This is a genomic window from Alteromonas sp. V450 (genome assembly GCF_001885075.1).
In the GTDB taxonomy this organism is placed as follows: Bacteria; Pseudomonadota; Gammaproteobacteria; order Enterobacterales; family Alteromonadaceae; genus Alteromonas.
Map to the genome: position 1 here is coordinate 2,364,531 of NZ_MODU01000004.1, position 230,686 is coordinate 2,595,216.

Below are 230,686 nucleotides of genomic sequence, written 5' to 3' on the forward strand. Positions count from 1 at the left end.
AACAGTACTTGCACGGAGCAACGGCCAGTTCGGTTTGGGAAGCGAAACTTGCTGCAGAGATGGGTAAAGAAGTTCACGCATATTCTCCTGCGTACAAGGTTAATGACGCAAAGGAATTGGCGGGGCTTGTTAATCACCTGTCTTTTAATAGTTTGACCCAGTGGAACGCGCATAAAGACGTACTCGCTGACGTATCGTTAGGCCTTCGCATAAACCCTGAGCATCAAGAAGCTGATACGCCACTGTACGACCCAGCTGCTCCTGGTTCGCGCTTAGGCATACGTGCCAGTGAGCTAGAAGACGTAGACTTATCGGGTATTGAAGGTTTTCACTGCCACAACCTTTGTGAGTGTGACTCTTTTGCTACCGCACGCACGCTTGAAGCTATCGAAAAACGTTTTGGCAAATGGCTCGGTCAATTAAAGTGGTTAAACTTAGGTGGCGGACACCTGATGACCCGTGAAGGTTATGATGTTGAGCACCTTATTACAACGCTAAAAGACTTCAAAGCGCGCTACCCACATTTAGACGTGATCCTTGAGCCAGGCTCTGCGGTTGCGTGGCAGACAGGGCCATTAATTTGCGAAGTGGTTGATATGGTTGAGAACGACGGTGATATCGCTATTCTAGACATTTCAGCTACTGCACATATGCCAGATGTGCTGGAAATGCCTTATCGCCCTACAATTTTGGGCGCGGGTATGCCTAATGAGAAAGCATATAATGTGAAGCTAGGTGGCAATTCGTGCCTTGCCGGTGATGTCATTGATACTTACTCGTTCGATGCGCCACTTAAGGCTGGCGATCGATTACAGTTTGAGGACATGATGCATTACACCATGGTGAAAACCACCTTCTTCAACGGTGTAGAACACCCTGCTATCGGCATTCTGCGTTCTAACGGCGACTTTGAGCTTGTTCGCGAATTCAGCTACGAAGACTTTAAAGGGCGTTTGTCCTAACGAATTTTTTTCAAATAAAAAAACCCGCATAATGCGGGCAAGGCGGTTACTTAATTTGTGCTTATAGGTTGAGTTAATTTATTGAAAGCCTCATACTGTATACAAATACAGCATGAGGCTTTGTTTTGGAATTACAAAAAAAATCTTACGCAAGGATTTCTGAGACGATACCAGAGGCGTTAAAGGGCCTACAGGTAAACGGATGCAAGAATCCTGCTTGTACAAACTTCTGTGTCGATCCTCATGATTACAATCCAGCAGAATACAGCTTAAGAAAAGGCTCTAACCCATTTTATAAAATATCTGGTTCGGGCAGAAATGAACCCAATCTCCAATGCAGAGTGTGTAGCGAGATCACTCCTATCAAATCTAATGTAGGTATTCTAGAGGAGGTGTCTCGTATATCCTCATATTTGCATGAACCCTCATGCACTTGCCCAAATACCGAGTGTAATAATCATCTTATGTCAGTTAGCGATAATCCTAATTTATATAAAAGACATGGTCAAACATCAGGCAACACGAGGTATCAATGCAAGCTTTGTAAAAAGACATTTTCTGATGGTAATAAGCGGCGTCAACATCGACGTTCAGAGATAAACAAAAGCTTTTTTCTGCATATAGTTAATAAAACGCCAATGAGGCGTATGTGCGAGATATTGGACATTTCGTCAAAAACCTACTTTGATAAGTTAAACTGGCTGTATGAGCAAAGTTCAGCATTCGCTAAAGAGCGAGAAATTCGATTATTAAAAACTACCTATGCTCAAAAAGCTGAAATTTGTACTGATAGGCAGGTACATATTAGCAATTGGAGTGATCGTAGAGATAAAAGAAACATTGAATTATGGGCGATAGGTAGCGCCGACAATATCAGTGGGTATGTTTTTGGCGTCCACTTTAACTATGATCCATTAATCGATAGAACGGCAGCTGAGATTGATGCCAGCGAAGTAAACGCTAAAATTACACCGCCACACCTTCAACCTCATGCACGTCTATGGTTACAACGTTATCATAATGAAGAGCTTAGCATGGCGACTCACGAGCATATAAAAGGCTTGTCTAAGCTTGAAAATAGTTCATTTGAACAAGCAGAGATATTAGACGGTACTACAAAACTCCCCGATAAAGGTGCTTTGGTTCACAGTGAGTACACCATGTATGCGCACTTCTTATTAGTAGCAAGGCTTTTGGGAAATGTGAAACAAGTGCATTACTCGCTTGATAGAGAGGCCGGAATAAGAAATGCATTTATGCTTGCCAATAAAGAGCGTGTATCAAATGGTTCAGCTCATGCATTTTACGTCAAAAACAGGACAGGATTGACTGTTGATGAAAAAAAAGAAATCGTAAAAGATTTTTATAAAGCATTTAAAGTCATCGCTGGCAAATCATTCAGATCAGCTACTGGTACGGAAAGATACAATACAATTATTAGCATGCTTCGACAAAATATACCTCAGACAAAACTTATCCCCTTTAGTAAGGAAATGTGGCTTAGACATCCCCACTTTACGATGCCTGAACCAGAGAAATTAGTGGCCGCATTAACACCGATAACGCACCTATCCATTCAAGAGCAAGCTGAGCTATATAAACCCTCTTCTCTTGCCGCAATAGATAGGTTTTTCATGTTCGTTAGACGCCGAGTAAGTCTTCTTGAACGCAGTAAGTCTGTAGCATCAAGCGAGCGGCGTAAATGGTATGGGTACAGTGCCTATGACCCTTATTCATATTTGAAGGTCATGGAGATTGTGCGGCTCTTTTACAATTATTGTTTAAAGGCAAAAGATGGGACAACAGCAGCTATGAGACTTGGTTTGGCAAAGAGACCAATCAGATTAGAGAGTATTGTATATTTTGAAAAGTGATTTTAGACATTGCAACTTACTGGTTAATGATAAGAAATCCATAATATTGTATTGCATCGAGAGTTTTAGAGGAAAAGTAATAATGATGGTAAAAGGATTTACTATAGGGCTGTTATTCATTAGCTTGAGCGGTTGCGCTTCATATTTAGCCAATCAAATGACAAGCCCTAAAAAATCTAACGTAGAGGGCAATATCTCAGATTGGGCTGTTGTGCAACAATTGTGTGATAGCAACAATTACTGTGTTAAAGCAATAGGTTTAGGTGAGTCTGCCGAAGGTGATCATAGTCTAGAATTTAGGTTTCATATCAATGATAATCATAAGATCTGGCGCTACGAAACCAAAAGTGACGGCGTAGAACCCCCCAAACCACTTGCGAACCATTTGATATTTCTCTTTGCTGGATATAGCCAACCCACTGAGGTCTTATATATACATCAATTATGGTTACAACGCATGACGGGCGCAGAAGTCATCGTTATACCTAGCGCTGAAAACACAGAGACGTTCAAATTTGGCCTAGATTACGCCCCTCCTATCGTTGCTGAAATTCAAAGATTAAACCCTGTAAAAGTGCACCTTATTGGATTTTCAATGGGCGCATTAGCAGCAGTTGAGGTTGAGAAGCAAATTGACAATGCCAAACTCTATTTAGTCGCGCCAATGGCCGACTTTGACTATTCAGCTAAAGCGATTTACGACATTCTGTATAGAGATAAAATATACGCGACGTTTATTTCCCAAGACACGCTTGAGGATGCAATTCAAATTGTTTATGAGGAGTCAGGAACAACATCAAAAGATACCGATTTAATAGCAAAACTGAATAGGGTAACTTCACCTACATTTATCTATGCATCTGATAAAGATAGAGTTGTTGAGTATTCTGTTTTTGACTCCATTCCAAATGATAATATTGATGTAAATATTTACGAAGAATTAAATCATTTGGAAATGGTTGCTCTATTAAGTCAAGATTTGATGACTGACTTCGTATCTGATTTACTTGAGAGGCCAGTGATGAAGAGTGAAATTACAACTTTAGGTATATTGTGTGATTTTGATGATGATGATTGTCTAAATCAACTACCGGATTAACGCACAAAAAAATAAGGCGAGTTCAAAAACTCGCCTTAGCACAAATTAAGTAACCGCCTTGATAATGCGGGTTTTCTTTTATTTATAAGACGCCACTACCCGACGCAGCTTCAGATTTATCAATCTCTCCCTCAACTAAGATGTCATCACCGAGTTCTATTTGAAAAGTTGTGCCTGGCTTCCCTTGCAAACTATAACGAAAGCCGTACATTTCACCTTCATTTAATGCGAGTTCGGTCTCGCTATTTGGGTGAATTAAATCGTAAACGCCAGAGTCGTTCGCTTGAGAAAATATATCAACTAGCCACGTGCCTTCAGACATAGTGATCTTAAGGGTCTTTGTCATGTGCGCCTCCATTAGTGTTCAACCCGTTCCTCATTAAAGGTTGACATAGAATCTACTACTTTGTATTTCGCAAGTTATGCTTAAGATCAGTGTCTTCTAAAACCAATTACGCTTTTGCATCAAGTCCAGCCTGATAAAGCGCATTTTTTTTCAAGTCATAATGACTGGCTACTACGGCTGCCGCTTTCTTTAGCGGCATGTGCTCACACAAGTTATTTAGCAGTGACATTGCTTCGCTAGGAATAGCCTGTTCATCTATCTTTGCAGGACCTATCATCACAACAAATTCGCCTTTTTGATGAGCTGCATCGGCATTGAGATAATCAATAACGTCTTGAGCGCTTCCACTCACATAAGTTTCGAAGGTTTTGGTCAGTTCTTTCGCTACTACAATGTGGCGTTCGCCTAAAACGCGTTGAATATCGTTTACCGTGTCTAAAATTCTGCGTGGTGCTTCATAGTATACGGTAGTAAAAGTTCTATCTTTTAACGCTAAAAGCACACCTTCTCGTGCCTGAGTTTTGACCGGTAAGAATCCTTCAAACATAAACTTGTCTGTTGGTAAACCTGATGCACTTAACGCGGTTATTGCCGCACATGGGCCGGGTAATGCGCTAACCGGAATACCCTGCTCACGGCACTTACGCACAAGAACAAAACCAGGGTCACTGATAAGTGGTGTTCCGGCGTCACTTATCAAGGCGACCGACTCCCCCCCCTTTAAACGTTCACAAAGCATAGCTGTGCGCTTGTCTTCATTATGCTCGTGAAGTGAAAGAGTTTTAGTTCCAATGCTGAAATGCTGTAACAAACGCGCACTATGACGAGTGTCCTCGGCAGCAATCCAGCTTACTTCACTTAATATGTGAATGGCCCGTGCGCTCATGTCATCTAAATTACCAATAGGCGTGGGAACAATATATAGAGTGGCGGTGTCTGTCATAACAGTGGTTAAATCTTACGTTAAATTGGGAGATTATGCGTTAAGTGTATCACGCCATTAGTCCAGATTATGCTGGCAAGCGTAGATTTTCATGCTGGTTAAGATAAACTTGGCCTATAACGATGTAAAAGGAATGAAACTGTGCGTCATATCGGACAAGCTGGAAAAATTTTTACGCTATCTACCATTACTTCGGTATTGCTGTTGTCGGGCTGTGGAAGTACACCTAAAACCCAGTCGATGCCTGTAGTAGCGGAACCAACGCCAATTGAAACCACGCAGGTTGAAAAGGACGTTACGCCCGAGCACAAACTTCTTGAAGCAAAAAAAGTATGGGCTCGGACTCGCGATAAAGAACAGCGCGATGCACTGCTGCTTCAAGCGGCTGACCTTTATCTTCAAGACCAACAACCCGTAATGGCTCAACAGATACTGTACGGAGTAAAAGAAGACGGTGTTTCTGGGGTACATCAATCAAACTATGCACTTTTAGTTACCAAAGCCTACGCAGGAACGTCTGATGTGCCTGCCGAACAATTGCTTGCCATGTTAGACAAGGTCAATGAGGAAGGCGAAACAGCAATTGAAAAAGCAGCGCTTCAAACGCAGCTTTATCTGCAGCAAGGTCAATATGCTGCAGCGGCAAATAGCATACTAAAAACTAATTTATCTACCGAAGAGAAAGTACAACACGTTTGGCAGTGGTTGACTTCTATACCCAAAGGATCGTTGCTGACGATAGAAGAAACCTACCCTGCTCTTTCGCCTTTTATCACGCTCCGCCGGTTAACTGAAACACACGCAAATTCACCTGCGGCACTTGCAAAAAATCTATCGCAATTTCAACAGGTTTATCGTGGTCATCTATTAGGGAATACGCTACCTAAAACAGTGATCCAAGCATCACAATTATCTGATGCGGGCGCTAATGACATTGCAGTTTTACTGCCTCTCACAGGTAGACTGGCGCGCACAGGGCAAATGGTTAAAGACGGTATTATGTCCGCGTATTATGCCGATGTTGAAAAGAAACAAAACGACCACCTCTTACCGCGTCTTCGTTTTATTGACACAAGTGGTGTTGATACGCAGCATTTGCTAGATGAAATTGGCAACACTAAATTTATTGTCGGTCCGTTACTCAAAGACACTGTAGAACAGTTGGTACCGCGCTTGCCTGCCGGTGTTAATGTGCTAGCGTTAAATCGTCCTGAAGAATTAACCGCACTTGCCAATACCACGTCAGACACGTCGCCTGATTCAGTAGCTTCACCTGCACAGCTCAGTCGTGTAAGTGGATTAGAAAACGAACTAGCAGCTTACAACGAGCAAGGAGAGCTTGAAGCTTTAGGCCTATCTGCCGCAATCAATTATTTTGGTCTAGCACCGGAAGATGAAGCCAAGCAACTGGCTGAACTTGTATTCAATAAAGGGTTTCGTGCCCCCATCGTTATTGCTGCACAAAGTGGTTTATATCAGCGCATGGATACAACGTTCAAAAGGCATTGGAGAGCACTTAACAACAAAGAGAACAAGCTTCGCACGAACATAACATCGGTTACGTTTAACGACAGTAATTCACTTAGGGAAGGTATTACGCAAGCGCTAGACGTTGCACAGAGCAATGATCGTATTAAGCAAATTGAGTACATGACCAACGACGAAGTCTACAACATGCCACGCAGCAGACGTGATATTGATGTTATCGTTGCATTCGCATCGCCCCAGGATACTGAGTTACTTAATCCCATTATTGAAGCAAGCTTAAATCCGTATGATGGTAAACAAGTGCCCGTTTACGCCACATCACGTTCGATGGACTACGACAGCGGCAAAAACCAGTGGCGTGACCTCCAAAATGTTCACTTCATTGATATGCCTTGGTTGATGCCATCACATGAATGGCCGTCGTTACAGCAGGAAGTAGAGCTAGCGTGGGAAAAGCAAAACACTATGCAAAAGCGTCTTTTTGCCTTTGGCTTCGACGCTTATCAACTGCTCCCGCAGCTCGGGATGCTCAATACCCTTAAATTCTTGTCGCACGAGGGCTTAACTGGCTCACTTTCGCTGAATCAAAACGGAGAAGTAGTACGTCAGCAACCACAAGCTATGATCCGCGACGAAAAAGTACAGATGCTCTCGGAGTAAAAAATGTCGAAACTGCAAGGGAATGCAGCAGAAGACCAAGCCTGCGAATTTCTTGAAAAGCAAGGTCTTTGTTTGCTTAGTCGCAATTATCACACACGACGCGGTGAATTAGACATTGTCATGAAAGATGGGCAAACGATTGTGTGTATCGAAGTTAAGTACCGCAAAAAAAGCCAATTCGGCAGCGCATTAGAGTTTGTTACCGCAAGGAAACTACAGCGAATACAGGCTGCGTTTGGTTTCTATTTGTTAGATAATGGATTAAATCCAGCGTCTACGCCCTTACGCATTGACGTTATTGCCATAGACGGTGAAAAGCTCCAGTGGCTAAGGAATGTAGGTTAAGGCATTGCAGACAGACGTGTTGTATTCATATTGCAAGGTGAATAACCACGCCTAATGTGCAAATACAATCGTGCTTTACCTTTTCGTATGCGTTCCTTTCCCGTTTGTATTAAAAGAGATTATAAATATGATTGAACAAATTAAAGCGAATTTTACTGAAAGCATTCAAACTAAGATCGCCGCGTCAGAAATATTGCCTGAGTCTATCGAAAAAGCGGCAAACATGATGGTAGAAGCACTTATTCGCGGCAATAAAGTACTTAGTTGTGGAAACGGTGGCTCGGCAGGTGACGCGCAACATTTCTCGTCAGAGATGTTGAACCGCTATGAACGAGACCGCCCTAGTTTACCAGCAATTGCACTGAGTACAGATACTTCAACACTCACATCTATTGCTAATGACTATAGCTACGATGAAATTTTTGCAAAACAAGTGCGTGCCTTAGGTCAACCAGGCGATATTCTTCTCGCCATTTCTACCAGAGGTAATTCAAGAAACGTTATTGCTGCAATGGAAGCAGCGCTATCGCGCGATATGACGATTGTTGCGCTTACCGGCAAAGACGGTGGTGAAATGGCTGGCTTTTTGAGTGAGCATGATGTTGAGATCCGCGTGCCTTCAAACCGCACCGCACGCATTCAAGAAGTTCACCTTCTTGTAATCCACAACCTGTGTGAATGTATAGACGATAGCTTATTCCCAGCGGATCATGGCGATGAGTAACAAAGAATATTATGACAAAGAACGCTAGAAAGTTAGGCCTACTTGCCACCTGTTTTACTTTGATTTTATCCCTTCAAGGTTGTGTTGTCGCAGTTGGCGCAGCTGGAGCTATGGCAGCAAAAGTTGCGAATGATCGACGAACTGTAGGAACCCAGTTAGACGACCAAAACGCTGCCACATCTGTTTCTTATCAGTGGTCTAAAAGCGATTCACTTAAAGAGCAGACCAATCTTCAGGTTGATGTGTATAACGGTGTAGCGCTACTAACTGGTCAAGCACCACAGCAAGGGCTTATCGATGAAGCCGTTAGCCGCACTCAAGAAGTAACCTATATTAAAAAAATCCACAATCAAATTCGAATTGGAGACCCAATTGGTGCGGGCACGCAAGCAAACGATATTTGGTTAGCATCTAAGGTACGCACAAAGATTGTGGCCGACGAGCGCGTACCGGCCTTACAAGTAAAAGTAGTGGTTCAAGACTCGGAAGTGTTTCTCATGGGTCGATTGACCAATTTAGAAGCTACTGCAGCGGTAGATATTGCCCGTAACATAACCGGTGTTGCTCGCGTTATAAGAGCTTTTGAAATTGTTAAATAGAGAGTTCGCCACTGCCCTTTTGGTAGCAGGGGCGCTCTTTATGGAAATTTTAGACGCCACGGTGATCACTACGGCTCTCCCTGTTATTGCTGCCGACTTTAACGTGCCGGCGACCCACCTTTCTATTGGCGTGTCGGCCTATTTGGTAGCTGTCACGCTGTTTATTCCTCTAAGCGGCTACGCTGCCGACAAATTTGGTGCTCGCACAATATTTTTGGCGGCGATCGCTATTTTCACTATAGCCTCCATCCTTTGTGGCTTAAGTACCAGTTTATTTGAATTTACTTTATCTCGTATTCTACAAGGTTTAGGCGGCGCAATGATGGTGCCAGTAGGAAGACTAGTGGTATTGCGGGATTTGCCCAAAGAAAAACTAGTAAAAACCGTAGCCATTATCACATGGCCGGCTTTGAGTGCACCGCTGTTAGGGCCAGTGCTTGGCGGATACATAGCCACACATTTTAGCTGGCAGTGGATTTTTTATATGAATATTCCGCTGGGTATTGTCGCGATGATCGCCTCTCTTTACTTATTGCGAAACACCAAAGGCGATGTGGGCAAATTTGATATTAAAGGTTTTTTGCTTACTGGCGTCGGCTTTGCGCTTTTTATGGCTGGCATTGAGTTTCTTGCCAGCACAAGCGATAAATTTCTTCAGTCACTTAGTGTCATTGGTATTGGCTTAGTACTGATGATTTTCGCTATACGGCATGTCAAGAACGCCAAAAATCCTCTTTTTTCATTCGACGCTATGCAGCACAAAACTTTCAGACTTTCGGTCTACGGAGGCTCTGTTGTGCGAGTGGCACTTGGAAGTGCGCCTTTTCTTGTGCCGCTTATGCTACAGCTAGGGCTTGGTTACTCGCCGGTAGAGGCTGGTTCACTGCTGCTGTGGCTTTTTGTAGGGAACTTGGCGATAAAGCCCGCGACAACCTGGATCATGAATAGGTTCGGTTTTAAACGTGTACTCGTAGTAAACGGTGTGCTTATCGCTCTTGGTTTTGTCGCGCTAGCAATGATAAATCACACTACGTCATCGTTTGCTATTGCCGCAATTTTGTTTGCTAACGGCGTGGCTCGCTCAATGCACCTAACGTTAATAAACACCATTGCTTTTGCCGACGTACCGCCCAATAGAATGCGAGATGCCAATACGCTGGGTGCTATTCTTATGCAGATGAATCGAGGCCTAGGTATTACCTTATCAGCGCTTGCTATTGCTGCTGCAGCGCTCATTCTTGGCCAAAGCCCCGACACGCCAAATTTACAAACTTTCACGCTATCTATGCTGTTTATGGGCGCCGTGGCGCTCGTAAGTATTTACGACAGCTTAATGCTGTCGAAAGAGGACGGCGACGCAGTTTTAAACAAGCGCAAGGCAAAAAAAGCGCTATAAAGCTAGCCCGAACTTGTTGTATGTAAATCTAGTGACAAATGTCACATGCTTTTGATGACGTTTGTGACTAACGCAATCTAACGAACTTTTGCATATTTTACCTATCGACGTTACAACGTAAGGTAAAAGACATGGAACACACAATAAACCACATTTCTACAAGCACTATTCAAAATTCTCCTCTTTCGCTAGAACAACAGCGCGAAAACTTCAAAAGGAACAGATTTATTGCTATGCCTCTAGCAGGCACATTAATTTGGGCGTTACTTGGTCTTAGTGCCCCCTTTGTATCTGAACTCGCCATAACCTGGATGCTGTATATCGGCACAGGAGCAATTTTCTATCTAGGAGCAGGGCTGTCTTACATTACCGGTGAAAAATTCTTTTCGAAAAACGTAGCAAAGAACAGCTTCGACCGCCTTTTCTTTGTTGGTATGTTTATGAGTCTGATGGTCTTTGCTATCGCCCTTCCAGTTGCAGCCATCGACCATACAACTGTGCCGTTGAGTATCGGCATTCTTACTGGGCTGATGTGGATGCCTTTATCGTGGGCTATAGAGCATTGGATTGGCTATTTTCATACGATCGCAAGAACCTTCGGTATTGTTGTAGCTTGGTATCTATTTCCAGAGGCAAGAGTAGAAGCAATTTCGGCGGTAATTGTTGCAATTTACATTGTGTCGCTAATCACTCTTGAACGCCGTTTTCAAACATTAAAGTCTAACTAGTAGCAATTGATTAGAGAAGGAACATTCGATGACTTACTTACTTCTAGCGGTTGCGATTATAACCGAAGTGACGGCTACCATGCTTCTTAAAATGTCGAATGGTTGGGAAAAATGGGCCTTTGGCTACGGCGCTATATTTTTCTATACCGTGTCAGGAATGTTGTTTGCTATGGTCCTAAAAAACATGGGAATTGGCGTTGCCTATGCGATTTGGTCAGGTATGGGGATCGCGTTAATCACCGCTGCTTCGGTGGTATTTTGGAAACAAACTTTCGACATTTATGCCGTGCTAGGTATTATGTTAATTATCTCGGGCACCTTGCTAATCACTAGTAAATCAGCCGTTGTATTTCAGTAGGGACGAAGTACTCACAATGCGCAGCCATAACAGCATGCAAAATAATACCAACGCAGAGCCTACCACTCGTATAAACGAAGAAGTTTCAAATGTGGGTGGATTGATAAACCATGAAAGTGAAAACAACGCGGCGCCGGTCATGCCACTTTTGGGGAGTGGCCGAAAAAAGCGCTGGTCTTATGGGAGCCTGTTTTTTTCACTTTTTTTCTTTGTCCCACTCATTGTCTCGCGCCCACTTCATATCGAGATATGGATAATCCAAACTTTGGGATATATTAGTTTTGTTGCTCTTTACATCAAAGCGATAAGTCAGCCTGTTAAAGCGCCACCCTCCTATTTAATAGCTATGTTTTTACTTTCTGTCGGATGCAGTTTTCAAAATCCAGGGGGCGCAACCATTGTCGGCTTTATTGCGTTTATCGTTGGCTATTATAATTCGTTCAAAACGGGTGTAGCGAGCATAAGCATTATGATGATCGTGCTTTTCATTCTAAACTATACTGTGTTTGAAAATGCACATTTCCTCTTAAGCGCTTCATTAATTAACAGTTTGGTATTATTTGGTTTTGGTGCTATGGAGCGCAAGGAAACCCTTCATGGCCTTAAAGAAAATCAGCAAGCTGAAGCCTTACGCGTATTATCCGCAATAGCTGAACGAGAGCGTATTGGCAGAGATTTACACGATGTTGCAGGCCACGCACTCAGCTCAATTTCGTTAAAAGCTCAACTGGCCGATAAGCTTATTTATAAAGATAGAATTACCGATGCCCATAGGGAAGTAAAGGCCCTGGCGCAACTTTCTCAAGCATTATTAAGCGATATTCGTCAAGCGGTGTCAGATATTAAACAACTTTCCCTTCGCGACGAGATAGCCAAAGATAAAGCATTGCTAGAAGAAAACGGCTTAGAGGTTTTAGCCACTATTGATGACAAGGCTTTGATGCAGCTGACCTCGAAACAAGAAAACCAGCTTGCGCTTATAGTAAAAGAGCTAACCACAAATACATTGCGCTATTCAAAAGGAAAAACAGTATCACTTAGCCTTAATCTTAATCGACAAACGTTGATCATGACTTACCAAGATGACGGTGTAGTTGACAACAGCAGTTCAATTGAGGAAGGAAACGGATTAGTGGGTGTTAGAGAACGCGCGGCATCTGTTAATGCAGATGTAAGCATATCATTTCACCCCCATCCTGCTGTTTGCGTACAGCTTATTCTAGACAACCAGTTGCCGGAAATGGCGGCCCTATGAATTCAAAAGCAAAAACGACCATTTTAATCGTTGAAGACCAATCGCTTATCCGAGACGCCATTGCCATGCTACTGTCACTAGAGGACGACTTAACCATCGCAGCTAAATGCAGTAACGGGCAAGAAGCCATTGAGTATTTAAGAGACCACCCTGCGCCAAACATTATTCTAAGCGATATTGAAATGCCGCTAGTCTCAGGCCTAGATTTAACCGCCCACGTTACAGATCAACGCCTTAATACCAAGGTAGTTTTAATGACAACATTTTCGAAACCGGGCTATATAAAACGCGCATTAAGCTTAGGGGTTAAAGGATTTATTTTAAAAGAATCTGACAGCAACTACTTGATAAATGCCATTCACAAAGTATCTGCTGGGGAAAAAGTTATTTCAACCGAGCTTGCAATCATGGCCCTTGACGACAACAACCCGCTTTCGCAGAAAGAAATCGCGGCGCTTAAGCTTGCATCCGACGGGCTCAAAACCCAAGACATAGCGCAATCGTTATTTTTATCAGAAGGTACAGTGAGAAACTATCTCTCAGAAGCGATATCGAAGCTTGATGCGACGAATAGAGTAGATGCAGCCCGTATTGCAAAACAAAAAGGCTGGCTTTAACAGTAACTTAAAACCATGTAGTAGTAATTGTGGAAGAGGTCGGTATATTTAAATTTTCAGACAAACCTGCCAGCACGCGCTCGGGACCGTAAACAACACCTTGCTGGTTTGCGGTCCAAACACAAGTGATTATACTTGTGCCTTTTAACAACTCACACTGCCATTTGACGGTATTTTCTGTGAGTCGCTCATAATCATCTTCAATTTCCCACCCACTTTCTACGTGTTCAACTATTAGTTGTTCAAACTTATGAAAAGCAACAGGTTGAATAATTACCCATTCCTTTTTCCTAAATTTTTTTTCTAACCGCGACTTTTTAAAATTAGAAAACAATCCCACGCTTCAACTCCGTATGGTTAACATCACTTCACGTTTTTATATAAACAAACAGCTTCCATATACTCTGTCATGCCAATACATAGTGATATGCACGCCAAAGCGAATTTACTCAACTTATATGAAATGGTTGGTATAGACTGTTGTTACATTCACATTAATTCTGCACCTGTGACCGCGAAGACAAAACATTATATTTTTTTAATATAAAGACTATCGGCTTCATTTAACCATTTCACTGGGTGATCACCCCCAAGATACAGCTAGGTGTGAAAAAAAACGAGCAACATACCTATTTTTTCGTGCTGCTATCAAATATCAACCAGATGCGCTAGCTAAGCTAAATTTGCTAAAAGCTGTCCTAAACGTATGTCAATAAATGAGATAAAACAAGAAAAAACGGGCAAAAAAAAGCCAGTCGTAAGACTGGCTTTTATCTGTAACTGTTTGAGGTTATTAGAATTCAGTTGAGAACCTAACTCCAAATTCACTCGCATCATTGCTTAGAATTTGCAATATATAATCACCAGTATTCAGGCGTGCATTGTCGTAACGCTCATCGAAAATGTTTCGCCCGTAAAGCGCTAGGGTATAAGCCTCATTTGCTGGCGTATATGCAATGTCAAAGTTTACTAATGCGCGGTCCTCTAATAGAGTCAAACGCTCTGGCGCAGAAAGTGGCTCGCCGTACATCTCATCGCGCCATGAGTAATCTACTCGCGCTCTTACAGAGCTTCCGCTCTCTAATTCAAATGTATAACTTGGAGCAATTGCCACTGTCCATTTAGGCGTAAGTGGTGCAGCGTCAGCCACAAGTACACCGTCGGTGTTAAATACTTTATCAACATCAACGTCGATAAAACCAATGCTACCTTGCAGGGTAAACGCTTCTAAATTAAGTGTACCATCCCACTCTATACCACGAGATGTTTGCTTTGTAGGGATCACTCGAGTTACAAAACCAGTGTCAGTTGTTTCACTAAACTGAACAGGTAAATTCTTGTATTCAGTATTGAAAATCGAAATACTCATATCAAGATTGTCAGTAAATCGTCCTTTAAGCCCCACTTCGTAGTTAGTCGCCGTAATGTTGTCAGTTGCGACAAAATCGTTATCAGCAACCACAGCATTCACTGCCGCAGCTAACTCTTCTTGCGTGCCACCAAACAGCGCGTCAAACCCACCTTCTGAAGCAAATTCACTTATTAAAAAATAAGGTCGAGCTGGATATTGTCCGCCTTGATAGCCAGTTTGCACGGTAGCGTAGGCAGTAAGCCCATTTTCAAATGTATAGTTAGTGGCCAGCTCCCATGTTATCTCATCCCAATCGTTCGAGTTGTAGATGGTCCCTAAAGGTGCAAATACATTGGCGGAGGCATCTTTTTCATCTTCTGTGTATCGAAGACCACCTGAAACACTAAGGTCATCAGTCAGGTCATGACGAACATTAACATATACCGCTTTTGATGTTGTTTCCTGATCAAGCGCTAACTGGTTTGGCCCACCATTAAAGTTTGAATCTTCGCCTTGGCGGTTGCTTCCTTCTTCGTTGAAGTAATATAAACCTGCTACAAAGTCTGTGTATTCGTTGATATAACCGTTAAGCTGAAGCTCAAGTGATGTTTGATCTGCTTCACCGCGCTCGGGGAACTGGTCTAGTGAAAAAACAGTACCATCGTCATCAAGGCCTGCTTTATATTTAGACGTGCGCTGACTTGCCACAACCTTGGCTGTGTAATCTTCATTGATATCCCATTCAGCGGTAAGTGATAGGCCACGTGCTTCGTTAGACACACCGGTAACTGCTGCAGTACCAGTTGCATTGTCATAACGGTCCGTTCCTTCAGGGATAACATCCGTATTTCTAAGTGGGCCACTTGGGATAGGATTACCGTCAGTGTCAAACCCTGTGAAGTAACGTCCAGTTGGCACTTCGTCTATTAGTACAGTATACGGGCGAAGGCCGCCGTCGCCATTGTTTGCGTCTGCCGTCAATACCATGCGAAAGTCATTCGATGGTTCCCACTTAACAGATACACGTCCAGAAATATCTTCTGTTTCGCCTACATCGTATTCGGCGTTAGGCACGTTGATGAACTCACCAAGACCATCACGCTTATTGAATGACAGATTCATGTTGAACGCCACAGTTTCTGAAAGACCGTGGTTAACAAAAAGGTCAGCTTTAACACGACCACGTGTACCGAATTCAGTATTAACTTTAGTTACATCGCCTTGATCTGGCTCTTTAGTGATGATGTTAATCGCACCACCAATAGAGTTACGACCATAAAGCGTACCTTGAGGGCCTCGAAGTACCTCGATACGCTCTATGTTGTTCAAACTCCAGTTCTGACCAACCTGACGACCTAGGTAAACCCCATCAACATAAACGCTTACGCCTGGGTCAGTGGTGATAAGGTGATCTTGAAGACCAATACCACGGATAAATGGATTTACAGATGACGTATGACCGGCTGAGAACCCGGTAACGTTTAGGTTGGGTACAAACTTACCAACGTCAGTTAGGTCTGTGATACCTTGGTCAGCTAATTTATCGCCATCAAAAGCACTGATAGCAATTGGCACTTCATAAATAACTTGAGGGCGTTTTGTCGCTGTAACGGTAATGGCTTCAAACTGTTGTTCTTCAGTTGCTTCAGCTTCCTGAGCAACGGCAATGTTTGAAAGAGCTGGAACGGTCATCGCTACTGCTAGTGCGACAGGTGAAAGCTTACTGGCGAGTGTCGTAGACACGTCAGTATTGGATTTCATGGTGTAACCCCTTTTGCGTGAGTGTTAGGTATAAATTTGTTGTTATAGGCTGCTTCAAGTTCTTCTTTGGAACTTTGAAAGACTAAACTCACTGACTAAGAGGCGCACATAACCGTGTGCTTATACTGGATTACAGGCAATAAAAAAGTAAGTCGCAATAAAACATTACAAACTTACTTTCAATAAAACTCTGCTTTAAAAGTAGTAATTACTTTTCCAGCCCTCTTGAATTCAGTACAAGAATTTAGGCTTGAAGACTGGAACGATATGTTACCGTTAGATTACGATCTTGCAAAGTAAAATATTACACTTTCACTAAAATAAGACTTCAAAATTAGACTAATTGGTTAGGTTAAGCATTAAACAAAAATTGTTTATAAGTTTCATAAAATCAATTAGATATCATAAAGATAATTTACTCTATCTCTTCACAACACCTAAGCAAATAAATTAAAGAACACCTAGACCAAATGGACAAACTTTAAACAAATCACCACTTACTTGAATCATTCTTTAGCTCAGAACCTCTGCATGTAACTATCGTTACCAATTTACCTCCTCCGTTTGGGCAGTAGCTATCAATATGATTGCGCAAGGTTCGCCTAATGGGCGTAAATTGACGCATGGCTCTGTTTGCATATGGCGTTACACCATTGCACAGTTGTCAACACAGGCCGTTATACATGACTATCAGACTAATATCTCACTCTCGTTGTCGACAATCTACACCTTTTAAGGTTGAAAAAACGCCAAAACGGGCATATATTGTCGACATTAGTCATTTTAAGATTCTATACAGTGTTAGTAAAAAGCGAACAAGCCATCACCAATGCCGACCGCACTTTCTTTCAATTAAGGAAGGATATTGTTGAGGGCATCATTCCAGCAGGCAGTAAGCTGAGTGAAATGGAATTGTCGACAAAGTATGAAGTAAGTCGCGCCGTTATTCGTGAAGCCATCAATCGTCTCGCTACCTGTCACTTGGTGGAGCGTAAAGCTAACGTGGGTGCCCGTGTGGTTGCATTGTCACCCGAAGGCCTTATTCAGCTATACCAAGTGCGCGAAGCGCTAGAAGGTATGGCCGCACGCTTGGCCGCACGCTACATGAGCGATGAAGAAATTGCCGACATGCAGGCGTTGCTTGATAGCCACTTCGATAAAGTAAAAGACGGTCAAAGCTATTATCAAGAAGCCGGAGATGTAGACTTTCACTACAGAATTGTAACCGGCAGTAAAAACGATCATCTCATCAGCGTACTTGTAGACGGGCTTTACCATCTAGTTCGTATGTATCGCGTACAGCTAGGTATGGCTGGCCCTCGCGTAAGCACTGCATTTGATGAACACAGACACATCGTAAACGCTATTGCCAATCGCGACGAGGAACTGGCTGAAATGCTAATGCGTCGCCATATTCTTTATTCAAAAAATAATATTGAGAAGAAGCTTAATCATGGTTAACACCACTCAGTCTTCTTCATACCTAATTCATCTCTACCCTACTTTCAAATAAGCGAGTGATTATCATGAGTGCAGGAAAGAAATTCAGAACCGCATTAGAGAACAACAAACCGCTACAAATTGTCGGCACCATTAACGCCTATACCGCCATGATGGCAAAGGCCATTGGGCACCAAGCTATTTATCTATCAGGTGGCGGCGTAGCCAATGCATCATACGGCCTACCGGACTTAGGCATGACGTCACTTAACGACGTAATTGCTGACGTACAGCGCATAACCAGCGCATGCGATCTTCCTCTAATGGTAGACATCGACACCGGTTGGGGCGGTGCATTTAACATTGCCAAAACTATTCGCGACATGGAAAAAGCAGGCGCGGCGGCCGTTCATATGGAAGACCAGGTTGCGCAAAAACGCTGTGGTCACCGCCCTAACAAGGAAATTGTAAGCACAGAAGAAATGGTAGACCGCATTAAAGCCGCAGTTGATGCCAGAACCGACCCCGACTTTTTCATTATGGCGCGCACTGACGCGTTCGCGCAGGAAGGCCTAGATAAGGCCATTGAGCGCGCAAAAGCCTACGTAGCAGCAGGTGCTGACGGCATCTTTGCAGAAGCAGTTCAAACTGAAGAGCACTACCGTGCATTCTCAGAAGCATTGGACGTACCTATTCTTGCCAACATTACTGAGTTCGGCAAAACCGAACTATGGAACAAAGAAGAGCTTGGCGAATGGGGTGCAGACATGGTGCTTTACCCACTAAGTGCATTCCGTGCGATGAATAAGGCAGCAGAAATGGTGTACAAATCTATACTTGAAAACGGTGACCAAAAAGCCGTTGTCGACAGTATGCAAACACGTATGGAATTGTACGATTATCTTGGCTACCACGAATACGAGCAAAAGCTAGATGCTCTATTCGCCGAAGGCAAAAATTAGTAAGCAGATAAATTCAGCTTGAAGTTGGCGGGCACGAAGATGTAGGGGTGAAGTACAGTTCCCTGCCCCTCCGAGGCATGGATGCCGAGGCGGAGCCCCCATGGATGGGTTCACGGCGTGGCAGGGGGCTGTGCTTTGCCCCTGCAGCCAATGTGCCCGCCAACTTCAAGCGTCCAAATTACTCACTATTTTCAATTAAAAGTACCTTACAAATTACACAAGACCGGAGACAACAAGATGGCTAAACAGTTAAGTGGCGCGGGTTTACGCGGCCAAGTTGCAGGTAAAACAGCATTATCAACCGTAGGTAAATCAGGTTCTGGTTTAACGTATCGTGGCTATGACGTAAAAGACTTAGCGCAAAACTGTCAATTTGAAGAAGTAGCGTACCTTATTCTTAAGGGCAAGCTACCTAACCAGTCTGAGCTAGACGCTTATAAAACTAAGCTTCGCGGCATGCGCGGTCTTCCAACAGCACTCAAAGAAGTGCTAGAGCGCATTCCAAAAAATGCTCACCCAATGGACGTACTTCGCACAGGTTGTTCAATGCTAGGTAACCTTGAAATGGAAACCAGCTTCGATGAGCAGCAAGATGTTACCGACCGCATGTTAGCGTGTTTCCCAAGCATCATTTGTTACTGGTACCGCTTCTCACACGATGGCGTACGCGTAGATGTTGAAACCGATGACGATTCAATTGGTGGTCACTTCCTTCATATGCTTCACGGCGAAAAGCCGCGTGAACTTCACGAACAAGTCATGCATGTATCACTCATTCTTTATGCAGAGCATGAGTTTAACGCGTCTACCTTTACGGCGCGTGTTTGTGCATCAACGCTGTCTGATATGCATTCTTGTGTAACAGGTGCTATCGGCTCACTGCGTGGTCCACTTCACGGTGGTGCTAACGAAGCCGCTATGGAAATGATTGAAGGCTTCACTTCACCTGATGATGCTGAAGAGAAAATGATGGGCATGCTTGAGCGCAAAGAGAAGATCATGGGCTTTGGTCATGCGATTTACTCTGAGTCTGACCCGCGTAACGAAATCATTAAGCAATGGTCTGAAAAGCTAGCTGCCGATGTGGGCGATGACGTGCTTTATCCTGTGTCTGTCCGTTGTGAAGAAGTGATGTGGCGCGAGAAGAAGCTTTTCTGTAACGCCGATTTCTTCCACGCTTCTGCGTACAACTTTATGGGCATTCCTACACCGCTATTTACGCCAATTTTCGTAATGTCTCGTCTAACGGGTTGGGCGGCACACGTTATGGAACAGCGCGCTGACAACCGTATTATTCGTCCATCAGCAGAATACACAGGCGAAGAACTACGCCCAGTGCCAGCTATTAGCGAACGCGCTTAAGATAAGGTTGGGGTTTTATGAATATTGATTACCGTAAACCGCTTCCAAACGCGGGTATCGATTTTTTCGATACCCGAGAAGCGGTAGATGCTATTGAACCAGGCGCCTATGCCAAGCTGCCTTATACGTCGCGTGTACTTGCTGAAAACTTAGTGCGCAAATGCGCACCTGACATGCTCACCGAGTCGCTTAAGCAGCTTATTTATCGCAAGCGCGACTTAGACTTTCCGTGGTTTCCTGCTCGCGTAGTGTGCCACGATATCTTGGGGCAAACGGCACTTGTAGACTTAGCGGGGCTTCGCGATGCTATTGCAGCAAAAGGCGGCGATCCGGCTAAAGTAAACCCGGTTGTGCCAACGCAGCTAATAGTTGATCACTCACTAGCTGTAGAGCACGCTGGTTTCGAAAAAGACGCGTTTGAGAAAAACCGTGCTATCGAAGACAGACGCAACGACGACCGTTTCCACTTTATTAATTGGACAAAAACGGCGTTTAAAAACGTAGATGTTATCCCTCCGGGTAACGGCATTATGCACCAAATTAACTTGGAGCGTATGTCACCGGTTATTCAAGCTCGAGATGGCGTTGCTTTCCCAGACACGCTAGTAGGTACCGACAGCCACACGCCACATGTTGATGCACTTGGTGTAATTGCCGTAGGCGTTGGCGGCCTTGAAGCGGAAAGCGTTATGCTAGGCCGTGCGTCTTACATGCGTTTGCCTGACATTGTAGGTGTTGAACTTACCGGCAAACCACAGCCTGGCATTACGGCTACCGACATTGTATTAGCGTTAACTGAATTTTTGCGTAAAGAGCGCGTAGTCTCTGCGTATCTTGAATTCTACGGTGAAGGTGCATCGCACCTAACGTTGGGCGACCGTGCCACCATATCGAACATGACACCGGAATACGGCGCCACTGCCGCTATGTTCTACATTGACCAGCAAACCATTGATTACTTGCGCCTGACTGGGCGTGAAGAAAAGCAAATTGCATTGGTTGAACAATATGCCAAGCACACTGGTTTGTGGGCAGATGACTTAGCAACAGCAGAATACGAGCGCGTACTTAAGTTCGACCTTTCTGCAGTTGGCCGCAATATGGCAGGCCCTTCTAACCCTCACGCTCGCTTACCTACCAGCGACTTAGAAAGCCGCGGCATTGCTGCCAAGTGGACAGAAGAAGAAGGCAAAATGCCTGATGGCGCGGTTATTATCGCGGCTATCACAAGTTGTACCAATACATCTAACCCGCGCAATGTTATTGCGGCAGGTCTGCTTGCACGCAACGCCAACCAGCGCGGTTTAACCCGTAAGCCATGGGTTAAGAGCTCATTAGCACCAGGCTCTAAAGCCGTTAAATTGTACCTTGAAGAAGCTAACTTAATGAGCGAGTTGGAAGATTTAGGCTTTGGCGTTGTAGCATTTGCCTGCACTACCTGTAACGGTATGAGCGGCGCGTTAGACCCTAAAATTCAGCAAGAAATTATCGACCGCGATCTTTACTCTACAGCAGTATTGTCGGGTAACCGTAACTTCGACGGCCGCATTCACCCTTATGCTAAACAAGCATTCTTGGCATCACCTCCGCTTGTAGTAGCGTACGCTATCGCCGGTACCATTCGCTTTGATATTGAAAAAGACGTATTGGGCACCGACAAAGACGGCAACCCAGTAACGCTTAAAGACATTTGGCCAAGCGATGAAGAGATTGACGCCATTGTAGCTAAGTCAGTGAAGCCAGAGCACTTTAGAAAAGTGTACGAGCCAATGTTCGATTTAAGCGTTGATTATGGCAAAGACATTAACCCGCTTTACGACTGGCGTGAAATGAGCACTTACATTCGCCGCCCACCCTATTGGGAAGGCGCAATGGATGCCGAGCGCACTATGAAAGGTATGCGTCCGCTGGCTATTTTGGGTGACAACATCACCACCGATCACTTATCGCCGTCTAATGCTATTTTAGCCAGCAGTGCAGCAGGTGAATACCTCCACAAAATGGGCTTACCGGAAGAAGACTTTAACTCGTATGCCACACACCGTGGTGACCACTTAACCGCACAGCGCGCTACCCTTGCGAACCCGAAAGTGTTCAACGAGATGGTGCTGGAAAATGGTGAAGTGAAGCAAGGTTCACTGGCGCGCGTTGAGCCAGAAGGCCAAGTTATGCGCATGTGGGAAGCCATTGAAACCTACATGAACCGCAGACAACCGCTTATCATTGTTGCAGGTGCCGACTATGGACAGGGCTCGTCACGTGATTGGGCAGCTAAAGGCGTGCGTCTTGCCGGTGTTGAAGTCATTGTAGCTGAAGGTTTCGAGCGTATTCACCGCACCAACCTTATTGGCATGGGCGTACTGCCGCTTGAATTTAAACCAGGCACAACACGTAAAACCCTTGAGCTAGATGGCACAGAAACCTACGACGTTAGCGGCGAACCGTCACCAGGTGCAACGCTAACACTGGTAGTGAACCGTCAAAACGGTGAACAGCTAGAAGTACCAGTAACCTGTCGCCTAGATACAGCAGAAGAAGTCTCTATTTACAGCGCAGGCGGCGTATTACAGCGCTTCGCCAAGGACTTCTTGGAAGCGGAAGCTAGCTGATTGTGCTAGGAAGACCTTTTAGTGGGAGGAAGTGAATCAGTTTCAGGGCACGCCGTGAATACGTCCTTGTAGGCTCTCAACTCGCATCCTTGCGAGTTGAAGGCCCTGAATCTGATCCACCTCCCCCACTTAAGCTCAGCCATTATTGCATTAGTTAACTTAGCTGGGAGATACGTTAGCCCCAGGGCACGCCGTAAATACGTCCCTGTAGGCTCCCAACTCGCATCCTTGCGAGTTGAAGGCCCTGAACCTAACTTATCTCTCCCCTATTAGAATCGTTTAGTAGTTTTGAGAAGGAAGTGGGTTGCGATTTGAAACCTTCCAACCGCAAAGATGCGGCCGGGGAACGCACACGGATGTGTTCACAGCGTGTTTCAAATCGTAACCAACCTCTTCTCCTCCCAAAAAAGGAAAAAACATGACAAAGTATGCGCCACAACTTCGAGTACCGGCTACCTACATGCGTGGCGGTACCAGTAAAGGTGTGTTTTTCAATTTAACCGATTTGCCAGAGGCCGCTCAAAAGCCAGGTCCGGCGCGCGATGCCCTGCTTCTGCGCGTTATCGGAAGCCCCGATCCATACGGCAAACAAACCGACGGTATGGGCGGTGCTACATCAAGTACCAGCAAAACCGTAATTTTGAGTAAAAGTGAACGTGAAGGCTATGACGTTGATTATTTGTTTGGGCAAGTTGCTATCGACAAACCTTTTGTAGACTGGAGCGGTAACTGCGGGAACCTAACCGCAGCGGTAGGTGCATTTGCGATTACCAATGGTCTAGTAGATAAGAATAAAATCCCAGAGAACGGCGTGGTCACCGTGAATATTTGGCAGGCTAACATCAATAAAGCCATTATTGCTAAGGTGCCAATTACCAATGGGGAAGTTCAGGAAACGGGCGACTTTGAACTAGACGGCGTTACCTTCCCTGCCGCAGAAGTGGAAGTAGCCTTTGTTGACCCAGCCGATGGCGAAGGCGCTATTTTCCCAACAGGCCGCTTGGTGGACACGCTGGAAGTACCAGGGGTTGGCTCGCTCCAGGCGACCATGATTAACGCAGGCATACCTACCATATTTATTAATGCCGAAGATATTGGCTACAACGGTACTGAGCTACAAGATGATATAAACAGCAATGCAGAAGCATTAGCAAAGTTTGAAACTATTCGTGCGCATGGTGCAGTTCAAATGGGGTTGATTAACGATGTGAGTGAAGCGACAAATCGCCAGCATACTCCTAAGGTGGCGTTCGTTGCCCCCCCAAGAGGCTATAAAGCATCAAACGGCAAAGACATCTTAGGCTCTGACATTGATGTATTGGTGAGGGCGCTGTCTATGGGGAAACTTCACCACGCCATGATGGGCACAGCGGCGGTAGCTATCGCTGCAGCAGCAGCTATTCCGGGAACTTTGGTCAACCTAGCCGCGGGCGGAAAAGACCGAGAATCAGTGACTTTCGGGCATCCATCAGGAACGCTAAGAGTGGGTGCAAAAGCAACCTTTGAAGATAACAAGTGGCAAATTGAGCAAGCTGTAATGAGCAGAAGCGCACGTGTTCTAATGGAAGGAAATGTTCGTGTTCCACCGGAACAACTCTGAGTAAACGCGAAACATAAGACACTCCTTATTTAGACATAAGTATAAAACGCCCTCTCTTTGAGGGCTTTTTAATATTTTATTGGTTATTATCGCCACTCAAGTACCCAGGGTAGTGCACATGTATAAAGTTCTTGTAGTAGAAGACAGCTTAACTGTCCGTAAAATCGTTAACAAACTTATTGAGGATAACCCTCATTTTACGTGTGATCTATGCGAGGACTTAGCCGAAGCGCAGAGTGCTCTAGAAAGCGATAATGAATATCTCGCCGCCATTGTTGATTTGAACCTTCCGGATGCTCCAAACGGTGAAAGCGTTGAACTTGCGCTCTCTCATAACGTTCCAACCATAGTACTAACCGGCAATTTTGACGAATTCACTCGCGCCCAATTACTCGACCAAGGTGTGCTCGATTACATTACAAAAGAGTCCCGTTACTCTTATTTACAGGTGTCTAAACTCGTCGATCGCTTGCGCAAAAACTTAACCACTAAGGTGCTTGTCGTAGAAGACTCAAAAACAAGCCGCAATCACATTTGTTCATTACTTCGCAAATTCCAGTTTCAAGTGCATGAAGCCAATGACGGGCTGGAAGCACTTGAGGTGCTTGAAAATCACCGAGATATCAAAATGGTTATCGCGGATCATCGAATGCCTAATATGGATGGCTATGAACTGGTTAAAACGATTAGACACGAAAGGCGGATGCAAGACTTAGTTTTCATTGGTCTGTCAGCTACGGGGGATAGCGTGCTCACTTCTAAGTTTATAAAGAGTGGCGCTAATGACTTCCTATCGAAGCCGTTTTATCACGAAGAATTTTACTGCCGCGTAATGCAAAACCTTGAGTCCCAAGAAATGATTCAAACCATCCGTGACTCAGCCAACTTAGACGCACTCACAAAGGTCTATAATCGACGTTTTCTACATGAAAAAGCCGAAGAGCTATTTGCAAATAAAGCATCGCGGAAAGACGTGATTGTGTCGATGATTGATGCCGATAACTTCAAAAACGTAAATGATACCTTCGGCCATAAAACGGGTGACGTATTGCTACAAGAATTCGCTGCACTGCTTAAAGATTATTTCCCTGACGATCTTATTGTGCGCTATGGTGGCGAAGAGTTCACAGTGGTTTCGGTAAGACCGCCAAAGGTGTATTTGTCGGCACTTTCTGCATTTATGGATGCAGTGCGCACGACGACTTTTACCAACCACAAGTTCAATATTACATGCAGCATCGGTGTATGCACTGAGGAACACAAGTGCTTAGAGTCGCAATTAGAAGTGGCTGACGCACGCTTGTACGAAGCAAAGCACGCGGGCAAAGATCAGATTATTCTTCGAGATTCAGTGACTACAACTGCTCACGCTTAAAATCTCTCTTTTATAGAAGCCAACTTGGTAACATATAGCTAATAAAAACCAGCAAGCCGAAGTAGCCAACCAACACAGTGGCAATTAACTTATCAATACGTAAATTGCCCTCATTCGAATTTGAAACCGAACCCAAGCTGCTTTTGTGATTTGGTGACAAGGCTGAGAGAACAATAGCCGGAACCACTGCGCCAATGAATCCCGTTACGTTCCACCAAAACCAGAACACGTCTTCTACAAAAAATGCGAGTGACAAATTAGTCAACACACCGCACAACAGTCCGATATTAACCTGCTTGGCATTTACCTTTTTCGAAAGTATTCCAAGTAAAAATACAGCTAACACTGGCCCAAAAAAAACAGAGCCCACTTTGTTCACTGCTTCGATTACCGTAGGCGCTATATCGCCAGCATTGAGCGAAAGCAGCAAAATAACCACTCCCCAAGAGAATCCGGCAAATTTAGCAGAGCTCAGGTAACCTTCAGGTTTTGTGCGATTACCTGTGAGTTTGAAATAGTCTTCAAGAGAGACCGCTGCAAGTGAGTTGATCGCAGAACTTAATGACGACATAGCGGCGGCAAGAATAGCGACGACCAGCAAGCCGATAAGCCCATGAGGTAAATAGTTAAGAATAAATACCGGCATAAGCCAGTCTGGGTTGTCTTTAGGAATCTGAGATAGCAAGTTAGCGTCGTTAAACGCTAACGTGCCAACTACTAAACCCGCTAAACAATATAGCAGTGTTATTGGAAACCTGAAAATGCCGTTGGCTAGCATCATCTTTTTTAGATCGCCTTCCGACTTTGCTGACAACGCTCGTTGCGCCTCAGATTGGTCACAACCATAGTAAGAGGCATACAGAATAATGCCACCTAGCACCATAGGGAAAAAGCCGAAGCCGTCGCCATCAAACCCCAGAGAAGAAAAATTAAGGGTAGAAACTCGCTCGCTTGGAAGTAACTGTAAAAAGGTTTCCCAACCGCCTAATGCATTCAAACCAAAAGCAATACAAATAGCTGTACCCATGACAATAATAACCATTTGTACTGCGTCGCCGTATACAACCGCCTTCATTCCGCCTTGTAGTGAGTACAAAACGGTAATAACGCCAATAAGCAAAATTGCCTGGGTAGAAGAAACCTGCATGGTTCCTTGTAAAATAATGGATAGAGCGTACACCATTATACCGGTGGCAAATGCTCTGCTAAATTGAAACACAATACTGATGCAAATACGGGTAGAAGTAGAGAAACGTCGCTCAAGATAGTCATAAATACTTACCACGCCACTTCGGTACAACGTAGGCAACACAGTGGTAATAAGTAAAAGCATGGCTAGGGGAACAGCCAGCTCATAGGAGAGCCATACTAACCCTCCACCCTCACGGAAGCCGACAAATGCGGGGGCGGATATAAAACTGACCGCCGACAGTTGTGTTGCCATGATTGAGAGTAATAGGGGTTTCCAGTTTAAGCTTCTTCCTGCTAAAAAGTAGTCTTTCTTTGACTGTTGCCCACGCAAAGTAAAGCCGATAATGAGCAAGATAATGAGGTAGACCGCAATAACACTGTAATCAAGAATATCCATATAAACGCAAGGTTGTACAACTGAATACCTACCTTTACACAAACTCGTCCTGTTTGCATAAAAAAGCGCACAAAAAAACAGCGCAAAGATAAACAGTGTTTATTACATCCAAGACTTTCTCGTTGACTCCACTTCAAATAATACGCTGTCTGCTAGTTTGTTAACATATTCTTCTGGCAGAAACGGTACGGTAACCGCCCCCGAAGCCAGCACGAACTTAATAGTAGCCTGCTTTCTTCGCTTCATAAATACGCTTTGCTTTACAATAACTTGCTGAGCTTTATAGGGTTCAAAGCACTGATAATCGACACCTACTCTACCTCGCCTTATGTAAACGTACTTATTGTCATAGGCTATTCCCCACCGCCACCACCTAAGCGTAAGCAAAAGCGCTACCGCACCATAGACAACGAGTGCACCAAGCATAATGTCTAGGTGGAACGACGCGGCGCCGATAGCGAAAAAGACAATAAAAGGAAGCGTCCAACCAGCAAGCAACCAAAAAGTAATAAACCGCTTACTGATAGTTTGATAATTTCGGCCTCGTAGGTCACAGCCAGGCATCACTTCTTGGCTAAGCGCAAAAGCTTCGTCTTCAGTTACCGATGGCACAATAAGTTTATTTGGTGACATCAGTTCTTGCATTTGCTGGCCAGCCGTTGAGTTCTGCTCAAAATACAAATTGACCCGCTTTAAAATTTTATCCAGCCAGTCTTGCTTCGCGGTAATCATTTGGATGCGTGATGCACGCATGCTTACTTCCAGCTTATTGAGTAAGCCGCTGCGCCGGATATAGCGATCACCTGATCGTGAAAGTGTGTAGCCGTAAAAGGTGAATAGCGCGCCACCTACACTCAGTAGTGCCACTAACGCCATTAGCATCATGAGAATAACAAAGGCATACAATCCAAATTGCCACCACGCTACCGTTTGTTCACCGACCAGCTGATTTAGCTGTAAGCCCTTATCGGCTAACCACTCTGACACAACCCCAAACACATCGTCATAGAAAGGCGCGGCGGCCCCCAAGATGATCCACACGCGATTATTGGTGATACCGTGGATAATAATGTCTTTCACAGATCGTCGATTAAGCACTTCTTCATTTGAATGGTTGGCATCAATGGTTTCGGCGCGCGTTGTTTGTGTGGGGAACGATGAACGTTGCCCATCAGATAAGGCCTCATCATCTAACCCATTCAGAACCCCCTCATCAAACTGAGCTTTTTCGTAAAGCACCTGCTTCTTTAGCGCTTCAGCATAATCTTCCGGAACCGCTACTATTTTGGCCTCTTCTTTACCGCTACCTGCCGTATCAAGCACCACCAACGCATACCCAAAAGGACGATAATAAAAAGGGCGCTCGATCTTAACGTTTTGAATACGCCACAACGGCAAGTTGGTATAGCGACGCTGAAAAACACCATGGTGAATCTCAACGTGTTGGTTGTGCACGCGAAACTTGTACATTAAAAAGCTTATCACGCCGCTGCCACTTGTAGATAAAAACAGGATACCGGCACCGATCAGCACTTCGGGCGACAGCAGGTTGTCCCAAATATTAAAGGAAATTGCTAATGCAGGAATGGCGTAGATCAGCCCTTGTGCCGTGTTCATAAAGTTGCGAATTGTAAAATACAGGATAGAAATCAGTGAGAGGCGCTGCCACTCATCACCCGTTTCAACTTTAAGTCTCGGTTTTTGCGCAACAGCATCCTGGCCATGGGGCTGTAGCGCAGTGTTTTCCTTTTTTATTTTTGACTGTTCAAACTTGGCTGCGTTATGTGAAGACGGTTTAGATACTGTCATTAGCGAGCACCAATATCTTTGTGCGCAAGTATAAACTCACGTAACTGCTCTGCCCTCTCTAAGCTTAAACCTGGGATCTCAAAAGTATGCATTTCGCCTCCGGCGGAAAATACCTGAAGTGAAGCAAGGCCCGCCCACCTGTCTAATGGACCGCGATTAACTTCAACGTGCTGAACACGTAAAATAGGCTGGCAAGAGAGCTTTCTAAAAATTAATCCAGACTGCTTGCTAATGTCTTGCTCTCGAATGGCATAAAATATTCGAACATCAGCAAAAAAGTGATAAAGCGCCCATACACTGCTTAATACGAGAATACCTGCTACAACATATTTGTAAGCTTGCAGCAAACCTTCAGGCAACGACCAGAAGCTTTGAAATTTCAGCGCGGTAGCGATACTGATTAGCACTACAGCAATCAATACAATTGAGACAATATTAAGCACGCGGTACTTTTTGGATATCGGTACTAGTGCAAGCGTTTGAAGTGAGGGGATCTCATCAACACTCAGCTGCTTGTTCGAAAATACGGTTTCTTGTTGCGCGCTTATTGTCATAACGTTAACTCCTTTTACTTCTTTTTAAACACGAACAGTCTGACGCTTTTTTGACGCGATTTAGCAACGTGGCAACACTTTCTCAACGTGTCACCCTGTCGCCGTTTTTATAAAAAAAGAGGGCAAGCCCTCTTTTTTAGCTAGGAATTAAAGAGGACGTTGCGCTAACTAATCGTCAACCTGCTGTTCGTTAAGCCAATCGTGCAGTGCCTTCATATCGTGCTGAACGGCCATTTGCAATTCTTCTACCCAATCGTGCACATTCTCCCACCAAGTAGGATGGTCGCCCTGTTGAATTTGATTGGCAATGCGCTGCACGCGGGCCAAGCCAACAGAGCCAGCGGCGCCTTTAATTTTGTGGGCCTGTGAGCACACTTCTGACTTTTCGTCGGCACTTAAACTAAGCTGCAGTATTTCCATGTACTCAGGCATTTTTTCCTGGAACACTTTGACACTAGCACGCACCATCTCATCCCCTATTGTATCCACCAACATTTGTAGCAAGTCCATATCTAAAATGTTACTTAATATTTTGTTCGGCTCCGGACGCTCTACTTCACCGTCAATTTCTAATGGTGCAGGCGGTGCATGAAACAGTTCATTAAACACCTCTATAACGCGTGACTTTTTGATCGGCTTAGCAATGACGTCATCCATACCATTTTCCAGGTATTCATCCCGCTTCTTAATGACGTTTGCCGTTAGTGCCACAATCGGCGTTTGCATAACTAGGTCTTCTTCAATGATGGTACTTGCCACATCAAACCCGGTCATGTCGGGCAATTGAATATCCAGTAGGATAAGGTCGTATTGATTTTCCCTGACTTTATCGATGGCCTCTTGCCCCGTCATCGCCACATCGACTTTTTGACCCAGCTTTTCAAGCAAGGCTTTGGCAACCATAACGTTTAACTCTATGTCTTCAACTAATAGGATATTGAGCCCTGTCACTTGAAGCTGCGCCACTTTCATTGGACTATTGGAAATTTGAACTGGCAACACAATTTCAAAACGCGTGCCCTTGCCCACTTTGCTAGAAACGTGGATTTCTCCTTTCATCAAGTCGACCATTTGCTTACAAATAGCCAACCCAATACCGGTACCTGTGGCCGATTGATGATCAGGGTGATCGACCTGATAGTACATAGCGAAAATCTTCTCTATTTCACTCTCAGGAATACCAACGCCGGTGTCTTCGATTACGAAGGTAACATACGCTTTATCACCATCTGGCTTGGTAGAAGATACTGTTAAGCTTACGTGGCCCTTTTGTGTGAATTTCACCGCGTTGAACAATATGTTCCACAATATTTGACGAAGGCGTGTACCATCTATCTCTACAAGGCGTGGAAGCGGCTCGTTTATGGTTGTTTTAAGTTCAAGCTGTTTATCTGCAGCAAGTAGACGAATAATACTGCTTAACTCTTCGGTAAAATCCTTTAAGGAGATTGTTTTTAAACTGAGTTCCAGCTTGTCTCTATCCAGCTTATCTAGGTCAATAATGTCGTTAAAGATATTACCTAATGTAATAGCGCTGGCATAAATTGTACTCACCCAGTTAAATTGTTCATCGCTTAATTCTGTGTCACGCAGCATGCGGCTTAAACCAACGATACCATTTAACGGTGTACGAAGCTCATGGCTAATGGTTGCGATAAAACGTGTTTTATCAGTACTTGCTTTTGCCGCCGCATTCTCGGCTTGTTTACGCTCTGTCATATCCCGACCGAATGACAGCAGACCTAAGCGGTTACCTTCTTTATCAAAAAACGGTACGCGCTTCATTTCAAAGTAACGACGGCGCCCATCGGCAAAGCGAAGCCACAGTTCTTCTGTAATACTAGCGTTAGTTTCTAGCACTTCGTGATCACTGGCGACAATCTGGCGTGCTAGTTCTTCTTCATATACGTCTTTAGGTGTTAAGCCAAGCAGCTCTTGTTCAGTTTTACCCGTCATTAACTCGGCAATACGGTTACACCCCGCAAATCTGCCTTCTTCATTGCGATAGTAGATTAGGTCAGGCGAAGCATCGATGATTGAACGTAAAAGTGTGGATAAGCGCCGCGCCTGAGCTTCCTGTTCAGATTTATCCTGAATTTCCTTCTCTAGGTCTTTGAAAAGTGCTTCACGTTCTTCTTGCGCCTGCTTGCGCTGTTCAATTTCGTGATTTAGCTGTCTTATATTGCTTTGTAGTTCACGGTTAAGAAATACGTCCTCTTCACGCAAACTTTCAAGTTGGCTCACCACTTCTTTTAAGTTTGTACGTGAATTTTCTAGCTGTTTAATTAATTCGCTAAAAAAGTAGAGCACCCACGGAGCAGAAAGCATGGTGAGGATCACCGCACTAATAAAATCGTCTGGCTGAACTTGACTCCCCATACTCACGCGAATGACGTAGGACCCGCCAAGCGTAAACACTAAAGAAAGAACAACGAAAAGGATACTTAGTTTCAGCGTACCAAAGCGCTGAACAAACTGGGCAAATCTAATAGCCCAAGAATCATTGGGAGAATCTGAGTGCATGGATGTCTTTATCAAACCTATTTTTTAAACATCCTAACAGGCTTTGTTATATACGTGAATGCACATCACCACATATATATTTGTGCTTCAGGCGAGAGCGCGTTGTTCTTTGCTGTCTACTTTTGTAACCAAAAAGATCAATAAGCTTTAATCAAAAGGCGTTTTTTCTGACACTTCATTAAGATGTCTCGATTCGACCCATCCCACTTTTGAAAAAGATACTTTTACCCAGTTTCCATGTTTTTCAAGCACGCGAAGTACCTCACCCTTCTCAACGCAGCTTATTGTATCGAAAGCGTCACCCGGTCCGGAAAGCACCTCTAATGAAGAAATTCGAACACTTGCTATAGTTGGTTTGGTCATGTTGTTTTAGGCCTGTGGTTCTCGCACCAAGTGTAACTATAGTTGCGCCGACATGGTTAGTTAATGCAAACTGAAAAGCTGCTTGGTGAATATTTTCGCATTGTGATACATGATATTCTGACCAAAGCAGTACGTTGTGTTCCACGTTAACCTTTGCTCACTCATTAAGCAATATAAATATCACCTAATATGATGTAACGCTTCATTTACAAGTAAATAAAAATACAAAACAATTGCAATTGACATCATAATACGTCAATTAAGAAGAATATTTATTCACAAAACAAACTCAAATGAGAACTCATGTCATTTGCAGGACATGTTAAAATAGCTCCACACAATTTATAACATTTCGCTTACAAATGTGAATTTATATCAGCAAGCCACTGATAAGAAACAGAAAATATCAGGTTATACTAATTCTCTATAACCATTACCATTTTTGCGTTTGATTTTATTTTTCAATGTGGGTATTTTGTACGGCCCGCACAGCAATAATGCATAAAAATGCGGAAACGACTGGAATCCTCTAATAATAAATAACGACAAGAAAGGCGCACGCCGCGAGCAATACCGCTAGCAGCATAAAAGACGTCTAATAATGTTGTGATACGCAAACCTAGGCGCATCTACACGCAACGCATACCTTGCCCAGTCAAAAGGTTGAAGGAGTTAAGAGATGAGTTTATATAATCCCAATGATTCCCGGGACAACTGTGGGTTTGGCTTAATTGCTCATACTCATGGGGAAGCCAGTCATGAATTGGTTACTACTGCAATACACGGCCTTGACCGTATGCAGCATCGTGGTGGTATAGCCGCCGACGGGAAAACCGGTGACGGCTGTGGTTTATTACTACAGAAACCGGATGCGTTCTTCCATGCAATCGCCGAAGAAAATGGCTGGAAACTCAGCAAAAAATACGGCGTGGGCATGATTTTCTTAAGTCAGGACCCAGTGCTTGCGCAAGCCGCGCGCGAAGTGCTAAACGAAGAACTTGAAAAAGAAACACTATCAGTAGTGGGGTGGCGCGAAGTGCCTGTCGACCACTCAGTACTGGGTGAACTAGCGCTAACAGGCGTACCGCAAATTGAACAGGTATTTGTGAACGCGCCAGCAGGTTGGCGAAAACGCGACCTTGAACGTCGTTTGTATATGATTCGCCGCCGCGCTGAAAAACGTCTTGAGAAAGATCCCGATTTTTACGTAGCGTGTTTGTCAGGCTTGGTAACGATTTATAAAGGCTTGGTAATGCCAAAAGACTTACCTGCCTTCTACCACGACCTTGCCGATGAGCGCATGCAAAGCGCAATTTGCGTTTTCCACCAACGTTTCTCAACTAACACGCTACCACGCTGGCCACTTGCTCAGCCTTTCCGCTTCCTTGCGCACAATGGTGAAATAAACACTATTAAAGGAAACCGCGACTGGGCCATGGCACGTGCAGCAAAATTTGCAACGCCGCTCATTCCAGATCTTAAAGACGCTGCGCCTTTTGTTAATACCGAAGGTTCAGACTCGTCATCGCTGGATAACATGCTGGAGCTATTCTTAGCCGGCGGAATGGATTTATTCCGTGCTATGCGATTACTTGTTCCACCCGCCTATCAAAATAACAAAACCATGGACGATGACCTTCGTGCATTCTACGAGTTTAACTCAATGCACATGGAACCATGGGACGGCCCTGCCGGCATCGTTTTAACTAACGGTCGCCACGTAGCCTGCAACCTTGATAGAAACGGTTTACGCCCTGCTCGTTACGTTATCACTAAGAACGGTTTCATTACCCTTGCCTCAGAAGTAGGTATTTGGGATTATGAGCAAGCTGACGTAATTGAAAAAGGTCGCGTTGGCCCGGGCGAAATGCTTGCAGTAGACACCTACACTGGCAAAGTCTGGCGCTCTAACGAAATTGACGACGACCTAAAAGCACGTCACCCCTATAAAGAGTGGCTAGATAAACATATTCGTCGACTAACGCCTATTGAACAGCTTGATGCTTCACTTATTGGTAAGCGCGTGTTTGACGATGATGCCATGGCGGTATATCACAAGCTACACGCCTACAGCTACGAAGAAATTCAGCAAGTGGTTAAAGTACTTGCGAAAGACGGTCAAGAAGCCGTTGGCTCTATGGGTGATGATACACCAATGGCGGTTATGTCATCGCGTCAGCGTACGGTTTACGACTATTTCCGTCAGCAATTCGCACAGGTTACTAACCCGCCTATCGACCCGCTACGTGAAAACCACGTTATGTCGTTAGCAACCTGTATTGGCCGTGAGCAAAACGTATTTAGCGAAACCTCAGGTTACGCTGACCGCGTATTGTTCGACTCGCCAGTACTAATGTATACCGACCTGAAACAATTGCGCGAATTTAACCCAGACAACTACTATTCAGAAGTCGTCGAGCTTCAATATGCGCCGCAAGAAGGTTTAAAGAAAGCCATCGAGCGAGTGTGTAACGAAGTAGAAATGCTGGTTAAGAACAAGCGTGCTGCGTTCGTGATTCTGTCTGACAGAAACATAAAACAAAACAGGTTGGTTATTCCTGCAGCAATGGCTGTTGGTGCAGTACAGCGTCGCTTAGTTGAAAAATCGTTGCGTTGCGATGCTAACATTGTTGTTGAAACAGCAAGTGCTCGCGACCCACATCATTTTGCAGTGCTGATTGGCTTGGGTGCTACAGCAATTTACCCATTCCTTGCATATGAAACGATTGAGCAGCTTTGTGAAAAAGGCGAACTTGATATTTCTCCTATGCAGGCCACGTTGAATTACCGTAAGGGTATCAACAAAGGCTTGTATAAGATAATGTCGAAAATGGGCATTAGCACCGTTGCTAGCTACCGAAGCTCTAAGCTGTTTGAAGCAGTGGGTATCAACAATGAAGTGATGAAGTTATGCTTTAGCGGTGTAACCTCGCGCATTCAAGGTGCGGGCTTCGATGATTTCCATCAAGACCTTGTCAACCTAAACCGTATTGCATGGCTTAAGCGTAAGTCTGTCGATCACGGCGGCTTGCTTAAATACGTGCATGGTGGCGAATATCACGCTTATAACCCAGACGTAGTCAGTACGCTTCAAAAGGCTGTGGTGTCAGGTAACTACGACGACTACCAGCAATATGCCAAGCTTGTTAACGAGCGTGCGCCTGCGCACATTCGCGACCTGCTAGCTATCAACCCTGACTGCGATCCTATTGATATTAGCGAAGTTGAAGCGCCGGAAAACTTGTTTCCACGTTTCGATACAGCAGCAATGTCAATTGGTGCTCTAAGCCCTGAAGCGCACGAAGCGCTAGCGATTGCCATGAACCGCTTAGGCGGTCAATCTAACTCAGGGGAAGGTGGCGAACACCCTTCTCGCTTTGGTACCGAAAAGAACTCTAAAATTAAACAGGTGGCTTCAGGTCGCTTTGGTGTAACGCCTCACTATTTGGTTAACGCGAACGTAATCCAAATTAAAGTGGCGCAAGGTGCAAAACCGGGTGAAGGTGGTCAGCTTCCAGGCGATAAGGTAAATAAGTACATCGCACAGCTACGTTTCTCTGTGCCGGGTGTAACCCTTATTTCACCGCCTCCGCACCACGATATTTACTCAATTGAAGATTTAGCACAGCTAATTTTCGATTTGAAACAGGTTAATCCAACGGCACTTATATCCGTTAAGCTAGTATCTGAGCCAGGTGTTGGCACCATTGCAACGGGTGTAGCGAAAGCCTATGCCGACCTTATCACCGTTTCAGGTTACGACGGCGGTACAGGTGCAAGCCCGCTAACATCAGTCAAGTATGCGGGTAGCCCATTTGAGCTTGGTTTGTCTGAAACGCAACAAGCGCTTATTGAAAACGGCTTACGTCACAAAGTACGCGTGCAAACCGACGGTGGTTTGAAAACGGGCTTAGACGTAGTTAAAGCCGGTATTCTAGGTGCTGAGAGCTTCGGTTTTGGTACAGGGCCTATGGTCGCGCTTGGTTGTAAATACTTGCGTATTTGCCACTTGAATAACTGTGCAACGGGTGTTGCAACGCAGGATCAAAAACTGCGTGACGACCACTTCATTGGCTTACCTGACATGGTAATGAACTACTTCAAGTTTATTGCTCAAGAAGTGCGTGAAATAATGGCGTCTATGGGTATTGCTAAGTTCGACGACCTTGTTGGTCGTACAGAATTGCTTAAAGTTTTAGATGGCATTACCGCTAAGCAAAACCGTTTAGATTTGTCTCCGTTACTAGCGCAGCCTAAAGCAGGCGACCATACGCGCTTATTCTGCTCACAAACGACTAACGCACCTGTCGATAAAGGTGAGTTGAACGCGCAGATGCTTAAAGACGGCCAGCAAGCGGTCGTTGACGGTAAATCTATTACCCTTAAATACCCAATTCGCAATACGGATCGTTCTGTCGGCGCATTGTTATCAGGTGAAATCGCTAAACACCACGGTAACCACGACTTTGAAGATACACCTATCAAAGTTGAGCTTACCGGTACAGCGGGTCAGAGTTTCGGTGTGTGGAACGCTGGCGGTTTGCATATGCACCTTGAAGGTGATGCCAACGATTATGTAGGTAAAGGGATGACCGGCGGTAAGCTTGTTATTCACCCACCTCGCAATATCTCTTACGACGCCCACGACAGCGCCATTATGGGTAACACCTGCCTTTACGGTGCAACAGGCGGTAAGCTGTTTGCAGCAGGCCGTGCTGGTGAGCGTTTTGGCGTGCGTAACTCTGGTGCCATTGCGGTAGTTGAAGGCATTGGCGATAACGGCTGTGAATATATGACAGGCGGTATCGTAGCTGTACTTGGCCCGGTTGGTGTTAACTTCGGTGCCGGTATGACAGGTGGTTTTGCTTATCTTATGGATGATGGCGATGACCTTGATAACCGTGTAAATGCTGAACTGGTCGATGTAATGCCAATTGAAGATAAAGCAATTCTTGCTGAGCACTTACGTGGCTTAATTAATCAGCATTACGAAGAAACAGGAAGCGAGCACTCGTTGTCGTTGCTTACTGACTTCGCCGCAACGCTGAAACGCTTCAAGCTTATTAAGCCAAAAACCAGTGATGTGAAAAACTTGCTTGGTCACATCAGCCGTTCAAGTGCTGAATTACGCATTCAGGCTCAGTAGGAGGATTTAGTTTATGGCAAAGAACGTATATCAATTTGTCGATGTTGAACGTATCGATCCGCCGAAAAAGCCGATCATGGTGCGTAAACAAGAGTTCGCGGAAATTTATCAACCGCTGAGCCAATCTCAAACCGAAGGCCAAGCAGATCGCTGCTTGGACTGCGGTAACCCATACTGTGAATGGAAGTGTCCTGTACACAACTATATTCCACAATGGTTAAGCTTGGCGAACGAAGGCCGTATTTTGGAAGCTGCGGAACTCTCTCATAAAACCAATAGCTTGCCTGAAGTGTGTGGTCGCGTTTGTCCACAGGACAGGCTGTGTGAAGGTGCATGTACACTGAATGACGATTTTGGTGCAGTTACCATTGGTAGTATTGAGAAGTACATTACCGATACAGCATTCAAAATGGGCTGGCGCCCAGATATGTCTGACGTGGTATGGACCGACAAGAAAGTGGCGATTGTAGGTGCAGGCCCAGCTGGTCTTGCATGTGCTGATATTCTGGTTCGTAACGGCGTTAAACCTGTTGTTTACGACAAATACGAAGAAATTGGTGGCCTACTTACATTTGGTATTCCGTCTTTTAAATTAGAGAAAGATGTAATCAAGCTACGCCGCCAAATCTTTACCGAGATGGGTGTTGAGTTCGTACTTAACACTGAAATTGGTAAAGACATACAGTTCCAGGATTTGCTTGATAAATACGATGCCGTTTTCTTAGGAATGGGTACATACAAGTCGATGCAAGGTGGTTTCGATAACGAAGAAGTAGAAGGCGTTCACGAAGCACTACCTTTCCTTATTGCCAACACCAACCGCGTAATGGGCCTTGAGAAAGACCCTGCCGATTACATTGATATGAAAGGCAAGCGTGTAGTTGTATTAGGTGGTGGTGATACCACCATGGACTGTGTACGTACGTCAATTCGCCAAGGCGCTGCCCAAGTGACCTGTGCATACCGCCGTGACGAAGAAAGCATGCCAGGCTCTCGCCGCGAAGTTGTTAATGCAAAAGAAGAAGGGGTTGAGTTTAAATTCAACCTTCAGCCGCTAGACATTGCAGTAGACGAAAACGGCAAAGCCTGTGGCGTTAAGCTGGTTAGAACCGAAATGGGGCCACCGGATGCCAACGGACGCCGCCGTCCTGTTGAAGTAGAGGGTTCAGAGCACATACTAGAAGCTGACGCGGTAATTATCGCCTTTGGCTTCCAGCCAAGCCCTGCACCATGGTTTGCTGACTTCGGCATCATGCTTGACGAGAAGGGTCGCGTGCGCGCGCCGTCTGCTGGCAAGTTTGCTTACCAGACATCTCACCCGCAAGTATTTGCCGGTGGCGACATGGTGCGCGGTAGTGATTTGGTTGTAACCGCTATTGATGAAGGTCGCAAGGCAGCCGAAGGCATTATGGACTACATCGGCGTCTAAACGTTGTAGCCCCTTAAAAAATAGTTAAAAGCTCGGTAGCTATTGCTCCGAGCTTTTTTTATATGCCTGACCGGAAAAAAACGTTATCTTATCAATCAGGGTTTACTTGCAAATTCACCTCGTATAAAAATGTGCTAGGCCCACCATTAACACTATGTATCTTAAAGGCATGGAGCAAAACAATGAATAAAATAATCTCACGTACTCACTCCTTTAAAGTCGGCTTTTTTGCCGCGTTATCTTTAACTTCTACTGTTGCAATGAGCAATACAGTTGCAATAGAAGGCGAAAGAGCAAAAGTCGAAAAGCCAGCCACGATTATCTGTCCAGCTCAATTCCACAGTATCAAGCTGATTGATGATGCTAGCCAGTGCCAGCAATTTAAAACAGAGATCCCGGCAGCAATGGTTTACTATTCGAAACACAAACCCAGCGACCTTATTTCATTTTATCAAGGGCAGAACGATAGTTTTAAAGTTCATGCTCCTGTCAACGATCGCACACTTATTACTTCACTCGATAAACAAACACGAATAGTTGTTTCTCCAGACAATGCAGGATCACAAATCGATATCTTAATTGCGTCAAAGTAACTTTTTATCAGCCTCATCATTCATATTGGCATCGGCTTTGCTATTTCTTTACTGAGCGTTAATCAATATCAAGCAGCGTCATTTTTCTGGCGCATTTGTTGAGCGTTCAAAAATAGGGGTGTTATGCAAACTGCTGCACAAATAAAAACACGCTTGTACACGAAGCACGATATTTTTGAAATGTGTGAGGATTACGATGGAATTGGCAATTATTCTTTTGATGTTACTTATTGTCGTCGCACTGGGCGCCATAAAACTCTCTGACGGTGGCGTGGCATTCCCGTTTAGACGAAAACCCCAACTGTTCACGCCAGTGGAACATTCGTTTTTGAATCTGATTGAGCAGGCAATGGGAAGAGAGTTTAGGATCGTATGTCGGGTACGCCTGAATGATTTAGTATCTGTGCGTCAATCCACAAGCAAGAAAATGGCAAGCCAAGCATTAAGCAGAGCATCTAGTCGGCAGCTTGATTTCGTATTAGTTGATAAGCAAGACATGACTCCTGTTCTCGCTATAGACCTTGTGCACAGCCAAGGAAAAGACGGATATAAAGCGCAAAAAGATTGGTTTGTAACCGGTGCATTAGACGCTGCGGGTTTACCCCACGCACGCATTAAAGTGAAGTCAGGTTACAGTGTTGAAGACATTCGTGATTGCCTTGAAAACAAGCTTATTCCATACCGACGTATTCAACAAAAGATGGCACAACTTCCCACTCACAACCCAGAGCCACCAAAGCGTCCCACGCGTCCCGTACGCTCTAGTCGACCTGCAGCAGCATAGATTCATAAGCGCGTTATAGATTTTATCACCGTATAGCGACATTACGCCTTTGGTACTGCAATACATTCAATTGCAGTAACAAAGGCTTTTTTCTGTCAGTTTCATAGGTTTGCTTATACAATTACGTTGAATGTATATAAACGACGAATCACGCGGTAAAGTTATGAAAAAAATTGGTATTCTCGGTGCAATGGACGAAGAGGTGGCATTGCTGAAAGCGTCACTTTGGAACGTTAAAGAAACACAGTGGAAACATCTCACGTTTTATGAAGGTACTCTGAATGATATGGAAGTAGTACTTGTAAAATGTGGTATCGGTAAAGTTGCTGCAACTATTGCAACCACGGTACTTATTGAACAATTTTCGCCGGATGCCGTCGTCAACACGGGTTCAGCTGGCGGATTTGATGAAAACCTCAATATTGGTGATTTAGTTATCGCGAGTCATGTTATTCATCACGATGCTGACCTCACTCATTTTGGTTATAAATTGGGGCAGTGTGCTGGTATGCCAGAAGATTTTCGCTGTAATACCACACTTATGGACACAGCCAGGGCTGCAGCCGCTCAAATAACGTCACTACAATCAACGACTGGCCTAGTTTGCACAGGCGACGCCTTTATAGGGAGTGATGAGGCTGTTGCAGATTTACGCACAAAGTTTCCAGAAATGAAAGCCGTTGAAATGGAAGGTGCTGCGATAGGGCAAACATGTTACATGTTAGAAACACCATTTTTAGTTATTCGTTCACTTTCTGACATTGCAGGGAAAACATCCTCGGTGAGCTTCAAAGAGTATCTTGACGTTGCCGCCAAACATTCCGCGCAGCTTGTTATGGCTATGATAAAAGCACTCGCAAAATAGATGTTTGAAACGCTTAGCGAGCCTAGATATTCATCGCTAGTAATACTTTGGTTGGCTATCGCAGTAGATGCACTATGGCGATGGCCCCAGAGTAGTCACCCTCTTACGTTTATGCGCTACCTTTTTCACCAAATGGGAAAAAAGGTCCTCCCCTCTTCTGACTTTGGCCCAATGCAGCACTATATTTCAGCAACGCTGGCTGTAATCTTACTCATAGGTCCCTTGGCTATTTGTATCCATATTCTCATCAATATGGCCGAATACCCGGTTTTTTTTGAAGGGTTTATATTATTATCTCTAGTGGATTTCGGCTTTCAACGCCAACAATATAAAAAGGTTTTAGCCTGTGTTGGCAGAAATAAGAAGTCGTTAGCAAGGGAAATGGTAGCCACAATTACTGCACGGCAATGCCACTTATTGTCCGATATTGGCGTTGCAAAAGCAGCAATAGAGTCTCTTTGGCTGAAATTCCTTTACCTCTATTGCGGCGTGCTTTTCTACTACGTTGTTTTGGGGCCTATCGCAGCACTAATTTATCGCTTACTGCTTCTGGCGTCTTGGCAATGGCATTATCGCAATCCTAGTATGCGATACTTTGCTATTCCAGCCAGAACGATAGTAAATGTGTTAGTTATCCCTCCTTGCGTAGTAGGCTCAGTAGGTTTAATGAGTATCAGTCATCCAGTAAGGGCAATTAGAGCACTTTACAAAGCTGCCGCTCGAGATAAAACGTCGCTTATTCTTGCGCTCTTTGGCGGTGTGTTAGATGTAAAGCTTGGAGGCCCTGCTATGTACGCTGACCAAAAGATTCGCAATGTCAGGGTTGGTGGGGCAAATGAGGTTAAGTACTCTCATATGCTTAACGCTAAACAACTCATCGAATTCGCAATGATATCTGTAGCTACTATGTATTCGCTCATTATAATTGTTTTTAAATAGGACGATGGCACACGTATGACCAGTTCTTTGTAAACTGAAAACGGGTTTAAAAGGTATAAACTTAAATGCATAAGCGTTATACTTTAGTTTAACTTTTAACTCGTACAGATTAAGAACAGGTAGTTCAATGCGAATTGTTTTTGCAAGCTTTCTTGTCATCATCGGCGTCACGCTTTTTATGACGTTGCAGTGTACTGCAAAAGCAACGTCTCAAGCATCTGTAGCAGCGTCTCCTTACCTTATTGAACGAGTTGCAAATAATGACTGGCTCCTAATCGATGTCCGTTCGCCGCAAGAGTTCGCAGATGGTCACATTCCGGGCGCGGTAAATATTCCTCATGAAAACATCAATGATTATCTTAGCGAATTAGAAGGCCACAAAAACAAGCCTATCATTATATATTGTCGCTCTGGCAGACGAGCAAAACTGGCCATGAAAGTATTGGAAGAGCTCGACTTTTCTGAAGTCATGCACTTAGAAGGTGATATGTTAGGCTGGAGCGCCGCAGGCATGACAGTTGACAGAATGTAGCTGTGATCTTTAGCTAGTTTTTTTGTACCTTCAGCTGAACAAGTTTTACTGTGTTGTTGCCCCTTGGCTGATTACTGTGTGTAAATGATCCCCTGTGATACACTCTTTTTATTCAACAATTGCATGAACCTCCTATGAAAATAGATATCGCTACCCCTGCCATGTTGTTTCCGGCAATTTCTTTATTGCTTTTAGCCTATACCAATCGCTTTTTAACTCTTGCAACTATCATCAGAAACTTTTCGAAAGAAGAAAAGGATGACAATACGCAAGCACAAATAAAAAATCTTCGATTGCGTATTCAGCTTATTAAGCGCATGCAAATAGCGGGTGTGGGCAGCTTTTTTCTGTGCGTGGTATCTATGCTGGCGATTTACCTTACCTATCAACAAGTAGGCAACTGGGTATTCGCTGCAAGCTTAGTGTCGTTGCTATATTCACTATGGATGTCGGTAAGAGAAATTTTGATTTCTGTGGAAGCATTAGATGTACACCTTGACGGAATGAAAAACGCTCCACAAAAAGAAAAAGTATGAAACCCTCTAACCATCTGAGCCACATAATTCAGAGTGACATTTACTACGAGCCGTTAGCGCCTGAGTTTTTTGCTGGCGTTATTTCTCTTGGTAACCTAGTGCACGGAGACAACTACCTGACCGATGCGTTGCTCGCTGACTACTACACCAAGAGTTTTGTTGGCAATACTAATGCTAGCTGGGTAGCACTATACAAAAATAAAGTGGTAGGTTTCAGGCTTACCTTTGCACATACGCAGTGGCAAACCGATGAGTGGTGTACGCCTACTCTTTGGCCCGTAGAGTCAAATACCGTGTGTTATTTTAAATGCAACACTGTAGACCCCACCATGCAGGGTTGTGGAATTGGCAGTGCGCTATTACGCAAGTCTATAAAGTGTGCGCAAGCTCAAGGTGCAGAAGCAGGTTTAGCACATATTTGGCTGGCAAGCCCTGGTAACAGCGCATTTAAGTACTTCACAAAAAATGGTGGGCAGCTTATCAAGAAACACCCCAACAAATGGCGCTACGCATCTATTCACGAAGGCTACGATTGCCCTGTATGCGAGGGTTATTGCGAGTGTGAAGGGGCAGAAATGCTACTTCAATTTTGAGCATATCTTCCTACAAAACGTTTTAATCTATGATCTACGACCCCCTTATTTCCCGCGGCGTTTCATCAATGTTGCCTGCGCCCGACAGTTACTGGCACGCTACACACAAAGTGCCTACACTGCCGCCGTTGAACAAAAAGGTTAATTCCGAATACCTTGTTATAGGTGGTGGCTATACGGGCCTATCCGCTGCAATCACGCTTGCTCAAGCTAAGCAAGACGTTACGTTACTTGATGCAAATTCACTCGGGTTTGGCTGTGCAGGCCGTAACGGAGGTTTTATTTTATCGGGTAGCGGCCGATTGAGCTTAAGCGCCATAGAAGACAAGTGGGGTCGTGATGTCGCCAGAGCTATGCAGAGCGAGTTTGATGGCGCAGTACACCTGCTTAAACAACGTATTGCAGACTTTGATATGCAGGTCGATTTGGTAGAAGGCCCATATTTAAAACTGGCTCACAACCCAAAGCAAGCCGAGCAGCTGTACGCCAGTGCCAACCATCTTGCTTCTCATTTCAATGTACCGAGCACTCTAGTTAGTGAAAAAGACCTTACTGCGCGCTTTGGTATTGAAGGGGCGTATGGTAGCGTCGAGCTAAAGGGTGCATGCTTACACCCATTAAAATTAGTAAGCGAATATGCAAGAGTAGCAAAGGAGCTTGGCGCAACGCTTTTTTTCGACTCACCAGCCATTCGCATTGAAAAGCACAAGACCGGATATACAGTTACAACACCCAGCGGGTCAGTTTCGGCCAAACACATACTCATTACTACTAATGCTTATACTCCTAAGCGCTTTCATGACAGCGTAGACAATAAGCAATTTCCTGTTCAGTCGAGTATTTTTGTCACTGCGCCATTGACCCATGAACAGCGCGCAAAGTCTGGCCTAACCACGCCAATGAGCTTTATGGATACACGGATGATGAAGTACTACTACCGTGTACTGCCAGATGGCCGATTGTTGTTTGGCGGCCGTGGAGCCGTAAAAGGTAAAGATGCAGAAAACGCGTCAGAGAAACAGCGCTTATACCGTGCTATGGTAAAAAGCTTCCCTTCACTTAGCGGTATAGCCATGGATTACTTTTGGAGTGGTTGGGTAAGTGTATCGCTAGACAGTATGCCGCGTATTTTTGTCGACGATGGAACTAACGACTACAATGCAAGCCGCCCTACGGGTAATATTGGCTATGCCATGGGCTATTGCGGCTCAGGTGTTTCCTTTGCTGCTTTTGCAGGGCAGCGACTCGCTCAACGTATGATGGCTAGCGATGACGTCGATTTATCGCTTCCCCTGTATCGTTCTCCTTTGAAAACCTACCCCTTTGCTAAAGCAAGAAGGCTGGCACTGCATGGCTTGTACCAATGGGCGAAAATAGCAGAACGCTAGTAATGGTTATAAATTGCGATTCACCTTAATGTTAAGCATTGCATACTGACTATAAATCAGGCTATTTTAGGTTTCTATTCTTTGACGGAGTCACCTCATGTCATATATCGATGCCTTTGCTGTAGCCGTTCCCACTGAAAATAAAGCGTTATACATTGAACACGCCAAGCTTGCTGGCGATATCTTTAAAGAATATGGCGCGACTAAAATACTCGAAGCCTGGGGTGACGATGTCCCCGACGGAGAAGTAACGTCGTTTCCTTTAGCGGTAAAAGCCAAAGAAAATGAAACCGTGGTGTTTTCTATCGCGTTCTGGCCATCAAAAGAAGTACGTGATACTGCGTGGCAAAAAGTAATGGAAGACCCACGAATGCAGGAAAACGAAAACCCCATGCCTTTTGACGGTAAACGCCTTATTTACGGAGGCTTCGCTCCTATTCTCGAATTATAACGGTATAGCTTTCAGCTATTTCATATCGTCAATTTTCGCCAACGCCGACGGCAAATCGGCGGCTAATTTTTTGTACCGGCGGTATACAATAAAAACGACCACACTGTTTATCAAAAGCTGTGTTCCCCACAGCTTGAAGGTATTAAACATCAGTACATTAAATACGGCGAGTGCCAGCAATCCACACCACAAAGCTAAGCATCCATAGAGGCTAATTTTCCAGTAATGTAATTGTTGTTTTAGTTGGTTTTGTTTAAACGCCAACATTGACTGAACGTCTAAGGTCTGGACCTTCCACTGTTTTTGCCTTACCCAATATCCCCATGCCCCGAAAGCGGCGGGAATAGGTGTAAGTACCATGAAAAGCAAAAATTGATACGTGCTAAGTGGCTCAAACAACACCAAAGTTAAACACCACACAGACACCGCTAGCCCGAGCACCAAATCAACGGCGCCTTTTAGTTTAAGTTTAAATCTTGCGCTCTTGGTTTCTTTAATCAGTGCATCTGTATCTACTGAAGGGGTTGCATCCTTGTAGGCACTTTGCCACTGAGCAAGTTGCTTATCTAATTCGTTCATTTGCGTGTTGTTATCGGCCATACTTAATTTTTCTGCGCTCATGGCTTTTTTGTTATCGCTCAAGGCTTCTTTATGATCGCTCAAGGCTTTTTTATCTTCGCTCATGGCTTCTTTATGATCGCTCATGGCTGTTGCTCCATTATCTGCGTTAGCTGTTGGCGGGCGCGGCTTACTCGCTTAGCGACGGCACTCTCTTTGATACCTAACATATTGGCTATTTCCAGCTGACTGAAACCTTCTAAAAGCAAAGCCAGAACCTGTCTGTACTTTATTTCTAGCTGACGTAAGCCTGTCATGAGATCCAGCGCATTCTCTTGTGACGTGGCACCCCGAAATGAGCTGGCGCTGATTGTGTGAAAAGAATCAATCTCGCCGTCATGGGTAAACTCTTTACGCCGCCGCTCTTTAATCACGTGGTCTACCGCCTTGTTATGCGCAACTTTGGCCACAAAGGTTTTCACACTCGCCTCACCGCGAAAGCCACTATCACTGTCTTTTGAGGCTCCTTCAAAAGCGCGCCAAACCGCCAGTGACATTTCTTGTATCAGCTCATCTTGAAGTGATTTATTAGCCTCAAATGTTGCCGCAATACGCGCCATGAGCGGCGCGTATTCACTAAGCAGTTTTTCTATTTGAATGGTTTCTTTCACTGCATTTCCATTTTTATTATTTTTTAATTCAACGCTTTGAGTGAGCAGTTAAATTACGCTTTCTAGCTGATTAGCGAAATAAGCGCTGGTAAGCAACAAAGCACATACATGAAACAATAGGGCCAAACACTAATCCCGATAATGCGAAACTATAAGGCGCAAGTGCAACTGTTAAGAAAATCATGACACCTATTATCAACATCGGCTTATAAGCGCCTACTACTGTAGCAATACTATTTGTGAAAGATACTGGGATTGAGCGATGCTTTAAAATAAGTAACATAGGTACAAATAAAAGCAGTAAGTTTATTGGTGTCGCCGAGCCCATCATTAACCCGACTTTCCAAGCGGGTACATCTACTACAACACCATTTGCTAACGCCGCCACTGAATCTGCGCCCATTAACAAAGCGCCAATTTGAAATTGGATCCACGCGATCACTGGCCCAGTCAAACTCCACAAAGCGACATTTGTCCACGAGCGCGGGGTACCGCCCGACAATCTCAACTTGTTATTCTCTGCTAAGTTTGCAATGGCCAACCACATTACGGTAGCCAGAAGCGGACCTACCCATTTCGATATGCCTAAACCAATTGGCCCTGCTAGCGCTTGAATGACCCCCGCGGCGAATAGAGTAACAAAAGAAAGCCCCAATAATTTAAAAGGTGCTTTTATAAAAAGCTGCCACCCCTCTTTCAACCATATGAACGCTTCCTTCGCAGGAAGGCTCTTGTTAGCTTGATGGTATGTTGCACGAGTAGAAGTTACTGTTGTCATGTTTTTATCCTTTGCATTGCGTAAGCGTTAGTATTGAGTTTCACTGTTGTTTCATCCCAGCCTGCTACGCGTTAACTGCTTATCGTACAGTTGGGTTCATTGATTGATTTTTCCCCTATAGACGATAGCAATTGCAAAAACCTGACAATCTTTTTCAAAAAAAGTAAGAAAACTAAAAAAAACAATACCCACCAAACACTTATAAACGTCAAAGCCAATATTCGTACTTTTAAATTTGGCTTGCAGCACAATTTTGGTTGAGTAATTAGGGCTTTGTAAAAAAATAACCGCCCTACTACCCTTTAATACGCTTATTTCAGGCAAAAAAAAGCCCGCTAAACTAAGCGGGCTTTCAAAAACTATCAGAAAACACTAGGCTAATGTAATGCGCGCAAACTTGCGTTTACCCACCTGATAAACGTTTTCACCTTTTTCGGTGATCACTAAGCGGGTGTCTTCCACTTTATCACCGTTGATTTTAACTGCGCCTTGCTTAATCATGCGCATAGCATCTGAAGTCGAACCTACAAGTTTGGCTTCTTTCAACAAGTTACCAATGGCAATACCGTCATCGCTTAATGCAATTTCAAGCTCAGGCATGTCGTCAGGAATAGCATTTTTCTGGAAACGTTGAATAAAGTCCTGATGCGCACCTTCTGCCGCTGCGTCGTCATGGAAGCGTGCAATAATTTCTTTCGCCAGCATGATTTTAATATCACGTGGGTTTTCACCGTTAGCAACGCGAGTTTTAAGCTCAGCAATGTCTTCTAGCGGACGGAAGCTTAGAAGGTCGTAGTAACGCCACATCAAATCATCAGAAATAGACATCACTTTACCAAACATATCGTTTGGCGCGTCTGTGATACCAATGTAGTTGTTCAAAGATTTAGACATCTTCTGAACGCCGTCTAGACCTTCTAGAAGCGGAACCATTACAATAGATTGCTGCTTTTGGCCTTGCTCTTTTTGAAGCTCACGACCCATTAGCAAGTTAAAGCGCTGATCCGTACCACCTAATTCAACGTCTGACTCTAGCGCAACAGAATCCCAACCTTGCACTAACGGATACAGAAACTCGTGAATAGCAATTGGTTGGCCGTTGTTATAGCGCTTTTTAAAGTCGTCACGCTCAAGCATACGCGCAACCGTCTGACTAGCCGCAAGTTTAATCATGCCTGCCGCGCCAAGGCCATCCATCCACTCTGAGTTAAAACGTATTTCTGTTTTATCCTCATCAAGGATCTTGAACACCTGTTCTTGATACGTTTTTGCGTTCTCTAATACCTGTTCTTTACTTAAAGGCTTGCGTGTTACATTTTTACCTGTAGGATCGCCAATTAGGCCAGTAAAATCACCAATGAGAAAAACAACTTTGTGGCCTAGTTGCTGGAATGTACGCAACTTGTTGATCAACACAGTGTGACCAAGATGCAGATCAGGCGCAGTTGGATCAAAACCCGCTTTGATGGTTAGGGTTTTACCGGATTTTAGTTTTTCAATTAAATCCTCTTCGGGGAGTATTTCATCAACGCCCCGTTTAATCTCAGCTAGCGCTGTTTGCCAATCTTTCATTTGTACGTCACACTCTTAAAAAAAACTGTATATTCAATATTGGCGGGCATTTTACGCGTACAACGGAACCATTAAAAGGTTTGCGCGTCAAAAAACGGATTACAAACAGTCATGTTGTTAAACCCAACAGTTTTTATCTTGAAATTAGCGCACTGAATTAACGTGGACGAGATTAATAAACTCAAAAGATAATCTCGATGATAAGAGCTATTGCGTATAACAATTTGCGCTAACAATATAATGAGAAAAGTTGCATTTTTGAGCAACGTATGTGAAATAGTGTTGTGCACATAAGATTTCTCAGGTGGGCAGAAGTATGAGAAAAAAATTAGACGCTTCTAAGGCTGTCAATTTATACAAAAAATTACCTAAACAGCACAGAACTGGCTTAGCAATAGCAAGCTTATTTCTGGCTGGACTTATTCTTTTTCCGAGCGAAACGGTAGAGGCTAGCCGTCATCAAGACGCACATATTTTAGATGCAGGTGTCCGCTATCCTGTGGATCTCAATATTACGCCGTCTACCAATGCATTTTTGAATGAAGAAGAGTCAACGTGGCAAACGTATAAGGTGCGAAGTGGCGATACGCTAGCGAAACTATTTAACCGTGCAGGCTTTACGTCCCGTGACGTTTATAATGTTACTCAAGCGGGAGAACTAGCGAAAACGCTCGTTACATTATTGCCAGGCGATGAACTGTCGTTTAAAGCCAATAAAGACGGTAGCTTCGGCGAACTAAAGTACAAATTGTCTTCAACAGAAACCCTTTTTGTACGTCCAGAATCGTCGGATGAGAAAAGCGCCTTAACCGCTGAGCTTGAAAAGCGAGATGTAGACATTCGCTACAACTTCGCCCAAGGTGAAATTCACTCAAGCTTTTGGAATGCCGCCAGTGATGCAGGCTTAACCAGCAACCAAATTATGAATTTGGCGGGTATTTTCGGCTGGGATATAGACTTCGCTATTGAGATCCGTTCTGGCGATACCTTCAACGTAGTATTCGAAGAGCAATACATCGACGGTGAATTTGTTGGTTACGGCGACATCGTTGCAGCGGAGTTTACCAACCAAGGCGAGCATTTTAGCGCTATTCTTCACGAAGATGGCACATACTACACGCCTGAAGGGCGCAGTATGCGTAAAAGCTTCTTACGTGCGCCGGTGAATTTTAGATATGTAAGCTCTAACTTCACCAAAGCGCGCTTCCACCCCGTGCAAAAGCGTTGGAAAGCGCACCGCGGTACAGATTATGTTGCGGCGGTTGGCACGCCAATTATGGCTGCGGGTGACGGTAAGGTAATTAAAGCCGGATACGATAAATATAACGGCCACCATGTGTTCATTCAGCATGGCGAGAAATACACGACCAAATACCTTCACTTTAAAAAGCGTGCAGTGAAGGTAGGAGATACGGTTAAACAAGGCCAAACCGTGGGCTATTTAGGTAGTTCAGGAATGGTTACTGGCGCCCATCTTCACTATGAGTTCTTAGTGGATGGTGTTCACCGAAATCCTCGTACGGTAGAGCTACCGAAGGCGCTTCCTATTGCTAAGGAAGAGAAAGAAAGGTTTATGGAAATTGCCGCAATACGCCAAGAGCAGCTAGATAATAACAAGCGCATTATGCTTGCGATGAAATAGCGACGACTAGATGGCAAAATATATTGGCCTGATGTCAGGTACTAGCATGGACGGCGTCGACGCCGTCCTGTGCGACATCTCGCAATCGTCTTGCACCACCCTCGCCGCCCATTCAATTCCTTATTCTGCTGAATTACTTACTGCACTCAATGCACTATGCAGTGAAGGTCCTGATGAACTTAATAGTTTGGCCATCGCTGATAGACTGGTTGCTGAAACCTTTGCAAAGGTCACCTTAGCGCTGCTTGAGAAAAACAACCTACGTCCCTCGGATATTACGGCTATTGGCTCGCACGGCCAAACCATACGTCATCATCCAAATTCCGATGTATTGTCAGCACACTTTGCAGAGTCATCCATACGCGGCTTCACCTGTCAGATAGGCGATCCTAATACCATCGCTGTACTTACCGGTATTGATGTTATTGCTGACTTTAGGCGCAAAGATATTGCCCTTGGTGGCCAAGGTGCTCCCTTGGTTCCTGCTTTTCACGACGCAGTATTTGCCAGTGATGATAAATACCGAGCACTCGTTAACATTGGCGGCATAGCAAACGTTTCACTGCTTGCGCCAAAACAAGTAGCTTCGCCACCTAAAGGGTTTGATACCGGACCCGGTAACACCTTGATGGATCAGTGGATAAGCCTTCATCTAAATAAAAGCTTTGATAAAGACGGAGCATGGGCTGCGTCAGGGCATTGTCACTCAGGTCTGTTAGACAGGCTCTTACTGGATGATTACTTCGCTTTGCCTGCGCCTAAAAGTACTGGCAGAGAGTATTTCAATATCAATTGGTTAAGCAATGCGCTTGCCGATTACTTCCCTTCTAGTGCAGAACTACAAAGCGAAGAAAAGAACAATAATTTAGCCCCTAAAGATGTGCAAGCTACCTTACTTTCGCTAACAGGTAGCACTATCGCTCAGGAAGTTGTACAGCATTTACCTAAGACCAATCATGAAGGCGCAAAAAGTGAAGTTATAGTGTGTGGCGGTGGCGCATTTAACAAGGCGCTTATGAACTTTTTAAGCAATGCGTTATGCGATTATGTAGTAGCGGATAGTCATTCACTTGGCATTCACCCTCAGCACGTTGAGGGTGCTGCGTTTGCATGGTTTGCACATGCATATACGCATAATCTTCCGGGTAATGTGCCTGAAGTTACGGGAGCATCTAGAGCAGCCGTTTTAGGTGCGCTTTACAAACGTCAGTAATAAAATGGTACCGTAAGCGTTTAAAAGCCTGCTACGGAGCGCTTAACTAAGGACAATGTTGCTAAAAGGTCAAAATATTCCTTTAAGAGCAAACCAATATCTCACTATTCCTGTATTCAACACTATTTAAAACTGCATGTGATCTGGCCGTAAGTATCTTGACGAATTAGACGAGAACAAAACGGTACTTTCTATTTCACAAGCATTTACGCAATGTAGGATAAGGATACGAATGACAGACTCAGTACTTTTTAGCTCGTTTGATTGGGCTGGTAATACATTACAAAATCGCATGGTATTGGCGCCAATGACAAGAGGCAGAGCTGGCGCAGATCGCATACCAAATAAAATTATGGGCGATCACTACGTTCAGCGTGCAGATGCAGGCCTTATTATTACAGAAGCAACGGCCATATCAGAAGAAGGCATTGGTTGGGTTGATACGCCCGGAATTTACACCGAAGACATGGTCGAGGGCTGGCGTTCGGTGGTCAACCGTGTACACGAAGCCGGCGGGAAAATCGTTTTACAGCTTTGGCATACAGGCCGCGCATCTCACAGCGACTTTCACAACGGAAATTTACCACTGTCAGCATCCGCTGTAAAAATTGAAGGGGATGAAATTCATACCCCGAAAGGCAAGAAACCTTACGAAGTGCCAAAGGCAATGACCTATGACGATATTAAACGCACTGTAGAAGACTATAAAAAAGCAGCCATTAATGCCAAAGCAGCAGGGTTTGACGGCATAGAAGTTCATGCAGCAAATGGCTATCTCATTAACCAATTTCTAGACAGCCGCAGCAATCAGCGAAACGATAATTACGGTGGAAGTATAGACAACCGCTATCGCTTTCTAGCGGAGGTAATGGACGCAGTATTGAGCGTTTGGGAAAAAGAACACGTAGGCGTGAGACTCTCTCCAAACGGTGCTTTTAACGACATGGGCGCCGATGATTTTCGTGAAACTTTTACCTACGTCGCCCAACAACTTAATAAGCTAGAAATAGGTTACTTACACGTAATGGATGGCTTAGCGTTTGGTTTCCACGAGCGAGGCGAAGCAATGACATTAGCCGAATTCAGAGCACTCTTTGACGGTATGCTGATGGGGAATTGTGGCTACACCAAAGAAGAAGCCGAAAAACGTTTATCTGACGGTGATGGTGACATGATTGCATTTGGAAGGCCATGGATCACGAATCCAGATCTTCCGACACGATTTAAGCATAACTACCCTCTCGAATCCTTTGACGATCCATCATCGTGGTACGGAGGTGGTGTTGAAGGCTACAACGATTTTGAAACCTACCGCGAGAAGAGTGGGAAAGACGCGATGACTTCGCTGACCTGATTGTCTTTGGGCAGAGCCTAGCGCTCTGCCCTTTTCAAAAGCGTTATCTAAATTAATTCGATGCGTAATGCTGACGCGTTCTCACTATTTAAAGATGCCCTAGTTAAACGACTTTGTCTTAGCGGCGAATACGGCAAGCTTTTCTAGACACGACATCCACGCGTAATTGTGCTGATCGCATTCTTGCTTATTTAAAAATCCTTGCTGAATGAGCACTAGCCTTACGTTGTCTTCATCGGTCTTTTCAAAGTGAATGTCCACCGATGTCATCACCGACTCTTCCATATCATCTTCCCACGCCCAGGAGAACGACAATTGTTCGTTCGCTAAGATAGTCACGTATTCACCGGTCAATGACATTTCAATACCACTGGGATCCATCATTTTTATGCGATAACGACCACCTTCTTTGAAATCACTCATAATTTGTGTGACGGAGCAATCGCCCGGTGCAAACCATTCACTAAGATACTCAGGCTCGTGAAATGCTGCAAAAACAAAGGGCAATGATGCATCTAGCGTTACATCAATTTTAAACTCGTGCATAAAGCCGCCTTAGATATTTTTTAGGTTAGGGGACTGTGTCTATCTTACTTTATAACAAAGGAAAAAGCGCATTAGCGCTGTTACGTTTGCCAAAAATAAAAAATCCCGAGCCCGCGTAAGGAAAGGCCCGGGAGAAGGAGAACATCCTCAATATTTTTTATCGACAGCTCAAAGCAACTTCTTGAGCTAAAAAATGAACCTATGCACCCTTCATCAGTGAATCCATACTGGCTTTGCTACCAAAGTGCTGTGAACTTACTCTTTCACTTACCGATAAATACAGGTTGTCGATGTCGGCATTTGCCATAAACTTTTCACAAAATCCTGGAACATGAGGCTCGATAAAATGTTTGGCGGCCAACATAAAGTGCGCAATGAGCTGCTTGACATTGTCTGTACCCATGGCGATACGCATAGTGGTCAGTTCTATCCCGGCTTTTTTCTGCTCTTCGGTACTGAGTTCTGAATGAGACGTCAGCGCTGGGCATAAAATTATCGTATTGTTCTGCCCAATACTCACTTGGTGACTAAATGCAGGCTCTAGGGCATCGAAAAAGCGCACAAATACATCGCGAGGCAGGTTTGCCGGCGCCATATCAACGGTGAATAGAGTACACGGCCAACCGTTTGTATGCTGCTTTTCACGCAGCCCGGCATTACTGTGTTCAGGCAACGCGTGGCAGTTAACGCGAATTTGATCGTGGGCGTTTAAGAATGCAGTAAACACTTGCGTATTTATGACCTTGGTCATCATGCGTTGCTCAAGGGTCTTCATGCCGTTTAGAACATCAAAGGCTTTCTCAGAATCTAAGAATGCGCCTTTGATGTAGTACACATCCCAGAACATGGTTTCTGACCAATCAACCCCATTTGCTGAACTGCCTTTTGGCTGGAACATGCGGTGCCCTTCGCCAATAACTACGCCTGCTGTGGTGGCACCACTGCCACACAAATCTTTGGTGTAGCTGTGGATCACATAGTCTGGTCGTGCTGCTTTATTTTTATGCTGTAGCGGCTGGTGTAACACTGGCGTAGCAAGAGTGGAATCCAGCATTACCAACGCATCTTGTGCATGCGCTAATTCACAGATCCCAGGCACATCCAATACGTAACCATGTGGGTTACAAGGCGATTCTAAATACACATGCATTTTTGCGCCATTGTTTAAGCGTGATGCATGCTCGGCTTTAGTTTTCTGCATGAAAGCTGCAAAGCTCTGTGCGTCATAGCCGTCAAACCACGCAATCTGTATGTCCATTCGGTTGCTGCGGGCGAAATAATCATGGAGTAGCTGATACACTCCGCCGTACACGTTCCTAGAAACAATCAGTACGTCACCGTGACTAAGAACATTTGATAAACACGCATCAATGGCAGCCATGCCCGAGTTGAAATTCCATGCTAGGTATTCGGCTGCGTAAGGGCCCGCTTCCATATCTACAATGGCGTTAGCGAGAGAGATGTTAGTCGGGTTTAATAACCGCGAATAAATTTGGTGTGTAAACTCTTTACCTTGAAACGCGTCGTCTACCCATTCGGTGCAGGCATACACGTAGGTCGCTGTTCTTACCACCACGGGTGTTGCGGAAAAAAGTGCCGTAACATTGTCGAACAGTGGATAGTGCCCCTGAGAGCCATTGCCACTCGACAAACTTTGGTACGTGGCACGAAAGGGGTTTTGCAACGTATCCAATATCTTAGCAATTTGAAAGGACAAAAACTTTTTTGCGTTGAAGTAAGCTAATCGGTCTTCTTTGTCGAGCCCTTGTAAGGTATTGCTCGTAATATCCCATAGCTGCATAACGCTGGATTGAGCACCATATAAGTGATGAGCGGTGTTAGCGAGTGCTCTTCCGTAGTCACTTTGTGCACTTATACCGAAATGAGATAATTGCTCCTCAACTAAAGCCTGCGTAGTTTCAGCTTGGGTTGTGTTACGCTTAGGTGATAGCACTTTTGCATGCGTTACATCAACATCTGATGAGTTTGGGTATTTATTTTCTGACTGCATAGCGATTCCGTTGAGAATTGACCTCAGGTGCACGTTTACAGCACCCATACCATTTACAAAAATGTAAAGCTTTACTCACATTTTTAGAACAATTAGCATTACGATTGTGCAGTCAGACAGAGGAAAGAAAAGTTTACTTTAGGAGTGTTAAGCAAATGACAGCAAGGAGTTCAAAGAGGATTGAACTGACTATTTTAAGCGATGAGGCGAATGATATTGCCGAAGCGATTCGCCAAAAAATAGCAGATAACAACGACTTCATAGGCGCTGATGGTCTCCCGCTTTTAACGCTTAAACAAATTACTCAATGTCCCGAAGATGTAAATTCAGAAACCGTTACGGTACTGCTTGCAGACCCCGACCTTGCGTCTCGGATTATTGATACATGTTCAGCACTCACCTGGTGCCAGTCTACCTGGGCAGGCAATGCACCACTGCTAAATGCCAATAAAAAAGACTATATACTTACAGGGTTGAAAGGTATTTTCGGTAAACTCATGCGAGAGTATGTTTTTGCTTACTTGCTTGGACATGCCAGAAACGTAAAGGCTTTTGAGCAAAACCAGCGTGCCGCTCAGCCAATATGGGAAGCATCAAAGCGAATGCCGCTAAATGGTCAAACGCTTGGCATTGCTGGACTGGGCAGTATTGGGCAAGCATTGATCCCCGTTGCTCACGCATTGGGTATGAACGTTGTGGGTTTAACCCGAAGCGGGCAAGCAGTGGAAGGTGCCGATGCTGTTTATACACCCGACACTATCGAAGCGTTTGCCAGAGCATGTGACCACGTGGTGAATTTAATGCCCGACACGCCATCTACGCAAAACATGCTTTCTCACGAATTTTTTAGTGCGCTGAAACCCCACAGTGTATTTGTTAACGCAGGGCGAGGCAGTGCGGTTGACGACGATGCCCTTTTACAAGCCTTAGACAGCGGCGCATTGGCGCATGCAGTATTGGACGTATTTCGCAACGAGCCCCTCGACCCAGCTCATGCGTTTTGGCAGCACCCTCGTATTTCAGTAACCGCACATACCGCCGCGGAGTCACAGCCAAGCGACGTGGCCGACGTGTTTTTAGAAAATGCACTGCGTTATATCAACGGTGAATCGCTAAATTACCGTTTTGATTTTGCAAAGGGCTATTAGCATTTAAATAACCCTTGTCGTCATCCATTCAAGGCTAAATTAGAGTCTGTCTGTAGCTTGTTACGCTGACGCTTAAATTCTAGGGTCAGTTGCCGTTATCTCAATGCGATCATGGTGCTTTTCATGGAACGTTAGCAACTGAGGATATTCCTTCATGCTGTGTAGCTCGCGGAAAAGCACCCAATCGACCATGCTATATAAGCAGATTTCAGGGTAGGTCCATCCACTAAACCCTCCTTTATCAAGCTGTTCTACCAGCGCGCTTAATACCGTTTCAATCCGCTCTTTTTGCAGACGGTAGTACATTTTGTCTTCACTAATATCAAAGTCCGACCGCTTCAGTAGCATAAGCTGAACAAACGAATCATTTGCTGCGTCAATCAGGGTGAGTTGATTCTCTTCTTCCCAACTTAAACCATCGCGATCAAGCTTGTCAGCGAGATAATTGTAGATGATCCGAGAATCGAAAATCATTTGGCCGTCATCTTCAAGGCAAGGCACCTTGAGCGTAGGATTGCGAGAGGCGAGCAACTCGCGATCTTCACCTGAAAAAATTTGAAGATTCAAAAATTCATGTTCTGTAGACGCAAGTACGATGCGAATGCGGCGCACGTAGGGAGACGTGGTGGAGCCATATAATTTCATAAACGCTGTCCTAAACCGTAGTCGTTCTATGAAATCAGTGTAGCCGGAATTTGAAAATAAAAGGAAGTGTTGAGAACAAGACAACCGACAGGCATACAATATGATGCGATGTATGCCTATCGCATTAACATCAAGCGCTCAAAGCTGAACGTTCAATGCTTAAAAAGCGCAGTAGTGTGTAGGCTCAAGCCCTTAAACGCTAAAGCTTGCACCACAGCCACAGGTCGTCGTGGCATTTGGGTTTTGAACTAAAAACCGTGAACCTTCCAGACCATCTACATAATCAACAATGCCACCGACCAAGTATTGTAAGCTCATCGGGTCGACCACCATAGTTACGCTGTCCTTCTCAATGGTCATATCTCCGTCGTTCACCTTTTCATCAAACGTGAAACCATACTGAAATCCCGAACACCCACCACCGGTTACGTAGACGCGTAACTTTAAATCAGGGTTTTCTTCCTCGGTAACCAACGATTTAACTTTCGCTGCTGCAGCGTCTGAAAACTCGATTGGCAACGCTGTTTCTACAGACATACCTACCTCTTGATAATTACTGTGCGCTTCGCACATGCTCTGCCCACAATTATCTAACACTTGTTGACATCCATCAACTATTGGGACGATTCTTAACGATTCAAGTATTCATCTACCCATTAAGAGAAACGTTAAAGTGTAAATTTACCAATAGTCGAGTTTAATGACTTGGCTTCATCATCTAACTCATTAACGAGCGAGAAGCTTGTTTCCATACTCCGTGACGTCTCAAGCGCTGTTTGCGAAATAACAGAAATATTCTCGCTTATTTCGCCAGTGGCCGCAGACTGTTCGCGCGTGGCGGAGGCAACATGCGTGTTTGCTTCTGTCAATTTACTGATTTCAGCTGAAATATTGCCAAGCGCCTGAACGCAGCTTGCCAAGAAGTCAGACGTGACTTGCGTACTCTCGTTTCCTCTCATGATATCGCTAACCGTGTCTGACGTTCGTTGATTCAACACTTCCATAAGTTTGCTAATTTCGGTAGTCGATTCATTCGTTCTGCTTGCTAGATTTCTAACCTCATCTGCGACAACGGCAAACCCCCTTCCCTGCTCACCCGCACGCGCGGCCTCTATTGCAGCATTTAACGCTAACAGGTTGGTTTGCTCTGATATTCCTCTTATTTCATCCAGTATCGATGTAATAGAATTAATACTGCTTGAGAGCTCATTTACCGAGTTCACTGATTTGGTCATTACATCACTCAACTCGCTCATGTTGTGCATCGCCTTGTTGATTGTAATTACACTTGAACTCACATTTTCCTCGGTTGTGTTTGCCACCTCGGAAGCCCCCTGCGCACTGTTTGATATTTCTCTTACGGTAAGGTCCATCTCTTCAATTGCAGCAGCGACAGAGTTTGTGCTGTCGGTTTGTCGTGATGAATAATTCTGTGCGAGCTCGATCTGTTCATACACATTTGCCGCTATTTTCTTCACGTTATCCGCGCTGTCAGAAACTTGAATAAACATTGCGTGGAGTTTTTCTAGAAATAAATCAATCTGCCCCGCAAGCACACCCACTTCATTGTGCTCGTGAATATTTAAACGTGCCGTTAAATCGCCGTCGCGTTCATTCAATGCAGTCACTGCTGATGTAATCGTATCAATAGGTGCAAATATTTTTACGGATAAGAACTTCATTCCGACAAAACCCAAAGCAATGATTACCAGCGCGATAAAAACGTTTACAAGCACCGCAGAGTTAATTGCGCCATACAGCTCACTCGTAGGTACTTCAGTAACCAAATACCAATCGAGGGAATCAAGTTTAACAGCGAGCCGTGCTACTTCAGTGCCATCGATAGTGAGCTCACTCGGGTTATTTAGGAATGCTCTTGCGTTTAACTTTTTACCTCGGTTAGACATATCAGGGTGAAGCGCAATCGCCCCGCTGTCGTCTACTAGATAAACAATACCTGTATCACCAACTGTGTAGGACGCAATGAGTTTTGACATCGCATCAAGTGACAACCCAACTCCAGCTAGGGCAGTGCGTTGTCCATTTATTTTAAGCGCATAATTAATAAAGGCCGATGCAACGCCATTAGTTTTATCGATATCAATTGCAATCTCATATTCGTTATCGCTATCAATAAAGGTTTGAAACCAGCTATCTCCTTGTGCGGTAATTTTCCTCTCAATGCCGTTTGGGGTGTAGTAGTTATTTGAGTTCCCTGACACAACATAAGCGGTAATAGCATTACTCTCGCGCTTTATTGCTGAAAGGTGTTCTGTTAGAACTTCAACCCCACTGGCAGACTCACCCGCTTCAATCCAACGTTTTATATATGCATTGTTGGCCAGTGAGCGACTCGGCAATATGGTACTTTGCAAATCTAACTCAACCGCATTTTTAACTTCTTCAAGCGCGGTAGGTAAGTCTGACGATTCTACTTTATCAGTAAGAAAGCTGAGGATTGAGGTTGCGAACACTGCAGTGGTGACTACCACAGGTACAACCAACGCGGCTATCAAAGCAATGAAAAGCAAACGCTTTAACTGCATAAGTTACTCCAAAAATAATGTATAAAACGCGCTGTTTTTAAAGGGTGGCTCAAAAACGCCACACTGCGAGTGCTTGAACAACGCTGTCTTCTTCTTTTGTCCCTAGCTTATTGTTCCAATACTGATACTCAATCCCCAAGAACAGCCTATCTTTCACATTGAAAAACGTCTGCCCAGCATCCCATCGCGCTTGAATTTGTGCCAATACCCATGATTCAACTATGGCGTCAGGTATTTCTGAGGTTCTTTCATCAATATATTCTGCATGCCCTTCTATATAAAATTGTTGCGAAGATAGGTTTAGTGGGTATCGCCAAGCAATATCAACCATCCAACTATCGTCTTCTTTAGGTGCCCCACCTGCGTTGATACCTTCACTATCATCTAAATATGCGGTAATTAGCACATTAAGAAACTGAAAGCCTTCAACATCGAGATGCAACTGAATACCAGGTAAATATTTTAGCACGTCCGATTCCGGTGCCATATTAATTCCCATGACAAAGCTAACGTCGCTTAATACACCGTCGTAGTTCGCATTGAGCAACGCTTTCGAACTAAAGGCTGGGTACCACTCTGCGTAAAGTTCGTCACCTAATGACGTGCTTGAGTAGTCAGCGAAAAAGAAATTACTACCGTATTCCCAGGCACTGGCATGTTGGAAAGTAAAAATACTAGTAGAAAGCGTCGTGCCCGATGCTTCGGCAAACGGCTGATTAAGTTTTCCATACTGAAAATGGAACTCGTTTTCACTCCATGTCGCACAATCAGAAGAGTGTGAATAAATAAGTGTTGCTATCAAAACAACCAACGAATAAACGTTGAACTGCATATCATTATCCTGTTAGCGTAATTTGACAGGTAAGTGTAGACCCTCTTTTAGAATCTGCCTGCGAATTTTCCAATTTTAATAAATAGATTGGCTTTCAAAGGGATCAAACGAAAATAAAGAACAACATATGAACGACTGCCCAACACCGCCTCCTAAGCTGTTTGATGACTTCGGACAATCTCGAATTGCCGATAAGGAGACGTATAAAACGCTTTTAACAGACTGTCAGACACAGCTTTTTCGTATTCAGCAGTCTTATTATCACCAAAAAAAACGCGCTCTAATTATTTTCGAAGGGTGGGATGCCTCTGGAAAAGGCGGCGCAATACGTCGCGTTACAGAAAAGCTAGACCCTCGAGGTCTCAACGTATTGGCATTTGCTGCACCGACAAAAGGTGAGCGAGAAAAGCACTTTCTCTACAGATTTTGGAAACATATTCCCTCTCCAGGGCAGGTGGTAATATTTGACCGTTCTCATTACGGGCGGGTGCTAGTGGAACGCGTAGATAATCTAACGCTGAGAGAGAATTGGTTGCGAAGTTACACAGAGATTAATGAGTTTGAAAGGACATTAAGTGATAATGGTGTTCGTATCATAAAGCTGTTCATGCATATTTCGGCGAATGAACAACGCAAACGTTTCGAAGAGCGTCTTCACAACCCTTTCAAACGATGGAAGCTTACAGCAGAAGATTTGCATAACCGAAAAATGCGAAGCAACTATCTAATAGCAATCGACGACATGCTAGAGAAAACAAATACACCTTATGCCCCGTGGCACATTATCAACGGCGAATACAAATGGCAGGCTAGAATTGATGTATTAGACGCTATCATAGGGCGTCTGAGCGATGGCGTTTCCATCGCACCTGACGCGCTAGACGAAAAATTCATCACCTTCGCAACAAAGCAGCTCGATGATGATGAATGAATGCTGAAACGTACAGAGCGATGATGCCTTTACACGTCAGCTATTGCTGAAACAAACAATGTGCTCAGTTATCAGGTAACGTTACGTTTAACTCTAGTACACTACAGTCGTCATTATTATCTAACTGAACAGAGACTTGGTCGTCGGCAATAGTGACGTACTTTCTAATCACTTGGATGATTTCTTGCTGCATCATAGGCAAGTAGTCAGGCTCTGTTCGCTTTTTCCGTTCATGGGCCACAATAATCTGTAACCGCTCTTTGGCGACTGCCGCCGTGCTTGGTTTCTGCTTCTTTTTAAGCAAATCGAAAATGCCCATTATTTCCCTCCTAGCAGGCGCTTAAAGAACCCTTTTTTCTCTGCTTCAAGGAAACGGTGTGGAACAGTTTCGCCCAGCAGACGTTTTACTGCGTCTGCATAAGCTTGTCCTGCATTAGCTTCTTCGTCAAGAATTACCGGTTGGCCTTGGTTCGATGCTTTTAACACCGCCTCAGATTCCGGAATAACACCTAATAACGGAATAGCCAAGATTTCCTCAACGTCAGCGACACTTAACATTTCAGCACTTTCAACGCGCGTTGGGTTATAACGTGTAAGCAATAAATGCTCTTTTACCGTGTCTCCTCTTTCTGCACGCATCGACTTACTTTGCAAAATGCCCAAAATACGATCTGAATCACGTACAGACGACACTTCAGGGTTAGTCACCACAATGGCTTCATCCGCGAAATACAGCGCCATCTGAGCGCCTTGCTCGATCCCCGCTGGCGAATCGCAGATAATAAATTCAAAGTCCTTCTTGAGTTCGTCTAGTACTGCCTGCACACCATCTACGGTAAGGGCGTCTTTATCGCGGGTTTGCGATGCTGGAAGAATGAAAAGGTTTTCCGTTCTTTTATCTTTAATAAGTGCCTGTTTGAGAGACGCTTCTTTGTTGATAACGTTTACGAAATCGTAAACCACACGGCGTTCACACCCCATGATAAGGTCAAGGTTTCGCAAGCCCACATCAAAGTCGATGACTACTGTTTTATGACCTGCTAACGCAAGGCCCGTACTTATTGCTGCACTTGATGTAGTTTTGCCTACACCACCTTTTCCTGAGGTTACTACGATAATCTTTGCCATCTATTCTTTCCTATTTGTGCGTACAAAGCATTAAGCCAACGGCTCTATACGTAATGTTTCTTCTTCTAAATATACTTGTGCAGGTTTTTTCCAGCATTCACCTTTCACGGTTTCGTGCATAATGAATTGCCCTGCAATTGAAATAAGTTCCGCGTCTAGAGACTGGCAAAATACACGGGCTCCCGTATTGCCTTTTACGCCTGCCAACGCGCGGCCGCGCAATGTGCCGTAAACATGAATATTACCATCGGCAAGCAGCTCAGCGCCTTCACTTACAGAAGCCGTTACCACCAAGTCTCCGCCTTCGGCATAGACTTGCTGACCAGAACGTACCGGACGGTTAATTACTTTGGCAGGTTTGAGCGTGGTTGCGGCTGCAGGAGCCGGTTCACTTTTTGGCGGCGCAGAAACGGTTTGATCTTGTTGTGCGGTTTGAGAAGGGTTTTCGCCGCTTCCGTTATTGTTTTCACTACCATTCGCTTTGTGCGAACGAAGGGCGCTGTCTGTAAATTTGCTTTGGCTTACATCGGCTAACCCCAAATCATTGATGGTAGGCTTCAGCTCTGCCACCTCACCTTTCACGGCCATGGGCTGCAATTGCAGTCGACGACATAGCGCCACCAGCAGCTCGAACTCTGTAGCAGATAAAGGCTTTATTAAATGTAAAATCAGTGAGGAACGGGTAAAGAACTGTGGCGCGCTCGCGACCTTCTGAGATAACTGAGCTTCAAAATTATCTGGCTCAAAATCTATTACTTCTAACACAATACTGGTGAGCGTAGTGCCCTTCATGCGAAAGCAAGTTTCTGTCATTTTTTCTTCCCGAAAAGGCGTCACTTTCCTCATAGCAATTAGCCATGACAATAAGCAAAACCTATTAGCGCTAGTGTCTGTTGCTGTCTTACGCAGCTATACAATTTAATTATTGTGTCACTGTATCAAAAATCCCGTTCGCGTACAGCAACTGTATACCGGTTAAAACACGTTTTAGCCTGATAATGACCCTGGAATAAGCCAAGAGCGTGCCAATCGTTGAGCAGTTTTTGATCAAGGGTAAATTATGCGAGTTTTTAGTGCGTCCCGTTTGTATACAAACGCCTCTTTCACTACAAAAAAGTGCGATCGTAGATCGGGCTATTGAGTCAACTTGGAGCCGTTTTGTTAAAATAACAAAGCGGCCTTTTACTTTTAGAAAACTTTTTCTTTATTTTTCAATGCAAGCTTAGTTTAAGAAACGCAATTAAAAAGCTTAAAAATGTACGATTAGTTAAATATTTCAGTTAGTTACTGAGTGACTTGGAATTATAAAGGTGGGATTTACTATGATTTTCTTGTTTTAAATATCCAAAAAAGAAAAAAACACTGACCATTATGATCAGTGTTTTAAATATTCAGCGATGTTTATTAAGCTTGTTTCTTAAATTTACGTGAAGCTAGTCCCATTAAACCCAAAGCGAAAACTGCCAAGGTAGAAGGTTCAGGGACTTCATTCACTCTACTAACTCTAACAGCCAAAGTCTCATTACAAGAATTAGGGCAAGATAAAGGCGATTCCCAATCAGCTAAACTCCAAGCGCCTATAGCTCCTTGAGACCAATCAACCCAATAAGCCTCTTTACTAAACCAAGGTGTTGCTACAGCAACGTCATTAGTAGGAAGAATTCCCGAAAGAGCAGCAACTGTTGCGCCTGTAGCTTCATCTAGGTTATTACCAGTAAAATAGTCAACATTAGCACCAGAAAAAGCAAAATCGGCTGCTGTTAAACCTCCAATTTCATCGTATATTGCTTTAGTCATTATCATCCACCCGAACTGGCTTTGATACGATAAATCTATCTGATAATCACCAATGTTAGTATTGTTAGCACTCCAAGGTGAGATCCATGCAATGTCATATCCAGCTCTTTGAATATAAGCATTCTCATCTACTTCAGATAAAATTAATCCCGCATTAGCAAACCCACTGACAACCAATGCAAAGCTAGCCACTAAACCTTTTAAAAATTTATTTTTCATTTGATTTTTCCTTTTAATCCCTTTCCATTGAGGTTGCAAGGTATTTAATAAAGCTAAAAATAAATACTTTGAGAGTACTAAGCAGGCACTATGCCAGTTAGGTAACTTACAAAAAACAATAGGTTAGTGATTTTGTATGATTAAATAGATGTGCATTTGTAAAATAACCTGACACTAAAATCGGTTACTCACAAAGCTAGGTAGGTGTTCAGTTTTGTTGCGATACACCTCATCGATGCGTACTTTATCGAGACTAAATGACAGTAAATCTTCTGCCGTGTAACGCTTTCTGGTTAACCCAAGTCGCATAGCAGGTGTAGAGGGGTTAGGTTTGTTATTACCTGAAAAGTTTCGGCTAATGGTGCGCTCATTGGTCATGCAATAATTGAAATATACTCGCTTAATTTCAATTAGCTTAACCATCCATTCAGGGTTGTAACCAGCGTATGCATTCCAGCGTTTTGCATTGGTGGCACTGGTAACGGGACGCTCTAAAAGATTAATATGTCTGCGTAAGATTTGAAACCAATTATCGACACCATGCAGTGATGCATTGGCTAATAAACTTGCCACCAGTTTTGGGGTCATGCTCTTTACATCACCTAGTGGCAGCATCATTGCTAAACGCGATTTGCTATTAGGGTTGATTATCCATTCTGATTTAGCATTACCGACACGAACTCGGTTTGATAATTGCGCTTCCCAAAGGGCTTTTTTGATGCCTTCATTGGTGATTTCTGGGTTTTCTTTTTTAGCATCCGCTCGAACTTGTCTGAATCGTTTTGATGCGTCTTCATCTAGATACTGACCGCTGCCTGTTTTCTCTGCTGATATTTGAAAGGCATAAAGCTTATTGCGTGCTATCCAATCGTCAAAAACGGCTCTTAGGGCTAATTTGATACCCGAATCATTATCTGCGTATAAGTTAATTTGGTTGGCATATTTGAGTTTTTGTTTAAGTAAAGCAAAGTGCGCTAACACGCTATACGTTTGCTGTACCAGCAATCCTTTGGGTGGTAGTTGGAGTTCAACAGTGCGTTCATGCTCAGGTGCCTGAACATGAACATCATCATTGCTTAATACGTATTGCGCGTAGCGTCTGTAATAAGGGAACTTTTCCTGCTCTTTTTTTCTCGATGCTCTTTGTTTATTTCTTGATAATCACTGGTGAAGTCAAAATTCACATCAGAAACGAATACAAAACCTGAATGATTATCAACGGTTGAAGTGTTCACAATAGGCGTAGGTTTTGGCATGTTATGGTCGCCCCAGTTACTTAAATAGAACTGTCTATCTGAACTGAGACTAAGTGTTCTAGTCGCTACAGCATGGTCAATCATCTGTGAATGATAATGGTCAAAGGCTAACGCTTGCTCGTAGAAAAAGTTGATTTTGTCGTAGATAACCTTGGCACCGAGTTCATGCTTTTCCATCATGCGATTGAGGATGTCTTTATTCATTAATTCTTTAAAGATTTTAACGTTATCTGCATCTCTGTAATGACGGTTTGCTGGGTTTAACTTAACAGTTAACTTACTATTACATGCATGACAGGTAAGAAGTTGTGAACCTAGCTTTTCTTCCTTGATTATTTGAGTAACAGGCTTGCCGCCTTTTCTGGTTGGCTTTTTAACAACACGCTCAATAATGCGGTCAGGCTGCGCTTTTCCATCTAACTTGTAGAGTTCCGGGTGGGTGTAAATCCCCTTATCTCTATTTTTACACCGAGGCTTGAACTTTTTAATGCCTCGCCTATTCTCAGGGGATGTTGGAATATAGTAGGGCCGAAACGTCTTAGGTTGACCGGGTATAGCCTTATTCTGACACGTTGGCTCGACTGGCTCGTATATGGTTGAAAGGCGTTTTACTTCTAATTCAAAACAACGATTGTGAATCATGGTGGTACTATGACCACATAATTTGCAGGTGAGCAGGTGCTCGGATTTATCGTCACTCCATGTAAGCTTGTATTCGTTGCCTAAACCTCGCTTAAGCTCACCATTGGCTTTGTAAGTCGGGTTTTTAGCTACGACACCAAAATTCTTACATTCTGGATTTTTACAAAAGTTAAGTTGGGTATATAAACCCGTTTCTTTGTTTTTGAAAGCTCTTGGAATGGATATGGCTTTGGTTGGCGTATGTTTATTTTGTTGTGGTGTTGATTCTAGTGGTTCAACCGAATCATCAAGTAATTTGAAAAACAGCTCTGCACACAGTGAAGCATCAAGTAACGCACTGTGTTTGGTTCGACTAGAAATATCAATATTGTATCGTAAGCAAGCTGCATCTTGACTGATTTTTCTAACACCGAATTTGCTCTTGGCAAGCTCCATTGCGCAAGTCACTTCAGCACAAATATCAGAAACCGTTGAAGGGTAATTAACGCGGTTTAACTCAGCATTTAAAAAACGTAAGTCAAAAGCCGCATTGAAGATAACGAGATGCCTGTCTTTGATGAATTCAATGAATTGCTGGTGGATATCACTAAAGGTCGGTTTTCCCTCTAATTCTTCATCTAGGATTCCGTGAACTCGAAAAGCGCTCTTTACAGACTTTTTGCCTTCAGGATTAATTTTGAGGTTGAATACATGTCCTGTTGGAGTGGAATCTTCATATTCTACGCAGGCTAGGTCGATGATCCGATGGTTGCCCTTATGGGGATCTAAACCTGTCGTTTCCGTATCTAAAAAGACATATTTCGCCATACTTACCACTCCTATAGCCAATATTATAGGAGGTTTTGACGAATTTTAAATAACTCATTGAAAAAACTGACTAATCGTACATTATTTCAGTTCTTTGAACTGTAAAACCCAGCTTTCACTAGAAATTTATTCGTTATTTTTCAGTTCTATATAACGAAAAAGAGCTACTATTAAAAAATAGTAGCTCCAAGTTGACTCAATAGCCCGATCGTAGATCGCTCTTTTTATCATCTTCGTTTCACTACAGCGCTTAAGGTGTAGTAAGTTTTTTCGGGTCTAGCAGTGATTCTAGTTCGCCTCTTGGGATATCTGTCATCGCTTCAGCCACATCAATAACAGGCTTGTTTTCTTTGTAGGCTGTTTTTGCTATTTCTGCGGCTTTAGCATAGCCAATAACAGGGTTGAGCGCGGTAACGAGCACAGGGTTTCTGTAAAGCGCAGGTTCAATATTATCTTGATTTACCGTAAAGCCCTCAATTGCCTGCTCGCCGATGAGCGTTGCACTGTTAGTCATTAGCGACAGACTTGAAAGCAAATTGCTGGCAATCATCGGTAGCATTACATTTAACTCAAAATTCCCAGACTGCCCACCTATAGTAATCGCCGTATCGTTACCTATTACCTGTGCTGAAGCCATCGCCACCGCTTCTGGAATAACCGGGTTTACCTTGCCGGGCATAATTGATGAACCTGGCTGCAGTGCAGGCAGCGCAATCTCACCCAAGCCCGCCAAAGGCCCAGAATTCATCCAGCGCAAGTCATTAGCAATTTTCATAAGGGTGACAGCCAGACTTTTTGTCGCACCGGAAAGCGTCACTGCTGTGTCTTGAGAGCCAATCAATGCAAAAAAATTGTCAGCGGGCTTAAACGCGATATCGGTCAGTTCAACGAGTGTATCTGAAAATGTCGTAGCAAAATCCGCATGGGCGTTTACACCTGTACCCACCGCAGTGCCTCCTTGGGCAAGGGTTTGAATAGCTGGCTGCACAGCGCGCAGGGTTTTAACCTGCTGCTTAAGCTGAGAAGCCCAAGCCAGTAAGCTTTGATCCATGCCCACAGGCATCGCATCCATGAGATGAGTGCGTCCGGTTTTACAGTATTGCGCTACCGACTTTGCTTTAACTTCAATAGTACGAACTAAACGTTCAACGGCCGGTATAAGCTCGTTTGACAATGCAATAGCCGCGCTAACGTGAATGGTGGTAGGGATCACATCATTTGAACTTTGCCCGTAATTTACATGATCATTCGGATGAACCTCTTCGCTAGAATAACGAGAAGCTAAGCGAGCAATGACCTCGTTGGCATTCATGTTTGTGCTGGTACCTGAGCCAGTCTGGAATATATCAACGGGAAAATGCTGCATCACATCATCAAGTGCCAACAGGTCATCACAGGCTCGAACTATCCCTTGACCGCGATCGTTGTCCAGCACTTTGAGTTTCATGTTGGCTTGTGCCGCGGCTTTTTTTACAGTGATCAACGCGCGTATAAAGGCTTCGGGCATGCATTGCCCGCTAACAGGAAAGTTTTGAATGGCACGCTGAGTTTGCGCGCCGTAGAGTGCATTTTCGGGGACCTGAAGCTCGCCCATACTGTCGCGTTCTGTGCGTGTTGCTGTCATGACTCGTTTCCTTGTGTTGATATGACTAATTTTAAGCGTGGTTAACACGCTTAAATCGAAGCCCTATTAAGGCTGGTGGCATTAAAGCACTGCCCCTTAGACAGTGAATTATAAAAAATGGGTACTAGGGGCTGTTATTCTTTACTGAACATCAAAGGTCAACAGGCCCTCTCGTGTTCATGTCTATTTTTATTCTCGCAAGCGCAATTCGATCACTCTCGTTATGCGCGTAGCGTTCGGCTTTAAGCAACGGCTTGTATAAGTTATCTAAACAGGCACGCCGCCATTGCCGACCAACTAGCGGATCGCACAGGGTTTCATAAAGCACCTCAACCGCATTTTTATAGACCGAAAACTTGTCTCTATCGCTTCGTAATAAGTTGGCAACACAAGTCACGCCATCTAGATAATTTTTTAAAAACGCCATGTTCAACACATCGTCGTTGTATCCAATTCGAACGCGTTGAGCCGTATGTCGTATCGAAGACATGTGCATTCCTTATACATCTAAAAATAAAAAGCTCGATGAATACAGAAGAGCTCGTTCTACATAACAATCAAATATAAATGATAATCGTTAGCATTTATAATGATCCAGTGCTATTCTTTTTCGTAATCAAAATCGAGTCGTTTAATACCTCCCGTAGGTAAAGTTAATCAAAATTCAAAGGACATTTTTATGATTAAGAAGTTACTTGGTGGCACAGCCCTTTTCCTTTTGGCCTCTGGTGCATTTGCTAACGAATGCGAAGTGACTGTGGAATCAAACGATGCTATGCAGTTCAACACGTCGAATGTGGTTATTCCTGCGAGTTGTAGTGAGTTTACCGTGACTTTGAAGCACACAGGTCAATTGCCTAAACAAGCTATGGGCCATAACTGGGTAATGACAACAAAAGCCAACGGACAAGCAGTGGCAACAGATGGCATGAATGCGGGTTTAGACAATAATTACGTCAAGCCAGATGATGAGCGCGTAATTGGCGCAACTGACATTATTGGCGGCGGAGAACAAACCACTACGACTTTTTCTGTTGAGGGGTTGAGCAAAGACGAAGAATACATGTTCTTCTGCTCGTTCCCTGGTCACATCGGCATCATGAAAGGCACAGTTACGCTTTCGAGCTAAGGCGTTGTGAAAACTAGGCGTGCAATAACAAGGCGTGCGGATCTCGGCACGCCTTAAACATGGATAATAGTAGGTCGAGGGTGTAGTTGTAATAGATACGGCGTCTTACGCATTAAAAAGCGCGAAGTCGATGGTCCGGTATAACTACTTACCTTCTTTCACTAGCGCCCTATTAAGAAACGGGATTTTTCCTCATTTAACTAATAAACGGCTATTGATGCCGCGGTTCCACAACGTTTACTCTATTTCGACAGAAAGCGCTTCATTCCACGGCACGCTTACTTCATAGTTACCTTTGCGGGTTTTATATTGATAAACCGTGGTTGAAAAAGCAATGGACTCGACGTCTATGTTCTCGTCAATAGTGAGAGTTACGTTAACGGCTTGGAAAAAGCGGAAACGATACTTGATATCTTCGGCGAGCAAATTCGAATTTCCGGATTTAAGGGTAACAGGTTTACCGTTTTGCAGGCCTGCAACGATAACCTGTAGGTTACCGTTGATTACCGCTTTTTGTTGTTTAGACTGCAATAAAACTAATCTGAGTTGATAGGTGTTGTCACTCAGCTTAAATACCTCCACCCCTTCAATGGCGAAGCCGCCATTGGTTTTTTCAGGTGCCATAACCCTTTCATAGAAACTCAGCAGCTCCTGTTGTGCCTCAAGCTCTTTTTTCTGCTCGGTTACCTTATTCGTTATATCCTCTGTTTCAAGTTTAGCTAATTCCAGGGCAACCTCGAGCTGGTTAACTCTTGTGGTAAGCACATTATTGTCTTCAGATAGAATTGCTATCGTTTCCTGTTGAGCCTGTACTTTTTTGCTGTCACCTTTATCAATAAATCGCGCTAACTGGTAGCCGAATCCAACCATGGCGGTCATAATAACCGCCACAAGCAAGGTCCACTTGTAATTGCCTAATACTTCTTTTAACTGATCTGTCGTCATGATATCTACGTCAACAAAAAACACTGCGCGCTAAAGCGCTCTAAACATTATGTATTTTAGGTGTTTATGGTAAGCTTCTTTTTACGTTAATCTACTGTACCACAACATGCGCTTGCAGGCTTTAAGAGAGGAAGTAGCTCATCCACGCACATCCATTCAGTTGTGCATGCTGGGCATTGTAGGGGGAACCTGCGCGGCGCTCATCATTATACTGTTTAGGCTTTGCGTAGAGTGGCTACAAAAAACAGGCGTTACCTCACTTCAGTCACTTGTTACCTACGACTGGTTAGTTTGGCTTATCATGCCATTTGTCAGCGTAGGATTAATTCTATTTATCGCCTTTCTTACAGGCTTCAAACACTACCGTTTAGGCATTCCCTTTGTTATTCACAGAGTGAAGTACTATTACGGCCATATTCCCTTTAGAACCACCATTAACCAGTTTTTTGGAGGCATGTTAGCCCTAGCTGGAGGTTTCGTTGTCGGTCGAGAAGGCCCTTCAGTACATTTAGGCGCCTCAGGCAGTAGTTTTTTGGGACAATGGCTGCGTTTGCCGTACAACAGTATTCGAATACTCGCAGGCTGCGGCATTGCGGCAGGGATCTCGGCATCATTCAACACGCCGTTCGCCGCTGTAATTTTCGTGATGGAGGTGGTACTGAGAGAATACAAAATACATATTTTCGTTCCTGTCATGTTGGCTGCTGCCTGCGGCTCTGTGCTTACTCGCATTGTATTTGGAGAGGTAAACGAGCTTTCGTTTTTATCGTTCAATGCATTTAGTCAATGGATGTATTTCTACTTAGTAGTATTAGGTATTCTTTTAGGCATGTTGGCAGTTTTGTTCAATAGCCAGCTTATGCGCGTAATGACCTGGTTCAGGCCAGTTTCAATGGTGTGGCGTTTAATACTTGCTGCGCTTATTACCGGTACCATTGGCATGTTTATACCTGAAGCCCTTGGCGCCAACTTTATCGACGTTGAGCATTTGTTTGACAGCTCTCCTGGCGCGTTGTTGTTGGTCTCTACCTTGGTGTTTAAAGTAATTTTGGCGGTATTTGCAATTGGACTCGGTATTCCAGGAGGGATCATTGGCCCGGTAATGGTCATTGGGATGCTCGCTGGCGCCGTACTTTTATTGCCATTATCGTACTTTGTTGACGTTCCCGAATTTACAAACAGCTTCGCCCTCTTAGGCATAGCCGGTATGTTAACTGCTGTGTTGCATGCTCCTCTTGCGGCGCTTTCTGCGGTTATGGAGTTATCCTATAGCCCTCAAATTATTTTACCCGCCATGTTGGTCATCGTGCCAGCTTACGTTACTTCTACACAGTTTTTTGGTAACCGTTCTATTTTCATACGGCAGCTTGACTATCAGAACCTTCCTTATGCAATTTCATCTATTCGTGAAGCACTTGAAAAGACAGGTGTACTCGCGGCAATGAATACAGATTACAAGCTATTCCACGACGCCCCAGAGCAAGCTCTATTTAATTACCTAGAGAGTAATCCCACAACAATTGTGGTTCAGAAGTTAAAATTTGAAATAGATGTGCAGTATAAGCTGGTCCAATACAATGTGAGTTTGGAACACGATGCAACAGCGTTGAACTATTACGAAATGGAAGGTATTAGCGCACAGTCTACGCTGCACGAAGTATACGAACACCTTAAAAATTCGCGCTCTGGCGCAGTTTATATCTATGATCAGGAGCTTAACGATATCATTGGCGTAGTAACGTGGAATATATTACAAAGCTTCTTACAAAAGGCACACTATTAGTATGTACATATTATGGTTTAAAGCGCTTCACATTTTTTTCATGCTGGCATGGATGGCAGGGCTCTTTTACTTACCTCGATTATTCGTATATCACGCTTCTACAACATCTCAGGTTGTTAAAGATGAATTCAAAGTTATGGAACGACGGCTGTGGATGTTTGTAACGCCGTTTGCCTTATTTACCTTAGTATTCGGCGTGGCACTTATTGTTAGTTACGGCGGAACTTGGTTTAAAATGTCAGGGTGGTTGCATATTAAATTACTATTGCTACTTGCTATATATGGCTATCACTTCTATTTGTTAAAACTGTTAAAGCAGTTTGCTAGAGATGAAAACAGGCATTCGCCAAAATTTTATCGGTTTCTCAATGAGGCGCCCGTCATTATTATTCTTGCAATAGTATGCCTGGCTGTTGTGAAACCGCTATAAACCTTTTGAAGTTGCGCGTATGCCAGTAAGCTACTGATACGCCAGCTTCATTCAAAGTGCTTATAGCGCTATGCGTAGTAAAGGCATATTGCGCGAGATTACAACGACGTTTCATTGGAAAGTTATTACATGGATGATAGTAATAAACATTTGAAAAGCCTGCTTAAACAAACCGACCTCGCATTCAAAGCGCTTATACGAGAGCCTGAATCTAGCATTCTAAATGAACGTTACGAGCGAGCAAAACACGAGCTTGACCTTTATACTGCATCGTTGAAACACTCGCTAAACCAGCGCCGTCAGCAACGTCAACGCTAAGTTATTGGCTTAACGCTCTCTTCTTTCACGAACTACTGACGGGGTTGTGTGAAGGTCTCAAACTGGTTTGGTAATGCCTCAGCCAACTCACCAGCTAGTGCAGTGTAATCATTAAGTAATGACAGTAGTTGATTAATAAGTAGTGCTAAATTGCTTTCGAGCTGTTCAGCCTGCTCTTCACTTCTATACTTCAGCGCCAAATCAACATTTGCCAACGTTGTAAAAAGTTTAAGGCAACGTGACAAACGCGCTTCAGGCGACTCTTTGTCAGAACGCTCGTTTCGCTGTTGCTCAAGTTTCTGCCAAGCCTCGTGCCAAATGGGCTCAAGCTGCTTGTGTACTTGCAAAAGGCCGTTTAGCCAGTGTACTAATTCATGTGACGGTCTGATATTACCGTGACTTTCGTCTGGCTCTAATAGCGATAAGGGCAAAGGTGGCAATTGTTTGCGCATGGCATCCAAATGTGCACGAAGCCCGTTCATGAGTGCGTCGGCAAGTTCATCTACATCGTCTTTTAAAAGAGTATTGTCCTTGGGCTGAACCAACCAAGGCATCCATTGTTCAGGCATAGGGATTTCAGGCGCAGCGGCAACAGCAAAAATCATCCCGTCAACATGATAAACGTTCGGCAGAACACCTTTCAACGCAGATGAAGATAACACCTCTTTTATTGAATCTATCGGAAATGTATTTTTCACCTTACTCATTCCTAATTTAATTTGCGTTCTATTTAACGAAACGGTAGTCTGCGCGCCCTCTTTGCTGCTCATCAGCATTGGGCTCGCGACAATAGGTTTAAAACCAATCTGTTACTGTATTGGTTTAGCGGTACTGTTGCGTGCTCGCCTACCTATTGTCATGATAGCAAAACTTAACTAAGAGTCGTTGCAATGGCAAAAGATAAATCAGGATACATCATCGCGGCCGCGTTTATTGGCCCAGGAACAGTAACTACAGCAAGCTTAGCAGGAGCAAACTTTGGCTTTCACCTCGTATGGGCACTGCTTTTCTCCATTTTCGCAACCATCGTATTACAAGATATGGCGGCGCGTCTTGGGGTAGCAAGCGGTAAGGGCTTAGCGAGTGCGATGAAAGATATGGCCTATACCCCATGGCTCAAGAATATGTTTGTGGTGCTTATTGTGTGTGCTATAGGCATAGGTAACGCTGCTTATGAATCAGGTAATTTAACCGGTGCAGCCATTGGATTAGACGCCTTCATAGACATCGGCATAGGTCCATGGGCAAGTATTCTAGGTACTATTGCCATCATTTTGCTATGGTCAGGAAGCTACCGGTGGATAGAAACAGTACTGGTGTATTTAGTCTTTATTATGGCTGGTGTATTTCTTATCACGCTGTTGGTAGCCAAACCTAATCTTGCTGCCATGTTTAGTCAGTTAATCTCACCGCGACTGGACGCAGATGCCATTACAACGGTATTAGCACTAATTGGAACCACCATAGTGCCATACAACTTGTTTCTTCACGCTAGCCTGGTTGCAAAATCATCGCAAGGCCAAGATAAACAAGTAGCGGTCATCGCGTGTCGAAATCAATCTGCAAAAGCTATTAGCATGGGTGGGCTTATCACCCTTATTGTTATGGCCACGGCAATGATGGCATTTTTTAACCAAGCCGCTACCATGGATGCCTCAAATATGGGCGAACAACTTAGACCCGCTTTAGGTGATAAAGCACAATGGTTTTTTGCGTTGGGGCTGTTTTCTGCAGGCTTAACCAGTGCTATCACTGCACCGCTAGCTGCCGCTTACGCGGTAACCGGTGCGCTAGGTCTATCTGATAATATGCAAAGCAAAGGCTTCAAAGCAGTATGGTTTATAATCATCGTAGTAGGTGTCTGCGTTGCGGCACTTGGCTTTAAGCCCCTACCCGCCATTTTGTTTGCTCAAGCTACAAACGCGCTTTTACTGCCCATTATTGCCATTTTTCTACTGGTCGTTATGAATAAGAGTTCTGCACTGGGAGAATTTAGAAATACATGGAAAAGTAACTTAGCCGGCTTTGTTGTGGTGGGCACGGTGATTGGTTTGGGTTTGTATAAACTAATAGGCGTTTTTAGCTAACAGCCGTAAGCTAGGGGGCAGATTCATGACTCTACCCCCTATTCTATTTAGCTGGCGAGGCGCTGTAGGATCTCTTGAAGCATCGCTTTACTGCAGCCAAAGTTAATTCTGAAATGATCCGCCTTGTGAAAGTCGACGCCAGGCGAAGGACCTACGCCTTTCTCTTCGGCCCACTCTTGAACGTTCTCTACACCGAGTCCGCTGGCGTCTACCCACGCAAGAAATGTCGCATCAGCTTTAAGCATTTTAAGCCCATCAATGCTATTAATCGTGTTAAACACCATATCCCTATTTTCTCGCAAATAATCGATTTGCTGCTGGTGCCAGTCGTCACATCGCGTGAATGCCGCTTCTGTTGCCGCTAAACCCAACACTGTCACCCAAGGTACTATGCCCGCTGCGGCGTTGGTAAATGCCTGACGCAGTTGACGGTTGGGGATAATGGCAAAAGACGTGCCCAAACCCGCTATGTTAAATGTTTTGCTTGCTGCCATCAGCGTAACGCTATTTTCAGCAAGGTTTTTCTCACGACCCGCTGGAATGTGCTGCTTGCCGTCTTCTAGAATAAGGTCGCAATGAATTTCATCAGAACAAAGCTTAACGTTGTTGGCGTTACAAATTTCAGCAATGCGATCCAGTTCAGCTTGCGTAAGAACCGACCCTACCGGGTTCATTGGGTTACAAAGTATAAACAGCTTGCATTTTGGGTCCGCTGCTTCTTTTTCCAATGCATCGAAGTCAAGGGTATATCGCTCGTTGTCATTTCTATCTGACGCTTTAACGGTACCAATATCAACACGCTCTAAACCATTGAGTCTAGGTGCAGCAAGTAATGGAGGGTAATTCGGCGTTTGTATTAGCACCTTATCGCCCGGCTCACAATATGCTTTACATGCAACGTTAAAAGCAGGAACCACCCCAGGTGTCCATACCAGCCACTCTGGTTTAATTTCCCATTGATGTTTCACTTTCAGCCATCGTATAACAGCGTCAATAGCACCTTGATGATGCGCTGGCAAAACATACCCCATATTGCCGTGCTCTGCGTAGCTGGAAATAGCCTCCAGAATTGGCTGGGCACAACGAAATTCAGTATCGGCAACCCATGCCGGAATAATGTCTTTACCTTTGTATTTTTGCCACTTGAAAGAAAACGTATCGTCTCTTGAGGGTGTTTTATCAAATAACGCGCTCACATTGCATCCTGTTTGCTTTTGACTATGTGGGTACAGTGTAGAAGTTTAACGTAGTAGAAACTAGCTTCGTTTCATGTTTGGCTATATCGAAATGCGCTTTGTTAGGGCTAGGAGTTATTACTCGATTACGGTGCGGCAACCTTTTGTGATTTTTGAATTAGCTCATTCATATTCAACGGCTTTGCGAGAAAACCCGCAACTTGAAGCTTCTTAGCCTCTACGACAACGTCCTTGCTGGGGTCCGCTGTTATGAGTAAGAAAGGGATCTGTAGATTAGCAGACCGACATGCTTTGAGTAGACTTAAACCGTCATAGTCTGACATGACCTGGTCGCTGATAATAAGATTGAGGGAATCAGGTGTTTGTTGGAGAAGGAAATCCCTTGCAAACTTACTCCTACTAAAAGGGTAAACCGTAGCGCCCAACTGCGTTTCAAGGGCATCAGTTATTAAGTCTAGCGTTATCTGATCATCTTCGATTACCGCAACAGAAAGCACTACAGTATCCTCATCACTCTTACTACTAAATAAGGTTAGATGGAAACGTAGCACATAACCACTAACCTTTGGTCGATATTTTATCGTTATTCACATTAATACCGATAAAAAAATACCCGCGCGTGGCGGGTATTTTATAAGCAAAGCCTTTTTACGACTTAGGCGCACGTGACGCACGCTTACGCTCGTTTTCTGTAAGAAGCTTCTTACGAATACGGATAGACTCCGGTGTTACTTCTACTAGTTCATCGTCATCGATAAACTCAAGCGCTTGCTCAAGTGACATCTTGATTGGTGGAACTAGAGTTTGCGCTTCGTCTGTACCAGAGGCACGAACGTTCGTAAGCTGCTTACCTTTAAGCGCGTTAACAGTAAGGTCGTTGTCACGGCTGTGAATACCAATAACCATACCTTCGTATACTTCAACACCATGACCGATAAATAGACGACCACGCTCTTGAAGGTTAAACAGCGCGTTAGTCAGTGCTTTACCGTTTGCATTGGCGATAAGTACACCGTTCTTACGCTTACCAATAATACCGCCTTTAAATGGACCGTAGTGATCAAACGTATGGTATAGCAAGCCAGAACCTGATGTCATTGTCATAAAGTCTGTTTGGAAACCAATTAGACCACGGCTTGGAATGATAAAGTCAATACGTACGCGACCTTTGCCATCAGGAGACATATCGGTCATCTCTGCTTTACGAAGACCAAGCTGTTCCATAATTGAGCCTTGGTGCTGTTCTTCGCAGTCAACCGTTAGCGTTTCGTATGGTTCTTGTGTTTCGCCATCCACTTCTTTCAAAATTACTTCTGGACGAGAAACAGCAAGCTCGTAACCTTCACGACGCATGTTCTCGATAAGAATACCTAGGTGAAGTTCACCACGGCCCGATACACGGAACTTATCAGGATCTTGTGTTTCTTCAACGCGAAGTGCCACATTGTGAACTAGCTCGTCATTAAGACGCTCTAAAATATTACGCGACGTTACGTACTTACCTTCTTTGCCCGCAAATGGAGACGTGTTTACCTGGAACGTCATGGTTACTGTAGGTTCGTCAACCGTAAGTGGAGGAAGCGCTTCTACTGTGTTCACGTCGCAGATAGTGTCAGAGATCTTAAGTTCGCCAAGACCTGTAATTGCAATGATGTCGCCCGCGTGAGCTGATTCAACTTCGTGACGAGCAAGACCAAGGTAACCGTATACTAGACCAACCTTACCGTTTCGCTTCTGCCCATCAGCTGTTACAACCGTAACTTGCTGGTTAGGCTTTACAGAGCCACGCTTAACGCGACCTACGCCGATTACACCCACGTATGAGTTGTAGTCAAGCTGAGAGATCTGCATTTGGAACGCGCCGTCGATATCTGCATCAGGCGGAGAAACCTGGTCAACGATAGTTTGGAACAATGCCGTCATATCGTCTTCTTTAGTATCTGCATCGAGTGATGCCCAACCGTTAAGTGCAGACGCATAAACAACTTGGAAATCTAGCTGTTCGTCAGTTGCACCCAGATTGTCGAATAGGTCGAAAACTTGGTCCATTACCCAATCAGGACGCGCACCAGGTTTATCGATTTTGTTGATAACAACAATTGGCTTAAGACCTTGAGCAAATGCCTTTTGCGTAACAAAACGAGTTTGGGGCATCGGGCCTTCTTGCGCATCTACAAGTAGAAGTACAGAGTCAGCCATCGACATTACACGCTCTACTTCACCACCGAAGTCAGCGTGTCCTGGAGTATCTACGATGTTAATACGGTAGTCGTTCCAGTTAATCGCTGTATTCTTAGCTAGGATGGTAATGCCACGTTCTTTCTCGATGTCGTTCGAGTCCATTACGCGCTCTTCTTGCTCGCCTCGAGATTCAAGGGTGCCAGACTGCTGTAACAGTTTGTCTACCAGGGTGGTTTTACCGTGGTCAACGTGGGCGATGATTGCGATGTTACGCAATTTATTAATATCAGTGGTATTCATGCTTATATAGAGCCTGTGTAAATCAACGTCTACTTCCATTCAGTGGAAAGGAGTATGCGTTAGATTTGTTGCAAAAAAATGCAGATAGAAAAATTTGCGCGGATTGTACAGAAAAACCACGACGTTTGCGCATCTTTTTTTTGATAGAAATGTGTTTTATTAGATTTCAGGTACTTGTCCACCAAACAATCATCTGGTTGCACTGAATTATTCAGAACAGGTAGCGGTACGTTGCAAAGTAATCTAGGCTGAACGTCGTACCATTAAGTGCAAACACCATATTGGTGCATCAATGCACCAACCCGGTGCAATTTAATTCAAACGGAAGTGATATATGCCCGTCTATGCCGCAGAATCAGGCGCACATATAGATGGCATGATAATCGCTTTCACTTTTGCCACTGTTGGGGTGAAGCTGATCACTCCGCATTTTTACATTAAACCTGGAGGACACGATGTCAGTAGAAAAGGCATTAGAGCTGATTAAAGAAAGTGAAGCGAAGTTTGTAGATTTACGTTTTACCGATACAAAAGGTAAGGAACAACACGTATCTATTCCTGCGAGCGTTGTTGATGAAGAGTTTTTCGAAGAAGGTAAAATGTTCGATGGTTCTTCAATCGCTGGCTGGAAAGGCATCAACGAATCAGACATGGTGCTTCTTCCAGACGCAACAAGCTGTGTTGTAGACCCTTTCGCTGAAGAAACACAAGTAAATATTCGTTGTGACATCGTTGAACCTTCTACAATGGAAGGTTACGAGCGTGACCCGCGCTCAGTTGCTCGCCGCGCAGAAGAATACTTAAAATCAACTGGCATCGGTGACACATGTTTCTTTGGCCCAGAGCCAGAGTTTTTCCTATTCGACGACGTACGCTTCCACACTGACATGGCGGGTTCTTTCTACAAGATCGATTCTTCTGAAGCAAAGTGGAACTCTGGCGAAGAGTTCGAAGGCGGCAACATGGCACACCGCCCTGGCGTTAAAGGCGGTTACTTCCCAGTACCACCAGTGGACTCTGCTCACGATATCCGTGCTGCAATGTGCCTGGTTATGGAAGAGATGGGCCTTGTTATCGAAGCGCACCACCACGAAGTAGCAACGGCTGGCCAAAACGAAATTGCTTGCCAATTCAACACGCTAGTTAAGAAAGCGGACGAAATCCAAGTTTACAAGTATGTTGTTCACAACGTTGCACACGCATACGGCCAAACGGCTACCTTTATGCCTAAGCCTCTTGTTGGCGATAACGGTTCTGGTATGCACTGCCACCAGTCTATCTCTAAAGATGGCGTGAACATTTTCGCGGGTGACAAGTACGCAGGCCTTTCTGAAGAAGCACTTTACTACATTGGTGGTATCATCAAACACGCGCGTGCAATCAACGCGTTTGCTAACGCTTCAACTAACTCATACAAGCGTCTGGTTCCTGGATTCGAAGCACCGGTAATGCTTGCATACTCTGCACGTAACCGTTCTGCGTCTATTCGTATTCCTCACGTAACTAGCGATAAAGCGCGTCGTATCGAAGTACGCTTCCCTGACCCAACAGCTAACCCATACCTAGCATTCACTGCTATGCTTATGGCGGGTATTGACGGTATTAAGAACAAGATCCACCCTGGCGATGCGATGGATAAGGACTTGTATGACCTACCAGCAGAAGAAGCAGCAGAAATCCCAACTGTTGCAAGCTCGCTAGAAATGGCGCTTGAAGCCCTTGATAATGACCGTGACTTCCTTAAAGCAGGTGGCGTTATGACTGACGACATGATTGATGCATACATCGACCTTAAGTCTGAAGAAGTTACTAAACTTAACATGACAACTCACCCGGTTGAGTTCGACATGTACTACAGCGTATAGCAAAGATTAGAACAATTAATAAAAAAGCTCGCTTTGCGGGCTTTTTTTATAGGTTCTATTTATCTACTATGAACACATATTAAACAAAGGAAGTTCGATTGTGTTCAGAAAGTTAATTAGTTTTGCCGCCGCCACTGTAGTCTTAAGCCATTTCACAATTCACTCATCTGCACAGGAGTTACAAGAGCAAACGGACATTCGCTCAAACCAAACCACTAGTAAAAACCTTAGCACCACCGATGCCGAGACAGAAAGCAACAACAGCGCAAGTAGCCAACAAATATATAAGGTGGTGGATAATGAAGGAAATATTACTTTCACCGACAAGCCTTCAGCTAAAGCTAAGCCCGTTGAATTAAAAGGCAGAACCCAAAACGTTGCTTCGGGCTCGAAGCCAACATTCGTTCCTTCCTCATCTAAAGTGAACAAAAGAAATAAGAATGACTTTAAGGTTGCCATTCAAGCCCCTGAACCAGAGGCGACAATAAGAAACAACGCGGGAGACTTTACAATAACGGCAGTTCAACAGGGAAAATCTACTGCATCAACTTATCGCCTTATATTCGATGGCGCTGCATTTGCGAGCAATAATTCGGGGGTATTTAAGTTACAAGGGATCGATCGTGGCGCACATACCTATAAAGTTGAATTAACAGATAATAGAGGCAAGACTCTTGCATCTTCTCCTCAACAAACCCTTTACCTTCACAAGGCATCGGTTTTGATTGGAAACTAACGGCCCGTAATACCAACGAAAACAGCGCACCATCAAGGTTCAGTCATGTAGAAGGTGGTGCTTAAAAATCTCGCGAATTCGGGCACTGCAAGCTACAATGCACTATAATAGTGCAAAGGAGAAGCGCTCGGATGCATTCCACCGAGTTAGAAACACAACAGCTTATAAATAGCCTGAATACCGCTTTGGTAATGGTCGATAACAAACTAACAATTGTTTACGCCAACCATGCCGGGGAGGCCCTATTTGAGACGGGATTGAAACAGCTCATTGGGCATCCGCTTCAAGATTTTTTCCTACCAGGGACAATCGAAACCACTCGATTAAAAGCCGCTATTAGAAAAGGGGAAGACTTCACTGAGAATGAAATAAAACTGGCTTTTAGAGACAACCGCTATGTGTCCGCTGACCTAACCGTCACAAATTTATACTTCGAAGACGGCCCGAAATTACTCTTTGAAGTAAAAAAGATTGACCAGCAAAAGCGAATTTCTCGTGAAAACTTACAAAATGCACAGCATTACGCTGCGCGTGAACTCGTTCGCGGTCTTGCACATGAGATAAAAAACCCACTTGGCGGTATTCGCGGCGCAGCCCAACTGTTAGAGAAAGAGCTTTCAGAAGAACATAAAGAGTTTACGCGTATGATCATAGAGCAATCAGATCGTTTGCGAAACTTGGTTGACCGCTTGTTAGGGCCTAACTCGTTACCTCGATTTGTGCAAAGCAACGTTCATCAAGCGCTTGAAAAAATACGCAGTTTAATGCGTTTTGACTCAGATAATCCCATAAGCATTGTGCGTGACTACGACCCTAGTATTCCACCTATTATGCTAGACCCCGACATGATTCAACAAGCGGTACTCAATATAGTAAGAAATAGCGTTCAGGCATTGACCGAAAGCCAAACACCTCACCCTGAGATTAGGCTAGTAACGCGAATAGAACGTCAAATGACAATTCAAACTAAACGGCATGCGCTTGTTGCAAAAATAAAAATTATCGATAACGGCCCAGGTATTCCCGCTGAAATTAAAGATACACTTTTCTATCCTATGGTCACGAGTAAGCAAAATGGCTCCGGACTGGGGTTGTCTATTTCACAAACCCTCATCAATCACCACGGCGGCAAAATAGACGTAGATAGCTACCCTGGTCACACTGAATTCGTAATTTACATACCAATAGATCGTAAGGAGACAGACGATGACGAATGAGTCTGTGTGGATTGTCGATGACGACAGTTCTATTCGTTGGGTGCTGCAAAAGGCTTTGCAAGCAGCCGACATCAGTTGCTTGAGTTTTGAAAACCCTGAAGATTTATTGCTTCAACTTCAAAGTGGTCAAGCCCCGGAAGTCATCATTTCAGATATAAGAATGCCACAGATGGACGGCATGACACTTTTGAACGAGGTGCACATATCGCACCCCATGCTTCCCGTTATTATTATGACGGCGCATTCTGATTTAGACAGCGCGGTTAATGCATATCAAAAAGGCGCGTTTGAATACCTTCCAAAGCCATTTGACATAGACGAAGCGGTAACGTTAACCCAGCGAGCGCTTGCTCACGCAAGAGAACAGTCGACCGCTTCTAAAGCACATGTCGAAGACGTGGTAACGGAGATTATTGGCGAAGCACCTGCAATGCAGGAAGTTTTTCGTGCAATAGGCCGTCTCTCTCGTTCATCAATCAGCGTACTTATCAACGGTCAATCAGGCACAGGTAAAGAGCTTGTCGCCCAAGCACTTCACAGACACAGCCCGCGGGCAAGTAAACCCTTTATTGCGCTTAACATGGCAGCAATACCTGCCGATCTGGTTGAGTCAGAGCTATTTGGCCATGAAAAGGGAGCATTTACTGGGGCACAGGCGGCGCGTCAGGGGCGCTTCGAGCAAGCTGACGGCGGTACGTTATTCTTAGATGAAATAGGCGATATGCCGTTAGATGTGCAAACTCGTCTTTTACGCGTGCTTGCAGACGGCCAGTTTTATCGTGTCGGTGGCCATCAATCAGTGAGTGTAGACGTTCGCATTATTGCCGCTACTCACCAAAATTTGGAACAGCGTGTCGCCGAAGGTAAATTTAGAGAAGATTTATTTCACCGTTTAAACGTTATTCGCGTTCACCTTCCCTCGCTTAATGAACGCCGTGAAGATATTCCACTTCTAACGCGCCACTTTCTGCGCCGCGCAGCCAAAGAGCTTGATGTTGAAGCGAAAAGCATTTCAAAAGATGCAGAACGCGTTATGTCTCAGCTTCCTTGGCCTGGAAACGTACGACAATTGGAAAACGTGTGCCGTTGGCTGACAGTAATGGCCAGTGGTCAAGAGGTGTTGCCTAGCGATTTACCGCCAGAGATCCACAGTGATAGTAGTATGGAAAAACCGACGCCAGAATCAGGCGATTGGCCAGACTTACTCGCAAGCTGGACCGACAAACAACTCCGAGATGGCCATCATAATATACTCAACGATGCTATGCTAACCTTCGAGCGCGTTATGCTTGAGCGCGCACTTCAGCACACACACGGCCACAAGCAAGATGCCGCGAAGCGCTTAGGTTGGGGAAGAAACACCCTTACCCGCAAGCTTAAAGAACTTGGTGTTAATTAAGGCATAAACAACAAAAAGGGCATTGTCGAAATGCCCTTTTCAATTTCTTTTACTCATCTTCATATACCAATATATCACCTGGTTGGCACTGTAAATGGTGACAAATAGCTTCTAAGGTTGTGAATCGAACGCCCTTAACTTTACCGCTTTTCAAAAGCGACAAATTCGCCTCAGTTATTCCAATTTTTTGTGCCAGATCTTTAGAGCGAATTTTGCGCTTCGCCATCATAACGTCAAGGTTAACAAGAACAGGCATCACACAATCTCTTTGCTTTCTTTATCTAACTCGGCAGCAGCGCTAAATAAGTGAACTAGCACAGGTAAGCACAACACTATAATTAACGTCATGGGATTAAGACTTATATCAATTGAACTATTGGGAATCACTAAGTAAGTGGCCAAAGGTGTCATTGCCATACTATAACAGACATAAAAAACCGTAATCCAAGATACGTATTTCAAGTAACGTAACGTGGCTTTTGCATAAAAAAGCCCACTGCTTAGTGCAAGTAAAAGGCGCTGAAGAAAATAGAATCCAAGCAACCAGCAACCCATCAATGGAGAGAAAACTGCTGCTAATAAGAAATGTGATTCTTTGTACTGAAGCCACAAAGCGTCAAACGTATTGTCTCCAAAGGTCACCCACCACTGCCCTTGTGATACGAAGCCGTAAATGGCAATAGTTAAAAAAATGCCTACAACAACAAACAGCATCATTCGAGTAAAGTGACTAACCCGTTTTAGATTTTCTATAGATTGCATAGCGCGCTCTTCTTGTCCTTTTTCGCTCAGTGTACGCCACAGCAACCCACAACACAAAACAACCTCGTAACACAGAAATATTTTATTACAAAACACATAATAATTATTGCAAAACAATAATTAATTTCTTTTACACTTAATAAAAACGACGAGGCAATTATTATGATAAATCACACTAATGAAGCTACACATTCTTGCTGTAAATGCAGTTGTCTGCGTTGGATACTGATGACGACTATGCTTATTGGTCTGTCAGGATGTCGCATTTGGGACATGGCCGCTTTTCAGTGGAAAAATGAGAACGCGAAAATCGCTTGGCAAAGCGAAGGCGAAAACGCTGACAAAGAATTCGCAGATGAAGCCATTACTCGGACCGTGGTGCCTTTCACTATGCTCAATGACCACATTTTGGTGAATGTGACTGTTAACAAAACCACGCCCCTGACTTTTGTACTAGATTCGGGCGCTGCAGCCACAGTTATTACCGAAACTAATAAAACCAACGCACTTAAGTTACCTACGAACAAGCCAATTACGATAGGGGGTGCTGGAAGCGGAAAGGCGCCAACCGCTTACATCGTGCATGACGCCCATATTCAATTAGGTGGATTTTCTATCTCAGCTTTATCGATAATTTACGCACCAACATCTGCGATGCCGTTTCGCAGTGTAGATGAAACGTATTTCGACGGTGTACTTGGCGCTGATTTTTTTAATTGTTGTCTTGTAGAGATAAACCACGACGCTAAGACATTAGTAATTACCAAACCAGATGATAACAGCAGAGCGCATTATCGCACTGAGCAGTGGCAGGAAGTCGCAATGCCTGTAGAGAGCAATACGCCCTACTTCACCACAACACTTCACGACGAAAAGAGCCAGACAACGGTAAAGCTCATGCTGGATACTGGCTCGACAGGTACATTAACCTTATTTGCAGAAAATGACCGCTTTGCGTTGCCAGATGAAACCTTTGCAACAACCAGCACCGGAATTCAAGGAGATTCAGCCAACCTTGTGGGGTTACTGTCTCACTTCTCTTTTGGCGACACCACATTTGAGCACCTGCCAACATACTTTAGATTTGAAGGGAGTAATTCGCAGGACGGAAGCGACGGGGTATTGGGTAATCAAGTTTTAAAACAATTTAACACTGTGTTTGATTTTTCTACAGAACGTATGTGGTACCAACCCAGCAAGCAATTTACTTCCTCTGTAAGCACAGATCGTTCTGGCCTTCGTTTACTACCGCATTCCCAAGGTGCCATTGTATTAGACGTTGCTGAAGATACTGGAGCGCATGCTGCCAAGGTTCCAGTTAATAGTATCATTACTGAATTTGAGGAAGCACCGGTTACCTATGCAAACTTCGATAAACTGCAAATGGCATTGAGGCATCCCGAGCGAGAACAAGTATCACTTTGTTGGGAATTCAAAAACCAAAAAACATGTAGCGTATTGCAACTTGATTCGAGAATTTGATTGAGCAACAACTAAAAACAATTAACAATTCCCATAAAAAGAAAAAGGCAGTATTTACTGCCCTTTAGTTAAAAGTGCCGTCATTCCTTGATTAAAATGCCTTACCCACTTCATACTAAACTGCCCTTTGGCACTGCGGTTAATTTCGATAACGGCATCTTTCTTCGACAAAACGTTATCCGCATTATGTGCTCTAGGGTGCGTCATCGCATCATAGGTATCAACAATGGCAAGCAATTTAGCGCCTTCACATATATCGTCCTCTTTGAGCCCTAATGGGTAACCAGTACCATCAGTACGCTCGTGATGCTGCATGACAATTTTGCGCGCCATATCCCATTGGTCTAAATGCTCAAGTAACCTCGCACTTTTGTAAACGTGAGAGCGCATGAGATTAAACTCAATTTCGCTTAGCGCATCGCCTTTATGAAGCAACTTTAAAGGCATAAACGCCATGCCAAAGTCGTGTACATAACTGGCTACGGCAAGCTGCTCTTCATCAATTGGGTTTTCAGCAACGTCGTTGATGTACATGGCAAGTTTTGCAATTCTATCGCCTCTGCCAGACCAAAAGTCAGAACGGCGTTCGATAGTCTGCATCAAATCACGAAAAAACAATATATCTTGCTTCTTTTCTGAGCTTATATCTTTTGGGATACCGGTTGCCGCAAGTGTTGGTTGTTTAATTTGAAGCGTATCGGGGTTATCGTCGTCCGATACAACATCCAAATCGGGATTCAGCAGTAATACCGCTTCAGTTAACCGCTTCTCGTGTTCATCACTGTTTTCAGGCGTTACTCGGCTAATTGCCAGAACAAGTTGGCTGTGCAAGGTATCGTCATAATCGGCTTTACCATTCGCCATCACGGTCTCGACGAACGCTTTGACCCTGTCCATGGTAAGAAGTACAAGATCACTCATCGTACTGGTGTAAGCTACCTGCCCCTTGCGTAGATAGTCGAGGAGATCTTCAACATGCTGCAATAGCGGTATCATTGGTGAAAAATTAACTAACCCCAAGTCACCTTTTATCGTATGAATAGATCGAAAAAGCGCACGCTGAAGTTCGTTGTCCTCTGGACGTAACTCTAACTCAATAAGTGTTTGCTCGCTCGATTCATAGAGTTCATTTATTTCCTCCATCAAGTCAGCAAGAATATCTTCTTCTAATTCGTCTGGAGTAAATGTCTGCATAAAAATTCCGAATAAAGTGAATGTTTGCCTATTGTTAGTCTAATTCGCAATTACAAAAATTTCCTCATACTAAAGGTGGTAAAGATAAATTAAGCACCAAAAATAGATGAAAATTAGCGCGTACATGAGAGCAACGGATGATAATTTGCTCACATGCACGGTAAAACTCAAACTTAACTATTAAAACTCATCGGACAAGTGTACGCTGAAACTTCTACTATACTGCGCGCGTCAATTGTATATGGGAGTTGTTTTGATAGCTTTATTCCGCGTTCCAGCGCTCTTCTTCGCCTTTCTTTTTATCAACCTTGCTTTGCTCATTGTGTGTCTGGCGCGTCCTTTTCACAAAGATAACGTACACGTTGCGGGCAGACTTTATTCAATGATGGCTAAAATCGTTGGACTCAAGATAGTGATAAAACGAGATCCAGAGGTGAAATTGAATCACCCCTATGTCTTTATTGCTAATCATCAAAATAGCTTTGACGTCATTACAATCTGTCGCGCAGCCTTACCTGGTGTCGTTACTATCGGCAAAAAAAGTTTAAAGTGGATCCCCATCTTTGGCCAAATCTATTGGCTATCGGGCAACATTATGATCGACAGGAAAAACTCTGGAAAAGCGAGAAATACACTTGATATTGCTGCAAGTAAAATTGCAAATCGAAAAACATCAGTGTGGTTATTTCCTGAAGGTACACGAAGCTACGGCCGCGGTATTCTGCCTTTCAAGCAAGGGGCTTTTCGTTTGGCTAAAACCACTAATGAACCTATCGTTATGGTAACGGCTTCTAATTTACACAACAAAGTAAAATGGAACCGTTGGGATAACGGTATTGTGTTAATCGATATTTCTGCACCTGTACCGTTAACAGAAGAATATTCGATAAAAGAATGGATGCACTATTTCAACAACCAAATGAAGCAAAAGTTTGATGACGTTAATACACAGGTCGATGAACTGGAAAAAAGCAGGTAAACTTGCGCCTAAATTGCTAACGAGTGTTTATTATGACCCAGTTCGATGAAAGAGAAGAGTGGTACGCGTTTAACCAAGAAACTATTGACGCCCTTCTAGAAGATGGTAGTCAAGCCGATGCGGACTACACCATTGAGCACCATTTCGCCAGTACCGACTTCGATGTGTTGGAAAAGGCAGCTGTTGATGCGTTTAAAGCTGGTTTTGAAGTCACCGATGCTGAAGAACTTATTCTTGATGATGGCGAAACCATTTTTTGTTTCGACGCGGTAGTTGAGAGAAGATTAGACATTGAAAAACTTAACGCTGATTCAGATACACTGCTAAAGATTGCCGACAAGCATGACGTAACCTACGATGGTTGGGGAACTTACTTCGAACCTCGTGAGGAGGGAGATTACGAAGAAGACAGCTACTTCGACGACTAACTCCTCATCATCATTCTTCGGCATTAGAAGCGTCGTTAAGACACCCTTCAGCTTCGGTTCATCTTTTTTCAATCACAATGATACTGTCATTATCGATTGGAAAAGGATGGACGTATGAAATCACTGTTATACTCTCTAACTGCCCTTGCATTTTCTAGTGCAACTTCACTAGCCCTCGCAACAGAGCAGCAAACAAGTCGCGATATTCTTGTAAAGTCCAACGAATTTCGTTACGACGCGCCTTATCACTCTGACGTGAATACTGTAACTTCCGCATCAAGAGGATCGGTAGGAGCAGTAATTAAAAGTGGGGCGCCTTCTAATCTTGGCAGTGATCGTAGTAGTGAACGTGAACAGCGCTATTTTGGGAAAGTCAAAAACGCAGCGGAGTCTACAACCGTTCTCAACAACGAGTTTTGGATTTATGAAAGCTGGATAACACTAGAGAATGATATAGATTACGATGGATATCATTCGACTTTTTCAATCGAATTCGATGCTGACACTATTTTCAACCAGGTACCTGTCTATGCCGTGCTATACCTAGGAGTAAATGGTGCTTATGATGCCATTCATGTTTCGTCGGAATTCTATATCTACGGCGAAGACTCGACCGATACTTTTACGATAGAAAGTACTCTAGTATCAGGGTTTCCGCCTAATGACTATGATATTTTGTTGGAATTATACGATGCCGAAACCGAAGAACTTGTCGCATTCACCGATGGCTATGATGACGGCGCTCTCGCCTTTGTTCCTCTCGAAAGTGAAAACAATGAATATACGGTAGAAGAAACTGTTGTCATCGTTGAAGAGCACGGTGGCACGTGGTCTGCAGTGTCACTTTTCTGTTTAGTCCTTGTCGCCATAGGTAAAAAATTGAAACCGCTTATCGCGAAACAACCTCGCTAGTCACTACACGGTATTTCTACCAAGCAAGGAACCGCGTCAATGCAGTTCCTTGCACATTCTTAATACTAAAGTCTATCTTTTACTTATAGCAGTTCGCACAATATCCAAGGATAAATGCTGTGCGCTTTTTCTGATCCTTAAAGCCTTATTACTTGGAAGAGCCTTATGAGCATCGAAAATGTCAATTTATTTAACCTACTTGAAAATACGCAAATAGGCGTCGTTATTCACAACGTAAAAGGTATTGTAGAGTACGCCAATCCAGCTGCGCTGGATATGCTAGAGATTGACCTTGAGTCGATAAAAGGTAGCGCTCCCTCTTCTCATTCTTGGGATTTTATTGATCGCCAGAATCGTCAACTAGCGATGGAGGAACTTCCAGTTTATAAGGTAATATCTACGGGCGAGCCTGTGAACGAACAGATTATTGGTAAGTCATCTCAACGCACGGGAAAAATGAGGTGGTTTAGCGTCAATGCATATCCGGAAAGAAAGCCTATGACGCCAGCCCCATCCGAATTTGTTGTCGTTTACTTTACGAATATCTCCGAAAAAGTTAACAGCTTCTCACACAAGGATATTGTAGAAAACGCTCAGGACATGATTTTGGTAACAGAGGCAGCGAATATTGAGCCACCTCTCTCGCCAAAAATCATCTATGCTAACAACGCTCTATGCGAACACACTGAGTACACTTTATCGGAATTGATTGGAGAGACTCCTCGGATTTTTCAAGGCGCGTTAACAGATAAATCAGCGACAAAGCGGATAAAACAAGCGCTGATTGAGACACGCCCTTGTTCGGAAACGCTATTGAACTACACCAAAACCGGTACGCCGTTTTGGGTACAGATGAATATATTTCCTTTGAAAAATAGCTTCGGTGAAGTAACACATTTTGCTGCTGTTCAACGCAATATAAGTGAACTCAAATTTCGTACTGAGCAACTAGACAAAAGAAATGAAGAGCTTAAACGTATCAAAAGTGATTTAGAATTACTTGTAGACAACAGAACACGAGAACTGCGCTCTGCTAATTTAAAACTAGAGAGGCTCGCTTTTTTTGACGCATTAACGAATATTCCAAATAGACGCGCTTTCTTCGAAGGTGTAGAAAAACTCATTCATTTCGCCATAAGAAACAACAAAGGTTTATTGTTTGGGCTCGCTGATGTTGACCATTTTAAATCGATCAACGACAACCATGGCCACGCATTTGGCGACGACGTTTTGGTGTATATCGCTGAAACATTGAAAAAATTCTTTCGCGTAGAGGATGTCATTGGGAGAGTTGGTGGTGAAGAATTCGCGTTTTGTATTTTGTTGCCCGACCCGCTCAATCCATTGCCAATAATTGATAGGTTGCGAGAAAAAATCAGTTCGCTGCATAAAGATGTACCAGCCCTCAACAACAGACAGGTTACGCTAAGCATAGGCGCAGTATATCTACCTCAAGTAATGAGCACTGACATAAAAAAACTGTTCACAAAAGCAGATGAAGCGCTATACGAAGCCAAAAATAAAGGGCGTAATTGCGTAGTATGCAAATCGCTAGTGTCTCACGTGAATCCCGACGCGATAAATTAATAAATAGTGAAAAAGACGAAGTAATTAAGACGTAAAAGTTTTGTAACCTTCATAGTAAAGTGCCACACTGTAAACAGGAACCCACCGCCTAAGGAAATCCTTCTGATGCCAGAAGAGGTTGTTTCACATTTGCCTTCATCGCAAAAACGGAGAACGCTGTTAAAAGGCGGGATAGCGTTTGCTTTGAGCGCCGGCACCACGCCCTTTGCAATCGGAAAAGAAAAACCGACTCTGAGAGTGTTGGGCACTCACGTTACACTTCAAGAAGCCTTGCGACAGCGGGCGATGGAAGATCTCGGATTTAATATCGAGTTTGAGCCAGGAGGGAGTGCGCGGGTATTACAAAAAGCATCAATGAACCCAAACACGTTTGACTTATATGAGCAGTGGTCTAACAGTATTAACGTCTTGTGGCGTGCCCAAGCTATACAACCCATTGATAAAAAGAAATTACGATATTGGGATGAAGTTAACGACTTAACAAAAACGGGTAGGCTGAGTCCGGATGCTCGTATTGGTGCAGGCGACGCGCCGCACAAAATTATTAATGTACAAAATGACGGTTCTTTAGGCGAACAGCATACTGAAAAAATTAGTTTTTTGCCCTATGTTCATAATGTGGACTCATTCGGATATCACGCTGACCACTTACCAGATGCACTGAAAAAAGAACAAGAAAGCTGGGGCTGGCTTCTTGATAGTCGTTACAGCGGTAAAGTAGGAATTGTGAATGATCCGACAATCGGGTTGTTTGACCTCGCGCTGGCAGCGCAAGCAAAAGGGTTTGTGCAATTCGAAGATATTGGTGCCATAAACGATCAAGAACTAGACGATCTATTCAGCATACTTATCGAACTTACTCAATTACATCATTTCAGCGGCTTTTGGACCTCAGTACCCGAATCTGTAGAGTTTATGAAATCAGGCAGAGTTTCGATAGAAAGCATGTTTTCTCCTGCAGTGTCTGCGTTAAATGGACAAAATATACCCGTTACGTTTGCTGCACCTAAAGAAGGATACAGAGGCTGGCATGGCGTAATGTGTCTTTCTTCAGCAACTCACGGCAGACAAAAAGATATAGCGTATGAGTACATGAATTGGTGGCTATCTGGTTGGCCCGGCGCCTTTATTGCGAGACAAGGTTATTACATATCGAATCCTGAGCGATCAGCACAATATTTATCCAAGGCTGAATGGGATTATTGGTATGAAGGAAAAGTCGCGACACAAGCGTTAAAAGGTACTGACGGTAGAATAAGTGTAAGCAAAGGTGCACAGAGAAACGGCGGCAGTTACAAAGCAAGGTTTAGTAACGTAGCAGTATGGAATACGGTAATGCCTTCGTACGAATACAGTTTGCAAAAATGGTATGAATTTATTACGGCTTAACCCGAATAACGTAAGTATATGAAAAGGAAAAGGTTCGAAGAAAAATGTTGTCGTCTATTCGTGTTCAACTTGTCTCCGTACTGTTTGCTTTAATTGCACTAATTTTAGCGCAAGGGTATATCGCTCGTGATAACCAAACCGTGCTAAACAGAGGTATCGCCTCAGCTTCGCAGGCGGTAGTTGATGTTGCTCTAGTAAAAGAGCTTGAACGCGACGTTGTCGATTTACAAAGAAACGTACTTATCTTCAAAGAAAATGCTAGCAAATCAGCTATCACTCGTTTCAGTCGACTGATGGTTACGATCAATGCCAAACTCGACAAGTTGAATATAGGTGGCGAGGATGGAGCGAGTTATCAAGCAGAACTTCTTAACAGAATGCGTGAACACCTGAACACTTATCAAGAAAACTTTAGTCAAGTTGTGGGAGCGCGTACACAAAAAGACAATTTAATTGCCGATGGAACACTTTCAGATTTAACTCTATTATCGAGCACCGTTGTAACGGCATATGAGAATAAAGAAATATCTAAAGCAGCGTTCGACGCTGCCAAAGGGGCCCTAATTCGAGCAGAAAATGCCATGTTGAAGTATTTAATGAAACCAGAAATGAGTTTCATCCAACGCTTTAACGTATCAATTGAGGAGCTTGAAATTAGTTTTAGTTCTTCAGCTATGCCTTTAAAAAGCAAAGTAACTCGTCTGAGTGAACGCGTTAAAAATGACTTCTTTAAATTGACTCAAATCACCCAAGGCAACCTATTTTTAGTTAATGTCGTCATGGCGGGTTCCGCAAATGAGTTTCTCTATTTAAGTGGAGAACTCGCCAAACAAGTCACAACACAATCAGAAGTTGCAACACAGCGTACATACAACCTTGCTGAAGCAACACAGCGCAATGGCGAAATATTTTCATTAATCGCTATTTTGTTAGCACTCACCGCTGCTCTCTTCTCAATTTTCAGGATTTTAGGCCCTATACGCTCCATTACAGAAGTTTTTAATAAGCTTTCAGAAGGGGTACAAATTACCAATATTCCCGGCAGCAATAGAAAGGATGAAATTGGCAAATTAGCTAAAGCTGCAAAAGTTTTTAGTGATAAAAACCGTCAAACAGAAAAATTACTCATTGAAGCCCAAAACTTGAACGGACAATTAGAAAGCTTAAATACGGCACTCAATGAATCAAAGATAAAAGCAGAACAAGCGACAGCATCAAAAAGTATTTTTCTTGCGAACATGAGCCATGAGATAAGAACACCGATGAACGGGATCTTGGGTTTAATTGAATTAGCGCAGCAACAAGACCTCTCCGAAACAGTGAGAGACTACTTAGACAAAGCTGCGTACTCCGGTCAGATTCTACTTAGCGTTATCAACGATATTTTGGATTTCTCAAAAATTGAAGCTGGTAAGCTCAAGATAGAAGAAGTCAGTTTTTCGCTTCACTCGCTATTTGACAATCTTATTGCTGTTATTGCACTTCGAGCAAAAGAAAAGAACTTATCTGTTCATTTTGAAGTGGCTCCAACAATTCCACCACAAGTGGTAGGCGACCCGCTGCGAATTGCACAAATTATCATGAACATAGGCAACAATGCGGTGAAGTTTACTGAACAAGGCCGAATAGATATTGTTTTTGATGGCTCGCTAAATGAAAAAGGAAACCTGTTAACACTAAAAATGCGCATTAGTGATTCTGGTATCGGTATGAGTGAAGCGCAACTTAATCGCATATTTAAGCCTTTTACTCAGGCCGATGGTTCAACGAACAGGAAGTATGGCGGTACAGGCTTGGGGCTGACCATTGTTAGTCAACTTACCGAGTTGATGGGAGGAAAAATAAACGCATCTTCGGTCATGGGTAAAGGCAGTACATTTGAAGTTTCGCTTCCCATTCGCGCTTTCAAGAACCAACAAGGAGTTTTAGAAAAAGTCTCGCAGTTACCACAGGACACTTTATATATTACAGAGTCTCCTCTTTTGCCGTTGTCCTATTGTGATCAAATAGATGTTACAAGCAGCGCTTTTGTCCCGTTAAATCAAGCTAAAGCGCTTGCTACTCTACCCGAGTATTTGCTTGTCGACATTCCGGAATTTAGTACCTTCAGGTTAAATTTAGGATGGCTGAAAGGTCTGCTTGAAGATGGAAAGTCAGTGGGATTGATCATTGAAAGCGCAGGTAGTGCATTACAGAACAAGTATGTATCTATGTGGCAAGGCCCTCTGCTAATGCATCCTTTTACACCTGCGCAATTTGAACGCTTCATACACGATATTCTCGCAAAGCAATCACCACAACATGTTGAAGAAAATGAAGAAAAACATGAGGAACTTGTTTTAGAAGGGCATGTTTTGCTTGTGGAAGACAACAATATAAATCAACTTGTGACCGGTGAAATGCTTACACAGTTAGGCATAACATTTGATATTGCAGAAGATGGTAAGCAAGCGGTACAAAAGATAGAAAACGCCCCCCAATACGACCTGATACTAATGGATGTTCAGATGCCAGTAATGGACGGTTACGACGCGACGTCACTATTGCGAAGCAAGGGCTTTACTGATATTCCTATCATCGGGCTATCTGCAAATGCCATGAAAGAAGACAAAGAGAATGCATTAAATGCGGGGATGAACGATTACCTTACAAAACCAATAAAACAAAAGTCGCTGGTCTCTATGCTTAATCGCTATCTAGTGAAATATTAATACTCGATATCTCAAAAAAAAAGGTTACCGTTCTGGTAACCTTTTTCTCATTTACACGAGCAACAAACCTCTACAAGCGTTGCAATTAAAGCGCTTTAATGGTCTCGAACTGCTCTTTAAGTTTGGCTAGGGCTTTTTCACCCTCTTCCAACTTAGCGCGTTCTTTTTCAATTACCGCTTCTGGCGCATTACTTACGAACTTCTCGTTACCCAACTTGCCACGAGTACGAGATACATCTTTCTCGATTTTCTCCATGGCTTTAGTGATACGAGCAAGCTCTGCGTCTTTGTCGATAAGCCCTGCCATTGGAATAAGAATTTCCATCTCACCTACAAGCGCTGTCGCACTGGCCGGTGCTTCTTCACCGTCTTTCAATACAGTAACGGTTTCAAGCTTAGAAAGCTTATCTAGGAATGCCTTAGCCGCATCAAGACGACGCGCGTCTTCGTCGCTTACGTTTTTAAGTAGCGCATTAAGCGGTTTGTTTGGCGAGATATCCATTTCACCACGGATATTACGAATACCCACGATAAACTTCTTCACCCACTCGATATCAGCAAGTACTTTGTCGTCTTGTTTCGCTGCATCAACTTCAGGGAATGCCTGAACCATAATGCTTGCGCCCTCTTCTACCTTAAGCGCACTTAGTGGCACAACGCGCTGCCAAATAGTGTCGGTGATAAATGGCATAAGCGGGTGCAACAAGCGAAGCAGGCTTTCAAGTACGTTAATAAGGGTATGACGGGTACCGCGCTTTTCAGCTTCGGTGCTGGCGTCATTGTTAAGCACAGGTTTAGTAAGCTCTAGATACCAGTCACAGAACTGGTTCCAGGTAAACTCGTAAACGGTTTGTGCTGCAATGTCGAAACGGTAGTCTTCAAGCGCTTTTTCAAACTCAACCAGCGTTTGTTGGAACTTCGCCCAAATCCAACGATCGGCCATGCTAAGCACCATTTCGCCGCCGTCACGACCTGTATCGTGCTCTTCTGTGTTCATCATTACGAAACGTGATGCGTTCCAAATCTTGTTGCAGAAGTTGCGGTAGCCTTCGACACGGGCCATATCAAAGTTGATATCGCGACTGGTTGACGCCATAGCGGCAAAGGTAAAGCGCAATGCGTCTGTACCGTAGGCCTGAATACCATCAGGGAATTGCTTGCGAGTGCGCTTAGCAATCTTCTCAGCAAGCTGAGGCTGCATCATGCCGGCGGTACGTTTTGTCACAAGCGATTCAATATCAATACCGTCAATCAAGTCGATTGGGTCAAGCACGTTGCCCTTCGACTTTGACATTTTATCGCCATTCTCATCGCGGATAAGACCAGTAATGTAAATGTCTTTAAACGGAATTTTGCCCGTGAACTTCTTGGTCATCATAATCATTCTGGCAACCCAGAAGAAAATGATGTCAAAGCCAGTAACCAGCACTGAAGACGGCACGAAGGTTTCTAGATCTGGCGTTTCTTCCGGCCAGCCCATGGTGGCGAACGGCCATAGTGCACTTGAGAACCAGGTATCTAGTACATCGTCGTCTTGTGAAAGGGTTACATCACTGCCAAGGTTGTGCTTTTCACGCACTTCTTCTTCAGTGCGGCCAACAAAAACATTACCGTTTTCGTCATACCACGCTGGAATGCGGTGTCCCCACCACAGCTGACGCGAAATACACCAATCTTGAATGTTGTGCATCCACTGGTAGTAAGTCTTGTTCCAGTTCTCTGGCACAAAGCGAATTTCGCCACTTTCAACCGCTTCAATAGCAGGTTTAGCAAGAGACTCAACCGCTACATACCACTGGTCAGTTAGGTAGGGTTCAATTACCGCACCGGTTCTGTCGCCGCGCGGCACTTTAAGCTTGTGCGGCTCAATTTTAACCAAAGAACCTTGGGCTTCTAGGTCGGCAACTATTTGCTTACGGGCGTCGAAACGATCTAAACCACGGTACGCTTCTGGCGCATCATCATTAATTTTCGCATCGTCGGTAAGAATATTGATCATAGGTAGGTTATGACGCTTACCCATGTCGTAGTCGTTAAAATCGTGAGCAGGCGTAATTTTAACGCAGCCTGTACCGAATTCTTGATCTACATAGTCATCGGCGATAACTGGAATTAAACGGCCCGTAATCGGTAGCTTAATTTCTTTGCCGATAAAGCTTTGGTAACGCTCATCATCCGGGTGTACTGCAACCGCTGTATCGCCTAGCATAGTTTCAGGACGCGTTGTCGCAACCACTAGCTCACCGCTACCATCTGCAAGTGGGTAGCGCATGTGCCACATGTGGCCGTCTTCTTCTTCGTTCAGTACTTCAAGATCAGATACTGCAGTGTGAAGCACTGGATCCCAGTTAACCAAACGCTTGCCACGATAAATAAGGCCTTCTTCGTGTAGTTTAACGAACACTTCAGTGACGGCTTTAGATAAGTCTTCGTCCATGGTGAACACTTCGCGAGACCAGTCAGGAGACGTACCTAGACGACGCATTTGACCGGTGATCGTTCCGCCGCTGTGCTCTTTCCATTCCCACACTTTTTTGATGAAGTCTTCACGACCTAAATCGTGGCGCGTCTTGCCTTGTGCGTTAAGCTGGCGCTCTACCACCATTTGGGTAGCAATACCGGCGTGGTCAGTACCCACTTGCCAAAGCGTATTATCACCCTTCATGCGGTGATAACGGGTTAAGGCGTCCATGATGGTTTGCTGGAAACCATGGCCCATGTGAAGGCTACCGGTAACGTTTGGTGGCGGAAGCAAAATACAATAAGGATCGCCGCTACCTGAAGCTTTAAATAAACCCGCCTCTTCCCATGACTTGTAGCATTGCTGCTCGATGGACTGCGGTTCGAAGGTTTTATCCATTACACACTCTCAAATTGAAGCTAAACGCGAATGACTTATGCAGATTTAAACTGCATGTTGCATCCAGCTTGCTGATAGTTTTTGTATCTTACCCGCGCAGCCTGTTTGGCGTTCTCGTCCACGGGTACAAAATCGATGATTTGACGATGCTGGTTGGGTGAAGGCACCATGCCGGACCCCACATTAACCACCATTTGTCGCCTGGCTACCTGCTCTGGCCGCCAACAAATTTCCACCGGCGTTCCCGATTGCGGCCCTTCACCATAAAGGTTATGGGGAACAAAGCGGTCAGCCGGCAGTTGCCACAACAATTCATCAACGTCTTCAGCCTGCGCCTGTGTATCGCACAGCACGCTAATTTTTTGCTTATTAGCAAACGCTGAGGCAATAACTTCGCTGGCGCGGCCTGCCACACCATTATCACTGCTGGTAAGTTGATAAAATATCACTTGTGGCATGAATGATTAGTCCTCTAACTTGATATCAGCGCGGTTCATTAAGAACTGAGACAGCATAGGCACTGGACGGCCTGTTGCGCCTTTGTTCTTACCACTGCGCCATGCCGTACCGGCAATATCAAGGTGAGCCCAGTTGTACTTCTTAGTGAAACGCGACAAGAAACAACCCGCCGTGATTGACCCTGCTGGGCGACCACCAAGGTTTGTCATGTCGGCAAATGGGCTTTCAAGCTGCTCTTGGTAATCGTCCCATAGCGGTAAACGCCATGCGCGATCTGAACTTTGCTCTGACGCATTAAGAAGTTCGTGGGCAAGCGGGTTGTGCGTGCTCATTACCGCTGTTGCATGATGGCCTAGCGCGATAATAGCGGCACCTGTCAGCGTAGCAACGTCGATAACGAGTTCTGGCTCGTAACGCTCTACGTAGGTTAGCGCGTCGCACAACACCAAACGGCCTTCCGCATCAGTATTTAACACTTCAACGGTTTGACCTGACATGGTCGTTAAAATGTCACCCGGGCGGTACGCTTTGCCGTCTGGCATGTTTTCACAGCCTGCCAATACGCCAATTACGTTAATGGGAAGATTCAGCGCCGCGATAGTGTGCATAGTACCCAGTACACCTGCAGCACCACCCATGTCATACTTCATTTCATCCATGGCTTCGCCAGGCTTAATTGAAATACCGCCAGAATCGAACGTAAGGCCTTTACCTACAAGCACAATTGGTGCTTGATCAGCAGGGCCACCGCGGTGATGCATAATGCTCATCATGCTTTCATTTGCCGAACCGCGACCAACGGCAAGATAAGACTGCATGCCCAGCTCTGCCATTTGGGTTTCATCTACCACTTCAGCAGTTACGCTGTCATACTGACTCGCCAATTCTTGCGCCTGCTGCCACAGGTACGCTGGGTTACAGATGTTTGGCGGCATGTTGGCCACGTCTTTGGTCACTTTTGAGCCACGAGCGACTGCTAAACCATGCTCCACTGCACGTTCACCCACTGTCAGTTCACGACGTGTTGGCACGTTAAATACAATTTTACGCAGCGGACGACGTGGTTCACCTTTCTTGGTTTTAAGCTGCATGAAGGTGTAAAGCGTGTCTTCGGTTGCCTCTACAGCCTGACGCACTTTCCAGTAGGTATCGCGACCTTTCACGTGAAGTTCGGTAAGGAAACATACCGCTTCCATCGACCCCGTTTCATTCAATGTTTGAATGGTTTTAGCAATAATATTTTTGTACTGACGCTCGTCTAATTCGCGCTCTTTACCACAACCGACAAGAAGCACGCGCTCGCTAAGCACATTCGGCACATTGTGTAGCAACAGCATTTGACCCGCTTTACCTTCAAGATCGCCGCGGCGTAACAAGTTGCTAATATAACCTTCACTGATTTCGTCTAGTTGTTCAGCCACTGCCGTAAGGCGGCGCGGCTCAAAGACACCCACAACAATACATGCACTGCGTTGTTTTTCAGGACTGCCACTTTTTACACTAAACTCCACGATATCACCTCGCTTTTCGTCGTTTATGGTTTGCACGATGACTAAAATCACGTAACGTTTCGCGCTGCTTTATGTTTTAATACGCAGCATAACTTTTTAGTTCGCTGCAATTCACGCGTAGAGACCTACTGAATATAGGTTAAATTTGCGTCAAAACACCATGCAAACGGTTTATGATTGCAGGCAAAACTTGTAAAAACGGTAAGTTTAAACAAAATTGTGCTTTCTTTCACTAAAATTCCTAATTTTCCGGAAGGGCTGAGATGCTGATATTCCGCTATTTACTTAAGGAAACGCTGAAATCTCAGTTAGCGATTTTCTTTATCCTAATGGCAATTTTTGTCACCCTTAGGTTTGTGCGCGTTTTAGGCGATGCATCAGATGGTGATATCCCTGCTGGGCTAGTGCTTGGCTTCTTAGGTTTATATGCCCCTATTCTATCTTCATTGGTACTACCTATCAGTGCTTATCTGGGTATTATGCTGGCACATGGCAGGCTGTATGTAGACAGTGAGATGACCGTCATGCGCGCTTGCGGTATTAGTGAATGGTACGTCACTAGGGTAATGCTGTTTTTATCAGTACTTATCATGATAGTCACAGGCGCAATCACCCTTTATTTCGCGCCGCTGGCTGCAGAAAACGAGTATCAGCTGCGGGAAAAAGCCCGAAGTGAGGCGGGAATATCTGCGCTAATGCCGGGAAGATTCCAGCAAACGGGTAACGAAAAAGCAGTTATCTTCGTGCATGACGTAGACAATAACGACAAGCTACTACGTGTGTTTTTATCGCAAAATCAAACGGACGACAGCGAGGGTGACGTGCGCGTTGTATATGCGCAAACAGGTGAAGTCGCCAATAACCCAGACGGCACCCGAAATCTTGTATTGAAAGAAGGGGTACAGTACGAAGGTAAGCAGTCTGAGAAAGCTTTCCGCAAAGTAGAATTTGACGAGTATCAAATTCAGATTGCCGATGAACCAGCTAATGAGACGCGCAAAAAAGTCAGCACCCTACGTACCGAGGAGCTTTGGAAAGATGACAGTATTGAGGCAAGGGCTGAGCTTCAGTGGCGTATTGCTATTCCGCTATCTATACCGTTTTTAGTGCTGATAGCTGTGCCATTAAGCGCCGTTGACCCTCGTCAAGGGCGCTTTGGTAAAATGTTCCCTGCGATACTTCTTTACTTAGGGTATTTCCTATTACTACTAGCCAGTCGGCGCGTATTGGAAGACGGAAAGATGCCGCCACAGCTTGGCTTATGGTGGGTGCATACGATCATGCTGGTAATAGGTGTAACGCTGATTGTGCGAGACAGAAAAACCGGCACTGAGCTACGCGCTTGGATCTTGGGGAAAAAGTAAATGTTTAAGATCCTTGATTTATATATCGCTCGCACGCTACTAGGCACGATTACCGTAACACTTAGCGTACTTATCGGCCTCAGCGCGCTGATAAAGTTTGTTGAACAACTACGGAAAATAGGCGAAGGCGACTACGATATGCTCGTCGCTTTTATCTACGTATTACTGAGCTTGCCACGAGACTTAGAGCAGTTTTTCCCTATGGCTACCCTGCTTGGGGGACTTATAGGCATGGGCGTGCTGGCGAGTAACAGTGAATTGGTAGTGATGCAAGCCGCGGGCATGAGCCGCTGGAACATTATCAACTCTGCAATGAAATCGACTCTTGTGATGATTTTATTGGTAATGGCTGTTGGCGAGTGGGTTACTCCCTACAGTGAAACCAAGGCAAAGCAAATAAGAACCGAAGCCATTTCTGGCGGTAGTTTATTTTCATCCGATAAGCTGGTGTGGGCAAAGGATGGCGACCGGTTTGTGAGTATAGGCCAAGTGCTCAGTCAAGACTCTCTTAAAGATGTGAGCATTTTTGCTTTTAACACTGACTTGTCGCTTGAGAGCATAACTTACGCCAAAACTGGCGCCTTCGACGGCGACGGCTGGTGGTTAAGTGATGTTGAAGTAACTGAGTTCACCGATACTCAAGTGACAATAGATAGAACCAGCCGCACGCGATGGAAGTCAACGCTGACACCAGACAAACTAGGTATTGTTGCAGTTAAACCTGAGGCCTTATCCATTACAGGGCTACTTGACTACGTCAATTACTTGGATAACAACGACCAAGATCCCTCACGATATAAATTAGCGTTATGGCGCAAAGTGTTTCAGCCTATTTCCGTTGGTGTAATGCTGTTAATGGCACTCTCGTTCATCTTTGGGCCACTGCGCAGTGTAACTATGGGTGCAAGAGTTATAATGGGGGTGCTTACGGGGTTTGGTTTCTTCATACTAAACGAAGTATTTGGCCCCGTTAGCTTGGTGTATCAGTTACCGCCATTTTTAGGGGCGCTTTTACCCAGCTTACTGTTTGCTGCTATTGCTGGACTTATGCTCAGACGCTAACATTTTTAGTAAAATAACTAAGGCCCAGCTATGCACGGGCCTTATTCAATGAACGTGAAGCTTACCAACGTTTGTGGTCGTTTGCTTCTTTAGACAGTTTCAATACTTCTGTTTTGGCTAACCTATCTTGTAATGATTGTTTGTGTTTTATATCAAATAAAACAAGAAGAGTACCCAAACCGCCAAGCGAGGTGACAAGTCGTATAATCAAACGCGGCCATGTCATTGGCTGCTCTACAGTACTAAAGATGCGCAGCCGCCATGCTCGCATGCCAAGCGTCTGACCACCTCGTTTCCAAAACCACAGAAAGAAGCCTGCTATCCATAGCCCTACCCACAATTGAATGATTAACTTATACACAAATGAAGACTGAATGAGGTCTGCAGGCTCTGCGTAACCCTGTAAATCTAACGCGCCATTTTTTAACATTACGACAAGCGTAACAATGAGTACCATTGCGGCGCACATTCCCACCGCTATAGCTACTAACGTGTCGTAAACCATGGCGAGTAGCCGCCTTACAAAACCAGCACGCTCGTGCGACCCCGAGTTAGTAACGGCTTCTTCAACGTTCGTTTTCGTAGTGTGAGAAGTTGACTTAGCTTTTGTTTTTGCTTTTCTATCGTGTTTTGCCACGCTTTTCTCTTCGCAATATTTATAACAGGCTATAGTTTGACATATGCAGCCTGAGGCTTAAACAAACACAGTCATTATTAATGCCATTTTAACCGCATCTCTGTGCGCTGCAAAAGTGATCGAGACGCTGTTTAAATGCATAACAGTAGTAAGTACAGACTTTAAGAGGAATGGTATATGGCTGTTTCAAAGAAAAAGTCAGCAAAGAAGGATACGTTGCATAAATTGACCAGCGCGCGTCAACGGCACCAAAGTTGGATAGCGAGCTCGCTATTATTGGCGTAGATATTGACGCACTAGGTTGAGGCTCAACGGAAAGTTGAGCATTTTCTTTTAATTTTGCATCCATTTTACCCGGTAAAACGTTATCAGTAACATTATACTGAAAACGGAATATCACTGTGTCCCACCTACTAACAAAGTCATTGACCTGCTTAAGTGCAGTATATTTATTGCCAATAGCAGCGCTTGCGTTCGACGATCCTGAGTCCGATATTGAACATATACGGGTTCGTGGTGACACCTCTGTCAAAGATGGGGCATTCATCTCCGCTTCTCAAGGATGGGTATCGGGTGACACGCTAGTCGAGCGCCCCATGCTTCGCGCTGGCGAGATACTTGAGTTTATCCCAGGAATGATGGTGACACAGCATAGCGGTTCGGGCAAAGCTAATCAGTATTTTCTGCGCGGCTTTAATCTCGACCATGGCACCGATTTCACGGTGAGCGTAGATGGAATGCCAGTAAACATGCGAAGTCATGGACACGGTCAGGGCTATAGCGACCTCAATTTCATCATTCCGGAACTTGTCGACAGCTTGAGCTACTTCAAAGGCACCTACTACGCCAACATTGGCGACTTTTCAAGCGCTGGTGGCGCCTTTTTCAATTTGAGAGACTCTCTTGAACAAAATCAGTTATTTTTAGGTTTAGGCGAATATGGGTTTAAGCGCGCCGTTGCATTAAACCATTTTGAAGCTGAAGAGAGCCGCGTTGTTACCGCCTTTGAGTATCAGACCTATGATGGACCGTGGACAGACGTTGACGAAGATGTAAAAAAGAAAAATGCAAATATCCGTTTTATTACGCCCTTGTTTGAAGGCAAGCTCACTATAACAGGCATGGCTTATGATAATAGCTGGAACGGCGCTGACCAGGTGCCTGAACGCGCTATTCAAAGCGGCTTGATAGACCGACTTGGCTCTATCGATACTCAGGTTGGCGGGGAATCTTCTCGCTACAGCCTCTCAGCGAACTATACAAGCGATACATGGAACGCCTCCTTGTATGCCATCGACACAGAATTAAGCCTTTTCTCTAATTTCACATACTTTCTTGATAATCCGGTTCGCGGCGACCAATTCGAACAGGCGGATGACAGAAAAATATACGGTGGTGAAGTCTTCACTACCCTGCCCCTTGCCATAACGAATGGAAGCAGCGTCACGCTGGGCGGGCAATGGCGTTTTGACGACATCGGTAATGTGGGATTATATCGAACGCAAGATCTAACGCGCTTTAGCACAATTAGAGAAGACGCCATAGAAAGCAACAGCTATGCACTTTTTGCCCAGTCAAACATTATATTGAGTGACGCACTTAGTCTTTCGTTAGGCGGTCGGTACGATTTTTTAGACGTTGATGTAACCAGTAATCTTAATGCTAATTCGGGTAACGAAAGCGACGGCTTGTTTACGCTTAAGGGGGGCTTAAAATATAGCGTATCCGATAACCTCACCGCGTTTGCCAATATTGGTCAGGGTTTTCATTCTAACGATGCTCGTGGCGCTACTATAAGCATAGATCCAGTAAGTGGCGAAGTTACCGAACCCGCGTCTTTACTCGTTAAAAGTCTTGGCTATGAAGCCGGTGTTAATTATACCGATAACAAAACTTATAACTTGTCTGCTGCACTGTGGCGATTGGAGCTTGACAGTGAACTGGTGTACGTTGGTGATGCTGGCTTTACCGAAGCCAGCCGCCCCTCACAGCGACATGGTATAGAAGTAAGTGCCTACTATTGGCTAAATCACCATGTAACCACAGATATAGAAGCGGCTTGGACAGAAGCACGGTTTAGCGATAGGGTTGAAGGCGAAGGCCGACACATAGACGGCACAGTGCCTGGCGTTATTAGCGCAGGTGTAACCTACTATCAGCAAAGTAATCAACTCGGGTTTAGCTATACCTTGCGAGGCCGATACTTAAGTTCACGCACTGTGGAAAGCTTCGATAAAGTGACGCCACCTTCAACGTTTTTAGTCAATGCACAGGTCGCTTATCGTCAGCCTACATGGGACGTCACAATAGAAATACTCAACGCGTTAAATAGTGATGATCATGACATTGACTATTTTTATGCATCCAGACTGCCCGGCGAGCCAGAAGAAGGCATAGAGGATTTACATTACCATCCGGTAGAGCCGAGAAACCTTCGTCTCACTCTTTCAGTGAAATACTGAAGGTAGCTTTTTTTTATCAATACCTGTAACGCGCTCATGACGAAGTCAGCAAGACTACAGGCACCTGTATAAAAATCGTGCTACTTTAAAAAGGCGGCCTCCAAGCCTGTAAAAATAAAAAACAATGGCCTTGCCAATAATCATCAGAATAGGAGCAACAATGGAACACGAAACCCTGTTTCCTCTGCTATGTAAAACTGCGGACGGCGACAAAAAAGCGTTTGCGGAACTTTATAAAATAACGAGTCCGCAACTCTATGCTGTTGCTTTAAGGCTGTTGAAACGTCCTGAGCTTGCCGATGAGGCAACCCAAGATGCATACATTAAAATTTGGCATAACGCTGGAAATTATCAACGAGGCAAAGGCACTGTTCTTACATGGATGGTTAGTATTGCGCGCTATCGCGCTCTCGACTTAATTCGCTACCACAATGTAAGAAACGAAGTGGAATTAGACGACGATGCGCCGGCAGGTGTTGAATCCCCACAAACTGTGAAGCTGGGCGCAGAACAAGCCAAGCTGGCGTCGTGTTTGGATGAACTCGACGGCCCTCAGCGTCAGGCTATTCATCTAGCTTACGTCAACGGCATGTCACATCAAGAGGTCGTTACGCATTTGGCATCGCCACTTGGTACAATAAAAAGCTGGATAAGACGTGGTTTGCAAAGCTTGCAAAGGTGTTTATCACTATGAATTATTTAAAAGAAGAGCGATTAAACGCACTCGCCGCAGAGTATGTTGTTGGAACGCTTCGCGGGAAAGCGCGTAATCGCTATCAAAAACTTATAATGCAGTATCAAGCTGTCAGCGATGCAACGGCGCAATGGGAACAATACCTAACCGGGTTTGCTGAAGCGTTGCCCCCCGTCGAACCGCCTAAAAGCGTGTGGGAAAACATCCAAATAAAACTGGGCCACAAAACCACCAGCAGCGCTGAAGTTACACGTGGGGCTGCAGATACAACATCGATTAGCGGGAATATCGTCAGTCTCGAAAAAGAAAGACAAAAACGCTGGAAGAACCTAGCGTTCATATCTACGGCCGCTGCAATGGTGTTAGCAGTTTTACTTTTCGTAATGCAACCTGTCCCTGCACCTGAAGTTTCGCATATTGCGGTCGTTAGCAATGCTGACAACACGCCTTTATGGGTGATAGAGGTATCTGAAAATACCCTTAATGTAAAAGCTACTGACGCGTTTGTTGCGTTGGCGGATAAAGACTACGAACTTTGGATGGTTCCAGCTAACGGTGAAGCCCCTATTTCTCTTGGACTGATGCCTGAGGTGAACGGCGACACCAGAGCAACGCCAGATATCTTGCTCGACCAGAGTATCGCGGCGTTAGCGGTAAGTTTAGAAGCACCTGGAGGCTCTGTAACGGGCGCACCGACCGAAGTGTTATATATAGCTCCTATTGTGTCTGTTTAACGCATAAAACGACCTCAAATGAAAAGGCTGCTGTAACGCGGCCTTTTTTTATTAAAAAATTTTTAAAAACTTTTTTTCATTTTTCTAAAAAAAATTGCATCCAATTAACGCGATGGCGCGTTTAATTTTTGAACTCACAAAAACAGAGAGACCCAACATGATTCAATTTAAACGCAAAGCATTGCCAGTAGCGATTGCTATGACCTGTGCTGCCATTACTACTAGCTCACTAGCCTCAAGTCACCGCGAAGCACCGAATATCACCCGCCACCCAGCGCTTGATAGCACCGATTTCTACGCTTTTAATAGTTACGAAGAAGGACGTGAAGACTACGTAACATTCATTGCGAACTACATTCCATTGCAAGACGCCTATGGCGGCCCAAACTACTTTGCGATGGACCCGAATGCGCACTATGCCATTCATATTGATAGCGATGGAGATGCGGTTGAAGACATTAGCTTTGTTTTTAAATTCAACAATATGCTAGCTGCTAATAACGAAGGTATTGCTCTGCCAATCGGTCCAGAAGGCGAGCAAAAAATGGTAAAAGTACCGCTTAAAAATGTGGGCGGTATTAGCGCAGACGATTCAAGCGCAGCAAACTTCTCAGAAATGTATAGCCTCACCATGGTAACCGGCGACATGCAAACAGGCTCTCGTACCATGCTAACACCATCTATGGGCGACATGTTTAAGAAGCCACTCGACTACATTGGAAACAAAACGTTTACCAGCCAAGCCGAATACGCACGCTATGCACAAAGTTTTATCTATTCGTTTAACATTCCTGGCTGTGACAACATGGCCAAAGTATTTGTCGGCCAACGAAAAGACCCCTTTGTTGTTAACTTAGGTAAAACCTTTGATTTAGTAAATTATGTACCCGTTGAAGGTGATAGCGCACCGGGTGCCGGTGATGGAGCTGGTTTCCCTGGTGGTATAACACAAAGCACCATGAACGATGATCTTGCTGACAAAAACGTTACAGCATTGTCAATTGAGGTACCTAAAGCGTGCGTCACGGGTGACGGCAATGGCGTAATTGGAAGCTGGACAACAGCGAGTCTGCCACAAGCGCGTATTTTGAATCCTGATGGTACATTTTCAAAACCAGAAGTAAACGGCGGTGCAATGACGCAAGTATCTCGCCTTGGCAGCCCACTCGTTAACGAGTTAGTTATCGGCATTGGCGATAAGGACAAATTTTCTACGTCACACCCAAGTGCCGACGGTCAGTTTGCAGATTACGTTACGCACCCCTCTTTACCTGAACTGCTAAATATATTGTTTAAAGATGCGGTAAATGCAACCTTGGGTACCAGCATTGAAACCCTCGCACCAACTAACTTCCCACGCGTAGATTTGGTCACTGCGTTTCTTACAGGGTTTCAGGGGGTTAATCAGCAAGCAACCGTAACACCATCGGAAATGCTGCGACTGAACACAGCGATCCCAGCAACGCCTGCAGGTTCGCAATCAGCATTTGGTGTAGCAGGTGATGATTTAGCTGGCTTCCCCAACGGCCGCCGCCCGGGAGATGACGTGGTTGATATCGCACTTCGCGTGGTGATGGGCCGCTTGTGCTACCCAATTCCAGTAGCGGGTGAAGACACCGACCTTGGCCTTTGTACGCCAGAAGACGCCAGCGTAGGTACTGTACCGTTCACTGATGGCGCGCCAGTTGATGCTAGCATGATTGATAGCACCTTCCCTTATCTTAAAACACCGCTCGCAGGTTCTGAATAAGGAGTTCAGCTATGACTAATAAACCCTTATTGCATGTTAAAGGCGACCACGCGGCTCCATTCGAGAAGTTGATTGGCACTCGTAAATTATGGATTGCTGCCGCGCTCGTTCTGAGCATTTCGGGCTGTTATGATGATGACAACGAGTATCGCGTTCCTGATAGTAATGCCGTACCCGTAACGTCAGATCAAAGCTTTACGACCGAAGCAGATATTGCGATAGAAAGCAGGTTAACGGCGACTGACGGTGACAACGATACACTTACGTTCGCCTTAGTCGAGGACGGTAGTATAGGAAGTGCGCAAATCGACGCGAATGGCGATTTTACCTATACGCCCAATGCACAGGTAGTGGGAAGCGATAGCTTCACGTTCTCTGTGTCAGATAGCACAAACCCTCCGGTCACTGCTACCGTTTCTATCACTATAGAAGCACAGCAAGTCGCGTTTTCAGCATACACGAGAGCGGCCTTCATCCAGGCGCCGACAGACGAGCCTCTACCAGTAAACGGAAGGGCTTTTAGCCAAGATGCCAATGACGCTACGTTTAACGATTTATTAGTTGAACAATAGCTGGTTCCATCGCATCACTGATAACGCCAAGGATGGCGTTTTTCTAAAGCCGATAAAGCAATTATTGCTAACTGGCTTGTGGTGTCTTCCATTGGTTGACGATAAAAACAGTTTTATTGCCTTTCAAAACTAATATCCCACTCAATTGAGCTATGCTGCACCGGTAAATCTACATTAGATATTAGTGCACACAATTTTGCTGCTTATCTATTATCATTTGCACAATCTTTCGGCACTTAACAATTAAAAGCATAAAAAATAGTTGTATAGGCGCGCCGCATCGCTATAATGCCAGACATCAACACCACGTTGATATCTATACACAATGCCAGTGTGATGGAATTGGTAGACATGGCGGATTCAAAATCCGCTGCTAGCGATAGCGTGGCGGTTCAAGTCCGCCCACTGGTACCAAACATTAAACCAACTTTTCAGTTGGTTTTTTTGTGCCTGAATTTCAACAAATCGCCACGCGAGCGTGTCGGCCGAGTGTCGGTCCATCGCGTGGCGACCAATCAAAGCCCGCCCACTGGTACCAAACATTAAGCCAACCTTTAAGTTGGTTTTTTTGTGCTTGAATCTCAACAAATCGCCACGCAAGCGTGTCGGCCAAGTGTCGGTCCATCGCATAGCGACCAGTCTCTTTTTAATAAAGCTCCTCAAATCGATTTAGACGAATCATGCAAGTGCGAGAGTTCGGGTATGCAACTTAATCTATGGCTAGTGATTTAAATTCTACTAAAAGTCTCAATTTGTGCTTCGCGGACGGGACTTTGATAACTATCGCAGTCATAGACCCTTCATTCGATATTTTACTTGCTAGCCCGGCGTAGAACGGCCATCAATAGTATTAACCAACAGCTTTCTTATCCATAGAGTCAGTGGATCATTTGATAATCGATGATGCCATGTGCTGATAACATCAAATCCTGGCGGCGTTTCATTCAACTCGATAACGCGTAATTTTCTGTTAGGTATAAGTGCACTTGGTACGAAACCACACAAGTCGGTGCTGTGTATTGTTTCAATAGCTGCAGAGAAAGTGGGAAAAGACATAAAAACTTCTCTAGGATGACCTTTCGCTTCAAACCAATGATGAATAGCCCCACTGAAATCGCCTCGAGAGGGCGAAACCACAACCTGAGGTATTTTTGATATTTGAGCCACCGTCATTTCATTTTTGGTTAGCTTACTTTGCGATGACACAACACATTTATAGCGTTCGCGATAGAGCGTTTCACTCGGGTATGTCGAAGGTGCTAACGAAGGATTTGTGATAGCCAGATCTACTTCACCGTTTTTAAGGTCATTCGCCAAGCTATCTAGTTCTAACTTTTTTATCGCTATTTTTAACTTCGGCGCAAGTTGTCGAATGTCGGCAAGTGCACTCGGCAACAGCGACACTTGCTCGAAGTCAGTGCATGCCAACGTGAAAGTCGTCGATGTCGTTGAAGGTGAGAAAGTTTCCGGTGTCAAAAGCGAATCAAAAGCTTCCAGCGTAGCCGTAACTTTGGGCTGTAAAGCGACGGCGAGCGCGGTGGGCTGTACTCCATTTCCACTTCGAACAAACAGCCTGTCGTTAAACACATTGCGCATTCTTTTTAAATGCTCACTCACGGCCTGTTGCGAAACACCTAACTGCTCCGCCACTCTCGACAAGTTTCTCACTTTTATAAGCGCAACAAACGTGCGTAACTGCTTAATGTCTAGCTGACTTACCATTTTTTTTTGTATCACATACATCATCCACTTGATTTTATTGTAATGGATAAAGGCGTAGGATCAAATCACAAGCTAAAGAACAGGATATGATTATGTTTTCAGTAAACTACGTTTCACCCGACGCCCCTTTGGTTTACGACCAAACGTATAAGGGCCCTGGCGCTTCAGAACTTACATCGTCAGTAGATAAACGAACTATTAGTGTTAGTGATATGCGCGCTGAAAAAAGCTCGTTTTCACTGGAAAAAAATGGCTTTGAAGTTGTGTCGTTTTCACCCGACTTTGAAGCGTTTGAAGATGACGAGGCAATACAAAAGCAACTATATCCATATGTAATCGATATGTTGAAGCGCAGAATGAACAGTGATGACGTGATCATTTTTGATCATACTTATCGCTCGACAACCCGTGCGGATAAGTCTATTCACAATAGAGCCCCGGTAAGAACAGTACACAACGACTACACTGATGTATCAGCTAATCACCGCATGATGGAAGAGACAAAAGGGCAAGAGCATTTACGAAACCGCGATTATACCTTGGTGAACCTGTGGCTTCCTGTAAGAAATAAAGTGGAGTCATCTCCGCTAGCCATGGTTGATATAACTACCGTGCACCCAACTGATTTTCAGCGACTCAAACTTATCTATCCCGATCGTATCGGTGAACTTGCTGCCATCACTTATAACCCTAATCACAAATGGTTTTATCAGTCGGAAATGACGCCGGGGGAAGGGCTATTGTTCAAAGTGTATGACTCTACATTTGAACAAGGAATGTTTGGGGTACCACACTCAGCGGTGGATGTTTTAAACGATGGAGCTAAAAAGCCGCGTACAAGCTTAGAAATACGCGCAATCGTGTTTAGTGGTGAAAGCAATGAATAACATTTTAATATCTCGAAACCCGCTTGATGATCAGGAAGTGGGAAGCGTAAAGGTCGCAAGTAATGACGATGTAGTTACTGCTGTAAATGACGCAAAACAAGCTCAAATTGCATGGGGCAAGCTAACATCAGAGCAGCGAGCACAACTAATTATTGAAGCATTCTCGCGCCTTAACCGTGTTGAAGAGCAGTTAGTAAACCTTATTTCTAAAGAAATGGGTAAAGATCATCGTCGAGCTACCTATGAGGTGATGGGGGTCATACAAAGTGCGTCTTATCTTTGCCGAGAGATCATGCAAGCTATTGCACCAGTAAAGAAGCCAAGCGGCACAAAAATCTACTACCGTCCACTGGGAGTGGTGGGCGTGATTTCGCCGTGGAACTACCCTTTGGCTATGGCAAATAATTTACTTCTACCAGCACTTGTAGCAGGAAATACCGTCGTACTGAAACCCTCAGAAATCACTCCCTTGGTTGCTGACATGTTCGTAAGAACACTCAATGAAGTTTTGCCTCATGGCGTGCTGTCAGTTATTCATGGCGACGGAGAAGTGGGCAAAGCACTTGTTGCCAGCAATATTAATATGGTCGCATTTACTGGTTCAGCGGCAGCCGGAAAACATATTATGGCGAGTTCAGCCAACCAACTTCATCGACTTGTGATGGAGCTAGGTGGCAACGACCCTATGATCGTTCTTGCAGACGCTGACATCAATAAGGCTGCTCGCTTTGCCGTGGCGAGTAGTTTCGAAAATGCTGGTCAAATGTGTACATCAACGGAGCGTATTTACGTTGATGAGCGTATTCACAACACGTTTGTAGAACGTGTGGTGGAGATTGCAAAGCAATATACCGTTGGGCCGTGGGACCAACCCAGAGTAAATATTGGCCCCATCGTTAATAAAAAGCAGCACCAACAGATAATTCATCATTTAAAAGACGCGAGAGAAAAAGGCGCGCGTTTTTTACTGGGCAGCGATGATTACCTCCCCCCTTATATTCAACCCACCGTTATCGACGGTTTAACAGATGAGATGTTGATGGCAAAAGAAGAAACGTTTGGCCCTGTCGTCGCTATTGATAGTTTTAGCAATATCGATGAAGCCATCATGCGTGCGAACAACGTTCCCCTTGGTCTTGGTGCAGTCGTTTTTGGCGAGTGTAACGCTGCCTACGTAGCAGAAAATATGGAAGCTGGCATGGTGGGTATTAACGGTGGCCCAGGCGCAGGTGACGGTCCATGGGTGGGCGCGAAAGAAAGCGGCTTTGGATATCACGGTTCACTTGAAGGGCATCGCCAGTTTACACAAGTACAAGTAATCAGTGCATGAGGTAAGTATCATGAAAGACAACTTTTTCGTTATAGCGCGTGAACCTGGCGCACAAAACCCTGCTATTCCTACATGGGCTGCCCATACAGATAACGCCTTTGCGCTTGATAGTTCAGCAGCGCAAACTCAGCAACAAACGGTTCGCCGTGAAATAAGTGAAGTGCCTGGCGCCTACCAACTTCTGAATGTTTTTAGTGAAAAAGAGTGTAGAAAACTACTGAAAACGTCGGAAGAGCTTGGCTACTTAAAAGATGCGGCAGTGTCACTACCCCGTGAAATTCGACATAACGACAATGTAACTATCGTGGTAGATGATGCTACGGAGCGCTTGATATGGCAGCGCATTGAGTCTTTAACTCAGCAAAACCTTGCCATATTTGACGGTAAGAAACCGCTGGGTATTAATACTCGCTTTCGGTTTTACCGATATCAAGAGGGTGATTATTTCAAATATCATATTGATGGGGACTGGCCTGGCTCTAAAGTGGAAGGAGACACGTTAATTCATAACGCCTATTCGGACAGGTATAGCAAAATGACGTTTCTTATTTTGCTTAACGACAATTTCGAAGGAGGAGAAACACAGTTTTTGGTGAATGCTGACCAGCCGGGAAAACCAGCGAAACGAGGCGACAGGCAAGCACAAGTAAATGTGCGAACGCCTGCAGGCGGTGTGCTCTTATTTCCACATGGACATCATTCATTGCACTGTTTACACAGTTCAACACCAATAACGAAGGGCGTTAAATACATTATTCGCACAGATATGCTGTTTGAAATCTGACGGTAACTTAAAGCGCAGACGAAAAGGGTATACTTGGCATCATGAGTAACACGATGCCTCGGCTTCCTTAACGCTAACGGCTTGAGGGCCAACCGCATACAGCATAAGCCGTCTATAGCGGTTGTTTCCGTCAAGCCGACGGTAAAGGCTGATTAGCGTATTAGGTAGCTATTTTAGCAGCTGCCTAGCAACGATAAGTTTCATAATTTCACTTGTACCACCATAAATTCGCATAACGCGTGCGTCTGCGTATGCCCTTGCGACGGGGTACTCGAGCATGTAACCGTAACCACCGTAGAGTTGTAGACACTTATCAACCACTTTTCCGAGTAGTTCAGTCACTAATAATTTAGCTTTTGATGCAAGTTCTGTAGTGAGGTCTTTCGTCAGATGTAATTCAATACAGCGGTCTGTAAAAGCGCGGGCCGCATCAATTTCAGTGTCTAAATCTGCTAAAACGAACTGAGTGTTTTGGAATGCCCCTATATTCTGGCCAAACGCTTTTCGCTCTTTAACATACTCTACGGTTTGCGCTAAAACAGATTCACACATTGCCATACAATGCACAGCGATTGTTAAGCGCTCCTGTGGTAACTCTGCCATTAATTGCGCGAAACCACTTCCCTCGGGGCCGAGCAAATTAGACTGAGGCACTCTCACATCATTGAAAAATAATTCCGAAGTATCCTGAGACTTCATGCCAATTTTCGCTAAATTTGAACCTCGCTCAAAGCCGGGTGTATTCGCTTCAACAAGTATTAAACTTAAACCTTTTGCGCCAGCGGTTGGGTCGGTTACTGCGACAACAATAACTAAGTCGGCTAATTGACCGTTCGTAATAAACGTTTTGCTTCCGTTGATAATAAAATCATCACCCTCTTTTTTCGCTGTGGTCTTGATTCCTTGTAAGTCAGACCCTGTTCCTGGCTCTGTCATGGCGATAGCCGTCACTATTTCGCCAGAAACACACGCGGGAAGGTATTTTTGTTTTTGCTCTTCAGTGCCTAGTCTCGATAGATAAGGAACGACAATGTCAGAGTGTAATGGGAAACCTATTCCGTTTAGTCCAAGTCTGCCGATTTCTTCTGTAAGGATAACGTTGTATAGAAAGTCTAGACCCAGCCCGCCATACTCCTCTGAAACGAGCGGTGCTAAGTAGCCCTGCTCGCCCGCCGCTTTCCAAATTGATTTATCAACCTGCCCAATCTTTTCCCATTTTTCGTAATGTGGAACGGCTTCAGTTTGTAAGAATTTTCGAAAACTATCACGCAGCATCTCGTGCTCAGAACTAAATAAGGTTCTCGGTAACATGGTCCTACTCCAACGTTCAATGTAAGTTTCACAACATGTTAACAACCTAATTAGTGCTTACCGATGACCGAAAGCGCCAGAGAATAGACCAAAACGATCATTGACGTTCGCGCCATTCCCCAGGAGTGAGGCCAGTCCATTTCTTAAATGCGCGTATAAAGGCACTGGGTTCTGAAAAACCGACCAGATAGGCAATATTTTTAATAGAGGTGTCTTTTTGCGTAAGGTGGTAGGTTGCAATATCTTTCCTAACGCTTTCTTTTAATGCCGCAAAACTTGTATTTTCTTGGGCAAGATAGCGACGAACAGTCTGCGGGCTTTTATTCAGATCATCAGCCACCTTTTTGAGTGGTAAATTCTCTAAATTGTCGCACTCTCTCAACATGCGTTTAATTTGCGCCGTAATGCTGGCGTCAGACATGCGATTAATGAGTAAGTTGGAAAGGGAGTTTATAAACTGAGTAACACTTTCTTCTTTTTGAGTAACAGGTAATTCTAGGTCGCTTCGATAAATACTTAATTCCGTCTGCGGCCTCTCATAATAGTGACTACAGGGAAAAGCAGAGTCTAAATCGTGTGAGTAAGTCGACTTTTTACCACTGAAATTCAGGCGATTAAGCGATATTCGATGATTTGTTATCCAAGACGACCATCTAAATACAAACAACATAAGCGTAATATAAACCAGCATGTCTGCATCCGACTCTTCTCGCTTTATGTTAATAACAATATTCGCTTCTTCACCGCTCTCAACCAGTTTTATATCTAAATCATCATGCAACAGCATTAGATATTTAAATAGTCTGAAATACGCATCTCGCAGTGTTTTACCTCGTAAGGCATACAGCACACCTATCTTCACGCCACCTAGTTTTGTGGGGCGCTCAAAAAAGCCTATCGTTTCATCGTTGAGTTTGATTGCCGCCAATCGAACCAGTTTTCCCAACTTTTCTGACGGCAACCTAAAACTCGCTTCTTCAAAATATTCCGCGTCATAACCCAACTCGGTAAATAACGCTTTAATCGAGAGCCCATGTTTTTCATAGCCAGCAAACAGGTGCTGTAAGGCTGCTTTTTGTAACGATTGCTTTTTCTTCATTGGCTTAAAGTTAGAACACTCTCATACTTTGATCCCATTAATACCGTATCGAATACGTGTAATACAAGGGGTCTCGATATTAAACAAAGATAACCTCTTCCTTGTTTTCACAGCATTTTAGGGCATCTGGCTTGAAGCAGCTTTCAATGGTTTTTCGATGGTATTTCAAGGTCGGGGTTAACATTCCGTTATCAATTGTCCACGCAGCCCGAGTAATTAAAATATGCGAAATGCGCTCGTAAGGGGCAAGTGTGGTGTTTATTTTCGACAAATAATTCTTCAGCTTATCGCGCAACTCACTGTTTGTTAATAAACAAGCAGATTCAGAGCGTGTCGCTAACAAAATTGGTTGATTAAGCCCTTGCCCTACGACGATAAATTGCTCTATCTCCGGTACACCGCTAAAGCATTTTTCTAACGGCACCGGATGGATAAATTTTCCTTTGGCTGTTTTGAATTCATCTCCTTTACGCCCGGTTACCACTAGGTTGCCACTCTCGTCATAAGTGCCACAATCTCCCGTGTGAAACCACCCATCTTTAAGCACGCTCAGCGTTTTTTCTTCGGCTCTGTAATAGCCAAACATCATGCCCTCAGATCGCATCAGTATTTCGTTTTCATCGGAAAGCTTTACCTCTACGATATCACCAAGGGGCTTTCCTACTGTTCCCGACGCAGGTATATCCTCAAAGCATCCCGTTCCTGTCGCAAAAGTCTCGGTCATTCCGTAAACTTCTCTTACTTTAATTCCCATATTTAAGTACCACTGGTGGACTTTTGGCTGCAGCGGCGCTGAACTGCTCAGGATCATATCAGCTCTAGAGAGGCCCAACATATATCGTATTTTATGCTTATCCTCTTCACTCAATGCAGCCTGTGCCTCAGGGGGAATTTTGCTATCTACAGACATTTTAAACTTGTCCCATAGCCTTGGAACCGCAAAGAAAAATGTAGGCTGCACGCTAACGATTTCGTCGCTAAAATCGTCGAGACCTGCAGAAAATGAAATACATGCATTACTATAAAGGCCCGTAAATTCAACAAGGGCACGCTCTGCCATATGAGCCAGTGGCAAAAAAGAGAAAAGTGAGGCTCTATACCCTTCTTCTCGTGAAATTTTGAACTCCTTGGCGATAGAGGGCGTTACCTTTGCCGGCGCAGAATACAAGTGTATAACGCCTTTGGGCATACTCGTTGTGCCGGATGAATACACTATCGTCATTAGACTATCGAGCTCTGCTTTTGGGTTGCTTAACACAAGACCAAACGTCTGCTGAATTTGCGCTAAATTGTGGTCTACCGCTATCGAACAGCCGTGCATGCCAACTAGGGTGACGTTTGCCGTATTCCATTCTGCAAACTTTTGCTCTTGCCCACACTCACCAACAAACATTAGCGAAACATCACATTCTTTTAGTACATGATTAGCGGCTTTAACCGACTGATTGGGGAATAAGGGCACGCTGATGTGCCCACTTAGCATGATAGCCAGATCTACCATGATCCAATCAGCTGAATTTGCTGACCAAAGCGCTATTTTGCTCTGAGGAGGAAGGTTACGAGAATGGATAAAGCTAGCTATTTTTCTAACTCTCTCTCCTATTTCTGCCCATGAATACTCCTTCCACTGCCCATTGCCTAATGACTGCCGCAAAAATATGTCAGTAGGTGTTTTTTCTTCCCAATAATAGAAATAGTCTAACGGTGTTTTTAACTGGCTCATGCTACACGCCCCTTCAATCTATATATGTAAAGCAACATTGTTCGAAAAAATAGGTGAAGTATTTCTAAAGAAATAATTCACCTGCTGCTATTTTCTTTCCTACAATGGCGGGGGCTTTAAATCGCTGACCATATTTTTCAGCAAGCTCTTCACACCTGGCTTGGAAGCGCTCAAGCCCATAGCTATTAACAAATTGAATGTATCCGCCTGTCCAAATGGGTGCACCTATCCCAAAGATACTGCCGATATTGGCATCGGCCACTGATTTCAACACACCCTGCTCCAAACACAGTAAGCTTTCTATTACGTTTATAAACAACAGCCTGTCTTTGATGTCACGATCGGAAATGTCGATGGTTGAGTCGTAATACATATCAAGTAATTGAGGCCAAATTGCCTTGTCACCATCAACATAATTAAAATACCCGCCCTCACCGTGATAGCGACCACCGCGATTGTGTTCCTTCACAAGCTTTTCGATGAGTTTGTTCCCTTCAGGCCAACGATCATCCTCGGCCTTTATCAAGCCCGCGGCTACTTGCGTTTGTCGTACTTTGATACCAATCGTTAAGCTTACTTCGTCATTTACCGTTAGCGGGCCTACGGGCATCCCAATAGCTTTACCTAAGTTATCAACTCTGACTGGATGAATACCCTCACTAACCATAGTGGCGGCCTCTTGTAATTGCGAAGCAAAGGTTCTGGAAGTAAAAAAGCCAACACTGTCATTAACGACGATGGGGGTTTTCTTTATCTGCTGGACGAAATCGAACGCTTTTGCGAGGGTAGCGTCACTCGTTTTTTCGCCACAAATTATTTCCACCAGCGGCATTTTGTCGACGGGAGAGAAGAAATGCAGCCCAATGAAATTTTCAGGCTTATGACTAGGTTCAGCCAGATGAGTAATAGGAAGTGTTGAGGTATTAGAAGCCCAAATTCCATCTTCGGTTAGAAATTGCTCTGAGCCTTTAAGCACCTTGTGCTTTAGCGACATATCTTCGAAAACAGCCTCTACAACAAGCTCACAGCCTTTCAAATCTTCATCATTATCAGTAGCAATGATAAGTGAGAGAGCTTGCTCTTTATCTTGCTCAGTTGCTCGGCCTCTTGCTATTTTCTTGTCGTAAACTTTGGCTGTATAAGCTTTACCTTTCTCAGCTGCGTCAATTGACACGTCCTTTAACACGACCTGAATACCTAAACCTGCCGCCACTGCAGCAATGCCTTGCCCCATCATGCCAGCACCAATCACCCCAACTTTATTGAATGTGAACTTTGTTTTCACGTCAGGGCGGCTTCCACCACCATTAATCTGATTCAATTGGAAGAAAAAAGCTGACATCATATTCTTTGCTTCAGGCGTAACTGGCAAAGAGGCAAATTTTCTGGACTCTATTCTAAGTGCCGTATCAAAATTAACGGTAACCGCTTGTACTGCTGTTTCTAAAATCGCTTCTGGCGCGGGTAACAAGCCCCTGGTTTTCTTAAGAAGCATATGTGGTGCCATTGCTACAGTTTGCGCTATGGATGGCCTGTTGATATTTCCGCCGGGTATTTTAAAACCTTTTTTATCCCAAGGCTGAATAGCGACCTCACCGTTACCTTTGTTGTTAACAAGCCAGGCTTTGCAATGTGCAATAAGCTCATCTTTGCTCTTTACAGTGGCATCAATTAACCCGGTTTTTAAAGCTTGTTGCGGTCTAACTTTTTTACCTTCAAGAAGCAGGGGAAGCGCTGCCTCTAACCCAATTAGGTTTGTAAGCCTAACAACGCCTCCCGCTCCAGGTAATAACCCCAACGACACTTCAGGTAATCCAATTTCAATGCGGGGGTTATCTACACAAACTCGATAATTACTCGCTAAGCACAGCTCATAACCACCTCCTAACGCTGCACCGTTTATCGCAGCGACTACGGGAACCGGTAACTTCTCTAATCGACGGAACAACGACTTATTCGCCTCCACCGTATCAAAAATTTTTCGCTCATCTCCTGGTTCCATTGCCATGAGCATATTTAAATCACCGCCAGCAAAAAACGTATCTTTAGCTGAAGTGAACACGACACCTGAAAGATCCGTTTCTTTTTCCAAAGTGTCTAGTGCTTCCGACATTTCGCGATAAAACTCGTCATTAATTGCGTTTACCGGTCCATTCATGTCCATGGTAATAACTACAATGCCGTTATCGTCTTTTTGGTATTTAAAAGTATTCATGCTTTCCTCCATTATCCTTCGGCTACAGTCTTTCGATAATGGTGGAAATGCCCATGCCACCACCTACACAAAGTGAAATCATTGCGCGTTTTAATCCACGGCGTTCCAACTCATCTAACACGGTACTGACGAGCATTCCGCCGGTCGCACCTAACGGATGTCCCATGGCAATTGCACCACCGTTAACGTTGGTCACCTCCTCACTAATACCTAATTCACGCATGTACCTAAGCGCCACAGAAGCAAAAGCTTCGTTAATTTCCCAGAGGTCGATATCTTCTTTGCGAAGCCCCGCAATTTTTAAGCATTTTTCTGCAGCAGGCGCTGGCCCGATTAGCATAATAGAAGGTTCGGTAGAGGTAACCGCTCCGGCAACAATTCTTGCGCGAGGATATAACCCCAAATCTTTCCCTGCTTGCTCGCTACCAATAAGCACGGCACTTGCACCATCTACAATCCCAGAAGAATTCCCGGGAGTATGGACATGGTTGATTCGCTCTACATGCGGATACTTCGACAATAGTGTGGCGTCCATTCCCAATTCGCCTATTTTTTTAAAGGACGGTTTTAAACTGGCGAGCCCTTCTAACGTGGCATCGCCCCTAATGAAATCGTCTTTAGCTAATATCATTAAGCCGTTTGCATCTCGCACAGGTACTACTGAGCGGTCGAAATACCCATTATCTCGAGCATAAGCTGCGCGCTTTTGTGACAGAAGCGCATAATTATCTACATCATTTCGAGTCCAGCCGCCCAAGGTTGCAATTAAGTCGGCGCCAATACCTTGGGGTGGTGTTTTTTGCGTCATTACAAACTCGGGGTCAAACATCATCGAAGCCCCCGCGGCTCCCATGGGGACCCTAGACATAGACTCCACACCACCAGCTACGATTAATTGATTCCAACCCGACATAATATTTTGAGCAGCGGAATTGACCGCTTCTAGGCCTGAAGCGCAAAACCTGTCCATTTGTACGCCTGCCACACTCTCATCCCATCCAGCAAACTGCACAATTGACTTGGCAATATCGCCACCTTGCTCTTTGATGGGACCGGTACAACCCAGCATTACATCATCGACATAAGACGTATCTAGGTCGTAGCGTTTTTGCAATTCACGTAATAAACCCGCCCCCAGCTCTATAGATTTCACTTCATGAAGCGAACCATCAGACTTTCCCTTACTGCGTGGCGTTCTCACCGCATCAAAAATATAAGCTTGTGTTGCCATAACACCATTCCCCTTTGCTGTATCAGCAACGCCACAGTACATGGTGAAACCTTTACTGTTTCACTGAGACCACGGCCTTGTTAAAAAAATGTTGCTTAAAACTATAGAGAGAATGGACGAAAAAACGATGACTAAAGACACCATATAAATTGACTAAAAGTGACAAATAAGTCGATTACGTGCACGACACGAAAGATATCGCAGCAGCATGTTGTATTTTGTCAATAATGCTGAGCTTTCTGGTCATTAATAATTGCGCTGTAAAAACATAGATTGTTAAACCAAAGTAAATTTTGGCCACAAATTACAGATTGACAACGGTAAATAAAGTGCAGTGCTGTTATATGAACAACAACCGAATGAATGTGACCAGAAGCTTCAGAGAAGGCGATAAAACATGTTAGATGGCTTAAAAGTTATAGAAATCGAAGGCATTGGTCCGGGACCTTTTGCGGCAATGATGCTTGCAGACCTAGGGGCGAATGTAACAGTGGTTCACCGGGAAGACGTTCCCATAGAGGGGATGACTGAAAAAAGCCTACTCGATAGAGGAAAGAAGTCTGTCTTATTGAACTTAAAAACAGACGAAGGCAAAGCGTGTGTTCGCGAACTAATTAAAACCGCTGATGTACTTATTGAAGGGTTGCGGCCTGGTGCTATGGAAAAACTTGGCCTTGGACCCGTCGATCTTCATGAAATTAATCCTGCGTTAGTTTACGGAAGAGTGACCGGCTGGGGACAAAGCGGGCCTCGTGCCCAGCAAGCGGGCCATGATTTAAACTACATTGCATTGTCTGGAGCGCTTTGGTATGCCTCGCCCCCCAAGCAAGCCCCGTTCACACCGCCCACTCTAGTAGGAGACATTGCAGGCGGGGCGCTTTATCTTGTTGCAGGAGTGCTATCAACTCTTTACAGAGTAGGAAAATCAGGCAAAGGCGCTGTTGTTGATGCTGCTATCGTAGACGGCTCAGCCCATATGATGAACCTAATTATGTACATGAAAGGCCTTGGCGTATTCTCTGATACACGCGGGCACAGTATGTTAGATGGCCCACATTGGAGCCGCTGTTACCAGTGCGCTGATGGTCAATGGATGTCTGTTCAATGCCTTGAGCCACAATTTTACAGGACTTTTTTAATGAAATTAGGGTTGGAACAAGACCCTGAATTCTGTAAGCAAAAAGATCCTACACTTTGGAAAAAGCTGGGCGAAAAGCTGGAAATATTATTTGCTGAACACGCTCAACAGCATTGGATACAGCTCTTTGAAAATAGTGACGCTTGCGTTTCTCCCGTGCTTAGCCCTGAACATTCGCAGCAAGACCCACATATGAAAGCAAGAAACATATGGTCTGCCTCTGAAGGTTTTATGCAGGCAGCGCCCGCACCACGATTTGGCGGTAGCCCTAGCGCTCATAAGCAAAACGCGCGAATACCAAGGCGAGGTCAGCATACCGATGAAATATTGAAGGGATTAGAAAAGTAAGAGACACGAGGCTGCAACCTACAGTAGATAGGTTGATTACGTAATTAAGCGGGTCAGTGGGCTTTAAGTAAAGCTCATAACAGACCCGATTAGACTTATATTGGCCATTTCATGTTTGAATATCATTATTTTCTGACCATATTCTTAGCTTTTCTAAAATATGTAGTGCCGTTCTGCCAAACTCAGTGAGCTCGTAAGTAACAGCGATCGGCCTTTCGCTAACTACTTTTCGCAAAACGATTCCTTCGTTTTCCAGTTCTTTAAGCCTTTGATCGACAATTTTTTTACTGGCACCGCCAAGCATCCTTGCAAGATCATTAAATCTAACAGGCTCATCTTTGAGGTGATAGATAATTGAAGCTTTCCATTTTCCACCAATCAAACGCATTCCACTTTCGATAGCGCAAGGCTCATCAATTATGCTGTTAATTTTTTCTCTTTTTACCATTTGTTTTTACTAAGTTTTCCAAAATGTAACTCATATTCCACATAGGTTACCAAAACACCACTGGTTGATTATTGTATACAGGTTACTATTATATACCACATATAGTTAAGCTAGAAAACATATCGCTATTTCAGACATAACCAATTAGGAGTATTTGAATGAGCAACACAAGTAAAAACAATGTACTAATTATTAATGCACACCAGTATTACCCTTTCTCGGAAGGCAAGCTAAACGCATCTTTCGTCGATAAAGCAGTAACGCTGCTTGAAGCTAAAGGCTACAACACTCGCGTAGTGACAATGGCCGAAGAGCACAACGTTGAAGAACAGTTGGCCCATCATCAGTGGGCTGACATAGTATTTCTACAGGCACCAATTAATTGGATGGGTGTGCCATGGTCATTCAAGAAGTACATGGATGAAATCTACACTGCAGGTATGGGTGGCGCCTTATGTGCCGGGGATGGTCGCGTTGAAGAAGCGCCGAAGAAAAACTACGGCACAGGCGGTACTCTTACTGATGTGAAATACATGATGTCTTTAACCTTCAATGCTCCAGAAGAGTCATTTAACGACAGCGAAGAGTTTTTCGAAGGTAAATCGGTTGACGATTTACTGTTTCCAATGCATATGAACTTCAAGTTCTTTGGCATGAAGCCAATGGAAACTTTCGCTAGCTTTGACGTGATGAAAAACGCCGATGTAGAAAACGATTTCAAACGCTTTGAAGCCCACATCAACAAGCATTTTTAAGGATTTATCATGAGTACTGAATACACCAATAAGTTACATGCAGGTTCTGCTTTTCCAGATATTTCAGCAAAGCTGTTAAATGGCGACACTATAAAGTTAGCGACACCTGAGAACGGTCTTGATTGGAAAATGATAGTGGTTTACCGAGGGCAACATTGCCCACTTTGCACTCGATACCTCAATCAACTTGAGAGTGTAAAGGGTTATCTTGCCGAAACTGGCGTAGACCTTATTGCAGTGTCTGGCGACAGTAAAGCGCAGCTTGAAAGTCACCTTCCTAGGTTGGACATTAACTTTCCAATTGCGTACGGCTTAACGGTGGAGCAGATGGAAGAATTAGGCGTATATATCTCTGATCCAAGATCTCCTCAAGAAACTGATCACCCGTTTTCTGAACCCGCGCTGTTTGTTGTGAACAATGAAGGTAATGTGCACGTCGCTGATATTTCTAACAACCCATTTGTTAGACCTGAGTTAGAGACATTAGTAAGTGGTTTGGGCTGGATCCGTAATCCTGATAACAACTACCCTATTCGCGGTATGCACAAATAGGAGCTTTCATGAAAAAAGCGGCTAATTTCGTAGCAGCCTTTTTGGCAACGGGGGCTATGTTATCCGGAGTTGTTTTGGCGAACGATGACAATGCAGGACACGCTCATGTTGAATCGCCTAAGCATTACACTCTTCTTTTAGAAAACGAAAGCGTGCTTGTTTTGAAAATGACGCTGCAGCCTGGAGAAGAAGACAATTGGCACAAACACAATGCTGAAACCGTTTATTTTGAAGATGGCGGAAAAGCCATCATCAAAACAGCTGACAAAGCAATGACCTTGGAAATCCCTGATGGTTATGTCATGTGGCATGACGAATGGGAGCACCAAGTTAAAAACATCGGTGACTCAACGATTACTGCAATAATTGTGGAAGCCAAATAGCCAAACTTGCCATATTAGTAAGTGAAACTAGTGCTTTTTGAATTAGTGCCAGGGCTACTTGGCACTAACTTAAACACCGATTCGCATACTCATTGTTATACCTGTCTTTCCCGATAGCAGCCCATGCTGGAAACAATAGTCTTATGGATCTTTCCTTGAAACCAATATGATTTTGAAATTATCGCGTTAGATTTTGACTTACGGTACCTAGTAGCCAAGTGCCTTAGGATAACATTGTCTAACATGGAGTAACAATTGAAGTCCCCCAACAAACCAATTAAAGTCGCTCAGCACAAACTCTTCTCACTTTCTCAAAGGCTTTAATTTATGAAGATTGAACGAATGGAAACCAAGCAGCGCATGAGTCGCATTGTGAAGCACAATGGCGTTATCTACTTATGCGGGCAAGTATGCGCAGACGCCACGCAAGATATTACTCACCAAACTCAAACCATGCTCGATAAAGTAGATAGCTTACTTGTTCAAGCAGGAAGCGATAGAAAGCATATGCTTTCAGCGACCATTTACCTAAAAACCATGGACGATTTCGCTAAAATGAATGAGGTATGGGATAACTGGGTTCCAGAAGGTCACGCGCCGGCAAGAGCTTGCGTAACTGCTGACATGGCCCGTGAGGCACTGCGTGTAGAAATATCAGTGGTCGCTGCAGAAATAGCTGATTGAAAACGCTATTTTGCTCATTAATGTATTGGCTCTGACTGTTCTTTGCAGAGCCATTTTAGCCACTTCGTAAAACAAACGCTTTACCGTCACATCACTGAAATAAAACACCTATATTGTAAACGATTCGTTCAAGAGTCTGAAAGGACTCAACCTTATACACGCAAATTGCTTCGATACGAGTTTTCATGAAAAAATTGAAACGTTATCAATACGAACGATATGCCATTCTTTGCCAACTCGCCTACCCCGATGCAGACGCACAATACCAAAAGATACTAGATCCTTTTCACGAACGTCATCTTGTCGATAAATACGGCAGAATGAGCGTAAGAATATTGTGGGTTGAGAACAAAAAAGAAGTCATTATCGTTTTTCGTGGTTCATTAGGCTTTAAGGACTGGTTCGCTAACTTGTTTTTCATACCCTATCGATTGCGTCAGCTGAATCGAAGTTTCTTCGTTCATTGGGGATTTGCCAGATTGCTTGCGCAACCTATGTACTCAAGTACGAAAACGTCTGATGACGCGTTACCACTAAGAGAATTACTCGTTAAAGTACTAGAGCCACTTCGCGCACAAGGCAAACGTTTTTCGTTTATCGGACATTCATCCGGTGGTGCGGTCGCCGTTTTAATGGCCGATTATTTCGAAAGGCGGTTCCCGAAGTCAGTAAAAAGAGTGGTTACTTTTGGGCAGCCAGCCGTGGGGACGCGCTCATGGTACAAGCATTATTTATTGCACCATCGAACATATCGCATTTGCTGCGACCTAGACATAATCACCTTTATGCCGCCTTTCCCTTTTTACTTCTGGCACGTAGGAAAAATGTTATGGTTACACGACGACAAAATATATGAAAATACACCCACGCATAGGCGCTTTTTAATGTCGCTTCAAAGTTGGTTGTTGCGCCCTATTACCTACCACTACATGCGAAAATATATCCGAAACAAGTCGCTATTTGACGAACACTAAAAGCGATCACTTTTCGCTTCTTCCCCGTATTTTTTGTTACTTGATAAAACAAGTTACCACTTAAACGACTTAGTTTACAGGTGAGAGAGTATGACTTCATTGACGATTGAACGGGCGAAAGCGGCACTTAGAAACGCATTTGTGGGCGACGCACTTGCGATGCCGGTTCACTGGTTTTATAACCCTGCTGATATTTATAAAGCGTTTCCGTTAGGCATAGAACAGTTTGAAAATGCGCCATCTTTGCACCCTTCTTCAATCATGTCGCTACACTCCACACAACAAGGCGGACGGGCCAACAAAGCGTTAGCTAGCCAAAAAGAAATAGTCGGTGAGGTCATTCTTAAAGGAAAAAGACAGTACTGGGGTAAACACAACGTGCATTACCATCACGGAATGAAAGCTGGTGAGAATACACTTAATGCCCACTGTGCCAGAATTGTTCTAACTTGCGCGCTCAAAGGTTATGATGAAAGTGAGTTTTTAAACCAGTACATTAGCTTTATGCGCGCCGATGAACCTCAACATCCTGATACGTATGCCGAGTCTTATCACAGAGGTTTTTTCGCGAATCTTGAGCAAGGCGTCCCTGCGGATAAGTGTGGTGCAGTAACCCATGATACGGCTTCTATAGGGGCTTTTGTATCAGTAGCACCTTTAGCGGTAGTAGAAACAGCTAAAAATACTGCACTTAACGACATCAAATATCTGTGTCGTAAGCACTTGTATTTGACTCACCCCGACGAATCGTTAGCTTCAGTATGCGATTACTATGTTGAGCTGATCTACAAATTGATTCACCGCCACGATGAATCACCCGAAGACATTTTAGAAGATATTGCACGTAACTCGGCACACATGAACTTGGCTTCTCTTAAGGCAAAAAACAAAAGCGATATTGAAGTTGTTGGGCGCATGTATTCGCCAGCATGTTATATCTCAGACGCTTGGCCCGCTGTTTTATACTTCGCATATCGCTATGCAGATAATCCGAAAAAAGCGCTTATAGCAAACACTAATGTGGGTGGTGACAACGTACATCGTGGTTTTGTTTTAGGCGCTATACTGGGCTTAATACATGGGGCCGAGATAACTCAATGGTTTAGTGAATTGGCCGACGCAAAAAAACTCAACTTGCTAATCGATTCACTCGACGTGTAGTGAATTGAAGATAGCAGTCTTGGGAGTATGGCTTCAATAAAGAGCAAGGCACCGTTCTTAGCTGTTGCCTTTAAATGCTATCCTTTAAAGTCTATTCCTTCGTTTCAAAATACTACATACTTAACATCTATCATGTTAAGTTTTATGTTTTAATTTTATCAACGCTTACCAAACATCGCGCAAAACTCGCTCCTCACCAAAGGCTAAGACATGGACAACGCTGGCTCTATCAATGAAAAACAAAAAAAGAATTTAACTGGCGCATACCCTAAAATAGCCAAGCAAACTAAGCTTTTGAATACCCTAGTAATTTTCGCTTTTATTTACACCATGTATTTAGCGAAATCTTTGCTTATCCCGCTGTTCTTTTCAGCCTTTGTCGCCTTGCTTTTAAGCCCACTTGTTGCCATTGCTCGAAAAGTATATGTGCCACGTACCATTTCGGCTGGAGCATTAATTGCGTTATTGGTGGCGCCTTTCACACTACTCACTGTTCAACTTGCTGAGCCTGCCGAACGTTGGCTTTATTCATTGCCTAAAATAGCGGCTGAAGTCACTGAAGAGATAGAAGAAATTAGCAGTAATATTGACGCATACACCTCGCCTCCCAAACCCAAGCCCGTTGAGAAAGAATCGTCTATTTTTGACTGGTTCGGCGATAAGAGTGAACCGGAAACGCCCATTACAAATCCTGATACAGCAAACTCCGTAAAAGATAAAATTAAACAAAGTAGCATTGATATAGGATTAACACTGTTTAGCAGCGCTCCCTTTCTCCTAGCACAAGTGCTCGGCTGTATAGTATTAATCTTTTTCCTATTAGTGTTCGGCCCTACTCTGTTTCATGTTTTCATAAGAGATTTCCCAGTAGTTACCGATAAAAGGCGAGCACTGGTGTTGGTCGAGCAAATTCAGCAAGAACTCTCTTCATATATCGTCACAATCAGTATCATTAACGCCGGTTTAGGTCTGGCTACTGCTGGCGCATTTTACTATCTAAAGATTGAAGATGCGCTTTTATGGGGAGCGCTTGTTGCTTTAATGAATTTTGTACCTTATTTGGGAGGCATTGCTAGCTGCATTGTCTTGCTAGTTGTGGGGCTCGTCCAATTTGGACTTGTGAGTGGTGCATTTTTACCAGCCGGTGTCTTTCTGATTTTGAATATTATTGAATCTCAGTTGATCACCCCAGCCGTCTTGGGGCGAAGTATGCAGCTTAACCCACTGATTATAATAATTTGGATAGCCATCACAGGCTGGCTATGGGGCGTAGTGGGTGTTTTACTCGCAGTTCCCATATTGATGTGTATTAAGATCATTCTCGAAAATTTAGGTATTTTTAGCCATTGGATAAGGCTTCTTGAATCGAAATAGTGATTTAGTATTAACACAGTCAACATTTTGAAACATGCTTATGGCTTTAACACTGCATTTTGGAGCACCTTGTGCAGTTCAAAATCTACTGTGCCGTTTTCAAGTTTTTAAAGTTTTGCCGCATGATCTGCTTATATAAGAATTACCTCAGTATTTTTCGCGCTATCCCACAATAAAATTTCGCTTTGTTATGCGCTACTGCGTAGGTTTGTGATGACTTGATGACTGCCGTTGACACTTTGTGCACGCCAAAACAGTTTTTGAACATCAACAAGGTATTCAACATGAAACGGCTTAGATCCTAAGTACCAACACGCTTATTCATTACAAGCAAAGTGATTAATTGCACTACTTCTTATCTAAACATTTTACCTCTGATCCTCCAATTTAAACTTGTCGCTATACCTCGACGCGTGCGCGTAACGTTTTTCCCACCTATCAGTTAAATTGCTAGGTTATCAATCAAAAGTCAGAGAAAAATCAATTTTTTCTCAAGAATAACCTGTTGGTTTAGTTCACTTTTAGCATCCGTAGACGACGCATTTCTACCTTCGATTTACAATTCAACACGTTTTAAAAAAGGAATTAAAATGAACACTTCTCTTTTCATTACTAAAGCAAAAAAATTTGCCTGTATTGGCGCGTTAAGTTTTATGTGCTCAATGAGTTTCTCTGGCATTCAAGCTCAAGAGTTAAACAATGAGTTTGTCACTACTTTTGTTAACGATCAGGAGCATTTTGTTGGGTACCCTTACTCAAAGAAACATTCATCTAAAAATAACCTTGTCGGAGCATGGCGCATTTATGTATCGCCAGATGGTACTCCCGAAGAATTCGTAAACTACAACATCTTCCATCATGACCAAACAATTGTTGGTTTTGATACAGACGGTAAAGGTGCAGTTGGGGCCTATCGGCGTAAAGGCAAAAAACGATATGTCGGTGAATTTAGCGGCCCATGTGGATGCGAGGGCTTCCCACAAGGTACCTATAATCAAGTTAGTTTCGACGCAAACTACTCAAGGAGAACACAGGAATTATCTGGCCGATTCATAACGAGGATCATAGCACCCGATGGTGCTGAATTAGCCGTATTTCAGGGTTCTATCAGAGGTGAAAAATTAGGGATTGACCCTGCTAACCTTCCTTAAATGACGGACATGGGCTTCTTTGTGTTTCTATAGAAGCCCATTAGGCCTCGGTATACTCGTTGCGATATCGTCGTGTGTATCTAATGTAATCCACCAACTTGGCCAGCATGCGTTCAACTTTTACTCATAATGACGTTACAGTAACGTTGCTAAACCCTTGGCCGAACCACATGAAACTCGAATTCTACTGTCCCTTTGCGCAAAGCGTTGAGTTTTTCATTGTATTCAGGTGACAATAAGAATTGCTCAAAGCGTGTTGCATCATCCCACTCGATAATCACAATTTGTTGGGGTGCTACGGCATAAGGATTGTGATCACTTAAGGTTATGTTTTGCGTTTTTGAGATGACTTTTCCTCCCACTTCGCTGAGTGCCTCGGTAAGGTAATCGATATACGCATAGTAATCATTGGGTGATTGAGGGTTTACCCACGCCAACGAAACTGTATAAGTTTTATTGTTGAAGAAAGTAAGCGTAGTTGGCTTTAAAACCTCATAATCGAACAACTTCAGTGCTACCCAAGCTTCCCTTCTTAGCGACTTCACATCGTTAAATAGTGGTAACGCTTGAAACGACTTTTGGGCTTTGAGCGAAGACCACTGGCTCACAACAAAAACATTAGGACTGAACCGTCCCATAAGTGTTTTTTCGACAACAAGTACACCATTTTGCGTATACCCGTGCTCTCTGGCAGTTTTAGCCCCTAATTCAAAGTATTTGTCACGCAGCGGGCGCTTTTCAGCTTCGGTCACCGGAGCAATAAGCTGCATCACCGCCCCCGGATTAAAATGCACCGACAATACTTCCTCATTTTCATTAGCAATTGCGGGGGAGGCAAACAAAACACTCAACAACCCAAAATTTAAAGCCATGAATTTCATTGAATTAAGTGACATTTAAACTCTCTCTGTAATAGTTAACGTTGTGGTGATGCAAATACATTAGCAACTGAAGCAACCCAAAACACGGTTTGTTTTTTATTCACAATGGTGCATTATTGTTCCATGAAAGATTGGAATGATTACGCATTAATTCTTGCTCTTCACAGGTCGATAACCTTAAGAGCAGCCGCGGTAGCTTTGGGAACCACTCATACCACGGTGGCAAGACGCTTGGCATTATTGGAAAAGCAATATAGCGCCAGTATTTTCGAGCGTATTCCAGGCGGGTACCGCGCTACCCCGTTTGGCGAGCAGCTTGTCGCCACCGCTATGCAGGTTGAAAATGTTATTCGCGATTCAGAAAGGCTTTACTGCGCAAGCAATGAAAAGCTCGCAGGCCCAATAACGCTCTCACTGGGCGAGCCCATGTCGCAGTTTTTATTAGCCAAAGAACTCGGTGAGTTCGCTCGGCTTTATCCGTCTATCCAATTAAAAGTGAAAAGCTCTACAAAATTCGCCGATTTAGACAAAGGTGAAGCGGATGTCGTAATTCGGGGAGCCCCCAAATTACCCGAACATTTAATTGGAAGGCGGCTTTACAAGCTAGGCTTGTGCTTTTATGCACACAAAGATTATTGTGAAAATACGCCCCGTAAAGACTGGCGCTGGATTGCGCCGTTAGAGAATGAAGTTTGGCCGCAATGGCTAGCACAATCGCCTTACCCAGAGGTACCTATTGGAATAGCAATCGATGACATCATCTCTCGATATCACGCTATATTAAACGGCGTAGGTATGGGAAGAGCAGCATGTTTCATGGGAGACCCACACCCCGACCTAGTACGATTACCGGGCAGCGCGCCCGTTTTGAAATACGATATTTGGCTTCTCACCCACCCTGATTTGTATGAACAGCCTAAAGTAAAATTGCTGATGCAGTTTTTAACTGATGCGTTAATGGCTAAAAAAATGCTCGTTGAAGGAGAGGCATAAGTTTATTTACGGAAAACCGTTTAGCTGGCTAACTACCGCAGAACAACGCTTTGTTTATAACAAGCGAACCATGTTGGCAGATGCAAACCTATGCCATTTTCACAAGAGCCCCCACACTATAAGCCGCCCGTATGGATGTAGCATTATACAGTGAAAAGGCTAAGACACCGCTTTGGGTACGTTAAGCGCATTCCGTGCGCCATTGGTCAGTTTCACTAACGCTTTTCGTACGTCTGTTGACGACATGCATGGCCCCTCAAAAGGGATAAACCAAGTCTGCTTTTCTGTACCGCAATGCATGCCTTCTGGAAATACGCTGTGCATTATCGGCGCTTCAACGTTAACGCCTATGTTGTGCTGCAAGATAAGCTGCATCGCGTCCTGATGGTCCTCATTCATATGGGTAATCATGCCCTCTGGTGCGCTATGCCAGTCTTGGGCTTCAACGCGCCAATAGTTTTTATCAACCCAATGGATTTTTCCGAAACCACCTATAAAACGTACTCGCTCAGTACGAATAACGTAAAAATTGAAATCGTGGGTTTGCTCGTATTTTTTAGCTTGTGGGAATAAACGAAGATATTGTGCTTTCACATCATCTGGGTTCGCTAGCTCCGCACTCCCCATAATAGTCACCCGGCCATTCGCCTGAGAGTCATCTTCGCTAGCATCGAAAATGGTTAAGCTAACCTTGTCGTTCGCTTTAATATTACGCGTATGCAGTGCGATATCACTGATGTAGATAATTGCGTCACCAGCAGGCGTTAAATAAAAAGGTACAACCGAACCAAAAGGGTAGCCGGGCATTGATGTTGAATGCGTACCTAATACACCGCTGTGATGGGTGCGGCTTAGCTGTTTTGCTTGAAATGCAATATCTTGCATGCTCATGGTTAACTCCGTTCTTGTTTATCGGTTTTCGTAAAAGTTAATGTGTCACGAAAACGTGTTTTTGTTCGTTTTTAATTAGGTTTAACTGGGTGTGATAGCACCGAGAAAGCATATCGGTAGTAAGTACTTGCGCTGCTGTTCCGTCGGCTAAACACTGCTTTTCCCCCAGTAAAATGAGTCTGTCGCAATAAGGGGAAATTAAATTTAGATCGTGACTTACGCAAATAATGCACAGCCCTTTTTCCCGCAGTGCAACCAGTTGCTGCATGACGAGTTTCTGATGGCGTAAATCTAAGGCTGAGGTGGGTTCGTCTAACAACAACAGCTTGCCTTCCAAACTCTCGTTTTGATCGCCCGGTATTATTTGAAGAATAGATTTAGCTAAAAATATTCTCTGCCTTTCCCCGCCAGATAAGGTTTGAATATTGCGAGCAAGTAAATGCGTAATGTCAAACTGCTCGGCAATACCATGAATCAACCGACTCTTTTGTTCCAATGACTCAACGTACTGATACCGCGCCAAATGAAGTAACTCGTCGGCGATAAATCCAAATGGCGCTGATGCGCTTTGTGCCATCACTGCACGCTGTATTGCTAATTGATTTGCGCTTAGCGCACTAATTTTTTGCCCGCCAAGCGTTAGCCTTCCACCAGATGGCGTTTCTACACCACTGAGCATAGTAAGTAGCGTAGATTTACCGCATCCGTTTTCACCCGCTATCGCGGTAAACTCACCAGTGTTAAATGACAGAGATATTTGCTCAAGCAAACGCGTGTTACCTCTGGCTATCACAATATCTTTCAATGTAAGCAACGCCGTGTTTAACCGTTTACCATTGTCGCTTTGCTCTAGGATTTCCACTTTCATTTTAGCTACACTCCACCACCAAGTATGCGGCGTTGTTGCCACAGTAAGTAAAGGAAAAATGGCGCCCCTACTGCTGATGTAACAATACCAATAGGTATTTCCATAGGCACAAATAAGGTACGAGCCAATGTATCGGCAGCCATTAACAGCAAAGCGCCCATCAGTGCGCTGGCAGGTATTAGCACCTGGTGGTTTACACCAAATATGGCCCTGCACATGTGGGGCACCACCAAACCAACAAAGCCAATAATGCCGCACAGCGCCGTTGCTAGTGCCACAGAGAACGCCACCAGCCATAAAACCCCGTGTTTGTATCGGGTAACATTAAGCCCCATATAAGCCGCCTCTTTTTCACCAAGCGCGAGTAAATTAAGCGCATTACGTGACTTCATGAGACCAGTAAAAGCCACAAGCCCAGCTAGCGCAATAAGACCACAAAGCGTCCAGCTTGCTCCGGCAAGACTACCCATGGTCCAGTAGCTTATTTGGCGAAGTGCATCATCGCTTGCTACATAACTAATAGCCCCTATTACGGTTCCGGTTAAGGCGTTAATGGCAACCCCAGCCAAAATAAGCGCGGCTACTGAAACGCCTTGCGGTCCATTTGAAAACCGAAGCACTGTCCATACAGAAAGTAGTGCACCACCAAATGCCCACATGGCTACCCATATAGACTCAAGCGCAGGGATGAGCGGAGGTACTATGGTCATACTAAGAGCTGCGGCTGCGGCCGCGCCACCTGCAATACCAATTAAACCAGGGTCGGCAAGCGGATTGCGCACTAGCCCCTGCATTGCACAGCCAGATACGGCTAGAAGCGCGCCAATCAGCATTGTCATGATCACCCTCGGCAGCCTTATTTCTGACAACACATACCAATGGGTTGTGTTTGCTGCCGTATTTCCTACCGTACTTTCTACCGTATTTGCGCCGCTAATGAAGTATCTAAATTGCTGTTCAATATCAATGGGTAAACTGCCGCGGGTTAACCCTACATAAGCACAGAACAACAGCAATACAACCAGTATACCCATGCCTATACGTTTTCGCTGCGCGCGGGCATTGATAAGCTGAAGGACTACAGGCCTAGATGAATCATTGCTTGGGTAATCACTTGAATAATCGCTTGGGTAATCACTTGAGTAATCGCGGGGGTTATCACTTGGATTATCGCCTAGGTTATTACTATGCTTAGCTGCGGAAGATAACTGCATCATTGACTCGTTCTACTGTTAGCAGCATTTTGCGTTTGTTTAATTTCAATGGCCTTTCCTGCGTGCTCTGCAACACGCTGAAGCGCCACATCAAAGCGCGGAGAAAGACCCAAACTTATGCTGCTATCCATGGCTTCAACTAGGCAATGAGTACCAGCAAAGGTGGCTGCCAACGCATGGTGCGTACATAGTGCGTCCTTCGCGCTTTTCCCACGCAGCATGTGCCCAGCGGCAATTACAATATCAGGGTTTTGCATCAGCACAGACTCAGCATTCATCACTTTGTAGCCTTCCACTGCTGCACCTATATTAACGATACCCAGCGTATCGAATAGCGCTTGGGGCACGGTATTTTTACCCGCAACCGTTATTCCTCTGTCATTATTCGCCACCACAAAAAGCGCTTTAATTGGTGTATTGAACGCTGAGGTTTTATCTGCGTACCGCGCTTTTTGTTGCTCTACCTTCTTTTCAATATCGTGAACAAGGGTAATGGCGTTATCACTTGCCGATAGTTTTTCGCCAATATCCAGTACTAGGCGCTTTAGGCCACTTAAGTTTTTGTCTACATTAAAGGTAGTAACCTCTATGCCAGCATGGGCTATTTGTTCAAGCGCAACACTTGGGCCTGTCGCCTCTGCTCCTAGCAGCATTGTGGGCTGTTGGGCCAATACTCCTTCAGTGCTGAGCTGACGGAAGTACCCAAGCTTAGTTAACCTTGTCGCTTCTTTTGGGTACATACTGGTACTGTCAGTAGCAATTACCCAATCGCCTCGTCCTAACGCGAAAACAATTTCGGTGATACTGCCGCCAGCGGTAACAATTCTAGGAGATGCAGTTTGCGTTTCATCTAAAGGGGCGCTAAACGCCCCTACTGCAAACAAACTCCACCCTACCATCACAGTACACAACGCTTTTACGGCAATAGATGAAAGTGAATGAGCCTTTTGCAACATCATTTACTCTCCACTTACCGGGTCGGCGCGGAAACTATACGCACCTGATGTTCCCTCTTCATCGTAGTAACTAGTAATTTGAAGCTTGTAAGTCATATTGCCTGCCTGAATTAAATAAACCCCAAACTGTGAGTAAAGTAAGTGGCTGGTACTGTCGTAGAAATACCAGTTGTTCGCACTCATTGCGTATTCGCTAACGGTCTCTTCACTGAAGCCATAAAAACGTGCTGCTTCGGGATCCACGCCATCGTACGTTTCAGCGTCGGTGCGAAGCACGGTCGCATCATCAGCAATAGAAAGGGTAAATTCCCCCGCTCCGTCCGCACATGGAATTGATAAGTCCCAACCGTCTGCTTGTGTAACTACTTGCTGCATATCGAAGTCAACGTAAACCGTGTCGCTACAACCCACCGCATCAACAGTCAGTGCGACTTCTTCAGCAAAGGTGGTTTGCCCGTCAAGAACGCTTTGATGCATAACGCCAAAGGTTATTTCACCGATACCTCGCCCTTCAGCAACAATATCGGTAACGTGAAATTTTGTGTAGTTGCTGTCAGACGACACAATGTAATATGTCTCTTCATTTGGCGTTACTACATGAGTGGTGAAGTCGTAGTTGTAAAAGGTATCGCCGATCACTTGGGTTTCTGTATCTGTGCTGAACGCGTCAGCTTCTGGTATATCGCTTTGAGTAACAGCTAAATAATCATCTAGTTCGCTGTCAGCACTGGCATTTAGGAACAAGTCAGACACTGGCGCGCCCGTATCATCGTAAAAGTCGCTATTATTTCCGGTAAAATAAAGGCTAACAGCGGTTTCCTGGTTTGTATTTAAAAACACATTGGTACGCTTAAAGCCGATATCCCACGTGGTATCCGTTGCGGCTTCTTCTTCAGTAAGCGTAAGTTGCGTTAGTGTATCTAAGTCAAAGTACACAGCAACAGGCTCGGATGTAGACCCTGTGCTAAATGGCCCGTAAATGGTCCCCTCTTCGTTTTCGCCGTCACTGCTTCCGTCATCTGAATCTCCGCTACCATCGGTCACTTCATCAGGCGTTTCGACTGGGGTGTCATCGCTACTTGAGCCACCACAAGCAGTTAGTCCGAATGTCATGGCAAGCAGTAACGCTAAATAGGTTTTGTTCATGTGTTTTCCTTTTTAAAATTCGCCGAATTAACCAGCGTTTTTTAGTTGTTGGTTTGGGATCTGCCGTCAGGTGTTTTTTGTTTGATCTCAAACGCTGTTTTCTGTGTCGGTGCTTTCGTTTTATGGTTATTTCAATACTGGTAACTCACACCCAGATACAATCGCCTGGCAGCAATCGGCCTTGCGTCAAACGCGCCCGCCACAAGGGCATCGGATGAGCGATGTTCATCAGTGAGGTTTTCAAGTCCAAGGCGCGCTTGCCACTGAGGCGTGAACTGGTGCTGCACGACTGCGTTTAGCGTGGTAAAGCTGTCTTTGGCAATTGTGATATAGCCATTGGAAGGCGACACATTCCCCTCATGCACTCCGTAAACCTGTAGGCTGGTGTCGGTTTGGCTAAACTGATAGGTAACGGATGCTTTAACTAAATGAGTAGGACGTTCAGGCAAGTGCTGTGAACTGCCATCTTCAGCAACTAAGTAGCTATAATTCAACTGCCATTGCCATTTATCATTTTGCGCGCTGGCGCTTAAATCTGCACCGTAAAGGGTGGCTTCATCGAGGTTCTGATAAACTGAAATATCTAAACCCGCCTCTTGCGATGCATCTACATCTACCGCCGTGGTGATGAAGTCATCAGCTTTAGTGTAATGAAGGTTAATATCAAGGTGATATAACCAGTTACTTTGGGTCGGTTCTACTCGAAGGTTGGCGCCTAAGTTGGCATTCAGCGCTGTTTCAGGGGTAAGGGCGTCGTTGCCTAGCACCATATAACCTAAGTTACTATGGTCGAAGATGTAATAGCGTTCCTTGAGGTTAGGCACGCGATAGCTACTGCCAGTCCCTGCGCGAAGTTGCCACGAAGTGCTGTCAGTACTAAATGACTGGCTTGCACTTGCTTTAAATGCAGTATGCCAACCAAAATCAGAATCGTTTTGTATTCTTGCGCCAGCTAAAAGCTGGGTGTCGTTTTTCTGCCAGTTTCCTTGTAAATAAAGCTCGGCACTTTCTCTACTTACATCGTCAACTTCAACCGTGCCCGTGCTGAGGTTTTGTTGATCCAGCGTGTCGCCATGTAAAACAAGGCCGCCTACCCACTCAATATCTTTGGTGGAATAAATCTTTTGCGCTTCTAATTCCGCAAGCTGAATATCGGTTTGACGTAACCCGTTGCTGTTACCGCTTTCTTCATTATGAGAAAGATAGCGTGTGTTGATATGCCAATCGTACTGCTGTTCAACGCGAACATCGTGCTGCCACTGGGTAACGTTTGAAAGATAACTAATAATGGTAGCTTGACCCGGTATTGATGACTGAGGTTTGTCTTTTTGCTCGTCCAGCCATTGCCCTTTGTATTGCACGCTAATGTTATTTATCAATGTCGATAAAGACACTTGCACAAAAGATTTGTCTACCGCGCCACCATCTTGTGACGTGGTTTCGTTGTCGTAATCAAAACCGGGGTTAGTTATGTTTTGAGCCGTTATACCAAGCTGCCAATTGCTTATCGCTTTAGCAGCGGAAATTCTTGACGTATGCCCGAATTCATCACCGTCAATTGCATCATCGGTAAAATAAGATGCCTCGTAGTCTGCTGAAAACTGCGAGCCTTCTACCTTTTCGGTAATGATATTGATAACGCCACCCATGGCAGAGCTGCCGTAAAGCACAGAAGCAGCGCCACGCACAATTTCAATTTGCTTAATATTAGCAACGCTAATTTGGTCAAGATCGACCGAAGAGCCTGTAGGTGAAATGATGGGCTGGCCGTTAATTAACACCAATACGTGATCGCCATTGAAGCCATTTAGCTGAACGTTGTACCCGTCTTTTTGACTGCGTCTAACCACAACACCGGGCATCACTTCTAGCACTTGGCGTAGTGTGCCTTTACTTAATCGGGCAATGTCCTCTTTATCTATCACATCAACTTTTACCGGTGAGGATGCCAATAACTTTGGTGTTCTAGTGCCTGTAACAACAACGCGTTCAAGATCCCCTTCTGCTAAAGCTGAAAAAGCCAACGGAAAGCTAGCGGCTACCAAAAGTGAAGGTAAAAAGTGAACTCGTTTCATTTATTTTTCTTTTAACGCAAATGATAATGATTTGCGTTTGATCTTATTTATTTAGAAACGTTTTGCAAGATGAATTGTGAAATACATTTCGATAAAGTTGATAAGCAACTAATAAATATAACTTTTTAGTTGACGTATAATGGGTAAGAAAAAAAGCCGTAGAAAAAACTTGGCAAGATAATTGATTTACAAGATAGGTATTCAGTAAATAACAACGAGATTTTGACACTATGCGCTTACCAACTAAACAACTTATCAATAAAATCGAAAATTTGTCTAATGGCCTGACGCCCGAACAACTATCGAGCTTCTTAGATATTATTGACGCTATGACGGCACTGGTTGAGGAAGCTGGCGATTTTAAAGAAAGTAATGAGCCCGACAAAAAAATAGAGCCAGCGCCGGTGCCGGCACTCTCTAGCGCTGTCCATTAAGCAATACGGTTGGCTTTAAGGCCGCTAGTAGTTGATAAATGCTGCACATTGCAATACCTTAGCGCGCGTCCTACTTAGAAAAAGAGATACGCGTGCTTTACCTTGTTGCAGTCACTGTCCTATGGGCATTTTCCTTTTCACTTATTGGCGAATTTTTGGCGGGCGAGGTAGATAGTTACTTTGCTGTACTAACCCGCATTATTCTTGCTGCTTTGGTATTTCTGCCGTTTCTTAAAATATCTCTGCTAAGCGCCAAGCAAAAAGCGGCGTTGGCGGCTTTAGGTGCTGTACAGTTAGGGTTAATGTACATTTTCTTCTACCACGCATTTTTGTTTTTAAGCGTGCCAGAAGTGTTGCTTTTCACCATTTTTACGCCGCTTTATGTCGTTATGTTAAACGACGCCCTGTTTAAGCGGTTTACCCCGTTTTATTTGTTATGCGCACTTATTGCCACCGTAGGTGCAGCCATAATTCGTTTTAATGGCGTAACTGATGACTACTGGTTTGGTTTTGCCATTGTTCAAGGTGCTAACCTTTCCTTTGCACTAGGACAAGTGGGTTATAAGAAGCTGACCTCCACTTTTACAACCCAAGTCCCCTATCACAACGTATTCGCGTGGTTTTATTTAGGCGCACTGGCTGTTGCCTTACCTGCGTTCTTCCTATTTGGCAACCCAAGCCAACTACCGCAAAATGCCGAGCAATGGGGAGTGCTACTGTGGTTGGGTATTGTGGCATCAGGGCTTGGCTATTACTTTTGGAACCAAGGCGCGCTAGCCGTTTCTGGTGGTACGTTGGCTATTATGAATAACGCACTTATTCCTGCGGGGCTTGTGGTTAATTTACTGCTTTGGCAAAAAGACACCGACTTTTCTCGCCTGCTTCTTGGCGGTGCCATCATTGCTATTGCACTTTGGAAGTCTCATCAACACGCTACGAAGCAGAAACAGTTATAAGCCTCAAAAACGCCAAAAGCTACGTTGGACTATACTCACTCACCATGGTGTAGTCTTTGCGTGGCCCAATGACCTGCCACGTAGAACGCCACACAGGCCAGGCTGTGAAGTCATAGCGCACTACATAATTGTCATCGCCGCATAAGTGCTCAGCGTTTGGGTTGGCCGCACTGAAAGAATGAAAATAACGTTCATCGTCGAACAACACTTCAAATAAACCAGTTTGAGGCTGCTGCCAGAAATAACGGCGCTCAGCAAGCATGACACTGCCGTTAGGCGAAGTAACCTCACCTTTTTCGTAATACGCCAAGCCACTTTTTTCTTTTTGTACGCTACCTTCCAGCCAGCTGAATTCAGCCTCTCCCATAAAGGTAAATACATCGCCACTTCGCTGGATGATTTTGCGCGTTAGCGTCCATCGTCCAGCAAAGTCCCCTAAGGTATAAGGAAGGTTCTCTATCATTACTCTCCCTTACCAGAAGTAGGTGACAGTGGCAGAATATTGGTCGCCGCGACCTGGCGTTCCAGGGATTTCTTCAAAGCGCTCATCCCACAAGTTATCGACTGCCAATACCAAGCTTAACCCTTCAATCTGGGCCGGTGAGTATGTGAGAGTAACATGCGAGAAGAATGCTGAGTCACTGCCGTTTCTAAGCGCATTGGTTTCTTGTTTCCGCCACTCGTTGTCAATGCGCACTTCAACCGTATCGGTTGCAAACCACACCATCCCAAGAGTTGCGCGATGCGGCGGATAGTTAAGCGCGTAAAAGCTCGCGTCTACTTCATCAATACGATAGTCTTCAGACTTATCTAAATAGGTGTAGCTGGCCACCACATCTGCGCTATCAAAGCGTTTAATGGCAATCACCTCAACACCTAGGGTTTGAATATCAACCGGGTTTGCACTGCGAGCTGAAGTAGCGTCGAAGCTATACGTCCAATCCGTCAGTTCGTTATCCCAGCGATAGAATACGGCGGTATCAACTTTGAAAGACGCTCTATCAAATGACGCCCCAAACTCTAGGTTTTTGCTGACTTCTCGCTGTAACTGGTTGTTACTTCTAAACAGACCGCTTGTGGTGCTGCCGCCGACAGCAGTGTAGCCAGCCACCTGCGTCGCCTCTGCATATGAAAGATAGAGCGTACGCGAGGCATTGATCTCTGTTTGGGTAAGCCAACTGATATCACCCACAAAAGACAGTCGGTCGTCGTCGCGATTCGTATCGTCAAACGCCCCACCTAAGCGAATGGTAAGCGATTCATTGCTGTTCAACTGCGTGCGATACTCGGGCACTAGGCTTATTTTGTAGTAGTCGCGAGAGGTGAAATTATTCTCTAGCGTAGTTGATGTAATGTCGTCTGCAGTAAGCTGTGCTGCGTAGTTGATTCCGAATTCTTGCGATACATTATGAGTACCTGAAAACGCCAATGACGTCACTTGGGTTTCGTGAAACGCCTGAAACGCTTCAGGGTTTTCACGTGAGAACACGTAATGGTCGTCATTCTCTCTGTAGTAAGCAGAAACCTCAAAGGTATTTTTCATACCCTCTTCGCCGTAGCGCTGTTTGTGATTTAGCATGACCAAACGGGTTTGAATGTCTTCCGTTTCGTTCACGTTAAAAGGCGTGTACAAGTTAGGCCAGCCAAAAAACTTTTGCTGAAAGCCATAAAACACGTCGGTTTGTGAGTCATTACTTGCAAGCTGAATACGCCCCGACGCGCGTTCGAAATTATGATCGCCATTAGCAATAGTGCCATCACTTTCAGAGCGAGAATACTCCCCTTCAACCCCAACAGTCCAACCGGGTAAATCACCAAGCGCGTGCTTTACTGCACCGTGTACACGCTGCAGATTGAAGTTATTATTGCCCACACCTAGTGACACACTGCCTGCTGTTTGGATAGGGCGCCAGCCGTAAGACACCGTACCTACTGAGCTATTTACGCCGTAAAGCGCGTTATCGACGCCCGTGAAAATACGCGGTTTCGTCAGCATTTCTGGTGCAATGGGAATTTCAGCGAAATAGTGCCCTGTTTGCGGGTCAATAAGCGTTGCGCTTCCTATGCGAAACCCCGTGTTTTCGAATATACCGCCGCGAATGGTGACGTCAGCCTGCGCTTCTGCCATGTTCCTTGATTGCAAATCGACACGTGGGTCGTACTCTAAATTTGAAATAGGTGAATTAAACGTGCCTACTGGTTTGTTATTCGCCGTCGCCGCCCCTTCAATGGTAATTTTTTCTAGCTTAAGTATATCGCCTGTTGTTTTAGATGTTTGCTCACTTTGGCGAACTTCTAGCGGAGTCTTCTCCTGACGACTTTCAACAGCAGAGTTTTCTGACTTTGCTTCAGCGAAAACAGGGTTAAAAGTAAGTGCTGTAAAAACGAGAGGGACAGTGTTTCGATAAGTTATATACATGAGTACCGCTAAGAATTTGAAGTTAACGAGCGCGATTGTATATTAAAAATAGTAAATTGCATTAACACGCGATGTGTTTAGACCAGTAAAAAGCCCCGCTAGAAGCGGGGCTAAAATTAAAGTAAATATCTGCTAAATTGTACTAGCCCTTACAAACTCTCTAAATCAAACGCGCCTTGCTTAGATAGTTTATCATTCAACGGTTTCACTTCCTCACCAAACAAGGTTTCTAGCTGCACTTTATACTGCTGCCACTTTGACTCTAAGTCTTCCAACCGTTTTAGTGCACCAGCTTGTGCAGGCGCGCCCGTTCTGTCGAAGTTATCCATCAAGAAACGGACTTGTCTGTCGAGCATATTGGGCCAGTTAATGTCATCCTCAAAAGTTTGATGTTTGGGCTGAATAACCAACGCTTCCCAGTCATCGATGGCACTAATAATGCGCTCGATTGAAGCCGACACATCGCTTGCCAGCATTACGTTATCTTCAGACACACCGTTTAATTGTGCTCGCACATCACGGGCTTTTTGCAGGTGTGCAAACAAATCATTCAGTAAGGTTTCCGTAGCCTGAATGCTCTTTTCAACCACTTGAAGCTGCGCTTTATCAGCTTCTTCTCTTGGGTCTGGAAGTACTTTAAACGCGCGGGTTTGCGCCTGTTCACCTACTGTGATTTTCGCTTTGTAGTCTCCAGGCATAACACGGGCGCCGTTCCAACCGCCAAACAGTTTTACATTCTCGATGCAGTTCAACGGCTCACGGCGAAGATCCCAGACAAATTCGTTGTAGCCCGCTTTCGTTGGAGGGTGCTTGAATTTAACAGGGCTGCGAACATCTTCGTTACCTTTCGCACACTTTTCAAATTCACTCGGTGCAGATGACAGTGTGCGAACAAGCTCGTTATCGGCATTGAATATATCAATGCGCAGCGTTTGCTCTTCTTCTAGCGCGTCTTTGAGGTAATAACGGAAGGTAGCGCCACGTGGCGGGTTTTTCGCTTGAGGCTGGTCAGTCATGCCACCGCCAGATAGCAAGCGAACGCCATCTACAGGTTCAAACTGAAACAGCGTTTCTTCAGCCAGTGATTTATGCACTTCACGCAGCGGCGCTATGTCGTCCAAGATCCAAAAGCCTCGACCTTGCGTGGCAACAACCAGATCATCACCTTTAACCTGCATATCGGTAATCGCCACAGGCGGCAGGTTTAAGTCTAATTCTTGCCAATGCTTACCGTCGTCGAAGCTAATAAACATACCGCTTTCTGTACCCGCGAACAGCATGCCCTCGCGCTCTGTATCTTCACGCACTACTCGAACAAAGGCGTCCTCTGGTAGGCCTTCGTCAATACGCTTCCAGCGCTTGCCGTAGTTATCGGTTTTGTAAATGTATGGCGTATAGTCATTTAATTTATAGCCTGCTACCGCAACGTAAGCTCTGCCTTGTGCATGAGGGCTTAGTTCTATGGCATTGACCTGCGCTTCTTTTTTATGAGGGGTAATATCTTTCCAGTTTTTGCCCTCATCACGGGTTATGTGAAGCTTACCATCATCAGCACCAACCCAAAGCTCGCCTTTGTTAACTGCCGATTCGGCAATATAGAAAACCGTATTGTAGTATTCAGCCCCGGCTTGTTCGTTAGTGATCGGCCCGCCGTTCAGCCCCTGCTTTTCAGGCTCGTTACGGGTTAAGTCTGGACTAATTTCTTGCCAGTTCACACCGCGATCTGTGGTTTTTAAGATCATCTGCGTGCCGTAGTAAACGGTGTCAGGATCATGCTTTGACACTATTACCGGAGCATTCCAGTTGGTGCGGTACTTTTGATCACGTGCATTTCTACCAAACACATATTCAGGGTAAGGCATAATAGGGCGTGTAAGTCCACTATCGCGATTATATTCCGTGAGTGTTCCATTGATGGTCGTGGCGTAAATAAGGGTTGGATCATCCGGATTAAACGCAATATGCGCACTTTCACCACCGCCCACAGCAAATTGGTCCTCAATGCCTATACCGCTGCTCCAGGTTTCAGACGGCGTTGCCATGGTCGAGTTATCTTGCTGTCCGCCATAAACATAGTACGGGTTTAAGTTATCGGTAATAACACGGTAGAACTGCGCTGTAGGCTGATTGTAAATACTAGACCACGACTCTCCGCCATCGAAGGTAATGGTTGCGCCACCGTCATTAGCGTTGATCATGTTTAAGCTGTTTTCTGGGTTTATCCACATATCGTGGGTATCACCGTGGGGCAGAGATTTAATTTCGAAGGTTTTACCGCCATCAATGGATTTATGCAGCTGCACATTCATTACATACAGGGTATTTTCGTCATTAGGGTCAACTTTGATGTGGTTGTAGTACCACGCGCGGGCTTTAAGAATATTGTCGCCGTTCATTAACGACCAGGACTTGCCCGCATCATCACTGCGATAAAGGCCGCCTTCATCAGCCTCGATAATGGCATACAGGCGCTTAGGGTTAGACGCGGAAATATCAATGCCCACTTTACCAATAAGCGCAGGCAACCCTTTTTCTAACTTGTCCCAGCTTTCACCACCGTCTGTTGACTTATAAAGGCCGCCGCCTTCACCGCCTGACTTGATAAACCAAGGCGTTCTTCCGTGATGCCACATACTCGCGTAAAGAATTCTGGGGTTAGTGGGGTCGATAGCTAAGTCGGCAGCGCCAGTATCGGCATTCACTTTCAACACATGCTGCCATGTTTTACCACCGTCTGTTGTTTTGTAGATACCGCGCTCTTCATTAGGCCCCCAAATATTGCCCTGCACCGCAGCCCACGCTATGTCGGGATTAGTTGGGTGTATGCGAATTTTAGGGATTTGGCCACGTTTATCTAACCCTGCCAGCTCCCATGTTTCACCGCCGTCTGTAGATTTGTAAACGCCCTTGCCGTGGCTTGTGGTTACGCCTCGAATAGGACCTTCACCTGTGCCTACATAAATAACATTGGGATCTGAAGGAGCAACAGCAATAGCGCCTATGCTGCCAACAGCAAAATCTTTGTCCGAGATTGCTTTCCAAGACAACCCTGCATTTTCAGTCTTCCAAACACCGCCACCTGCAGTTCCCATAAAATAGACGTTGCTGTTACCCTCAATACCCGAAACAGCAACCGAGCGCCCACCTCTATATGGCCCAATAAACCGGTATTCCATTTTTTCGAAAAGTTTTGGTTCAACGATTTCGCTCAGCGCAGAAACCGGAAATGTCGTGCTAATAAATGTGCCAATAGACAACGCAAACGCAGCGATTTTTATCCTTGAAATCATTGATTGAATGCCTTTTTTTGTAGTAATTGATTGGTAGTTTTGCGTACAGAGCCTGAGTGCATTAGGTAAAAACTATAATGTAGCAAGAATTAGCTCAGCTATCATAATGCAATTTTTTTTCTCACATTAGCAAGAGACGTCATGCGCGACTATCCATAGTCAAACAAAAAAAGCCCACGATTTGTGAGCTTTCTGCCTAAGTCCGCTTCTTTTTACTTAATTTAAAGGTTCAATAGGGTTAGCATTCACATCTAATAAAACCGGCTCTCCATAGCCGAATTCTTTCATTCGCGCTAATTGAGTCTTCGCATCACCAACAACTACATAGAACATATTCTGCTCTTTCAAGTGAGTATTGATCGTGTTGTGTACGTCCTCTAATGTGACGGTTGTCACATATTCTTGGCGCTCGCTAATGTAATCGTCCGACCAACCATAACGGCTAATATTTTCTAACACATTAAGCTGCTGACCTAACGTTTCGAATTTTCTCGCGTTTCCTTTTACAATCATATTTTTAGTGACATCTAAATCGTCTTCACTATATGTTGATTGATAGTTGTCAATAAGATCTTTAAAGATATCCAATGACTCTAGCGTTACATTGGTACGCACTTGTGACGACGCTATAAACGGCGATTGGTAACTTGCTCCGCGAATATAAGAATACGCCCCGTAGGTATACCCCTTTTGAATGCGCAATGTCTGAGCTAGGCGAGCACTCATGCCACCACCTAAGCGGTTATTTGCCACAACGATAGGATAAAAGTCAGGGTGTTGAGCAGGAACCACTGCTTTGCCCACCATAATTACTGACTGCTTGGCATCCGGTAAATCGATAAAATACAAGGATGGTTTTTCGCGTGTAACCACTTGAGGTTGAACGGGAAGTGTAAGATCTTCTCCTTTCCAATCTTTCAATACAGAAAGCGCGCTTACCACCTGCTGCTGACTCACATCGCCAGCCACTTGGAAAGAGGCTAGCTTCGGCGACATATTCTTGATGTAGTAAGCCTTGAGGTCATCAAGTGAAATAGCATTTACTGTTTCTTCCGTGCCACCTAAAGGGCTACCCGCAGCATGATTTTCTGGATATAACAGCTTAAAATACGCATTTCGTGCAATTGATTGTGCATCACCTTTTGCTTGTTTAATCGATGTTAGCTGGGTTTGCTTAAGGCGTTCAAATTCACTAGGATCCCAACGCGGCTCCAACAGCATTTCTCCCAATAAGCCAACAGTCTTATCGAAATTCTTGACCAATGAACGACCTCTTACTGTGATCGATTCGCGATCGCTCATTACGCGTAAAGACGCCCCAAGTAGTCCGATAGCTTCTTCCAACTCTTTAGGCGTTTTAGACTTGGTGCCTTCATTCATCATTAACGCAACCAAGTTTGCTGTGCCGAGCTTCTCACTATCATCAAGAAGCTGACCACCTTGAATGGTTAAGCTGAAATTAACGATAGGTAGTTCATTTTGTTCAATGCCCAAAATAGTGAGGCCATTAGCCTGTTCAGTCTGCCATACTTGGGGCGCTGTTAAGGTTGGTAATTCACTCAGTGGTGGCTCACTGCGATCGTGTTTAGTCTGGGTCTTAGTAAATTGAATAGCATCGTTTTCTACAAATTCTTCTTCTGCACCCTGCTCTACCACTTCTTCAACGATGTCTGCTTTTTTAGAACCTGAAACCGCCAGCGAAACCTCACCTTTTGGCACAAAGCTCGTAACAATATGGTGTTTATCTTTAATATATTTATTAAAAACGTTTTTTACATCTTCAGCGGTAACAGCAGTAATATTGTTGATGTCTTGCTTAATAAAATCAGGTGAACCGGCAAATTCATTGTACTCGCCAAGTTTTTGTGCTTTTCCGAGAACGCTCTCTATTTCATAAAAAAATGAAGTTTCTTGTTCTGCTTTTATCTTGGTAAGTTGGCTTTCACTAAAGCCGTTTTTCTCAAATTCATCGAATGAAGCCTGAATAGCGGCATAGATATCATTCAGGTTAGTACCTGGGTTACCGCGAACCAAAATGGTGAAAGTGCCCGCAATTTCTTCGGCGCGATGCCATGAATACGCACCTGGCGCCAGCTTTTGCTTTTCAACAATATTTACGTACAAAGGCGCTTGCTTGCCTGACGACAAAATTTCGCCTAAAGCATCGAGGGCGTATGCGTCCTTATGAAAACTTTCTACTGTTGGGAACGTTAACCTGATTTCTGGTAACTTTGCGAAGTTATCTTCGTGATAAAGCTTCTTGGTTTCACTTAATGTTACTGGCTGCGCTTCCATCGACGCAACTTCAGGGCCCGATTTAATCTCACCAAACCAAAGCTTCACTTTTTCTTTCGTCGCGGCAAGGTCAATATCACCTGCAATCACCATTGTTGCGTTAGATGGAACGTAATACTTGTCGTAAAACTCCCTTACATCATCTAATGTGGCTGCTTGTAAATCTTCTAAATCGCCAATTACCGTCCAGTTGTACGGGTGATCTTTTGGATACAGTGCCTTTTTAATTACGTGACCTGCATGGCCATAAGGGCGATTATCCACTCGCTGGCGCTTTTCATTTTTAACAACTTGCTTTTCCCGCTCTAACGTCCCTTTATCTACGGTATTTATCATAAAACCCAAACGGTCAGAATCTATCCAGAGCAGCTTGTCAAAAGCGTCTTTCGGCACAACCTCATAGTAAATCGTCCCGTCACTCCAAGTCCCCCCATTTCTCTCTCCGCCAAGTTCAGGGATCATTTTGCGATTTGCTCCCTTTGGCACGTTTTCAGAGTCGTTAAACGACATATGCTCGAAGAAATGTGCAAAGCCTGTTCGTCCAGGCTTTTCACGACTCGACCCCACATGAACAATCGTAGAAATAGCCACAATAGGGTCAGAAGTATCTTGATGAAGAATGACTTTAAGGCCGTTATCTAAGGTAAACGATTCGTAAGGTAGGTCAAAGCCACTGTTATCGGTTTTATCTTGTACTTGTGACGATGTATTCATCTCATTTTTCACGTCACTTTTACCACATCCGGTTAATGTAAGCGCAGCGCCTAGCATCATCCCCATTGTTATTCGATTGACTGTCGTTTTGACCTTTCTTATTGAAGCCATGCTCTTTCCTAGGATCTTATTTATATTTTTAGAATAGACTTGTCGCCATAAAGGCTGACGTTGAACCGTAAAGGGTTATACCACTGTTGCTTTAGTGGTGAATTCCAAGATACTTAATTCGCACCGTATGCGCTACTAAATACATAATTACTTACAAGTCTTAATGTGCTGTTCTGCTTATATTTCGCGATCGCTTAAGGCGCAAATAACGTATGGAAAGGGTGAGTTCTGTCGTGTTAGATATAAGTAGAATGAATTGCCGGATAACAAGTGACAAGAAAGGCAGTGTTACAATCGAAAGCCATCTAAACTATCAAAATAATGACTAGATATTGTTAGGCATCTATTGTTTACTCCGCATTTACCTAACCCTATCCGAGAGATAAAAGTATGAAATCGATAGCTTTACTCTTAGTTACTCTTTTTATAAGTAGCTGTGCAACCCTGTCTCAATTCTCTGTTTATTCAGTAACAGAGGCAGATATTGAACAAGCGCTTGACGCACAATTGATGAACCTTCAAAAAAAGGCGTCGTTGGCCGGTATTCCACTTCAGCTCGCTGTCGAAGATTTGTCGGTAACCGTGGGGCCTGACGGGAGGGATGTAGTTAGATTAAGCACGCGTTCGACAGCGCGAGTGGGTGCATTTGGTCTAACGTACCCGCTTAAAGTGAGTCTAGCAATAGAAGGCACGCCCTATTATGATACTGAGGATAAAGCGATATATGTACGCTCTCTGTCGCTACTAGACAGCACTATTGATGCCGGCGCCTACAAAGGAAACATTGCACCTATTAGTGCAGAATTTATGATGCTGTTAAACGGCTTTTTGTCTACCAACCCCGTATATAAGTTAAATGACAACAACAAAGCAGTAGCGTTGCTTTCAACTGTACCTTTACTAATGAGCGTAGAACAAGGCAAGTTAGCCCTACGCCCCAAGCCGTAATTGTCATTACGGCTCAGAATAATGACGACACACTAACACTTGTATAATACACATCATCATAACCCTATAACCAAGTATGATAACGCCATATGCCAAATGTTAACGCGCCAATAGAATCTATAGAAGACTTTGCCCAATGTATCGACTACTCGTTAATACATGCTCTTACGCCTGATCCTCACGCTAGTAATGATGGCTTGGATCACGAGCCAAGACAGGTTTTCTCAGGCCATTACGTGCCCGTCACTCCTACGCCACTTTCATCCCCCGTGTATATTGCGCACAGCCAAACACTGTTTGATGAATTAGGCTTACACGAAGATTTCGCTTCTCATCCGCATTTTGTACGTTTATTTTCTGGTGATATGTCGGGCCTTCCTAAGCCTATGCTGCCTCATGGATGGGCCACGGGCTATGCCCTTTCCATATACGGAACTGAATATACGCAACAGTGCCCTTTTGGAACCGGAAATGGCTATGGTGATGGACGCGCTATCTCTATTGTTGAAGGAGTGTTTAACGGCCGGCGCTGGGAGATGCAGCTAAAAGGGTCCGGCCGAACACCGTACTGCAGAGGTGCAGACGGCCGCGCTGTATTGCGTTCTAGTGTACGAGAATTTCTAGCGCAAGAACATATGCACGCGCTTGGCGTACCTACATCTCGGTCACTGAGTTTAATCATGTCGGCATCCGATACGGTCGATAGACCTTGGTATCGCGAGAATTCGACTTCGTACGAACCTGAAATCATGGTGGAGAACATAGCGGCCATTTCCACCCGCGTCGCCCCTTCATTTTTGCGTGTAGGGCAACTGGAACTTTTTGCCAGACGAGCGCGTTGTAATGAACACAGTGAAGCGTTAAATGAGCTCAAAGCCATTGTTAACCACCTTATTGAGCGTGAATACTCAAGTGAAATAAACACTACCATGGCATTTAATGAACAAGTGGTTGCATTAGCTGGACGATTTCGAGACCGCTTGACTCGCCTTGTTTCTAATTGGGTTCGCGTCGGTTATTGTCAGGGTAATTTTAACAGTGATAATTGCGCAGCTGGCGGCTTCACACTAGATTATGGTCCGTTTGGTTTTTGTGAATTTTTTGAAGCTGACTATCAGCCATGGACGGGTGGCGGAAGACATTTTTCATTTCTAAACCAACCTATTGCGGCACAAAAAAATTTCGACATGTTCTGTCGCTCACTTGTCCCTCTTATTGAAAACGACGAAAGGCAGCTGGCTCAACTAAACCATATTAATGACGGTTTTTCAGAGGCCATGGAAAGCGCGATGCAGAGCATGTGGGCAAGTAAGCTCGGACTACAAAATTACGACCATGACCTACTTATCAGTTTGCTGCAGTTGATGTTGCGCACAGGGGTCGATTATTCCCTATTTTTCCGCGAATTATGTGCAATACCAAAAAGCGTGGATAGCTTAACAAAAAGCTTTTATGGGCAAGCCAAAGCGCCACTTCTGGACGAATGGAAATTGTGGCTTGATAAGTGGCGCAACCACGTGTTGAAACAAAGTGATAGCGTGGAAATAATGGAGGAAATTTCGATAAAAATGCGCAGCACTAATCCAAAGTACACGTGGCGCGAATGGCTTATATCACCGGCATACAAAGCAGCAGAAGAAGGAAATTTTACGCATATCCATGAGCTGCAACAGGTACTTACAGCCCCTTATGACGAACAAACCGAAGCGGTTGAAAAAAAATACTACCAACGCCGTCCACTCGAATTCTTCAACGCCGGTGGCGTTTCTCACTATAGCTGCTCTTCATAGCGTCAAACGCTATACAATCCGCAGAGATCATTACCCACTCAGCGAGCGTTTAAATGTTCGTAATCACGACGTGTTACTGCAGGTATAGTGGTTCTACATCAAGGTGACACAACAAAGAGTATGGACGTTTTAAACTCACCCTCCGAGAAGAGTGGGCAAATATCTATGCGAATTGGTAATAAACGGTTTTAATAATAAGAGAGGGGCGATTAAACGCCCCTCTTTTACATGTGCAACAAAAGACAAACAGTCTTGTGCTTTTACATTTGATAGTTAATGCTTAAATACACGGCTCTACCTAATGTTTGATAGTTAAATACCGTCTCGTATTCTTCGTCAAATAAATTGTGAAGCTTCAACTTGCCCGAAACGACATCGCTGAAGCGGTGATTAACACTTACATCGACAATCTGATAGCTCTCCAGTGTTGTCCCTTGATCAACTCTGTCGCCTTTGTATTCGTAGTTAAAGAGGAAGTCTGTGGTATCAAAACTAGCCATAAATTGATAGCTGAACTGATTTTTCGCCCTTCTTGCTAAGCGCGTATCGTTTCTTGCATCAATCGCGTCAAGATACCCGTAATTTACCGTATGTCGCCCACCAAAGCCGCTGTAGCTTGCGATGATATCGACACCGCTAATCTCGGCCTGTGCAATATTACGAGGTTGCCAAATATTGTCAGCATCCGGCGCCCATTCAATCAAGTTTTCAATATCAGTGGTGTAATAGCTTAATGAGGCGTCAACGGTGTTCGTTTGATAAGTTATCGATACTTCTTCGGTTTCTGATGTTTCAGATAATAATTCTGCATTACCACCAAATGGGAAGTAGAGATCGTTGAATGTAGGGGCTTTAAAACCGGTTCCCTTCGCCACTGACACAAGCAACGCATCTGTTATATTGAAACCTACACCTGCATTATAGGTAGATTCACTATCCACGTTCTCAACATCGTCATATCGCAAGGCAAGCTCAGCAGTAAATCTCCCAATATCTACCAATCCGTGGCCGAAATAACCTTCGATTCGACGCTCGGTTTGTGCAAAGTCAGTAGACGAAACAAGCTCTTCTTCGTATTGGTCGGTACCGACCACCAACGAAAACGCCTCGTTAAATTGCGTGGTATTTGACAACGTTAGCTGATCGCGACGTGTTTCGAATAAATCACCGTCTTTTTTATCTCTACCGTTGCCAAAGCTTAAATTTTTATCTTTTGTCGCGCCAACGGATAGGCTTGACGTATTGCTTACGCCACCGACGTGCCAATTATAGGCACCTCCAATTTGCCATTCTTGTGTTTCATCCTCGCTCTTGTTTAAGTAGGTTGAATCAAAATCGGTGTCTTGTTGCGCTGATTTAAACAGCCAGTTTAACGCAATGCGCTCAGAAATTGATTGCGCACCGTTTACGGTGAAACTGACGTTATCGTATCCGTCTTCATCTGGCTCTGAGGTCTTTAAAACATCTAAGCCATCACTGCGTTCCTTCGTCACCGCGATAGTTGTCGCACCGTCGCCGTGCCCGACGCTTCCCCCAAGATAGTAAGCTTGAGTATTGTTCGTTCCATACTTGGCATTAACGGTCACGCTACCAGGCGATTGGGTTCGTGTAATGATATTAATTACACCACCAATCGCATCAGAGCCCCATACGGCTGCGCGTGGCCCTTTTACAATTTCGATACGCTCAATTAAATCAACAGACATGGTGTACCACGTGGCTGCGCCGCTACTTGCAGTATTAACGCGAAGACCATTGACTAACACCAGCGTCTGATCTGAGCTCGCCCCACGCATAAAAACAGAAGACACCTGTCGGCCAGCACCGTTTTGCGCCACATCGATTCCTGCAAAGCGTGATAGTAATTCCGGCACTGTTTCTGCCTGGGCTAGCTCAATATCTGCGCGCTCAAGCGTGACCTGTGTCGCCAGTGTCGATAAAGACTGATTAACGGCTCGAGTTGCAGTCACCGTTATGGTTTCAACTTGCTCATCGGCGTATGACAGCGGAGATACCGCAGCACTTATAGCCATGATCAATAATTGTTTTTTCACTTGTGTGTTTCCTCAATCTAAATAGGGGACGATTGAAGGAGGGAAGGAGAATGTTGACGAGCGAAAAGCTCACATGATAGTTACTATCAATATGCTACGTATACATCCCAATGAAGCCCTCCGCTTCATTCGTACTTGCTGTCTTCGCTCGCGTTTTTCTGCCTTTCGGCCGGTGGTCGGTTGATGAGCGTGTTTATTCAGGCCGGTGTCGGGCTTGCACTTTGTGCTTTACCGTTGCGGGGGCAGCAATGGAATTGATACATTTCACTGTGAAATTCATATCTCACCATATTTCCCGTTTACCCTAACCAGAACAACGATTGCGTTGCTCGTTAGGCACCTGAGACAGTGGCGCGAACCTTATCCAGTTGACCATTTTTTGTCAAATAATTAATTAAACGTAACCCTCGCTTTGTGTACGTTTTCACAAAGCAATGCCACTTCGTCTAACATGCGTGTTGTCATTCTATGGGTTTTATCCGCATCAGGATGGAAGATGAAGCCATGCTTTACCGCAGGAATTTGGGGCCACTTCTGCCAGTTCAGCGCATCGCTATTTTCAACAGAGTGTGGCGTAGGCTGAATGACGATTTGAGGGTTACTCGCTAACACTTTCTCTAAACTAACTAAAGGATAATCTTCGTTCAACGAAGCAAATGGATTAAGTACACCACAAACCTCAAGCTGCTTTTGTAACCATGCATCGTTCGCCACTGTGCGTAAGGGTCGGGCCCATAGTTCATAGAACCCCTTCACCGGTATTGCTTTAGCGTATTTCTTTTTCAACTCAGAAAGCCGTTTTTTGTAATCACGGGCTAGCGCTCTAGCCTGCTCTTCTTTCCCTACTATTTCACCTAAAAAAAGTAAGTCATCCGCAATGCTCTCAAGCGAAGTTGGATTTGAGTACACAACCTTAATCCCATATTTACGTAAGCGCGTTAGGTCATCTTCTGGATTTCCAGTACGCCAAGCTATCACCACATCAGGCTTAAGCTGAACGATTTTTTCTATTTGGAGTCGCGCATAATTGCCTACACGCGGGATGCGCTTCGCTTGCTCGGGGTAGTCAGAATGCGCCATGGTGGCAATAATTTGATCACCCGCTCCTAGCGTAAAAAGTGACTCAACAACATGAGGTGCAAGCGCCACAATTCGCAGCGATTGTTCTGTTGCGTAGTCACTTTTAGAACCTGACGCATGCAGTGGTACACAAAGTAAGCACCACATTCCAATAAAAAAAATAGTGAGCCTCACCAATCAATTCCCTCTTGGGCCTTTATTCCGCTATCGAATGCGTGTTTTATGGGTTTCACCTCACTAATGGTATCAGCAATATCCATAAGTGAACGATGACAAGCTCTACCTGTTACCACTACGTTTTGCATCGCCGGTCGCCCTTTAATGGCGGCAACCACCTCATTTACGTCCAAGTATTTAAAACTCAGCATGTACGTTATTTCATCGAGCAACAGCAAATCGATACTAGCATCTTGGAGCCAGAGCTTAGTTTGCTCCCAAGCACTTTTTGCCGCAGCAATATCAGTGGCCTTATCTTGAGTTTCCCAAGTAAAGCCCGTGCCCATAACGTGAAAAGGGACACCATGTGCTTGTAATAATTCGCGCTCTCCACATGGCCAAGTTCCCTTCACATATTGCACAACAGCGGCTTTTTTACCATGACCTACCGCGCGTGCTACGGTGCCAAAACCCGATGTAGATTTCCCTTTTCCATTGCCGGTGATCACAATGAGGATACCTTTCTCTTGCTGCGCTTGTGCTACACGTTCGTCAACTTTGGCCTTGTATTCTTTCATTCTGGCCTTGTGCTTTTTGTCGGCGTTGGAAAGCGATTGTTCATTGTTATTGTCGTCACTCATACATCTACAAACCTTTTTAATATGCTTAAGAAAATGCTATACGCGCTAGCTGCGCTGACGGATGGCTATAAAGAAAAATATACTTCCAATAGCCGACGTGATTATGCCAATAGGTATTTCTTGTCCAACCAACGCGGTGCGCGCTACGATATCAACAAGTACCATAAACGTGCCCCCTAAGAGTACACAGCCAAGCAACAAAGTTCGCGTAGTAACTCCAACCCAATGTCTGACAATATGCGGGATCATTAAACCTACAAAGCCTATGCCTCCGCAATAAGAAACAATACAAGCGGTTAATGCTGCACATATACCAAGGGAAAGCATTCTCATAAAACGCGTATTCACGCCCAATGTTTTGGCCGTGTCATCTCCTAATAGCATAGCGTCTAAGTGGCGACCGAATAGCAACAATACGGCTACGCTTGATACAACAACCGGCAACATAACCCATGCATACCAGACTTCCGCCCTGGCCAAACTTCCCATTAACCAAAATACAACTTTATTCGCCGCAAAGGGCTCAGCGATAAACAAAAGAAAGTGTGAAAACGCGCCAAGCATGAAAGATACAGCTACACCCGCTAATAAAAGGTGTTCAGTGCGTCGGCCAAGGGCACTTGCCACTAGCACTTGTACTAAGCTCACAGCAAATAGCGCACCTAAAAACGCAGCGGCGGGAAGTGCAATAGAAAACGACATGCCATTTGTTAACGACGAAATGCCCAGCTCAGCAGCTACGCTGTTACTGAAGAGCAAAGTTGCTACGCTTGCTCCCAATCCCGCGCCAGCCACTACACCGAATAGATATGGATCTGTCAGGCTATTGCGTGTAACGTTTTGCAACGTTGCGCCAGCCACAGATAAGCCTACGCCCACCAAAAAGCCTATAGCTACTCGTGGAAAGCGAATTTCCCAAAAAATTAATTCATCTGTTGTATTTTTGCAGCCTTGAAAGACACATTGTCCTACCTGCGCAATCGAAAGATCTGCTGCACCGTAAAACAAAGACAGTACGCACGCTAACAGCGCACTCGCCACAAGTGCCGCCCACTTTAACGCCATATTCATTTTCGCCACCGGCGCAAATCTAACACATGCTCACGGTCGGGTTTAAAGGTAATATTTGGCCGTGTATCTCGCGTGTCGACATGGCACGGAATGCGAAATACTTGTGTCAGACGATGTGATTGCAATACATCTGTCGCGTGACCAAAGGCAACTAATTTACCTGAATTCAACAATGCTAATTTATCGCAGTATTGCGCAGCAAGGTTCATGTCGTGCAAACTCATAATAATGGTCAAGTTTAGTTGCTTGGCCATATCGTGAAGCAACTGTAAAATTTGATGTTGGTAAAAAACGTCCAGATGGTTTACCGGCTCGTCTAATATCAACAGCGACGACTGCTGCACCAACGCTCGCGCTATCAAGGCTCGCTGTTGCTCACCACCTGATAGGCGGCTGTAAACTTGGCGAAATTTATGGGTAAGCCCCACAGCTTCAATGGCGTTTGCAATGAGCATAGTATCGCTTTCTGTCTGGCGGGAAAAAAGCGTTTTATTTGGCAGTAATCCCATGCGAACCACGTGCTCAACCGTAAGCGAAAATACAATATCGTTAATCTGACTTACTACAGCAATTTGCTGTGCCAAACCCTGTACAGAAAAATCTTTAATGTCTTTTCCGCCCCACAGAACGCGACCATCTCCTAACAGTTGGCCCGCCAACATCTTTAACAAACTTGTTTTTCCCGCTCCGTTTGGACCAAGAAGCCCAATTACTTCCCCTTTACCGACAGTGAAGTTAATGTCGTCGATAATAAGCGTATTATCTAACGTTAGAGATAAATGTTGCACATCTAAGCATGACATTTCAGGTGAAGGGTCCCTATTTAAACCATGTAATTAAGAAAACGTTTTATAACGCTTGCTTCCAAGCATTTTCAGGCAAAAGATAAAGCCCACTTTTGCTTTGTGAGCCGTGTTCGACGATATGTCCAACGCCTGCGGCCATAACTGCCAGCGTTACATCAAAGGCATTTATACTGTCGCCGTAGCCAGCGGTAAGATTGAACATAGAGCCATCAGCTAACAAAAAGATCGTTTTACCGTTAATTTGATAGGCATTTACATAGGGCATGGGCAAACTTTCTACCGCATTCTGCTTCAAATAGGGTACATCAATTTCTTGCGCAACATGACCCACATTTAAAATGAACGTGCCATCTTTCATGGCATCAAAATGCTGAACGCCAATCACACCGTAGGCACCGGTTGCTGTAGCCACCACATCGGCGGTTTTTACGGCTTCTGCTAATTCAACTACGGGCCACCCGTCATACTTTGCTTGAAGCGCTCTCGCGGGATCTACCTCTGCAACTTGCACCTGTGCGCCAAAAGCTTTCGCTGAAGCTGCTACTCCTTGCCCTACTAACCCATAACCTATCACCACAACCACTTTTTCATGCAGTGTTAAATGGGTAGTTTGAAAAAAGGTTTGCCATGCACTTAAACCCACCATATGGCGATTGTGAAGCCCTTCTTTGACAGGCAAATCATCCCAATTAAAAATCGGATAGCGAGGTGCCATACCGTTAAGTCGATTAATACCAGAGCCCGTTGCCTCAAGACCCGCTACGATATCTGGAACAGGTACACCTTGCGCTAAATTTTGATGTAAGCGCGTGGTGAGGTCTGCGCCCATTTCACAAAGGTGTGTGGGCTCCCACGCCAAAGCCTTATCGAATGAGTCGCTCCACGCTTCATCAGACATATCTCTCCACGCGTGCGCTTCTGCCCCCTTACTTACTAAATAGTCAACCACTTCGTTTTGCACGGTAGTTGGATTGCATGTAGTAAGAAAAATATTGCATCCTCGCTCTAATAAGCCCTCTACAAGTGGCGCCATTTTCAAGTCAAGATGCATGTTACACGCCAGTTTAACGCCGCCTAAGTCGGGAAGCGCCTCTAGCGCTTTGCGGGTACGAGGCATATGAAGGGTAGCCCATGACAGTTCGGCTTGGAAATTTTGATACATGTAAAAAGCTCTGCGTCTAAAACCAGATATCATACGTGAGATTTGCGTGTTATAAAATGTATCTGAATTTGCTGATATGAAGCTTGAGTAACAGAAAATCTTTAATCACTTGTGCTTTTAGCTTATTACATATTATTTTGCTTTACCGTCTAATTTCTCTTTCTTAAATTCGCCAGGCAATGTGCTTAATCTGTCGTATTGCGGTATCGTCTACCTAACGGACGCAATCAAGTTTCATTAAATTTATTGCAAATTTTCGGCGTTTATTCATAAAGTTAGTGAAATGAATACTAAATTTGGCATACTGATGTTTAGATTTATTCAGTGCATTAGTTATCACCTAGATGGACTTAGAAAAACACGCAATGACGCCAGAATTGCCAAATGAAATTCAATTTAACGGCTGGGTACTCAAACCGAAGTCGAACTATATTAGTTTTGAATCAAATACAGTCGACTTAGAACCGTTATTGTTTGATTTGTTGGTTTACTTCGCACTGCATCAGGGCGAGATCATCACTCGACAAGATTTGATAACCTATGTCTGGAAACAAAAGTTTGTTGACGATAACTCAATAAATCGCGCTATGTCTGCATTGCGCAAAGTGTTAAAAACAAGCGGTGACAGTGCGCAAGCAATCAAAACACACTACAAAAAAGGCTACAGCTTTACGCCAGACGTCATCATAGTAAACGCACCACAATCGGATACCCCCCCTACGTTAGAAGAAAAGTCTACATCGCCCGCGTATAGCGAGATAAAAACAGCAGACTCTGTGTTAAAAGCGATGCAGGAAAAGACAGAAAAATCTGATGCACAGCAACACACACAATCATTCTTAACGCGCACCATTTTAACGAAGAAAGGCGCATTCACTGCGTTTTTCAGCGCAATATTAGTCGTTGCTTCGCTGTATGTATTCAACGCTCAACGCAACAGCTTACCGTCGCCTTTCTTGGAAAAGGCGAGCACTACACGCAACGTTGAGAAGACCAACGCAATGGCCAGCAGAACGAACTTGTTAAATCAGCGAGGCTTGGTGTTTGCGCCGAAAGTGAACCGAGATAAAACACTGCTCGCCTATAGTTTTATGGCTGAAGACAAAGAAAGGCTAGCCATTAATGTCAAAAATTTAAAAAGCCAAAGAACTTATGTCATTGCCGAAAAAGACGGAGATCTCTTCCCGATCACCTGGTTTCGAAACGAGCGACTTATTTATCAACTTATCAACGTGTCGCAGGGAGAGCTATTTTGTGAAGTTTGGAGCGCTCAATTAGCAGATGATCTGCTTGTGCACTCTGATGAAAAACTGTTTGATTGCGACTATCAATCAACCATCAATGGAAGTTTGATAGAGGGAGGAAAAACGCTCGTATATACAAAATATAATTACAGAGGAGCGCCTGTGTCCTCTGCTTTATTTGCTAGAAACCTTGAGACCAACAAAGAATATCAAATCACTTCCCCTCATATTGCAGGTCACGGCGATTATTACGTAACGGTTTCCCACGATGAAAAACAAATAGCTTATGCCCGCTCTCATCGAGGCGGTACAAGTATAATGATTAGTGATATTGATGGTAGTGAGCAAGAACAGCTCATCGATGTCGATTACATGGTCACATCGATATCGTGGAACGCCGAAAATAATGCAATTTCTTGGTTTGATCCGGTTCGATGGGAATTAAACACGCTAAACCTACACAATAACAAGCAGCTATCCTATGCACTCAACTTCAGCTACGCAATTAATCAATGGCTGGGCGTAGAAGTCATCGACAAATCGCGCTTTATATTTGCCAATCGCACTACAGACGCTGATATTATTGCAATAGATTTAGTAAAGACTAACGGCAAAGAAGCACGCCTCGACGTAGCGGTTTCAGGATCTTTTGAACAAGGTTTTGCATCGACGGGGGAAGAACTGAACGGCTATTATTTGGTATATGGAGAAAATGTCAGCGTTTGGCGCTATGTGGATGGCATCCATGTAAAGGTTAAAGATCTATCAGTACAAAGGCCTGCGAGCTTATCTGTTTCACCTGATAAGCAGCGTATCTTAGTTGCCGACAGTGATAGCGTCATGACTTACGACCTCAACTTTGAATTAATCAGCCACTTGAAGCTCGAGAAACAGGTCAGCCACGTGCAATGGCTAAGTAATGAAGAGTTAATTGCCATTTACGGCGAATATCGTTCATCTAAACCAGCAATAATCAGCCTTAGTACTGGCAAAGTAAATGAAGTAGGCGATTTGCTAGCCATAAATATTAGTAGAGTAGACAACAATACGATTGCAGTATTGGATTCAACGATGAACGTAAGCATGATAGATGTGCGTTCGAAGAACGTTTTACAAAAACAATTTTTAGAAAGCAGTACTGCGGAACATTTCGCCGCGGATACTACATTTATCTACTTTACAAAAAGTGTTAATGAAGTATATCGAAGACCTTGGAATGGTTCAGGCGAAAACGATGAGTTTATTATATCGACTTCAGCAGCCAACATTAGAGACTTAAACATAAGTACCGAGCCAGAAGCATCAACTGTCTTTTTGACGGTTGCTAAAATGACACCTAATACACTCTACGATGTTCAACTGGCGCAACAATAGATAATCGTTGTAACAAAGGTGCATGCGTAGGTTTTCTGCTATTTGCTTAGCGTACTGAGTACGGGTGTTAGGTAAGAATACTAAAAACTCTTCTCCGCCCCAGCGAAAGGTGATATCCGAGCCCCTAACCTGCCCTTTGATTTCTTCTGCCACTTTTTGCAGCACCTTGTCGCCCATGTCATGACCATACTTATCGTTAACTTCTTTAAACCAGTCGATATCGATAAGCATAACTGACATAAACTTATTGCTGCGCTTTCCCAGCTCCCAAACAGAGTATACCAAATCTCCAAAAGCGCGTCGGTTATACAACGAAGTGAGTGGGTCGAGCCTTGCATCACGCTCTGCGTTTCTGTGTGCTTGCTGAACTTGCTTGTAATTAAACGCCAGTGAAATAGACAGTAGAGACATTTCCAATACCATGCCAATTTCAATCCCCCTGAACGCCCACTTTGAATAGGGAATAAGTTCCCACGTGGCCAAACTCGACACTGTTGGGCCACCCGTTCCACACAAAATAGCGGGGAGGAAAAACTTAGCTAGGGTGTCGCCATTGCGATAGGCGAATAAGGGTTCAGATGCAGGGTCGACAATAGAAAAGGTAAACCCTTGTTAACATACAAATTAAGTTACGCTAATCAACAAAGATTGTGAATAAGTTTATTGGTTAGAATATTACGTAAGCACTTTTTCTTTGAGGTATTACCAATTTACTTTATGCATAAGAACAGAAAGTTGGCATACTATGCCCCTTACTGCCTATTTACAAAGCAGTAATCCATTGTTCTGTAAATACACTCAAAGGCGTTAGTTATTTCTTATGCTTAGCTTTATAACCAGCACGCTTATTCCTGTATTGATCCTTCTTTTAATGGGTTGGCTGTTTTTTCGGATTAAGTGGCTTAATGAAGGGTTTATCGAAGCTGGCTCTAAGCTGGTGTTTAACGTTGCGCTCCCTGCTCTACTGTTCTTATCAATCGCGAGAGCTGACTTTTCCAAAGCCGCGAATCTATCTCTTATGAGCGTGGGAGTGATAGGTACACTCATTGTATTTGCTGTGCTTATGATTATCTCTCACCTGACAGTACACCCGTATAAAGCCAGAGGTGTAGTTGTTCAGGGCGGTTTTCGAGCCAATATGGGTATTATCGGCTTAGCCTATTGCGCTAACACCTATGGGCAAGAGGGTCTAGCTGTAGCGTCTGTATACATGGGGTGTATTACCATCTTATTTAATGTACTGTCAGTGTTTGTTCTTAACTTTTACCAAGGTACGTCGCGCTCTTTAACGGGCCAAGTTACCGGCATGGCGAAAAACCCGTTGATCTTATCAATTGCCGCAGCCTTGCCTTTTTCATACTTCGAATGGCAACTTCCAGATACCCTAGTGCAAACAGGGGAATACTTCGCACAGCTTACCCTGCCACTTGCCCTTATATGCACCGGCGCCTCACTACAGTTCCGCTCTTTTTCCAGTGACTGGTTTAACATTGTACTTAGTACTACCAGTAAATGCGTAGTCTACCCCTTTGTATTGGTTGTTCTTGCCTACGCTCTAGGTTTTAAAGGAATGGAACTAGGCATTGTTCTCCTCTTAGCTATCTCACCTACTGCTGCTGCAAGCTATGTAATGGTTAGAAACCTAGGCGGGGATTATCGCTTAGCGGCAAGCATAATCGCAGTAAGCACATTGGTGTCTCTACCGATTACCGCCCTAGCTTTTGGAATACTTAGCAAATTGCAGCTTGTGTGATGAATAAGCGTTGGCACTAATTCACAAGCTCTATTTAACAGTAGTCTTTTTCATACTTGTTGACGCAATAGAGAAGCCTTTATTCTAACGTGTTAATTGCACCCAAAATATATCTAACCAATTAAGAAATTAAATTTACCAAAACAACCAATTGGTCTGATCCATTCTTCTTTAACTTCTGTTATTGTGTTTATTACAAATTGTCATTTTTAAATAACAACATTTTTACCCTACATCCGTTGTTGCCTGTTTTCACCAATGGCTATTTGACAACAAGGAAATAAATACAATGAACATCAAGAAATTTAGCCTTACTATGCTAGCTGTTGGTATCGGCCTATCGTCTTTTGCCAGCGAAGCAAAAGGTCACCCTAGCCTTATCCTTACCGAACCTGGCGTAGAAAGGATGAGAGACAACTTGGGTGAAGTTCCTCTGTTTGATAAAAGTTTGGCAACCGTTAAGCAAGAAGTAGATGCCGAAATTGCGATGGGTATCGATACGCCTATTCCAAAGGATTTCTCAGGTGGTTATACCCACCAGCGCCATAAACAAAACTTTTTTATTGCGCAAAAAGCTGGCGTTCTTTATCAAGTGTTAGAAGATGAAAAGTACGCCAAATATATTCGTGACATGTTGTTTCAATATGAAGCCATGTACAAAGACTTACCCCTTCACCCGCAAGAGCGCTCATATTCGCGGGGTAAACTATTCTGGCAATGCCTAAACGACAGCAACTGGCTGGTTTACATGAGCCAAGCTTATGATGCTATTTACGACTATTTGTCTGCTGATGAACGCAAAACACTAGAGGACAATCTCTTCCGTCCGTTTGCCGATTTTATTTCATTAGAAAACCCACAATTTTTTAACCGCGTGCATAACCACAGTACCTGGGGCATTGCTGCTGTAGGCATGATTGGTCTGGTTATGAACGATGAAGAGCTTATTCAACGTGCCCTTTACGGTATTGAAGACGATGGCTTAGAAGTGGGCGGTAAAGACAACGATGGCGGTACTATTAAAGTAGAAGGTCAGCGTAAGGGCTTTTTCGCAAATTTAGAAGAGCCCTTCTCTCCTGATGGCTACTATACCGAAGGCCCTTACTATCAGCGCTATGCAATGTACCCTTTCCTAATACTCGCGCTGGCTATGGAAAATAATCGTCCAGACTTAAAAGTGTTACAGCACAAAGATAATGTATTGTTAAAAGGTATTGATGCACTGCTCAACCTGTCTGACGCTGATGGTGAATTCTTCCCCCTTAATGATGCTCAAAAAGGCATGTCTTATAAGAAAGCCTCTTTAGTTACCGCTGTGGATCTCGCGTACTTTTACGGAGAGAAAGATCCTCGCTTGTTAAGCGTGGTAGAAAAGCAAGGTGAAGTACTACTACAAGAGTCAGGACTTGAAGCTGCTATTGATATTCGAGATGGCAAAGCGGTTCCCTTTGTAAAGTCCTCCGTTAATTTAAGTGATGGCCCGAACGGTGACCAAGGCGGCGTAGGGATTTTGCGATACGGCAATGAAGATCTAACCCTAGTGTTTAAATATGCCGCGCAGGGTCTGAGTCACGGTCATTACGATAAGTTATCGTTCTCCTTATACGAAAAAGGCGAAGAAGTTCTGCAAGATTATGGCCTAGTTCGCTTTGTAAATATCGGTCAAAAAGGCGGTGGTAACTATCTAAAAGAAAATACCACGTGGGCTAAGACAACCATTGCACATAATACTTTATCAATAAATGGCACAAAGCATTTTGATGGTGAGTACGACGTTGCCAGCCAGCATCACTCAGAACTTTTCACTTTTAACGCAGAAGATGACAACGTAAAAGTGGTTAGCGCAACAGAAGAAAATGCTTACCCGGGCACGTTAATGCACCGCACCATGGCGGTAATCAAAGACGAAAACTTCGAAAAGCCATTTGTATTAGACATACTACGAGTTGACACTGACAAGAAGAATCAATATGACCTGCCCTTCTATTACATGGGGCAGATAATTGATAAGAACTTTACTCACGAGTCACCTACCACGTTATCACCATTTGGTGAAGACAACGGCTATCAACATTTATTCGTAGAGGGTAAGGGTAACGCGAGTGAAGGTAACACTAAGTTCCAGTGGCTTCAGCATGGCAAGTATTATACGCTGACCACTGTTACCAACGCTGAAGACGAGGTGTATTTGACTCGCATCGGCGCAAACGATCCAGACTTTAACCTACGCCGCGACGCAGCTATTACGATAAGACGAAACGATACCCAAGACACTTTATTTGTTTCTGTAGTAGAGCCTCATGGTTCATACAGCCCAGTGAGTGAATCGTCGATTAACTCAAGAAGCAGTATCAAAAACCTTGAAGTCGTTTTAGATAGCGACGCGTATACTGGTGTACGTATTACCGACGTAAAGGGTGATACACAGCTATTTATTATTGCTACTAGTAATAATGATAACGGTGCAAGACACCAAGTTAGCCTAGGCGATGAGAGTTATAGTTGGATAGGACCTTACTTCTATATGTAAAAAGCTTTTCAGTACTTTTGTTGAATAACCTGCAAATAAGCCTCGTAGAGGCTTACTTGATTATAAACCTAGTACTTGTTTGCCATGTAGGCTTTGGCTTTGTAATGCTAGCGTGTGGGTCGAGTAAGTGCTTTTATTACATCAAACGTAGGTCTGTACTACTTTCAATACATCTCAAAATTTACGAATTAATAGTCTAAAACAAAGCACATTCGCTGATATACCTAACATCACTTATCAGTAAAACTTGTTTGATAACGCGCTACGTTTTCAATTAGCCAGTGTGTAAATGCTTGGAAGCGAGCTTGAGAATGGGTCTCTTTGTGCGTAGCTAACCAAAACGTGCGTTTGATGTGAATCTCGTTTTCAATTAGCCGAACCAAGCCTGGTTGTTTTTCAGCCATAAACTTGGGCAAAATGCCGACGCCAGCACCATTAATAAGCATTTGATATTGCGCATTAATACTGGTGCTGCGCAGCGCGCTTAACTGTGACAGTGCCGTTTCCTCAATGAACTTCAATTGAGGCGCATACACTAAATCGGGAACATAACTCACTAAATTGAATGAGGTAAGATCTTGTAATGTTTGCGGTTTTTTATCGTCGATAAGAGACTGATGGGTATAAAGATAAAGGTTATAGTCAGTCAGTTTTTGTGTAACCAATAAGCCTTTACTAGGCTTTTCTAACAAGATAGCCATATCGGCTTCCCGTTTATTCAGGTTTAGAAAACCGCTTGTAGCAACTAGCTCAATACTTATTCCCGGGTACTGCTTCTTGAAGTCGGCCAGTAGAGGTGCCAAAAACCAACTGCCAAAACCTTCAGAAACGCTCACCCTAATCGTACCGGCCAAGTGCGAACGTTCATCGCCTAACTCATTTTGCGCTTCCAAAAAGTAATGCTCTGCTTTTTCAATGTACGTGACTAGCTCACTACCATGGGTGGTAAGTACATAGCCCTTTTTAGTTAGCTCAAATAGTTTGCAATTTAATGAGTCTTCCAGCTTTTTTACACGCCGAATTAACGTCGTAGGGTCTACCTTTAAACCTTTAGCAGCAATAGCTACACGACCATTTCTTGCCAGTCCAAGAAACAAACGCATGTCGTCCCAATTCACTCAAACACCTGTATTTTTACAGCACTATACTGCAAGTATATGTATTGCCTTTGCAAACACAAGGTTTCAATATTGTTAAAAATTACAGGAGCTATGTCATGAGAAAGATTGTTCACTTTATCGCAGGAAAAGATTTTGAGGATAGCAGCGAAAATACTGCGTCGGTATTTGCGCCTAATACAGGTGAAGTACAGGCTGAAGTCAGCTTAGCGAACACTTCGACCCTAGCCTATGCAATTGAAACCGCTCAAGCTGCACAGGTTGAGTGGGCAGCAACAAACCCTCAACGACGCGCTCGTGTTATGTTTAAGTTCAAAGAGCTTGTTGAGGCAAATCGTGACCGCTTAGCGGCACTGTTATCGAGCGAGCACGGCAAAGTGTTAGTTGATGCGCAGGGTGATATTCAGCGCGGCCTTGAAGTTATTGAATTTGCCTGTGGTATTCCTCATGCGCAAAAAGGGGAATATACCGAAGGTGCAGGACCGGGGATCGATGTTTATTCCATGCGTCAAGCCCTCGGTGTAGTGGCGGGTATTACGCCTTTTAACTTCCCGGCCATGATCCCAATGTGGATGTTCGGAGTGGCAATAGCCTGCGGTAACGCGTTCATTTTAAAGCCATCAGAACGCGATCCGTCAGTACCTGTTGAACTGGCAAAGCTTATGATTGAAGCAGGCCTTCCTGCTGGTGTACTTAATGTCGTGCACGGTAACAAAGAAGTGGTTGATGGTATTTTAGATCATCAAACTATTAAGGCGGTGAGCTTTGTAGGCTCTTCTGATATCGCTAACTATGTATATGAGCGTGGCGCACGCGCTGGCAAGCGCGTTCAAGCCATGGGCGGCGCGAAGAATCACGGCATCGTGATGCCTGATGCAGACCTGGATCAAGTAGTAACCGACCTAGTAGGTGCTGCATACGGCAGTGCCGGTGAACGTTGTATGGCGCTACCGGTTGTCGTGCCTGTGGGCGATGAAACCGCTGAGAAACTTAAAGCCAAGCTTATACCAGCTATTAAAGACATTATGGTAAGCCATAGTGAAGATCCTAATGCCCACTATGGCCCTGTAGTTACCGCTGCTCACAAAGAGCGCGTTGAAGGCTATATCGACCTTTGCATAGAAGAAGGTGCTGAGCTTGTTTACGACGGCAGAACCAGTCAGATCCCAGACGACAGTCAAGGCTACTTTATCGGCCCAACGTTCTTCGACCATGTGACCAAAAACATGCGCTCATACCAAGAGGAAATTTTTGGTCCGGTACTTCAAATGGTGCGCGCTAAAGATTTCAACGAAGCGGTTAACTTGGCAAGTGACCATCAATACGGAAACGGTGTCGCGATGTACACCCGTAACGGCCATGCGGCACGCGAATTTGCGCAGCGTGTAAACGTGGGCATGGTTGGGATCAACGTACCTATTCCTGTGCCGGTAGCCTACCATACTTTTGGGGGCTGGAAGCGCTCTGCGTTTGGCGATACCAATCAACATGGTATGGAAGGAGTGAAGTTCTGGACCAAGGTTAAAACCATTACGCAACGCTGGCCTGATGGCTCAGATACAAACGACAACGCCTTTGTTATTCCAACCATGGGCTAAACCGGGAGACAATTATGACTACAGTTGCATTTATTGGCCTAGGTAATATGGGCTCTGGGATGGCAGATAACCTGGTTAAGAGCGATTACAAGGTATTGGCGTTTGACTTAAGCGAAGCGGCGCTGACCAAAGCCAAAGAAGCAGGCTGCACTATTGCAAAAAGTACAGAGCAAGCTGTTTCTGAAGCGGACATCGTAATCACTATGTTACCGGCGGGCAAGCACGTACTGGATATCTATTCAAATCAGATCCTGGCTTCGGTCCAAGAAGGCACCTTGCTTATTGACTGCTCTACTATTGACGTTGAAACAGCAAAGCGTGTGTCAGAACTGGCTGAGAAAAAAGGGCTACAGATGCTAGACGCGCCAGTATCTGGTGGTGTTGCGGCTGCGGCAGGCGGCACACTCACGTTTATGGTAGGTGGCGACGCAGATGCCTTTGACAAAGCCCATGGCGTGCTTAGCGCAATGGGCAAAAAAATTGTTCATGCGGGTGGCCATGGTGCGGGGCAAGCCGCAAAAATCTGCAATAACATGCTGCTTGGCGCCACCATGATTGCGACGTGCGAAAGCTTTCAGCTGGCACAAAAACTTGGCTTGGATGCGCAAGTGTTCTTCGATATCGCGTCAAATGCTTCGGGACAGACATGGTCAATGACCACCTATTGCCCCGTTAAAGGTGTGGGGCCACAAAGCTCTGCTGATAATGATTTTGCTGGCGGTTTCGCTTCTGCGCTTATGCTCAAAGACTTGGGGCTGGCCATGCAGGGCGCGAAGGGCGTTAACGCGCAAGTACCTATGGGGGAGCTTGCCGCAAAGTGGTTTGAAATGCATTGCGAAGAAGGCAATGCAGGAATGGATTTCTCTTCAATAATCAACCGATTAGCATAAAAGAAAAGCCATCATTGCTCCGACGGCTACTTTCCCTCTGAAAGGTAGCCTTCTTACTGAGCGAGTAAAGGATTTTACTCGCTCTTTTTTTATTATCTTACAGTCCGTATTTTTCTAATGATGACCACCGCAACACCCACCATCGTGCTCAGCCCAATTCTTGAGCTTGGTGGTCTTGCCTATGCCTGGGTTAAAGCTATTGGTCGGGTCAAGTTCGCGATAGAAATTCTTAAGCGCATCTTTGGCAAAGTACTCATGACCCACATTATGCTCTGCTGGATACTCAGCGCTTCTTGCATCAAAGGTCTCTAGAATTTTGCCTTTTAGCTGTTTAGCGTCTGCGCCTTTTTTCAATACATAATTCTGGTGCATAACGTGGCAAAACAAATGACCGTAATATAATTTAGTATCAATTTGATCATCTATTTCTTTTGGTAGTACTTCAAACCAGTCAGGGTCGTTGCGGCGAAGCGCAACGTCGATGGTCATCATGGCGCCCACCTCTTTGCTGTGCATTATGTGATAGCGACCTATCGCTCCACCCGCAACGAAGCGATGTAATATCGCTTTGTCAGCTTCTTCTTCTGTACACTCAAAATAGCCGCCTTCGTTGGTTTTAAAGAACTCATCTAAATAGGCTTTAGCTTCGTCCACCCCGTCGTTACTCATTTCCAATATCCAATGATGCTGGTATTTATCTCTGTATTCTTCCATGCGCTTTGGCAGATGGTTAGGAAAAATATAGCTCATGTACTGCATCACACGATCTGACATTTTGTTGGGTAAAAAACCTAACTTGTCGGTAAATGCGTCGAACTTTCGCTTAAACGCAAACAGCTTTGGTATAAACTTAGCGCCGAGTTTACTGATAACAATAAACATGTCTTTGCCGTATTTCTTAGACACGTCGTAGCAATCTCGATGAAGGTATTCGCCGGAATCAGGCAAATTTTTAAAGTTAGAAAGAATGTCACGACGCACTTTTGTAAATACAGCTGCGTCATTAGAGCCCACATAGAATACTTGTTTTTTTTCAGGAATTGGAAATGTGTCTAGTCTTACTGCAAATACAGCAAGTTTCCCTGCACAGCCTGAGGCCTCATAAAGTCGTCTGCCGTCATTATTGAAGCGTGAAGGGGTGTCTGAATCAACGTCTCGAACCCGTTCATCATACTCGTTGTCTGATGCACGAGCTTCAGGGTGCTGAACGTCAGACGTCGAATATTGTTTGTTCTCAAGATTATTCAGAATTTCTTCTGGCTCGTCACCTAGGTTGATACCAAGGTTGTTCACCAAAGCAAGATTGCCATTACCGTCTATTTGCGCGAAAAGTGCAAGTTCAGTGTAGGCTGGGCCACGTTTGACCAAAGCGCCACCTGAATTATTGCATATCCCTCCCACGATGGATGCGCCGATGCACGAAGAACCAATAACCGAATGAGGCTCACGACCGTAAGGCGCAAGCGTCTCCTCCAACCCAAATAGAGTACTCCCAGCTAAGCCAACAATTTGCTTTCCATTATCAACCAGCTGAATATCATCGATACGCATGGTACTTATAATTACTAAGGGCCTGTCGTAGTCTTTTCCGTCTGGCGTAGAGCCGCCCGTTAAACCGGTATTAGCCGCTTGCATGATTACTGCGACATCGGCTTCAACACATAGCTTTAACACACGCCAAATCTCAACCAACGTGCCCGGCCTCACTACCGCGAGAGCTTCGCCCGCACCAAAGCGAAACCCCTTAGTATATGGCTGCTTTTTTGCTTTATCTGTTAACAAATAGGCTTGCCCTACTACATCTCGCATAGATGCAATCAAAGACTGAGTGTCAACGTTTACGGTCATGGCTCTCTCTATGTTGAAGTGCTGGAAGGATGAACTTGGTGATGAACTATACACTAACGTCATTTTTTACAAAGGGGGCAGACGTTTTTTATAGAGATAATTTACTTATATTTAATTCGCTTTCAGGTCCAAGATTAGTGTGTGCTACTTGAGCGCATATTCTTTTATTATGATCGACTACGGATTTTGTTCTGCTGTATCGACTACTTCTCGAAACATATCTAGCTTCCCTTTATTTTTTGGTATTACCAATAAGGCATCATAAATTTCACCAAAATACGTCCAGAGGACTTATTCAGCCAATGAAGAAACTTCCTAACCTGATATCCATTTCTAACCCCATATTAATACAAGCCAAAAACAGGTAGACCAATTTAATTATATAACCTAATATTGGCATTACAATTTGTAATACATTAAGGCATATCGTTATGACAAAGAAAGTAGCACTGGTAACTGGAGCAACAGGCGGCATCGGATTTGAAGTTGCAAAAAGACTTGGCCAAGACGGTTTCATTGTTGTTTTAAATGGCATTGAAGACGAAAAAGGCGCAGAGCGCGTTAATGAACTGAGCGAATTGGGTATTGAAGCGCAGTACTATGGCTTTGACGTTACCAGCGATGAAGCGGTTGATAAAAACGTAAAAGCAATTGGCGACAAATACGGTAAGATCGACGCCGTCATTAATAACGCCGGTGGTCTTGGCGGGCGCAGCCCAATGGAAGAAATGACAACGGAGTTTTACCGTTTTGTTATGGCACTAAACCTCGATAGTGCATTCTTTGTGTCTCGAGCAGCTATTCCTTACTTAAAGAAATCTGACGGTGGCGCTATTGTAAATTATACCTCTAATGCAGGCTGGAATGCTGGGGGTCCCGGCGCAGGTATTTATGGTGTTTCTAAGGGCGCAGTACATACGTTGACGCGTGCTCTCGCTAAAGAATTAGCACCAGCCGGTATTCGTGTAAACGCAGTGTCTCCGGGCACAATTGACACGCCTTTCCATGCCCAAATTAAAGCAACAAAACCAGAAGTATTTGCTTCTTGGAAGGACAACATCATGCTTGGTCGCCTAGGCCAGCCAGAAGAGGTCGCTTCTGTGGTGTCATTCTTGGTAAGTGAAGATGCATCATTTATTACCGCAGAAACCGTTCAAATTGGTGGCGGCCAAGCGCTAGGGATTTAATCGTTCTCATGTTTCCTGATAAACCACTTACAGAAGACGCCCTGAAAACATTATCGAATACACTGGTTAACGCGCGCAAGCAGGCCAGTGTATTAGACACTTTTCCAGGTGATGTTCCGTCAACACTTGAAGCAGCTTACCGCGTACAGGACATGTCGCTTGCTCAATGGAACGACGACATAACAGGCTGGAAAGTAGGAATGGTGGTCCCTGAACTTCGCGAGCAAATGGGCGCGGAGCGGTTAATGGGTCCAATTTTCAAAAAGGTTTCCCATTTCATTGGTCGCCCGCATGCAGACGATGAATGTGTAGAACTCGAAGTTTACGCGGGAGGTATGGTTGCAGTTGAAGCCGAATTGGTTTTTGAACTGGGAAAAGCGATCCCCCCAGGCTCCGTCAACACAAAAGGGCCGCTCAAACAGCTTATAAAAAATGTTTACGCCGGCGTAGAAATAGCAAGTAGTCCTGTTATAGACCTTAACAGTTACGGCCCCACTGCAATTATAAGCGATTTTGGTGTAAACCAAGGGATGGTTATAGGGGCAGCAATCGATAATTGGGAAGAATCCATTGAAAAAATAGACACATCAGTTTTCATTAATGGGCAACACATCAACAGCGCACCGGCAAATAGTGTATTACGCGGACCTATGGCTGCGATCGCTTATTTGATAGACCAAGCATCAATCAGAAACATCACCTTGCCGAAAGGCTGTATGATATGCTCAGGTGCCATTACTGGTGTGCATGACACGGTCGCGGGAGCCCATTCTACGGTTTCCTTTGAAGGCTTTGGAAATATCAATATGAAGCTGGTAGCACTCCCCTCCTTAAGCTAGTGCCACCCGATGCGTTAACATTGAAGATTAAGCGGCAAATGCAGGTGTTTAAGTGCCGCTAAATTTTCGATGTGATATGGTACATTGGACATGTATTAATAACGTTATCAATAATATGCACATTTTAAATTTTTCAAGACTGTTCAACTTCGTTGCAAATCTTTCCGGCCTCATCAAGAAAGCCACCATCATAATGCTACCTGTGCTTGTCGTAGGGTGTAAAAGTACGTCTTTGAATAATGACTTTACGTATACTGCTTCAACGTCTCCCTTAACTGATGTATTGGAAGCAAAAGAACGTGCTTTAGCTACAAATAAGCTACTGCTAGTCGTTCTAGGTGCGCAGTGGTGTCATGACAGCACTGGGCTTGCTGATCAGTTCAACACTGAGCAAATGCAGTTAATTCTAGGCGCCCATTATGAAACTATTTTTGTTGACGTAGGGACCCTCAATGACAAACGACGCATCACTGAATTATTCGACTATCCCATATATTACGCTACACCGACGGTAATGATAGTCGAGCCATCAACAAATACATTATTAAACAGAACAAGTATGACGATGTGGGGTCATGCGGATAGTATTTCTTTGTCTGCATATGTAGAGTATTTTTCTCAGTTTCCAGCGTTGACTAAAAATCAAAAGCAATTACTCACAACTTGGAGCGCTTCGGCAGAAGAAGCCCAGTACAATCGTGAAATGGCGGGGCGTTTGCAGAACGCCTATCAAAAACTAGGGCCCTTGCTCGCCGAAGATATTAAGGGTAATACGCCGCCATCATTTATTGATTTATGGAAAGAAGTAAAAGGTTTTAGAACTGCCTTGCAAAAAAACCTAGAGAAAAGAGCCGTACTCAAGCTTGAAAGTCACGACAAAAGCGACGCAAGCCCTACGCCCGCGCTTCGCCATTATCCCCCATTTTCATGGGAGCAACACTAGACAACATTGCCCAATCAGGCGCCATTGCGTTGGCGCCGCGGCTTTTTGCTTTCCACTCGTTGCCCACTGCCATGTCGGTTTTTACGTTGAGCGCTGTTCTTTTTATTGTTTTCTGATTTATCAGATTTGTTACTGTTCCCCCCTTCTCGAGCGTTACTTTTTTGACTTTGACTCGTTTTGGGCTTTTTGGGTTTTTTGGGCTTTTTCGGTTTAGATAATACGGTTTCTGGCACCGCTTGCTGCGGTTCAAACCCTTCCAGTGTTTCTCGTGGTAACAGAGTTTGAATAAGCGTTTCAATGTCTTTTAAATTCTGTAATTCGTCTGCACAAACGAATGACCACGCTTGTCCAGAGGAACCTGCTCGGCCCGTCCGACCGATTCGGTGTACATAATCTGCTGCAGTATTTGGGAGATCTAAGTTAACGACAACCGGAAGTTCACTGATGTCAATGCCTCTTGCTGCGATATCAGTTGCTACTAATACCTTTATACTTCCGTCTTTAAATGCAGCTAACGCTTTCGTTCTTGCACCTTGACTTTTGTTTCCATGAATAGCTGCACTCGGAATTTTTGAACGAGTGAGCTTTTCCGCGATCCTATTGGCGCCATGCTTAGTTCTACTAAAAACTAATACTTGCTGCCAACTTTTTTGTTTGATCAGACATATCAATGCCGTTGTCTTTTTAGACTTATCGATGGTTATTAAGTGTTGTTCTACTGCGTCTACTGTTGTATTTGCAGGCGCTGTAGAAATACTGATTGGATCGTTTGTAATCGTTTTAGCCAACGCGGTTATATCATCAGAAAAGGTAGCGGAGAAAAGTAAGCTTTGGCGTTTTTTTGGCAGGAGTTTCAATACGCGTTTTATATCATGTATAAACCCCATATCCAGCATTCGGTCGGCCTCATCTAAAACCAGCACTTCTAATTGGCTAAACGTAACCGCATTTTGTTGATACAAATCGAGCAGCCGACCCGGCGTCGCGATAAGCACATCAACCCCTTTTCGTAACTTCATCATCTGCGGATTAATGCCGACGCCGCCGAATACTACCGCCGTTGAAAGCGGCAAAAACTCACTGAATGCGCGAATACTTTCTTCTACTTGTGCGGCCAGTTCTCTAGTGGGTGTTAAAATTAAGGCTCTTACATTGTTCGCCGTGACCTTCTTTCCCGTCATCAACCGCTGTAAGATAGGCAAGCCAAACCCCGCAGTTTTTCCGGTACCTGTTTGCGCTGCCGCCAGTACATCTTTACCCTGTAATACAATAGGAATTGCCTTTTCTTGGATTGGGGATGGCGTTGAGAAACCACGCTTTTCAATTGCTTTTAAAAGCGGTTCAGCAAGTCCTAATTGGGTAAAAGACATTTATTAACTCTCTCTTTACAAATATTATCGGTGGTAACACCCGTTAAGGCATATTCTGACGAAGTTGTACAAATCGCGGTGGGGCTGAGATTACTGAGGAAATCTAAGGGAAAACGCCATAGCTAAATTGCGCGCGGAGTCTACCATTAAAAGCGCGCGCCCACCAGCACAATAAATAGCCAGCAACCGGTTTAAACCGTACTTTTAAATTAAACGCTACGGAAACTTATAACTGTAAATGCAAGGGGCACCAACAGGGTGTAGTTAAATCAAAAAACGTAGAAAGAAAGCGTGTTTGCTTAATCGCCAATACTAGAAAGCGATGTCGCGGCATGGTGTGTTTGTAAATACTCCATCAACTCCACTAAGCTTAACGGTTTGGTAAAAAAGAAGCCTTGCATTGCTTTTGCGCCAATGCTTTTTGCAAAAGCAACTTGTTCCTCGCTCTCTAGCCCTTCTAATGTACATGGCATGCCAAGTCGATTACACAGCCACACCACATTTTCTATAATCAACGCCCGGCGTTTTTCACCCTTTGTTTTCAGTGGGAAGGCGGGCAGAAGTGAGCGGTCAATTTTAATCGCATCGTAAGCATCATCAGCGAGTTCTGAGATGCACGAAAAGCCAGTACCAAAATCATCTATAGATATTGTTACCCCTAAACGTTTAATGGCATTGAGTACATCCCTGGCTTTCTCGCTTTGTAGCGTTGACTCGGTTATTTCGACAACAATCCGACTCGGTGCAATATCGTGAAACAAAAATCGTTCAGCAAATAATTCCGTAACACCAGGGTTTTGCAGCTGTACCGCAGACATGTTGAGGTTAAATCGCACATCATTAAACCCCCATTCAGTCAATTTTTTTAGCGCAAAACACACTTCATCTAGCATTAACAAACCAATATCATGAATATGCTTAGTACGCTCAGCTATGGGTATAAATTTATCTGGGCTAATAGCCCCATGGCTAGGAATGTGCCAACGCGCGAGCGCTTCTATGGCAGCTATCTCGCCATTTGCGCTAATAATGGGCTGAAAATGGGCCAATATTTGCTTACTTTTAATCGCTCCCTTAAGGGCTTGCTGAATAAACAAACGATATTCTATGTTTTTTGACAAACTATCATTGAAAACAACAACGTTACTTTTGCCGCCTTGCTTTGCTGAAAACATTGCAATATCAGCATGTTTCAGTAGGTCGGTTGCCGTCATCGTTTCAGTAGAAGTGGCGACGCCTATGCTTGCCGTAATTTGAAAAGCGCCAGACGAGGTAGTGAACTCTCGTTTAAACGATTGCGACAACCTTGCTGTCATTTTATTAAGAAGCTTCTCACTCGACGTATTGGTGACGATAACAAATTCGTCACCACCGAAGCGAATAACGCTGTCGTCTTCCCTTACCGCTGCTTTGAAACGACTAGCGCAAGAACGGAGAATCTCATCTCCTACTTCGTGCCCATGGGTATCATTGATCAACTTAAATTCATCAATATCAATGAAAATAATAGAGCAAGGCTCGCAAGATTCACTGAAGTTTTCTACAACGTTGTTTAGATAGTTACGATTCCCGGCACCGGTAAGCGCATCAGTAAACGCTAAGTATTTTAACTGGCTCTCTGAAGACTTAAGCTCGGTGACATCGGTGAGAATAGCAACAAAATTCGCTTCCTGGCTATCGTTGAGGAACGATGTAATAGACATTACCAAATGGTATCTTCGGCCATTACTTACAATCGTAAGGTCAGTTCTCATTCCGTCAATAAGGTAATCGGGCCTCGGGTCATACTTCCTTTCCTTCGGAAACACATTATTTATCGACTTATTAAGAAGCAGCTCAGGTGTGGCACCAAGCATTTTACACAGCGATGCGTTTACTTTAGAAATGATGCCCTTTTCATCACAAACTAACACGCCTTCTTGAATTTCACTGACAATCTTATCTGCAATACCAAGGCTGGACTGCGCATGTTGCAAAACCGAAATATCTTGTATTGCGCCAATTTGAATACAGTCATCGCTCAAAATAACGTCGGATAACACTACTTGATACCATTGCGGCGCTTGCCCTTGCGCTTTTATCTGTAATGTCGTTACGTAATTAGATTTTTGTTTTAGTGCATTAGATAACTCAGCCCGCTTTTCAATTGGAAATAAAGAAAGAAAACTGTCTATAGACATCTGCTGAGGGAAATCGAATAAGTTCTCTACACTTTTAATCACAATAGAATGAGATAGCGGGTCGACCTCTAAGATACCAAGTTTGGCCATTTTTGATGCCATTTCAAAACGCTTATTCGATGAGGCGAGCTCATATTCTATGCGTTTCCTCTCTAGAGCAACTTGTATCGTTGTGGTTAGCGATAAGCTTCCGTAGGGTTTAACTAAATAACCATACGGTGATACTTCCAATGCATTTGCTATCGTTGAATCATCGCAATAGGATGTAGTGAACACAATCGGTATTTGATATTCCTTAGCCACTAGTCTTGCAAGGTCAATTCCAGATTCAGCTGCTCCCAAATTGATATCCATAAGGATAAGGCTTGGTACCTCCTGCTTAAGCAAGCTGAAGAGTTGTTTTGAACTAGACGCAACACCAATCACTTGCATGCCCGCACTTTTAAGATTCTTCTGAATATTGAGTGATTCAATAAGACTATCTTCAACAATGATTATTTTGGGTACGGGCTGCGTTTGCATGTGCTACACCTCAAATCCAAAAGATTGAATTGTCGTCTTTAAAAGTTCAGTGTCGACAGGTTTAGTCAGTACAGACACATGACCAAGTTCTTCCGGCAGCTCTATCGCAGCCCCGTACCCGGTAATAAAGACAAAAGGAATACCTTGCTTTTGAATTTCCAAGCCCAGTTGGAACGTATTTTCATGACCTAAGTGGACATCTAAAAACATCATTGAAGGTTTGTGTTTTGCCAAAGCGGCCCTTGCAGAGGCGATGTTTCCAAATATTTCGGTCTTATTAAAGCCAATTTGGTTAAGGTGCTTTTTTAAGTCTAAGGAAATAAGAAGATTATCTTCTACAATAAACGCGCTCGAGAGCAATTTAGGTTCATGCACTTTAATGTTATGGGCGTTGGCTTCCGTTTTTGCCTCTTTCTCAACGTCACTGTTTTCAAATTCAAGCTCTACGTATTTTTTAGGAATAAAAAACTTAGCAGTCAAACCTGTTACCTTACTTTGCAGCTCCACCTTGCCTTTAAGTTCATGAGGTATAACCGATTTTATAACGGTCATTCCAAAACTCTCTTCTCCTAAACCTTCTAAAGGCGGCCCACCCAATTCCTCCCAGTAAATAGTACACCCCGTAGTTTCGTCAAAATCCCAAGTGATCGATACTCTGCCATCATTACTCGTCGCGCTAAGTGCGCCATATTTAGCCGCATTGGTGATCATTTCGTGAAACACCAACACAATAGGCGTTATCGCGTAAGGCGTAAGTTTGATATCGGGGCCTTTAATCGTAAATGCTGACTCATTTACCATGTATGCTTTTAACTCGTTAAGCAGCAAATCATTAAACCGAATACTGTCGTATGAAGCATGAGTGAGTTGATCATGTCCTAGTGCCAGAGCAGATATTCGCGAAGAAAGCGAAGAAACAAATTCGTCAATATTTTTCTTGTACAGAGATGTTTGACCTATTATCGCACTGACCAAATTAAGGATATTTCTTACCCGATGATTAAGTTCGCCAATCAATAGCTCAAGGCGTTTTTTTGCCTCTCTTTGAAGTAGTTCTTTCTCGTGGAGGTGGCGAATGGTTAGCTCCATCACACCAAGTCGAATCGATTTTGCTCTCTCAAGATCTAAGGTCGTCCAAGGCGTAGATTTGGCGTCATTACTTTCAATCCACTTTTCAAAACTTCTGCGAGGAGTGAGTATGTCTCTACCCTGACTTTTCTCTACTCGTTTGCTCGGGTTTCCTGCCCACACGACTTGCTCTACCACTGAGTTTCTGAAAAGAAAAATATAATCCATAGGCTGGCTTGAAATCTTTAACGCTAATACACCTGCGACCTTCCCGTCAGACAAGCTTGGATCCGCGGCAGCCAAGTTATCAAATTGATAGATTTCTTCAGGCGGCAACTCCTTTAAAATTGACGTTAGGCGCGCTATTTTTTGCTCACTCAACGCGTCGCCGTTCTTAGTGTACTCATCACCGAAAATACATCCCACGCCATCAATATCAATTAAGCGCTTCAACAGCTGCAATTGTTCAACTATGGCATTGGAAAGCGAAGAACCTAAAGACAAATTACTTAACACTCTTGCAAAGGTACTGTTCGCTTCTTCACTTACTCTTATCCGCTCATTCACCAGCCGTCTCGACAGCTCTAGTGAAAACATTTCGGCGAATAGCTCTAGCTGAGCGACTAATCGCCCCGGAATGACTTTCGCATCATTGTGGTGGCACGCGATAAGCCCCCATAGTTGCCCGTTCACAATTAGCGATATGGACATTGATGCAGCAACACCCATATTCTTTAAATATTGAATATGGACCTCTGAAACAGCTCTTAAGCGTGAGAATGAGAGATCAATGGATGTTGTTGCATCATTATTTTTATCTACGATTAAATGGTTTTTTCCACTTACGTCAGAAATATTTCTTACAAGGTTTTTTTTATAAAGCTCGCGTGCTTGGCGCGGAATATCTGAAGCGGGGTAACGCAACCCTAGAAAAGGCGGCATATCGCTTGACATTGACTCAGCAACGACTTCACCGGCACCATCACTCAAAAATTGATACAGCATTACCCTATCAAACCCTGTCGCCGTTCTGACGCTTTCAACGGCCCCAGTGTAAAGTTCATCCATTTCTGAGAATATTGCTATTTGACTCATAAGTGCAGTCATAACACCATCAAATTTACCTCGGCCTACAACACGCTCAAATTCCAGCACGAGTTGCTCAGCGCTCTGGTGAATACAAAGGTCGAACTTATCCTCAGAAAAAGGCAGCGATAGCCCATTGAGGTATGTCGCTTTACCAAGGATCATTGCTTGGCTCTGTGCGCCACGGATAGCGTGAACCTGCTCTTTATCTAGCCAATGCCAGAAGGTACTGCCGATTAGTTGACTTATTGAGCTATCAAGAAACTCCCCTATGTTTTCAGACACATGGCTGACAACACCTTCCCTGTCTAAGACAATCATAAACCCGTGATCTTGTACTTTACCTAGAAGATGGATGGGCTCTTTGTCACATTGAGTTACTAATGATGTTAACTCTATAGAATCGCTATGCATGTGAATAAACCACTATGAAAGTAGGAAATGTATGAAAGTAAGGGCGCTTAATTTAATGCGCTTTCGACACTATTGGCATCTTAATGCAAGTTACTTTCAGTTTGTTAAGCATGTATAAACTATGTATGTAGATAATGTATAGTCTATTGGCGTTCAAAAAAACACCTATTATGCGTTTTTTATAATATTAGTCTGTAAATTGTCGAGACATAGAAACTAAAAAGCCGACTATGTAATAGTCGGCCAATTAATACTCTCAGCGAGTAGCATTGACTACCGTAACGCGTCCTTGCATGCTGTAGTGATGTTTTGCCAATGCTTGTCTGCCACCCATTGAGGCTTTGAGATCCACGTTCCACCTGCTGCAAATACGTTTGGAAGCGACGTATACTCGTTGAAGTTAGCTTGCGACACACCGCCTGTTGGGCAAAAAGAGGTGTCTTTGAACAACCCAGCAACGGCTTTCAAAAAAGCCGTTCCACCTGATAAAGACGCTGGAAACAACTTCATTTCGCGATATCCGTGTTCACGTGCCAAAATAATTTCGGCAACGTTCGACACTCCAGGTAAAACGGGTAGGTTCGTGTTTCCCAACATAGCAAGCAATCGCTCAGTGACGGCTGGTGTAACGATAAAATCGGCCCCCGCATCGACAGCAGCATCAAGTGAAACTTGATCAATAACAGTTCCTGCGCACACTGTCATATTAGGAAGCGCAGACTTAATAGCTGCTATTGCATGTGCAGATCTTTCAGATCTGAGAACAACTTCTACTGTATTTAGACCTGCATCACTCATGGCGAGAGCTATTGACACACCATCTTCTTCATTTTCAACTTGTATTATGGGCAGCAGTTTTTGGCCATCCATTAGTTCTGAGATTTTTTTCATTTTTGTCTCTTGAATATTTATTACAACGATTGTCTGACAAATAATCTATAAGTATTCGCGTCTACAATTGCACCTGGGTGTTGAATTACAAAACCAGCACATTTTGACGCTTTAATAACACTCTCGTAAGCATTATTACTTTTTAAATAGGCGCCTAAAAAAACACCGTTAAACGCATCTCCTGCCGATGTCGTATCTACCACATTACTCACTGGAGTAAGCGTCACTTGTGAAGTATTCCCTTGTTCATCTACAAGTGTTACCGCTTCACTACCATTCTTAATTACAAGCTGTTTAAATTTAAAAGGAGCGAGAAACCTAACTACTTCCTGTACTGTGCTAAAACCATAAAGAAAATTAAAATCTTCCACGCCAGGAAGGGTAATATCTGCTAGGTCAAACGCCCTTTCGTAAATAGCAAGTACATCGTCTCGCCCCTTCCATAAGGCCGGCCTATGGTTAATATCAAAAACGATAGTCGCTCCTGACTCTTTCAATCTATTAACCAGTGAAAAGAACTCATTTAGCTCATATTGATGCAGCACAGCCAATGTTATGCCTGAGAACAGAATGGCATCCAGGTCTTCCAATGAAGAAATGTCGTCGGGCTTCAGCAATGACATAAAACATTTAGCTGCAGAATCGTTCCGCCAGTATGTAAAAGAACGTTCTCCCTGATCATCCGTGTATATTCTGTAAAGGCCTAGATGCTTTTCGGGGTGGGTAAACAAGAAACGCGCGTCGATTGATTCAGACCGAGTAAACGCCACCATTTCTTGGGAAAGCACGTCTGCCCCAACGGCACTGATAAAATAACTTTCAAACTCAGGAAACGTTCTCTTTAAATAAACCGCGGAATTAAATGTATCACCCGCAAACCCTTCGCTTAAAACACCGTCCACCTTCTTCAGTTCGGCCATACATTCACCGATAAAACCAATTCTCATATTCGTCTCGCTTTAATACATACAAATTCAGATAAAAGAGAGTAGTCACTACTGACAGCCACATTCAGCTCCTTGAGATAGGAAATCGATAACTTTAGGGTCTGGTGTATTTTCAAAAAGATTTTTAACGATAGATGTCTTTGGTTCGCCCACAGTATGCTCAATCACAACCTTGGCACTGCTCTTAATATCGTTACTTTTTAAAAGCGCCTGTTGAACACCATGAAGAAAAATACTCGCTTTACTCTTATTGCGCTTTCCAAGCCCAACCCTCTCAAGTTGGTTTTTGAAAAATGTGACTTTAGGCCCGAATGTGCTTTCGTCTGTACCGCCTCGATATATTAGCGCTAATGCTCCGTCAACCTGCTCGATATGATTATTGGAAAAGTTGAGTACTTCCACATTGTAGATACCGAGGTCGTCTCTTTCCTTGTCAAATAGGAGTATGTTTCCAGTAATATTCGAAAACTCGCTATTTTCAATATTAACCGATGTCGCAAAGCTTCGTGCTCCTGCGGCAAAGAAGTGATAGCTGTGGTTAATATTTAGATTCAACACCGACACGTTACGCATGTCGAAACGATAATTAGTCATCATTCCCCATTTCTGTGTTCTCAAGAGAGTATTTCCGGCAGCATCAGGCGCGTCTTCACCAGACAAGGACAGAAACGCCAGTTTAAGATTGCCATTATCAATAATTTCGAACAGTGCCGTGCGCTGCGGCAATAAAACAACGTTTTCTTGACTCACACCTTTAATTGACAATGTTTTGTCGATCACTACTGTTTTCTCTTCGCTGTAATTGCCTTTTTGTAATATCAACGTATCGCCGTCACTTGCTTTAGCTACCGCATTAAAAAGCGTGTTTACGCCAGGCTCGACAACTATCTCTCTGCCAGAATCAAAAGGGACTTCGTATTGCTTTTTCGCGTACCAAGATGGGCCAACATCATCTCTACTTAGTGTCACAATGTCGGGAGAAGCCCCAACTTTTCCCACCTCTTGGTCTTCCGATAGCGTTTGCCCAATATTGCTGATCTTTGAGAAACCCTCTTGAACAGTACTTTCGACACTATAGTTTGCAACATTGTCAGCAAACTTAATTCCTTTTATGTCATCGAAGAAACTCATGGTTATTGGCGCATTTTGTGAAAGTAAAAGATTATTTGTGAACTTGCTATTTATAGGTGGGGCCGAACGTTCTTCATCAGCGCCGGCAGCGAACTGAATATGCTCAACATCGATAAAAGTATTGTGGTGAATATTGGCACCATCTACTTGATGGTAACGATTTTGCGGCGAATTAGGCACGCCGTTCATTACAGTAAAACCACTTCCAAACCGGTAACCTGTGAGGGATTTAAATAAGTTGTTTGCTACCTCTTGGTTTGCATTTATAACTCGTACTCCCCCCGTATTGTGTACGCCATTACCTAAAAATACGTTGTTTGTTACCACGTTGTTGTTACCGTGGCGAAGCGTTAACGTTCCTCTAGATTCGATAAATGTATTGCCATGGATGATATTGCCGCCTGATTTAACACTGATTATTTCTACCTCGCCGTTACAACGCTCAAAAACATTGTTTTCAACATGTGTAAAAGAGTTCTCGAGCGAATAATGGCTTGTACCTATTCTCAGCGTTTCACCACCGTTAGAGCCAAGTTCGGGTCGATAGCCGAAATAATTGTGATCAATGAGGTGATGGTTTTCTATACTGCTTTTTGAATTTAAGCGAACTGCCAATGTGACGCCACGATTTCGTTTACCCGCTAAATAGGAATGGTCTAATCGATTGTGTTTTCCGTAAAGCGCGACCCAATAATCGTTTTCAAATTTGTCTGGCTTCGAATAATCTTCAATAACAACTTCCGTTACGCGGGAGTGGTTAGCAATTTCATTTTTATTTATGCGATAGCTTATTACAGCGCCAGAGGGCGAATAGCCATCTTTGAAAATTAACCCAGATACGACAAGGTGTGCACCGCCCAACGATAAGCTTGATTGCCCTGTTAACAGTACTTTACCTTTTTCCTCGGCACGTAAAACAATCGGTTTTCCTTCACTGCCTTTTGCACTAAAAATAATTTCAAAGTCTTTATACACGCCGTTTTTCAGCACTATTTCGTCGCCCGGTTCAACCGTTGCCAGCGCTTTTTCTAACGATGCTTTACTGTCGATGAAGAAGTCTTCTGCCTTGACGAGCGCGCTACACAATAAAAAAATAGCCCCAACAAGTAATCTGAACTCTATCACACGAACCCTCATTCACTTCTCCATTACACCTGTAAACAAACGCGAAGTTTTGCCGTTTACGTCCACAAACTTTGCAAATTAGCAACTATGCTGTTATTAATTTGTTACCGACCATTGAAATCTAACCAATAGTAAGACCAAAAACAACCTATTTATTTTACCAAATATAATAAATAGGTATTACCAGTGGTTATTTTGGCGTGAGAATGCGATAAAAAAGCGCTGTGCGACAATGGCTTTGCGCTTAAAATAAGTTCGATATACAATCGTAAGATAAAAAGATATGACCAATTCCGTTTTCAGCATCGGCATTTAAACAGGCAAACAAGGGCAGTATTTATGAAGACTCGTCGTCTTTTCTGGGGCATAGTTGAAAAGTTAGAAGCACTTATCGACCAAGGTATCTATCCGGAAGGAAGCCGCCTACCCGCCGAGCGCGAACTCGCAGAGACCTACAACGTAAGTCGACCGACCATCAGAGAAGCCATAATAGCACTAGAGGTAAGAGAGCGCGTAGAGGTCAAAACCGGCTCAGGCGTTTACGTATTGCGCCAAAAAAAATCCGTCAATCCTGCACAACCTATTAGCGCATTCGAACTCACTCAAGCAAGAGCGTTAATCGAAGGAGAGGCCGCAGCGCTTGCGGCAGCGACAATTTCAGATGAAGAGCTCGACGCATTAAAACAAACGCTAGAAGCAATGCAAACACCAAGTAAGGCTGACGAGGCTGACCAACGGTTTCATCAAATTATTTCCCAAGCCACGAGAAATAACGCAATATTAATTTCAGTTGAGAACTTGTGGAATTTGCGCCGGACAGTACCGCAAGTTATCGCCGCTTACAGTGACGTTTGCTCTCAAGGCGATGAACAACGATTACGAGAACACACGCTTATTTATGACGCCATTGCAAACAAGGACTCTGCGGGAGCACGTCGTGCCATGCATCAACATTTCAACCGCCTTATCAACGCCCTTTTTGATGCAAGCGAGGCAAAGGCTCTGGAAGAAATAAAGCGCAAAACCGACGAAACGCGCGGCTTATACTCAATAACACACCTACGTCAGTAGTCGATTTTTTATCCCACTAAAAAAAACAGGCTTCTTGAAAGAAGCCTGTTTGCTTTGCGTAGGGTACTCTTTGAGTAACTGTTTTTATTCTATGCTTCAATGTGTGGGCACACCGTTTAACGTTTCAATTAGACTGTTCAGATGCTAAACAAAACGAATCGCAGGTACACCCAACACGGTCGATAAGCCTGTCAACTCTGCTTAAGTAAGCAGCAGAAAACGTCTTAATACTACAACCTGGCCTTACACAATGTCAACCAATTAAACTTACCAATTTTTACGTGTAACGATATTTACTCATTCATACGACAAATTTTTTGATTCTAAAATTCACAATAACATACTGCTTTTAGAAACAAGGCAATTTTAAAAATAAGAATAAAATCAATTAAATCAATAATATAAATTCAGATCGAGTATTAATCTCTATTACTACTTATCCAAGCATCAAAAAATATTTCTTTCTGAGATGGCTATTTTGGTTTTACCAATATCAAAATATAGAAATCAAGTAACAGTGCCATTAGAAATTGCTTTACGAAGTTTGTTATAAAAGATACAAAGCGCTCAGCTTTAACAATACTGTTTTTAGTATCTACGCTATACCTGCGTAATTAAATTAGTGAATAAAACATGAATGTTGATCATTTAAACAACCAGTTTCAAGAAAAGTTAGCGCTTATTAAAGCATCGGTAATATCAGATAGTTTCGTTATACAACTGATAACCATTGCAACCATTTATTGCATTGCTTTTATTCTTTCGAGACAAGTGAAAAAACCATTTAAGTTCACTCGAGAGAAACCCCAGCAAGGTGCTCACACACTACATGGTTTTTTATATAATCTGGGAGAAGCGCTTTTTCCTTTGATTACAATCAGCATGTTAAAGCTCACCACTGTACTTGGTGCACAGTTTCAATTTGACGCTTGGTTACTAGAAATTGCGGTAGTTGTTGCTTTAATGCTGTTTGTAAACTCTCTCATTCTCGGGTTTGTTGAAAACAAGACAATAGCATCTTGTATGCGGTGGATTGGCTTACCTATTCTCTTTCTCCACTTAATTGACTTTCTTCCGCTTATCACGACTTCACTGGAATCGATAGCGATATCGGTAGGCAATGTTGAGATCTCTGCCTATGGCGTAACAAGAGTCATTCTATTTGGTGGTTTGTTATTTTGGCTGGGCAGAAGCTCTAATGCTATCGGACAAGACATTATTAGAAACCATAAGTCACTCGATGTATCAACAAAAGAGGTGTTCGCAAAGCTGTTTGAAGTTGCACTTTTCTGTGTAGTATTCCTTTTGCTATTAAACGTAATGGGTATCAACCTTACAGCACTCGCTGTATTTGGCGGTGCAGTAGGTGTAGGCTTGGGTTTAGGCTTACAGTCAATAGCTTCAAATTTTATTTCAGGCATTATCATTTTACTCGACAAATCTTTAACGGTGGGAGACTTCGTCGAACTAGAAGACGGACAAAAAGGCATCGTGAGAGAGTTTAAAATGCGATATGCCGTTTTGGAGACTTACGACGGTAAAGATATCTTGGTACCCAACGAAAAATTCATTAGCTCATTGCTGGTAAATTGGACGCATAAGGACCCCAAACAGCGCTACAGAATCGATTTTTCAGTAGCTTACAAAACTGATATTCGCGCCATGGTTGAAATAGTAAAAGAGGCAGTTTCCCAGCACCCTCAAGTCATTAGCGGTGAGGGAGTACCGTTTGAAGAATTGCCGGACTGCGAGATCGATAGCTTTGGGGACTCTGGTGTTAACATGTTTGTCGAGTTTTGGATGGAAGGCGTAGACGATGGAAAGAATCGAGTGGGTGGAGACCTATTATTAACCGTGTTTGAAACACTTCGTGAACACAATATTGAAATCCCCTTCCCTCAAAGAGAGGTGCGTGTACTCAATGACGGAATTTCTGTAAGAAACACGACGCCCTAACAACTTTTCACTATTAAGTGCTTGTAAACACATGTGCAAGCACTCACTTTTCGCAAGGCTAAAATCGAGCGCGAAGGGTGTCCCATTGCCACTGAGGGCAGTCAAGTGCTAATGCGCTCAGAAACTTTTGGTAGTCCCGATACCCCATCGCGGATGCAACCGTTTTTAGCTGAGATTTTGCGCGAATGGCCTTCGTTTGAAGTAACTCTAAGCGCTTATCTGCATCACTTTCAAAATTGTCGTCAATAATTAATTTTGCTTTGTTCGATGCCTGCCATGCTGTTGTCACAAAGCCGAGTAATTTAATGTAAACCTTAACCATTCCCTTTTTTTCAAACACGCCCTCAAATGATGAACCCTGAAGCATAGTCTTAAAGCTTGCTTCAGTTTCATGTTCAATAAGCGCATTAAAACCATTTAACGATGTTAAAAAATCGCGAAGTAGCAGCAAATGTTTATCATCTTGCAAATCATTGTGAGCTAGCGACAGTATATCATCGCTAAGTATTTCCAAATTGATAAGAGCACGCTGCGTTGAAGCCATAATGTTTGTCGACAATAACGTTAGAGTAAACTCGAAGTCTACCTAAACAAGAACAGTTTTTCGATGACATAAAAAACGAGGGCAAAAAGCCCTCGTTTTATGTTTTTAGTCTAGCGACTTAATCTAGCATTTACTTTGCTAACTGAGCGTTTAGATCATGTCGTAAATCAAATCGATCAAGCGTCATAACTTTTGTCCATGCATCAACAAAGTCTTGGACAAAGCGCGCCTTAGCATTATCGTAAGCGTATACCTCTGCTATTGCGCGTAACTCGCTATTTGACCCGAAGACTAAATCTACCGGTGTCCCCGTGTATATCACTTCATTTGTCTTGCGGTTAACGCCTTCGTATATAGCAGGGTTATCAGTTTTACGCCACTTGGTCCCCATGTCTAAAAGGTTAACAAAAAAGTCATTACTTAATGCGTTAGTGTCATCAGTAAACACACCATGTTTCACGCCATCAACGTTAGCACCAAGTGAACGCATACCTCCTAAAAGAGCAGTCATCTCTGGTACTGTAAGATTAAGTTGGTCAGCTTTATCTACCAACATATCAGTAGGAGAGCGATAGCTCTTGTCAGGGTTGTAATAGTTCCTAAATGCGTCAGCTGTTGGCTCTAACAAAGAAAACGAGTTCACGTCCGTTTGCTCTTGTGTGGCATCTGTGCGCCCTACAACTACAGGTACATCAATGTTTACACCAGCATTAGACGCCGCTTTCTCAATAGCCGCAGCGCCACCGATAACAATTAAGTCTGCGAGTGATACTTTCTTTTTCGAGAACATGCGCGAATTGTAATCTTCTTGGAGCGCTTTAAGTTTGGTGACGACTGTCTGCACTGTTTCTGGTTCGTTTACATCCCAACTCATTTGAGGCTCTAGGGCGATACGAGCGCCGTTTGCACCGCCGCGCAAATCTGATGCTCTAAAACTAGACGCAGCTGCCCATGCTGTCTTAACCAATTGTTGCAACGTTAAACCAGTATCAAGGATGTCTTTTTTAAGTTTCGCTACGTCTTTGCTAGAGATATGCTTGTAGTCCGCCTTAGGAACCGGATCTTGCCAAATAAAGCTTTCCTCTGGAACATCAGCCCCTAAGTAACGAGCTTTGGGTCCCATGTCTCTGTGAGTTAACTTAAACCACGCTTTCGCAAATGCAGTTTGATACTCTTTGGGGTCTGCCAAAAAGCGTTCTGCAATTTTGCGGTACTCAGGATCGTACTTAAGCGCTAAATCTGCAGTTGTCATTACTGGAGGATTCTTCTTACCCTCAATATGGGCATCAGGTACGGATTTGTGCAGTGATTCATCTGTAGGGATCCATTGTATAGCACCTGCAGGACTGCGTGTCTGTTTCCACTCAAAACCAAGTAAGTTTTGAAGATATAAGCTGGTCCATTTCGTAGGAAGCTGCGTCCAAGCCCCTTCAAGACCACTGGTTACTGTGTCTTCCGCATTGCCTTTGCCGCAATTGTTCTTCCAACCTAAACCTTGCTCTTCCAAGCCTGCACCACCTGGCTCTGCTTCCAGACAATCAGACGGTTTATGCGCGCCATGCATTTTGCCAAACGTGTGGCCACCTGCGATAAGGGCTACGGTTTCTTCATCATTCATTGCCATGCGACCAAACGCTGTACGAATGTTCTTTGCTGAACCTACTGGGTCAGGTACCCCTTTAGGGCCTTCAGGATTAACATAGATTAACCCCATATGCGTTGCGCCAAGCGGTCGCTGCAATTTTCCGTCTCGTTCTTCGCGATCGCTCGCTAGCATTTCTACTTCTGGACCCCAATAAACCATATCAGGCTCCCAATCGTCAGTACGACCACCAGCAAATCCGTAAGTATCAAACCCCATATTTTCCATACCTACGGTTCCCGCAAGTATCATTAAGTCGCCCCACGATAAACTCTCACCATATTTTTGCTTAATTGGCCAAAGTAAACGCCGCGCTTTGTCGAGATTTCCATTATCAGGCCAGCTATTTAGGGGGTCAAAACGCATTTGACCGCCATCACCACCGCCGCGCCCATCAAGTGTGCGATACGTGCCAGCGCTGTGCCATGAAAGTCGAATAAAGAAAGGTCCGTAGTTACCAAAATCTGCTGGCCACCAATCTTGAGACGTAGTAAGTAGCGTGTTGATGTCTTGCTTTACTTGCGCTAGGTCGAGCTTTGAAAACGCGTCTGCATAGCTGAAATCCTCACCTAACGGATTAGAGCGTTTGTCATGGTCGCGCAATGGTGAAAGATCAAGCTGATCTGGCCACCAAAACTGGTTGCTTTTAGCTTGAAATGCTTTGCTCATACCGGTGCCCTTTGCACCCGCAGGCTTTGATATTTGATCGTTAGCCCAAGCGCCAGAAGTGCTCAGCGCAACAGCAATAACAGCAGACAATGTGGTTTTTCTCAACCCGTTCTTAATCATGATCGTATCCTGTTCTATCAGCTAAATGTGTAGAAAACGTCCACCTGACGCCTTTTAACACTTTGTTTACTTAATACTGCTTTAAGAAGATAGTCAGAGTCGGTCAAGATTTACAGCCAATAAAATGAATTCAAGCGATAGAATTTTTCTATTGACCTGAATTGATTTTCAAGTTTTTCGATTACGGCGACTGAAAGGTTCAAACCATCTTCATTACAAGTGTGACACTCTGCAGCTCTTTCACGGGGGCTGAAAATATTGCATGAAGCCATTCACCAAATTTGGTTTAGCGCCAACATTTTGTTTAAAATTCAAACACTTCTCATTAAAGAATGAAAGTCTTTCACGCTTTTCCTCACGATTCTGAAATATCTACCATGGCATAACATTTGTTAGAAATAAGTCGGACACTTCGCACAACTTTGGCTAGCATGCGAGTAGTAAGTCCACGCAATATCAAAGGAAACGTTAAAAGGACGGACTAATGAAAAACACATTCAAAGCTATTACCGGTTTATCAGCAATTGCCGCAATATTTTCAATGGCCAGCATCAGTGCACATGCACAGACAAACACAATTGATGCACAAGATAGTGGCTTCTACATTGGCGGTAACTACGGCTATCTCAAGGTAGAAGGTGAAGACGATTTCGATGATGACAAGGACGTTTGGCAGGGTGTCGCCGGCTATAAATTTAATGAGTGGATTGCTATTGAAGGTAGCTACATTGACTTTGGTGATTACGGTAATGAAATCGCTGGAGCCGAGACCGATGGATACACAGCCGCTATAAAAGGCATGCTTCCTCTGACAGAACGCTTTTCTCTATACGCCAAGGCAGGTCAACTATGGTCAGAAACAGACTATAGAATCGCAGGTATATCAACAAATGACGACGATGAGAGTTTATTTGTCGGCGCTGGCTTAAGTTACGCGTTAACCAGCAATTTTCTATTGAATGCAGAATACACTGTGTATGACACTGAGCTGGACGCAGATGAAGCGTTTAACGATATCGACGACACCAACTTTGAAACTGACTTAAAGCAAGCGAGTATTGGCGTCGAATATAGATTTTAAAACTCGCTAACGTCAACACATTACGGCGTTAAGTGCCCCTCTTACCAGCAAAAAAAGGGGCACTATGCCGTGGCTATCCGTCGATACGTTGGATGAGCTGTGCTAATTCTTCAATCTTCGCAACAGTCGTTTTCACCAAATTATCTATTTCATTTGAAGACGACTGCGAGTTCCCCGCTAGCGTCCTCACCTCGTCAGCGACCACTGCAAACCCTCTCCCCATCTCACCGGCTCGGGCAGCTTCAATTGCAGCATTAAGTGCAAGTAGATTAGTTTGTTCGGAAATTGAATTAATTGTACCGACAATCGTGCTAATGGTTTGACTCGTTGTTAGTAGTTCCTGCATGGCCCCTTGAGTGTCGTTCACGGCTTGCTTTCTGGACGATATATTTACTGCGAAAAATACAAAACGAGTAATTTGGCCATTGAAGTTTTTCAAGGCACTTATTCTTGCATCGAACGCTAAATAATTATCTTCTACATTAAATTCCAGTATTTTTGAAACGAAGCCTGAAGACTCAAGCTTTGATTTATCTTCTGGCGTTAACCTATTCATTACTTCTAAAGCAAATGCCGGAGTGTCCATTACTCCCTTCAATGTATCCCGCAGCAATTTATTCGCCTCGATTACCTTACCAGTAGGCTCAATCTCTAAAAGAACCAACGCGCTGCCTATTGCTTTAAGTTTATTAGTAAAATCTAACGCCATCTGTTTAACGCGAGTAATGTCAGCTTGAACGGCAATAAAATTCACCAATTCCCCCTCTTTGAAAACAGGGTTAATTGAAAGAGACGTCCAGTACGGTGTGCCTTCTTTTCGATAGTTGAGAATTTCATCGTAGAAAGCTTCACGATTTTTTAGCTTTTGACGGATCACATCTACGGTACGTGGATCGGTTTCTTCACCTTGTAAAAAGGAGCCTGGCTTTTTACCTTTTACTTCATCTAGCTCCCAACCGGTCAGTCTAAAGAAACCGTTATTGACATATTCGATTAGCCCATTTGCATCTGAAATAATTACTGCATTATCTGTTTCGTTGGCAACTAACGACAGCATACGCTGCACCTCTCTTTGCTCAACTTCTTCTGTTACATCTTTGATGAACGCAGTATAAAGGGTCCTGTCAGCCAGCCTCACTTTTGACAGCGATAGCCGCCCCCATAAACTCTTTCCGTCTTTGCGTTCCACCTTCACTTCTCGGCTAGTACCAACAATTTTATCCTGACCCGTTTCTCTGTTTGCATTCACATAGTTATCGTGATTTGCTTGGATCTCTTGAGGGACTAACATTTTCACATTTTGGCCAAGCACTTCGTTGCGTTCGTAGCCCCACAGTTTTTCTGCTGACGCATTAAATAGTGTTACATTGTTATTTTCGTCTATGCACACAACCGCATCGAGCGCTTGTTCCAGCGTTTGCTCTACAATTTCACGAGATTCACGCTCTTCGGTAACGTCTCTGACAAACGCAGTATAGTGTTTTTTGCCGCCCACAATGACTTGTGATAAAGCGAGCTGTACCCAAATACGCTCGCCAGCCTTTGTTTCTAATTCAACTTCACGCGCACTACCAACAATTTTGTTGATGTTGGTCGCGCGATGAGTGTTCACATAGCTATCGTGATTAGCCTGATGCTCATGGGGTACAAGCATTTTGATGTTTTTTCCCAATACCTCCTGTGGTGTATAGCCCCATAGTTTTTGTGCAGCATTGTTATAAAACGTCACGTTGTTATTTTCATCGATGGTAACAACGGCCAATATTGATTGTGCGAGTGCCTGCTCTGCTGCATTTTCTTTGGAAAAAAACTTCATCGCGCCCCCCCAGATGGATATAGTCAAAAGTCTATATAGATGACAATCAAAGATTTTTCCAGCAGTGAAACAGAAATACGCTGCGCCGTGAAAAACTTACACGGCGTTTTATACTGCGGTTACTGCCCCAACAATAAAAGTAAAAAAAACCACTAAGTTTCAGAATGATAGCTAAATTAAAACACCACGAAGAAAGGTATAAAACCTGCATTAGACACAAGAGTTCGTAAAAAATCAGGTGGATAAAATGCAATCAACAAAACATATTTTTCAACCAGGAGAAAATTGTTGGGTCGAAAACAAAGCGCGCTTCGCGACGCCATTGATTGATTGCGGTAATTATTATAAAGCGCTTCACAACGCTATTAAAAAAGCTAAACACAGTATTTTTATTGTTGGTTGGGATATTGACAGCCGCATACGTCTATTACGTGGCGAGGATGAAAAAAACAGCGAAGCTCCTAGCGTTATAAGCGATCTTCTGAAATGGAAGGCAAACCAAGAGCCTGACATACAAATTTATCTTTTACGCTGGGATTCATCACTTGCTTTTTTTGCACAACGGGAAATGTGGGCTAAGGAAGTCTGGGAAGAGAAAACACCTGATAATGTTAAGACGGAGCTCGACGACACTATTCCTATGGGAGGAAGTCAACATCAAAAAATTGTGGTTATTGATGATGAAGTTGTCTTCTCTGGGGGTATGGATGTTTCGACAAACCGCTGGGATACGAGAGACCACCCAGTAGTATCGAAAGAGCGCAACGGGCCTGATGGAGAGTACGGGCCTTTACATGACGTTCAAATGGTGTCTAGCGGCCCCGTTGTCAATGACTTTGCAAAGTTGGTTCGATGGCGTTGGCAGCGTGTTGCAAACAGTACACCTATTGATATAAGGAGTAGTGCACAAACAGGAGAAGATGCGCCACTGCCAAAGTCGTGGCCTGATGAATATCCACCTCTTTTTGAAAATGTGCCTTGCGCATTGGCGCGAACTATACCCTTTATGGATGAAGTTGAACCCGCACAAGAAGTTCGTCACATGTTGCTTGACTTGATCAGTGAGGCAGAGTCCCTGATCTATATCGAGAATCAGTTTACAACACGCCAAGAGGTTGCAGAAGCGCTAAACAAACAGCTCAAGGCCAAGCCTAATTTATCAGTAATTATCGTCAGTTCTTATGAGCCAAAAGGTAAATTTGAATGCGAAGCATTTTGGGCCAGCCGTATCGAATTCAAAGCTATTCTAGAAAAAGACATCGACCCTAAAAGGGTAAGGTTAACCTACTCATCTATTGAAGATATGCAGGGTAGGAAAGCATACAAACGTATCCACTCAAAAGTAATGACAATCGATGATAAATATCTGGTTATTGGTTCATCCAATATTAGTAATCGTTCAATGACCCTTGATACTGAGATTGATACCGTGTTGTTTGGAAACAACAGTGAAAACCAGGCCCGTATTGCACAGGTGAGAAACGATCTCCTCGCTGAACACACCGGAAGAGCTTTGGACGACATGCCAGCTCTTTTAGATACTCGTTACCCTGTTAAATCGTTGATGCAAAATCAAATTGCTCATGGTTATGTACTAACAGAGGTACGTGATGAAGTCTTCACAGAACATTCAGTTAACAATCTTTTTAGAAGCCTCTCCGATCCTGAAGAACCACTATTATCCGTTCCAACTCTGGATGGCGCTGCGCTTCCGGCGCGAAACCCACGTCGCAGAAGTGTGATGATTCTATTGGGGTTGACGATTATCGCGATTCTAGGTGGATTAATGTTCTGGGCAAGCCAGTCTATATCTTGGTTGAGTTCAGACAGTATCAATGCATTTTTGGAGAAGAGTCGCGGTACTTACTTTGCACTTCCAACTGTACTGCTCGTTTACGTGGTTGGCGGTGTTTTGTTTTTCCCTGTAACGGTATTGTCCCTAGCAGTGGCCGCTATATTCGGTCCTATATGGGGCCCGATTTATGGAATAATGGGCGCATTGCTGAGCTCTGCCATTCTATTTGGAATAGGCAAACTTTCAGGTAACGCCGGACTCAGGAAAGTAGGAGGTCCCAAGGTCGCCGCAGTAGATAACAAACTAAAGAAAAGTGGCATTGTTGGAGTTGCAGCAATACGCATGTTGCCCGTGGCTCCGTTCAGCTTGGTCAACTTGGTAGCAGGAATATCATCTATTGGATTAATTCAATTTTTAATAGGTACGTTTCTTGGAATGTTTCCCCCTATGATTGCAAAAGGCTTGGTGGGAGACTCTATTGCTCAAATTTGGCAGAATCCATCACCGGAAACCATTGGTTATTTAGCTGCTGGCATCGTTTTATGGGGCTTAATGATTTTCGGTTCTCAGAAGTTTGCAAGATGGTATCAAGAACAGAAATCTCAGCGAAGTACCGACGAAAAAACGGAGGCTGAAAAGTGTGCCGCGTAATAACGTATAATATCCATAGTGGCGTAGGCCGTGATAATAGACAAGATTACAAGCGTATTGGGCAATTTTTGGCTGCGAGTGGTGCTGATATCGTATTGCTTCAAGAAATGGATACGAGACCGAGCCATAGAGATACAGCCAAGGATATCAATGACATTTGCGCAGACAATGTTTTTCGCTTGGTCCCTTCTCCAGCTATTAGGGAGGCCCATGGATGGTATGGCAATGCGATACTGACGCGCTTTGACATTAGAGCTCAAGAAACGCTTGATGTAAGTCAGGCTAATCGTCAGCCAAGGAACGTTCAGATTGTAGAACTCCAAACTGAAAAGGGCCCGTTCTGTGTGGTTAACACACACAAGGGATTGAAAAAATACGAACGTCATGCTCAAGTTTCCATGATCCATGAGTATTTGTCGAACCGATTAAGCAAAACGAAAATGCCACTTTTACTTGCGGGCGACTTCAACGAATGGCAATTTTTCTCTCGTGCTTTTAGTGCGCTGAATCGCCTGCTTGTTCAGCATAAAGTTGGCCCAACTTTTCCTAGTCAATTTCCTGTGTTTTCATTAGACCGAATGTGGACAACGAGCGATATCCACGTAAAAAAGTGTAAGAAAATAAAGAATGGGCAGACAAAAAAATATTCTGATCACTTGCCAATAATGGCAGATCTCATTTTGCCCGAGTAGCGGGCAAAAAGTACGTTTTCATTTTCGATAAACGTTTGGACCTTACCTTCTTGTATTTAAAGGCCTATGTATGGATTGTCACAGCTATACTTAGCGCGTTAAACACATCAACGCATTTCAATGTCCGAAAAGCACATCAATGGTTAACGCATTTCCTTAAACTAAAATCTAATAAGCACAAAAGTCACTTTTGTCATACACTAATTTTTAGCGCGCTATTACACGTTTAGACGAATTACTAAGGTAAAAAGCGTAATAAATTTGCAGCAGATTGTTGCAGTAACGTCAAAGTTGCACATACTTTATGAAAAGGCGAAATTATTAACCGCCTTGCTAGGAGGCTGTACATGTCAATTTCTGTTTTGGTTGCAGATGATTCTAAACTATCTCGACGAAGCGTAATTCGTTCACTTCCTCAAGATTTAGAATACGAAATAACTGAAGCTACCAATGGCCAAGAAGCCATTAATGCGCTAGCAGAAAGTTCATTTGGGCTAGTGTTATTAGATTTAACAATGCCAGAGGTGGACGGAGTTGGAGTATTAGAATACCTTCACGAGAGATCAGACAGCCCAAACGTTATTGTCATCAGTGCTGACTTTCAGCCTGAAAAACAAAAGATTGTCATGTCATTAGGTGCCAAGCGGTTTCTGCGTAAGCCATTAGACAAAGAAGAGTTGGCAATGGTGTTGTTTGAATTGGGGTATCTATGAGTATTGTATTACCGTTAGATGAAGAGCAAAGAGACGCGCTTCAGGAACTCTTGAATATATCGATGGGCCAAGCAGCAAACTCTTTGGCCCAACTTATTGAAACAAAGATCGATATTTCTATCCCTAAAATCTCAGCTGTTACACCCACACAGCTATACAGTTTACTGTTCGAAACTGAAGACGCTTTCTACACTCGTCAGTCTTTTCTTGGCGATGTGCACGGCGAGGTAATGTCGGTACTTTCGCGTTCTGGACTAAAGGAAGTGGCGACATTGATGGATTATGACGAGCCATTGTCCAACGAAGATATCCAAGAAATCATTCTGGAGCTATGCAATATATTAGCAGGAGCTTGTTTAGCGGGTTTGTCTGAACAACTAGAACTTACAACAAACTTGAACATGCCTACGCTTTTTCAGCCTGATAAATCGAACTTTGACGAATTAAAATGGCAACACAGTCTTGTAATGGAAGTTCAGTTTGTCATTGCTATATCGTCGTTCAGCATGCGTGTCGTGTTTTGTTTAGATGATGAATCGTTAGCGCGAATGAAAGACACTTTGGATGAGCTACTCGCATAATGTTTGAACAACTGGTAGGTAAATTACCTGTCGGAATTGGAATTGTGGATGAGTCGTTTAACGTAGTTTATCTGAACGACTTTTTTCTAGATAGGCTTCCTCATGAGTTACGTGACTCCTTCAAAGGAGAGCCTGTTACTACGTTATTTCAGGGACAAGGTAAATTTCTTAAGCGCAGGCTAAAGTCGGTGTTCGTTCTACAACATCCGAGTTTCAGCTATTGGGAACAGCGCCCTCATATTTTTCCCTTTAAAAGTTCGCGCCCTATCACTGGTGAAGAAACCCAAATGTATCAAAATATGGAAATTCTTCCAATCAAGGATAAGGAAACTGGACAGAAGTTAGCATGCATATTTCTTCAAGATGTCACCGCACAAGCGAGTTACTTCAGAGCCCAACAAAAACTATCCGAGGCATTGAAGAAAGAGCACGAAGCTCAAAAAAAACTCATCCGTAAATTAGACACAGCACAAAGCCAGTTGATTCAAGCTGAAAAAATGGCGTCCACAGGGCAACTAGCAGCTGGAATTGCTCACGAAATAAACAATCCAATTGGTTTTGTTAACGCAAACCTCAATACGCTAGGTCAGTATGCGAATCATCTAATCTCAATATGCAATGGCGTACAAGATAATATAGAGGCATTTAGTGAAGAACTTAGAGAACAAATAGACGCCCTTTTTCAAGCAAATCACTACGAGCTTCTTAAAGAAGACATTACAGAGTTAATCGACGAATCAACTGACGGCCTAACGAGAGTGAAAGACATCGTCGAAAATCTTAAGAACTTTTCTTTAGAAACCAGCGAGGGCGTGCAAATTGTAGATATCTGCACAGTGTGTAAACAACTGATCACTCTTATTTCAGCGCAATACACTACCCCTAATTACAAACTTGAATGTGATTTTGAAAAAGTTGAAGTAATGGGAAATCCTGGCCCGCTAAAACAAGCATTAATGAATGTGATGATTAATGCTGCACAGGCTATAAATAATCAAGGTTTTGTGAAGTTAAGCGTGTTGGATAAGGGAGCATCTGTCTCCATCAAAATTCTTGATTCAGGGTGTGGTATACCGGCAAAGCATTTACAACGTATATTCGAACCTTTTTTTACCACTAAACCTGAGGGGCAAGGCCAAGGGCTAGGTCTTTCTGTGGCTTACACCGCTATAGAGCAACACCAGGGTAAAATATCAATTAGCAGTAAAGAAGGAAAAGGGACCGTTGTAGAAATAACTATTCCTAAACAGCCAACTAACGCGGCCTTGTCTGACGAAGAGAGTGAAAAGGAAGATTCTCAAGTAATCTAAAACGCAAATAGCTGATGAAAAGGCAACAAACTGTTTATTGGCTTGATGAATTCTATCTGCGCTAGCAAGCCAGCTTCTTTTCTTCACAGGCTTTAAATGTATATACACCCTTGCTGTTTAACGTCCGCGAAATAGCTCCTTCATTAAGCAAGTAATTCAGGTGAGACAAACACTCTGCTACTGCAAAGACCATGTTTCGGCTCGAGAGCTTGCGCTTAAACATAACCGGTAATAGTTCTACGACCGTTTGAGGTTGCTCGCACGCATTTAACAGCGCCTTAAGGTGCTCGTGATGATGAGCAATAAGCGAATCCACTCGCTCATGTAGGCCGATAAAGGGGAGCTTGTGGGCCGGTAACACAGTCGTATCTTTCGGCAAGCTTTTGAATTGCGGCAACGTGCTAAGGTAGTCACCTAAAGTATTAGCATCAGGCTCTGTTGAGTAAGCGCCAATGTTAGGCGTGATAATCGGCAAAATATGATCGCCTGAAATGAGAATATTTTTTTGTGCACTATAAAGGCACGCGTGCTCGGGAGAGTGGCCACGCCCAATGATGACTTGCCATTCGTTACCGCCAAGCGGCAGTGTCATACCATGTTTTAGACGGGTGTAGCTAATGGGGAGTGGTGAAACGACGCTGCTGTAGCCATTGCCCTCGCCAGAAGTAAGCGTTGCGACCATGGAGTTGTCTAAACCTGCTCGCTGGTAATATTGCACATCCCGCTCGTTCGTTGCGCCATTTCTTCCAGCTGCAAACGCTCGAGCAGTAAAATACTCAGTCTGAGACATATAAAAGGGAACGTTATGCGCGTCGGCTATCCAACCCGCTAACCCCACATGATCAGGATGTAAGTGCGTAACAACAACACCAACTATTGGCCCGTCTAATTGCTTGAATATACGCTCCCACAAAGCTTTAGTGGTGGACGTACCTATGCCAGTATCAATGACTATCCAGCCGCCCTCAGCGCGCAGAAGATACAAATTAATATGGTCAAGTTCAAACGGAAGCGGCATTGTTAGCCAAAGTACACCATCAGCCACTTCTATTAGCTCGCCCGGCTCTACCTGTTTATCGAACAGATATTCCATATCGCCCTCACCTTTTCTATCGTGTACAGCGTAACTTACACAAAAAACTTTACGATTTCGTTTTAACTCGCGCTGCTTACAAAAACAAACATATCTGTCGAATAGAGATCTATAGGAGTCGGTGATAACAAACGTTATACTAAGCCCACTGCCCTTTCTTGTGCACTGTGTTAGCGCTTTTTTATTGCGCCTTTGTGCCTGCAGTTCAGTAGATAAGTAAATAATGCGAGTTTATAAAACGTACACGCCCATAAGGCTATTTAAAGAAATTAACGTCAACAAAGCCGGTTAGTAAATCAGATTCATGTCAGCCTCAACAATACAACAAGGGTTCATACTCAACAAAAGTACGTTTACCCGGCGAGGCAAGGTGTATGTTGAGCTATGGGTAAAGACGCCTAGTAGCACCGCTAAGTTAATTTCTTCACCCCAATACCCCACATGCTTTGTATCTGTTGAGCACACAAATGATTTGCGCAATATCGCCGAGCGTATTTCAGCAAAGATCAGTATTTCAGATGACGGGTTTCACACGCTGGAACAAGTTCCTGTTGCGACGGTAAAAACCGCAACCGAATCACATATGCATCAGCTCCGCCAGCATGCGCAGGAATGCAGTATTGTATTGTACGAAGCCGATATTCGCGTTGCCGATCGCTACTTAATGGAGCGCTTTGTGTATGGCGCGGTGGAATTTTTGGCCCCGCAAGATTTCAACGATACGTCACAGACCGTTATAGAAAATGCGCAAATCAGACCATGTCAATTCAGAACCACATTTACATCACTTAGCATAGACATTGAATGCAATGAGAATGAAGAGCTCTTTAGCATTGCGTTAGCCGGTGAAGGACTCAACGTTGTGCTGCTTCTATGCCCGCCACGTTTTGTCGGGCAAACATTGCAAGGACAAGAAGCCAGCGCGTACGAGCTTATTACCGTTGGATCAGAAAAAGCACTGCTTGAAGCATTTTTTTCATATGTTACATCTTACGACCCAGATATCCTTTTAGGCTGGAATGTTAAACAGTTCGATATGGCGGTACTTGAACGCCGCGCTAGGGCTAACTCGCTAAAGTATGCTATCGGCCGCCATGGCCGAGAGGCTTCTGTAAGACAATGGGAAGATCAAACCCTCGTTGATGTGCCAGGACGATGCGTTATTGATGGTATCGAAGCACTAAAAACAATGACTTATCAATTCGAGTCGTTCTCGCTCGATCACGTTTCTGAAGAACTGCTTGGCGAAAATAAGCTTATTCAGGCTGCCGACAAGCTTGAAGCGATAAAGCGTCTTTATCATAGCGACCCTGTTGCACTAGCTAACTATAACTTTAAAGACACGGAGCTGGTCAATCGCATTCAGGATAAAACCCAATTTATCGATTTTCTGGCGCTGCGCAGTATTCTTACCGGCCTAGATATGAGTCGCCCCGGCGGCTCAGTGGCCGCGTTTTTAAATGTGTACTTGCCTAAGCTTCACCGCAAATCTTATGTCGCGGGAGTAAGACCTGAAAATGGAGGCTTGGCTAGTCCGGGTGGTTATGTCATGCGTTCGCAACCAGGTTTATATAAGGACGTTTTAGTCCTTGATTTTAAGAGCCTTTACCCTTCAATTATCCGCACATTTAAAATCGACCCGTTGGGACTTGCAGAAGGGCTTAAATCTCCAGACACGGCGATAGAAGGTTTTAAAGGCGCAGTATTTAGCCGCGAATCTCATTTTCTACCTTCCATCATTGAAAACCTATGGCTTCAGCGCGACGAAGCCAAAAAACAGAAAGACGCACCGCGCTCTCAGGCCATCAAAATATTAATGAACTCCTTCTATGGTGTGCTTGGTAGTGGCGGCTGTCCCTTCTACGATCCTCGCCTGGCTAGTTCTATTACTCTGCGGGGTCACGAGATCATGCAAACCACTGCGGGTTGGATTGAAGAACTGGGCTATACGGTTATTTACGGTGATACCGACTCAACATTTGTTCATGTAGAAGGGAATGATGCACTGGGTTCGCCGTCCGAAACCGGACTTGAGCTAGCTAGCATTATTAATCGAAAGTGGACTGAGTTACTAAAAAATGAATTCGACATTGAATGCCACTTAGAAATTGAGTTTGAATCTCACTTTTCTACGTTTTTTATGCCAACGATCCGAGGTTCTTCTGAAGGCAGTAAAAAACGTTACGCAGGAATGAAGGGCGGTGAACTTGTCTTTAAAGGCTTAGAGAATGTCCGCTCTGATTGGACGGTACTTGCTAAAACCTTCCAGTACGAGCTGTACAAAAAAGTGTTCACCGGACAGCCTGTCGAAGACTACATAAATAGCACCATAGCCGCGATAAAAACCGGCGAAATGGACCACGCTTTAGTTTATAAAAAGCGGCTTCGAAAGCCTTTATCGTCGTATACAAAGTCGCTGCCTCCTCACGTAAAGGCTGCGCGATTAGCGGACGAGTACTATAAAGAACAGGGGTTGCCACTTCGCTATCAGTTTAATACTACCATTGCCTATGTCATCACAGTACAGGGCCCTCAAACCGTAGAAACCGCCACGGCCCCCCTTCAATATGACCACTATATTGAAAAGCAAATCCAGCCCATTGCCGATAGTATCTTGCCTCTTATCGGCCTTAATTTTGAGACAATAGCGAACGATCAACTCTCGCTGTTTTAATTTCTTTAATGGGGTTCTATCTATATCTGAGATCAGCTTAAGTTTGACGTATGAAGATCTTGCAAACACTGCGACAATTTAACCTAGCAATAACATTGATTTTGTTACCTAAGCTTTTAATTAATTGAAAATTCAATTGGTTATGCATTGGCACATTCAATGAATAACAAACTATGAAAGTCATTAGCGGTGTTAGGTTGCGACTTACATTCAACCGGCACCTATATTGAGATCTGTAGACCTAGTGGTACGGGCAATTGAGCGCCCGAGTTCACTGTAAAAGCCAGAAGGAATTTGATTATGAAGATCACAAAACTAAGTATGATTACCAGTGCTGTTATTGCTGCAACACTATCTGCTTCAGTAGTAGCAGGCCACCACGAAGAGAAGATTTCGATGGGATTTAACGCTATGGATAAAGATGGAAACGGCTATATTGTCGGTTCTGAGTCTTCTGGCGTTATCGACAGTGAACTTCGTGCAAAAATGGATACTGACGGCGACAGCATGATTAGCCGTGTTGAATTCAACAAGTTTGTTGATGAAAAACCTTCGATGTTTAGCGACGACATTATCACCCAGGTGAAAACGGAAGGCACTAATGACGCTTTACTATCCGAAAAGGGCAATCCTGAATTATTCTCTGAAACAGACGGTGAAATGATATCAGAGAAGAACAAGGAGCTTCGCACTGAGATGTCAGCAACTGCCGATAACAAGTTTACTAAAATTGATATAGACAGTGACGGTAAACTTACAGCCGAGGAGTTAAAGGTTGCGCATGTTGAAGGGGATTTTGAGATGATGGATGAAGATGGCGATTCTTACGTTACCCGTATGGAATATCGAGCTTACTTTGAAGAAATTGAGTCTGAATAAACTCTCCCCCCTCGTTAGGTAAAAATTTTTAGGAAGCCTCCTTCGTCGGAGGCTTTTTTGTTTCTTTGAATCGAGACAATTGTCTTTAGACATCAGATATATTGTCACTTTAAGCTATTACTCTCCTTTCGGCGTGTAAGATGAGTCACATAAATTCATCGTCGAATAACGCCATATAAGACTAACATCTTGTCGACAAAACCCAATTGCAACAATATTGTTAATAAAGCTTGAATTATTTGTTTTATTCGTTGCGTATTCAGTATTTACAACAGCGGTTGCCATTAGATATTTGGAACACAAAGTCGAAACAGCCAACTTTATTATTTAATTATAAATCAGATGCATATGTATATGGAGGCAAGATATGATGGGATCAAAACTTAAACCAAACTCACTACTCCCTCTTCAAAAAAGTGAGTTTACTGGCTCTGATGACGCTGAGCTGACGTCGCTCACTATCGGGCAGTATTTCAAAAATGTTGTCGACAATTATGGCGATAACCCTGCGATTATTGTAAAACATCAAGACGTTAGCTGGACCTATCAGCAGTATTGGTATGAAGTAGAACGTGTTGCTTGCGGCTTAATTGCAAACGGTGTAGTACCCGGAGACCGAGTAGGTATATGGTCTCCAAACAATATCGAATGGTCAATCGTACAGATGGCCACTGCGCGGATTGGGGCGATCATGGTATGCCTGAACCCCGCTTATCGTCCTGATGAATTAGCGTTTGCCATTAATAACGTTGCCGTAAAATACTTAGTCATGGCACAGTCATTCAAGCAGTCAAATTACGTCGCCATGTTGAAAGAGCTTGCGCCAGAAATAGACAGCCAAGATAAGGAAACACCCAGGCATCCCCTAACGCTTGCTAAGCTGCCTTCACTTAAATATGTATACACTATTGGCGATAAGCCTGTAGAAGGATTACAGGCTTTTTCTGCATTGCAGATAGAACCAACACAAGCGCTTAAATCTCAGTTGGAGGCCGTTGAATCGAACCTTAGCGCGGATCATAACATCAATATTCAGTTTACCTCTGGCACGACGGGAAACCCGAAAGGCGCAACGTTAACGCACCGAAACATTCTAAATAACGGTTTGTTAGTGTCACAAGCAATGAGGTTCACACACGAAGACAAACTTTGTATTCCCGTACCGCTTTACCATTGCTTTGGAATGGTATTAGGAAACTTAGTTTGCTTAGCATCGGGGGCATGCGCCGTATTCCCCGGGGAGTCATTCGACCCTGAGACAACACTCCGTACAGTAGAAGAAGAAAAGTGTACGGGATTACATGGCGTACCCACCATGTTTATTGCCGAGTTGGAACTTCCCAACTTTAAGAGCTTTGATCTATCGACACTAAGAACCGGCGTTATGGCGGGTAGCACCTGTCCAGAGGAACTCATGCGAAAGGTTCATAGTGAATTTCATATGACAGAAGTCGTCATAGGTTATGGTCAGACAGAGTGTAGCCCTATCAATCATATTACTGACATTGACTCGCCATTTGAAAAGCAGGTCAAAACAGTAGGACGCGCTATGCCCCATACAGAGGTGAAGATCATAGATCCCCAAGGTAATACTGTACCTATTGGAGAACCTGGCGAAATCTGCGCGAGAGGCTACTGTGTAATGAAAGGTTATTGGGGTGATGAGGTTAAGACGAAAGCCACCATAGACAATGAAGGTTGGCTCCATTCTGGCGATCTCGGAGAAATGGATGAAGAAGGCTACGTCACAATAGTTGGTAGAATAAAGGACATGATTATTCGCGGCGGCGAGAACATTTATCCACGAGAAATTGAAGAAGTCTTGTATCAACATGAGGATGTGTCAGACGCCGCTGTCTTTGGTATTCCTGACAACAAATATGGCGAGCAAGTCTGCCTATGGATTAAGGCAAAGGAAAATCGACATATAGACGAAGACCAGATACGCGACTACCTGAAATCCAAACTAGCCTACTTTAAAGTACCCAAATACATCAGCGTAGTGAAAGAGTACCCCATGACAGTAACAGGGAAGCTTCAGAAGTTTAAAATGCGCGAATACATGATAGAAACACTGAAGAAGCAAGCCCTACAAACCGAAGCATAACCCCATTATTTCTGTTTTCCAAACGCAAAAAACCCGCCGTAAGGCGGGTTCTTCTTAATGGGACCTGGCAGTGTCATACTCTCACATGAGGAAGCCCCACACTATCCCTGCGCCGGTCACCGGTCGGCGAAAATAAGTTTCCACTCTAGCCTTTGACTACCGCCAACTTTAGCGAGTAGAAAAACCGTCAGGAAGGTCCCCTTCCGGTTAAGCGGCTTTTTCACGACCACTTGCGAAGCAAGTGCAGGTGAATGGTAGGCTTGGGCAGACTTGAACTGCCGACCTCACCCTTATCAGGGGTGCGCTCTAACCAGCTGAGCTACAAGCCTTCAGTTTACTGTACTTAAACGTTGTTCAAGCTCAGATTCAAGTAGATGGTGGAGCTAAGCAGGATCGAACTGCTGACTTACATCGTTTATTTTCGATGTCAACCATGTTTTTAAACTTTTTATTTGATTTAAAACTTGGTTTCGCACTTGTTACTAAGTTGGCTTTGTTTCTCTCGAAGCCCCCTCAGAACGTGGAGCGCATTATAGATACCTCTTGTGAAAGATCAACACTTAAATTGGTTTTTTTTGCTTTTTAAGCCACTTTTGGTGTTAACCGCTCATTTCTACATCATTTCAAGCTACTCAATCCATCTTTAGACTAGTTTTTTCACATTTTATTGTTCAATTTGTTACAAATGAGTAAACTATGAGCAGCCTCCAACACCATAATAAACAATAGAAAGGTAGGTATATGAAAGTAGGCTTTATTCAATGCGCTGTTATTAGCGCTATTTTTGCAATTGCAGGTTACTTGTTATTTTCTTATGCTAGTTTAAACGTCCATGTCCCACTGACCGTCTCAGCTGCTCTGCTGATAAGCGGTATCGTTACTCCTATGCTAGCGTCTCTTATTCAAAGTCCATCTTCCTCAGATGCCAGAGCACATTCTAATGACGGATCAGTAGAAACGTTATATGTGGGTAATTTGCCTTACAGAGCAAACGAGAACGCAGTAAAGGAATACTTCAGTAGCTTTATTGAAGTACAGTCGGTTCGCTTAATGAAGGATCGTAAAACGGGAAAAAGAAAAGGATACGGTTTTATCGAAGTTGTAACTAACGATTTAAACAGTGTTATCGACAAAACTAACGATTCAATCTTCCAAGAACGTACACTAAAAGTTCGTCCTGCAAAGGACAAAGTCGAACACGCATGATTTTGTGACCGGGGTTTATAGGCTATAAAAAAGCCCGGTTAGCTATCGCTACCGGGCTTTTATATTAATCGATAGTTAGTTACTCACTTTTCACATCAGGTTGAGGAAGTCCATTAAGTAACGTTTGATTAAAAGCGTGAAACCTATTTATAGCAGATACAAGATCTGGCACCTGTACATCTTTCATCTCACTGATCAAACCACCTATTAGCGTATTGTAATCTTCGTTACTAGATAGTTTACTCTCAGCATTAGCAAAGGTATCCATCATCTTTTCAAGATATTGCGCAACAGGGCTGACTACATTTCCATACTGAGCATTATCACTTTTGTCTTCGTTATAATGCTGAATGTTCTCATATGTCTTTAGCACTTCGGTCTGCGTTGTTCTGTTTAACTGTAACGCGTAGCCAACCAGCTCTTTGTCGTCAAAGCCTAAACTTAATGCTTCTTCAAACGCTTTGTCGATATCACCGTTATAGAAAGTGTCAGCGAGATCCTGTACTTGACCAACCAAATCAGCTATCGACTCTAACTCATCCTCATCAAGTTCGCCTTTTAAAGAAAAACTAATACCGCTTCGCTCGTAGAACTGAAGTGAAGTTTGTTGTTGGTATGACGCTGAAAAATTGTTTTCACCTTGCTCATTACTACCGCCTGATTGCTCCTGAGATGCCTGAGTCTGGAAGTTAAGTTGTTGCGACGCTTGGAACGATCTAAAACTCTCAAAACTAAAGGTCACCTCATCACCATCTTTGGTTCGGATCAGTAAACTACCGCTTCTCTCATCCGATGCAGCAACAGCATTTAATGATGAAAGTGTGACTCCATTAGGTTGCTGGCGACCAAATATATCGGTTTCTAGATCATTTATTCCCGTATCAATGAGATCGCGGCTTTTTACCATTCCTTGTTCAATCTCTTCATTCATGAAACCTGCAAGATCTTTTTCAGCCATTGCAAAACCGCGACTTACACCTTCTCTCGCTTGGCTAAATAAACCATTTAGCTTTTCTTCGCTGGCACCACCGTTTGCAGCCCCTCTAATAACGCCACCTACGAATTTAAGTACGTTTCTGGCGACTTTTTCAAAGTCGAACAAGCTGCTTGACTTCTTTTCAATATCTTTATCTTTCGTTTCTTGCGGCTTTTGGCCACCTATTTCTAGTGCTTGGTTAAGACTACTACTTACCACACGTACGCCGATGCTAGTTTGGCTGCTTGAAACAGATACTGATGCCGCTTGTTGTTTGGAAAACTCAGCAGCTTGCTGCAATCCATCTTGCTGCAATTGCTTTTTCAATGCTTCATTCGGGTGGACAGATGCCTTTTGATCTGCTTTTTGATCAACCTTTTGATCGCCCATGAAAGCCTTAATTTGACCCACGTTCATAATTTGATCCTCACTATCCTCTTTCTTATTATCGGCAAAGAATCAGTATTGTTTAATTTTAATACAGCTTTTTTACTATAAATTCTTTAATAATGCTTCCATAGTGATAGTAGTGCATAAGTAGCTAGCGCTTGTTGCAGTTATTTTTTAAGGGGCTACAATTCGCGACCTTATTCTACGATGGAGATTTTTATGACCGCGACCGAACAACAACGCTATCAAGCCCAGTTGGACGAAAAAGTAGAACGCCTTACTGCGTTACTTTCTCCGTTCAATGCGCCTAGCTTGTCCGTATTTCCATCGCAACCAACGCACTACCGTATGCGCGCAGAATTTAGAGTATGGCATGAGGGCGATGATTTATTTCACATCATGTTCAACCAGGAAACGAAAGAAAAGTATCGCGTAGATAGATTCCCTCCTGCTTGTAAAACAATAAACGATGCTATGGCTTTACTGCTTGGAGAAGTAAGACCAAATGAGCCGCTTAGAAAGAAGCTTTTTCAAATCGATTACCTTTCTGCACTATCTGGCGAACTTGTCATCAGCCTTTTATACCATCGTCAACTAGATGAAAAGTGGCAAGAGGCCGCACAAGAATTAAAGACAAAACTCGAGACTCACTTTCCAAAAGTAAACATCATCGGCCGAGCGAGAAAACAAAAGCTTATTATCGACAACGATTTTGTAATTGAGCGCTTACCCGTTAATGGCAAAGAGTTCATATTTAAGCATATAGAAAATAGCTTCACTCAGCCCAATGCCGAAGTGAACTGTAGCATGATTGAATGGGCACTAGATTGCGTAAAGCCGCTCTCTGGCGATTTACTGGAGATGTATTGCGGTGCAGGTAACTTCTCTTTGCCGCTAGCGCTTCACTTCGATAATGTAGTGGGTACCGAAATAGCGAAGCCTTCCGTGCAAGCTGCGCAGTTTAATATCGAGCAGAATAAACTTAACAACGTAAAAATCGTTAGATTGGCTGCTGAGGAATTTACTCAAGCTATGAAGGGTGAGCGCACGTTTAGTCGCTTAGAAGGCATTGATCTAAGTGCATATAATTTCACGACTGTATTGGTAGACCCACCAAGAGCTGGGTTGGATGAAGACTCGCTAAGAATGATTCAGGATTACGATAATATCGTGTATATCTCGTGTAATCCTGAAACCTTAGCTCAAAACCTTGAGCTTTTAAGTGAAACTCACAACGTTGCTCAATCGGCGCTATTCGATCAATTCCCGTTTACTCATCACATTGAAGCAGGTGTACTACTTACACGTAAAGCCTAGTTTTGGTATAAGTTAACCAGGCCTTTGGAGACACAAAGGCCTATGGGGCTGCATAATATAGGGCGAGTATTTAATCGCGCGCGCAATTTGCGCCTCAAGTCTTTAAAGCCGACGATTCTATTAAGAGATTTTTTGCGTTGCGCCTAATTGAACAAAGCGGAGTTGCGCTTTTACTTTCTCCCCAATTTCTCGGCGAAGTTTATCGTCTGCTTCAAGCGCCTCAGCTCCAGCACTAAATACGAGTCTTACCATGGCATCAGCTTGAAGCTGCGCGCACGTGTATTCCACACTCTGCTGCTCAATAATGTAGTCGGTCAACTCGTCGATAAAATGTTGAATTTCTCTAAATACCGCCAGTCGATAAGCCGACGACGTACCAGTGTGCTCGCGGAGCAAAAGGCGAAATACGTTTGTGTTAGCCGCGATGAACTCCATAAAGGTTTCAACAGAAGTATGGATTACGCCCCCCCCAGAGGCGATGCGTCGCCTTGCTTGGCGCATTAGCTGACGCAACGCTAAACCAGCTTCATCCACCAGCGTTAAACCCAATTCGTCCATATCTTTGAAGTGCCTATAGAAAGATGTTGGTGCAATACCAGCCTCTCGAGCAACCTCGCGTAAGCTAATTGCCGATAAACTGCGGTTTTCGTCTAACAATGAAAACGCAGCATGAATAATATTTTGACGGGTTTTTAATTTCTGTTCTTGTCGACTCACATTCACACCATAGGTTGATTGGCTCTTAACAGCCTGACGATTTCTAGCCCAAAGAGTTTAAGCTCTTACGTCATATTTATAGCCATCAACGCAATCGAACTTCCTACATCAAAGACTAGCATACATAGTTTATCGCAACACACATCAGTGGGGAAAGAGAAACAGAATCATCTCTTTTATAAACAAATAGTAAGCAGAAAAAGCCACAATTAACGAGCGCTTTAACGTAACTCTTCTATAATTAAACTTTACACATGTAAGCAGAACTATTCGGGGTTTTGCTTGCCTGAAGCCTCGTAAAACGATAAATTAGCGAACAGTTGTAAGCCAAGTTGTATAAAATGAAAAAACCTCCTCTTATCCTTACTAATGTGCTGGTATTTATTATATCTGGTGCAGTTGCGTTTATTGGTGTGCCGCTCTGGGTGGCATATCAAGGCATCGATTGGGCAGAAATCGGTGCAGCTATATTCTTATTTTACTTTACCGGTATGTCCATCACTGCCGGCTATCACCGCCTATGGTCTCATAAGACTTACGACGCCAATGTAGTTGTCCGCGTTGTACTTGCTATCGGTGGTGCGATGGCGCTACAAAATAGTATATTGCACTGGTCGTCAGATCATCGCATTCATCATCGTCATGTTGATGACAACGACAAAGACCCCTACTCTGCCAAGAAGGGGCTTTGGTTTGCGCATATCGGTTGGATGTTGCGTGAGTATCAAGCCAAGCGTTACGATGACTATAGCAATTGCAAAGATCTTCAAAAAGACAAAGTAGTAATGTGGCAGCACAATTATTATTTGCCCATCGTGCTGGCCGCTAACTTTGGTATCACGGGTCTGCTGGGCTATTTAAATGGTGACGTTGTAGGCATGATCTTGGTAGCCGGTGTTCTTCGCCTGGTGCTAGTGCATCACGTAACCTTCTTCATCAATTCTCTTGCTCATTTTTGGGGTAGTCAGCCATACACCGACAAGAACACAGCACGTGATAACGGTATCCTTGCTTTCTTCACCTTTGGCGAGGGCTACCACAATTACCATCACATTTTCGAGTACGACTATCGCAATGGTATTCGCTGGTATCAGTTTGACCCTACAAAATGGCTTATTAAAAGCCTATCATTGGTGGGACTCACTACTAATCTTCGTAAGGTACCAGAAGAGCGCATCGAAAAAGCATTAGCGGCAATGCAGCTTCAAAGAGCAAGTGAAAAAGTATCGCTACTGCCTAATGCTGAAGAGATGATGCACACCATTCAAGAAGAATACGACTTGTTAATGCAGCGCATGAGTGAATACTACGCCACGAAAAAACGTGTTATGCGCGTTAAACAACGCACCCTAAAACGCAGTATCGAAGGGCTTGAGCTTGCATATAAGTACAAAGAGTTGAAACACGCCTTTGCGGTACAGAAAGAGAAATGGACACAGCTACAGAGTTTGTCTTTCCAAATGGCGTAAAGTAACGCAATCTCTTATACGTTTTAACGCTAAAAACCACATAAGTACCTGCTTATGTGGTTTTTTTTATTCTATAGTTGGAATTGTAAGGTAGGTAATACCATATATCGTATAGGGTAGTTATACTAAAACCAGCATCAATTATTTTGTATGAAGGTCAACTTTTTACGTGACGTCGAAATACAAAAGTAACAACATGGGAAAGTAAGATGGCAACGAAGCAAAAAACCAAAGCCCCGTCGTATCATTACGACGCTATCGTTATTGGCACAGGTCCAGGTGGTGAAGGTGTTGCAATGCAACTTGCCAAAGCAGGTAAAAGAGTAGCGGTTGTTGAGCGCTATGAGGCCGTCGGGGGCGGTTGTACCCATTGGGGTACCATTCCATCAAAAGCGCTTCGTCACTCAGTCAGTCGTCTCATTGAATATAACTCCTCTCCCTTGTTCGCCGATAACCACTTAAGTAAGAGCCTTACATTTTCAGACATTATGCGCCATGCTAGTGGGGTAGTTAAAAGCCAAACTCGACTTCGCTCTTCCTTCTACGACAGGAACCGCGTAACGTTATTTCACGGAGAAGCCAGTTTCGTAGATGCACATACGTTAGAGATAACCCGTAAAGATGGCTCGAAAGATATCGTCACTGCGGGTCAGATTGCGATTGCTACAGGCTCTCGACCTTATTGTCCTAATGATATCGACTTCAATCACCCTCGTATTTATAACTCGGACACTATTTTATCTTTAAATCACGATCCTAAATCTATAATAATCTATGGTGCAGGGGTAATTGGCTCTGAATATGCCAGTATTTTCCGAGGCCTTGGCGTAAAAGTTGACCTCGTTAACATGCGTGATCGCTTGTTGTCTTTCCTTGATGACGAAATATCGGACGCATTAAGTTACCATTTGTGGAATAACGGCGTGCTTATTCGCCATAACGAAACTTACTCTTCAGTTGAAGCTAACGATGATTCAGTAATTTTAAACCTTGAATCGGGCAAGCGCATGCGTGCAGATTGTTTGTTGTTCGCCAATGGACGTACGGGTAACACTGACACACTTAAGCTTGAAAATATTGGTTTAAAAGCCGATGGTAGAGGCCAACTTAGCGTTAATGAAAATTATCAAACGGACATAGATAACGTATTTGCTGTTGGGGATGTGATTGGCTATCCAAGCTTAGCATCAGCAGCATATAACCAGGGTCGTTTTGCCGCTGAAGCTATGCTGGGCATTAAAACGCACTCGGCATTAGTAGAAGATATTCCATCAGGCATATACACCATTCCAGAAATTAGTTCTGTAGGTAAAACTGAGCAAGAGCTGACCGCAGCAAAAGTGCCTTATGAAGTAGGAAGAGCTCAATTCAAACACTTGGCCAGAGCGCAGATTGCATCAACTCAGACAGGTAGTCTAAAAATCTTGTTCCATCGCGAAACAAAAGAAATATTAGGGATCCATTGCTTCGGTGAACGTGCCTCTGAGATTGTTCATATCGGTCAAGCGATCATGCAGCAAAAGGGCGAAGGCAATACCATAGATTACTTTGTTAACACCACGTTCAACTATCCGACCATGGCCGAGGCTTACCGTGTCGCAGCCATTAACGGGCTAAATAGGATTTTCTAAAGGATACAAAAAAGCCGGCGAAGTTGTCGCCGGCTTTATATGCGTTAACTAAGAAATTAGTTACGGTTCGCAGCAAGCGCGTTAAGCGAATCTTTGTGAGCTACGATATCGATATGCATATTTTCTTGATCGAACGTCATTGTTGCAATGGCGTAGTCACCCTGACTTTCGCTTGCAATGTCGATCAGCTTTGTTTGTGCATCACGGAAACGAATGTTATTGCCGATTTTATCAGACATACATTGGTTATTCATTTCGAATGTTTTTGCATCCATGCAATCGAAAAGCTGGTTATCACCAGATTCCGCATGCGCAATACCAAAGGCTGCTGTTAGAGCTAGTGTTAGTACTACTTTACGCATGTTTCTTCTCCTGTGTTACAGTCTACTACTGTCACCATTAAACATACTGTATATACATTAGATAGTCAAACTCAGATCATACAATTGTGACAAAAGTATTACAGAGAGAAATATTTGGAGAAAAATTTGAAAAGGCACAACGCATTGGTGGTTAATGCAAGGAATTGCAGGCTATGTGCCCCTTTTCTGCCACACGAACCCAACCCTATTTTTAACACTGCGCCATCAGCCAAGATACTCATAGTTGGCCAAGCTCCAGGGCTAAAAGCGCATCAAAGAGACACAGCGTTCGATGATCCTAGCGGGGATCGTCTACGCGATTGGATGTCAATCTCGAAAGAGACCTTTTATACCCCGCACTTAGTCTCAGTAATGCCGATGGCCTTTTGCTTTCCTGGGTATAAAAATGGCGCCGATGCCCCACCTAGAAAAGAGTGTGCACCTGCTTGGCACAAACAATTTCTTTCCTTTCTACAACCCAAGGTCACACTTTATGTGGGGCGCTACGCGCAACAATACTATCTTCCACAATTTAGAACGCTAACTGAAGCTGTTCAAAAACCATCGGAGTCACATTTTGTATTGCCTCATCCATCTGGTAGAAACAATAGATGGCTGGCTAAAAACCCTTGGTTTGAATTAGATATCCTTCCCGCCCTAAAGCGAACTATTGTTTCTGTCTTATCAGTCTAGTCTTGCTCTTCTAGGAAACCTAGGAGTGCATCAAATGGCATCGGCTTCGCGTACAAATATCCCTGAGCTTCGTCGCATCCCAACTTTATCATGTAACTCGCCTGCTCTCTTTTTTCCACGCCTTCGGCAATAGTGAGTAAGCCTAGCTTATTTCCAAGAGTCACTATGGTTTCAGCAAGAACAGCACTCGCGCCCGGTTTAATATCTTTTACAAAGGAACGGTCAACCTTCAACCTATCTAACGGTAATTGCTGCAAATAGCTCATGGAAGAAAAACCTGTACCGAAGTCATCAATAGCTATTTGCACACCAAACTCTTTTAAAGATCGCAGGGCGTCTATGACAATTTGAGGCTCGTCCATTACAACGCTTTCTGTAATTTCTAGCTCTAGCAGACTAGGATCACAATTGGCGTTTGAAAGTGCTTGTTTTACTTTCTCAACAAATAATCTATCTCGAAACTGTGGAATTGAAATATTTACCGCAACCCGAAGGTGCCCAAACCCTTTTTCTCTTAACTGCTGTAAGCGGTGGCACGCTTCTTCTAATACCCATTGACCAATATCTACAATGAGCCCAGAATATTCAGCAAGCGGAACAAAGACAGCGGGAGAAACATAACCGCCATCGCCGTCTGGCCAGCGGAGTAATGCTTCCATCCCAACCACTTTTTCGTTAAGTAAATCTACTTGCGGTTGAAACCAAAGCTGTAGCTTTCTCGCAGCAAAATCACTGCGAAGTTTACGGATCATATCCAAACGCCACGTGGTTTGGTCCTCGATATCTTTGGCGTAATATTCAAAGTTATCTGTCAAATTCTTCTTCGCGCGGTTCAACGCGATATTAGTACGCTTTAAAATCTCAATGCCAATGTGGCGGTTATTATCGAGCTTGCAAAGCCCAAGAGTAATATTCACCGGTAACGTGTGATCTCCAACTTGAAAGGATGACTGAAAAATAGCATTTATAGCTTTAGGACAAACAAGTTCATCAGGGCCTATCAAGCCGAACACATCGGCACCTATGCGGCCTTTTCTTACACTAGCATCCAATGAAGATTGAAAGCGTTCGCTTATTGCTCGTAAGAGCTCGTTGCCCACTTCTTGGCCTAATCCATCGTTGATATCAGAGAAGTGGTTCACATCGATGAGTGCAACGGTGTAATTTTCACCCGCAAATAAATGAGGCTTATCTAGCATATTGATAAACTCGTTACGGTTAGGCAAACGTGTTAGCCAATCCCTAAATGCAGCATTTCTCAATTCATGAAACAGATTAACGTTTTCATAGCCCACAGAAATACTTGAGAGAAAAACTTCTAAGAGGTTTTTATCTAACTCGCTTATTGCATGCGTTTGGCGAACGTAAACCGCGGCTTCAAAACCAGCTCTGCTAATGAAAAGTACCGAGCAAGTTGACTCAAAAACATGCTTTTTTAGACGCAAACACCTGCTTATATTCTCTTCAATCTCACTGTTGTTTACATCGACGACCGGGAGGTTAATATATTTAGCGTACTCACCCGCTGCGCCAAGAACGTAAACCTCTTCATCATCCCTGTCTAAAAGTGACCCTGCCCTGGCACATAACAAGCCTTCAGAATCAAGCCCAATAAGTGAGCTGATCTGCGTGACAACACCTTCACAAAATTCTTTTACTGAATGCTCTTCAAATAGGTTAGCCGAAGACGTGATTATCTTTTCTAATCCCGCACGGCTTTGACTAATCGTCATAATCTGCTGGTAAGAGCGGAGCGAAGAAATAATGGTAGTGAGCAATTTAGCTCGGGTAAGTTCAGTTTTGGTTTTGTAGTCGTTGATGTCGTAAACTTTAATCACCTGCTCTTCTGGAGCATAGCCAGGTTGCCCTGTCCGCAGTATTATACGAGGCTCGAATAGCTTCATATCTTCGCGGATATATTTTACAACGTCGAATCCAGCATCATCTGTTTCCATCACTACATCAAGTAGGATAATGGCTATGCTGTTGTTAAATTCGTGGAGTTTTTCTTTTGCTTGCTTCGCAGAATAAGCATGAATGAAATTTAATTTTCGGTCATTAACCGTCAGATCAGAGAGAGCAAGCCGCGTAACGGTATGAATTTCTTCATCGTCATCGACAATAAGTATATTCCAGTCTTTGCCCAAGAGAACCTGTTCTTCTATTGAGCCATCGTCGTCTAAAAATATTAACTCGTCGTTATCGTAATCCATTGCCGACATTACCGCTCTCTTCCCCAAACATTCAAATCTAGAATGTGTTGCTGCTCATAATATTAAAAATACGATTACATTGATAATTAGGTTACGCAATGCAATAGTGTTTTCATGTTACCTGCTAGTTTACATTCAATTATTAAACCAATATGAAGATTACTCCACAGCCTTTTTCTACTGAAATAAAAAACATTCAGGGCAAGGAAGTAAGCAATGACAAACCTGTCCCTGCCCCACCAGCTAATGAAAAAATAGCGAGCAATACACAATCTAATACAAGCCAGCAACGCATGCTGTCTTGGTTCGCTCGAGTCGGGATTAGCCCTTCTATGTTGTCTCCCGACCCTAAAAAACAAAAACATGCACTAGAACGAAGAAAACAAATTCTAGAAACGCAAAAAGCGAGCAATCTTCAAGCTGTTTTAAATATAGCACTAAATGTATCAATCAACGAACAAACTAGTGATAATCTTGACCCAGACTGGTTTTTTGCATTTAGTACTATGGCCGAAGAGATTTACAGCCCACCAATGCAAGAATTGTGGGGAAAGATTTTTGCGGTGGAAGTCGCGCGTCCAGGCAGTTTTTCTCTTCGTACTTTACAATTACTCAAAACGCTAACTCACAGAGATGCGAAAATATTTAATAAAGCAGTCAATGTGGCGAGCCGAAAAAACAGTGATACCGTTCCGCGCATATTGGTCGGTTATCACAAGCGCAAAGGCCTTTTTTCGTTTCTTAAAAAGCCCCTGCCAGAACAAGTAAATTTGGCATCCGTTGGACTCAGTTACCCTGATTTATTATCGCTGCAAGAAATGAAATTAATTTATGCAAGTGAAATCGAAAGCGGAGAGTACGCTGAAGGGCAGCAGGTTACTTGGCGATGCGTGAATGAAAATATAACACTTACTTGTAAGACAGCGGGCGTTGCGTTGGTGTATTACAAGTTTACTCCAGTGGGCAGTGAACTTTATAAACTGGTGACTAAGTCTTCTAACGAGGCGTATCTTCAAGCGCTAAAGCAGGTCTTAGGCGAGGTATTCAACATAAGTTAAATACCATCACCAAACTCGTGTAATCCGCATTCGCGCTTTAATCCAAAGAAACGTGTGTCTTGTTCACTCATTCCTTCTTGTAAAGATTGGGTTGTATGCCAGTCACCAATTGAAACGTAACCTTGCTCCCACAATGGATGATAAGACAGATCGTTGTCTTTCAGGTAATAGTGGAGGTCTTTATTGCTCCAGTCGATAATCGGGTACAGCTTGAACTGCTGACCTACTTTTTGTAACACCGGTAGCTTGCCACGGGTATCAGATTGGCTTCTGCGCAACCCAGCGAACCACGTACCGGCCTTTAAATCGCCTAAAGCGCGCTGCATAGGCTCAACTTTGTTCATCTTATTGTATTTTTCAATACCTTCAATGCCCTGTTCCCACAGTCTACCAAAGCGCGCTTCTTGCCATGCAGAAGACAGCTCAGCACTGTACACATGTAAGTTTAAATTGAGCTTTTCAACCAATTCATCGATAAACTTATACGTTTCCGGAAACAAATACCCTGTATCGGTAAGCACAACAGGAATATCCGGCTGTGCTTGGGTAAGCATATGCAGCATAACTGCCGATTGCGCTCCAAAGCTCGAAGACACAATATGAGCATCAGGTAAGTTATCCAGCGCCCAAGCAACCCGCTCTTGCGCCGTCATTTTTTCCAACATATCGTTGATATCAGCAAGGGCGTCCTTGCTGATATCAAGCGTAAGTGTCTGCTGCTTTTCTGCTGTATTATTCGTCATAGAAATCCCGTGCGGAGTCTACTACTGGTTTTACAACACCAGCGCGAACAACATAATCACCAAACGCTTCACCAGCTTCACGTTCTTTGGCCCATTGACCAAGCAACGTGTCTAATTCAGCCATGATTTCCTGTTCGCTAATGTTTTCTCGATACATACGTGGAATACGCGTACCTTCTCGGTTTCCGCCTAGGTGCAAGTTGTACTTGCCTGGGCCCTTACCTACTAAGCCAATTTCAGATAACATGGCGCGACCACAGCCATTCGGACAGCCAGTTACGCGGAAGATAACACTGTCGTCTTCCAGCCCGTGCTTGGCAAGCAAGCCTTCTAGTTCAGTAACAGCATCTGGCAGGTAACGTTCAGCTTCAGCCATCGCTAGCGGACAAGTTGGTAGTGCAACACAGGCCATTGAATCTAAGCGCTGGTTAGATACACTTGGCGCGATAAGACCATGCTCACGAGCCAAAGCTTCTATTTTGTCTTTGTCCTGTGGTGGAACACCAGCAATAATCAAGTTCTGGTTTGCGGTTAAACGGAAATCCCCTTTGTGGATCTTCGCAATTTCTGCACAGCCTGTTTTCAGCGTTTTGCCTGGATAGTCTAATATACGGCCGTTTTCGATAAACACGGTAAGGTGGTATTTTCCGTCAATGCCTTCAACCCAGCCAAAGCGGTCACCACGGTCGGTAAACTCATAAGGGCGGCTTTCCTGGAAAGTTACGCCTGCGCGCTTTTCAACTTCAGCTTTAAAATTGTCTACCCCTACACGCTCTAGGGTATATTTTGTCTTCGCATTTTTACGATTAACACGGTTACCCCAGTCACGCTGGGTTGTTACCACCGCAGCAGCTACGTCTAGCGTATTTTCAAGCGGAATAAATCCGAAGTCAGAGGCTTTACGCGGGTACGTGCTCTTGTCGCCGTGAGTCATAGCAAGACCACCACCAACAAGTACGTTAAAGCCAACTAGCTGTCCATTTTCAGCAATCGCAACAAAGTTGAGATCGTTCGCGTGAACATCTACATCGTTTTGCGGAGGAATAACCACCGTCGTTTTAAACTTACGCGGTAAATAGTTATCACCCAAAATAGGCTCTACAGGCTTTTCAGTCGTTTCGACTTTTTCACCGTCTAGCCAAATTTCAGCATACGCGCGAGTCTTAGGAAGTAAGTGTTCACTTATCTTTTTCGCCCATTCAAACGCTTGAAGGTGAAGCTCAGACTCAACAGGATTAGAGGTACACAGAACATTTCGGTTTACGTCCCCTGCTGTCGCGATAGAGTCGATACCGGCTTTGTTCAGCATTTGGTGCATAGATTTAATTTTAGGCTTTAACACACCGTGAAATTGAAACGTTTGACGGGTAGTTAAGCGAATGCTGCCGTACATAGTGTGGTCAGCGGCAAACTTATCTATAGCTAGCCATTGGTCTGGCGTGATAACGCCGCCCGGTAAACGTGCGCGCAACATCACATTGTGAAGTGGCTCTAGTTTCTGCTTTGCTCGCTCAGCACGAATATCACGGTCGTCTTGTTGGTACATACCGTGGAAACGAATAAGCTGGAAGTTATCAGCCGTGAAGCCACCGGTAAGATCATCTTTAAGATCGGTAGTGATGGTACCGCGCAAATTATTACTTTCACGCTTTAGGCGCTCGTTGTCAGCCAGTTTGCCCTCAACGATAAATGGTGATTTTTCGTTACTCATTAATAGACATCCTTCTGATAACGTTTCGCTTTTCGTAACTCTACTACATAGGCTTTTGCATCGGCTTCAGACTTTCCGCCGTGCTCTTGCACAATACTAATAAGGGCGTTTTCAACATCTTTCGCCATGTGCATTGCATCGCCACACACATAGAAGTGTGCGCCCTGCTCTAGCCATTCGTACACCTCTTTACCGTTTTCTAGTAAACGGTGCTGAACATATACTTTTTCTTCTTGGTCACGAGAGAATGCCAGCGTGATTTTGTCTAGCAGGCCATCTTTAACGTAGCCTTGCCATTCCACTTGGTATAGAAAATCTTGCGTGAAGTGAGGGTTGCCAAAGAATAGCCAGTTTTTGCCTTCTGCGCCTTGCACGTCACGCTCTTGCATAAACGATCTAAACGGTGCAATACCCGTACCCGGGCCAACCATGATCACCGGCGTATTGGGGTCGGCTGGCAAACGGAAGTTATCGTTACTTTCTACGAATACTTCTACGTCGCCATTTTCTTCTAAATATTCACACAAAAAGCCAGATGCACCGCCTTGATGACGATGCCCAAACGCTTCATAGTCAACGTGGGCTACGGTTAGATGTACTTCTTCTTCCACCTCGGCTTGACTTGATGCTATCGAGTACAAACGAGGGGTGAGAGGACGCAATGCGTCTACAAGTTGTTGTTCAGACAACTTACCCGGATGGTCACGCACGATATCGATGATTTGGCGCTCAGCCATGTAGGTTCGCAGCTGTGCTTTGTCTTCCATCAAGGCAGCCAATGATTCAGAACCTGTCGCCGCCTGATACGACTTGATAAAATTAGGGTAGCTAAGCGTTAACTCAAGCTTAGACGTTAACGCTTCGGTTAACGGCATAGTCGCATCACCAACCGATACGTTGGCATTGCCGTCGAGTGATAAAATGCTGATAAGCTCAGAAACTAACGATGCTGCGTTTTTAAACCACACGCCCAACGCATCGCCAGGCTGATAGGTAATACCGCTATCTTCAAGGCTAATCTCGATATGGCGAATATCTTTAACTGAATCACGGCCAGTGATCTTTTGAGCATCAATTAAGGTCGCTTTAAACGGCGCCTTTTTGGTGTAAGTTTGCGCTGCTACACCCTGCACTGCCGCGCCAGTTTGCGCCGCTACGGCAGTCTGTGGAGCTGCACTAAAATCGTCTTTTAACGAATCGATAAGCTTGTTCAGCCATGCCTCAGCTTCTGCTTCGTAATCAACGTCACAGTCAAGACGCTCCACGATAGCTTTACCGCCTAGCTTACCTAAACGCTCATCAAAATCTTTACCCGTTTGGCAGAAAAACTCATAGCTGCTGTCACCTAAACCTAAAACAGCGTATTTGGTGCTAGCAAGCTTAGGTGCTTTTTTACCTGCCAAGAATTCGTGAAGCTCAATGGCATCATCAGGTGCATCGCCTTCACCGTGAGTACTTACAAATACCGCAACGTGTGTTTCTGCTTTCAAGTTACGCGGCTTGTAATCTGCCATGCTAACAAGCTTACTATTGAAGCCTGCTTCTTCTGCTTTAGCCTGGCACTGCGCAGCCACACCTTTTGCATTACCCGTTTGCGAGCCATATAAAATTGTTAGTGTTGGCGCGTCACCCGCTACTGCCGGAGCACTCTGTAACGCTGGGGCAATAGAACCGCCTTGTGCAGCAGCCATGCCCGCAGCATAACCACTTACCCAAGTAAGTTGATCACGATTTAACCCTGCAATGGCCTGCGTAATTGCATTCCACTGCTGTTCGTTTAATACCGCGCCTGGCGCTGAGTTCGAATTAGAATCTTGTGACATAGTCTTTTAGCCTTTTATCAATGGCGCTAAGGCTAACGGCTTTCTGCAAGAAGAGAAAAGAATAAATGAAACTTTTTTATTACTGAAAGTGCTAATGACTGTGTGAATAGGTAATAACACCTCCACGTGTTACCGTTGAGCAATAAAAAAGGCGTGAGCCGCATAAGCAGTCACGCCTTTAAAAATCCGCTGTTAGCACTTAAAAGTGAAGCTCTAATCCAGCAAATACGCCATCAAATTCCATATCAGCGTAAACATCGTCGAGGTCTTCAATATCAACCGTTACGTTTCTGTAACCTACTTGAAGCGTCATATCGATAGCCAAACTCTCAATAAACGAGTATTGAACCGCTGCTTGATAGTCACTGAGCTCGTGATCATCAAATGACAGGTAGCTACCTTCAAAATACGCAGATAACCCTGTAAATGGCAGGCCCAACTGCACTTTTGAATACGCCATTGGCACAATGCCCGAAAACTCAGCAGAACCACTCGTGTCGCTAGCTGCATCGACAACAAACAGCTCACCATCAATATGTTTTGCGTTTATTCCAAGGTCAAAACTTACTAAATCGTTATCAAACAACTCGTAATACAAGATGAAATCAGTGGAATTGATTTCAACGTCTGTATTGACTCTGCTTTGCGCCGTGTAGAGTCTATTGTCGAAGGTAAAGTTGCTATCAAGTACCGTTGAACCAGAATTTTCAAGCGTACTATAGTTAAGCTTTACATTGGGTAAAAAAGGAACTGGATGTTCGAAGGCTATATATACCGCGGTATTTGAATCGTCATCAAAATTAAACTCTGCAGTATTTTCGCTATCTGCGAAGCCACCCGAAGTGTCAGTCTGCCAGACCTGGGCACCAACGTACACGCCGGCGATGGTGTCTGCATGTGACGCCCCTGAAAACAATGCCCATCCCAAAGCAGCAGCTATAAGACCCTTTTTCATTAATTATCCTTGATTGAGAAGTTCTGAAAGTTCAATTAAAGCAGCGTTTGCTCTAGAAATATAGTTTGCCATGACTAGCGAGTGATTTGCCATCATGCCAAAGCCACTTCCATTTAGTATCATTGGGCTATATACCGTCTGCTGAGTCGCTTCAAGCTCTCGAATTATCTGCTGTAAGCTCACCAATGCATTTTTATCTTTTAACACGTCATAAAACTCAATCTCTGCCGCTTTTAGGAAGTGCAAAAGCGCCCACGTTGCACCTCGCGCCTCGTAAAAATTATCATCTAACTTCCACCAGCTTGTTTGTATAACACGCTGCGACGACACAGGAGTAGATTGCTTAGCGTTGGCATCACCTGCTAAGTCTGTGTTTAGTCTTGCCGAACCCACGCTGGCGCTTAAACGCTGTGAATAACTTCCTAACCTTTTTTCAACCTGTTTAAGATATTCACGAAGATTGTCGGCTCTGGTATAAAATTGACTGTCGGCGTTACGCGTATTGGCCAATTCATCTCTATATTTTTTTAGGAGTTCAATGCCCTCAGCATAGCTTGACTCTGAAGACGGTAATGCCCAGGTTTTGTGATCCATGTTAAACTTCGGGTGGGCTTTGGTAAGGTAAGGATTCTCAATAGACTGAGATTGAGAACGACTGAAGTCTTTGCGCATAGAAAGCGCCAGATCTCGAACCATTTCGAGCGCACCAAACTCCCACGAAGGCATGTTATCTAAAAATATCCCTGGGGGCGTAATGTCATTAGATAAGTAGCCACCCGGTTTCTCGAGTAGAGTCTCAGAAACATCGATCATGGTACTCGTAAGCGTATATCCAGCAATGTTCGTAGGGTTTTCTACTGAAGAGTTTTGCTCTAGTCGCTTATGTATATCGAATGTGTCAGGTGACAAACTCCAATACCATCCAATTAACCAAAAAAGAACAATAAAAACTACGGCGGCAATCGCTATCCGTTTTGAGTTAATTGACTGTCTCATATTAACACCAACCTTCCTTTTAAATGACAAATAGCTGACTCCAGTCAGCTATTTGTAAAATGTTTTACTTCAAAAATGCGAAACCTTTATGACGGTTGCCTATATATGAGCATTTTTTCCTATCCGAACACAACTTAAATTCGCTTATGTTTGTCATAAAGTATGATGCATGTTCTGCTCATTTTGTTGCTTGTAGGCTACAGAATTGCGTTTTTTCAATGCATATAGAACAACGGCTATAACAATCACAGGCCAAAATGCACCGATCCCTACGGCCAGTAAAGCGATAAATCCCGCACCGAATGCTAAGAAAAGGGTTCCTACAACGCTCAAAGCTACGACAAACCCCACAATGACCAAGAGAACCGCAACAATTGACAATACAGCCATAGTTTCAATAGGGCCAAGTGAATGGTCCGACAATATAAGATTGATACCAAACCAACTATCTACCAAACTACCCAATCCATTCACCAAAACGATAGCAATAACGACAGCCAGCAGAAAGTTCTTCATTACACTAACCTCGGCAATAATATTACCGCTGCAATATAAGCCAAAAGCGTTATGGGCGTTGCAACAAATAGGCTTACAATGGCGACGGCTCTCACCCATACCGCGTCCACGTCGAAATATCGTGCAAGACCGGCGCATACTCCAGAGATCATTCCAGATTCTAAATCTCTATAAATACGTTTTTGTGTTGGCATTTTCATAATTATCTCCGCTATTCCACGCTATACTTTTTCGATGAAGGGTAAGGCAGCTTATGCCACCTTTTGTTTTTTTAACTCGGCAAGTTCTTTTTCAATTGCTTCATCAGCTTGCATTGCCTCAAACTCTGCCTCCAGAGACACGGCATCACTCGTTCTTGTAATATCATAAGCGTCCACTTGGGCCTCAAGGTGGTCAATTCGTTGCTCATAATTTTCAAAGCGTGCCATTGCGTCATCAATCTTACTTTCGTGATTAGCTTGCTTCACTTTCAGGCGCGTGTGTGCAGCATTTTTTCTTTGCACCAGCGTTTTCTGCTTTGCTTTAGCTTCTGCTAGCTTACTGTTCAACCGCCCGGTATCACCTTGAATTTTTTCAATAGTTTCAGAAAGGTGTGCTTGCTGGTCCTCCAAAGACGCTAACTTCGCTACATACTTCTGTTTTTCTATCAGCGCTGCCTTAGCCAACGTTTCCTTGTCGTTATTCATGGCTATTTGCGCTTTTTGTTGCCATCCTTCTACTTCTTTAGCCGTCGAATCAATATGGCGTGCTAATGTTTTTTGTTGAGCGATGTAGCGCGCTGCATCAGTCCTCACTTCAACCAGTGTTTCTTCCATTTCCTGAATGATTAATCGAATGATTTTTTCAGGATCTTCAGCTTTATCTAGCATTGCATTAATATTTGCCTGAACAATATCGTTAATTCGTGAAAACATACCCATCACTTTTCTCCATAAGTAGTAAGATGTGGCGGCTCAGGTTTAGCTATTCAAAGTGTGATTACGCTAAGCTGCCGTTATTTCTGCACGTTGTGTTTCATTAGGGTTTTACCTTAACAAGATTAATTCAATCTATATGCCAACAATGTAAAGCATTGTTTTAACTGAACTTATTATTATTTTTACCTAAGTGTTATAGTTTTAGGAAAATACGAAAAACAATAATTTAGTCAGTTTGACTACGCACTTTGTCTTTTTGACCAACTCGGTTTATTTGTATCTTTACTGCACTAACACAAACTGAGTTGAACCCAATGACGTACAAAAAAAGCGCCCTAAGGCGCTTCATTAATACAGCTGAAATAAATGTGTGCTATTCAACACTTTCGTTTTGGTCTTCATCGGCTTGTTCTGACGCCCGCACGAGTTCCGTTACGCTGACTTTACCCGAAGACTTCACTTCATCTGCTGAAAGCTCAAAATGATAAGAAGTACTTGCGACGGCTTGATAGACATCCGCTTGCAATTCCTGTGTCGTCACCGCTACCGCGTTTGAAACCATGTTGGTAAGTAATGACTGAAGCACTGACTCTTGCGCATTTGCTACGCCGCTTGTCATGCTTGCTGTAAGTAAAGTTGCTGCAATAATAGAAGTTTTCATAATGTCCCTCGAATGTAGTCAGTGCAACCACACGTTGTCGTTGCGATACTTATGAAATAGCGAGAGACGTGCCAACTACAATAAATTTCGTAAGCACATGATTTATATAGAATAAAAAAAGGCTTGATGAAAACCAAACCTTTATCGAAATGTATAAATATTAAACTTTAGTCAATTAGACTAAATTATTAGTACTTTTGACTACTTCTCAACTTCATTGCTTTTTTGAAATTGGCTTACCTCGCGCTGCGCACTTTCTACCGCGTCGAGTGCGTTTAAAAGCAAATTAGGATCCGGATTTTTTCCCGTACCATTCTGACTCAAATACCTTCGCCAAATTCGGCCACCCGCTTGCCCTTGATAGAGTCCTAAAATATGGCGTGCTGCGTGCCAAGGCTTAAAATATGGATCATCTTGTCGCTCTATATATTGTTGCATTTGAATCACAATTTCGCGGCGCGAAAGGCTCTGTGCATTGGAATCTCCAAATACGTCCTTATCTACGCAAGACATGATGTATGGATTAGCATAGACCTCTCTGCCTACCATTACGCCGTCAACATATTGCAACTGACGTTGTGTATCTGCCAGCGTTTTTATCCCGCCATTAATGCTTATTGATAACTCAGGGCGCGCCTGCTTCAACTTGTGGACCCGGGGATAATTCAAAGGTGGTATTTCACGATTTTCTTTCGGGCTTAGTCCCTGTAGCCAGGCTTTTCTGGCATGAACAATAAAAGTATCACACCCCGCATCTGCAACTATATCGATGAAGCGAGCAAAGTCCTCATCTTCGTCCATATCGTCAATCCCAATTCGGCACTTCACGGTGACAGGAATATCTACCGAAGCCTGCATGGCTTTAACGCAACGTGCTACCACTTCTGGCTGTGCCATCAAACATGCACCAAAGCTGCCGTTCTTAACCCTATCACTGGGGCAACCTACGTTAATGTTCACTTCATCATAACCGCGTGCTTGAGATAACTCTGCACACTTTGCCATGTCAGTAGGATCACTCCCACCCAGCTGAACCGCTACAGGGTGTTCCTCTTGGTTAAAACCTAAATAGTCACCTTTACCATATATAATCGCGCCGGTCGTCACCATTTCCGTATAGAGAAGCGTATGCTTAGACATTAATCGCAAAAAATAACGACAGTGCCTGTCTGTCCAATCCAGCATTGGTGCCACCGAGAAGCGCCTGTCGATAGCGGGCTTAACAGAACTCTCATTTAAAACTTTAATATCAGGCACTTACAGCATTCCTCAAAATAATCACTAATGCCAAAAGCATTATACTTTTCACGGTTTTTAGTCCCCATTAAGGGAACGCGGTGCCCAAATGGTGGAACATTTCCCGCTTTGGCGCACCCTCTACAATGGGTTAGATAAGATGGCTAATATTAACATAACTAAGGGGACGAGAAAAAATGGAGTTTCCTATACTGCAAGAGGTAGACAGAGATTAGACCGATAGTACACCTATACTCTCTCAACGCCGTCATCGAACGTAGCTTTATACAATGCTTCTTCTCTGTCGTTATAAATATAATAGATATCTGAAAAAGAAGTTGGTGTTCCATTCGCTATAGAAGCTTTTTCTCTTAAAAATGCTATTGCCAGCTCTAGTTGTTCAAATTCAGCAATAAAATAA

At 44.0% G+C, this 230,686-nt stretch carries 191 protein-coding genes, 2 tRNA genes, 1 pseudogene and 1 riboswitch (2 of these 195 only partly in view); of the genes and pseudogenes, 101 read left to right on the forward strand and 93 right to left on the reverse strand.

Annotated elements, in window-relative coordinates; translation table 11 throughout:
• The 3 genes from nspC to BK026_RS10345 form a co-directional block, all read left to right on the forward strand.
• A protein-coding gene (gene nspC, locus BK026_RS10335; RefSeq protein WP_071815792.1) for a carboxynorspermidine decarboxylase crosses the window boundary here: on the forward strand, positions 1–962 show its 3' portion. The gene continues 169 nt to the left of window position 1, outside the view; 962 of the gene's 1,131 nt are visible here — the last part of the coding sequence; its start codon lies beyond the left edge, outside the window; the stop codon is at positions 960–962.
• A gap of 125 nt (positions 963–1,087) precedes the next feature.
• Positions 1,088–2,836, forward strand: a complete 1,749-nt coding sequence (locus tag BK026_RS10340) for a hypothetical protein (protein ID WP_143142116.1) — start codon at positions 1,088–1,090, stop codon at positions 2,834–2,836.
• A gap of 82 nt (positions 2,837–2,918) precedes the next feature.
• Entirely contained in the window at positions 2,919–3,935 is a 1,017-nt protein-coding gene (locus BK026_RS10345) for a hypothetical protein (RefSeq protein ID WP_143142117.1), read from the forward strand.
• Positions 3,936–4,017: 82 nt separating this feature from the next.
• On the opposite strand, the gene BK026_RS10350 is transcribed toward BK026_RS10345, so the two are convergent.
• On the reverse strand, positions 4,018–4,281 hold the full coding sequence (locus BK026_RS10350; RefSeq protein WP_071817593.1) for a hypothetical protein: 264 nt from the start codon (positions 4,279–4,281) through the stop codon (positions 4,018–4,020).
• Between the two features lie 106 nt (positions 4,282–4,387).
• Entirely contained in the window at positions 4,388–5,224 is an 837-nt protein-coding gene (gene rsmI, locus BK026_RS10355) for a 16S rRNA (cytidine(1402)-2'-O)-methyltransferase (protein WP_071815794.1), read from the reverse strand.
• Positions 5,225–5,365: 141 nt separating this feature from the next.
• Between rsmI and BK026_RS10360 the strand changes: the two genes are divergently transcribed.
• The 9 genes from BK026_RS10360 (at position 5,366) to BK026_RS10400 (ending at position 13,394) form a co-directional block, all read left to right on the forward strand.
• On the forward strand, positions 5,366–7,372 hold the full coding sequence (locus BK026_RS10360) for a penicillin-binding protein activator (protein WP_071815795.1): 2,007 nt from the start codon (positions 5,366–5,368) through the stop codon (positions 7,370–7,372).
• A gap of 3 nt (positions 7,373–7,375) precedes the next feature.
• Positions 7,376–7,717, forward strand: coding sequence for a YraN family protein (locus BK026_RS10365; protein ID WP_071815796.1), 342 nt, complete (start codon positions 7,376–7,378; stop codon positions 7,715–7,717).
• A gap of 127 nt (positions 7,718–7,844) precedes the next feature.
• The gene (locus tag BK026_RS10370) at positions 7,845–8,441 is read left to right on the forward strand and encodes a phosphoheptose isomerase (protein WP_071815797.1); all 597 of its coding nucleotides are present in this window, start codon (positions 7,845–7,847) and stop codon (positions 8,439–8,441) included.
• Between the two features lie 11 nt (positions 8,442–8,452).
• Positions 8,453–9,040 carry a BON domain-containing protein gene (locus BK026_RS10375; RefSeq protein ID WP_071815798.1) on the forward strand — a complete coding sequence of 196 codons (588 nt, stop codon included), beginning with the start codon at positions 8,453–8,455 and terminating at the stop codon, positions 9,038–9,040.
• A gap of 19 nt (positions 9,041–9,059) precedes the next feature.
• Positions 9,060–10,436 (forward strand): MFS transporter, encoded by a 1,377-nt coding sequence (locus BK026_RS10380; protein WP_371264982.1) that lies wholly within the window; start codon positions 9,060–9,062, stop codon positions 10,434–10,436.
• A 131-nt stretch (positions 10,437–10,567) separates the two neighbouring features.
• Complete coding sequence (locus tag BK026_RS10385) at positions 10,568–11,164, forward strand: hypothetical protein (protein WP_071815799.1); 597 nt, start codon at positions 10,568–10,570, stop codon at positions 11,162–11,164.
• A gap of 28 nt (positions 11,165–11,192) precedes the next feature.
• Positions 11,193–11,522, forward strand: a complete 330-nt coding sequence (locus BK026_RS10390; RefSeq protein WP_071815800.1) for a multidrug efflux SMR transporter — start codon at positions 11,193–11,195, stop codon at positions 11,520–11,522.
• Between the two features lie 34 nt (positions 11,523–11,556).
• Positions 11,557–12,777, forward strand: a complete 1,221-nt coding sequence (locus tag BK026_RS10395; RefSeq protein ID WP_256253761.1) for a sensor histidine kinase — start codon at positions 11,557–11,559, stop codon at positions 12,775–12,777.
• Positions 12,774–13,394: a DNA-binding response regulator gene (locus tag BK026_RS10400; protein ID WP_071815802.1), complete on the forward strand. Its 621-nt coding sequence runs from the start codon at positions 12,774–12,776 to the stop codon at positions 13,392–13,394. The genes BK026_RS10395 and BK026_RS10400 overlap by 4 nt, the downstream gene beginning before the upstream one ends.
• Before the next feature lie 7 nt (positions 13,395–13,401).
• On the opposite strand, the gene BK026_RS10405 is transcribed toward BK026_RS10400, so the two are convergent.
• Together BK026_RS10405 and BK026_RS10410 are read right to left on the reverse strand one after the other, a co-directional pair.
• On the reverse strand, positions 13,402–13,734 hold the full coding sequence (locus tag BK026_RS10405; protein ID WP_071815803.1) for a hypothetical protein: 333 nt from the start codon (positions 13,732–13,734) through the stop codon (positions 13,402–13,404).
• Between the two features lie 453 nt (positions 13,735–14,187).
• Positions 14,188–16,506, reverse strand: coding sequence for a TonB-dependent receptor (locus BK026_RS10410; protein ID WP_071815804.1), 2,319 nt, complete (start codon positions 16,504–16,506; stop codon positions 14,188–14,190).
• Positions 16,507–17,304: 798 nt separating this feature from the next.
• Between BK026_RS10410 and BK026_RS10415 the strand changes: the two genes are divergently transcribed.
• From BK026_RS10415 to BK026_RS10440, 6 genes are all read left to right on the forward strand, one after another.
• Complete coding sequence (locus BK026_RS10415; protein ID WP_014977261.1) at positions 17,305–17,967, forward strand: GntR family transcriptional regulator; 663 nt, start codon at positions 17,305–17,307, stop codon at positions 17,965–17,967.
• A gap of 65 nt (positions 17,968–18,032) precedes the next feature.
• Positions 18,033–18,908 carry a methylisocitrate lyase gene (gene prpB, locus BK026_RS10420; protein WP_071815805.1) on the forward strand — a complete coding sequence of 292 codons (876 nt, stop codon included), beginning with the start codon at positions 18,033–18,035 and terminating at the stop codon, positions 18,906–18,908.
• A 237-nt stretch (positions 18,909–19,145) separates the two neighbouring features.
• Entirely contained in the window at positions 19,146–20,270 is a 1,125-nt protein-coding gene (gene prpC / locus BK026_RS10425; RefSeq protein WP_071815806.1) for a 2-methylcitrate synthase, read from the forward strand.
• Between the two features lie 17 nt (positions 20,271–20,287).
• A complete protein-coding gene (acnD, locus tag BK026_RS10430; protein ID WP_071815807.1) occupies positions 20,288–22,879 on the forward strand; it encodes a Fe/S-dependent 2-methylisocitrate dehydratase AcnD in 2,592 nt (863 codons plus the stop codon).
• 418 nt (positions 22,880–23,297) lie between these two features.
• Positions 23,298–24,479 carry a 2-methylaconitate cis-trans isomerase PrpF gene (gene prpF, locus BK026_RS10435; protein WP_071815808.1) on the forward strand — a complete coding sequence of 394 codons (1,182 nt, stop codon included), beginning with the start codon at positions 23,298–23,300 and terminating at the stop codon, positions 24,477–24,479.
• Between the two features lie 118 nt (positions 24,480–24,597).
• Positions 24,598–25,854, forward strand: a complete 1,257-nt coding sequence (locus BK026_RS10440) for a response regulator (RefSeq protein WP_071817595.1) — start codon at positions 24,598–24,600, stop codon at positions 25,852–25,854.
• A gap of 10 nt (positions 25,855–25,864) precedes the next feature.
• On the opposite strand, the gene BK026_RS10445 is transcribed toward BK026_RS10440, so the two are convergent.
• From BK026_RS10445 to BK026_RS10465, 5 genes are all read right to left on the reverse strand, one after another.
• On the reverse strand, positions 25,865–27,442 hold the full coding sequence (locus tag BK026_RS10445; protein WP_071815809.1) for a sodium/solute symporter: 1,578 nt from the start codon (positions 27,440–27,442) through the stop codon (positions 25,865–25,867).
• A gap of 102 nt (positions 27,443–27,544) precedes the next feature.
• Positions 27,545–29,251, reverse strand: a complete 1,707-nt coding sequence (locus tag BK026_RS10450; RefSeq protein ID WP_071815810.1) for a PH domain-containing protein — start codon at positions 29,249–29,251, stop codon at positions 27,545–27,547.
• Complete coding sequence (locus BK026_RS10455; RefSeq protein WP_071815811.1) at positions 29,251–29,805, reverse strand: PH domain-containing protein; 555 nt, start codon at positions 29,803–29,805, stop codon at positions 29,251–29,253. Before BK026_RS10455 ends, BK026_RS10450 begins: the two co-directional genes overlap by 1 nt.
• A 168-nt stretch (positions 29,806–29,973) precedes the next feature.
• The gene (arcB, locus tag BK026_RS10460; protein ID WP_071815812.1) at positions 29,974–32,328 is read right to left on the reverse strand and encodes an aerobic respiration two-component sensor histidine kinase ArcB; all 2,355 of its coding nucleotides are present in this window, start codon (positions 32,326–32,328) and stop codon (positions 29,974–29,976) included.
• A 147-nt stretch (positions 32,329–32,475) separates the two neighbouring features.
• A complete protein-coding gene (locus BK026_RS10465) occupies positions 32,476–32,691 on the reverse strand; it encodes an SH3 domain-containing protein (protein WP_071815813.1) in 216 nt (71 codons plus the stop codon).
• A 679-nt stretch (positions 32,692–33,370) separates the two neighbouring features.
• On the opposite strand from BK026_RS10465, the gene gltB reads away from it, so the two are divergent.
• The 11 genes from gltB to BK026_RS10520 all read left to right on the forward strand — a co-directional run bounded on the left by gltB (position 33,371) and on the right by BK026_RS10520 (position 45,947).
• Positions 33,371–37,837, forward strand: a complete 4,467-nt coding sequence (gene gltB, locus BK026_RS10470; protein ID WP_071815814.1) for a glutamate synthase large subunit — start codon at positions 33,371–33,373, stop codon at positions 37,835–37,837.
• 13 nt (positions 37,838–37,850) lie between these two features.
• Positions 37,851–39,266: an FAD-dependent oxidoreductase gene (locus BK026_RS10475; protein ID WP_014999379.1), complete on the forward strand. Its 1,416-nt coding sequence runs from the start codon at positions 37,851–37,853 to the stop codon at positions 39,264–39,266.
• A 182-nt stretch (positions 39,267–39,448) separates the two neighbouring features.
• A complete protein-coding gene (locus BK026_RS10480) occupies positions 39,449–39,859 on the forward strand; it encodes a hypothetical protein (protein ID WP_083575067.1) in 411 nt (136 codons plus the stop codon).
• A 196-nt stretch (positions 39,860–40,055) separates the two neighbouring features.
• Complete coding sequence (locus BK026_RS10485) at positions 40,056–40,643, forward strand: DUF2726 domain-containing protein (RefSeq protein ID WP_071815815.1); 588 nt, start codon at positions 40,056–40,058, stop codon at positions 40,641–40,643.
• Positions 40,644–40,806: 163 nt separating this feature from the next.
• Positions 40,807–41,508 (forward strand): 5'-methylthioadenosine/adenosylhomocysteine nucleosidase, encoded by a 702-nt coding sequence (locus BK026_RS10490; RefSeq protein ID WP_071817597.1) that lies wholly within the window; start codon positions 40,807–40,809, stop codon positions 41,506–41,508.
• Positions 41,509–42,447 carry a cobalamin biosynthesis protein gene (locus BK026_RS10495; RefSeq protein ID WP_071815816.1) on the forward strand — a complete coding sequence of 313 codons (939 nt, stop codon included), beginning with the start codon at positions 41,509–41,511 and terminating at the stop codon, positions 42,445–42,447. It begins immediately after the preceding gene.
• A gap of 127 nt (positions 42,448–42,574) precedes the next feature.
• Positions 42,575–42,979 (forward strand): rhodanese-like domain-containing protein, encoded by a 405-nt coding sequence (locus tag BK026_RS10500; protein WP_071815817.1) that lies wholly within the window; start codon positions 42,575–42,577, stop codon positions 42,977–42,979.
• Positions 42,980–43,113: 134 nt separating this feature from the next.
• Positions 43,114–43,515, forward strand: coding sequence for a DUF2721 domain-containing protein (locus tag BK026_RS10505; RefSeq protein ID WP_071815818.1), 402 nt, complete (start codon positions 43,114–43,116; stop codon positions 43,513–43,515).
• Entirely contained in the window at positions 43,512–44,108 is a 597-nt protein-coding gene (locus tag BK026_RS10510; RefSeq protein WP_071815819.1) for a GNAT family N-acetyltransferase, read from the forward strand. Before BK026_RS10505 ends, BK026_RS10510 begins: the two co-directional genes overlap by 4 nt.
• Before the next feature lie 29 nt (positions 44,109–44,137).
• Positions 44,138–45,496, forward strand: a complete 1,359-nt coding sequence (locus BK026_RS10515; RefSeq protein ID WP_071815820.1) for an FAD-dependent oxidoreductase — start codon at positions 44,138–44,140, stop codon at positions 45,494–45,496.
• 97 nt (positions 45,497–45,593) lie between these two features.
• On the forward strand, positions 45,594–45,947 hold the full coding sequence (locus tag BK026_RS10520; RefSeq protein WP_071815821.1) for a DUF1428 domain-containing protein: 354 nt from the start codon (positions 45,594–45,596) through the stop codon (positions 45,945–45,947).
• A gap of 15 nt (positions 45,948–45,962) precedes the next feature.
• Here BK026_RS10520 and BK026_RS10525 read toward each other — a convergent pair whose 3' ends face one another.
• The 4 genes from BK026_RS10525 to tyrS all read right to left on the reverse strand — a co-directional run bounded on the left by BK026_RS10525 (position 45,963) and on the right by tyrS (position 49,526).
• Positions 45,963–46,652 (reverse strand): hypothetical protein, encoded by a 690-nt coding sequence (locus tag BK026_RS10525; RefSeq protein WP_256253764.1) that lies wholly within the window; start codon positions 46,650–46,652, stop codon positions 45,963–45,965.
• A complete protein-coding gene (locus BK026_RS10530; RefSeq protein WP_071815822.1) occupies positions 46,649–47,176 on the reverse strand; it encodes an RNA polymerase sigma factor in 528 nt (175 codons plus the stop codon). The genes BK026_RS10525 and BK026_RS10530 overlap by 4 nt, the downstream gene beginning before the upstream one ends.
• A gap of 70 nt (positions 47,177–47,246) precedes the next feature.
• Positions 47,247–47,954, reverse strand: a complete 708-nt coding sequence (locus tag BK026_RS10535; protein WP_071815823.1) for a hypothetical protein — start codon at positions 47,952–47,954, stop codon at positions 47,247–47,249.
• Between the two features lie 372 nt (positions 47,955–48,326).
• The gene (tyrS, locus tag BK026_RS10545; protein WP_071815825.1) at positions 48,327–49,526 is read right to left on the reverse strand and encodes a tyrosine--tRNA ligase; all 1,200 of its coding nucleotides are present in this window, start codon (positions 49,524–49,526) and stop codon (positions 48,327–48,329) included.
• A gap of 316 nt (positions 49,527–49,842) precedes the next feature.
• Between tyrS and BK026_RS10550 the strand changes: the two genes are divergently transcribed.
• The 3 genes from BK026_RS10550 (at position 49,843) to BK026_RS10560 (ending at position 53,735) form a co-directional block, all read left to right on the forward strand.
• Positions 49,843–51,168 (forward strand): OapA family protein, encoded by a 1,326-nt coding sequence (locus BK026_RS10550; RefSeq protein WP_071815826.1) that lies wholly within the window; start codon positions 49,843–49,845, stop codon positions 51,166–51,168.
• 10 nt (positions 51,169–51,178) lie between these two features.
• Positions 51,179–52,381, forward strand: a complete 1,203-nt coding sequence (locus BK026_RS10555; protein ID WP_071815827.1) for an anhydro-N-acetylmuramic acid kinase — start codon at positions 51,179–51,181, stop codon at positions 52,379–52,381.
• A gap of 232 nt (positions 52,382–52,613) precedes the next feature.
• Positions 52,614–53,735 carry an alkene reductase gene (locus BK026_RS10560; protein WP_071815828.1) on the forward strand — a complete coding sequence of 374 codons (1,122 nt, stop codon included), beginning with the start codon at positions 52,614–52,616 and terminating at the stop codon, positions 53,733–53,735.
• Between the two features lie 99 nt (positions 53,736–53,834).
• Here BK026_RS10560 and BK026_RS10565 read toward each other — a convergent pair whose 3' ends face one another.
• Together BK026_RS10565 and BK026_RS10570 are read right to left on the reverse strand one after the other, a co-directional pair.
• Positions 53,835–54,281 carry an SRPBCC domain-containing protein gene (locus tag BK026_RS10565; RefSeq protein ID WP_071815829.1) on the reverse strand — a complete coding sequence of 149 codons (447 nt, stop codon included), beginning with the start codon at positions 54,279–54,281 and terminating at the stop codon, positions 53,835–53,837.
• A gap of 199 nt (positions 54,282–54,480) precedes the next feature.
• Entirely contained in the window at positions 54,481–56,292 is a 1,812-nt protein-coding gene (locus tag BK026_RS10570; protein WP_071815830.1) for a PLP-dependent aspartate aminotransferase family protein, read from the reverse strand.
• Between the two features lie 155 nt (positions 56,293–56,447).
• On the opposite strand from BK026_RS10570, the gene BK026_RS10575 reads away from it, so the two are divergent.
• Positions 56,448–57,440 (forward strand): D-2-hydroxyacid dehydrogenase, encoded by a 993-nt coding sequence (locus tag BK026_RS10575; protein ID WP_071815831.1) that lies wholly within the window; start codon positions 56,448–56,450, stop codon positions 57,438–57,440.
• 72 nt (positions 57,441–57,512) lie between these two features.
• Here the strand turns inward: BK026_RS10575 and BK026_RS10580 are convergent, their stop codons facing one another.
• The 4 genes from BK026_RS10580 to BK026_RS10595 form a co-directional block, all read right to left on the reverse strand.
• Positions 57,513–58,085 (reverse strand): glutathione S-transferase family protein, encoded by a 573-nt coding sequence (locus BK026_RS10580; RefSeq protein ID WP_071815832.1) that lies wholly within the window; start codon positions 58,083–58,085, stop codon positions 57,513–57,515.
• 192 nt (positions 58,086–58,277) lie between these two features.
• Positions 58,278–58,622 carry an iron-sulfur cluster insertion protein ErpA gene (gene erpA, locus BK026_RS10585; protein ID WP_071817599.1) on the reverse strand — a complete coding sequence of 115 codons (345 nt, stop codon included), beginning with the start codon at positions 58,620–58,622 and terminating at the stop codon, positions 58,278–58,280.
• A gap of 131 nt (positions 58,623–58,753) precedes the next feature.
• The gene (locus tag BK026_RS10590) at positions 58,754–60,631 is read right to left on the reverse strand and encodes a methyl-accepting chemotaxis protein (RefSeq protein ID WP_071815833.1); all 1,878 of its coding nucleotides are present in this window, start codon (positions 60,629–60,631) and stop codon (positions 58,754–58,756) included.
• Positions 60,632–60,680: 49 nt separating this feature from the next.
• Positions 60,681–61,463, reverse strand: a complete 783-nt coding sequence (locus BK026_RS10595) for a hypothetical protein (protein ID WP_071815834.1) — start codon at positions 61,461–61,463, stop codon at positions 60,681–60,683.
• A gap of 127 nt (positions 61,464–61,590) precedes the next feature.
• On the opposite strand from BK026_RS10595, the gene BK026_RS10600 reads away from it, so the two are divergent.
• Positions 61,591–62,394, forward strand: a complete 804-nt coding sequence (locus BK026_RS10600; RefSeq protein ID WP_071815835.1) for a polyphosphate kinase 2 family protein — start codon at positions 61,591–61,593, stop codon at positions 62,392–62,394.
• Between the two features lie 64 nt (positions 62,395–62,458).
• Here the strand turns inward: BK026_RS10600 and minE are convergent, their stop codons facing one another.
• The 8 genes from minE to BK026_RS10640 form a co-directional block, all read right to left on the reverse strand.
• Positions 62,459–62,713 (reverse strand): cell division topological specificity factor MinE, encoded by a 255-nt coding sequence (minE, locus tag BK026_RS10605; RefSeq protein ID WP_071815836.1) that lies wholly within the window; start codon positions 62,711–62,713, stop codon positions 62,459–62,461.
• The gene (minD, locus tag BK026_RS10610) at positions 62,713–63,522 is read right to left on the reverse strand and encodes a septum site-determining protein MinD (RefSeq protein ID WP_071815837.1); all 810 of its coding nucleotides are present in this window, start codon (positions 63,520–63,522) and stop codon (positions 62,713–62,715) included. Before minD ends, minE begins: the two co-directional genes overlap by 1 nt.
• Positions 63,523–63,552: 30 nt before the next feature.
• Complete coding sequence (gene minC / locus BK026_RS10615) at positions 63,553–64,335, reverse strand: septum site-determining protein MinC (RefSeq protein WP_039235299.1); 783 nt, start codon at positions 64,333–64,335, stop codon at positions 63,553–63,555.
• A 591-nt stretch (positions 64,336–64,926) separates the two neighbouring features.
• Positions 64,927–65,538 carry a PEP-CTERM sorting domain-containing protein gene (locus BK026_RS19810; RefSeq protein WP_256253767.1) on the reverse strand — a complete coding sequence of 204 codons (612 nt, stop codon included), beginning with the start codon at positions 65,536–65,538 and terminating at the stop codon, positions 64,927–64,929.
• Between the two features lie 174 nt (positions 65,539–65,712).
• Positions 65,713–66,519 (reverse strand): hypothetical protein, encoded by an 807-nt coding sequence (locus tag BK026_RS10625; RefSeq protein ID WP_071815838.1) that lies wholly within the window; start codon positions 66,517–66,519, stop codon positions 65,713–65,715.
• Positions 66,520–66,614: 95 nt separating this feature from the next.
• Positions 66,615–68,243 (reverse strand): exonuclease domain-containing protein, encoded by a 1,629-nt coding sequence (locus BK026_RS10630; protein WP_071815839.1) that lies wholly within the window; start codon positions 68,241–68,243, stop codon positions 66,615–66,617.
• Between the two features lie 250 nt (positions 68,244–68,493).
• On the reverse strand, positions 68,494–69,867 hold the full coding sequence (locus BK026_RS10635; RefSeq protein WP_071815840.1) for a lyase family protein: 1,374 nt from the start codon (positions 69,865–69,867) through the stop codon (positions 68,494–68,496).
• Between the two features lie 151 nt (positions 69,868–70,018).
• The gene (locus tag BK026_RS10640; RefSeq protein WP_071815841.1) at positions 70,019–70,357 is read right to left on the reverse strand and encodes a hypothetical protein; all 339 of its coding nucleotides are present in this window, start codon (positions 70,355–70,357) and stop codon (positions 70,019–70,021) included.
• A 189-nt stretch (positions 70,358–70,546) separates the two neighbouring features.
• On the opposite strand from BK026_RS10640, the gene azu reads away from it, so the two are divergent.
• Positions 70,547–70,996 carry an azurin gene (gene azu, locus BK026_RS10645; protein ID WP_071815842.1) on the forward strand — a complete coding sequence of 150 codons (450 nt, stop codon included), beginning with the start codon at positions 70,547–70,549 and terminating at the stop codon, positions 70,994–70,996.
• Positions 70,997–71,233: 237 nt separating this feature from the next.
• Here azu and BK026_RS10650 read toward each other — a convergent pair whose 3' ends face one another.
• A complete protein-coding gene (locus tag BK026_RS10650; RefSeq protein ID WP_071817600.1) occupies positions 71,234–71,941 on the reverse strand; it encodes a DUF6776 family protein in 708 nt (235 codons plus the stop codon).
• 106 nt (positions 71,942–72,047) lie between these two features.
• On the opposite strand from BK026_RS10650, the gene BK026_RS10655 reads away from it, so the two are divergent.
• The 3 genes from BK026_RS10655 (at position 72,048) to BK026_RS10665 (ending at position 74,472) form a co-directional block, all read left to right on the forward strand.
• Positions 72,048–73,724, forward strand: coding sequence for a chloride channel protein (locus BK026_RS10655; protein WP_071815843.1), 1,677 nt, complete (start codon positions 72,048–72,050; stop codon positions 73,722–73,724).
• Position 73,725: 1 nt separating this feature from the next.
• Positions 73,726–74,154 carry a CopD family protein gene (locus BK026_RS10660; RefSeq protein WP_071815844.1) on the forward strand — a complete coding sequence of 143 codons (429 nt, stop codon included), beginning with the start codon at positions 73,726–73,728 and terminating at the stop codon, positions 74,152–74,154.
• Positions 74,155–74,283: 129 nt separating this feature from the next.
• On the forward strand, positions 74,284–74,472 hold the full coding sequence (locus BK026_RS10665; RefSeq protein ID WP_071815845.1) for a hypothetical protein: 189 nt from the start codon (positions 74,284–74,286) through the stop codon (positions 74,470–74,472).
• A 32-nt stretch (positions 74,473–74,504) separates the two neighbouring features.
• On the opposite strand, the gene BK026_RS10670 is transcribed toward BK026_RS10665, so the two are convergent.
• Positions 74,505–75,179 (reverse strand): UPF0149 family protein, encoded by a 675-nt coding sequence (locus BK026_RS10670; RefSeq protein WP_071817601.1) that lies wholly within the window; start codon positions 75,177–75,179, stop codon positions 74,505–74,507.
• 183 nt (positions 75,180–75,362) lie between these two features.
• On the opposite strand from BK026_RS10670, the gene BK026_RS10675 reads away from it, so the two are divergent.
• On the forward strand, positions 75,363–76,559 hold the full coding sequence (locus BK026_RS10675) for an Nramp family divalent metal transporter (protein ID WP_071815846.1): 1,197 nt from the start codon (positions 75,363–75,365) through the stop codon (positions 76,557–76,559).
• 47 nt (positions 76,560–76,606) lie between these two features.
• Here the strand turns inward: BK026_RS10675 and BK026_RS10680 are convergent, their stop codons facing one another.
• The 3 genes from BK026_RS10680 to typA form a co-directional block, all read right to left on the reverse strand.
• Positions 76,607–77,755 (reverse strand): MalY/PatB family protein, encoded by a 1,149-nt coding sequence (locus BK026_RS10680; RefSeq protein ID WP_071815847.1) that lies wholly within the window; start codon positions 77,753–77,755, stop codon positions 76,607–76,609.
• A gap of 125 nt (positions 77,756–77,880) precedes the next feature.
• The gene (locus BK026_RS10685) at positions 77,881–78,306 is read right to left on the reverse strand and encodes a response regulator (protein ID WP_256253772.1); all 426 of its coding nucleotides are present in this window, start codon (positions 78,304–78,306) and stop codon (positions 77,881–77,883) included.
• 97 nt (positions 78,307–78,403) lie between these two features.
• Positions 78,404–80,236 (reverse strand): translational GTPase TypA, encoded by a 1,833-nt coding sequence (gene typA, locus BK026_RS10690; RefSeq protein ID WP_071817603.1) that lies wholly within the window; start codon positions 80,234–80,236, stop codon positions 78,404–78,406.
• 334 nt (positions 80,237–80,570) lie between these two features.
• On the opposite strand from typA, the gene BK026_RS19665 reads away from it, so the two are divergent.
• From BK026_RS19665 to glnG, 5 genes are all read left to right on the forward strand, one after another.
• Positions 80,571–80,723, forward strand: coding sequence for a hypothetical protein (locus BK026_RS19665; protein ID WP_177247903.1), 153 nt, complete (start codon positions 80,571–80,573; stop codon positions 80,721–80,723).
• Positions 80,692–82,101 (forward strand): glutamate--ammonia ligase, encoded by a 1,410-nt coding sequence (gene glnA / locus BK026_RS10695; RefSeq protein WP_071815848.1) that lies wholly within the window; start codon positions 80,692–80,694, stop codon positions 82,099–82,101. Before BK026_RS19665 ends, glnA begins: the two co-directional genes overlap by 32 nt.
• A gap of 100 nt (positions 82,102–82,201) precedes the next feature.
• The gene (locus BK026_RS10700; RefSeq protein WP_071815849.1) at positions 82,202–82,837 is read left to right on the forward strand and encodes a DUF4124 domain-containing protein; all 636 of its coding nucleotides are present in this window, start codon (positions 82,202–82,204) and stop codon (positions 82,835–82,837) included.
• Positions 82,838–82,968: 131 nt separating this feature from the next.
• Positions 82,969–84,054, forward strand: a complete 1,086-nt coding sequence (gene glnL, locus BK026_RS10705; protein ID WP_071815850.1) for a nitrogen regulation protein NR(II) — start codon at positions 82,969–82,971, stop codon at positions 84,052–84,054.
• Positions 84,044–85,453: a nitrogen regulation protein NR(I) gene (gene glnG, locus BK026_RS10710; protein WP_071815851.1), complete on the forward strand. Its 1,410-nt coding sequence runs from the start codon at positions 84,044–84,046 to the stop codon at positions 85,451–85,453. The genes glnL and glnG overlap by 11 nt, the downstream gene beginning before the upstream one ends.
• 49 nt (positions 85,454–85,502) lie before the next feature.
• Here the strand turns inward: glnG and BK026_RS10715 are convergent, their stop codons facing one another.
• Both BK026_RS10715 and BK026_RS10720 read right to left on the reverse strand, forming a co-directional pair.
• Positions 85,503–85,709: a helix-turn-helix transcriptional regulator gene (locus BK026_RS10715; protein ID WP_071815852.1), complete on the reverse strand. Its 207-nt coding sequence runs from the start codon at positions 85,707–85,709 to the stop codon at positions 85,503–85,505.
• Positions 85,709–86,215: a hypothetical protein gene (locus BK026_RS10720; protein WP_143142118.1), complete on the reverse strand. Its 507-nt coding sequence runs from the start codon at positions 86,213–86,215 to the stop codon at positions 85,709–85,711. Before BK026_RS10720 ends, BK026_RS10715 begins: the two co-directional genes overlap by 1 nt.
• A gap of 228 nt (positions 86,216–86,443) precedes the next feature.
• Here BK026_RS10720 and BK026_RS10725 point away from each other — a divergent pair, with 228 nt between their 5' ends.
• A complete protein-coding gene (locus BK026_RS10725) occupies positions 86,444–87,697 on the forward strand; it encodes an aspartyl protease family protein (RefSeq protein WP_256253773.1) in 1,254 nt (417 codons plus the stop codon).
• A gap of 54 nt (positions 87,698–87,751) precedes the next feature.
• Here BK026_RS10725 and BK026_RS10730 read toward each other — a convergent pair whose 3' ends face one another.
• A complete protein-coding gene (locus BK026_RS10730; protein ID WP_071815855.1) occupies positions 87,752–88,891 on the reverse strand; it encodes an HD domain-containing phosphohydrolase in 1,140 nt (379 codons plus the stop codon).
• A 253-nt stretch (positions 88,892–89,144) separates the two neighbouring features.
• On the opposite strand from BK026_RS10730, the gene BK026_RS10735 reads away from it, so the two are divergent.
• The 6 genes from BK026_RS10735 (at position 89,145) to BK026_RS10760 (ending at position 96,897) form a co-directional block, all read left to right on the forward strand.
• Positions 89,145–89,870 (forward strand): 1-acylglycerol-3-phosphate O-acyltransferase, encoded by a 726-nt coding sequence (locus tag BK026_RS10735; RefSeq protein WP_071817604.1) that lies wholly within the window; start codon positions 89,145–89,147, stop codon positions 89,868–89,870.
• A 32-nt stretch (positions 89,871–89,902) separates the two neighbouring features.
• Positions 89,903–90,298: a ribonuclease E inhibitor RraB gene (gene rraB, locus BK026_RS10740; RefSeq protein WP_071815856.1), complete on the forward strand. Its 396-nt coding sequence runs from the start codon at positions 89,903–89,905 to the stop codon at positions 90,296–90,298.
• A gap of 114 nt (positions 90,299–90,412) precedes the next feature.
• Positions 90,413–91,210, forward strand: a complete 798-nt coding sequence (locus tag BK026_RS10745; protein ID WP_071815857.1) for a choice-of-anchor H family protein — start codon at positions 90,413–90,415, stop codon at positions 91,208–91,210.
• A gap of 165 nt (positions 91,211–91,375) precedes the next feature.
• Entirely contained in the window at positions 91,376–92,797 is a 1,422-nt protein-coding gene (locus BK026_RS10750) for a diguanylate cyclase (protein WP_071815858.1), read from the forward strand.
• Positions 92,798–92,902: 105 nt separating this feature from the next.
• Entirely contained in the window at positions 92,903–94,186 is a 1,284-nt protein-coding gene (locus BK026_RS10755; protein WP_071815859.1) for a PotD/PotF family extracellular solute-binding protein, read from the forward strand.
• Between the two features lie 44 nt (positions 94,187–94,230).
• A complete protein-coding gene (locus BK026_RS10760) occupies positions 94,231–96,897 on the forward strand; it encodes a response regulator (RefSeq protein WP_071815860.1) in 2,667 nt (888 codons plus the stop codon).
• 85 nt (positions 96,898–96,982) lie between these two features.
• Here BK026_RS10760 and BK026_RS10765 read toward each other — a convergent pair whose 3' ends face one another.
• Genes BK026_RS10765 through pepA form a run of 3 tightly spaced genes read right to left on the reverse strand, consistent with a single transcriptional unit; the run spans position 96,983 to position 101,727 of the window.
• The gene (locus BK026_RS10765) at positions 96,983–99,757 is read right to left on the reverse strand and encodes a valine--tRNA ligase (protein ID WP_071815861.1); all 2,775 of its coding nucleotides are present in this window, start codon (positions 99,755–99,757) and stop codon (positions 96,983–96,985) included.
• 35 nt (positions 99,758–99,792) lie between these two features.
• Positions 99,793–100,215, reverse strand: coding sequence for a DNA polymerase III subunit chi (locus BK026_RS10770; RefSeq protein ID WP_071815862.1), 423 nt, complete (start codon positions 100,213–100,215; stop codon positions 99,793–99,795).
• 6 nt (positions 100,216–100,221) lie between these two features.
• Positions 100,222–101,727, reverse strand: a complete 1,506-nt coding sequence (gene pepA / locus BK026_RS10775; RefSeq protein WP_071817605.1) for a leucyl aminopeptidase — start codon at positions 101,725–101,727, stop codon at positions 100,222–100,224.
• Positions 101,728–101,990: 263 nt separating this feature from the next.
• On the opposite strand from pepA, the gene lptF reads away from it, so the two are divergent.
• A complete protein-coding gene (gene lptF / locus BK026_RS10780) occupies positions 101,991–103,091 on the forward strand; it encodes an LPS export ABC transporter permease LptF (protein WP_071815863.1) in 1,101 nt (366 codons plus the stop codon).
• The gene (gene lptG / locus BK026_RS10785) at positions 103,092–104,153 is read left to right on the forward strand and encodes an LPS export ABC transporter permease LptG (RefSeq protein ID WP_071815864.1); all 1,062 of its coding nucleotides are present in this window, start codon (positions 103,092–103,094) and stop codon (positions 104,151–104,153) included. It begins immediately after the preceding gene.
• Between the two features lie 61 nt (positions 104,154–104,214).
• On the opposite strand, the gene BK026_RS10790 is transcribed toward lptG, so the two are convergent.
• Positions 104,215–104,790, reverse strand: a complete 576-nt coding sequence (locus BK026_RS10790; protein WP_071815865.1) for an RDD family protein — start codon at positions 104,788–104,790, stop codon at positions 104,215–104,217.
• A gap of 88 nt (positions 104,791–104,878) precedes the next feature.
• Positions 104,879–105,190, reverse strand: a complete 312-nt coding sequence (locus BK026_RS10795) for a hypothetical protein (protein ID WP_143142119.1) — start codon at positions 105,188–105,190, stop codon at positions 104,879–104,881.
• A 1-nt stretch (position 105,191) separates the two neighbouring features.
• On the opposite strand from BK026_RS10795, the gene BK026_RS10800 reads away from it, so the two are divergent.
• From BK026_RS10800 to BK026_RS10825, 6 genes are all read left to right on the forward strand, one after another.
• Complete coding sequence (locus BK026_RS10800; protein WP_371264974.1) at positions 105,192–107,252, forward strand: TonB-dependent receptor; 2,061 nt, start codon at positions 105,192–105,194, stop codon at positions 107,250–107,252.
• Positions 107,253–107,412: 160 nt separating this feature from the next.
• The gene (locus BK026_RS10805; protein WP_071815868.1) at positions 107,413–107,946 is read left to right on the forward strand and encodes an RNA polymerase sigma factor; all 534 of its coding nucleotides are present in this window, start codon (positions 107,413–107,415) and stop codon (positions 107,944–107,946) included.
• Positions 107,943–108,680, forward strand: a complete 738-nt coding sequence (locus BK026_RS10810) for an anti-sigma factor domain-containing protein (RefSeq protein ID WP_071815869.1) — start codon at positions 107,943–107,945, stop codon at positions 108,678–108,680. Before BK026_RS10805 ends, BK026_RS10810 begins: the two co-directional genes overlap by 4 nt.
• Positions 108,681–108,837: 157 nt before the next feature.
• The gene (locus BK026_RS10815; RefSeq protein ID WP_071817606.1) at positions 108,838–110,430 is read left to right on the forward strand and encodes a DUF4331 domain-containing protein; all 1,593 of its coding nucleotides are present in this window, start codon (positions 108,838–108,840) and stop codon (positions 110,428–110,430) included.
• A gap of 11 nt (positions 110,431–110,441) precedes the next feature.
• Positions 110,442–111,002, forward strand: a complete 561-nt coding sequence (locus BK026_RS10820) for an Ig-like domain-containing protein (protein ID WP_071815870.1) — start codon at positions 110,442–110,444, stop codon at positions 111,000–111,002.
• A gap of 327 nt (positions 111,003–111,329) precedes the next feature.
• Positions 111,330–111,416 (forward strand) — tRNA-Leu (locus BK026_RS10825).
• Between the two features lie 405 nt (positions 111,417–111,821).
• Here the strand turns inward: BK026_RS10825 and BK026_RS10830 are convergent.
• Positions 111,822–112,739, reverse strand: a complete 918-nt coding sequence (locus BK026_RS10830) for a LysR family transcriptional regulator (RefSeq protein WP_256253775.1) — start codon at positions 112,737–112,739, stop codon at positions 111,822–111,824.
• Between the two features lie 77 nt (positions 112,740–112,816).
• Between BK026_RS10830 and BK026_RS10835 the strand changes: the two genes are divergently transcribed.
• From BK026_RS10835 to BK026_RS10845, 3 genes are read left to right on the forward strand one after another with little or no spacing between them, the layout of a single operon-like run.
• The gene (locus BK026_RS10835) at positions 112,817–113,611 is read left to right on the forward strand and encodes a CmcJ/NvfI family oxidoreductase (RefSeq protein ID WP_071817608.1); all 795 of its coding nucleotides are present in this window, start codon (positions 112,817–112,819) and stop codon (positions 113,609–113,611) included.
• Positions 113,604–114,941 carry an aldehyde dehydrogenase gene (locus BK026_RS10840; protein WP_071815871.1) on the forward strand — a complete coding sequence of 446 codons (1,338 nt, stop codon included), beginning with the start codon at positions 113,604–113,606 and terminating at the stop codon, positions 114,939–114,941. Before BK026_RS10835 ends, BK026_RS10840 begins: the two co-directional genes overlap by 8 nt.
• Before the next feature lie 10 nt (positions 114,942–114,951).
• Complete coding sequence (locus BK026_RS10845) at positions 114,952–115,725, forward strand: 2OG-Fe(II) oxygenase (protein WP_071817609.1); 774 nt, start codon at positions 114,952–114,954, stop codon at positions 115,723–115,725.
• Positions 115,726–115,893: 168 nt separating this feature from the next.
• On the opposite strand, the gene BK026_RS10850 is transcribed toward BK026_RS10845, so the two are convergent.
• The 5 genes from BK026_RS10850 to BK026_RS10870 form a co-directional block, all read right to left on the reverse strand.
• Positions 115,894–117,036, reverse strand: a complete 1,143-nt coding sequence (locus BK026_RS10850; protein ID WP_071815872.1) for an acyl-CoA dehydrogenase family protein — start codon at positions 117,034–117,036, stop codon at positions 115,894–115,896.
• Positions 117,037–117,133: 97 nt separating this feature from the next.
• A complete protein-coding gene (locus BK026_RS10855) occupies positions 117,134–118,135 on the reverse strand; it encodes an AraC family transcriptional regulator (protein WP_071815873.1) in 1,002 nt (333 codons plus the stop codon).
• Between the two features lie 79 nt (positions 118,136–118,214).
• Positions 118,215–119,858: an AMP-binding protein gene (locus BK026_RS10860; RefSeq protein WP_071815874.1), complete on the reverse strand. Its 1,644-nt coding sequence runs from the start codon at positions 119,856–119,858 to the stop codon at positions 118,215–118,217.
• Positions 119,859–119,922: 64 nt separating this feature from the next.
• Positions 119,923–122,073 (reverse strand): 3-hydroxyacyl-CoA dehydrogenase NAD-binding domain-containing protein, encoded by a 2,151-nt coding sequence (locus tag BK026_RS10865; RefSeq protein ID WP_071817610.1) that lies wholly within the window; start codon positions 122,071–122,073, stop codon positions 119,923–119,925.
• A gap of 22 nt (positions 122,074–122,095) precedes the next feature.
• Positions 122,096–123,304, reverse strand: coding sequence for an acetyl-CoA C-acetyltransferase (locus tag BK026_RS10870; RefSeq protein WP_071817611.1), 1,209 nt, complete (start codon positions 123,302–123,304; stop codon positions 122,096–122,098).
• A 397-nt stretch (positions 123,305–123,701) separates the two neighbouring features.
• On the opposite strand from BK026_RS10870, the gene BK026_RS10875 reads away from it, so the two are divergent.
• Entirely contained in the window at positions 123,702–124,790 is a 1,089-nt protein-coding gene (locus tag BK026_RS10875) for a CaiB/BaiF CoA-transferase family protein (protein WP_071815875.1), read from the forward strand.
• 109 nt (positions 124,791–124,899) lie between these two features.
• Here the strand turns inward: BK026_RS10875 and BK026_RS10880 are convergent.
• Positions 124,900–125,260 (reverse strand): annotated as a pseudogene (locus BK026_RS10880) (winged helix-turn-helix transcriptional regulator).
• A gap of 136 nt (positions 125,261–125,396) precedes the next feature.
• Between BK026_RS10880 and BK026_RS10885 the strand changes: the two are divergent.
• The 8 genes from BK026_RS10885 (at position 125,397) to BK026_RS10920 (ending at position 132,272) form a co-directional block, all read left to right on the forward strand.
• Entirely contained in the window at positions 125,397–125,993 is a 597-nt protein-coding gene (locus BK026_RS10885; protein WP_071815877.1) for an NAD(P)H-dependent oxidoreductase, read from the forward strand.
• Positions 125,994–126,002: 9 nt separating this feature from the next.
• On the forward strand, positions 126,003–126,545 hold the full coding sequence (locus tag BK026_RS10890) for a redoxin domain-containing protein (RefSeq protein ID WP_071815878.1): 543 nt from the start codon (positions 126,003–126,005) through the stop codon (positions 126,543–126,545).
• An 8-nt stretch (positions 126,546–126,553) separates the two neighbouring features.
• On the forward strand, positions 126,554–126,928 hold the full coding sequence (locus BK026_RS10895) for a hypothetical protein (RefSeq protein ID WP_143142120.1): 375 nt from the start codon (positions 126,554–126,556) through the stop codon (positions 126,926–126,928).
• A 327-nt stretch (positions 126,929–127,255) separates the two neighbouring features.
• Positions 127,256–127,612, forward strand: a complete 357-nt coding sequence (locus BK026_RS10900) for a RidA family protein (RefSeq protein ID WP_071815879.1) — start codon at positions 127,256–127,258, stop codon at positions 127,610–127,612.
• 185 nt (positions 127,613–127,797) lie between these two features.
• Complete coding sequence (locus BK026_RS10905) at positions 127,798–128,586, forward strand: lipase (protein WP_071815880.1); 789 nt, start codon at positions 127,798–127,800, stop codon at positions 128,584–128,586.
• 90 nt (positions 128,587–128,676) lie between these two features.
• Complete coding sequence (locus BK026_RS10910) at positions 128,677–129,747, forward strand: ADP-ribosylglycohydrolase family protein (RefSeq protein WP_071815881.1); 1,071 nt, start codon at positions 128,677–128,679, stop codon at positions 129,745–129,747.
• 210 nt (positions 129,748–129,957) lie between these two features.
• Positions 129,958–131,121 carry an AI-2E family transporter gene (locus BK026_RS10915; RefSeq protein WP_071815882.1) on the forward strand — a complete coding sequence of 388 codons (1,164 nt, stop codon included), beginning with the start codon at positions 129,958–129,960 and terminating at the stop codon, positions 131,119–131,121.
• A 590-nt stretch (positions 131,122–131,711) separates the two neighbouring features.
• On the forward strand, positions 131,712–132,272 hold the full coding sequence (locus tag BK026_RS10920; RefSeq protein WP_071815883.1) for a hypothetical protein: 561 nt from the start codon (positions 131,712–131,714) through the stop codon (positions 132,270–132,272).
• Positions 132,273–132,421: 149 nt separating this feature from the next.
• Here BK026_RS10920 and BK026_RS10925 read toward each other — a convergent pair whose 3' ends face one another.
• The gene (locus BK026_RS10925) at positions 132,422–133,144 is read right to left on the reverse strand and encodes a DUF1330 domain-containing protein (protein WP_218163404.1); all 723 of its coding nucleotides are present in this window, start codon (positions 133,142–133,144) and stop codon (positions 132,422–132,424) included.
• 132 nt (positions 133,145–133,276) lie between these two features.
• On the opposite strand from BK026_RS10925, the gene BK026_RS10930 reads away from it, so the two are divergent.
• On the forward strand, positions 133,277–134,146 hold the full coding sequence (locus BK026_RS10930) for a LysR family transcriptional regulator (protein WP_071815885.1): 870 nt from the start codon (positions 133,277–133,279) through the stop codon (positions 134,144–134,146).
• Between the two features lie 159 nt (positions 134,147–134,305).
• Here the strand turns inward: BK026_RS10930 and BK026_RS10935 are convergent, their stop codons facing one another.
• The 6 genes from BK026_RS10935 to BK026_RS10960 all read right to left on the reverse strand — a co-directional run bounded on the left by BK026_RS10935 (position 134,306) and on the right by BK026_RS10960 (position 141,296).
• The gene (locus tag BK026_RS10935; RefSeq protein ID WP_071815886.1) at positions 134,306–135,037 is read right to left on the reverse strand and encodes a HugZ family protein; all 732 of its coding nucleotides are present in this window, start codon (positions 135,035–135,037) and stop codon (positions 134,306–134,308) included.
• Between the two features lie 37 nt (positions 135,038–135,074).
• Positions 135,075–135,905, reverse strand: coding sequence for an ABC transporter ATP-binding protein (locus BK026_RS10940; protein ID WP_083575070.1), 831 nt, complete (start codon positions 135,903–135,905; stop codon positions 135,075–135,077).
• A gap of 5 nt (positions 135,906–135,910) precedes the next feature.
• Positions 135,911–137,119 (reverse strand): iron ABC transporter permease, encoded by a 1,209-nt coding sequence (locus BK026_RS10945; RefSeq protein WP_071815887.1) that lies wholly within the window; start codon positions 137,117–137,119, stop codon positions 135,911–135,913.
• On the reverse strand, positions 137,119–138,078 hold the full coding sequence (locus BK026_RS10950) for a hemin ABC transporter substrate-binding protein (RefSeq protein ID WP_071815888.1): 960 nt from the start codon (positions 138,076–138,078) through the stop codon (positions 137,119–137,121). Before BK026_RS10950 ends, BK026_RS10945 begins: the two co-directional genes overlap by 1 nt.
• Entirely contained in the window at positions 138,079–139,221 is a 1,143-nt protein-coding gene (locus BK026_RS10955) for an HmuY family protein (RefSeq protein WP_071815889.1), read from the reverse strand.
• A 131-nt stretch (positions 139,222–139,352) separates the two neighbouring features.
• Positions 139,353–141,296 carry a TonB-dependent siderophore receptor gene (locus BK026_RS10960; RefSeq protein WP_071815890.1) on the reverse strand — a complete coding sequence of 648 codons (1,944 nt, stop codon included), beginning with the start codon at positions 141,294–141,296 and terminating at the stop codon, positions 139,353–139,355.
• A gap of 230 nt (positions 141,297–141,526) precedes the next feature.
• On the opposite strand from BK026_RS10960, the gene BK026_RS10965 reads away from it, so the two are divergent.
• Positions 141,527–141,730 carry a hypothetical protein gene (locus BK026_RS10965; RefSeq protein ID WP_071815891.1) on the forward strand — a complete coding sequence of 68 codons (204 nt, stop codon included), beginning with the start codon at positions 141,527–141,529 and terminating at the stop codon, positions 141,728–141,730.
• Between the two features lie 92 nt (positions 141,731–141,822).
• Entirely contained in the window at positions 141,823–142,686 is an 864-nt protein-coding gene (locus tag BK026_RS10970; protein ID WP_071815892.1) for an EamA family transporter, read from the forward strand.
• A gap of 19 nt (positions 142,687–142,705) precedes the next feature.
• Here BK026_RS10970 and BK026_RS10975 read toward each other — a convergent pair whose 3' ends face one another.
• From BK026_RS10975 to BK026_RS10990, 4 genes are all read right to left on the reverse strand, one after another.
• Positions 142,706–143,149, reverse strand: coding sequence for a DUF6314 family protein (locus BK026_RS10975; protein ID WP_071815893.1), 444 nt, complete (start codon positions 143,147–143,149; stop codon positions 142,706–142,708).
• 9 nt (positions 143,150–143,158) lie between these two features.
• Complete coding sequence (locus tag BK026_RS10980; RefSeq protein WP_071815894.1) at positions 143,159–145,105, reverse strand: TonB-dependent receptor domain-containing protein; 1,947 nt, start codon at positions 145,103–145,105, stop codon at positions 143,159–143,161.
• A 149-nt stretch (positions 145,106–145,254) separates the two neighbouring features.
• Entirely contained in the window at positions 145,255–148,395 is a 3,141-nt protein-coding gene (locus BK026_RS10985) for a sialidase family protein (protein WP_071815895.1), read from the reverse strand.
• Positions 148,396–148,611: 216 nt separating this feature from the next.
• The gene (locus tag BK026_RS10990) at positions 148,612–151,515 is read right to left on the reverse strand and encodes a pitrilysin family protein (protein WP_256253776.1); all 2,904 of its coding nucleotides are present in this window, start codon (positions 151,513–151,515) and stop codon (positions 148,612–148,614) included.
• A gap of 390 nt (positions 151,516–151,905) precedes the next feature.
• Between BK026_RS10990 and BK026_RS10995 the strand changes: the two genes are divergently transcribed.
• Both BK026_RS10995 and BK026_RS11000 read left to right on the forward strand, forming a co-directional pair.
• Positions 151,906–152,463 carry a DUF1439 domain-containing protein gene (locus tag BK026_RS10995; protein WP_071815897.1) on the forward strand — a complete coding sequence of 186 codons (558 nt, stop codon included), beginning with the start codon at positions 151,906–151,908 and terminating at the stop codon, positions 152,461–152,463.
• Positions 152,464–152,552: 89 nt separating this feature from the next.
• Positions 152,553–154,253 carry a YdiU family protein gene (locus BK026_RS11000; protein WP_071815898.1) on the forward strand — a complete coding sequence of 567 codons (1,701 nt, stop codon included), beginning with the start codon at positions 152,553–152,555 and terminating at the stop codon, positions 154,251–154,253.
• A gap of 260 nt (positions 154,254–154,513) precedes the next feature.
• On the opposite strand, the gene BK026_RS11005 is transcribed toward BK026_RS11000, so the two are convergent.
• From BK026_RS11005 to BK026_RS11030, 6 genes are all read right to left on the reverse strand, one after another.
• The gene (locus BK026_RS11005) at positions 154,514–156,307 is read right to left on the reverse strand and encodes a TonB-dependent receptor domain-containing protein (protein ID WP_143142121.1); all 1,794 of its coding nucleotides are present in this window, start codon (positions 156,305–156,307) and stop codon (positions 154,514–154,516) included.
• A 182-nt stretch (positions 156,308–156,489) separates the two neighbouring features.
• A riboswitch (cobalamin riboswitch) is annotated at positions 156,490–156,666 on the reverse strand.
• Between the two features lie 31 nt (positions 156,667–156,697).
• Positions 156,698–157,561, reverse strand: a complete 864-nt coding sequence (locus BK026_RS11010) for a cobalamin-binding protein (RefSeq protein WP_371264976.1) — start codon at positions 157,559–157,561, stop codon at positions 156,698–156,700.
• Positions 157,558–158,184: a cob(I)yrinic acid a,c-diamide adenosyltransferase gene (gene cobO / locus BK026_RS11015; protein WP_071815900.1), complete on the reverse strand. Its 627-nt coding sequence runs from the start codon at positions 158,182–158,184 to the stop codon at positions 157,558–157,560. Before cobO ends, BK026_RS11010 begins: the two co-directional genes overlap by 4 nt.
• Positions 158,185–158,229: 45 nt before the next feature.
• Positions 158,230–159,249: an iron ABC transporter permease gene (locus tag BK026_RS11020; RefSeq protein WP_071817615.1), complete on the reverse strand. Its 1,020-nt coding sequence runs from the start codon at positions 159,247–159,249 to the stop codon at positions 158,230–158,232.
• A gap of 2 nt (positions 159,250–159,251) precedes the next feature.
• Complete coding sequence (locus BK026_RS11025; RefSeq protein ID WP_071815901.1) at positions 159,252–160,058, reverse strand: ABC transporter ATP-binding protein; 807 nt, start codon at positions 160,056–160,058, stop codon at positions 159,252–159,254.
• 46 nt (positions 160,059–160,104) lie between these two features.
• Positions 160,105–161,223 carry an adenosylhomocysteinase gene (locus tag BK026_RS11030; RefSeq protein ID WP_071817616.1) on the reverse strand — a complete coding sequence of 373 codons (1,119 nt, stop codon included), beginning with the start codon at positions 161,221–161,223 and terminating at the stop codon, positions 160,105–160,107.
• 344 nt (positions 161,224–161,567) lie between these two features.
• Here BK026_RS11030 and BK026_RS11035 point away from each other — a divergent pair, with 344 nt between their 5' ends.
• Complete coding sequence (locus BK026_RS11035; RefSeq protein ID WP_071815902.1) at positions 161,568–163,841, forward strand: transcriptional regulator; 2,274 nt, start codon at positions 161,568–161,570, stop codon at positions 163,839–163,841.
• On the opposite strand, the gene BK026_RS11040 is transcribed toward BK026_RS11035, so the two are convergent.
• Positions 163,770–164,333, reverse strand: coding sequence for a GGDEF domain-containing protein (locus BK026_RS11040; protein ID WP_256253778.1), 564 nt, complete (start codon positions 164,331–164,333; stop codon positions 163,770–163,772). The genes BK026_RS11035 and BK026_RS11040 overlap by 72 nt on opposite strands.
• Before the next feature lie 328 nt (positions 164,334–164,661).
• On the opposite strand from BK026_RS11040, the gene BK026_RS11045 reads away from it, so the two are divergent.
• Together BK026_RS11045 and BK026_RS11050 are read left to right on the forward strand one after the other, a co-directional pair.
• Positions 164,662–165,594 (forward strand): AEC family transporter, encoded by a 933-nt coding sequence (locus BK026_RS11045; RefSeq protein ID WP_071815903.1) that lies wholly within the window; start codon positions 164,662–164,664, stop codon positions 165,592–165,594.
• A 289-nt stretch (positions 165,595–165,883) separates the two neighbouring features.
• A complete protein-coding gene (locus BK026_RS11050) occupies positions 165,884–168,124 on the forward strand; it encodes an alginate lyase family protein (RefSeq protein WP_177247904.1) in 2,241 nt (746 codons plus the stop codon).
• Positions 168,125–168,354: 230 nt separating this feature from the next.
• Here BK026_RS11050 and BK026_RS11055 read toward each other — a convergent pair whose 3' ends face one another.
• On the reverse strand, positions 168,355–169,242 hold the full coding sequence (locus BK026_RS11055; RefSeq protein ID WP_071815904.1) for a LysR family transcriptional regulator: 888 nt from the start codon (positions 169,240–169,242) through the stop codon (positions 168,355–168,357).
• A 98-nt stretch (positions 169,243–169,340) separates the two neighbouring features.
• Between BK026_RS11055 and BK026_RS11060 the strand changes: the two genes are divergently transcribed.
• A complete protein-coding gene (locus BK026_RS11060; protein WP_071815905.1) occupies positions 169,341–170,840 on the forward strand; it encodes a CoA-acylating methylmalonate-semialdehyde dehydrogenase in 1,500 nt (499 codons plus the stop codon).
• 14 nt (positions 170,841–170,854) lie between these two features.
• Entirely contained in the window at positions 170,855–171,730 is an 876-nt protein-coding gene (gene mmsB, locus BK026_RS11065) for a 3-hydroxyisobutyrate dehydrogenase (RefSeq protein WP_071815906.1), read from the forward strand.
• A gap of 114 nt (positions 171,731–171,844) precedes the next feature.
• Here mmsB and dld read toward each other — a convergent pair whose 3' ends face one another.
• Positions 171,845–173,578 carry a D-lactate dehydrogenase gene (gene dld, locus BK026_RS11070; RefSeq protein ID WP_071815907.1) on the reverse strand — a complete coding sequence of 578 codons (1,734 nt, stop codon included), beginning with the start codon at positions 173,576–173,578 and terminating at the stop codon, positions 171,845–171,847.
• A 431-nt stretch (positions 173,579–174,009) separates the two neighbouring features.
• Between dld and BK026_RS11075 the strand changes: the two genes are divergently transcribed.
• From BK026_RS11075 to BK026_RS11085, 3 genes are all read left to right on the forward strand, one after another.
• The gene (locus BK026_RS11075; RefSeq protein ID WP_071815908.1) at positions 174,010–174,765 is read left to right on the forward strand and encodes an SDR family NAD(P)-dependent oxidoreductase; all 756 of its coding nucleotides are present in this window, start codon (positions 174,010–174,012) and stop codon (positions 174,763–174,765) included.
• Between the two features lie 8 nt (positions 174,766–174,773).
• Complete coding sequence (locus BK026_RS11080; RefSeq protein WP_256253779.1) at positions 174,774–175,604, forward strand: 2-keto-4-pentenoate hydratase; 831 nt, start codon at positions 174,774–174,776, stop codon at positions 175,602–175,604.
• 115 nt (positions 175,605–175,719) lie between these two features.
• Positions 175,720–176,547 (forward strand): thioredoxin family protein, encoded by an 828-nt coding sequence (locus BK026_RS11085; RefSeq protein WP_071815909.1) that lies wholly within the window; start codon positions 175,720–175,722, stop codon positions 176,545–176,547.
• A gap of 14 nt (positions 176,548–176,561) precedes the next feature.
• On the opposite strand, the gene BK026_RS11090 is transcribed toward BK026_RS11085, so the two are convergent.
• From BK026_RS11090 to BK026_RS11115, 6 genes are all read right to left on the reverse strand, one after another.
• The gene (locus BK026_RS11090) at positions 176,562–177,917 is read right to left on the reverse strand and encodes a DEAD/DEAH box helicase (RefSeq protein WP_083575071.1); all 1,356 of its coding nucleotides are present in this window, start codon (positions 177,915–177,917) and stop codon (positions 176,562–176,564) included.
• Between the two features lie 299 nt (positions 177,918–178,216).
• On the reverse strand, positions 178,217–180,619 hold the full coding sequence (locus BK026_RS11095) for an EAL domain-containing protein (protein WP_071815910.1): 2,403 nt from the start codon (positions 180,617–180,619) through the stop codon (positions 178,217–178,219).
• A gap of 3 nt (positions 180,620–180,622) precedes the next feature.
• A complete protein-coding gene (locus BK026_RS11100) occupies positions 180,623–183,187 on the reverse strand; it encodes an HWE histidine kinase domain-containing protein (RefSeq protein ID WP_071815911.1) in 2,565 nt (854 codons plus the stop codon).
• Positions 183,188–183,460: 273 nt separating this feature from the next.
• The gene (eda, locus tag BK026_RS11105) at positions 183,461–184,078 is read right to left on the reverse strand and encodes a bifunctional 4-hydroxy-2-oxoglutarate aldolase/2-dehydro-3-deoxy-phosphogluconate aldolase (RefSeq protein WP_071815912.1); all 618 of its coding nucleotides are present in this window, start codon (positions 184,076–184,078) and stop codon (positions 183,461–183,463) included.
• Between the two features lie 20 nt (positions 184,079–184,098).
• Positions 184,099–185,025: a sugar kinase gene (locus BK026_RS11110; RefSeq protein WP_071815913.1), complete on the reverse strand. Its 927-nt coding sequence runs from the start codon at positions 185,023–185,025 to the stop codon at positions 184,099–184,101.
• A gap of 48 nt (positions 185,026–185,073) precedes the next feature.
• Entirely contained in the window at positions 185,074–187,293 is a 2,220-nt protein-coding gene (locus tag BK026_RS11115) for a polysaccharide lyase 6 family protein (RefSeq protein ID WP_071815914.1), read from the reverse strand.
• A 327-nt stretch (positions 187,294–187,620) separates the two neighbouring features.
• Between BK026_RS11115 and BK026_RS11120 the strand changes: the two genes are divergently transcribed.
• Together BK026_RS11120 and BK026_RS11125 are read left to right on the forward strand one after the other, a co-directional pair.
• Positions 187,621–188,352, forward strand: coding sequence for a FadR/GntR family transcriptional regulator (locus BK026_RS11120; RefSeq protein ID WP_071815915.1), 732 nt, complete (start codon positions 187,621–187,623; stop codon positions 188,350–188,352).
• 633 nt (positions 188,353–188,985) lie between these two features.
• Positions 188,986–190,308, forward strand: a complete 1,323-nt coding sequence (locus BK026_RS11125; protein WP_071815916.1) for a mechanosensitive ion channel family protein — start codon at positions 188,986–188,988, stop codon at positions 190,306–190,308.
• A gap of 58 nt (positions 190,309–190,366) precedes the next feature.
• Here BK026_RS11125 and BK026_RS11130 read toward each other — a convergent pair whose 3' ends face one another.
• Both BK026_RS11130 and katG read right to left on the reverse strand, forming a co-directional pair.
• The gene (locus BK026_RS11130; protein ID WP_071815917.1) at positions 190,367–190,852 is read right to left on the reverse strand and encodes a hypothetical protein; all 486 of its coding nucleotides are present in this window, start codon (positions 190,850–190,852) and stop codon (positions 190,367–190,369) included.
• Between the two features lie 130 nt (positions 190,853–190,982).
• A complete protein-coding gene (katG, locus tag BK026_RS11135; protein WP_071815918.1) occupies positions 190,983–193,283 on the reverse strand; it encodes a catalase/peroxidase HPI in 2,301 nt (766 codons plus the stop codon).
• Positions 193,284–193,767: 484 nt separating this feature from the next.
• On the opposite strand from katG, the gene BK026_RS11140 reads away from it, so the two are divergent.
• The gene (locus BK026_RS11140; RefSeq protein ID WP_071815919.1) at positions 193,768–194,364 is read left to right on the forward strand and encodes a porin family protein; all 597 of its coding nucleotides are present in this window, start codon (positions 193,768–193,770) and stop codon (positions 194,362–194,364) included.
• Between the two features lie 73 nt (positions 194,365–194,437).
• Here BK026_RS11140 and BK026_RS11145 read toward each other — a convergent pair whose 3' ends face one another.
• Positions 194,438–196,180 carry a PAS domain S-box protein gene (locus BK026_RS11145; RefSeq protein ID WP_071815920.1) on the reverse strand — a complete coding sequence of 581 codons (1,743 nt, stop codon included), beginning with the start codon at positions 196,178–196,180 and terminating at the stop codon, positions 194,438–194,440.
• A gap of 247 nt (positions 196,181–196,427) precedes the next feature.
• On the opposite strand from BK026_RS11145, the gene BK026_RS11150 reads away from it, so the two are divergent.
• The 5 genes from BK026_RS11150 (at position 196,428) to BK026_RS11170 (ending at position 201,922) form a co-directional block, all read left to right on the forward strand.
• Positions 196,428–198,626 carry a VTT domain-containing protein gene (locus BK026_RS11150; RefSeq protein ID WP_071815921.1) on the forward strand — a complete coding sequence of 733 codons (2,199 nt, stop codon included), beginning with the start codon at positions 196,428–196,430 and terminating at the stop codon, positions 198,624–198,626.
• Complete coding sequence (locus BK026_RS11155) at positions 198,614–199,318, forward strand: endonuclease/exonuclease/phosphatase family protein (protein WP_177247905.1); 705 nt, start codon at positions 198,614–198,616, stop codon at positions 199,316–199,318. Before BK026_RS11150 ends, BK026_RS11155 begins: the two co-directional genes overlap by 13 nt.
• A gap of 347 nt (positions 199,319–199,665) precedes the next feature.
• Complete coding sequence (locus tag BK026_RS11160; RefSeq protein WP_071815922.1) at positions 199,666–200,031, forward strand: response regulator; 366 nt, start codon at positions 199,666–199,668, stop codon at positions 200,029–200,031.
• The gene (locus BK026_RS11165; RefSeq protein WP_071815923.1) at positions 200,028–200,612 is read left to right on the forward strand and encodes a chemotaxis protein CheX; all 585 of its coding nucleotides are present in this window, start codon (positions 200,028–200,030) and stop codon (positions 200,610–200,612) included. The genes BK026_RS11160 and BK026_RS11165 overlap by 4 nt, the downstream gene beginning before the upstream one ends.
• Positions 200,612–201,922 carry a sensor histidine kinase gene (locus tag BK026_RS11170; protein WP_071815924.1) on the forward strand — a complete coding sequence of 437 codons (1,311 nt, stop codon included), beginning with the start codon at positions 200,612–200,614 and terminating at the stop codon, positions 201,920–201,922. The genes BK026_RS11165 and BK026_RS11170 overlap by 1 nt, the downstream gene beginning before the upstream one ends.
• A 61-nt stretch (positions 201,923–201,983) precedes the next feature.
• Here the strand turns inward: BK026_RS11170 and BK026_RS11175 are convergent, their stop codons facing one another.
• Entirely contained in the window at positions 201,984–203,015 is a 1,032-nt protein-coding gene (locus BK026_RS11175) for an MBL fold metallo-hydrolase (protein WP_071815925.1), read from the reverse strand.
• Positions 203,016–203,319: 304 nt separating this feature from the next.
• Between BK026_RS11175 and BK026_RS11180 the strand changes: the two genes are divergently transcribed.
• The 3 genes from BK026_RS11180 (at position 203,320) to BK026_RS11190 (ending at position 208,675) form a co-directional block, all read left to right on the forward strand.
• Positions 203,320–205,689 (forward strand): DNA polymerase II, encoded by a 2,370-nt coding sequence (locus BK026_RS11180; RefSeq protein ID WP_071815926.1) that lies wholly within the window; start codon positions 203,320–203,322, stop codon positions 205,687–205,689.
• Positions 205,690–205,989: 300 nt separating this feature from the next.
• Entirely contained in the window at positions 205,990–206,568 is a 579-nt protein-coding gene (locus BK026_RS11185; protein ID WP_071815927.1) for a hypothetical protein, read from the forward strand.
• 367 nt (positions 206,569–206,935) lie between these two features.
• On the forward strand, positions 206,936–208,675 hold the full coding sequence (locus BK026_RS11190; RefSeq protein ID WP_071815928.1) for an AMP-binding protein: 1,740 nt from the start codon (positions 206,936–206,938) through the stop codon (positions 208,673–208,675).
• 252 nt (positions 208,676–208,927) lie between these two features.
• Here BK026_RS11190 and BK026_RS11195 read toward each other — a convergent pair.
• Positions 208,928–209,004, reverse strand: a tRNA-Ile gene (locus BK026_RS11195).
• 412 nt (positions 209,005–209,416) lie between these two features.
• Between BK026_RS11195 and BK026_RS11200 the strand changes: the two genes are divergently transcribed.
• Complete coding sequence (locus BK026_RS11200; protein WP_071815929.1) at positions 209,417–209,881, forward strand: RNA-binding protein; 465 nt, start codon at positions 209,417–209,419, stop codon at positions 209,879–209,881.
• Positions 209,882–209,960: 79 nt separating this feature from the next.
• Here the strand turns inward: BK026_RS11200 and BK026_RS11205 are convergent, their stop codons facing one another.
• Complete coding sequence (locus tag BK026_RS11205; protein ID WP_071815930.1) at positions 209,961–211,274, reverse strand: DUF5610 domain-containing protein; 1,314 nt, start codon at positions 211,272–211,274, stop codon at positions 209,961–209,963.
• Positions 211,275–211,466: 192 nt separating this feature from the next.
• On the opposite strand from BK026_RS11205, the gene trmA reads away from it, so the two are divergent.
• Positions 211,467–212,564, forward strand: a complete 1,098-nt coding sequence (gene trmA, locus BK026_RS11210; RefSeq protein ID WP_071817619.1) for a tRNA (uridine(54)-C5)-methyltransferase TrmA — start codon at positions 211,467–211,469, stop codon at positions 212,562–212,564.
• Positions 212,565–212,684: 120 nt separating this feature from the next.
• On the opposite strand, the gene fabR is transcribed toward trmA, so the two are convergent.
• Positions 212,685–213,281 carry an HTH-type transcriptional repressor FabR gene (gene fabR / locus BK026_RS11215; RefSeq protein WP_071815931.1) on the reverse strand — a complete coding sequence of 199 codons (597 nt, stop codon included), beginning with the start codon at positions 213,279–213,281 and terminating at the stop codon, positions 212,685–212,687.
• Between the two features lie 341 nt (positions 213,282–213,622).
• On the opposite strand from fabR, the gene BK026_RS11220 reads away from it, so the two are divergent.
• Positions 213,623–214,750 (forward strand): fatty acid desaturase, encoded by a 1,128-nt coding sequence (locus tag BK026_RS11220; RefSeq protein WP_071815932.1) that lies wholly within the window; start codon positions 213,623–213,625, stop codon positions 214,748–214,750.
• Positions 214,751–214,959: 209 nt separating this feature from the next.
• Positions 214,960–216,381 carry a Si-specific NAD(P)(+) transhydrogenase gene (sthA, locus tag BK026_RS11225; RefSeq protein WP_071815933.1) on the forward strand — a complete coding sequence of 474 codons (1,422 nt, stop codon included), beginning with the start codon at positions 214,960–214,962 and terminating at the stop codon, positions 216,379–216,381.
• Positions 216,382–216,437: 56 nt separating this feature from the next.
• Here sthA and BK026_RS11230 read toward each other — a convergent pair whose 3' ends face one another.
• Complete coding sequence (locus tag BK026_RS11230) at positions 216,438–216,743, reverse strand: pyridine nucleotide transhydrogenase (RefSeq protein ID WP_071815934.1); 306 nt, start codon at positions 216,741–216,743, stop codon at positions 216,438–216,440.
• Positions 216,744–216,857: 114 nt separating this feature from the next.
• On the opposite strand from BK026_RS11230, the gene BK026_RS11235 reads away from it, so the two are divergent.
• Positions 216,858–217,436, forward strand: coding sequence for a uracil-DNA glycosylase family protein (locus tag BK026_RS11235; protein WP_071815935.1), 579 nt, complete (start codon positions 216,858–216,860; stop codon positions 217,434–217,436).
• Here the strand turns inward: BK026_RS11235 and BK026_RS11240 are convergent.
• A complete protein-coding gene (locus BK026_RS11240; protein ID WP_071815936.1) occupies positions 217,433–219,658 on the reverse strand; it encodes an EAL domain-containing protein in 2,226 nt (741 codons plus the stop codon). The genes BK026_RS11235 and BK026_RS11240 overlap by 4 nt on opposite strands.
• 143 nt (positions 219,659–219,801) lie before the next feature.
• On the opposite strand from BK026_RS11240, the gene BK026_RS11245 reads away from it, so the two are divergent.
• Entirely contained in the window at positions 219,802–220,707 is a 906-nt protein-coding gene (locus BK026_RS11245; RefSeq protein WP_083575072.1) for a TIGR03899 family protein, read from the forward strand.
• On the opposite strand, the gene BK026_RS11250 is transcribed toward BK026_RS11245, so the two are convergent.
• From BK026_RS11250 to BK026_RS11300, 11 genes are all read right to left on the reverse strand, one after another.
• Complete coding sequence (locus BK026_RS11250; protein ID WP_071815937.1) at positions 220,704–221,450, reverse strand: phosphoadenylyl-sulfate reductase; 747 nt, start codon at positions 221,448–221,450, stop codon at positions 220,704–220,706. The genes BK026_RS11245 and BK026_RS11250 overlap by 4 nt on opposite strands.
• Complete coding sequence (gene cysI, locus BK026_RS11255) at positions 221,440–223,161, reverse strand: assimilatory sulfite reductase (NADPH) hemoprotein subunit (protein WP_071815938.1); 1,722 nt, start codon at positions 223,159–223,161, stop codon at positions 221,440–221,442. The genes BK026_RS11250 and cysI overlap by 11 nt, the downstream gene beginning before the upstream one ends.
• The gene (locus tag BK026_RS11260; RefSeq protein ID WP_071815939.1) at positions 223,161–224,984 is read right to left on the reverse strand and encodes an assimilatory sulfite reductase (NADPH) flavoprotein subunit; all 1,824 of its coding nucleotides are present in this window, start codon (positions 224,982–224,984) and stop codon (positions 223,161–223,163) included. The genes cysI and BK026_RS11260 overlap by 1 nt, the downstream gene beginning before the upstream one ends.
• 199 nt (positions 224,985–225,183) lie before the next feature.
• Entirely contained in the window at positions 225,184–225,939 is a 756-nt protein-coding gene (locus tag BK026_RS11265) for a TIGR04219 family outer membrane beta-barrel protein (RefSeq protein WP_071815940.1), read from the reverse strand.
• Between the two features lie 3 nt (positions 225,940–225,942).
• Positions 225,943–226,935 carry a DUF2333 family protein gene (locus BK026_RS11270; RefSeq protein ID WP_071815941.1) on the reverse strand — a complete coding sequence of 331 codons (993 nt, stop codon included), beginning with the start codon at positions 226,933–226,935 and terminating at the stop codon, positions 225,943–225,945.
• Positions 226,936–227,088: 153 nt separating this feature from the next.
• A complete protein-coding gene (locus tag BK026_RS11275) occupies positions 227,089–227,451 on the reverse strand; it encodes a hypothetical protein (RefSeq protein ID WP_071815942.1) in 363 nt (120 codons plus the stop codon).
• Positions 227,451–227,651 carry a PspC domain-containing protein gene (locus BK026_RS11280; RefSeq protein WP_071815943.1) on the reverse strand — a complete coding sequence of 67 codons (201 nt, stop codon included), beginning with the start codon at positions 227,649–227,651 and terminating at the stop codon, positions 227,451–227,453. The genes BK026_RS11275 and BK026_RS11280 overlap by 1 nt, the downstream gene beginning before the upstream one ends.
• 51 nt (positions 227,652–227,702) lie before the next feature.
• Positions 227,703–228,371, reverse strand: coding sequence for a phage shock protein PspA (gene pspA, locus BK026_RS11285; protein ID WP_071815944.1), 669 nt, complete (start codon positions 228,369–228,371; stop codon positions 227,703–227,705).
• 370 nt (positions 228,372–228,741) lie between these two features.
• Positions 228,742–229,029: a hypothetical protein gene (locus BK026_RS11290; RefSeq protein ID WP_071815945.1), complete on the reverse strand. Its 288-nt coding sequence runs from the start codon at positions 229,027–229,029 to the stop codon at positions 228,742–228,744.
• A gap of 201 nt (positions 229,030–229,230) precedes the next feature.
• Complete coding sequence (gene dusA / locus BK026_RS11295) at positions 229,231–230,286, reverse strand: tRNA dihydrouridine(20/20a) synthase DusA (RefSeq protein WP_071815946.1); 1,056 nt, start codon at positions 230,284–230,286, stop codon at positions 229,231–229,233.
• Positions 230,287–230,514: 228 nt separating this feature from the next.
• A protein-coding gene (locus BK026_RS11300; protein ID WP_143142123.1) for a hypothetical protein crosses the window boundary here: on the reverse strand, positions 230,515–230,686 show its 3' portion. Its footprint extends 107 nt past the window's final position; the window shows 172 of its 279 coding nt (coding positions 108–279); its start codon lies off the right edge, out of view; the stop codon is at positions 230,515–230,517.

Excerpts from the sequence above, each read along its gene's own strand:
- BK026_RS11260 (WP_071815939.1), bottom strand. The coding sequence starts at position 224,984 with ATGTCACAAGATTCTAATTCGAACTCAGCGCCAGGCGCGGTATTAAAC.
- minC (WP_039235299.1), bottom strand. The coding sequence starts at position 64,335 with ATGACAGAAACTTGCTTTCGCATGAAGGGCACTACGCTCACCAGTATT.
- BK026_RS10730 (WP_071815855.1), bottom strand. The coding sequence starts at position 88,891 with ATGCAGACATTTACTCCAGACGAATTAGAAGAAGATATTCTTGCTGAC.
- BK026_RS10760 (WP_071815860.1), top strand. The coding sequence starts at position 94,231 with ATGTTGTCGTCTATTCGTGTTCAACTTGTCTCCGTACTGTTTGCTTTA.
- BK026_RS11140 (WP_071815919.1), top strand. The coding sequence starts at position 193,768 with ATGAAAAACACATTCAAAGCTATTACCGGTTTATCAGCAATTGCCGCA.
- BK026_RS10515 (WP_071815820.1), top strand. The coding sequence starts at position 44,138 with ATGATCTACGACCCCCTTATTTCCCGCGGCGTTTCATCAATGTTGCCT.
- BK026_RS10465 (WP_071815813.1), bottom strand. The coding sequence starts at position 32,691 with ATGACCAAACCAACTATAGCAAGTGTTCGAATTTCTTCATTAGAGGTG.
- minD (WP_071815837.1), bottom strand. The coding sequence starts at position 63,522 with ATGGCAAAGATTATCGTAGTAACCTCAGGAAAAGGTGGTGTAGGCAAA.
- BK026_RS10715 (WP_071815852.1), bottom strand. The coding sequence starts at position 85,709 with ATGCCTGTTCTTGTTAACCTTGACGTTATGATGGCGAAGCGCAAAATT.
- BK026_RS10555 (WP_071815827.1), top strand. The coding sequence starts at position 51,179 with ATGGCAAAATATATTGGCCTGATGTCAGGTACTAGCATGGACGGCGTC.
- BK026_RS10810 (WP_071815869.1), top strand. The coding sequence starts at position 107,943 with ATGAATTATTTAAAAGAAGAGCGATTAAACGCACTCGCCGCAGAGTAT.
- BK026_RS10965 (WP_071815891.1), top strand. The coding sequence starts at position 141,527 with ATGCGCTTACCAACTAAACAACTTATCAATAAAATCGAAAATTTGTCT.
- BK026_RS11175 (WP_071815925.1), bottom strand. The coding sequence starts at position 203,015 with ATGGAATATCTGTTCGATAAACAGGTAGAGCCGGGCGAGCTAATAGAA.
- BK026_RS10745 (WP_071815857.1), top strand. The coding sequence starts at position 90,413 with ATGAAATCACTGTTATACTCTCTAACTGCCCTTGCATTTTCTAGTGCA.
- BK026_RS11205 (WP_071815930.1), bottom strand. The coding sequence starts at position 211,274 with ATGAACGTGGGTCAAATTAAGGCTTTCATGGGCGATCAAAAGGTTGAT.
- lptF (WP_071815863.1), top strand. The coding sequence starts at position 101,991 with ATGCTGATATTCCGCTATTTACTTAAGGAAACGCTGAAATCTCAGTTA.
- BK026_RS10500 (WP_071815817.1), top strand. The coding sequence starts at position 42,575 with ATGCGAATTGTTTTTGCAAGCTTTCTTGTCATCATCGGCGTCACGCTT.
- BK026_RS10950 (WP_071815888.1), bottom strand. The coding sequence starts at position 138,078 with ATGATGTTGCAAAAGGCTCATTCACTTTCATCTATTGCCGTAAAAGCG.
- BK026_RS11280 (WP_071815943.1), bottom strand. The coding sequence starts at position 227,651 with ATGAAAATGCCAACACAAAAACGTATTTATAGAGATTTAGAATCTGGA.
- BK026_RS10485 (WP_071815815.1), top strand. The coding sequence starts at position 40,056 with ATGGAATTGGCAATTATTCTTTTGATGTTACTTATTGTCGTCGCACTG.
- BK026_RS10550 (WP_071815826.1), top strand. The coding sequence starts at position 49,843 with ATGAGAAAAAAATTAGACGCTTCTAAGGCTGTCAATTTATACAAAAAA.
- BK026_RS19810 (WP_256253767.1), bottom strand. The coding sequence starts at position 65,538 with ATGAAAAATAAATTTTTAAAAGGTTTAGTGGCTAGCTTTGCATTGGTT.
- BK026_RS10510 (WP_071815819.1), top strand. The coding sequence starts at position 43,512 with ATGAAACCCTCTAACCATCTGAGCCACATAATTCAGAGTGACATTTAC.
- pspA (WP_071815944.1), bottom strand. The coding sequence starts at position 228,371 with ATGGGTATGTTTTCACGAATTAACGATATTGTTCAGGCAAATATTAAT.
- BK026_RS10890 (WP_071815878.1), top strand. The coding sequence starts at position 126,003 with ATGAGTACTGAATACACCAATAAGTTACATGCAGGTTCTGCTTTTCCA.
- BK026_RS11120 (WP_071815915.1), top strand. The coding sequence starts at position 187,621 with ATGAAGACTCGTCGTCTTTTCTGGGGCATAGTTGAAAAGTTAGAAGCA.
- BK026_RS11190 (WP_071815928.1), top strand. The coding sequence starts at position 206,936 with ATGATGGGATCAAAACTTAAACCAAACTCACTACTCCCTCTTCAAAAA.
- BK026_RS11245 (WP_083575072.1), top strand. The coding sequence starts at position 219,802 with ATGAAGATTACTCCACAGCCTTTTTCTACTGAAATAAAAAACATTCAG.
- BK026_RS11165 (WP_071815923.1), top strand. The coding sequence starts at position 200,028 with ATGAGTATTGTATTACCGTTAGATGAAGAGCAAAGAGACGCGCTTCAG.
- BK026_RS19665 (WP_177247903.1), top strand. The coding sequence starts at position 80,571 with ATGCCCGTCTATGCCGCAGAATCAGGCGCACATATAGATGGCATGATA.
- BK026_RS10980 (WP_071815894.1), bottom strand. The coding sequence starts at position 145,105 with ATGTATATAACTTATCGAAACACTGTCCCTCTCGTTTTTACAGCACTT.
- BK026_RS10575 (WP_071815831.1), top strand. The coding sequence starts at position 56,448 with ATGACAGCAAGGAGTTCAAAGAGGATTGAACTGACTATTTTAAGCGAT.
- glnL (WP_071815850.1), top strand. The coding sequence starts at position 82,969 with ATGCATTCCACCGAGTTAGAAACACAACAGCTTATAAATAGCCTGAAT.
- BK026_RS11230 (WP_071815934.1), bottom strand. The coding sequence starts at position 216,743 with ATGCGTAAAGTAGTACTAACACTAGCTCTAACAGCAGCCTTTGGTATT.
- erpA (WP_071817599.1), bottom strand. The coding sequence starts at position 58,622 with ATGTCTGTAGAAACAGCGTTGCCAATCGAGTTTTCAGACGCTGCAGCA.
- eda (WP_071815912.1), bottom strand. The coding sequence starts at position 184,078 with ATGAAAAAAATCTCAGAACTAATGGATGGCCAAAAACTGCTGCCCATA.
- BK026_RS11130 (WP_071815917.1), bottom strand. The coding sequence starts at position 190,852 with ATGGCTTCAACGCAGCGTGCTCTTATCAATTTGGAAATACTTAGCGAT.
- BK026_RS10640 (WP_071815841.1), bottom strand. The coding sequence starts at position 70,357 with ATGTCTTCGATACGACATACGGCTCAACGCGTTCGAATTGGATACAAC.
- BK026_RS10535 (WP_071815823.1), bottom strand. The coding sequence starts at position 47,954 with ATGACAACAGTAACTTCTACTCGTGCAACATACCATCAAGCTAACAAG.
- BK026_RS11275 (WP_071815942.1), bottom strand. The coding sequence starts at position 227,451 with ATGAAGAACTTTCTGCTGGCTGTCGTTATTGCTATCGTTTTGGTGAAT.
- BK026_RS10860 (WP_071815874.1), bottom strand. The coding sequence starts at position 119,858 with ATGAGCCAGTTAAAAACACCGTTAGACTATTTCTATTATTGGGAAGAA.
- BK026_RS10655 (WP_071815843.1), top strand. The coding sequence starts at position 72,048 with ATGCGCTTGCAGGCTTTAAGAGAGGAAGTAGCTCATCCACGCACATCC.
- BK026_RS11290 (WP_071815945.1), bottom strand. The coding sequence starts at position 229,029 with ATGAAAACTTCTATTATTGCAGCAACTTTACTTACAGCAAGCATGACA.
- BK026_RS10590 (WP_071815833.1), bottom strand. The coding sequence starts at position 60,631 with ATGCAGTTAAAGCGTTTGCTTTTCATTGCTTTGATAGCCGCGTTGGTT.
- cobO (WP_071815900.1), bottom strand. The coding sequence starts at position 158,184 with ATGAGTGACGACAATAACAATGAACAATCGCTTTCCAACGCCGACAAA.
- mmsB (WP_071815906.1), top strand. The coding sequence starts at position 170,855 with ATGACTACAGTTGCATTTATTGGCCTAGGTAATATGGGCTCTGGGATG.
- BK026_RS10650 (WP_071817600.1), bottom strand. The coding sequence starts at position 71,941 with ATGACGACAGATCAGTTAAAAGAAGTATTAGGCAATTACAAGTGGACC.
- BK026_RS10345 (WP_143142117.1), top strand. The coding sequence starts at position 2,919 with ATGATGGTAAAAGGATTTACTATAGGGCTGTTATTCATTAGCTTGAGC.
- BK026_RS10490 (WP_071817597.1), top strand. The coding sequence starts at position 40,807 with ATGAAAAAAATTGGTATTCTCGGTGCAATGGACGAAGAGGTGGCATTG.
- BK026_RS10855 (WP_071815873.1), bottom strand. The coding sequence starts at position 118,135 with ATGAAGAAAAAGCAATCGTTACAAAAAGCAGCCTTACAGCACCTGTTT.
- BK026_RS10580 (WP_071815832.1), bottom strand. The coding sequence starts at position 58,085 with ATGAAATTATATGGCTCCACCACGTCTCCCTACGTGCGCCGCATTCGC.
- BK026_RS10560 (WP_071815828.1), top strand. The coding sequence starts at position 52,614 with ATGACAGACTCAGTACTTTTTAGCTCGTTTGATTGGGCTGGTAATACA.
- BK026_RS10910 (WP_071815881.1), top strand. The coding sequence starts at position 128,677 with ATGACTTCATTGACGATTGAACGGGCGAAAGCGGCACTTAGAAACGCA.
- BK026_RS11150 (WP_071815921.1), top strand. The coding sequence starts at position 196,428 with ATGCAATCAACAAAACATATTTTTCAACCAGGAGAAAATTGTTGGGTC.
- BK026_RS10570 (WP_071815830.1), bottom strand. The coding sequence starts at position 56,292 with ATGCAGTCAGAAAATAAATACCCAAACTCATCAGATGTTGATGTAACG.
- BK026_RS10935 (WP_071815886.1), bottom strand. The coding sequence starts at position 135,037 with ATGAGCATGCAAGATATTGCATTTCAAGCAAAACAGCTAAGCCGCACC.
- BK026_RS10720 (WP_143142118.1), bottom strand. The coding sequence starts at position 86,215 with ATGCAATCTATAGAAAATCTAAAACGGGTTAGTCACTTTACTCGAATG.
- BK026_RS10350 (WP_071817593.1), bottom strand. The coding sequence starts at position 4,281 with ATGACAAAGACCCTTAAGATCACTATGTCTGAAGGCACGTGGCTAGTT.
- katG (WP_071815918.1), bottom strand. The coding sequence starts at position 193,283 with ATGATTAAGAACGGGTTGAGAAAAACCACATTGTCTGCTGTTATTGCT.
- BK026_RS10445 (WP_071815809.1), bottom strand. The coding sequence starts at position 27,442 with ATGGATATTCTTGATTACAGTGTTATTGCGGTCTACCTCATTATCTTG.
- BK026_RS10395 (WP_256253761.1), top strand. The coding sequence starts at position 11,557 with ATGCAAAATAATACCAACGCAGAGCCTACCACTCGTATAAACGAAGAA.
- BK026_RS10455 (WP_071815811.1), bottom strand. The coding sequence starts at position 29,805 with ATGACAATAAGCGCGCAACAAGAAACCGTATTTTCGAACAAGCAGCTG.
- glnG (WP_071815851.1), top strand. The coding sequence starts at position 84,044 with ATGACGAATGAGTCTGTGTGGATTGTCGATGACGACAGTTCTATTCGT.
- BK026_RS11050 (WP_177247904.1), top strand. The coding sequence starts at position 165,884 with ATGAACATCAAGAAATTTAGCCTTACTATGCTAGCTGTTGGTATCGGC.
- BK026_RS11125 (WP_071815916.1), top strand. The coding sequence starts at position 188,986 with ATGAATGTTGATCATTTAAACAACCAGTTTCAAGAAAAGTTAGCGCTT.
- azu (WP_071815842.1), top strand. The coding sequence starts at position 70,547 with ATGATTAAGAAGTTACTTGGTGGCACAGCCCTTTTCCTTTTGGCCTCT.
- minE (WP_071815836.1), bottom strand. The coding sequence starts at position 62,713 with ATGGGCATTTTCGATTTGCTTAAAAAGAAGCAGAAACCAAGCACGGCG.
- BK026_RS11170 (WP_071815924.1), top strand. The coding sequence starts at position 200,612 with ATGTTTGAACAACTGGTAGGTAAATTACCTGTCGGAATTGGAATTGTG.
- BK026_RS10565 (WP_071815829.1), bottom strand. The coding sequence starts at position 54,281 with ATGCACGAGTTTAAAATTGATGTAACGCTAGATGCATCATTGCCCTTT.
- BK026_RS11000 (WP_071815898.1), top strand. The coding sequence starts at position 152,553 with ATGCCAAATGTTAACGCGCCAATAGAATCTATAGAAGACTTTGCCCAA.
- BK026_RS10870 (WP_071817611.1), bottom strand. The coding sequence starts at position 123,304 with ATGGCAACACAAGCTTATATTTTTGATGCGGTGAGAACGCCACGCAGT.
- BK026_RS11240 (WP_071815936.1), bottom strand. The coding sequence starts at position 219,658 with ATGTCGGCAATGGATTACGATAACGACGAGTTAATATTTTTAGACGAC.
- BK026_RS11095 (WP_071815910.1), bottom strand. The coding sequence starts at position 180,619 with ATGCAAACGCAGCCCGTACCCAAAATAATCATTGTTGAAGATAGTCTT.
- BK026_RS11200 (WP_071815929.1), top strand. The coding sequence starts at position 209,417 with ATGAAAGTAGGCTTTATTCAATGCGCTGTTATTAGCGCTATTTTTGCA.
- BK026_RS10475 (WP_014999379.1), top strand. The coding sequence starts at position 37,851 with ATGGCAAAGAACGTATATCAATTTGTCGATGTTGAACGTATCGATCCG.
- BK026_RS10925 (WP_218163404.1), bottom strand. The coding sequence starts at position 133,144 with ATGGCTTTAAATTTTGGGTTGTTGAGTGTTTTGTTTGCCTCCCCCGCA.
- BK026_RS11220 (WP_071815932.1), top strand. The coding sequence starts at position 213,623 with ATGAAAAAACCTCCTCTTATCCTTACTAATGTGCTGGTATTTATTATA.
- rraB (WP_071815856.1), top strand. The coding sequence starts at position 89,903 with ATGACCCAGTTCGATGAAAGAGAAGAGTGGTACGCGTTTAACCAAGAA.
- dld (WP_071815907.1), bottom strand. The coding sequence starts at position 173,578 with ATGACCGTAAACGTTGACACTCAGTCTTTGATTGCATCTATGCGAGAT.
- BK026_RS10505 (WP_071815818.1), top strand. The coding sequence starts at position 43,114 with ATGAAAATAGATATCGCTACCCCTGCCATGTTGTTTCCGGCAATTTCT.
- BK026_RS11075 (WP_071815908.1), top strand. The coding sequence starts at position 174,010 with ATGACAAAGAAAGTAGCACTGGTAACTGGAGCAACAGGCGGCATCGGA.
- BK026_RS10865 (WP_071817610.1), bottom strand. The coding sequence starts at position 122,073 with ATGAATACTTTTAAATACCAAAAAGACGATAACGGCATTGTAGTTATT.
- BK026_RS11160 (WP_071815922.1), top strand. The coding sequence starts at position 199,666 with ATGTCAATTTCTGTTTTGGTTGCAGATGATTCTAAACTATCTCGACGA.
- BK026_RS10665 (WP_071815845.1), top strand. The coding sequence starts at position 74,284 with ATGGATGATAGTAATAAACATTTGAAAAGCCTGCTTAAACAAACCGAC.
- BK026_RS11145 (WP_071815920.1), bottom strand. The coding sequence starts at position 196,180 with ATGAAGTTTTTTTCCAAAGAAAATGCAGCAGAGCAGGCACTCGCACAA.
- BK026_RS10990 (WP_256253776.1), bottom strand. The coding sequence starts at position 151,515 with ATGGCTTCAATAAGAAAGGTCAAAACGACAGTCAATCGAATAACAATG.
- sthA (WP_071815933.1), top strand. The coding sequence starts at position 214,960 with ATGGCAACGAAGCAAAAAACCAAAGCCCCGTCGTATCATTACGACGCT.
- BK026_RS10595 (WP_071815834.1), bottom strand. The coding sequence starts at position 61,463 with ATGCAGTTCAACGTTTATTCGTTGGTTGTTTTGATAGCAACACTTATT.
- BK026_RS10820 (WP_071815870.1), top strand. The coding sequence starts at position 110,442 with ATGACTAATAAACCCTTATTGCATGTTAAAGGCGACCACGCGGCTCCA.
- BK026_RS10920 (WP_071815883.1), top strand. The coding sequence starts at position 131,712 with ATGAACACTTCTCTTTTCATTACTAAAGCAAAAAAATTTGCCTGTATT.
- cysI (WP_071815938.1), bottom strand. The coding sequence starts at position 223,161 with ATGAGTAACGAAAAATCACCATTTATCGTTGAGGGCAAACTGGCTGAC.
- BK026_RS10400 (WP_071815802.1), top strand. The coding sequence starts at position 12,774 with ATGAATTCAAAAGCAAAAACGACCATTTTAATCGTTGAAGACCAATCG.
- BK026_RS10875 (WP_071815875.1), top strand. The coding sequence starts at position 123,702 with ATGTTAGATGGCTTAAAAGTTATAGAAATCGAAGGCATTGGTCCGGGA.
- BK026_RS10755 (WP_071815859.1), top strand. The coding sequence starts at position 92,903 with ATGCCAGAAGAGGTTGTTTCACATTTGCCTTCATCGCAAAAACGGAGA.
- BK026_RS10770 (WP_071815862.1), bottom strand. The coding sequence starts at position 100,215 with ATGCCACAAGTGATATTTTATCAACTTACCAGCAGTGATAATGGTGTG.
- BK026_RS11110 (WP_071815913.1), bottom strand. The coding sequence starts at position 185,025 with ATGAGAATTGGTTTTATCGGTGAATGTATGGCCGAACTGAAGAAGGTG.
- BK026_RS10985 (WP_071815895.1), bottom strand. The coding sequence starts at position 148,395 with ATGATTTCAAGGATAAAAATCGCTGCGTTTGCGTTGTCTATTGGCACA.
- tyrS (WP_071815825.1), bottom strand. The coding sequence starts at position 49,526 with ATGAAAGATTGGCAAACAGCGCTAGCTGAGATTAAACGGGGCGTTGAT.
- BK026_RS10765 (WP_071815861.1), bottom strand. The coding sequence starts at position 99,757 with ATGGATAAAACCTTCGAACCGCAGTCCATCGAGCAGCAATGCTACAAG.
- BK026_RS11045 (WP_071815903.1), top strand. The coding sequence starts at position 164,662 with ATGCTTAGCTTTATAACCAGCACGCTTATTCCTGTATTGATCCTTCTT.
- BK026_RS10835 (WP_071817608.1), top strand. The coding sequence starts at position 112,817 with ATGTTTTCAGTAAACTACGTTTCACCCGACGCCCCTTTGGTTTACGAC.
- glnA (WP_071815848.1), top strand. The coding sequence starts at position 80,692 with ATGTCAGTAGAAAAGGCATTAGAGCTGATTAAAGAAAGTGAAGCGAAG.
- BK026_RS11030 (WP_071817616.1), bottom strand. The coding sequence starts at position 161,223 with ATGTATCAAAATTTCCAAGCCGAACTGTCATGGGCTACCCTTCATATG.
- lptG (WP_071815864.1), top strand. The coding sequence starts at position 103,092 with ATGTTTAAGATCCTTGATTTATATATCGCTCGCACGCTACTAGGCACG.
- BK026_RS10725 (WP_256253773.1), top strand. The coding sequence starts at position 86,444 with ATGACGACTATGCTTATTGGTCTGTCAGGATGTCGCATTTGGGACATG.
- BK026_RS10900 (WP_071815879.1), top strand. The coding sequence starts at position 127,256 with ATGAAGATTGAACGAATGGAAACCAAGCAGCGCATGAGTCGCATTGTG.
- BK026_RS10365 (WP_071815796.1), top strand. The coding sequence starts at position 7,376 with ATGTCGAAACTGCAAGGGAATGCAGCAGAAGACCAAGCCTGCGAATTT.
- BK026_RS11265 (WP_071815940.1), bottom strand. The coding sequence starts at position 225,939 with ATGAAAAAGGGTCTTATAGCTGCTGCTTTGGGATGGGCATTGTTTTCA.
- BK026_RS10975 (WP_071815893.1), bottom strand. The coding sequence starts at position 143,149 with ATGATAGAGAACCTTCCTTATACCTTAGGGGACTTTGCTGGACGATGG.
- BK026_RS10805 (WP_071815868.1), top strand. The coding sequence starts at position 107,413 with ATGGAACACGAAACCCTGTTTCCTCTGCTATGTAAAACTGCGGACGGC.
- BK026_RS10885 (WP_071815877.1), top strand. The coding sequence starts at position 125,397 with ATGAGCAACACAAGTAAAAACAATGTACTAATTATTAATGCACACCAG.
- BK026_RS10375 (WP_071815798.1), top strand. The coding sequence starts at position 8,453 with ATGACAAAGAACGCTAGAAAGTTAGGCCTACTTGCCACCTGTTTTACT.
- rsmI (WP_071815794.1), bottom strand. The coding sequence starts at position 5,224 with ATGACAGACACCGCCACTCTATATATTGTTCCCACGCCTATTGGTAAT.
- BK026_RS10905 (WP_071815880.1), top strand. The coding sequence starts at position 127,798 with ATGAAAAAATTGAAACGTTATCAATACGAACGATATGCCATTCTTTGC.
- BK026_RS11250 (WP_071815937.1), bottom strand. The coding sequence starts at position 221,450 with ATGACGAATAATACAGCAGAAAAGCAGCAGACACTTACGCTTGATATC.
- BK026_RS10675 (WP_071815846.1), top strand. The coding sequence starts at position 75,363 with ATGGCAAAAGATAAATCAGGATACATCATCGCGGCCGCGTTTATTGGC.
- BK026_RS11035 (WP_071815902.1), top strand. The coding sequence starts at position 161,568 with ATGGACTTAGAAAAACACGCAATGACGCCAGAATTGCCAAATGAAATT.
- BK026_RS10600 (WP_071815835.1), top strand. The coding sequence starts at position 61,591 with ATGAACGACTGCCCAACACCGCCTCCTAAGCTGTTTGATGACTTCGGA.
- BK026_RS10385 (WP_071815799.1), top strand. The coding sequence starts at position 10,568 with ATGGAACACACAATAAACCACATTTCTACAAGCACTATTCAAAATTCT.
- BK026_RS11180 (WP_071815926.1), top strand. The coding sequence starts at position 203,320 with ATGTCAGCCTCAACAATACAACAAGGGTTCATACTCAACAAAAGTACG.
- BK026_RS10370 (WP_071815797.1), top strand. The coding sequence starts at position 7,845 with ATGATTGAACAAATTAAAGCGAATTTTACTGAAAGCATTCAAACTAAG.
- BK026_RS10635 (WP_071815840.1), bottom strand. The coding sequence starts at position 69,867 with ATGACAGCAACACGCACAGAACGCGACAGTATGGGCGAGCTTCAGGTC.
- BK026_RS10845 (WP_071817609.1), top strand. The coding sequence starts at position 114,952 with ATGAAAGACAACTTTTTCGTTATAGCGCGTGAACCTGGCGCACAAAAC.
- arcB (WP_071815812.1), bottom strand. The coding sequence starts at position 32,328 with ATGCACTCAGATTCTCCCAATGATTCTTGGGCTATTAGATTTGCCCAG.
- BK026_RS10960 (WP_071815890.1), bottom strand. The coding sequence starts at position 141,296 with ATGAAACGAGTTCACTTTTTACCTTCACTTTTGGTAGCCGCTAGCTTT.
- trmA (WP_071817619.1), top strand. The coding sequence starts at position 211,467 with ATGACCGCGACCGAACAACAACGCTATCAAGCCCAGTTGGACGAAAAA.
- prpC (WP_071815806.1), top strand. The coding sequence starts at position 19,146 with ATGGCTAAACAGTTAAGTGGCGCGGGTTTACGCGGCCAAGTTGCAGGT.
- BK026_RS10630 (WP_071815839.1), bottom strand. The coding sequence starts at position 68,243 with ATGGCGAAATATGTCTTTTTAGATACGGAAACGACAGGTTTAGATCCC.
- BK026_RS10495 (WP_071815816.1), top strand. The coding sequence starts at position 41,509 with ATGTTTGAAACGCTTAGCGAGCCTAGATATTCATCGCTAGTAATACTT.
- BK026_RS11270 (WP_071815941.1), bottom strand. The coding sequence starts at position 226,935 with ATGAGACAGTCAATTAACTCAAAACGGATAGCGATTGCCGCCGTAGTT.
- BK026_RS11185 (WP_071815927.1), top strand. The coding sequence starts at position 205,990 with ATGAAGATCACAAAACTAAGTATGATTACCAGTGCTGTTATTGCTGCA.
- prpB (WP_071815805.1), top strand. The coding sequence starts at position 18,033 with ATGAGTGCAGGAAAGAAATTCAGAACCGCATTAGAGAACAACAAACCG.
- BK026_RS11020 (WP_071817615.1), bottom strand. The coding sequence starts at position 159,249 with ATGGCGTTAAAGTGGGCGGCACTTGTGGCGAGTGCGCTGTTAGCGTGC.
- BK026_RS10670 (WP_071817601.1), bottom strand. The coding sequence starts at position 75,179 with ATGAGTAAGGTGAAAAATACATTTCCGATAGATTCAATAAAAGAGGTG.
- typA (WP_071817603.1), bottom strand. The coding sequence starts at position 80,236 with ATGAATACCACTGATATTAATAAATTGCGTAACATCGCAATCATCGCC.
- BK026_RS10440 (WP_071817595.1), top strand. The coding sequence starts at position 24,598 with ATGTATAAAGTTCTTGTAGTAGAAGACAGCTTAACTGTCCGTAAAATC.
- gltB (WP_071815814.1), top strand. The coding sequence starts at position 33,371 with ATGAGTTTATATAATCCCAATGATTCCCGGGACAACTGTGGGTTTGGC.
- BK026_RS10930 (WP_071815885.1), top strand. The coding sequence starts at position 133,277 with ATGAAAGATTGGAATGATTACGCATTAATTCTTGCTCTTCACAGGTCG.
- BK026_RS10390 (WP_071815800.1), top strand. The coding sequence starts at position 11,193 with ATGACTTACTTACTTCTAGCGGTTGCGATTATAACCGAAGTGACGGCT.
- BK026_RS10410 (WP_071815804.1), bottom strand. The coding sequence starts at position 16,506 with ATGAAATCCAATACTGACGTGTCTACGACACTCGCCAGTAAGCTTTCA.
- BK026_RS10750 (WP_071815858.1), top strand. The coding sequence starts at position 91,376 with ATGAGCATCGAAAATGTCAATTTATTTAACCTACTTGAAAATACGCAA.
- BK026_RS10940 (WP_083575070.1), bottom strand. The coding sequence starts at position 135,905 with ATGAAAGTGGAAATCCTAGAGCAAAGCGACAATGGTAAACGGTTAAAC.
- prpF (WP_071815808.1), top strand. The coding sequence starts at position 23,298 with ATGACAAAGTATGCGCCACAACTTCGAGTACCGGCTACCTACATGCGT.
- BK026_RS10955 (WP_071815889.1), bottom strand. The coding sequence starts at position 139,221 with ATGAACAAAACCTATTTAGCGTTACTGCTTGCCATGACATTCGGACTA.
- BK026_RS10480 (WP_083575067.1), top strand. The coding sequence starts at position 39,449 with ATGAATAAAATAATCTCACGTACTCACTCCTTTAAAGTCGGCTTTTTT.
- BK026_RS11090 (WP_083575071.1), bottom strand. The coding sequence starts at position 177,917 with ATGTCTTTTACCCAATTAGGACTTGCTGAACCGCTTTTAAAAGCAATT.
- BK026_RS10895 (WP_143142120.1), top strand. The coding sequence starts at position 126,554 with ATGAAAAAAGCGGCTAATTTCGTAGCAGCCTTTTTGGCAACGGGGGCT.
- BK026_RS10525 (WP_256253764.1), bottom strand. The coding sequence starts at position 46,652 with ATGAGCGATCATAAAGAAGCCATGAGCGAAGATAAAAAAGCCTTGAGC.
- BK026_RS10840 (WP_071815871.1), top strand. The coding sequence starts at position 113,604 with ATGAATAACATTTTAATATCTCGAAACCCGCTTGATGATCAGGAAGTG.
- BK026_RS11100 (WP_071815911.1), bottom strand. The coding sequence starts at position 183,187 with ATGCATAGCGATTCTATAGAGTTAACATCATTAGTAACTCAATGTGAC.
- BK026_RS10450 (WP_071815810.1), bottom strand. The coding sequence starts at position 29,251 with ATGACAGTATCTAAACCGTCTTCACATAACGCAGCCAAGTTTGAACAG.
- BK026_RS10945 (WP_071815887.1), bottom strand. The coding sequence starts at position 137,119 with ATGCAGTTATCTTCCGCAGCTAAGCATAGTAATAACCTAGGCGATAAT.
- BK026_RS10815 (WP_071817606.1), top strand. The coding sequence starts at position 108,838 with ATGATTCAATTTAAACGCAAAGCATTGCCAGTAGCGATTGCTATGACC.
- BK026_RS11025 (WP_071815901.1), bottom strand. The coding sequence starts at position 160,058 with ATGTCATGCTTAGATGTGCAACATTTATCTCTAACGTTAGATAATACG.
- BK026_RS11060 (WP_071815905.1), top strand. The coding sequence starts at position 169,341 with ATGAGAAAGATTGTTCACTTTATCGCAGGAAAAGATTTTGAGGATAGC.
- BK026_RS10520 (WP_071815821.1), top strand. The coding sequence starts at position 45,594 with ATGTCATATATCGATGCCTTTGCTGTAGCCGTTCCCACTGAAAATAAA.
- BK026_RS11080 (WP_256253779.1), top strand. The coding sequence starts at position 174,774 with ATGTTTCCTGATAAACCACTTACAGAAGACGCCCTGAAAACATTATCG.
- BK026_RS10995 (WP_071815897.1), top strand. The coding sequence starts at position 151,906 with ATGAAATCGATAGCTTTACTCTTAGTTACTCTTTTTATAAGTAGCTGT.
- BK026_RS11085 (WP_071815909.1), top strand. The coding sequence starts at position 175,720 with ATGCACATTTTAAATTTTTCAAGACTGTTCAACTTCGTTGCAAATCTT.
- acnD (WP_071815807.1), top strand. The coding sequence starts at position 20,288 with ATGAATATTGATTACCGTAAACCGCTTCCAAACGCGGGTATCGATTTT.
- BK026_RS10660 (WP_071815844.1), top strand. The coding sequence starts at position 73,726 with ATGTACATATTATGGTTTAAAGCGCTTCACATTTTTTTCATGCTGGCA.
- BK026_RS11115 (WP_071815914.1), bottom strand. The coding sequence starts at position 187,293 with ATGAGGGTTCGTGTGATAGAGTTCAGATTACTTGTTGGGGCTATTTTT.
- BK026_RS10915 (WP_071815882.1), top strand. The coding sequence starts at position 129,958 with ATGGACAACGCTGGCTCTATCAATGAAAAACAAAAAAAGAATTTAACT.
- BK026_RS10850 (WP_071815872.1), bottom strand. The coding sequence starts at position 117,036 with ATGTTACCGAGAACCTTATTTAGTTCTGAGCACGAGATGCTGCGTGAT.